At 70.0% G+C, this 230,686-nt stretch carries 152 protein-coding genes and 1 pseudogene (2 of these 153 only partly in view); 67 read left to right on the forward strand and 86 right to left on the reverse strand.

The genetic code is table 11. From position 1 onward, the window contains the following. Window positions 1-397, forward strand: partial view of a lytic polysaccharide monooxygenase auxiliary activity family 9 protein gene (locus tag QSK35_RS05650; RefSeq protein ID WP_285742961.1) — the 3' portion only. The gene continues 302 nt to the left of window position 1, outside the view; 397 of the gene's 699 nt are visible here — the last part of the coding sequence; its start codon lies beyond the left edge, outside the window; its stop codon occupies window positions 395-397. A gap of 71 nt (window positions 398-468) precedes the next feature. Further along, window positions 469-1,230, forward strand: a complete 762-nt coding sequence (locus QSK35_RS05655; RefSeq protein WP_285742962.1) for a ThuA domain-containing protein — start codon at window positions 469-471, stop codon at window positions 1,228-1,230. On the opposite strand, the gene QSK35_RS05660 is transcribed toward QSK35_RS05655, so the two are convergent. Further along, window positions 1,227-1,553, reverse strand: coding sequence for a hypothetical protein (locus QSK35_RS05660; RefSeq protein ID WP_285742964.1), 327 nt, complete (start codon window positions 1,551-1,553; stop codon window positions 1,227-1,229). The genes QSK35_RS05655 and QSK35_RS05660 overlap by 4 nt on opposite strands. Window positions 1,554-1,747: 194 nt before the next feature. On the opposite strand from QSK35_RS05660, the gene QSK35_RS05665 reads away from it, so the two are divergent. From QSK35_RS05665 to QSK35_RS05675, 3 genes are read left to right on the forward strand one after another with little or no spacing between them, the layout of a single operon-like run. After that, window positions 1,748-2,179, forward strand: a complete 432-nt coding sequence (locus QSK35_RS05665; protein ID WP_285742966.1) for a helix-turn-helix domain-containing protein — start codon at window positions 1,748-1,750, stop codon at window positions 2,177-2,179. Further along, a complete protein-coding gene (locus tag QSK35_RS05670; RefSeq protein WP_285742968.1) occupies window positions 2,163-2,678 on the forward strand; it encodes a hypothetical protein in 516 nt (171 codons plus the stop codon). The genes QSK35_RS05665 and QSK35_RS05670 overlap by 17 nt, the downstream gene beginning before the upstream one ends. After that, the gene (locus tag QSK35_RS05675; RefSeq protein WP_285742969.1) at window positions 2,675-3,787 is read left to right on the forward strand and encodes an MAB_1171c family putative transporter; all 1,113 of its coding nucleotides are present in this window, start codon (window positions 2,675-2,677) and stop codon (window positions 3,785-3,787) included. The genes QSK35_RS05670 and QSK35_RS05675 overlap by 4 nt, the downstream gene beginning before the upstream one ends. Here QSK35_RS05675 and QSK35_RS05680 read toward each other — a convergent pair. After that, complete coding sequence (locus QSK35_RS05680) at window positions 3,766-6,810, reverse strand: S8 family peptidase (RefSeq protein ID WP_285742971.1); 3,045 nt, start codon at window positions 6,808-6,810, stop codon at window positions 3,766-3,768. The genes QSK35_RS05675 and QSK35_RS05680 overlap by 22 nt on opposite strands. 127 nt (window positions 6,811-6,937) lie before the next feature. Between QSK35_RS05680 and QSK35_RS05685 the strand changes: the two genes are divergently transcribed. From QSK35_RS05685 to QSK35_RS05705, 5 genes are all read left to right on the forward strand, one after another. Next, window positions 6,938-7,996, forward strand: a complete 1,059-nt coding sequence (locus QSK35_RS05685) for an ATP-dependent DNA ligase (protein ID WP_285742973.1) — start codon at window positions 6,938-6,940, stop codon at window positions 7,994-7,996. Beyond that, window positions 7,993-8,964, forward strand: coding sequence for a non-homologous end-joining DNA ligase (gene ligD / locus QSK35_RS05690; protein WP_285742974.1), 972 nt, complete (start codon window positions 7,993-7,995; stop codon window positions 8,962-8,964). The genes QSK35_RS05685 and ligD (QSK35_RS05690) overlap by 4 nt, the downstream gene beginning before the upstream one ends. Next, window positions 8,961-9,566 (forward strand): YigZ family protein, encoded by a 606-nt coding sequence (locus QSK35_RS05695; protein WP_285742975.1) that lies wholly within the window; start codon window positions 8,961-8,963, stop codon window positions 9,564-9,566. Before ligD (QSK35_RS05690) ends, QSK35_RS05695 begins: the two co-directional genes overlap by 4 nt. Window positions 9,567-9,675: 109 nt before the next feature. Next, entirely contained in the window at window positions 9,676-10,002 is a 327-nt protein-coding gene (locus QSK35_RS05700) for a helix-turn-helix domain-containing protein (protein ID WP_285742976.1), read from the forward strand. 98 nt (window positions 10,003-10,100) lie between these two features. Continuing rightward, a complete protein-coding gene (locus QSK35_RS05705; RefSeq protein WP_285742977.1) occupies window positions 10,101-12,374 on the forward strand; it encodes an ATP-binding protein in 2,274 nt (757 codons plus the stop codon). On the opposite strand, the gene QSK35_RS05710 is transcribed toward QSK35_RS05705, so the two are convergent. The 3 genes from QSK35_RS05710 to QSK35_RS05720 all read right to left on the reverse strand — a co-directional run bounded on the left by QSK35_RS05710 (window position 12,274) and on the right by QSK35_RS05720 (window position 17,880). Further along, window positions 12,274-14,616, reverse strand: a complete 2,343-nt coding sequence (locus QSK35_RS05710; RefSeq protein ID WP_285742978.1) for an ATP-binding protein — start codon at window positions 14,614-14,616, stop codon at window positions 12,274-12,276. The two genes, QSK35_RS05705 and QSK35_RS05710, sit on opposite strands and share 101 nt — an antisense overlap. 71 nt (window positions 14,617-14,687) lie before the next feature. Then, window positions 14,688-16,823 carry an ATP-binding protein gene (locus QSK35_RS05715; RefSeq protein WP_285742979.1) on the reverse strand — a complete coding sequence of 712 codons (2,136 nt, stop codon included), beginning with the start codon at window positions 16,821-16,823 and terminating at the stop codon, window positions 14,688-14,690. A gap of 220 nt (window positions 16,824-17,043) precedes the next feature. Next, window positions 17,044-17,880: a helix-turn-helix transcriptional regulator gene (locus QSK35_RS05720; RefSeq protein ID WP_285742980.1), complete on the reverse strand. Its 837-nt coding sequence runs from the start codon at window positions 17,878-17,880 to the stop codon at window positions 17,044-17,046. A gap of 56 nt (window positions 17,881-17,936) precedes the next feature. Here QSK35_RS05720 and QSK35_RS05725 point away from each other — a divergent pair, with 56 nt between their 5' ends. Continuing rightward, window positions 17,937-18,332 (forward strand): helix-turn-helix domain-containing protein, encoded by a 396-nt coding sequence (locus QSK35_RS05725; RefSeq protein WP_285742981.1) that lies wholly within the window; start codon window positions 17,937-17,939, stop codon window positions 18,330-18,332. A 172-nt stretch (window positions 18,333-18,504) separates the two neighbouring features. Continuing rightward, a complete protein-coding gene (locus QSK35_RS05730) occupies window positions 18,505-22,089 on the forward strand; it encodes an nSTAND1 domain-containing NTPase (RefSeq protein WP_285742982.1) in 3,585 nt (1,194 codons plus the stop codon). A 53-nt stretch (window positions 22,090-22,142) separates the two neighbouring features. Here QSK35_RS05730 and QSK35_RS05735 read toward each other — a convergent pair whose 3' ends face one another. After that, a complete protein-coding gene (locus QSK35_RS05735; RefSeq protein ID WP_285742983.1) occupies window positions 22,143-23,234 on the reverse strand; it encodes a sugar ABC transporter substrate-binding protein in 1,092 nt (363 codons plus the stop codon). Between the two features lie 121 nt (window positions 23,235-23,355). Further along, window positions 23,356-25,911 carry a glycoside hydrolase family 3 protein gene (locus QSK35_RS05740; protein ID WP_285743599.1) on the reverse strand — a complete coding sequence of 852 codons (2,556 nt, stop codon included), beginning with the start codon at window positions 25,909-25,911 and terminating at the stop codon, window positions 23,356-23,358. A 153-nt stretch (window positions 25,912-26,064) separates the two neighbouring features. On the opposite strand from QSK35_RS05740, the gene eccCb reads away from it, so the two are divergent. Then, the gene (gene eccCb / locus QSK35_RS05745; protein WP_285742984.1) at window positions 26,065-28,254 is read left to right on the forward strand and encodes a type VII secretion protein EccCb; all 2,190 of its coding nucleotides are present in this window, start codon (window positions 26,065-26,067) and stop codon (window positions 28,252-28,254) included. Here the strand turns inward: eccCb and QSK35_RS05750 are convergent, their stop codons facing one another. Both QSK35_RS05750 and QSK35_RS05755 read right to left on the reverse strand, forming a co-directional pair. Further along, the gene (locus tag QSK35_RS05750; protein WP_285742985.1) at window positions 28,255-29,895 is read right to left on the reverse strand and encodes a glutamate--tRNA ligase; all 1,641 of its coding nucleotides are present in this window, start codon (window positions 29,893-29,895) and stop codon (window positions 28,255-28,257) included. A 45-nt stretch (window positions 29,896-29,940) separates the two neighbouring features. After that, window positions 29,941-30,438, reverse strand: a complete 498-nt coding sequence (locus tag QSK35_RS05755; protein WP_285742986.1) for a hypothetical protein — start codon at window positions 30,436-30,438, stop codon at window positions 29,941-29,943. 43 nt (window positions 30,439-30,481) lie between these two features. Here QSK35_RS05755 and QSK35_RS05760 point away from each other — a divergent pair, with 43 nt between their 5' ends. Both QSK35_RS05760 and QSK35_RS05765 read left to right on the forward strand, forming a co-directional pair. Then, window positions 30,482-31,666: a zinc-dependent alcohol dehydrogenase gene (locus tag QSK35_RS05760; protein WP_285742987.1), complete on the forward strand. Its 1,185-nt coding sequence runs from the start codon at window positions 30,482-30,484 to the stop codon at window positions 31,664-31,666. A 22-nt stretch (window positions 31,667-31,688) separates the two neighbouring features. Beyond that, window positions 31,689-32,309: an L-threonylcarbamoyladenylate synthase gene (locus QSK35_RS05765; RefSeq protein WP_285742988.1), complete on the forward strand. Its 621-nt coding sequence runs from the start codon at window positions 31,689-31,691 to the stop codon at window positions 32,307-32,309. 212 nt (window positions 32,310-32,521) lie between these two features. On the opposite strand, the gene QSK35_RS05770 is transcribed toward QSK35_RS05765, so the two are convergent. The 3 genes from QSK35_RS05770 to QSK35_RS05780 form a co-directional block, all read right to left on the reverse strand. After that, the gene (locus QSK35_RS05770) at window positions 32,522-33,748 is read right to left on the reverse strand and encodes an HNH endonuclease signature motif containing protein (RefSeq protein ID WP_285742989.1); all 1,227 of its coding nucleotides are present in this window, start codon (window positions 33,746-33,748) and stop codon (window positions 32,522-32,524) included. A 282-nt stretch (window positions 33,749-34,030) separates the two neighbouring features. After that, on the reverse strand, window positions 34,031-35,854 hold the full coding sequence (locus QSK35_RS05775) for a S8 family serine peptidase (RefSeq protein ID WP_285742990.1): 1,824 nt from the start codon (window positions 35,852-35,854) through the stop codon (window positions 34,031-34,033). A gap of 90 nt (window positions 35,855-35,944) precedes the next feature. Further along, window positions 35,945-36,409 carry a CoA-binding protein gene (locus tag QSK35_RS05780; protein WP_285742991.1) on the reverse strand — a complete coding sequence of 155 codons (465 nt, stop codon included), beginning with the start codon at window positions 36,407-36,409 and terminating at the stop codon, window positions 35,945-35,947. A 17-nt stretch (window positions 36,410-36,426) separates the two neighbouring features. Here QSK35_RS05780 and QSK35_RS05785 point away from each other — a divergent pair, with 17 nt between their 5' ends. Further along, window positions 36,427-36,948 carry an RNA polymerase sigma factor gene (locus tag QSK35_RS05785; RefSeq protein WP_285742992.1) on the forward strand — a complete coding sequence of 174 codons (522 nt, stop codon included), beginning with the start codon at window positions 36,427-36,429 and terminating at the stop codon, window positions 36,946-36,948. Continuing rightward, window positions 36,938-37,381 carry a hypothetical protein gene (locus tag QSK35_RS05790; protein WP_285742993.1) on the forward strand — a complete coding sequence of 148 codons (444 nt, stop codon included), beginning with the start codon at window positions 36,938-36,940 and terminating at the stop codon, window positions 37,379-37,381. The genes QSK35_RS05785 and QSK35_RS05790 overlap by 11 nt, the downstream gene beginning before the upstream one ends. Here QSK35_RS05790 and QSK35_RS05795 read toward each other — a convergent pair. Together QSK35_RS05795 and QSK35_RS05800 are read right to left on the reverse strand one after the other, a co-directional pair. Beyond that, complete coding sequence (locus tag QSK35_RS05795) at window positions 37,367-38,065, reverse strand: PucR family transcriptional regulator (RefSeq protein WP_285742994.1); 699 nt, start codon at window positions 38,063-38,065, stop codon at window positions 37,367-37,369. The genes QSK35_RS05790 and QSK35_RS05795 overlap by 15 nt on opposite strands. 93 nt (window positions 38,066-38,158) lie before the next feature. Next, window positions 38,159-39,100 carry a helix-turn-helix domain-containing protein gene (locus tag QSK35_RS05800; RefSeq protein ID WP_285742995.1) on the reverse strand — a complete coding sequence of 314 codons (942 nt, stop codon included), beginning with the start codon at window positions 39,098-39,100 and terminating at the stop codon, window positions 38,159-38,161. Window positions 39,101-39,210: 110 nt separating this feature from the next. Between QSK35_RS05800 and QSK35_RS05805 the strand changes: the two genes are divergently transcribed. Next, window positions 39,211-39,861, forward strand: a complete 651-nt coding sequence (locus QSK35_RS05805; protein ID WP_285742996.1) for a Crp/Fnr family transcriptional regulator — start codon at window positions 39,211-39,213, stop codon at window positions 39,859-39,861. A 33-nt stretch (window positions 39,862-39,894) separates the two neighbouring features. Here QSK35_RS05805 and QSK35_RS05810 read toward each other — a convergent pair whose 3' ends face one another. From QSK35_RS05810 to QSK35_RS05850, 9 genes are all read right to left on the reverse strand, one after another. Continuing rightward, window positions 39,895-40,671 carry an IclR family transcriptional regulator gene (locus QSK35_RS05810; protein ID WP_285742997.1) on the reverse strand — a complete coding sequence of 259 codons (777 nt, stop codon included), beginning with the start codon at window positions 40,669-40,671 and terminating at the stop codon, window positions 39,895-39,897. A 33-nt stretch (window positions 40,672-40,704) separates the two neighbouring features. Then, entirely contained in the window at window positions 40,705-41,916 is a 1,212-nt protein-coding gene (locus tag QSK35_RS05815; protein WP_285742998.1) for a cytochrome P450, read from the reverse strand. Next, window positions 41,849-42,547 (reverse strand): GNAT family N-acetyltransferase, encoded by a 699-nt coding sequence (locus QSK35_RS05820; RefSeq protein ID WP_285742999.1) that lies wholly within the window; start codon window positions 42,545-42,547, stop codon window positions 41,849-41,851. Before QSK35_RS05820 ends, QSK35_RS05815 begins: the two co-directional genes overlap by 68 nt. Further along, window positions 42,544-43,236: a PAS domain-containing protein gene (locus QSK35_RS05825; RefSeq protein ID WP_285743000.1), complete on the reverse strand. Its 693-nt coding sequence runs from the start codon at window positions 43,234-43,236 to the stop codon at window positions 42,544-42,546. The genes QSK35_RS05820 and QSK35_RS05825 overlap by 4 nt, the downstream gene beginning before the upstream one ends. Before the next feature lie 400 nt (window positions 43,237-43,636). Next, on the reverse strand, window positions 43,637-46,495 hold the full coding sequence (locus QSK35_RS05830; protein WP_285743001.1) for a helix-turn-helix transcriptional regulator: 2,859 nt from the start codon (window positions 46,493-46,495) through the stop codon (window positions 43,637-43,639). A gap of 40 nt (window positions 46,496-46,535) precedes the next feature. Beyond that, complete coding sequence (locus QSK35_RS05835) at window positions 46,536-49,061, reverse strand: AAA family ATPase (RefSeq protein ID WP_285743002.1); 2,526 nt, start codon at window positions 49,059-49,061, stop codon at window positions 46,536-46,538. Beyond that, window positions 49,058-51,892: a helix-turn-helix transcriptional regulator gene (locus QSK35_RS05840; RefSeq protein WP_285743003.1), complete on the reverse strand. Its 2,835-nt coding sequence runs from the start codon at window positions 51,890-51,892 to the stop codon at window positions 49,058-49,060. The genes QSK35_RS05835 and QSK35_RS05840 overlap by 4 nt, the downstream gene beginning before the upstream one ends. A gap of 150 nt (window positions 51,893-52,042) precedes the next feature. Further along, complete coding sequence (locus QSK35_RS05845) at window positions 52,043-52,477, reverse strand: glycosyltransferase (RefSeq protein ID WP_285743004.1); 435 nt, start codon at window positions 52,475-52,477, stop codon at window positions 52,043-52,045. 91 nt (window positions 52,478-52,568) lie between these two features. Then, window positions 52,569-52,814: a hypothetical protein gene (locus QSK35_RS05850; RefSeq protein ID WP_285743005.1), complete on the reverse strand. Its 246-nt coding sequence runs from the start codon at window positions 52,812-52,814 to the stop codon at window positions 52,569-52,571. A 76-nt stretch (window positions 52,815-52,890) separates the two neighbouring features. Here QSK35_RS05850 and QSK35_RS05855 point away from each other — a divergent pair, with 76 nt between their 5' ends. After that, window positions 52,891-53,349 (forward strand): hypothetical protein, encoded by a 459-nt coding sequence (locus tag QSK35_RS05855; protein ID WP_285743006.1) that lies wholly within the window; start codon window positions 52,891-52,893, stop codon window positions 53,347-53,349. Between the two features lie 381 nt (window positions 53,350-53,730). Here the strand turns inward: QSK35_RS05855 and QSK35_RS05860 are convergent, their stop codons facing one another. Both QSK35_RS05860 and QSK35_RS05865 read right to left on the reverse strand, forming a co-directional pair. Continuing rightward, complete coding sequence (locus tag QSK35_RS05860; protein ID WP_285743007.1) at window positions 53,731-54,156, reverse strand: hypothetical protein; 426 nt, start codon at window positions 54,154-54,156, stop codon at window positions 53,731-53,733. Between the two features lie 157 nt (window positions 54,157-54,313). Beyond that, complete coding sequence (locus QSK35_RS05865) at window positions 54,314-54,892, reverse strand: helix-turn-helix domain-containing protein (RefSeq protein ID WP_285743008.1); 579 nt, start codon at window positions 54,890-54,892, stop codon at window positions 54,314-54,316. Between the two features lie 65 nt (window positions 54,893-54,957). Here QSK35_RS05865 and QSK35_RS05870 point away from each other — a divergent pair, with 65 nt between their 5' ends. Continuing rightward, the gene (locus QSK35_RS05870) at window positions 54,958-55,764 is read left to right on the forward strand and encodes an NAD(P)/FAD-dependent oxidoreductase (protein ID WP_285743009.1); all 807 of its coding nucleotides are present in this window, start codon (window positions 54,958-54,960) and stop codon (window positions 55,762-55,764) included. Here the strand turns inward: QSK35_RS05870 and QSK35_RS05875 are convergent. Then, the gene (locus QSK35_RS05875) at window positions 55,746-56,990 is read right to left on the reverse strand and encodes an isocitrate lyase/PEP mutase family protein (RefSeq protein WP_285743010.1); all 1,245 of its coding nucleotides are present in this window, start codon (window positions 56,988-56,990) and stop codon (window positions 55,746-55,748) included. The genes QSK35_RS05870 and QSK35_RS05875 overlap by 19 nt on opposite strands. A 66-nt stretch (window positions 56,991-57,056) precedes the next feature. Between QSK35_RS05875 and QSK35_RS05880 the strand changes: the two genes are divergently transcribed. Continuing rightward, entirely contained in the window at window positions 57,057-57,731 is a 675-nt protein-coding gene (locus tag QSK35_RS05880) for an ArsR/SmtB family transcription factor (protein WP_285743011.1), read from the forward strand. Here the strand turns inward: QSK35_RS05880 and QSK35_RS05885 are convergent. Further along, window positions 57,706-58,716 (reverse strand): epoxide hydrolase family protein, encoded by a 1,011-nt coding sequence (locus QSK35_RS05885; protein WP_285743013.1) that lies wholly within the window; start codon window positions 58,714-58,716, stop codon window positions 57,706-57,708. The two genes, QSK35_RS05880 and QSK35_RS05885, sit on opposite strands and share 26 nt — an antisense overlap. A 77-nt stretch (window positions 58,717-58,793) precedes the next feature. Here QSK35_RS05885 and QSK35_RS05890 point away from each other — a divergent pair, with 77 nt between their 5' ends. From QSK35_RS05890 to QSK35_RS05900, 3 genes are read left to right on the forward strand one after another with little or no spacing between them, the layout of a single operon-like run. After that, the gene (locus tag QSK35_RS05890; protein ID WP_285743015.1) at window positions 58,794-59,726 is read left to right on the forward strand and encodes a DNA polymerase domain-containing protein; all 933 of its coding nucleotides are present in this window, start codon (window positions 58,794-58,796) and stop codon (window positions 59,724-59,726) included. Further along, window positions 59,719-60,669, forward strand: coding sequence for a non-homologous end-joining DNA ligase (gene ligD, locus QSK35_RS05895; protein WP_285743017.1), 951 nt, complete (start codon window positions 59,719-59,721; stop codon window positions 60,667-60,669). Before QSK35_RS05890 ends, ligD (QSK35_RS05895) begins: the two co-directional genes overlap by 8 nt. Before the next feature lie 4 nt (window positions 60,670-60,673). Beyond that, the gene (locus tag QSK35_RS05900) at window positions 60,674-61,180 is read left to right on the forward strand and encodes a DinB family protein (RefSeq protein ID WP_285743018.1); all 507 of its coding nucleotides are present in this window, start codon (window positions 60,674-60,676) and stop codon (window positions 61,178-61,180) included. A gap of 3 nt (window positions 61,181-61,183) precedes the next feature. Here QSK35_RS05900 and QSK35_RS05905 read toward each other — a convergent pair whose 3' ends face one another. Then, on the reverse strand, window positions 61,184-62,014 hold the full coding sequence (locus QSK35_RS05905; protein WP_285743020.1) for a ketopantoate reductase family protein: 831 nt from the start codon (window positions 62,012-62,014) through the stop codon (window positions 61,184-61,186). 50 nt (window positions 62,015-62,064) lie between these two features. Between QSK35_RS05905 and QSK35_RS05910 the strand changes: the two genes are divergently transcribed. After that, entirely contained in the window at window positions 62,065-62,544 is a 480-nt protein-coding gene (locus tag QSK35_RS05910; RefSeq protein ID WP_285743021.1) for a winged helix-turn-helix transcriptional regulator, read from the forward strand. On the opposite strand, the gene QSK35_RS05915 is transcribed toward QSK35_RS05910, so the two are convergent. The 3 genes from QSK35_RS05915 to QSK35_RS05925 all read right to left on the reverse strand — a co-directional run bounded on the left by QSK35_RS05915 (window position 62,541) and on the right by QSK35_RS05925 (window position 65,507). Beyond that, window positions 62,541-63,695 carry a glycoside hydrolase family 3 N-terminal domain-containing protein gene (locus QSK35_RS05915; protein WP_285743022.1) on the reverse strand — a complete coding sequence of 385 codons (1,155 nt, stop codon included), beginning with the start codon at window positions 63,693-63,695 and terminating at the stop codon, window positions 62,541-62,543. The genes QSK35_RS05910 and QSK35_RS05915 overlap by 4 nt on opposite strands. A gap of 18 nt (window positions 63,696-63,713) precedes the next feature. Then, window positions 63,714-64,094, reverse strand: coding sequence for an ATP-binding protein (locus tag QSK35_RS05920; protein ID WP_285743023.1), 381 nt, complete (start codon window positions 64,092-64,094; stop codon window positions 63,714-63,716). A 69-nt stretch (window positions 64,095-64,163) separates the two neighbouring features. Continuing rightward, window positions 64,164-65,507 carry a phenylacetate--CoA ligase family protein gene (locus QSK35_RS05925; protein WP_285743024.1) on the reverse strand — a complete coding sequence of 448 codons (1,344 nt, stop codon included), beginning with the start codon at window positions 65,505-65,507 and terminating at the stop codon, window positions 64,164-64,166. Window positions 65,508-65,536: 29 nt separating this feature from the next. Here QSK35_RS05925 and QSK35_RS05930 point away from each other — a divergent pair, with 29 nt between their 5' ends. The 4 genes from QSK35_RS05930 to QSK35_RS05945 all read left to right on the forward strand — a co-directional run bounded on the left by QSK35_RS05930 (window position 65,537) and on the right by QSK35_RS05945 (window position 67,863). Continuing rightward, the gene (locus QSK35_RS05930; protein WP_285743026.1) at window positions 65,537-65,914 is read left to right on the forward strand and encodes a PH domain-containing protein; all 378 of its coding nucleotides are present in this window, start codon (window positions 65,537-65,539) and stop codon (window positions 65,912-65,914) included. A gap of 80 nt (window positions 65,915-65,994) precedes the next feature. Continuing rightward, window positions 65,995-66,567: an RNA polymerase sigma factor gene (locus QSK35_RS05935; RefSeq protein WP_285743028.1), complete on the forward strand. Its 573-nt coding sequence runs from the start codon at window positions 65,995-65,997 to the stop codon at window positions 66,565-66,567. Next, window positions 66,564-66,986, forward strand: a complete 423-nt coding sequence (locus tag QSK35_RS05940; protein WP_285743030.1) for a hypothetical protein — start codon at window positions 66,564-66,566, stop codon at window positions 66,984-66,986. Before QSK35_RS05935 ends, QSK35_RS05940 begins: the two co-directional genes overlap by 4 nt. A 58-nt stretch (window positions 66,987-67,044) precedes the next feature. Next, window positions 67,045-67,863 carry a hypothetical protein gene (locus QSK35_RS05945; protein WP_285743032.1) on the forward strand — a complete coding sequence of 273 codons (819 nt, stop codon included), beginning with the start codon at window positions 67,045-67,047 and terminating at the stop codon, window positions 67,861-67,863. On the opposite strand, the gene QSK35_RS05950 is transcribed toward QSK35_RS05945, so the two are convergent. Both QSK35_RS05950 and QSK35_RS05955 read right to left on the reverse strand, forming a co-directional pair. Beyond that, window positions 67,844-68,854, reverse strand: a complete 1,011-nt coding sequence (locus QSK35_RS05950; protein WP_285743034.1) for an MEDS domain-containing protein — start codon at window positions 68,852-68,854, stop codon at window positions 67,844-67,846. The genes QSK35_RS05945 and QSK35_RS05950 overlap by 20 nt on opposite strands. A gap of 527 nt (window positions 68,855-69,381) precedes the next feature. Next, the gene (locus QSK35_RS05955; RefSeq protein ID WP_285743036.1) at window positions 69,382-71,514 is read right to left on the reverse strand and encodes an ATP-binding protein; all 2,133 of its coding nucleotides are present in this window, start codon (window positions 71,512-71,514) and stop codon (window positions 69,382-69,384) included. Window positions 71,515-71,678: 164 nt separating this feature from the next. On the opposite strand from QSK35_RS05955, the gene QSK35_RS05960 reads away from it, so the two are divergent. From QSK35_RS05960 to QSK35_RS05990, 7 genes are all read left to right on the forward strand, one after another. Next, the gene (locus tag QSK35_RS05960; RefSeq protein ID WP_285743038.1) at window positions 71,679-74,360 is read left to right on the forward strand and encodes a WD40 repeat domain-containing protein; all 2,682 of its coding nucleotides are present in this window, start codon (window positions 71,679-71,681) and stop codon (window positions 74,358-74,360) included. Window positions 74,361-74,537: 177 nt separating this feature from the next. Further along, the gene (locus QSK35_RS05965; protein WP_285743040.1) at window positions 74,538-76,124 is read left to right on the forward strand and encodes an NPCBM/NEW2 domain-containing protein; all 1,587 of its coding nucleotides are present in this window, start codon (window positions 74,538-74,540) and stop codon (window positions 76,122-76,124) included. 62 nt (window positions 76,125-76,186) lie between these two features. Further along, window positions 76,187-76,606 carry a VOC family protein gene (locus QSK35_RS05970; RefSeq protein ID WP_285743043.1) on the forward strand — a complete coding sequence of 140 codons (420 nt, stop codon included), beginning with the start codon at window positions 76,187-76,189 and terminating at the stop codon, window positions 76,604-76,606. Window positions 76,607-76,657: 51 nt separating this feature from the next. Further along, window positions 76,658-77,629, forward strand: coding sequence for an ABC transporter ATP-binding protein (locus QSK35_RS05975; protein WP_285743045.1), 972 nt, complete (start codon window positions 76,658-76,660; stop codon window positions 77,627-77,629). After that, the gene (locus tag QSK35_RS05980) at window positions 77,626-78,390 is read left to right on the forward strand and encodes an ABC transporter permease (RefSeq protein WP_285743046.1); all 765 of its coding nucleotides are present in this window, start codon (window positions 77,626-77,628) and stop codon (window positions 78,388-78,390) included. The genes QSK35_RS05975 and QSK35_RS05980 overlap by 4 nt, the downstream gene beginning before the upstream one ends. 7 nt (window positions 78,391-78,397) lie before the next feature. Then, window positions 78,398-79,183, forward strand: coding sequence for an ABC transporter permease (locus QSK35_RS05985; RefSeq protein WP_285743048.1), 786 nt, complete (start codon window positions 78,398-78,400; stop codon window positions 79,181-79,183). A gap of 2 nt (window positions 79,184-79,185) precedes the next feature. Next, the gene (locus QSK35_RS05990; protein ID WP_285743051.1) at window positions 79,186-80,049 is read left to right on the forward strand and encodes an aminoglycoside phosphotransferase family protein; all 864 of its coding nucleotides are present in this window, start codon (window positions 79,186-79,188) and stop codon (window positions 80,047-80,049) included. Here QSK35_RS05990 and QSK35_RS05995 read toward each other — a convergent pair. Then, a complete protein-coding gene (locus QSK35_RS05995) occupies window positions 80,019-80,429 on the reverse strand; it encodes a nuclear transport factor 2 family protein (RefSeq protein ID WP_285743053.1) in 411 nt (136 codons plus the stop codon). The genes QSK35_RS05990 and QSK35_RS05995 overlap by 31 nt on opposite strands. Before the next feature lie 71 nt (window positions 80,430-80,500). Between QSK35_RS05995 and QSK35_RS06000 the strand changes: the two genes are divergently transcribed. Continuing rightward, window positions 80,501-81,355: a LysR family transcriptional regulator gene (locus tag QSK35_RS06000; protein ID WP_285743055.1), complete on the forward strand. Its 855-nt coding sequence runs from the start codon at window positions 80,501-80,503 to the stop codon at window positions 81,353-81,355. 4 nt (window positions 81,356-81,359) lie between these two features. Here QSK35_RS06000 and QSK35_RS06005 read toward each other — a convergent pair whose 3' ends face one another. Next, window positions 81,360-82,301, reverse strand: coding sequence for a lytic transglycosylase domain-containing protein (locus QSK35_RS06005; protein ID WP_285743057.1), 942 nt, complete (start codon window positions 82,299-82,301; stop codon window positions 81,360-81,362). Between the two features lie 470 nt (window positions 82,302-82,771). Between QSK35_RS06005 and QSK35_RS06010 the strand changes: the two genes are divergently transcribed. Further along, window positions 82,772-84,883, forward strand: a complete 2,112-nt coding sequence (locus tag QSK35_RS06010) for a tetratricopeptide repeat protein (RefSeq protein ID WP_285743059.1) — start codon at window positions 82,772-82,774, stop codon at window positions 84,881-84,883. 163 nt (window positions 84,884-85,046) lie between these two features. Here the strand turns inward: QSK35_RS06010 and QSK35_RS06015 are convergent, their stop codons facing one another. Both QSK35_RS06015 and QSK35_RS06020 read right to left on the reverse strand, forming a co-directional pair. Then, window positions 85,047-86,702, reverse strand: a complete 1,656-nt coding sequence (locus QSK35_RS06015) for a hypothetical protein (RefSeq protein ID WP_285743060.1) — start codon at window positions 86,700-86,702, stop codon at window positions 85,047-85,049. A gap of 236 nt (window positions 86,703-86,938) precedes the next feature. Next, the gene (locus QSK35_RS06020; RefSeq protein ID WP_285743601.1) at window positions 86,939-88,153 is read right to left on the reverse strand and encodes an ROK family transcriptional regulator; all 1,215 of its coding nucleotides are present in this window, start codon (window positions 88,151-88,153) and stop codon (window positions 86,939-86,941) included. 256 nt (window positions 88,154-88,409) lie between these two features. Here QSK35_RS06020 and QSK35_RS42665 point away from each other — a divergent pair, with 256 nt between their 5' ends. From QSK35_RS42665 to QSK35_RS06035, 4 genes are all read left to right on the forward strand, one after another. Beyond that, the gene (locus QSK35_RS42665; protein ID WP_352243312.1) at window positions 88,410-88,574 is read left to right on the forward strand and encodes a lasso RiPP family leader peptide-containing protein; all 165 of its coding nucleotides are present in this window, start codon (window positions 88,410-88,412) and stop codon (window positions 88,572-88,574) included. Further along, on the forward strand, window positions 88,574-90,271 hold the full coding sequence (locus QSK35_RS06025) for an albusnodin/ikarugamycin family macrolactam cyclase (RefSeq protein ID WP_285743603.1): 1,698 nt from the start codon (window positions 88,574-88,576) through the stop codon (window positions 90,269-90,271). The genes QSK35_RS42665 and QSK35_RS06025 overlap by 1 nt, the downstream gene beginning before the upstream one ends. Next, a complete protein-coding gene (locus QSK35_RS06030; protein ID WP_285743062.1) occupies window positions 90,264-90,968 on the forward strand; it encodes a lasso peptide biosynthesis B2 protein in 705 nt (234 codons plus the stop codon). Before QSK35_RS06025 ends, QSK35_RS06030 begins: the two co-directional genes overlap by 8 nt. 112 nt (window positions 90,969-91,080) lie before the next feature. After that, window positions 91,081-93,885 carry an alpha-L-fucosidase gene (locus QSK35_RS06035; protein ID WP_285743063.1) on the forward strand — a complete coding sequence of 935 codons (2,805 nt, stop codon included), beginning with the start codon at window positions 91,081-91,083 and terminating at the stop codon, window positions 93,883-93,885. A 62-nt stretch (window positions 93,886-93,947) separates the two neighbouring features. Here the strand turns inward: QSK35_RS06035 and QSK35_RS06040 are convergent, their stop codons facing one another. From QSK35_RS06040 to QSK35_RS06060, 5 genes are all read right to left on the reverse strand, one after another. After that, on the reverse strand, window positions 93,948-95,858 hold the full coding sequence (locus QSK35_RS06040) for an alpha-L-fucosidase (RefSeq protein ID WP_285743066.1): 1,911 nt from the start codon (window positions 95,856-95,858) through the stop codon (window positions 93,948-93,950). Window positions 95,859-95,911: 53 nt separating this feature from the next. Further along, window positions 95,912-98,296 carry an RICIN domain-containing protein gene (locus QSK35_RS06045; RefSeq protein WP_285743068.1) on the reverse strand — a complete coding sequence of 795 codons (2,385 nt, stop codon included), beginning with the start codon at window positions 98,294-98,296 and terminating at the stop codon, window positions 95,912-95,914. A 2-nt stretch (window positions 98,297-98,298) separates the two neighbouring features. Then, a complete protein-coding gene (locus QSK35_RS06050; protein WP_285743070.1) occupies window positions 98,299-100,122 on the reverse strand; it encodes a glycoside hydrolase family 47 protein in 1,824 nt (607 codons plus the stop codon). Between the two features lie 175 nt (window positions 100,123-100,297). Continuing rightward, window positions 100,298-102,490 carry an NHL repeat-containing protein gene (locus tag QSK35_RS06055; RefSeq protein ID WP_285743072.1) on the reverse strand — a complete coding sequence of 731 codons (2,193 nt, stop codon included), beginning with the start codon at window positions 102,488-102,490 and terminating at the stop codon, window positions 100,298-100,300. A gap of 79 nt (window positions 102,491-102,569) precedes the next feature. Next, window positions 102,570-104,900, reverse strand: a complete 2,331-nt coding sequence (locus QSK35_RS06060) for a chitinase C-terminal domain-containing protein (protein ID WP_285743074.1) — start codon at window positions 104,898-104,900, stop codon at window positions 102,570-102,572. 141 nt (window positions 104,901-105,041) lie between these two features. Between QSK35_RS06060 and QSK35_RS42670 the strand changes: the two genes are divergently transcribed. The 5 genes from QSK35_RS42670 (at window position 105,042) to QSK35_RS06080 (ending at window position 107,636) form a co-directional block, all read left to right on the forward strand. Further along, on the forward strand, window positions 105,042-105,326 hold the full coding sequence (locus tag QSK35_RS42670) for a hypothetical protein (protein WP_352243316.1): 285 nt from the start codon (window positions 105,042-105,044) through the stop codon (window positions 105,324-105,326). After that, the gene (locus QSK35_RS42675; RefSeq protein ID WP_352243318.1) at window positions 105,307-105,570 is read left to right on the forward strand and encodes an SH3-like domain-containing protein; all 264 of its coding nucleotides are present in this window, start codon (window positions 105,307-105,309) and stop codon (window positions 105,568-105,570) included. The genes QSK35_RS42670 and QSK35_RS42675 overlap by 20 nt, the downstream gene beginning before the upstream one ends. After that, window positions 105,557-106,135, forward strand: coding sequence for a nitrile hydratase subunit alpha (locus tag QSK35_RS06070; RefSeq protein ID WP_285743075.1), 579 nt, complete (start codon window positions 105,557-105,559; stop codon window positions 106,133-106,135). The genes QSK35_RS42675 and QSK35_RS06070 overlap by 14 nt, the downstream gene beginning before the upstream one ends. 154 nt (window positions 106,136-106,289) lie before the next feature. Then, the gene (locus QSK35_RS06075) at window positions 106,290-107,312 is read left to right on the forward strand and encodes a hypothetical protein (protein WP_285743077.1); all 1,023 of its coding nucleotides are present in this window, start codon (window positions 106,290-106,292) and stop codon (window positions 107,310-107,312) included. A gap of 180 nt (window positions 107,313-107,492) precedes the next feature. Continuing rightward, on the forward strand, window positions 107,493-107,636 hold the full coding sequence (locus QSK35_RS06080) for a hypothetical protein (protein WP_285743078.1): 144 nt from the start codon (window positions 107,493-107,495) through the stop codon (window positions 107,634-107,636). Here QSK35_RS06080 and QSK35_RS06085 read toward each other — a convergent pair. The 4 genes from QSK35_RS06085 to QSK35_RS06100 are packed head-to-tail and all read right to left on the reverse strand — an operon-like array spanning window position 107,624 to window position 111,528. Then, on the reverse strand, window positions 107,624-108,694 hold the full coding sequence (locus tag QSK35_RS06085; RefSeq protein WP_285743079.1) for an ABC transporter permease: 1,071 nt from the start codon (window positions 108,692-108,694) through the stop codon (window positions 107,624-107,626). The two genes, QSK35_RS06080 and QSK35_RS06085, sit on opposite strands and share 13 nt — an antisense overlap. Continuing rightward, on the reverse strand, window positions 108,694-109,563 hold the full coding sequence (locus tag QSK35_RS06090; protein ID WP_285743081.1) for an ABC transporter ATP-binding protein: 870 nt from the start codon (window positions 109,561-109,563) through the stop codon (window positions 108,694-108,696). Before QSK35_RS06090 ends, QSK35_RS06085 begins: the two co-directional genes overlap by 1 nt. Window positions 109,564-109,606: 43 nt before the next feature. Then, a complete protein-coding gene (locus QSK35_RS06095) occupies window positions 109,607-110,269 on the reverse strand; it encodes a response regulator (RefSeq protein ID WP_285743083.1) in 663 nt (220 codons plus the stop codon). Continuing rightward, window positions 110,266-111,528 carry a sensor histidine kinase gene (locus tag QSK35_RS06100; RefSeq protein ID WP_285743085.1) on the reverse strand — a complete coding sequence of 421 codons (1,263 nt, stop codon included), beginning with the start codon at window positions 111,526-111,528 and terminating at the stop codon, window positions 110,266-110,268. Before QSK35_RS06100 ends, QSK35_RS06095 begins: the two co-directional genes overlap by 4 nt. 124 nt (window positions 111,529-111,652) lie before the next feature. Here QSK35_RS06100 and QSK35_RS06105 point away from each other — a divergent pair, with 124 nt between their 5' ends. From QSK35_RS06105 to QSK35_RS06125, 5 genes are all read left to right on the forward strand, one after another. Then, window positions 111,653-113,563 carry a DUF8189 domain-containing protein gene (locus QSK35_RS06105; protein WP_285743086.1) on the forward strand — a complete coding sequence of 637 codons (1,911 nt, stop codon included), beginning with the start codon at window positions 111,653-111,655 and terminating at the stop codon, window positions 113,561-113,563. After that, window positions 113,560-114,051 (forward strand): hypothetical protein, encoded by a 492-nt coding sequence (locus QSK35_RS06110; protein ID WP_285743088.1) that lies wholly within the window; start codon window positions 113,560-113,562, stop codon window positions 114,049-114,051. Before QSK35_RS06105 ends, QSK35_RS06110 begins: the two co-directional genes overlap by 4 nt. A gap of 141 nt (window positions 114,052-114,192) precedes the next feature. Continuing rightward, window positions 114,193-114,660 (forward strand): CAP domain-containing protein, encoded by a 468-nt coding sequence (locus QSK35_RS06115; RefSeq protein ID WP_285743090.1) that lies wholly within the window; start codon window positions 114,193-114,195, stop codon window positions 114,658-114,660. Between the two features lie 14 nt (window positions 114,661-114,674). Further along, on the forward strand, window positions 114,675-115,505 hold the full coding sequence (locus tag QSK35_RS06120; protein WP_285743092.1) for a hypothetical protein: 831 nt from the start codon (window positions 114,675-114,677) through the stop codon (window positions 115,503-115,505). Further along, a complete protein-coding gene (locus QSK35_RS06125) occupies window positions 115,489-116,058 on the forward strand; it encodes a GNAT family N-acetyltransferase (protein WP_285743094.1) in 570 nt (189 codons plus the stop codon). Before QSK35_RS06120 ends, QSK35_RS06125 begins: the two co-directional genes overlap by 17 nt. On the opposite strand, the gene dpgD is transcribed toward QSK35_RS06125, so the two are convergent. From dpgD to QSK35_RS06180, 11 genes and pseudogenes are all read right to left on the reverse strand, one after another. Beyond that, entirely contained in the window at window positions 116,055-116,843 is a 789-nt protein-coding gene (gene dpgD / locus QSK35_RS06130; protein ID WP_285743096.1) for an enoyl-CoA-hydratase DpgD, read from the reverse strand. The two genes, QSK35_RS06125 and dpgD, sit on opposite strands and share 4 nt — an antisense overlap. Continuing rightward, window positions 116,840-117,505 carry an enoyl-CoA-hydratase DpgB gene (gene dpgB / locus QSK35_RS06135; RefSeq protein WP_285743097.1) on the reverse strand — a complete coding sequence of 222 codons (666 nt, stop codon included), beginning with the start codon at window positions 117,503-117,505 and terminating at the stop codon, window positions 116,840-116,842. The genes dpgD and dpgB overlap by 4 nt, the downstream gene beginning before the upstream one ends. 12 nt (window positions 117,506-117,517) lie before the next feature. Continuing rightward, window positions 117,518-118,576: a 3,5-dihydroxyphenylacetyl-CoA synthase DpgA gene (gene dpgA / locus QSK35_RS06140; protein WP_285743099.1), complete on the reverse strand. Its 1,059-nt coding sequence runs from the start codon at window positions 118,574-118,576 to the stop codon at window positions 117,518-117,520. A gap of 14 nt (window positions 118,577-118,590) precedes the next feature. Further along, the gene (locus tag QSK35_RS06145) at window positions 118,591-121,983 is read right to left on the reverse strand and encodes a type I polyketide synthase (RefSeq protein WP_285743100.1); all 3,393 of its coding nucleotides are present in this window, start codon (window positions 121,981-121,983) and stop codon (window positions 118,591-118,593) included. Between the two features lies 1 nt (window position 121,984). After that, a complete protein-coding gene (locus QSK35_RS06150; protein ID WP_285743102.1) occupies window positions 121,985-134,341 on the reverse strand; it encodes a type I polyketide synthase in 12,357 nt (4,118 codons plus the stop codon). Continuing rightward, window positions 134,331-138,422 (reverse strand): annotated as a pseudogene (locus QSK35_RS06155) (type I polyketide synthase); the annotation flags it as partial. The gene QSK35_RS06150 and the pseudogene QSK35_RS06155, both read right to left, overlap by 11 nt. Before the next feature lie 83 nt (window positions 138,423-138,505). Next, on the reverse strand, window positions 138,506-139,711 hold the full coding sequence (locus tag QSK35_RS06160) for a phthiocerol/phthiodiolone dimycocerosyl transferase family protein (RefSeq protein WP_285743106.1): 1,206 nt from the start codon (window positions 139,709-139,711) through the stop codon (window positions 138,506-138,508). Then, window positions 139,705-140,856, reverse strand: coding sequence for a phthiocerol/phthiodiolone dimycocerosyl transferase family protein (locus QSK35_RS06165; RefSeq protein WP_285743107.1), 1,152 nt, complete (start codon window positions 140,854-140,856; stop codon window positions 139,705-139,707). The genes QSK35_RS06160 and QSK35_RS06165 overlap by 7 nt, the downstream gene beginning before the upstream one ends. Before the next feature lie 254 nt (window positions 140,857-141,110). After that, window positions 141,111-143,225: an ATP-binding protein gene (locus QSK35_RS06170; RefSeq protein ID WP_285743109.1), complete on the reverse strand. Its 2,115-nt coding sequence runs from the start codon at window positions 143,223-143,225 to the stop codon at window positions 141,111-141,113. A 221-nt stretch (window positions 143,226-143,446) separates the two neighbouring features. After that, on the reverse strand, window positions 143,447-150,046 hold the full coding sequence (locus QSK35_RS06175) for a type I polyketide synthase (RefSeq protein ID WP_285743111.1): 6,600 nt from the start codon (window positions 150,044-150,046) through the stop codon (window positions 143,447-143,449). A gap of 105 nt (window positions 150,047-150,151) precedes the next feature. Beyond that, the gene (locus tag QSK35_RS06180) at window positions 150,152-151,324 is read right to left on the reverse strand and encodes an MFS transporter (RefSeq protein ID WP_285743113.1); all 1,173 of its coding nucleotides are present in this window, start codon (window positions 151,322-151,324) and stop codon (window positions 150,152-150,154) included. A 96-nt stretch (window positions 151,325-151,420) separates the two neighbouring features. Here QSK35_RS06180 and QSK35_RS06185 point away from each other — a divergent pair, with 96 nt between their 5' ends. From QSK35_RS06185 to QSK35_RS06215, 7 genes are all read left to right on the forward strand, one after another. After that, a complete protein-coding gene (locus QSK35_RS06185) occupies window positions 151,421-151,912 on the forward strand; it encodes a CGNR zinc finger domain-containing protein (protein ID WP_285743115.1) in 492 nt (163 codons plus the stop codon). Window positions 151,913-151,917: 5 nt separating this feature from the next. Next, window positions 151,918-153,759, forward strand: coding sequence for a molecular chaperone HtpG (gene htpG, locus QSK35_RS06190; protein WP_285743117.1), 1,842 nt, complete (start codon window positions 151,918-151,920; stop codon window positions 153,757-153,759). A 29-nt stretch (window positions 153,760-153,788) separates the two neighbouring features. Further along, complete coding sequence (locus tag QSK35_RS06195) at window positions 153,789-154,700, forward strand: S1C family serine protease (protein WP_285743119.1); 912 nt, start codon at window positions 153,789-153,791, stop codon at window positions 154,698-154,700. A 129-nt stretch (window positions 154,701-154,829) separates the two neighbouring features. Next, complete coding sequence (locus QSK35_RS06200) at window positions 154,830-156,173, forward strand: GH25 family lysozyme (protein WP_285743122.1); 1,344 nt, start codon at window positions 154,830-154,832, stop codon at window positions 156,171-156,173. Beyond that, window positions 156,170-156,325, forward strand: a complete 156-nt coding sequence (locus tag QSK35_RS06205) for a hypothetical protein (RefSeq protein ID WP_285743123.1) — start codon at window positions 156,170-156,172, stop codon at window positions 156,323-156,325. The genes QSK35_RS06200 and QSK35_RS06205 overlap by 4 nt, the downstream gene beginning before the upstream one ends. 58 nt (window positions 156,326-156,383) lie before the next feature. Then, window positions 156,384-156,731, forward strand: a complete 348-nt coding sequence (locus QSK35_RS06210; protein ID WP_285743125.1) for a hypothetical protein — start codon at window positions 156,384-156,386, stop codon at window positions 156,729-156,731. 10 nt (window positions 156,732-156,741) lie between these two features. Beyond that, window positions 156,742-157,470, forward strand: a complete 729-nt coding sequence (locus QSK35_RS06215) for a D-Ala-D-Ala carboxypeptidase family metallohydrolase (protein WP_285743127.1) — start codon at window positions 156,742-156,744, stop codon at window positions 157,468-157,470. On the opposite strand, the gene QSK35_RS06220 is transcribed toward QSK35_RS06215, so the two are convergent. The 18 genes from QSK35_RS06220 to QSK35_RS06300 form a co-directional block, all read right to left on the reverse strand. After that, window positions 157,467-158,489, reverse strand: coding sequence for a helix-turn-helix domain-containing protein (locus QSK35_RS06220; RefSeq protein WP_285743128.1), 1,023 nt, complete (start codon window positions 158,487-158,489; stop codon window positions 157,467-157,469). The two genes, QSK35_RS06215 and QSK35_RS06220, sit on opposite strands and share 4 nt — an antisense overlap. A 958-nt stretch (window positions 158,490-159,447) precedes the next feature. Then, window positions 159,448-160,674, reverse strand: a complete 1,227-nt coding sequence (locus QSK35_RS06225; RefSeq protein ID WP_285743130.1) for an HNH endonuclease signature motif containing protein — start codon at window positions 160,672-160,674, stop codon at window positions 159,448-159,450. Window positions 160,675-160,958: 284 nt separating this feature from the next. Further along, complete coding sequence (locus tag QSK35_RS06230) at window positions 160,959-161,417, reverse strand: 3-hydroxyacyl-ACP dehydratase FabZ family protein (RefSeq protein WP_285743132.1); 459 nt, start codon at window positions 161,415-161,417, stop codon at window positions 160,959-160,961. Next, complete coding sequence (locus QSK35_RS42680) at window positions 161,414-161,791, reverse strand: 3-hydroxyacyl-ACP dehydratase FabZ family protein (protein WP_352243330.1); 378 nt, start codon at window positions 161,789-161,791, stop codon at window positions 161,414-161,416. The genes QSK35_RS06230 and QSK35_RS42680 overlap by 4 nt, the downstream gene beginning before the upstream one ends. Further along, window positions 161,773-162,723, reverse strand: coding sequence for a carboxyl transferase domain-containing protein (locus QSK35_RS06235; RefSeq protein ID WP_285743134.1), 951 nt, complete (start codon window positions 162,721-162,723; stop codon window positions 161,773-161,775). Before QSK35_RS06235 ends, QSK35_RS42680 begins: the two co-directional genes overlap by 19 nt. Next, window positions 162,720-163,736 (reverse strand): 2,3-diaminopropionate biosynthesis protein SbnB, encoded by a 1,017-nt coding sequence (gene sbnB, locus QSK35_RS06240; RefSeq protein WP_285743136.1) that lies wholly within the window; start codon window positions 163,734-163,736, stop codon window positions 162,720-162,722. Before sbnB ends, QSK35_RS06235 begins: the two co-directional genes overlap by 4 nt. A gap of 2 nt (window positions 163,737-163,738) precedes the next feature. After that, on the reverse strand, window positions 163,739-164,782 hold the full coding sequence (locus QSK35_RS06245) for a beta-ketoacyl synthase N-terminal-like domain-containing protein (RefSeq protein ID WP_285743138.1): 1,044 nt from the start codon (window positions 164,780-164,782) through the stop codon (window positions 163,739-163,741). Beyond that, window positions 164,779-165,519, reverse strand: coding sequence for a 3-oxoacyl-ACP reductase FabG (gene fabG, locus QSK35_RS06250; RefSeq protein WP_285743140.1), 741 nt, complete (start codon window positions 165,517-165,519; stop codon window positions 164,779-164,781). The genes QSK35_RS06245 and fabG overlap by 4 nt, the downstream gene beginning before the upstream one ends. Next, window positions 165,509-166,558, reverse strand: coding sequence for a beta-ketoacyl synthase N-terminal-like domain-containing protein (locus QSK35_RS06255; protein ID WP_285743142.1), 1,050 nt, complete (start codon window positions 166,556-166,558; stop codon window positions 165,509-165,511). The genes fabG and QSK35_RS06255 overlap by 11 nt, the downstream gene beginning before the upstream one ends. After that, window positions 166,555-167,775 (reverse strand): beta-ketoacyl-[acyl-carrier-protein] synthase family protein, encoded by a 1,221-nt coding sequence (locus QSK35_RS06260; RefSeq protein WP_285743144.1) that lies wholly within the window; start codon window positions 167,773-167,775, stop codon window positions 166,555-166,557. Before QSK35_RS06260 ends, QSK35_RS06255 begins: the two co-directional genes overlap by 4 nt. Continuing rightward, window positions 167,775-168,044 carry an acyl carrier protein gene (locus QSK35_RS06265; protein WP_285743146.1) on the reverse strand — a complete coding sequence of 90 codons (270 nt, stop codon included), beginning with the start codon at window positions 168,042-168,044 and terminating at the stop codon, window positions 167,775-167,777. Before QSK35_RS06265 ends, QSK35_RS06260 begins: the two co-directional genes overlap by 1 nt. Beyond that, window positions 168,044-169,012 carry a 2,3-diaminopropionate biosynthesis protein SbnA gene (gene sbnA, locus QSK35_RS06270; protein WP_285743148.1) on the reverse strand — a complete coding sequence of 323 codons (969 nt, stop codon included), beginning with the start codon at window positions 169,010-169,012 and terminating at the stop codon, window positions 168,044-168,046. Before sbnA ends, QSK35_RS06265 begins: the two co-directional genes overlap by 1 nt. Before the next feature lie 61 nt (window positions 169,013-169,073). Further along, window positions 169,074-169,982: a 3-deoxy-7-phosphoheptulonate synthase gene (gene aroF, locus QSK35_RS06275; RefSeq protein ID WP_285743150.1), complete on the reverse strand. Its 909-nt coding sequence runs from the start codon at window positions 169,980-169,982 to the stop codon at window positions 169,074-169,076. A gap of 127 nt (window positions 169,983-170,109) precedes the next feature. Continuing rightward, the gene (locus QSK35_RS06280; protein WP_285743151.1) at window positions 170,110-171,330 is read right to left on the reverse strand and encodes an MFS transporter; all 1,221 of its coding nucleotides are present in this window, start codon (window positions 171,328-171,330) and stop codon (window positions 170,110-170,112) included. A 79-nt stretch (window positions 171,331-171,409) separates the two neighbouring features. Next, complete coding sequence (locus tag QSK35_RS06285) at window positions 171,410-178,561, reverse strand: non-ribosomal peptide synthetase (protein WP_285743153.1); 7,152 nt, start codon at window positions 178,559-178,561, stop codon at window positions 171,410-171,412. After that, window positions 178,558-183,333 (reverse strand): non-ribosomal peptide synthetase, encoded by a 4,776-nt coding sequence (locus QSK35_RS06290; protein ID WP_285743154.1) that lies wholly within the window; start codon window positions 183,331-183,333, stop codon window positions 178,558-178,560. The genes QSK35_RS06285 and QSK35_RS06290 overlap by 4 nt, the downstream gene beginning before the upstream one ends. Beyond that, window positions 183,333-183,515 (reverse strand): MbtH family protein, encoded by a 183-nt coding sequence (locus QSK35_RS06295; protein WP_285743156.1) that lies wholly within the window; start codon window positions 183,513-183,515, stop codon window positions 183,333-183,335. Before QSK35_RS06295 ends, QSK35_RS06290 begins: the two co-directional genes overlap by 1 nt. Continuing rightward, complete coding sequence (locus QSK35_RS06300) at window positions 183,512-184,921, reverse strand: condensation domain-containing protein (protein ID WP_285743158.1); 1,410 nt, start codon at window positions 184,919-184,921, stop codon at window positions 183,512-183,514. Before QSK35_RS06300 ends, QSK35_RS06295 begins: the two co-directional genes overlap by 4 nt. 234 nt (window positions 184,922-185,155) lie before the next feature. On the opposite strand from QSK35_RS06300, the gene QSK35_RS06305 reads away from it, so the two are divergent. Both QSK35_RS06305 and aroA read left to right on the forward strand, forming a co-directional pair. Continuing rightward, on the forward strand, window positions 185,156-186,157 hold the full coding sequence (locus tag QSK35_RS06305) for a TauD/TfdA family dioxygenase (protein WP_285743161.1): 1,002 nt from the start codon (window positions 185,156-185,158) through the stop codon (window positions 186,155-186,157). After that, the gene (aroA, locus tag QSK35_RS06310; protein WP_285743162.1) at window positions 186,157-187,434 is read left to right on the forward strand and encodes a 3-phosphoshikimate 1-carboxyvinyltransferase; all 1,278 of its coding nucleotides are present in this window, start codon (window positions 186,157-186,159) and stop codon (window positions 187,432-187,434) included. The genes QSK35_RS06305 and aroA overlap by 1 nt, the downstream gene beginning before the upstream one ends. Before the next feature lie 501 nt (window positions 187,435-187,935). Here the strand turns inward: aroA and QSK35_RS06315 are convergent. Genes QSK35_RS06315 through QSK35_RS06325 form a run of 3 tightly spaced genes read right to left on the reverse strand, consistent with a single transcriptional unit; the run spans window position 187,936 to window position 192,636 of the window. Next, a complete protein-coding gene (locus QSK35_RS06315; protein ID WP_285743165.1) occupies window positions 187,936-189,126 on the reverse strand; it encodes a beta-ketoacyl-[acyl-carrier-protein] synthase family protein in 1,191 nt (396 codons plus the stop codon). Between the two features lie 10 nt (window positions 189,127-189,136). Next, complete coding sequence (locus tag QSK35_RS06320) at window positions 189,137-191,908, reverse strand: helix-turn-helix transcriptional regulator (protein WP_285743605.1); 2,772 nt, start codon at window positions 191,906-191,908, stop codon at window positions 189,137-189,139. A gap of 17 nt (window positions 191,909-191,925) precedes the next feature. Beyond that, window positions 191,926-192,636 carry a PucR family transcriptional regulator gene (locus tag QSK35_RS06325; protein ID WP_285743167.1) on the reverse strand — a complete coding sequence of 237 codons (711 nt, stop codon included), beginning with the start codon at window positions 192,634-192,636 and terminating at the stop codon, window positions 191,926-191,928. Between the two features lie 536 nt (window positions 192,637-193,172). On the opposite strand from QSK35_RS06325, the gene QSK35_RS06330 reads away from it, so the two are divergent. Further along, window positions 193,173-194,174: a TauD/TfdA family dioxygenase gene (locus QSK35_RS06330; protein ID WP_285743169.1), complete on the forward strand. Its 1,002-nt coding sequence runs from the start codon at window positions 193,173-193,175 to the stop codon at window positions 194,172-194,174. Window positions 194,175-194,193: 19 nt separating this feature from the next. On the opposite strand, the gene QSK35_RS06335 is transcribed toward QSK35_RS06330, so the two are convergent. The 5 genes from QSK35_RS06335 to QSK35_RS06355 all read right to left on the reverse strand — a co-directional run bounded on the left by QSK35_RS06335 (window position 194,194) and on the right by QSK35_RS06355 (window position 205,251). Next, window positions 194,194-196,713 (reverse strand): LuxR C-terminal-related transcriptional regulator, encoded by a 2,520-nt coding sequence (locus tag QSK35_RS06335; RefSeq protein ID WP_285743171.1) that lies wholly within the window; start codon window positions 196,711-196,713, stop codon window positions 194,194-194,196. Next, window positions 196,697-199,045: an AAA family ATPase gene (locus QSK35_RS06340; protein ID WP_285743173.1), complete on the reverse strand. Its 2,349-nt coding sequence runs from the start codon at window positions 199,043-199,045 to the stop codon at window positions 196,697-196,699. The genes QSK35_RS06335 and QSK35_RS06340 overlap by 17 nt, the downstream gene beginning before the upstream one ends. Then, the gene (locus QSK35_RS06345; protein WP_285743175.1) at window positions 199,042-199,674 is read right to left on the reverse strand and encodes a helix-turn-helix transcriptional regulator; all 633 of its coding nucleotides are present in this window, start codon (window positions 199,672-199,674) and stop codon (window positions 199,042-199,044) included. Before QSK35_RS06345 ends, QSK35_RS06340 begins: the two co-directional genes overlap by 4 nt. 358 nt (window positions 199,675-200,032) lie before the next feature. Further along, the gene (locus QSK35_RS06350) at window positions 200,033-202,768 is read right to left on the reverse strand and encodes an ATP-binding protein (protein WP_285743178.1); all 2,736 of its coding nucleotides are present in this window, start codon (window positions 202,766-202,768) and stop codon (window positions 200,033-200,035) included. Further along, window positions 202,765-205,251, reverse strand: coding sequence for a helix-turn-helix transcriptional regulator (locus QSK35_RS06355; protein ID WP_285743180.1), 2,487 nt, complete (start codon window positions 205,249-205,251; stop codon window positions 202,765-202,767). Before QSK35_RS06355 ends, QSK35_RS06350 begins: the two co-directional genes overlap by 4 nt. A 72-nt stretch (window positions 205,252-205,323) precedes the next feature. Here QSK35_RS06355 and QSK35_RS06360 point away from each other — a divergent pair, with 72 nt between their 5' ends. The 5 genes from QSK35_RS06360 to QSK35_RS06380 all read left to right on the forward strand — a co-directional run bounded on the left by QSK35_RS06360 (window position 205,324) and on the right by QSK35_RS06380 (window position 209,886). After that, entirely contained in the window at window positions 205,324-205,683 is a 360-nt protein-coding gene (locus QSK35_RS06360; RefSeq protein ID WP_285743182.1) for an RNA-binding S4 domain-containing protein, read from the forward strand. Window positions 205,684-205,823: 140 nt separating this feature from the next. Then, on the forward strand, window positions 205,824-206,699 hold the full coding sequence (locus QSK35_RS06365; RefSeq protein WP_285743183.1) for a hypothetical protein: 876 nt from the start codon (window positions 205,824-205,826) through the stop codon (window positions 206,697-206,699). A gap of 15 nt (window positions 206,700-206,714) precedes the next feature. After that, window positions 206,715-207,032, forward strand: a complete 318-nt coding sequence (locus QSK35_RS06370) for a hypothetical protein (RefSeq protein WP_285743185.1) — start codon at window positions 206,715-206,717, stop codon at window positions 207,030-207,032. Window positions 207,033-207,085: 53 nt separating this feature from the next. Continuing rightward, entirely contained in the window at window positions 207,086-208,342 is a 1,257-nt protein-coding gene (gene thrS, locus QSK35_RS06375) for a threonine--tRNA ligase (protein ID WP_285743607.1), read from the forward strand. 59 nt (window positions 208,343-208,401) lie between these two features. Further along, a complete protein-coding gene (locus tag QSK35_RS06380) occupies window positions 208,402-209,886 on the forward strand; it encodes an MGH1-like glycoside hydrolase domain-containing protein (RefSeq protein WP_285743186.1) in 1,485 nt (494 codons plus the stop codon). Here QSK35_RS06380 and QSK35_RS06385 read toward each other — a convergent pair. The 3 genes in view from QSK35_RS06385 to QSK35_RS06395 are tightly spaced (each overlapping or abutting the next) and all read right to left on the reverse strand, a layout consistent with a single transcriptional unit that may run on beyond the window. Then, entirely contained in the window at window positions 209,883-210,536 is a 654-nt protein-coding gene (locus tag QSK35_RS06385) for an aspartate/glutamate racemase family protein (protein WP_285743188.1), read from the reverse strand. The genes QSK35_RS06380 and QSK35_RS06385 overlap by 4 nt on opposite strands. After that, window positions 210,533-220,468: a type I polyketide synthase gene (locus tag QSK35_RS06390; RefSeq protein ID WP_285743190.1), complete on the reverse strand. Its 9,936-nt coding sequence runs from the start codon at window positions 220,466-220,468 to the stop codon at window positions 210,533-210,535. Before QSK35_RS06390 ends, QSK35_RS06385 begins: the two co-directional genes overlap by 4 nt. Then, window positions 220,461-230,686 carry the 3' portion of a non-ribosomal peptide synthetase gene (locus QSK35_RS06395; protein WP_285743192.1) on the reverse strand. Its footprint extends 2,884 nt past the window's final position, so the window shows 10,226 of its 13,110 coding nt (coding positions 2,885-13,110); its start codon lies beyond the right edge, outside the window; its stop codon occupies window positions 220,461-220,463. The genes QSK35_RS06390 and QSK35_RS06395 overlap by 8 nt, the downstream gene beginning before the upstream one ends.

Raw genomic sequence — 230,686 nt, forward strand, 5'->3', positions numbered from 1 at the left:
CCAGCTGAAGAACAAGTTCCGGTACGTCGCGACGATCCCGCACAAAGGAACGTTCCGGTTCTACGTCACCAAGGACGGCTACGACCCGACTCAGCCGCTGAAGTGGGACCGGCTCGACGAGTTCCAGACCGTCAAGGACCCGAAGCTGGTCAACGGCGAGTACATGTTCGACCTCAGGCTGCCCGCGAACAAGAGCGGGCGGCACGTGATCTACACGGTGTGGCAGAACTCCGACACGGCCGACACCTACTACTCGTGCACGGACGTGATCATCGGCGCCACCGAGAAGACGGCGGGCACGGCGAACATGCGGCTGCCGCTGTCGATCGGGGTCGCCGTGCTGGCGTTCGTCGCCATGATGGGCGGGTACTACCTGTTCCGGCGCCGAATTCTGTGAACGTCCCGGTTCCCACGCGTCAGCCGCACCCAATAGCCTGATCACGGGCGCACTCGAAGAAAGGTGTGCCCGTGAAACTGTTGGCGTTACTGGCTTTGCTCGCGTCGACCCTGGTGCCGACGCAGGCCGCGTTCAAGGTTCTGGCGTTCTACAACGGAACCTGGGACGCCGCGCACATCAGCTTCGTCAAGGAAGCGAACCCGTGGTTCCAGCGCACGGCCGCGGAAAACGGTTTCACCTACGAGTCCACGAACAACTGGAACCGCCTGACCGGGGACCTCAGCCAGTACAAGGTCGTCATGTTCCTCGACGACCACCCGCAGAACTCCGCGCAGCGCAACGGTTTCCAGCGCTACATGGACAACGGCGGCGCGTGGTTCGGCTTCCACGTCGCCGCGTTCACCCAGAACGCGAACGAGTGGCCGTGGTACCACAACACGTTCCTGGGGTCGGGCAACTTCGTGAACAACACCTGGGGTCCCACGACGGCCGTGCTGCGCACCTCGCAGCACCCGTCGACCATGCGGCTGCCGCAGACGTACACGTCGTCGGTGAGCGAGTGGTACGGGTGGGCCAACGACCTGCGGCGCAACCCGAACATCCAGATTCTGGCGAGCATCGACCGCTACCCCGTCGGCACGGATCCAAACCAGACGTGGCGGGGCGGCTTCCACCCGATCATGTGGACGAACAGGAACTACCGCATGCTGTACGCGAACTTCGGGCACAACGCCATGGACTACGAGCACAACGTGCCGAAGTCGTCCACGTTCGCGAGCGAGATCCAGAACCGTTTCATCATCGACGGGCTGCTGTGGCTGGGAAAGCGCTAACCATCCCGCTGCACGGTCACCCTTGAGCTTTCCTGCCGGACGGGCTGCTCCGGTACGCCGCCCTTCGGCAGGAAGCCGTACATGTCGTTGAGCTGGTGCAACATCGTCATGGCGTCACGCCACACCGGACAGGGCCACGGCCGGCTGCGCCCGTACCAGGTCCGGCAGGACCGGCACCGGTGGCCGGCACTCGGTTCGTGCACCCGCAACAGCCCGCGCCACCACGGCATCGCGCGGCGCAGTTCCTCCCGCAACTCGAACGCCTCGGACGGCGACGCGGACTGCGAGAGAAGGTCCATCGTGCGGTACACGACGTCGATCACGGATCGATGGAACTCGTCCTGTCGCTCAGCCAAAGCCATGTCCGCAGTCCCTCGGTGATAGGCCAACAGAGGTTGAACCGTTCACGCGAGGAGTCTAAGTTGGCCCCTGACAGTGTTTCAACTGGCGAAAAACCTGTCACCCAGATGGCCCTTTCCGTGAGTGGAGAAACTCACGGAGCGCGACGGGAGACGCGATGGCTGAACGCAGCCTGGCCGACAAGCTGAACCGCCTGTTCGCCCTCCACACCTCGAGATCCGGGGCGGAGTACAGCAACGAACAGGTGGCCGCGGCGATCGCGGACACCGGTGTCACGATCTCCCAGAGCTACATCTGGCAGCTGCGCAAGGGCAGGAAGGACAACCCGACCTTCAAGCACCTGCAGGCCCTGGCCGCGTTCTTCGGCGTGCCGGTGAGCTACTTCTTCGACGACGAGGTCACCGACCGCGTCAACGAACAGCTCGAGCGGCTGCGCGACGAACAGCGCAAGCTCGACGAGCTGGGTGGCGAGGTACAGCTGATGGCGATGCGCGCGGGCGAACTGTCGCCGGACCGCCGCCGGCTCGTCATGGAACTACTGGACGTCGTGTACCGACAGGAGCAAGCGGAACGTGGCGAACGAACGTGAGCTTCGCAAGCGCTGCCGCCGACTGCTGAACGACCTGGACATCCACCCGCCGCTGGACGTCGCCGAACTGTGCCGCAAGGTCGGTGAGCAGCGCGGCAGGCCGATCAGGCTGCTGGCCCACCCGATTCCGGTGCCGGGCCCGTTCGGCGTGTGGATCAGCACGGCCGGCGCCGACTACATCCTGTACCAGCAGGAGACGACGAAGTCGCACCAGAACCACATCATCCTGCACGAGCTCGGACATCTCATCGCCGGTCACACGAGTGACGAGTCCGACGATCTGTTGCTCTCGCAGCTGTATCCGGACCTGGAGCCGGACGCGGTGCGGCGGGCGCTGAGACGCACCTCCTACGACAACGACCAGGAGCGGGAGGCGGAGACCGTCGCCACGATCATCCTGGAGTGGGCTTCCGTGCTGGACCAGGTGGCGCCGCGCGCGTCCGACGGGCCGGCGCGGCGGATGTCGTCGGCGCTCGCGGATCGGTTGGGGTGGCTGTGAACTACCTGAAGGAGCTCACCGGGATCGTCCTGATCGTCGCCACGATCGGCATGCTCTACCTCGCGCTGCGCCGCCCCAACGAGGTGCGCCTGCGCGCGGTCGCCGGCATGGTGACGGCGTGGACGATCGGCTACCCGTTCGGCCGGGCCGCGTCCATGGGCGAGTGGTTCCTCGGCCTGGATCCCATGGTGTGCCAGCTGATCCAGCACGCGACCCTGATGCTGGGCGCGTACAGCGTGGTGCTGTTCTTCCTGTTCTCCGCGCTGGACGACACCAGGGCACGCCGGCACGCGCTGCTGCAGACGATCCCGCTCAGCGTCGCGGTGCTCGTCATGGGGCTGGCGGTGCACTCGATGCCGGACAGCCTGCGCGTGCAGGCGGCACGCGTGCCGAACTCGCTGGGCGGCGGGCCGGTGGGCATCGAGAGCATCTCGATCTTCTACGCCACCGGCAACTCGTACCTGATGTTCGCGTTCGCCACGATGTTCGTGTGGACCCGGCGGTACGCGCGGACGGCCGAACCGCGGCTGCGGCGCGGGCTGACGCTCGCCTCGATCGGGCTCGCGCTGATGGTGTTCGCGGACCTGACGTTCGTCAGCGGCAACCTCGCCCGCCTCTTCGGTACCACGGCCCCGCGCCCGGTGCTCACCGTCGGCAGCTTCGCGCTGCTGATCGGGTTCATCTGCTTCCTGCTCGGGGTCGCGTACCCGGCGGTGCTGATGCGGGCGGCCGCGACGCGCGTGTGGACGCGGCACCTGCGGTCGTACCACCGGCTCTCTCCATTGTGGACGATGCTGCACGCGCGGTTCCCCGAGGACGCGCTGAGCCGCGTGCCCGCCGGGCGGTGGCGCGACCTGAGTCTGCGGGGTGTGCATCGGCGCTACTACCGGCGTGTGATCGAGTGCCGGGACGGGCTCGTGCGCGTCAGCCCGTTCCTCGCGCCGGACGAGCGGCCGCTCGCGCTGCGGCTCAAAGAGGCGCTCGATGCGTGCGCGGACGGCGTGGCCATGACGCACCAGCCCGTCCCCGTCGCGGTTCCGGACGGGGACGGGCTGGACGCCGACGTGCGCGAGCTGGAGGAGCTGGCCTACGCGCTGCGGACCTCGTAGGCACGGATCACGGTCACCTCGGAGGCGTTGCCCGCGAGGTCGACCGCCTTGGCGCGCAACGACACGAAGCCCGGCCGCGCGTTGACCACCAGCGCCTGGGAACCTACGACCGTGACGCGCTGCCAGGTCCTGCCGTCGTCGACCGACGACTCGACCTCGATGCGGCGCACCCGCGGCGTGCCCGGTTGCTGCCGCACGACCAGCGGCACGCGCAGGACGCCGGGACCGGTGGAGTCGGTGTCCGGCAGCCGGGGCTCGAAGCGCACCACGGACAACGGCAACGCGGTCGCAGAGTCCACATGGGACGAACGGAATGTCCACGCCGCGCTCACGCTCGTGGACACCGGGAAGATGTTCTGGCCGAGCGAGGTCTCCACGCGGTACGCGCCATCCTCCGCGGGCAGGCGGAACTGACCGAAACCGGGGAAAGCGGTCTCCCCCACGGGTTTGCCGTCGCGGGTCAGCACGGTACGCGCCGAGGTGAACGCCGCGAGGTCGCCCGGCGCGCCGGTGCCGTCGCCGAACATGGGCACACGCACCAGCAGGTCGTTGCCCGCACGGCCGAGGGCGATGCCGGAGTTCGGCAGCGCCGGGCCGTGCACCGCGGTGTTCAGCCGCTGCCCCGACGCGCGCGTGACCCGGCGCGGTGAGCTGGTGGTGCGGACCTCCATGCTGTTGGTCCGGAGGTTGCGCTGGTAGTAGGTCCAGGACCAGCGCGGACCGTCTGCGGTCACCAGATCCACGATCTTGCCGCCCTCGGGCACCGGTGCCAGCCACGAGGTCCCGCCACCGCCGCGCGGCGTCAGCGGTGCGGCGCCGATCAGGTACTCGCGTCCGGGCGGGCCGGGGCGGTAGGTGGAGGTCACCTCGGTGAGCTCGCCGGCCGTCGCCGTGTGGTCGAAGCCGGTCGGCGCCTTTCCGCTGTGCGAGTAGGAAAGCCGGTACGCGACCTTCGTCTTCGGGTCACGGTCGGCGCCTTCGAACTGCGCGGCGATGGTCGCCTCGAACTCCGGATCCTCCGGGCCCAGGTGCCCGATGGACAGCTGTCCGCCGAACCCGAGCAGGAACAGGTACCCGTCGCTGTACGCGCCGCGGCGGAAGTCGAGGTCGCCCAGCTGTTCGCGAGCGCCCGCCTCGGCCGGGCGCACCGACACCGGCTTGGCGGTGCGGGCGTCCAGCGTGAGCTCGGTGCCGCGGGTGACCTCGAACCCCGGGTAGGCGAGCACGGCCAGCTGCTCACCGGTCGTGATCGCGGAGACGAGCGTGTAGCGGCCCTTCGGCAGCCGCACCCGGCCGTCCGCGAAGTACCCGCGGCCGGTCTCGGTGTTGACGAGCCTGGTCGAGAACCGCCCGGCGGGCTGTCCCGCGGCGTCGAGGTGGTGCACCGACAGGTCGTAGCTCTCGACCTCGCGCGTGACGTTCAGCGGCGTGCGCAGCGGTCCCGCGCGCAGCACACCGACGTAGGCACCGTCCGGCGCGTCGACCGTCGTGTCCGCGACCACCGTGGCCTTGGCCTCGCCGCCCGCGGGGACGACGAGCTTCGAGGGACTGACGGTGAACATGCCTGCGGGTGCATTGACATCAACTGACAGGTCCAGCGCCACCGGCGAACCGGAGCCGTTGCGGTAGGTCACCTCGCGGGTGATCTTCGGGTCGTCCTGGTGCGGCCACCGCTGCACGCCGAGGCTCAGGTTGGCCGGTTCGGCGGTCACGGTCTGCTTGATCGCGGCGGCCAGGTCGACGCGGCCGGTGCCCTGGTCGTACACCGACAGCGCGGGATTGGGGCGAGCGGACGCCATCAGCGCCGCCTTGATCCGCGCGCCGGTCCAGTCCGGGTGCTGCTGCTTCAGCAGCGCCGCCGCGCCCGCTACGTGCGGCGTGGCCATCGAGGTGCCGTCCATGGCGACGTGCGTGTCGTCGACCGGTGTGCCGATCACGCCCTCCTTGGCCTTGGCGGCGACGATGCCGACGCCCGGCGCGGTCACGTCCGGCTTGATCGCCTTGTCACCGGGCGTGGGGCCGCGGCTGGAGAAGTTCGCGATGCTCTCGTCGCGGTCCACCGCGCCGACGGTCAGGGCTCGATCGGCGCTGCCGGGCGAGCCGATCGTCTCGGCGCCGGACCGTCCGTCGTTGCCCGCGGCGATGACGAACAGCGCCTGGTCGGACAACCGGTTCACGGCCTCCTCGAGCGGGTCGAGGCCGGGGCCGTCCGGGCCGCCCAGGCTCAGGTTGACCACGGTCGCGCCCTGGTCGACCGCCCACTGCAGGCCCGCGAGGATGGCCGAGTCGCTGCACCCGCCGAAGGTGCACACCTTGCCGTCCAGGATCTGCGCGTCCGGCGCGACCCCGCGGTACTTCGGGCCGTTGCTCGCGATCGTGGCCGCGACGTGCGTGCCGTGGCCGACCTGGTCGCGGCTGTCCGGTGCCTCGGTGAAGTTGCGCTCGGCGATCTCGCGGCCGGCGAGGTCCGGGTGTCCGGCGTCGACGCCCGTGTCGAGCACGGCGACCTTGACGCCCTTGCCGGTGAACCCAGCCGCCCACGCCTCGGGCGCGCCGATCTGCTTCACGCTCCGGTCCAGTGAGGGCTGACGGATGCCGTCCAGCCACACCTTCTCGAAGGCGCCGCCGCGGATGGCCGACCAGGTGTCCTGGTTCTTGGCGGCCTTCATGGTCCTGCCGCCCTGGAGGATCAACGGCGTCGTGTCGCGCTTCGCGTCGTCGTAGCCGAAGCCGAGCAGCGCGGTGACGTCGAACAGGCGCGCGTCGACCTTCCCGGACGCGATCAGCGGCTCGGCGTCGGACGGCACCAGGAACCGGTGGCCGCGCTCGGTGTAGCGGTGCACGGTGAGGTGCTCGCGCCCCTCCCCCGGCAGGTAACCGGCGACGTCCTGCCCGTTGAGCAGGACGCGGTCGCCGGTGACGAGGGTGATCGACGCACCGGTCGGCGCCGGGGGCGGATCGGCCTGCGCCGCGGGTGCGAGCGTCACCGTCAGCACGGCCGCGGTGAGCAAGGGTTTCAACATGTCACGGACGGTAGAAATTCGATCACCCCGTCCACACCGGTCAGCAGGCGGAAACGCTCGGCCACCAGACGGACTTCCGTTCGCCGGAAAACCGGCCCTTCGGCCGATGCGGGCCTACAGTGCCGGTGTGGACCTTCCCGTGATGCCGCCGGTGGCGCCGATGCTCGCCAAGGCCGTGCACGAGGTGCCGCGCGCGCCAGGACTCGTGTACGAGCCGAAGTGGGACGGCTTCCGCTGCATCGTGTTCCGCGACGGGGACGAGCTGGAACTGGGTTCCCGCAACGACCGGCCGCTCACCCGCTACTTCCCCGAGGTGGCCGCACTGCTGCGCGAGGCGTTGCCGCCGCGGTGCGTAGTGGACGGTGAGATCGTGCTCGTCACGCCCGGCGGGCTGAGCTTCGACAAGCTGCAGCTGCGCCTGCACCCCGCCGCTTCGCGCGTGAACAAGCTCGCCGAGGAGACGCCCGCGAGCTTCGTGGCGTTCGACCTGCTGGCGCTCGGCGACCGCGACCTGTGCGAGGAGCCCTACAGTGCCCGGCGCGAGCTGCTGCAGCAGATCGTCACCGAGGTGCCGGGCTGCTACCTGACGCCGGCGACGACCGACCCGGACACCGCACAGGACTGGTTCACCCGGTTCGAGGGCGCCGGGTTCGACGGGGTCATGGCCAAGCAGGCGGACCTGCCGTACACGCCGGACAAGCGCGTGATGTGGAAGGTGAAGCACGAGCGCACCGCGGACTGCGTGGTCGCCGGCTACCGCGTGCACAAGGACGGCGAGACGGTCGGGTCCCTCGTGCTCGGCCTCTACGCCGAGGACGGTTCGCTGCGGCACGTCGGGGTGGCGAGCAGCTTCACCGCCGCGCGCCGCCGGGAGCTGCTCGACGAGCTGGCGCCGTTGCGGGACCGCGCGCTGGAGACGCATCCGTGGGCCGAGTGGGCCAACTACAGCGGGCCCGGCGCGAACAGCCGGTGGAACCCGCAGCGCGAGCTGTCGATGGAGCTGCTGCGGCCCGAGCTGGTCGCCGAGGTGCGCTACGAACACGTGATGGGCGGGCGCTTCCGGCACACCGCGCGGCTCGTGCGGTTCCGGCCCGACCGCGACGCGTCGTCGTGCACGTTCGGCCAGCTCGAAGAGGTGCCGCCGGCCGAGCTCGCGGCGCTGTTCGCCGAGGAGGCCCGACGGTGACGACTTTCGGGATCACCAATCCGGACAAGCAGTACTTCCCCGAGTTCACGAAAGGCGACCTCGCGCACTACTACGAGGCCGTCGAGGAACCGTTGCTGCGAGCGCTCGGCGGCCGGCCGCTGCTCATGGAGCGCTACCCGGAGGGTGTGGGCGGGAAGTCCTGGTGGCAGAAGCGGGTGCCCAAGAACGCGCCGCCGTGGCTGACGACGACCGTGGTGTCCACTCCGAACGGCACGACCAGCGACGCGCTCGTGGCCGCCGACCTCGCGCACGTGTTGTGGGCGGTCAACCAGGGCTGCCTCGGTTTCCACGTGTGGCCCATCAAGGCCGCGGCGCCCGAGGTGACCGACGAGCTGCGCGTCGACCTCGACCCGTCACCGGGCGTGACGTTCGCGCAGGTCGCGGAGACGGCCGGGCTCGTGCGCGAGTTCCTTGCCGCGGAAGGCATCTCGTCGTGGATCAAGACCACCGGCTCGCGCGGGCTGCACGTCTACGTGTCGCTGGAACCGAAGTGGGACGGGTACCAGGTGCGCGCCGCGGCCGTCGCGCTGGCGCGGGAGCTGGAACGGCGGTACCCCGAACTGGTCACCGCGCAGTGGTGGAAGGAGGAGCGCGGCTCGCGCGTCTTCGTGGATTTCAATCAAAACGCGCCGCACAAGACCGTGTTCGGCGCCTGGTGCGTGCGGCCGCGCGTGGGCGCGCAGGTGTCCACGCCGATCTCATGGGACGAGCTGGAGTCCGTCGTGCCCGACGAGCTGACCATCGCCACCGTGCCGAAGCGGCTGGCGGAGCGCGGCGACCCGTGGGCGGACCGCTCGCCGCAGTCGCTGCTGCCGTTGCTCGAACGCTCCGAGCGCGACCTGGCCTCGGGGTTGATGGACGCGCCGTGGCCGCCGGTGTACCCGAAGATGCCCAATGAGCCACCGCGGGTCGCCCCGTCACGAGCGAAGCGGACAATCGACGGGTGAGGGTGATCGCGCGCGACGGCGTGCACGAGATCGAGATCCAGCGCTCGCGGTTCCTGTGCCACCTCGCGCGGGTGGCGACCGAGGAGGAGGCGCTGGCGTTCATCGCGGGCGTGCGCAAGGAGCACTGGCAGGCCACGCACAACTGCACGGCCTTCCGCGCCGGTGACACGCAACGTTCCAACGACGACGGCGAACCCGCGGGCACGGCCGGTGTGCCGATGCTGGAAGTGCTGGTGCGCCGGGATCTCGTCGACACCGTCGCGGTCGTCACGCGGTACTACGGCGGCGTGAAGCTCGGTGCCGGCGGCCTCGTGCGGGCCTACGGGCGCGCGGTGTCCGAGGCCGTGGACGAGCTGGGCACGTTGCGCCGCACCAGGTTGGCGGCGCTGGACCTGTCCGCTCCGCACGCGATGGCGGGCCGGCTGGAGCACGCGCTGCACGCGTCCGGGCACCGCCTCGCCGGGACGAGCTACGGGACGTCGGTGACATTCACCGTGCACGTGCCAGACGTGGCGGTGTTCCAGGACTGGCTCGCCGCCCAGACCGGGGGTGCCGTGACGGCGGCACCGGCCGGTTTCGTGGACGTCGACGTGCCGGACTGATCGGTTTGCCTTGCCGCACAAAGAAAACCGTTGATCGGCAATGGAAACGGCGGTTTTCGGCCTGTTGTCCCGGTTTCAATTGCGTGTGCCGGATGCGACACTGGTCGCGATGAGCGCGACCGGACGCGAGCGGGCGCGCGAGCGCCACTGGATCTGTGCGCGCCGGCTGCGGGAACGCCGGCGCCAGCTCGGCCTGACCCAGGTCGACCTGGTGCGGCGGCTGGACCGCCGTGGCGCGCGCACCACGAACCGCGTGCTCAGCGAGATGGAGAACGGCCGTGGCCTGGACCTGGGCTGGCTGCCGGAGCTCGCGATCGCCCTCGAGTGCACGGTCACCTACCTGGTCGGACTGACCGCCGATCCGACGCGCTGGGAACCGGATCCGCGGCCGAGCTGGGTGCTCGGACCGGACGTTCCCGACGTGAACCAGCTGTGAAAACGCCGCGGGCGCCATCTCATTTGGCCTTCTGATTGATCCTTCGGCCACATGGAAGCGTGTTCGCTGGAGACGAATCCTGCGGGGAGGACTCTTCCGTGAGCGTGTGCGGCGCGTGTGAGATACCTATTGCCCGGTCGGGGCGCGGCAGGCCGGCCTCCTACTGTTCGAACGCCTGCCGGCAGCGGGCACACCGGAAACGAACGGTCGCTCCGAAGGCGACCCCGGTCCGGCCGGACCGCTTCGTCGGCCGCGCCGCCGATCTGGAGTTCGTCGCCAGGGCGCTGCGGTCGGCGCGGATCGTCACCGTCGTCGGCGCCGGCGGCATCGGCAAGACGCGGCTCGCGCAGGAGCTGCTGCACCACCGGCACCCGCGCGGCGAGGTGGTCCGCACGGTCGACCTGACGTCCACAACGGACGGTCGCGATCTCACCGAGGTCGTCGCCGACGCATTGGAAGTCCATGACGGCGCGGACGAGGAGCTGCTCGGCACGATGATCCGCGCGGTCGGCGGCCGGCGGACGCTGCTGTTCGCCGACAACTGCGAGCACGTGGCGGAGCAGGCCGCGCTGGTCTTCACGACACTGCTCGAACGCTGCCCGGAGCTGCGGATCCTGGCCACGTCCAGGGAGACGCTGCGCGTGCCCGGCGAGATGGTGCACTGGCTGGCGCCGCTGTCGCCGGAGGAGACCAAGGAGCTCGTCCTGAACCGGGCAGGGCCGGACGCTCCCACCGAAGTGTGCGACCGGCTCGACGGCGTACCGCTCGCGGTCGAGCTGGCCGCGCGGCGGGCGGAGGCCATGCCGCTGGAGGAGATCGCCGCCGCGGTGCACGCCGACCTGGCCTCGACCATCGAGTGGAGCTACCGGCTGCTGTCCGCGCGCGAACAGGAGGTGTTGCGGCGCATGTCGGTCTGCGAGGGCGGGTTCGGCCTCGACGCCGCGCGCCGCGTGTGCGGTGGTGACTCGGTCCTGCCGATCGTGCTGGGGCTGAACACGAAGTCGCTGCTGTACCGCGCCGGTTCGGCGGACTCGACGCGGTTCCGCATGCTGGAGTCGATCCGGCGCTTCGCGTTCGCCGAGCTGGCGGCCAGGCCGGACGAGCTCGCCGACGCCCACGCCGGGCTGGTGCGCTGGCTCGCCGAGGTGTCCGCGCCGATCATGCACCCGATGCGCGCCCGGTCCACGTCCGCGCTGGATACCGGGGACGCCGCGAATCTCGCCGTCGCCCTGCGCTACCTGGAGGGCCGGCCGGATCCGGACGACGTGCGCACCCTGCTCGCCTGCGCGCTGGCCCGCACCTGGCGGTACCGCGGCCGCGTCGACAGCGCGCTACGCCTGCTGTCCACCACGCTCGCCACCACGACGACCACCGAGCCGGACTCCCCATACCGCCCGATCGCGCTGATCCACCGCTCGTGGTTCGCCGGCCTGCGCGGCGATCACGCCACCGCGATCGGTGACGCCACCGAGGCCGCCCGGTCGGCGGACGTCGCGGTGCGCGTCCGCGGGCTCAACCGGCTCGCCGGCGCGCTGGTGGCGGCCGAGCGGACGGGCACGGCCGTCCTGGTGTACCGCAAGGCTCTCGCGCTCGCCACCACCCCGCTCGCCACCGCGATCAGCAGGCAGAACCTCGCCTGGGCACTGGTGTGCGCCGGTGAACCGCAGGAGGCGCGCGCCCACGCCGACCGGGCGCTGCTGGAGTACCGCACGCACGCGCAGCCGTTCGAGTGCGCCGGTGTGCTGCACACCTCCGCGGCGGTGCACCTGGTGCTGGGCGACATCGACCGGGCCGGCCGCGATCTGGAGGAGGCGCTGCGGGTCGCCCCGAGCGACAGCCACCAGCGCGCCTGGGTGCTGGAAGGGCTGGCCATGGTCGCCGAACAGACCGGGGATCCGGTGCGCGCCGCGACCCTGCTGGGTGCGGCCGCGGCTCACCGAGCCCACAGGCCGGTGGTCGACACGCCGGTGTGGCCGCAGTGGGTGGACGACACGCGGGTGCGGCTGTCGGCGGCGCTGACCGACCGGTCGCTGACCGCCGCGACCGAGCACGGGCGGAAGCTGACCCCACCGGAGGTGCTGACGCTCGCGTTGTCGCCGGCGACGCCCGACAGCCCGCTGACCACGCGCGAGCAGCAGATCGCCGCGCTGCTGGCCGAGGGGTTGTCCAACCACGGCATCGGTGAGCGGCTCGGGATCGCCACGAGCACGGTCGGCAACGTGCTGGACCGGGTGAAACAGAAGCTGGGCCGCTACAGCCGGGCCGAGCTCATCACCTGGCACATCGAGCGCGGGTCTCGGCGTACCAGCGCACGACCTGGGCCCGGTTCTCCAGGCGCACCTTGGCCAGGACCGCGTCGAGGTGGTTGGTGACCGTGCTCGCGGAGATGCCGAGCCTGCGGGCCACCTGCGAGTTGGAGTTGCCGCCGACGATCAGGTCGAGCACCCGCCGTTCCACCGGCGTCAGCAGCGCCCGCACCAGGTCGGCGACATCGGGCACGGCGCACGCGTAGTTCAGCACGGTCTCGTCGGCCGGCCCGTCCGCGGCGGGCACCCTCGCCTCCGCCTCGGCGACCCACTGCCGCCACGTCGGTGTGGCACCGACGCCGTAGCGTTCGCGGCTGGTCCGGGCCGCGGCGAACAGCTTGCCCGCGCGCTGCACGTCGCCCTGCCGTTCGGCGACCATCGCCAGGCCCTCCAACGCGTACGGCCGGTTGTGGGTGTCGTCCGGCGCGACGTCGAGCACCTCTATGAAGAACTTCTTCGCCTCGTGCAGGTCACCGCCGCGCAGTTCGATGGCCCCCGCGGTGTGCAGGATCGAGCCGAGCTCGTCGGGCCGCTGCCCGCGCCGCGCCACCGGGAGCGCCATCGCCAGCAGCCGCCGCGACTCGGCGACGTCGTTGGCGCACAGCAGGAACCACGCGAGGTCCTGGCGCGCGTGGGCGAGCGCGAGGGGGTCGTCGAGCCGTTCGCACAACGCGACCACGCGGCGCCGGACGCACTCGCTGGTGGCCGTGCGGCCGTCGGCGCTCAACGCCCAGCCGAGCTGCTTCAGCGCGCGCACCAGCAGCTCCGGCCGTTGCTGCGGCAGGATCGCCGACACCGCGGAAACGGCCTGCCGCAACGCTTCCCGCGGTTCGCCCTGGGTCATCGCGAGCCACGATCCCGCGATCATCACGATCGGCGCGTTGACCGAGTCGCCGTGCAGGTCGAGTACGGTCCGGACGAGCCGGCCCGCCGCGGACCGGCGGCCCCGCTGCTGCCACACGCGGGTCAGCGCGGCCGCCAGCAGCACGCGGGTGTCGACCTCGTCCGGATGGTCCTGCAACAGTTCGAACACCGTGAGCAGGTTGTCCTGCTCCTCGTCGAAGCCGCGGTGCGTCGACGGCGAGATGAACGCCGCCACCAGCAGAGGTTCGGCGACGTCGGCGAGCCAGCGCGCGGCCAGTCGCGTGGTCTGCTCCTGTTCGTGCTCGGCGCGCAACTGCTCCAGCCCGTACCGGCGGATCACCTCCAGCATGCGGAACCGTTCGCCCTCCTTGCGCACCAACGACTTCGACACCAGCCCGGTCAGGACGGGCTCGATGCCGGACACGCCGCACACACGTTCGGCGGCGGCGAGCGTGAGCCCGCCGGGGAACATCGCGAGGCGCCGCAACACCTGCTGCTCCACCGGGTTGAGCAGCAGGTAGCTCCAGTCGATCGCGGCGCGCAGGTTGCGGTGCCGGTCCGGCGCGGTGCGGGCGCTCTCACTGAGCAGCCCCAGCTGGTCGTCGAGACACCACTCGATCTCGCGCACGGACATCGAGTGCACCCGCCGCGCCGCGAGCTCGATCGCCAGCGGCAGGCCGTCCAGCCGGTGGCACAGCCGGCCGACAGCTTCGAGATCGGTCAGCTCCCCGCCGGCGGACCTCGCGCGGTCGAGGAAGAGCTGCACCGCGGGCGAGGCGAGCACCTGCTCGCGGGACGCGCCCGACGCCAGCCCGTCGACCGGCAGCGGTTCGATGTGCAGCAACGCCTCCCCCGCGACACCCAGCGGTTCGCGGGACGTGGCGAGCACCCGCAGCAGCGGGCAGCGCTCCAGGAGCTCGCGCAGGACCACCGCGCACGGCACGGTCAGCTGCTCGCAGTTGTCCACGACGAGGCTCAGCCGCCGGTTGTTGATCGCGTCCACGACGGGCCGCAACGCCGGCTCGCCCGCGGCCTCCCGCACACCGAGCGCGGTCGCGATGGTCTCCAGGATGCGGGTGCCGTCGACGACCGAGCCGAGCTCGACGAGCCGGAACTTGCGTTTGCGCCCGCCGACCGCGCGGCGCGCCACCTCCAGCGCCAGCCGCGTCTTGCCCACGCCCGCCGTCCCGACCACGGTGACCATGCGCGCGGACCGCATCAGGTGCCTGAGGGCGGCCATCTCCTCCTCGCGCCCGACGAACGAGTCGAGCGGCTCGGGGATGGCCTGGTCGCCGGCCCGGCTGGTCGATCCACCGCGCCGGCGAAACGCGCGCTGACGGCACGCGTTGGAGCAGTAGCGCGCGGGCCTGCCGCGGTCGTTGAGCGTGACCTCGGCGCCGCACGCGCCGCAGTTCACCGTAATGTTCTCGGTACCGAAACCCACGGCACCGAGCTTGGTGAGAGCGCGTCCATGAAACATCGGTAGGTACCACAGCGTTACGGATATCCGTAATCTCAACTGGTGACCCAGCGCGCCGCCCACGCCGCCACCTGCGCGCGTGACCGCACGTGCAGCACCTCCTTGATCTGCCGCACACGTTCCTCCACACCCCGTGCCGACAGATCCAGCCGCTGGGCGATCTGCCGGTTCGTCAGCCCCTCGGCGATCAGCCGCGCCACGTCCAACTGCCCGCTGGTGAGCACGGCGAGCGCCGGGTGCCGGGCCGGCGGCACCGGGCCGCCCTCCGCGAGCGCCACTGCCTCCGCCCGGCTCAGCCAGCCGCCGGCGCGGACGGCGTCGTCGTGGTCGAGCACGGCCTGCCACGCCTCGTCCAGGCGCGCCTGCCACCAGGCGTCGACCTCGAGCGTCCTGGACTCCCGGATCTGGGCGGCGGCGCCGAGCAGCATGGCGGCGCGTTCGGGTTGCCGCCGGGCCAGTTCGACGAACGCCAGGCCCTCCAGGGCCTCGGTGAACGTGACATGGTCGAAGCCGCGCATCGCCTCGCGGAACACCTCCTCGGCGGTGTCCACGTCGTGGATGAAGAGCTTGGCGACCCCCAGGTTGATCAGCACGTGCCCGGCGGGCAGCCCGTTCTCGCGGTACCCCTTCAGCGCCTCTTCTGCCGCCGCCGCGGCGGCCGCGTACTCGCCCAGGTTGATCCGCAGGTAGGCGATCCGGGCGAGGCTCGACGGCCGCGCCATCGGGTCGTCGAGGCGGGCCGTGACGTCCAGTCGTTCGTGCATGCGCGTGATCGAGCCGAGCAGGTCGCCCGCCGCGTGGCTGGCGTAGACGTGCGCGTCGAGCAGCCGGGCGAGGTTGACCGGGCGGTCGCGTGTGCGTTCCTCGGCCAGTGCCGCGGTGATCGTGGGCAACGCGACGTGCAGCTCACCGACGCCGGCGGCCGAGTAGACCAGCGTCTCCTGCGCGGGTGCGCGGTACGGCGAGTCCGGGGCGGAGTGGGCCAGCGCGTGGCGCAGTAGCTCGGTTCCGTCTCCCGAGACGCGGCCCCACATCGCGGCGAGCAGCAACCGCCGGTCGTCGGTGAGCGCGCCGGCCACGTGCGCGAGGTTCGCGACCTCCTCCCGCCAGCGCCGCAGGTCCGCCTCCGGGGTCATGACGTGCTCGAACCACGTCTGTCCCATGTGGACGAACAGGGTGGCCAGCCGGTCCAGCGCGGCGTCGTACTCGTTGAGTGACCGCAGTTCCTCCTCGGCCAGCAGGCGCACGGGTTCGAACAGCCGATATCTGTCCATTTCGGACACCGCGAGCGACCTGGTCACCAGCACCCGCAGCAGTTCCTCGGGCACCCCGGCCAGCTCCGCGTCCGCGCCGCCGGGCAGCAACGCGAGCGCCCGCACGGCGTGCCGCAACGGGTCGGTCAGCAGGTCGTAGCCCCACCGGGCCGCCGCCCGCAGCCCTTGGTGGCGCGGCGCGCCGGTGCGGAAACCCTGGTTCAGCAACGCGAACAGGTCACCCGCGATTTCGGCCGGTGTCAGGACGGTCAGCATGCGGGCCGCGAGCTCGATCGCGAACGGCGAGCCGTCCAGTGCCGTGCACAGCCGGCCCGCTTCTCGCAGCGCGTCGTCGTCAGGTTCGAGGTCGGGCGCGCGGTCCAGGAGCAGCCGCACGGCGTCGGATCCGAGGCACTCGGCGGCCGTGCGGTCCGCGACGGGCAGCCCGGCGAGGCGGTGCTCGGCGAACCCCGGCAGCGGAATCGTGCTGGTCGCGAGCACGCTCAGGTTCGGGTGTTCCTCGGCCATCCGGGTCGCGAGGCCAGCCCGATGCTCGCACGTGTCGAGCACCAGGAGTCCGGACGGCAGCGCCACCGGGTCGGCGACGCGGGTGAGGTCGACCAGCTTCGCCTGCCCGCCGCGGGCCACCCGCTGCCGGGCGATCTCCAGTGCCAGCCGGGTCTTGCCGATGCCGGTCGGCCCGGTGATCACCACCGTCCGGTGGTCGTTCAGCAGCCGCCGCACGGTGGCGAGGTCTGTTGTGCGGCCGAAGAACCGGTCGGCGGCGAAGGGGACGGTCCGTTCGCTGGGCGGGCCGGGGTCGTCGCGGCGGCCGCGGTAGGCGCGCTGGCGGCAGGCGTTGGAGCAGTAGATGCCCGATCCCGGCACGTCCCGCCCGCACACGGCGCACACGCTCACGCCCACCTCCGCGGGCCGTCTGTGAAGGCGGCGTTCACGGATCTCAGGTTGGCGAAGGCGGCGCTCGCCCACCCCAGACCGGCGAAGGCGGCCCTCGCCCACCCCACACGTGCAAAGGCGGCCCTCGCCGACCCCGACCCCGCGAATGCGGCGCTCGCCCACCCAAGACCCGCGAGAGCGGCCCCCACCAACCCCGGTCTCGCGAGAGCGGTCCCGGCCCTCATGCGCTCGCCCACACGGCCAGCTGGGTGCGCGTGCGCAGCCCCAGACGCGTCAGCATGTGCCCGACGTGGTGGTCCACCGTGCGTTCGGCGATCCCCAACTCGGCCGCGATCTCCGCGTTGGTCCGCCCCGCGGCGACCAGCCCGAGCACCTCGTGCTGCCGCCCGGTCAACGCCGGATCCAGCGGCACGTCCCGCGGCGGCGCTGGAGCGGGCAACCCGCGCAGCCGCTCGCGAACCGCCTCGGCCTCCCCGCGCGCCGCGAGATCGAAAGCGGCATACGCCCGAGTCGCGTCCAGCAACCGAAAACCCGCCCCGGACCGCAGCACCATCGACTTGGCCACCAGCCGGGCGAGCACGGGCGCGACCGCGCCGAGCGGTTCGAACGCCAGCGCCGACGCCGTCGCCAGGTCGAACTCCGTCAGCACCGAGAGCCGGCGCAGCAGCAAGCGTTCCTCGGTGTCCAGCCGATGGTAGGCGGCGGGCACGGCCTCGGTCAGCACGAGCGCGGTCTCGTCGAACGGGGCCACGCGCAGCACGCGCTCCCCCGGCACGTCGAGCACCTCGGTGCTGGTGACCACGATCCGCAGGTCCGCGTGCCACGCGAGCAGCTCGGTGACGACCGTCGCGCACACGTCCAGCGCGCGTTCGGCGCCGTCGAGCACGAGCAGGGTGCCGGGGTCGCGCACGACGAGGTCCTCGGTCACCGCGACGGCACCCGGCGCGAAGGCGTTCACCAACCACGTTTTGCCCGCACCACCGGGACCGTGCAGGGTGACCAGGCGATGCTGCGTGAGAGCGCGACCAAGTTCGGTCAGCTCTCGCGTCCGGCTCACGTTGCGCACCCGATGGTTCTTATCATGAGAGCGCGACCACATTGTTAGGAAACGATGTGGGCGATAAACGTAACGCTGAAGGTTTGCCCCATGACGCCGAGAACCGATCGCCCGAAACGGAACCGATGGACCGAGAACCCGGCCGCGCCCGCACAGGCGTCGCGGCGCTGACCAACTCCGAACGCCGGATCGCGCTACTGGCGATGCGGGGCAAAACCAACCGGGCGATCGCCGCGGAGCTGTTCGTCCAGCTGCGCACCGTGGAGATCCATCTGACCAACGCCTACCGCAAGCTCGGGATCCGGCGGCGTGGCGAGCTGGGCTCCGTTCTCCGTCCGGCAATTGCGACGGAAAACAAAAGTGCCGTCAGCCGAGGTGAACGGTTCCGGAGCGGCGCACGTTCTACAGGTGACCGACGGGACGCCAGCAGGGGGCGTCCCGTCGGCGCCTAACGGTTCGGCCGGGCCGGCTTCTCGACCTCGACCAGGTAGTCGCGGATGTCCCCGTTCATCACCCCTCCTCGCAGGTCAGCACCTACTTCCTAGGGCAAATGCGTTGTTCGGTTCCGCTGACTGGACGCCGGACAAACAATCTGGGGACAATCCCGGCCGAGGGGGTTTGCACATGCCACGGCCGGAAAGACCGATCGACCAGGAAGAGGGCACACTTCCCGCCTTCGCCGCCGACCTGAGAAAGTTGCGTGAGAAAGCAGGTAAACCGACTTATCGCGAACTGGCCCGCACGGCGCACTACTCGGTGACCGTGCTCGCCGAGGCCGCCGGGGGCCGGAAACTGCCGAGCCTCGCCGTGACCCTGGCCTACGTCGAGGCGTGCGGCGGTGACGCCGAGGAGTGGCGCCGAAGATGGCAGGCCGCGGCGGCCGAGTACAGCTCCTCGTCCGACGACCAGGAACCGCCGTACGTGGGGCTCGGCGCGTTCCAGCCCGGCGACGCTGACCGCTTCTTCGGCCGGGACAAGCTGGTCCGCCAGCTCATGACCAAGGTCGCCGAGTGCCGGTTCGTCGGCGTGTTCGGCGCGTCCGGTTCCGGCAAGTCCTCGATCCTGCGGGCGGGGCTCGTGCCGCGGACCGAGGGCGAGGCGAAGGTGATCACGCCCGGCGCGCACCCGATGGACGAGTGGCGCGCCACCGACGGCGCCGACCTCGTCGTGGTCGACCAGTTCGAAGAGGTCTTCACCCTGTGCCGTGACCCGCAGGAACGCGCGGCGTTCATCCGCGAGCTCGTCCGCGGCGACACCCACGTCGTCATCGGCGTGCGCTCGGACTTCCACGGCCACTGCGGGCAGTACCCGGAGCTGGTCGACGCGTTGAACGACGCGCAGATCCTCGTCGGCGCGATGAGCCCCGAGGAACTGTACGAGGCGATCACCCAGCCCGCGGTCCGCGCGGGTTACACGGTGGAGAGCGCGCTGGTGTCCGCGCTCGCCGCCGAGCACCAGGCACTGCCGCTGGTCTCGCACGTGCTGCTGGAGACGTGGAAACGGCGGCGCGGCACGCGGCTGACGCTGGAGGCCTACGAGGAGACCGGCGGTGTGCGGTACGCGATCGCGCAGAGCGCCGAGGACGTCTACACGTCGCTGGAGCCCGCGGAACAGGACGTCGCCCGCCGGATCCTGCAGCGGCTCACCGCGCTCGGTGACGGCACCGAGGACACCAAGCGCCGCGTCGCGCGCAGCAGCCTCGACGACGACCCGCAGACCACGACCGTCCTGGAACGGCTGGCCGCCGCACGGCTGGTGACGCTGGACGCCAACGCGGTCGACCTGACCCACGAGGCGTTGATCCGCAGCTGGCCGCGGCTGCGCGGGTGGCTCGACGACAACCGCGACGCGCTGCGCATCCACCACCAGCTCACCGAGGCGACGGCCGCGTGGGAGTCGCTCGACCGCGACCCCGGTGGGCTGTACCGGGGTGCCCGGCTCGCGCTCGCGCGGGAGTGGGTGACGCCCGAGGCGCTGACCGTGCGGGAACGCGAGTTCCTGACCGCGAGCGTCGACGCCGAGTCCGCCGAACTGGAGGCCGCCCGCCGCCGCACGCGCCGGCTGCGTCAGCTCGTCGGGCTGCTCACCGTGCTGCTGGTGCTGGCCGTGACGGCCATCGGGTCCGCGATCCGCGCGCAGAACCAGGTGACCGAGCAGCGCAACATCGCCATCGCGCGCAAGGCCGACACCGACGCGGAGTCGCTCGCCAACGCCAACCCGGCCCTGTCCCGGCAGCTGAGCCTCGCCGCGTACAAGCTCGCGCCCAACGCGGAGACGCGCGACCACCTGCTCTCGTCGCAGGCCGCGCCGCGGGCAGCGCAGATCCGGGGCATGACCGGGGAGATGCGGCTGTCGCTGAGCCCCGACGGCCACCTGGTCGCCGCCGGCAGTGCCGCCGGGCGCGAGCTGTGGCTGTCCGACGTGAGCGACCTGCACCACCCGCGCGTGCTGGCCAAGCTCGCGCTGCCCGACGAGCAGAAGCTGACCGCTTTCGCGAACGACGGCCGCACGGTGATCTCCGTCGGGCTGACCGCGGTGCGGTTGTGGGACATCACCACGCCGTCGTCGCCGCGCGAGCTGCCCGCGCTGGACAGCACGCCGATCGAACCGCACGCGGTCGCCGTCAGCCCGGACGGAAAGATCGCCGCCGTCACCTACGGCGACAACTCGCTGAAGCTGTGGGACGTCACCGGCACGCCACGCCAGCTGGCGCACCTGCCGGGCCTCGCCGGCCGTCCGACGAACGTCGCGTTCAGCCGCGACGGCAACCGCATCATCGCCGCGACCGGCACGATCGCGCAGCTCATCGACGTGACGGACCTCGGAAAGCCGCGGCTGGCGGGCAAACTGGTGGGTCACCGGGACGTGACGTGGTCCGGCGCGTTCAGCCCGGACGGCACCGTCGTCGCCACCTCCAGCTGGGACCACGACATCCGCCTGTGGAACGTGTCCGATGTGGATGATCCGAAGGAGATCGGCGTGCTCACCGGGCACACCGGCCTCACCTGGGGCACGGCGTTCTCACCGGACGGGCGCACGCTCGCCACGGTCGGCGCCGGGGACACCCGCCTCTGGGACGTCACGGACATCAAGCGCCCCAAGCCGATCACCGTGCTGGCGGGCGGCGTGTTCACCGTCCTGTTCACCCCCGACGGACAGGGCCTCGTGATCGCCGAGGGCTCCGAGGTGCGCCTGCAGGACCTGCGTGACCTGCCGCTGGCAGGCCACGGCGACCTCGTCTCCTCGGTCGCGCTGCGTCCCGACGGCAAGGTGCTGGCCAGCGGCAGCTGGGACAAGACCGTGCGGCTGTGGGAGGTGACCCCGCGGCGGGAGCGGATCCCGCTCGCCACGATCACCGATCCGGGCAACTTCGTGCGCTCGGTCGCGTTCAGCCCGGACGGCAACACGCTGGCCGCCGCGTGCGACGACGGCGTCACGCGGCTCTGGGACGTTCGCGAACCGCGCGCGCCCCGGTTGATCGGGACGATGATCACCGAGCTGGACAAGGAAACCCTCGCCACGGAGTTCAGTCCCGACGGGAAGCTGCTCGCGGTGGCGGGCGCGACCGGGGTGCGGCTGTGGGACGTCGCGTCCCGGCGCGAGCTCACCTCGCTGCCGGGCTATCCGCGCCAGGCCTGGCTGGCCTTGTTCAGCAAGGACGGCCGCACCCTCGTCACCGGCGGCGGCGGTGGACCGCGCACCACGCGCCTCTGGGACGTGTCGGACCCGGCCCGGCCGCGCGAGCTGGACGCGCCGTTCGATCCCAACGACGGTCCGGCGAGCGGCGCGTGGGGTCCCGATGGGCTGCTCACGCTGTCCGGTGCGCTGCACGGCCTACGCCTGGTCGACGCCGCCGGCGGGCGGGTGCTGAGCTCGTTCGGCGACGAGTTCGAGCACGTGTACTCCGTCGCCTACAGCCCCGACGGACGCACGCTCGTGGCGACCGGCGACGCGATCCGGGTGTGGGACATCTCCGATCGCTCCCGGCCGCGCCTGACGGGGACGATCCACGGGCAGCAGGCCACCTCGCCGTCCGTGGTGTTCGCACCGGACGGCCACACGGTGATCACCGCGGGCAACGAGCGGCAGGTGCGCGTCTGGGAGACGTCGGTCGACGCGGTGGCCGCGGAGGTGTGCGACTACCAGCGCATCACGCGCGAGCAGTGGTCAACCCACTTCCCCGACATCGACTACGCCGACCCCTGCTGACCGTCATGGCCACCTTTGCGGACCTGGGGTCCGCGAAGGTGGCCATGACGGCACTACGAGAGGCCCGCGTTGCGGCAGAGTTGCGCCATGTCCTCGGTGCACAGCTGGGACATGCGCACAGCCTGGTCCTCGACGACCACGCGGACGTTGTCCTTCGTGATCGCGACCGGTGTGAGGAGCAGCGACTTGATCTCCCGGCCCGTCTGCGGGTCCTTGATGGTCTGCGTGGCGACCGTGTCAGCGTTCCCCGTTCCGCCCTTCGCCAGCGCGCTGACCAGGCCGGTGGCCGCGGCGGCCTCCTCGCGGATGGACTTGTAGACCGTCATGCACTGGTCGCCGGCGAGGATCGCGCGCAGGCCCTCCACCGTCGCGTCCTGGCCGGTCACCGGGACCTTGACGTTCCTGCGCTTCAACACGGCGATGATCTCCTGCGCGAACCCGTCGTTCGCCGCGACGACACCGTCCACGTCGTCACCCGCCGCCGTCAGCATCCGCTCGAACTGCTGACCGCTGAGCTTGTTGTCCCAGTTCTCGATCCACTGGTTCGCGACCAGCTTCAGCTCGCCCGCGTCGTACCTCGGCTTCAGCACCTTCTGCTGTCCGTTGTAGAACAACGTGGAGTTGTTGTCCGTCTTGGCGCCCTCGACCTCGATGAGCCGCGCCTTCGGCTTGCCGCCGAGGCATTTCAGGAGTCCCTCGGCCTGCAGGGACCCGACGGCCTCGCCATCGAAGCTGACGTAGTAGTCCGCACTGCCGCCGACCGTGAGCCGGTCGTAGTTGACCGCGGGGACGCCCGCCTCGTTCGCCTTCTTCTCGACCTGGGACGCGCTGGCGGCGTCCACCGCGCCGAGCAGCAGCACCTTCACGCCCTGGGAGATCATCTCCTCGCCGAGCCGCACGAACCGGCTGGGATCGTTCTGCGCGTTCTCGATGCGTGCCTCGACGCCGGCGCCCGCGAGGTACTTCTCCAGCCACGGCTTGTCGAACCGCTCCCAGCGCACCGAGCTGGTGGTGTCGGGCAGGATGACGCCGACCTTGGGTTTGGTACTGGATTGCCCCTCGTTGCTTTTCGCCGTCCCACACGCCGATAACGCGATCACCAGGGCACATGTGATCGCGACGACTCTTCCAGACCTGCTCGGCATTCGGTGAACCGTAATTCAAGTCACACCGATGTCAAGGATTGGTTTACGCGGTGAGACGCAACGGACTGCCCTGAAGGGCACCTTCGGGGCGTCTGGTGTCCCGAAGGTGCCCTTCATGGCACTAGGTGAGTTCGGCGCAGGTCTTCGCGTCGGGATCCTTACCGGCCTTGGGCACCCAGCGGACGTCGGCGAACGACGCCTGGAACGCGCCGTCGGTGTAGACGAGGAACGGCGTGTTGACGTTCTCGAAGTCCAGCGTGTTCGCGAAGCACGACACCGGGATCTTGACCTTGGCCTTGGTGCCGGCGGGCAGGTCCTGGAAGAGCTTCGTGGCCACGACCTCCGAGAAGCACGGGTACACGCAGTGCACGCTGACCACGGTCCGGTTCGCCGGGGCCTGGTGCACGATCACGTCGAACACCAGCGCGGCGTCGGCGTTGAGGTACCCGCGCAGGTCGCTGCCGCCGGCCGGGTCCTGCAGATAGACCTGGCCGGGCGCGGTGCCGTTCCACGTCACCTTCAGCCCGTCGCCCTGCACGTTGACGTCGGTCGGCACGGTGTTGATCGAGCTGTGCGCGGCCTCGCCGTCCGGACCGATCTCCGTGCCGCTCCAGTTGTCGGGCGAGCCGATGAACGACTTGTACGGCGCGATGTCCTGACGGTTGAAGATCTCCAGGTCCTCGGTCGCGTTTCCGCCGCCACCACCGCCGCTGCAGTTGCCGGTCGGCGACGACTCGTCGAGCACGGGCACGTTGCCGGTCTGCCAGTCGCGAAGCCCATAGCCGAGCTTGAACAGCGGGTCGTACCCCTCTTGTCCCGGATTGAGCGGCGTCTGGCACGCGCTGCGCGGCCACGAGTAGGACAGCTTGCCGCTGAATCCGTTGTGGCGTCCGCGGATCAACAGGTCGGCGACGCCTTGTCCTTCGGTGCCGGGCAGCCACGCGGCGACGAACGCGTCCGAGCGGTTGATCTCCTTGTTCGTGTACAGCGGACGGCCGGACACGTAGACCGTGACGACCGGCGTGCCCTTGCCGGAGACCTTGTCCAGCACGGCGAGGTCGCCCGGGAAGAGCTTCGCCGCCTCCAGCGTGCGCTTGCCGATGTCGCCGACACCCTCGGCGTACGGGGTCTCACCGATGACCGCGATGACCGCGTCGAAGCCCTTCGGATCGACGTCACCGGCCTCGCTGAAGGTCACGTTGGCGTCGCCCAGCGCCTGCTTGAGCCCACCGAGAACGGTGGTGCCGTTGGGGAAGTCGGCGTTGGTGTTGCCGGTGCCCTGCCAGGACAGCGTCCAGCCGCCGGTCTGGTTCTGCATGCTGTCCGCGCTCTTGCCGACCACGAGCACCTTGCTGCGCCTCGACAACGGCAGCACGCGCTTGTTGTTCTTCAGCAGCACCATGGACTCGCGCACGGCCTCGCGGGCGAGCTCCTTGTCCTGCAACCCCTTCGCGTCACCGGCGTGCTCGCGTTGCGACGGCTTCTCGCCGTCCAGCACACCCGCGCGCAGCTTGACGCGCAGGATGCGGGTGACCGCGTCGTCGATGCGGCTCATCGGGATCTGGCCGGACTCGACCTGCGCGGTCGTGTTGGCGATGAACGCCTTCCAGTCGTTCGGCACCATGATCACGTCCAGACCGGCGTTGATCGCCTGCGGGCAGCTCGCGTTGGTGCAGCCGGTGACCTGGCCGATGCCGTTCCAGTCGGACACGAGCAGGCCGTCGAAGCCCATCTTGCCCTTGAGGATCTCGGTCTGGGCGAGCTTGCTGCCGTGCAGCTTGCCCTCCTTGATCTCGTCGTTCGTCCAGCTGTTGAACGAGATCATGACGGTCTGCGCGCCCGCGGCGAGCGCGCCGTAGTAGCCCTGGCCGTGAATGTTGATCATGTCCTGGACGGACGAGGCGTTGACGCCCTGGTCCTTGCCGCCCGTGGTGCCGCCGTCGCCGATGAAGTGCTTGGCGGTGGCGATCACGCCGTCCTCGCCGATCCGGCGGTGAGCGTTGTCCTGCAAGCCTTTCACGGCCTCGTAGCCGTAGGCGCGGGTGATCCGCGGGTCCTCGGAGAAGCCCTCGTAGGTGCGGCCCCACCGGTCGTCGCGCACGACCGCCAGCGTCGGCGCGAACGCCCAGTCCTGACCGGTGACACGGATCTGCTCGGCGGTCGCCCGGCCGATGTCGCGCACCAGGCACGGGTCGTGCGCGGCGCCGAGGCCGATGTTGTGCGGGAAGAGCGTGGCGCCGTAGACGTTGTTGTTGCCGTGCACCGCGTCGATGCCCCAGATGACCGGGACACCGGTCCGGGACGCCTTCGACGCGTCGTAGTAGGCGTCCGCGAGCTGCAGCCAGGCCTGCGGGGTCGCGTGCTTGTCGCGGTTCGGCCACGAGCCGCCGCCGTTGAGCACCGAGCCGATGGCGTACTGGCGGACCTCGTCGGGCGTGATGGCGCCGATCTCCGGCTGCGTCATCTGCCCGACCTTCTCGGCGAGTGTCATGCCCGCGAGGATCTTCCGGATCCGCTTCTCGTCGGACTCGCTGCGCCCGACCTGACTGCGCACCTTCGGCCAGTCGGCCAGCGGGCGGTTGTTCTCGATCTTCGCGCACCCGTGTTCCTGCTCGGGTGCGCCGACGACGGGCTGGCCGTACTCCTGATCGGCGACGGCGGTCCCGCCGGCGATCATGGTGAGCCCGAGCAGTGCGGCGACGACGCTTCTTCGAGGCATGGCGCAGATCCTCATCCGGCCTACCTGCGACAGTCAATGGGAACGCTCTCACGAATTTGTGCCGGGAAATCTCCTCCCCTAAGTTGACCTTCCTGGGGATAGGGGGAACCTATGGCTAAGACCAACCTGTTCGGCCTGCTCGGGATCGACCCGGCGGGATTCGACGTGCAACAGATGTGGGCCTCGCTGCCACCCGCGCGGCGGTCGAAGGTGCCGATCGGCGCCACGGCGTCCGGTGTGCCGGTGGTGCTGGACCTCGACGGGACGCACCTCTACGTGCGCGGCGGGCACCGCTCGGGCAAGTCCGAACTGCTGCGCGCCGCCGCGCTGGGGCTGATGCTCACGCACTCGCCCGCCGACCTGAACGTGGTGTTCGTGGACGGCACGCCCGACCGCACGTTCGCCGACCTCGCGCAGGCGCCGCACGTGCTGGCGTCAGTCGAGCGCGCGACGCCGTCCGACGACACCCGGCTGCAGCAGGCGCTGCGCGGTGAGCTGAACCGCCGGTCCGGCTCGGCGGAACCGCTCACCGACCTCGTGCTCGTGGTCGACGCGCTCGAGAGCGTGTCGCCGGAGTGGTTCGACGTGCTGTGGAACCTCGCCTGGTACGGCCGCAAGCACGGCATCCACCTGCTGGCGAGCGGCGACAGCGACGCGCCGCAGTGGCTGGAGCGCGTCGCTGTTCTGAGTGCGCCGGGTGCGGCTCTGCTGGACGGCACCGAGTTCGGTCCCTGCTTCGTCTCGCAGCCGGCCGAGGGCGGAACCCTGCTGCAGCTGGCGGCCGCCCAGCTGACCGGCAAGGGCACGCCGGCGCTGGACTTCGTCAAGCCGCCGCTGACCGAGCTCGCGCTGTCGGCGATCACGGCCGCGGCGCCGCCACTGACGGTGCCGATCGGCCTGATCGACAACCCCGAGCTCGGCCGCTACACCGGGCTACTCGTCGACCTGTCCGCTTTGGACGGTCACGTCGTCGTGGTCGGCGCGCACGGCTCCGGGAAGTCGACGCTGCTGAAGACGTTCATCACGTCCCTCGCCCTGAACCACACCCCGGCGCAGGTGCAGGTCTACGGCCTGGACTTCACCGGCGGCGCGCTGACCACCCTGCTCGACGTGCCGCACTGCCGCGCGATGGTGTCCTCGTCCGACCCGACGATGGTGTGGCACGTGACCAGGTCCATCGGCGACCTGATCAGCCGCCGGGAACAGGCGCTCCGCGGCGCGGGGGTGCACACGATCGCCGACTACCGCGCCCACGTGGCCGAGCAGGGCATGGTGAACAACGAGCCCGCCGACGTCGTGGTCGTCGTCGACGGCTGGCCGGGCGCGGCACTGCAGGAGTGGCTGCGCTACTACCTCGTCGACTTCGTCAGCCGCGGCGCGGACTTCGGCATCCACGTCGTGCTGACCGCGAGCCGCTGGTCCGAGCTGGCGCCGGAGTTCTACGGCGCCTTCGGCACGCGCCTGGAGCTCACGCTGACCGACCCGGCGACGTCCGTCGTGGACACGACCGTTCGCCATCCCGGCCCCGGCCACGGCATCGACGGCTCCAGCCGTCGGTTCCTCATCGCCTTGGCGGACGTCGACGTGCCCGCGGTCGACGATGCCCCGCCGAAGATGCGGCCGCTGCCGGATGAGGTGCTCCGCACATCGTTGTCCACCACCGGTTACCGGATCCCGCTCGGCATCACCGAGGGCGACCACCAGACCGTGTTCGCGAGCGACACGCGGCACCTGCTCGTGTACGGCGACGAGGGGTCGGGCCGCAGCGCGGCGCTGCGCACCTACCTGAAGGGCATCATCGGCACCCACGAGGCGGCCCAGGCGCTGTTCATCCTCGTCGACCCCCGCAAGTCCAACATGTCGGGCGAGTGGGGCGACCACCTGCTGCAGTACGCCCCGTCCGCGAACGCGCTGAAGGACCCCATGTCGGATGTGGTCGCGTCGTTGCGCAAACGGGTCGGCAACGAGTGGAGCGGCCCCAACCTGTATGTGGTCGTCGATGACTACGACCTGCTCGCCGCGTACGACAACCCGCTGCAGCCGCTCGCCGAGTTCTTCCCGTCGGCCCGGCAGATCGGCCTGCACGTGGTGATCGCGTCCCGGCACCACCACATCAAGCAGGACTCGTTCCTGGCCGCGTTCCCGCCGGACGAGACGTCCGTCCTGATGCTGAGCGGCACCTCGGGTACGGCGGAGGCGATGAGCGGGCTCATGCCGACGCCGATGCCGCCCGGCCGGGGCGTGCTCTCCTCCCCGGCCGGACAGCGGACGATCCAGGTCGCCTGGTCGCCTGCCGGCTGATCAGACGAGGGCGCGCACCCGGCGCAGAACCTCGTCCTCGCCGAGGGTGCGCGCCACCGCGTGCAGGTCCGGGCTGCGGGTCGAGCCGGTGAGCGCGACGCGGATCAGCTGCGCCGCCTCCCGGATCGAGCCGTGGTAGGCGTCCGGGTTCTTCTTGAACTCCTTGGGGTTCGGGGCGAACCCGTGCGGCTCGAGCAGCGCGCGGATCTGCCCGAACCACTCCTGCCCGTCCTCGAGGTGCTGGTAGTTGTTCGCGAAGTCGGCCGCGACCGCGGACACGATCTTCGGGTCGAGCCCGCCGAGGCGCTCGTCGTCGTTGCCGACGAGCTCGAACAGCGCTGGGAAGAAGAACCCGTACGCGGGGCGGAAGTCCGACCACTTGCGCAGGTCCTTGCGCGGGTTCGCGACGTCCGCGCCGCGTTCGACGGCCAGGGCCTTGAGCGCGAGCTCGCGCTCGTTGTCCAGCAGCTCGACCAGCGCCGGGTCGTAGGTCTGCGCCCACGGCTTGATGGCGTCGATGATCTCCTCGCCGCTCATCGTGGCGACCAGGTCCGCGCTGATGTCCTCGAGCTTCACCAGGTCGACGAGCGGCCCGGCGACACCGCAGTCGTCGAGGCTGATCGGCGAGCTCAGCGCCTCGTCCAGCGGCAGCTCGGCGAGCCGGCCGTTGGCGAGCCCGCGCAGGTAGTACTGGACGGCGCGGGCCGGGAAGCCGGCCTCAATGTAGAAGTCGACCGACGCCTCGGGGTCCTTGCGCTTGGACAGCTTGCGGCGGCTGCCGCCCTGCTGCTTCATCAGCGGCGCGATGTGCGCGTACTCGACCCGCTCGAAGCCGAGCGTGTCGAACAGCTGCAGGTGCGTCGGCACGCTGGAGATCCACTCCTCGCCGCGGATCACCAGGTTGACGCGCATCAGGTGGTCGTCGACGGCGTGCGCGAAGTGGTACGTGGGCAGCCGCGGCGACTGGTCGGACGCCTTGAGGATCACCACGTCGTTGCGGTTTGCCTCGTGCTCCAGCGTGCCGCGGATGGCGTCGGAGAAGCTGACCCGCTCCCCCGCCTTGCCCGGCGAGCGGAACCGCACGACGTAGGGCTCACCCGCGTCGAGCTTGGCCTGGACCTCCTCGGCGGACTTGTCACGCCAGATCGCCCAGCGGCCGTAGTAGCCGGTCGGCAGCTTCGTCGCCTGCTGGCGGGCGGTGATGTCGGCGAGCTCGTCCTTCGTGGCGAAGCACAGGTACGCCTTGTCCTGGCGCAGCATCTCCCGCACGTAGGTCAGGTAGATCGACTCGCGCTGCGACTGGTGGTACGGACCGTAGGCACCCCGGTCGTCGGCCTCGTCCGGGACGATGCCGAAGTACTCGAACGCCCGGTTGAACTGCTCGACGGCGCCCTCGACCTCACGCGCCTGGTCGGTGTCCTCGACGCGCACGATGTAGGCGCCGCCGGAGTTCGTGGAGATGTCCCGGTCGAGCAGCCCGACGTACAGGCCGCCGATGTGCAGGAACCCGGTCGGCGACGGCCCCAGGCGGGTGACCTTCGCACCCTCCGGCAACCGCCGCGGCGGGTACTGCTGCTCCCAGTGCTCCGGCTCGGGCAGGTCGGAGGGGAACAGGGCGTCGACAACGGCACGGTCGAGCATGGCTGATGAGTCTCCAAGACACCTCGGGAAGTGCCGTTGAGGCTATCAACCTGCGCTGAAGACCTCTCTGGCCGCCGTCACTCGCAGCTCCTCCAGCAGCTCGATCTGCTGTTCGGCGCGGCGGCTCAGGTTGTCGAGCTCCGCCTCGTCCAGCCGGGCGTCCTTCAGCTCGCGCAGCGACCGCCACAGCGCGGCCTTGCCCTGCACGCCGAGCATCATCGTCTCCAGCTCGAGCACGGCGCTGAGCGGCGAACGTTTGACGAGGTAGCCGTTCAGCTTGAGCCGGCCCGCCTTCTCCCCCACCCAGCCCAGCGCGGCCCGGTAGGCCTTGGGGTCGTGGCCGAGGACCTTCATCAGCCGCACCAGCGTGACGCGGTCCTCCTGGACGTCGGCGGCGAGCTTGCGCAGCCGTGGCGCGGCCGGCGTCTTCTTGAACTGCTCGGCGATGCGGCTCGCCAGCTCGCCGCCCGTGACCGAGCCGGTGTAGTGGTCGTTGAGGTACACGCCGAGCAGCTCGGGCCCGGAGCGATCCACGAGTGTCATACCGGTTGGTTACCCGTTGTTCGCGCGGGGAACGCCTTCGGTCATGAAGGCAGTGACTTGGCACGGCAGGCGAGACGTCCGCGTGGACACGGTCCCCGACCCGGTGCTGAAGGAGCCGTCCGACGTGATCGTCCGCATCACGTCCAGCGGCATCTGCGGCTCCGACCTGCACCTGTACGAGGTGCTGGGACCGTTCATGACAGAGGGAGACATCCTCGGCCACGAGCCGATGGGTGTCGTCGAGGAGGTGGGTTCCGAGGTCACGGCACTGGTGCCCGGTGACCGCGTGGTCATTCCGTTCAACATCTCGTGCAACTCGTGCTTCATGTGCGCGCGGGGCCTGCAGTCGCAGTGCGAGACGACCCAGGTGCGCGAGCAGGGCACCGGCGCGGCCCTGTTCGGCTACACCAAGCTCTACGGCCAGGTGCCGGGCGGCCAGGCGGAGTACCTGCGCGTCCCGTTCGGCGACACGCTGCCGATCAAGGTCCCGGACGGCCCGCCCGATGACCGGTTCGTGTACCTGTCCGACGTGCTGCCCACCGCGTGGCAGGCCGTCGAGTACGCGGGCGTCGCCCCGGGTTCCTCGATCGTCGTCCTGGGCCTGGGCCCGATCGGCGACATGTCCTGCCGCATCGCGCAGCACCGCGGCGCCGAAACGGTCATCGGGGTCGACATCGTCCCGGACCGCCTGGACCGGGCCCGAGCCCGCGGCGTCGAGGCCCTCGACCTGCGCACCCACGGCAACCGCCTCGCCGACGTCATCCGCGACATGACCGCCGGCCGCGGCCCGGACGCCGTGATCGACGCCGTCGGCATGGAGGCGCACGGCGCCCCGGTCGCACGCCTCGCGCAGCAGTTCACCGGCTTCCTGCCGGACGTCATCTCGGAGAAGCTGATGCAGAAGGCCGGCATCGACCGCCTGAAGGCGCTGTACACCGCGATCGACGTGGTGCGCCGCGGCGGCACGATCTCGATCGTCGGCGTGTACGGCGGCGCGGCCGACCCGCTGCCGATGCTGCAGATGTTCGACAAGCAGGTGCAGCTGCGCATGGGCCAGGCCAACGTCTGGCACTGGATTCCGTCGCTGCTGCCGCTGGTCGTCGACTCCGACCCGCTCGGTGTGGAGGGTTTCGCGACCCACCACCTGCCGCTGGCCGAGGCACCTCGGGCCTACGACATGTTCCAGAAGAAGGAGAACGGCGCGGTCAAGGTTCTGCTTCGACCATGATCGCCCCGTATGCTCCCGGCCCATGGCGAAGTACCTCGACGTCCACCCGGTCAACCCGCAGCGCCGCGCGATCGACCAGGCGGTGCGGATCCTGCAGGACGACGGCCTGATCGCGTACCCCACCGACTCGTGCTACGCGCTCGGCTGCCGGCTCGGCAACAAGAACGGCATCGACCGCATCCGGGAGATCCGGCGGCTCGACGACAAGCACCACTTCACGCTGATGTGTCAGGACTTCGCTCAGCTCGGCCAGTTCGTACACGTCGACAATGACGTGTTCCGGGCGATCAAGGCTTCCACTCCGGGGAACTACACGTTCATCCTTCCGGCTACCAAGGAGGTGCCGCGGCGGATGATGCACCCTCGCAAGAAGACGGTCGGTGCTCGGATTCCGTCGCATGTGGTCACTCAGGCTCTGCTCGCTGCCATGGGCGAGCCTCTTCTGTCTTCCACCTTGTTGCTGCCGGATGAGGCTGAGCCGTTGATTCAGGGGTGGGAGATCAAGGAGCGGCTCGATCACGTGGTGGATGCCGTCATCGACTCCGGCGAGTGTGGGACTACGCCTACTACGGTGATCGACTTCTCGCAGGGAGAGCCGGAGATCGTTCGCGTTGGGGCTGGGGATACTTCTCGGTTCGAGTGATCCTTGGCTTTGACGCGGCTGCGCCGCGACACGTTGGCATTTTCGTGCGGGCCAGGCGCCCTAGCGCCTGGCCCGCACGAAAATGCCAACGTACCGAGACGGTGGTTGGCTGCCGTCGTGGTCTCGATCCTGTCCAGACTTGCGTTCGTTCGGTGCGGTTGCGGGCGTGGTCGCCATGAGGTGGCTTGAGTTGGCACCGTTTTTCCCATGCGTCAGCTCACCATGTGCAGTGGGTTGCGTCTCGGCTGGCGTAGCGGGTCGAGGAACGCCGGTGGGATGAAGTACGGGATTCCGTTGCGGAGCTTCACTTCCCAGTCGCTGTGATGGATCAGGTCGTGATGTCGTCGGCAGAGCAGGACGCCGTTGTGCAGGCTGGTTTTGCCGCCCTCGAACCACGGTTTGATGTGGTGGCCCTCGCAGTGCCGTGGCGGACGGTTGCAGCCCGGGAAGGCGCAGCCCCGGTCGCGGGCGACGAGGGCTCGGCGTAGGCCGGTGTTGAAGAGTCTCGCTTTGCGGCCGACGTTGAGTGGCTGGGAGCGGCCGCTGAGCACGATCGGGATGATGCCCGCGTCGCAGGCGAGCCTGCGCAGTTGCTTGACCGGGATGCGTTCCTGGCTGTCCAGCACCGCCGACCCGACGTTGGCCTTCAGATCCTCGTAGGAGACGGTGACGGCCATGGTGACGGTTTCGCCGCCATGCTCGGGCATGACGTCCGCGCGCAGCATCAGGTCGATCAGCTCGGCGAAGGCGTCGCCTTGCCGTTCGGCCAGGGTGCGCGGGTCGGGGCCTTCGGCGTCGGTGGGGCGGGGCTTGGACAGCGGGTCCAGTGCGGCCTGGAACCTCGCGCCGGTCATCAGGTCGATGTCGCCCCAGAGCTTCAGGCGGCCGTGCTGCTCACGCAGCACTATCTGGTTGCCCGGCGGCGCCGGATCCCGATCATCGGGTTCCTCGTCGTTCTGGAACATCCGGTACACGATCTTCTTGCCGAAGCCACGGATGCCGCCCGGCTCGAACTGGCGCCCGTAATCGGCGAGCTGCTGCTCGATGAAGGCCGTCTGCTCCGGTGTGGCGTCCTTGGGCATGCGCTTCATCGCCTTGGCGATCTCCTCGACATGCTCCTCGGTCACCCCGCCCTCGGCCATCGCCTCCGCGGTGGCGGGCAACACCGGTGCGGTCTCACCGCCGGACGGACCGAGCTGCGGCATCAACCGCCGCGCGTTACGCAGCTTCGCCCGCGTCACAGCCGGATCCCACTGCACCCGATCCTTCAACACTCCGACCAGGTCCTTGTAACCCAGCTCGACGGCCAGGCCACGCCGGTCCATTTCGGCGATCCACCGCAACTTCCGCTCGGCGAGGACACGACTCTGCACCTCCAGGGCGGCGAAGCCGTCGAGCAGCTCACCGCTGGAGAGGAGGGACAGATCCGTGTCGACCATGCGTTCGACTCTACCGCAAGATCACGAGCAAACAGCCCGTTTACCAGCGAAAACAAGCTACACGATCGGGTGAACCGCTTTCAAGAAACGATCAAAACGCAAGCCACTCATCCCAGCCACGCCCGCAACCGCACAACACAACGCAACCCAGCCAACGGATCGGGACCACGACGGCAGCCAACCACCTTCTCGGTACGTCGCCCTTTTCGTGCGGGACAGGCGCCCAGCGCCTGGCACGCACGAAAAGGGTGACGTGGCGGCCGAAGGCCGAAACACCCAAGATCAAGAAACCACGAGCGCGAAGTCAGCGTCGGTAGCCGTAGTCTCCACGTGAGCGTCCACATTCACCTGCGAAGCCAACACTTCCACGGTCCAAGTCCCAGCAGCAGGCTTCTCAACGAACACGTTCTCCACGGTGTCAATGGCATTGGGCGACCCACCGGGCGTGGACCAGTTCCCAGCCAACAGCCCGTTGTTGCCGTAGTAGACAGTCCCATTCGGAGCAGTGACCCGAAGCGTGAGGTCGTTGACCCGAGCCAGAGCAGCGGTAGGCGACCCGGCCGGATCGGTGTACGCGAGCGTCGCCTTCAAAGGCTTGGTACCACTGGAAGAAACGGTGTAGCGACGAACCTGCCCGTTGGACACGAGGTCGGTCTCGTTCACCAGCAAAGGCAGCTTCCACCCCGAGGCCTTCGCGGAGTCGTAGAGGTTCCGCACGGACGCGGTCCCCCAGCCCTGGTGCACGCGGGTCATGTCCGCCGTGGTGCCGGAGAACGGAAACTGGTCGGCCGAGTTGATCAAAAGCGCCTTGGCGGTAGCAGCATGCGGCCGCGAGGCGAACACGTCGCGCGCCTTGCCGGGACCGCCGTCGAAGACGCCGTCCGCCCACATCTGGAACAGCAGACCCGCGTTGCCGCACGTGATGGGCGTGGCGCCGGACGTGCCGCCGAACGACGTGGTGTACGCGGTGTCCGAGTTGCCGGACGTGGTGTCGATGCGGTCGTAGAAGTTGGAGATCTCCGGCTTGATGCGGCCGTCGGCGGCGGGGCCGATGCTGGCGCCGTTGTTCCACTTGTCGTCCGCGCGGGACAGCGTGTTGTAGTGGTACTGGCCGCCGACCGACAGGACGTTCTTCGCCCACGCCTGCGGGCGCGAGTTGCGGGTGCCCGCGTTGGACTGCGACTGGCAGATCAGGATGTCGTGGTCGAACACGATGCGGTCCATCTGCTGCGAGATCGACGTGTACGACGTGGTCAGGCTGTTGCCCCAGCTGTTGCTCTGGAACACCGCGCGGTACGGGCCGGCCGGGTTCACCAGTTCCTTGGTGTGCGCGTACCGGTCCGGGACGCTGGACTTGGCGAAGATGCCCTGCGCCTGGGGCAGCAGGCCGCGGTGGGCGGGCGAGACGCCGGAGGCGAAGATCTGGCCGTAGGTGGACGTGCCGTGGCCGACCTCGGTGGTGTTGCCGTTGTGGATGATCACCGGGCGGGCGCGGAACTCCTGGTGCGTCGCGCGCATCCCGATGTCCATCACCTCGCCGCGCACGCCCTGGCCGCGGTAGCCGCCCGCGGTCTCGATGTAGTTGGCGCCGCCCGACTCGCGGGAGATCGCCATGTCCGTCGACTCCTCGCCAACGGCGCCGACGGCGAGCACGTCGGCGGAACGGGCCACGCGGGCGGCCTGGGCGGAGGTCAGGACAGCGGTGAGGTGTTCCCGGCTGGCCGACACGTTCTCGACCTTGCCGCCGACCGACGACACCAGCGAGGCGACCGACTGCTGGGCGGCAGCGTCCTGGTCGACCAACGTGATCAGGAAACGAGAGGAGCCGCCGAACGCGACCACGTCGGCCGGGGCTGAGTACGCGGAAACCCCGCGTACGTAAGGAAGACGCGACACCCGTGCGGCGTCCTTCGTCCGGACCACGTAACCGGAGCCGGTCACGTAGGTGCCGACGCGGGCGCCGAGCGCGCGGAGCTGGATGCGCTGGGCGTCGGTCAGAACCCCGTCGAAGCGCACCAGGTATGCGCCCTCCACGGGTGCGGCGACCGCGGGTGCGACGCCGAGTGTCAGTGCCACGGCCGAGGCCACGGCGAACAAGCGCAGCATGAATCGAACCTCCTGATCGGCAGGGAATGCCCGAACCGGAGGAGGGTCCGGGCCCGTGATCAGGACGTTACCGAGCGCAGTGCGCGCTGGTCACCGGCCGATTGGCGGCAAACCGGGGTGCCACTCGATCGCCGGGCAGCGGTCCATCACCATGCGCAGGCCCGCGGAGGTCACGCGGGCGAAGGCGTCGGTGTCCACCACGTCCAGCTGGAACCACACCGCCTTGGCGCCGATCGCGACGGCCTCGTCCGCGAACGCGCCGGCCTCGCTGGAGCGCCGGAACACGTCCACGCAGTCGACACCGAACGGAATATCGGACAGCGACGCGTATCCGGGTTCGCCGTGCACGGTCTCGGCGCGTGGGTGCACGGGCACGATGCGCTTGCCGTGCCGTTGCAGGAATCTCGCGACGCCGTGCGCGGCGCGCGACGGGTTGTCGGCCAGCCCCACGATCGCCCAGGTCTGGCAGTTCTCCAGAATCCAGTGCACGGACTCACCCCAAGATTCCATACCTCCAGCATGAACCTCGCGCACCGCGGCGGCGACTGTTCTCATGACGAGGAGGAGGTGACGTGGATCCCACCGCACTGCTGGTGGTCCGCTGTCAGCTCGGGGAACGCGACGCGCTCGCCGAGCTGGTCCGGACGTGGCACACCCAGCTCTGGAACTACGCGCGCCGGATGGCCGGCGACGCGGAGACCGCCGACGAGCTGACCCAGGAGACTTGGGTCGCGGTGTTGCGCGGCCTGCCGAAGCTGAGGGAACCGGAGAGGTTCGCGCCCTGGCTGTTCACGATCGCGCGCAGGTCGCTGATGAACCGGCTGCGAGCCCAGTACGCGCAACCACCCGACGAAGCACCCGAGGAAGTACCGGAACCGGACCCGCTGGACCGGATCGAGCTGCTGAACGGCCTGAAGGGCCTGCCGCTGGTCGAACGGGAGGTCCTCGTGCTCTTCCACGTCCACGACCTCTCGCTGCAGGAGTGCGCCGAGGTCATCAGGGTCCCGGCGGGCACCGTCAAGTCACGTCTGTTCCGCGCGCGCCGGATGTTGCGCGAACACCTGGTGGAAAGGGGATTCCACGGTGAACGATGACCGGTTCGAGGAACCGACCCTGCCCGCGGAGACCGTCGTGCGGCGGCTGACGCCGAAGTTGCGGTACGCCGCGCTGGGCCTGGCCGGGCTCACGGTGGCCGTGCTGGTCGGCACGTTGTGGGCGACGGAACCGGCCCTGCCCGCCCGGACCCACGTCGCGTTCGGCGGCGTCGTGGCGATGGGACTGGGGTGGGCGGTGTTCGCCGCGTGGGCGCTCACGCGAGCACCGCTGTTCGCCCGCGACCGTGTGGTCGCCGCGACGCTCGCACTGGGCTTCTCGGCCGTCACGGCGATCGGTCTCGCGATCACCGCGAAGATCACTGGTGTAGCGGTGGGGCTCGTGCTCGTCGCGGCAGCTGGGGTACTTCTGGTCAACGCCCGGCGCACGCGCGCGGATCTGTTGCGCCGCAAGGAAGAGCTAGAGAACGGGTAACGACGGCCGGATGGACCGCACGGCGTGCGCGGTAAGTGCCGCGTCCAGCGTCAGCACGCCGTGCGGGGACGTCGGCCGGGCGCCGGTGAGGCGTTCGATGGCGCGCAGGCGGTAGTCCAGCGTGCTGCGGTGGATGCGCAACCGGCGGGCGGCGCCGGCGCGGTTGCCGTCCTCGGCGAGGAACGCGCGCAGCGCCTCCAGCAGCTGGGGGCGGTCGACGACCGGCTCGATCAGGCGTGCCAGCCGGGCCGAGGTGTCGGGCCGCCGCAGCACGGCGAACCCCGCCAGCAGGTGCCGCAGTTCGTACACGCCGGGATCGCGGCGCGAGGCGAGCGCGAGGGTGAGCAGGTCGGCCGCGGTGGCGCGAACGGTCGCGAGGTCTTTACGGGTGCCCCAGGCGACGCCCATCCACGTGTGGCCGGTGAGCCGGACGTGCAGGTCCCGCACCGCCTCACCGGCCATGCGATCCGAAGCGCACGGCACGAGCAGGTAGCCGCCGGGTCCGGCCAGGACACAGAGCAGGTCCTCGTGGGCCGCCAAGGTTGCCACGACCGCCGGATCGGCCGAATGACAGGCCACGACGGCGTACGCGGTGGGCAGGTCGTCTGGCCCTTCACCGGTGAGCAGGGCCCTGGCAAGCGCGTCCGAAGGCGGGGACAACGACACGGCCTCGGTGATCGTCACAGGCCCGCCTCCAGGTTCAGCTCCCCACGGCACCATACAAAGAGCCTGTTGAGACGGCGTACGCATTTCGGGTGTGTCTTGGGAATCCCGGTCTCACTTCGTGGAAACGCGACCACACACGTCGAGTGCGATGCTGAGCATCGCGAGGTCGCGCGGATGGACGGGCGAGAGCCCGGTCAGCTGCTCCACCTGCCACAGCCGGTAGTCGATGGTGCTGCGGTGGATGAACAACCGCTTGACCGCGACGGCGCGGTTGCCGTCCGACTCCACCAGCGCCATCAGGGTTTCCACCAGCACCGGGTTCGCCAGCAGCGGCGTCACAATGCGGCTCAACTCCGCGGTCACCTCCGGCGTCGACACCGCCGCGTACTCGAACAACACGTCGTCGAGCCGGTACACACCGGGCGGGCGCCCGAGCGAGGTGACCAGGTCGAGCAGCTCGTCGACGTCCTTGCACACCACCGGAAGGTCGTCGGCCGTCTGGCCGGACACGCACAGCCAGACCGACCCGAACAGCTCGTCGTGCGCCCGGCCGCACAGCTCGGTGGCCGCGACTTCCGCCAGCGGTAACAGCAGGTGTCCCGACGTGGTCGAGCCCGCCCCGGACAGCCGAGCGACGACATCCGGTTCCAGGTCGCGGAAAGCCTTCTCGACGTCGGCCGGCGACGACCCGGCCGCGCGCACCGCCACCACGGTCGACCCCGCGGGCGGCACGGGCCAGCCCGCCGGTTCCACCGCCGCGACACGACGTTCGTGGTAGGCGCTGAGCATCTCGGTTCCCACAATGGTGCCCGCAGCCGCAACCTGCACGGCGGCGCGCATGTTCAAGGCCACAGTCTGGGTCAGCAGCCGATCGACGAGCCGCAACGCGGCGACGAGGTGTGAACGTCCGACGTTCGCCTCGGCAAGGCGCTCCCCCGTACTCGACGCGACGGCGACAGCGCGCTTCTCCCACCCCGCCGCGTTGCGCGCCGCGTCGCGGTAGACGGGGCGCAGCTCCTCCCGGAGGCGGGCGACGAGGTCTCCAGACGACATTCGTCGATTCCACCAGGTTCCGCCCTGGCACAAGGACCACTTTGTTCAGCACCACGCCAGATTCGGCCGCCCTAACCTCGAAAGACCAGTCCAGAGAACGGAGCCGGCCCGTGGCCCAGCAGCTCCTCACGAGACCGACCTCCCTGCCCGACGTCTGGAGCCAGTTCACGCACACCCTGGAGCCCGTCGAGTTCAGCAGGGGCGCGGTGATCCTGCCCGCGGGCGCGCGCACCAACACCTTGTACGTCCTCAGATCCGGCAAGGCGAAGACGACGTGCTCGTCGGCCGACGGCAAGGAGCTCCTGCTGGACTTCCACGCCTCAGGCGACGTACTGGCCGAGCCGACCCTGTTCGACGCCGGGCCGTGCGCCACCACTACCACCGCGATGACCCGCATCGAGGCCGGCCAGATCGCGCTCGGCACACTGCACAAGTGGCTGGTCATGTGCCCGGAGATCACCGAGCACCTGCTGGGCACCATGGCGCGCCGGCACCGGGAGCGGCATCAGATGCGGATGGACCTGGTGCAGATCGACGCTCCGGCGCGGCTCGCGAAGGCGTTGCTGCGGCTGGCGGGACGGGTTCAGCGGCTCGTTATCGAGGACGTTACGCAGCAGGAGCTCGGGCAGTACATCGGGTCCGGGCGGGATACCGTCAACAAGATTCTCGCCGACTTTGCTCAGCGCGGGTGGATCGTTATTGAGCGGCGGACGATTCTGTTGACGGACACGGCTGCGCTGGGCCGGCGGTCCCGCCACTGATTGACCATCCATATTGGACGGCACCGCATGGAATCAGTGTGCGGCAACGATCGACAGATGGTCGGCCAGCCGCCGCAGATCCACCACCAGAGCGTCCTGCAGCTCCTGCGTCAGCCGCACGGTCAGGATGGTCACGCTGACGGCGGCGCAGATACTCCGCCCGCCCGCCAGCGCGATCCCGAAACAGGTGACGCCGTCGGTGTTCTCCTCGCGATCGATGGCATACCCCCGCCGCCGCGTCTCAAACAGGTCGCGCCGCAGCTCCGAGACATCCCGGTGCGACCGCCGAGTCAGAAGAGGCAGCGAATCCAGAGCGGCCAGCCGCGACTCCAGCTCACCCGGCGGCAGAGCGGCCAGCAGAGCCTTGCCCATACCGGACACGACGGCGGGCAGCCGCTGCCCGACATCCGAAGCGAGCCGGATGTTCTGTGTGCCGTCGTGGCGCGCCAAGTAGACGACGTCCATGTCGTCGAGCACGGACAACAGGATCGTCTCGGCGGACGCGACCGGCAGCATGGCGCAGTACCGCACGAACTCGTCCACCACCGAGGTCCCGGGCAGGAAGCCCTGCCCCAGCTCGACGACCTTGTGGTCGAGGGTCCACCGGCCGTCGACGCGGCGCACCATGCGGCACGCCTCCAGCGCCGCGCACAGGTTCGCGACCGTGGACTTGGCCAGATCCAGCCGGCGCGCCAGCTGGGACAGCGGCAGCGGCGAGCGCGCCAGCTCCTCCAGGATCGCCACCGCGCGCGTGACCGCCGGGGAGCGGCTGTGCACTGCCCGGAGCGACCTGTGCGGTTCGGTGGCCACCACAAGATGATCGCTTGGTGGCCGCTGGTGTTTTCACCAGCGGACCAGCAGGCGCTCCGGTGGTGACTCGGAACCGCCGGGCCGCAGCGTGATGTCCGCCAACGGCGTCGCGAGGCTCAGGCCGGGTAGCCGGTATGCCAAGCGGGACAACGCTATTCGTAGCTGCGTGCGGGCGAGGCTCGCGCCCGCGCAGTAGTGCACGCCGCGGCCGAACGCCACGTGTGGGTTGGGACAGCGCGTGGGGAGGAACATGTCGGCGTCGCCGAACACCGAGGGGTCGCGGTTGGCCGACGCCGTCGACACCATGACCAGGTCGCCCGCGCGCACCAGGACCGGGCCGACCCGTACGTCGCGAAGGGCGCGGCGGGAGCGTAGGGCGTCGCCGAAGGCGGCGAAGCGGAAGAGCTCCTCCAGGGCGTCGGAGTCCAGGTCCGGCAACAGTTTTCCGTGTGCGGCCAGCAGGGTCAGCACGGAGTTGGTCACCCCGGCGGCCATCGTCTCGTAGCCGGTGACAAGCAGGGTTGCCACGAGGCCGACGACGGGTTCGGGCGAAGCGTGCCGCAGCAGGTCGGACACCAGATCGTTGCCGGGGTTACCAGTGCGGGTCTCGACCAGGCCGCCGATGTAGGCGAACAGTTCCCGTTGCGCGCGTTCGACGTCTCCAGAAGAACGGCCGTCCACGGCGAGCACGGTCTCCGACCACGCCGCGAACTGTTCCTGGTCGGATACCGGGACGCCGAGCAGGTCGCAGGTGGCGCGCATGGCCAGCGGCGCGGCGAAGGAGGAAACCAGATCGGCGGGCGGGGTCATGCGCTCGATCAGGTGGTCGGCGTACGCGACCATGCGCGGACGCAGCGACAGGATCCGCCGGGTGGTCAGGGCGCGGGACAACAGGGCGCGCAGCCGCGTGTGCTCGGGCGGGTCGGTGGTGAACAGGACGCCGCGCGGCAGTTCGCCTGGGCGGGCCTTCGGGGCGTCCGGCCGGGTCATCGCGGCCTTGCTGAACCGGGGGTCGGACAACACGAACCTGGCGTCGGCCCACGTCGTCACCAGCCACGCGTGCGCACCGGTGGGGAGGCGGACGCGGCACACCGGGCGTTCGCGGCGCAGCTCGTCGTAGATCGGCGGCAGCGAGAGCGGTGAACCCGCTGGGGCGAAAGGGAAGCCGAGCACCTCGTCAGAGGCCGGGTGTTCGGAGCCGCCACCCCTTGCCGGACAGCCGTTCGCGGGTTCGGTGTTGGGCATCGGCGACCTTCCCGGCCATGAGCACGGCCGGCATCCGCCCCGGCCCGATACGGACGACGGACGACATGCGGCGCAGGCCGAGTCCCTGGAGCCCCGGCGCGGCGGCCGCGGTCGAGGTGACCACCAGGTCGTCGACGGCGCTGTACCGGCTCCAGTGCACGCAGGCCGCCAGCGCGAGTACGGCCGACACGCCGACGCCGCGGCACGCGGGGGCCACGATCTCCCGGCTGAACGTCACGAACTCGGGTCCGGCGTCACCCAGGTGCAGCGGCCCGAAGTCGTCGGCCACCTCGCCGTGCCAGATGTTGTTGTGCACCAGCCGGATCGCGCCGACCGGTTCCGAATCGGCCAGGCAGAGCAGCTGCACCGCGGCCTCGTCGTAGGCGTCCCAAGCACTCACGCCGAAGCCGCGCAGGGCTTCGGCGTGATGGCGGGTGCGCATGGCGAGCACGGCGCTGCGGCGGGGGACGCTGTTGGCGACCCGGACCCGAAGTTCGGAGCCGTTGCGGTGGCACACCAGGATTTCCGGGTCGAGCGCGTCGGTCGCTTCGGCGGCCTCGGCGAAGAGGTCCCGGACGCGCGTCCGCACGGATACCCCCTCGTCGAGGTCGTCGACATCGATCAGGCTCACTTGATGTAGTCGGGCGAGACCTTCGGCGGCCAGCTCGCCACGCTCAGCACGCCGAGGCTGTAGGCGCGCGACACGAGCGCGGCGCGGTTGGGCGCCTTGAGCTTCTTCAGCATCGTCCCGACGTGGTACTCGACGCCCTGGCGGCTCAGGAACAGCCGCGACGCGAGGCGTACGGTCGACTCACCGGTCGCGATGCCCTCGAGGATTCTCGCGTCGAGCTCCGTGAGGATGCGGTTGCGGTCGACCACGACGGCGTTGGCGTCGTCGGTCTTCTCCGGGTTGACCACCACGACGATGAGGGCCAGCTCGCCGGACGGCGCGTGGACCGCGATGCCGGTGATGTCACCGGTGAACACGGCGTCGCGCGGGCCGACCCCGGCGAGGTGCTCGACGAAGCGGTGCCGGCGGCCGTCGAGCAGGCGCTCGAACTGCCGGCGCATCGGGCCGTGCACGCCGGGGTGCAGCAGCTCGTAGAAGCTGCGCCCGCGCAGCGTCTCGCGGGAGTGCCCGAAGCGGGTCACGAAGTCGTCGTTCGCCTCGACGACCCGCAGGTCCAGGTCGAGGCTGGCCAGACAGAGCCCCGACCTTTCCAGCAGTGACCGGAAAACGTCGATGTCGGCGACGGCGTTGTCCCGGGCGCCGGACACGGAATGGTCGTAGGCGAGAGTACCAGCGGCAATAGTGTGCATCGAGACTATCCCCTCGAACTCGCTCAATCCCGACTCTGCAGGAAGAAATCGGTGAACGACGAACTTCGGTTTCATTAACGTGGATATCGAAGCTGTCGACAGGGACAATAGTAGGAAGATCACAATGCCGGGGTCAATAACGCGCTCTAATGTTGTGGTCCGCACCGGCTGGAGGTTCGGGCCGACCGAACCACCACCCCAGCCCCGGTGCCGATGCGCCGGTCAGAGCAACCGTAACGGCCCTACCAAGTACGCTCTGACCTGGACTTTTACGACCGCACCGCACCCAAAGGTGCGGACCGTACCACCGAACCGCCCGGACACCGCACCATCGGTGGTTCGGTGTCCCAAACCCCGCCAACCGGGTGAATGTTATGCCGACTTGATGTTTTCTTAGGAATCACCGAGGGCCTCCGGAGGCCGGCCTGAGCGTCGTCACGGCGGTCTCGGGGTGGGCTCGGGCCAGCGCCTCGGGCAGTTCGGTTCGGCGCCGGATGCCCAGCTTGCGGAACGAGTTGGTCAGATGCTTCTCGATCGCGCGGCACGTCACCTGCAGGATATCCGCGATTTCCTGGTTGGTGTGCCCGTCCACCGCCAAACCGGCTACCTTGTATTCGGATTTCGTTAAGGCGGTTCTCAACCCGGATGTATCGGTGGTTTCCAGTTCCTCCGCCGACTTGGCGACGAGCCAGTTCGCACCGCATTGCAGAGCCAGTTCCTGGGCCCGGCGCAGGTGGTGCCCGGCGTCGGGCTCCCCCTCGGCCCGCTCGCGGGTGCCCAGCTCCAGCAGCGCCTTGGCGAGCTCGAACGAGTTGGCCGACTCACCCAGCACCTCGACCGACTCACGCGCCAGGTCGAGCCCGCGCGGCCCCGGCGTCAGCCGCGCCAGCGTGCACAGCGCGCGGCCCACGCCGGACGGCGCACCCCACGTGACGGCCCGCGAGCGCGCCTCCTCCGCGAGCTCCAGCGCGGCTTCGCGATCACCGAGCCGGGCGTGCAGGGACGCGGCCGTCAGCCGCCACGGGAACAGCACCGGGTTGCGCCAGCCCGCGCGTTCCAGCGCGCGACCGCATTCCAGGTTGTACTCCAGCGCCCGGTCGAGGTCCCCGCTCAGCGCGGCGGCCGCGCCGTGCAGCAACCGGTAGATGGCCGCGAGACAGGCGTGATCCGTTCGTTCCTGCTGCAGGTCGAGCAACCGCGAGATCAGCTGCGGTTCGCGCAGCTCGATCGCGACGGCCGCGAGCGCGACCGCGGCGGTGGCGTTGGAGCCCTTCCAGTCCAGCGCGGTGAGGTCGAGCGCGTCGAACGCAGCCGACCGCGCCTCGTCGAGCCGGCCGAGATGCAGCAGCGTGAGGGCTTGTTCGGTACGGATCAGCGCATGCTCGATCGTCACGTCCTGCATGCGCGCGCGGTCCAGCGCCAGGTCCAGCCACGGCGCCAGGTCCTCCAGCGCGTCGGCCGCGGCCATCGTCGTCACCAGCAGCGGCAACGCGGTGTGCACGTGACCGGACGACGCCGGCTCGTGGTCGAGCACCCGGCGCCCGAGCCGCGCGACCTCGGTGGCGGGCAGCTTCGCGGTGAGCATCGCGGCGTCCAGCAGCACGACCAGCAGCTCGCGTTCCGCCCCGCTGCCGACGAGATCCTGGTCGCCGAGCGCCAGCAGTCGCCGGACCGAGTCGCCCAGCTGGGCCGGGTCGGAGTGCCACGAGTACCGCAGCCGCGCCTCCAGCCGGAACGCGAGCTCGCGGTCCACCCCGGCGAGCATCACCGGGTCGCCGAGCTCGTCCGATACGCGTTCCAACAGGTCCCGCACCGGCCGCGAGGCGCTGACCAGCACGGTCGGCGCGATCCGCACCACGGCCGCCGCGCGATCGCGGACCGTGCGCAGCAACGGGACCGCATAGGAGATGTGCCGCACCGATGCCGACGCGTCGAAGCCGCGTTCCGCCGTGGCGAGATCGACGAGCAGCCGGGCGCGGTCCTCGCCGTCGGGTGAGGCGTCGAGCAGCGCCCGCCGCAGGTACCGCGCGGCGACCTCGGGCGCGCCGCGGCGCATCGCGGTGTCGGCGGCCGACCGGAGCACCTCGATGGCCCACCAGTCGTGCTGCGAGGTGATCGTCATCAGCTGCGCGGCCACCTGCTCGGCCGGATAACCGCTGCCGTGCAACAACTTCACCGCGCGCAGGTGCAGCTCCTCGCGTTCCTCCGCGGTCATCCACTCCTCGATCGCGTCCTGGACGACGAGGTGCATGAACGTGGGGTGCTGGTCGCTCTTGAGCAGCCCGAGCTGGTGCATGGTGCGCATCGCGGTGGCCGAGCCGATCGCGTCGAGCCCGGCGAGGTGCCCGATCAGCTCGACGTCGACGTGCTCACCGAGCACCGCGACCGCGCGCGCGAACGACCGCACCGGGTCGGACTGCGTCTGCAGGCACTGGATCAGACGTTCTCGCAACTGCGCGGGCCGCAGGGAACGCACCACGTCGACGTGCTTCGCGGCCGGGACGATCCCCGAGTACGCGAGGTTCAGCAGGATCGACATGAGGAACATCGGGTTGCCGTCGGTGGTCTCGTGGCAGGCGAGGACGAACTCCTCGTCCGGCCACTCCCCCGTCTGCTTGCACACCAGCTCCGAGGTGGCGGTCACCGACAGCGCGGCCGGCCGCAGCTCGTGGTGGCAGAACGACGTCATCTCGGTGACCAGCGGCCGGTCGGTGCGGCTGTCGCCCTCGCGCACCGCGGTCACCAGCAGCACCCGCAACGAGTCCAGGCGCTTGGCCAGCCGGGTCAGCCAGCGCAGCGACGGCTCGTCGACCCACTGCAGGTCGTCGATCAGGATCAGCGACGGCTTGTCGAGGCTGATGTTGCGCAGCAGGGCGGTGAGTCCCTGCAGCGCGGCCTCCTGCACGATCACCGCGGGCGCGGGGTCGGTGGCCTCGGGCGCGTCGTCGGCGAACACCACACGCGCGAGCCCGGCGGCGCCGGTGAGCCAGCGCTCCCGCAGCTCGGGCACGGCGCGTGAGAGCACCGGGTCGAACAGCTGCCGCACCACGCCGAACGCGAAGTCCTGTTCGAGCGAGGACGCGTTGGCCCGCAGCACCCGGAAGCCGTCGGCGGCCTCCAGGGACGGGATCTCCTGCAACAGCGCGGACTTCCCGTTGCCGAGCGGTCCACCGACCAGTAGCTGTGATCCGCCGCCAGCCTGCGCGTCGCGCAGAGCTCTGCTGATCTGCTCCAGCTCACCCTGCCGCTCGAGCAACACGGCCTCTCCTCTCCCAGGTTGGGACTCCGGGCTGACTGCGCTAGTTGCCGCTCGCAATCAGGCCCCGTGCCCGGCTCGCGAGCCCTGTCGCACCGTGCGCGGCGGCGACCCGCTCGGCTTCGACGAGGAGCGTCCGGGCGTCGCCCGCCGCGCCGGTGTGCAGGCGGGCCTCGCCGAGTTCGACCAACGCCGTCGCGTACCGCAAACGCGCCGGCGCGTTCCGCAGGATCTCCACGGCCTGTTCCATGTGTGCCAACGATTCCTGGCCCTGCAATGCCACGGCCGCGCCCAGGTGCGCCGAGCCGATGCTGCTCGCGTCCCCCCATCTTCGCGACAGCCGCAGCTCGTCGGCGCACATCCGGGCGGCCTCCTCGTGCCGCCCGCAGCCCCGGTAGGCGATGGCGCACAACGACCGCCAAGGCAGCAGCGCCGGGTTGGTCCAGCGCCGGGCGAGCATCCGCCGCCCGGTCTCCTCGAAGATCGTCGCGGCGTGCGCCGCGTCGCCCTCGGAGAGGTACACGAGACCGCGGCCGAACTCGAAGCACACCCAGGAGAACCCGGCCTTGGCGGTGGGCGGGAACTCCGTGGCCGCGATGCGTTCGGCCTGCCCCAACCGGCCGGTCTCGACGACCATCGCCAGCTCGACACCGACGAACGCGGGCCGCACGGCGGGGTGCCAGCACTCCAGCGGCAGTCCCGTGACCGCCCGCTCGATGTCGATCGCCGCGTCGCCCAGCACGCCCTGGCGCAGGAACGCCTTGGCGCGGTGCAGCAGTGCCCACCCGGCCGTCGCCGGCACCTGCCTGCGGCTGGCCTCCAGCACGACGTCGTCGAACGCGGCGATCGACTCGCCGTAGTCGTCGGTGTGGAAGAGCACCCTGGCGGCGACGATCCTGGGGTACAGCAAGGATTCCCGCACGGGCGCCGCGAGCGCGGTGCGGGCGAGCCTGCGGGCGCGTTCGATGTCGCGGCCCTCGGTGACGGTCTCCCACGCGGCGACGGCGGCCTGCGCCGGTTCGGTGGGTTCGTCCGGCAGCGGGGGCAGCGCGGCGGGACTGAACTCGCGCTGGTCGTGCGGCGCCTCGTCGGCCATCCAGTAGAGCGCGCACATGGTGTCGCGTTCGCCGGGGTCCAGGTCCTGTCGCGTGTGGACGGACACGATCGCCTGCTTGACCAGATCGCAGTTTCCCCTGGCGAGCAACAGATCCACGGCCGCCAACCGGCTGCGGGCGATCTCCTGACCGCCGGTCGTGGCGAGCGCCGCGGTGAGCCTGCGGTCACCCGCGTCGGGCGACAGCGTTGTCTCCACAGCGCCGCACTCGACGAGCAGGTGCGCCCGCTCGGCCATCGTCACGGGTTCGGCGAGCGCGCGGTCCAGCAGCCGCACGGCCTCGCGGTGCGCGCCGCGTTGCAGGTGGTACTTCGCCGTGCCGCGCAACACGGTCAGCGCCCACGGCGCGCCGATCGGCCCGGTGCCGAGCAGCAGCCTCGCGACGACCTCGTCGTCCAGTGCCGCGCGGTGCGCCAGCTCGGCCGCCTTCGCGTGCAGCTCCTCCCGTTCGGCGCGGGTGGCGAGCGCGAGCACGCGGTCCACGACGAGCGCATGCGACGGTTTCGGGTCCCAGCGCTGGACGAGCAGCCCGGACGCGCCGAGCACGTCGACCTCGCGCGCGAACTCCCGGGAGAGGCCGGCCATCGCGGCGGCCTCCTGCGCGGAGAACACGCCGTCGCACACGGCGATCACGTGCAGCAGCCTGCGGCTGGCCGGTGACAGCGCCCGGATGCGCAGGTCGAGCCGGTCGCGGATGACCGACGTGGCGAGGTCGGCCACGCGCGGGACGGCCGCGGTGTCCGGCACGACCCCGTTGCGCACCAACCAGGTCACCACGCGGTGCAGCACGGCGGGCAGGCCCTTGGTGTGCGTGACGAGCGCGTCGAGGAAGGCGTCGTCGGCCGGTTCCGGGAAGGCGGCCGCGGCGATCTCGCCGACCCCGGTCCGGGTCAGCCGGGACAGCCGCACGTCGTGGGTGACCGCGCTGCAGGACTCCAGTTCGGCGGTGATCGTCATGCTGGGGCACAGCACGCTGGCCCCGACGGCGAGCACGATCGGCGCGTGGTCCATCCGCCGCACCAGCGCCCGCAGCAGCTCGAACGACGCCCGGTCGATCCACTGCGCGTCGTCCACGACGATCACCACGGGCCGCTGCTGCGCCTGCTCGAGCACCGCGTGGCACAACGGCATCACGACGTCGGCGACCGCCTCCGGCGCACCGGTCGGCTCGTCGATCTCCAGCGCGCCGAGGAACTGCCAGGCCGCGCGGAACTGCACGGACGCCTCGTCCGGTGAGCAACGGCAGCGGGTGACGCGCGCGCCGCGTTCCCGTGCCCGCCCGGCGACCTCGCCGAGCACGGCGGTGAGCCCGCCACCCGGCGGCGCCTTGACGTGCACCAGCGACGAACGGCCACGGGCCAGGTCGTCAGCGACCCGGTCGGCGAGGGCGAGCGCGTCCCGCCGCTCGACGAGCAGATCCGACCAGCGGTCGTCCGGCGTGGTGAGGACCGTCATGGCCGGGTACCCGCCGGACTGCGCCGCAGCGCGATCGCCTCCGAGAGGTCGGCGCGGCGGGCCACACCGAGTTTGCGGTAGACCCTCGTCAGGTGTACCTCGACGGTGCGGAGCGCGACGAACAGGCGTTCCGCGATCTGCCGGTTGCTCGCGCCCGCGGCGGCCAGCTCGGCGACCCGGCGTTCGCTGGGCGTGAGGCCGACCAGGTCCACGCGCTCGGCCTGCTCGGGGATGCGCATCCGGCCGCCTGCACCGAGCAGCAGCTCGCGGGCCTCGTCGGCCAGCGGCCGGTGCCCGCACCGCAACGCGAGCCCGACGGCGGTGCGCAGGTGGGCCCGCGCGGTCTTCTCGTCGCCCATGCCCAGCCACAGCCGGCCGAGCAGCACCTCGGCGCGGGTCTGCTGGATGAGCGCGGGCACGCTGCCGAAGTTGCGCGACGCGGCCGCCGCCAGGTCGGCGGCGTTCGGCCCGGTCGTGACGTAGCCGCGGGCCAGCTGCGAGAACGCGAGGGTCTCCGCGCTGTTCCACGACTGTGCGAGGTCCTCCGCCGCGCGGGCCGCGTCCAGTGCTTCGCGCTCCCGGCCGCACAGCGTCGCCATGAACGCGAGGTCGACCCACAGCGGGACGGCCGACGGGTCGTTGAGACCGGTCTCGCGCATCACCCGTCCACATCGGACCAGGTAGTCCAGCGCCGAGTCCAGGTCGTCGCGCAGGAACGCGATCCAGCCGCTGACCCGCAGATACTCGCGGTGCTCGCTGACCCGGTGCCCGACGTCGGTCACGTCCAGCGGCCCGATCAGCTTCTCGGCGCGTTCGACCTGGCCGAGCTGGCACGCGATCCACGCCAGCGCGACCGACGGACGCGGCACCTCGTGCTGCCACGAACCGTCCTGCACGACGAGCACGGCGTCGTGCGCGTCCTGCTCGGCCCGGAAGAGGTCCCCCATGGACATCAACACGGTCGCGCGCTGCGTGAGGGTTCGGCAGCGGGCCAGTTCGTCGCCGTTGAGCGTGAACGCCTCGACCGCGCGGTCGAGTACGGCCAGCGCCTCGGCCGGTTCGCCGGAGCAGCGCAGCACGGTCGCGGCCGACAGCATCGACCAGTCGGTGAGCGTGAGGTCGTCCGACACCGCCCGGCGCGCCTGGTCCAGGGCCCTTCCCAGCGATCCGCCGCCGCGCATGGTCGCCTCGGACAGCACACCGAGCAGGCAGCGTTCGGCGGTGGTGTCGCCGCGCGGCGGTTCGAGGGCCCTGGCCCTGGCGACGGCCTCCGCGGCCGTGGCGCTGTGCCCGAGGTCCAGCGCGAGCCCCGAGGCGTCCAGGAGCGCGCGCAGGTCCGCGGGCCGGTCGAGGCCCGCGGTGTCGAGGTCGCGGCGCGCGGCGTCGAGCAGGTCGCGGGCGTCGCGCGCCATGGTCCAGTCGCGGGCGGTGAGCGCGAACTTCACCGCCAGCCCGGCCCGCAGCGCCGGGTCCTTGGTGTGGTGGAACGCGGCGGCGAGGTGTTCCGACGCGCTCACCGGGTCCTTGCGGGACAGCTGGGTCGCGAGGCCGATGCGGACCTCGACGTTGTCCGGGTCGCGTTCCACCAGCCGTTCGAGATAGCGGGCCGCGGCCTCGGGGGCACCGCGCGCGGAGACGGTCGCCGCGGCCTCGATGAGGACGTGCGACATCCACGTCTCGTCGATGCGTTCGAGCTGGACGAGCTGGCGCGCGACGTCCTCCACCGACCGGCCGCCCTCGTCCAGCAGCAGTGCCGCGCGCATCCGCAGTGCGGCGAGGTGCGCGGGGTCGAACACGTCCTCCAGACAGTCGCGGAACCAGTCGCGCAGCGGGTGCGGCAGCCCGTGACCGAGCAGGTGTTCGCGCTGCAACGTGTCGACGGACTCCAGCGCCACCCTGGACGCGACGCCCGCGAGCGGTCCGACGAACTCCGGGTTCATCCGGCCGAGCACGACGACCGCGGCCGCCACCGCCCGGACCTGGTCGGGCTGTTCGAGCATGCGGGCACGCACGACCGCGGCGACGGCGTCACGCGGGAACGCGGAGATCCGCAGCAGGCCGGTGTCGTCCGGCTCGATGCCGCTCAGGTTCTCGAGCAGGTTGGTGAGGTGGCCGGGGTTGCCGCCGGAGAGCCGGTGGCATGTGTCGACGAACACCGGGTCCGGTGACGCGCCGAGCGTCGCGGTGACCATCTCGACGACCTCGTCGCGGTTGAGCGGTTCGAGGTCGATCACGTCGGTGCACCACATGGCGAGCAGGTTCGCGATCACCCGGTCCATCGGCCGGCTCGCCGGTTCGGTGCCGCGGGTCAGCACGACCGAGATGGGCCGGTCGGGCATCCGGCGCATCAGGAAGTCGATCCACCGCACGGTCGCGAGGTCGCACGCGTCCAGGTCGTCGAGCAGCAGGCACAGCGGCGCCTCTTCGGTGAGGTCGGCGACGCGCTGCCACAGTGAGCGGAACACGGAGAACAGCTCCGCGGGCGCTTCCGGTGCCTCCGGCACGGTGATCCCCGCGGGCGCGAGGAGCCGGCGGGCCACGGTCAGGTCCGTGTTCTCACCCCGCCCCTCGGCGGTGAGCACGGTGGTGCCGTGCTCGATCTCGATCATCGCGACGCGGTTGAGCAGTGCCGATTTCCCGGTTCCCCTGGGCCCGCGCAGCAGCACGGCCCTGGCGCTGCCGGTACGCGCGGTGGCCCCGTGACGCCGGAGCACGGTGAGAGCGCTCTCCCGACCAATCAGGCCGGTGCCGGAGCGCCCTTCGAAGTTCACCGCGACGACCCCCTTGGACAGGACCGGACACGACACCCGCTCACGTAGTAACCGCTTCACTGCCAAGAGTGACCGGTTTCAGCCGATCATAATCACATCGAGTGAAGATGTACCAAGTGAGTGAGACGCGTACCAGGTTCTGACCAGCCGTTTCCGTGATTCGCGGAATCAAGAGGGTAGAAATCCTCCTAGAACGGCCCAGGTCACGCCCTAGCGACGGGCCAAATGAGACGCTGAGGGCTCCCGCAACTGCTCCGGAACAACGACGAAACCCGACCGCGAGACGAACTGATCGAATTCATCGTCGAAGAGTCTTCCGTCTCGATTCGTGTCCGCGAACAACCCCCATCCGCGGGCACAGGTGCGGGCGACGGCGCCGGCGCTGGCGTCGTGCACCACGAGGTCCGGGACGTCGTCCTCGAAGTAGCCGAGCACGACCGCGACCGGCTCATCGGTGTCGTCGAGGCAGCCCACGACATCCCAGCGACCGTCCGTGGCACCCGAGAGCGCGAACCGCGAGGCGACTTCCGAACTGGTGACGTAGGTGACCCGGTAATCACGTTCCACCAATTCCTCGACCACCGCGAGCACAGGAAGTGCCCGCGCGTGCTCCGGATTGGCGAAGATCGCGACATGACGTCTCATTGTCGACGCCTCGCTCATCTGCGACGACCACCTCTCTGCGGACCTCGGCTCGATTGTCGTTATAGCGCTCACGAACGCCCGAACCGCTGCATCAACACCATAGCGAGGAACCGGCAAGGTAATCCACAGGTGCGCCGGTATCCTTCGGTACCCCAAACATGAAGAAGTAGTTCGACATTCCGTCCCATAGCAGGGCGATGTTGGGGAAACCCCTAAAGGTCCGGCACGTCGCGGGGGCCTCTTCGAAGGCGCAGGTCAGCGCCGAGTAGTCGGTTCGCTTCGTCGCGTAGTTCCCCGCCATCGCGACCACGCCCTTCGGCTTGGAAATCCACTCCAAATGTTCTCGTTCCGCGCACTAGTGAACTCACCGAAGATGCAACGCCATCATCGAGGAACACCACCGGCGATTGGGGATGGCAGTGACCGCGATCATCAACTCGAAACCGCCCGCACCGCTTTGGCTGCGCGAACTCGCTTCCGCGCGCACCAGCTACGAGGAAGAACTCGGCTGGCCCGCGCACATGGAGGTGACGCACCGGCGGCTGACGGTCGAGGTCGGCGGGGTTCTCGCCGCGGTTTCCATGCCCGTGCCGCTTGGTTCCGACGTGCTGGCCGAGTTGCGGTTGATGATGCTGACCGGTCCCGTGCTGGTGTCGCCGGGTGACCGCTGGACTTTCCTGACGGCCGCGCCCGCGCACTCGTCGCCCGTGCTGTGTCCCTCGCTGGGGGCGGCCGGGGTGCGCAACGTGCCGCACGGCACCACCATCGTGCTGCCGTGCGATCTCGGGTCCGTGGAGTGGATCGTGGAGCCTTCGCGGTCGCTGCCGCCTTGGTACACGGTCGTCGGGGCGGCGCGCCGAGTCTTGGGCTGACGCTTGGGTGGCCCTCAGGCCGCCCGCGGCGCCCCACGCTCACGCGTGCGTCCCCGCCGCAAGGGGGACCCCCGGTTTTGATTGTTCCAGCGGGGACCGACAGTTCCGGCCCCGCAGCCGAGTCTGACTGCAGATTCGCCGTTCACCCAGAGCGAATCCACGACGCGGCCGCTCAGACCTACCGCGGCGCAGCCGATCCGGCCGCCCGCGGCGCCAGGCTCACGCGGACGTCCCCGCCCGCAAGGGGGACCCCCGGTTTTGATTCTTCCAGCCGGCACCGACAGTTCCGGTCCCACAGCCGCGCCGAGCCCCGGATCCGCCGTTCACCCGTGGCGAATCCGAGACGGCGGACCTTCGACGCGTGGCGAATCCCCAAGCAGCTCACGCCGCCCGCGGCGCCGCCACCCCGGCCAGCCCGGCCAGATCCGACAGCGTGTCCAGCGGCTGCGGCTCAACGACCCACCGCAACCCGGTAGCCAGCGGATGCCCCGGCAAAGCGGGCAGCGCCACGTAAGCCCCCCGAGCGAGCACCGGAAACCCACCGGACCCGAACAGCGGCGCGAGCGAAGGCCGCACCAGGAACGTCCACCGGGTGCCCAGCGCGTCGCTGAACACGGCACATCTGACATCGGCCTCGAGCGCACGGCTCAGCAGGGCCTTGGCCTCGGCCACGGGGACCACGACGGCACTGATCAGGTCGCCGACGAAGATCCGCGGGCTGTTGTTGGCCGGGTCGGCGACGACCGGCCAGCCGAGACGCTCGCGGTAACGGGTGCACACCATCTGCAGCACTGGATCAATCCGCACACTGTCAGACTGCCGAAAGCGTTACCAGGCATTTCCCCAGAAAATGAAGAGGGTGGTGACCGCACGACCGGAGTTCGAGAGACGGTCGTGCCGCCACCACCCAGTGCGTCCTGCACCGCACTGAGAACAGTTTCCCACCTGGTCCACTATGGATTCCCTAGGGCGTGATCACGCGCCGCCCGCGCGGTTTCACGTGCACGCGCTCGCCCTGCGGCCCGAACAGGTTGAGGATCTCCGCCGAACCCGAGGAGGCGTTGCCCACCCAGTGCGGCACTCGCGTGTCGAACTCGACGGCCTCGCCGCGGCGCAGCACCAGGTCCTGGTCGCCCAGCACCAGCCGCACGCGTCCACTGAGGACATACAGCCACTCGTAGCCCTCGTGCGTGCGCGGGTCCGGCGCCCGCTGGTCGTGGAAGATCGTCTTGAACGCCTGCAGCCCGCCCGGTTGCCGCGTCAGCGGGATGTAGGTGCGGCCCTCGCGCACGATGGGTTGCTGGTGCACGCGCGGGTCGCCCGTCTGCGGCGCGCCGACCAGTTCGTCCAGCGCTACTCGGTGGGCCCTGGCCAGTGGCAGTAGCAGTTCGAGTGACGGTTTGCGCGCGCCCGATTCCAGGCGGGAGAGCGTGCTGATGGAGATACCCGTCGCCCGCGACAGCGTCGCCAAGGTGGCGCCGTTCCGCTGACGCAACGCCTTCAGGCGCGGCCCCACACCGCTGAGCACCTGCTCGTCGTCCATCCCGTTATTGCAGGATCGGCAAACACGTTTGTCAAACCCAGGAGACAACGTCAAGGGTGAAACACATGGACGTTGTGGTGATCGGCGGCGGGGCCGCGGGACTGAACGGGGCGCTCATGCTCGGGCGCGTTCGACGGAATGTGCTGGTGATCGACGCGGGCGAACCGCGCAACGCACCGGCCGCGCACATGCACGGGTTCCTCACCAGAGACGGCATGCCGCCGGGGGAACTGCTGGAGATCGGGCGGAAGGAAGTGCGGCAATACGGTGTACGAATAGCTGATGCCAGGGTCACCGAAATAGTCAGGGACGACGACGGGTTCATCGTCTCCTATGACGGCACCGAAGTGCGGACAAAGCGAGTACTCGTCGCAACCGGGCTGGTCGACGAACTGCCGGACATCCCCGGCCTGCGCGAACGCTGGGGCCGGTCGGTGATCCACTGCCCGTACTGCCACGGGTGGGAGGTGCGCGACCAGGCCATCGGCGTCATCGGCGACGAGCACCTGGAGCTGATGTTCCGGCAGCTGAGTGACGACGTCATCCGGTTCGAACAAGACCAGGTCACCGCGATCACCGGCACCGCCGACGTGCACCTCGACACCGGCGAAACAATTCCAAGGCAGGCGGTCGCCATCCGCGGCCGGCACGTCGCGCGATCGGAGATCCTCACGCAGCTCGGCCTCACGCCGACCCCGCACCCGCTGGGCGAGTTCATCGAGGCCGACCCGATGGGCCGGACGGCCGTCCCCGGCGTGTACGTCGCCGGGAACGTGACCGACCTGTCCGCGACCGTGCTCATGGCGGCCGCCTCGGGTGCCAAGGCGGGCGCGGCGATCAACTTCGACCTGCTTCAGTCCGACCAGCGCTGAACCTCGGCCACACTGAAAGCGTTGCCCGCGTCGAGCCGCAACGCGGTGTCGATGGCGGTCTTCACGGCCGTGCGGAACAGCAGTGAACCGGTGCTCACCCGGCGGACACCCAGGTCGCGCAGCTGCGGCAGGGTGTGTTCGCCGGTGTAGAGCACGTTCACCGGCGCGTCGACCCGCTCCGTGAACGACCCGATGTCGCGCAACCCCGGCACGAAGATCCCGTCGGCACCGGCGTCGAGGTAACGCAACGCGCGGTCGAGCGTCGACGAAGTGTCCTTGTGCAGCCAGTAGGTGTCGATGCGGGCGTTGAGGAACACGTCCGGCGCGCGTTCCTTGACCGCCCGCACGAACTCCGCCCGCTCGCGCGGGTCCTCGACCCCGTCCTCCAGGTTCACCCCGGCCACCCCGAGTCCGGCCACCAGGTCACCGACGGCGGCCGGCGAGTCGCTGAACCCCATCTCGATGTCCACCGACACGTGACACGGCAGGTGCCGCAGCCGCCGGGCGAGCTCCACGGTCTCCGGCCGCGTCAGGCCCGCGCCGTCCGGGATTCCGAACGATGCGGCCACCCCGAGGCTGGTCGTCCCGATCGCCGGGAACCCCGCGTCCACCAGCGCGGCCGCGGACGCGTGGTCCCAGGCGTTGGGCAGCAACAGGAATCCCCGGTGCAGATCATGGAACGACACGGCCCCGGCGGCGAGCGCCAGTGCCGTCGAACGGCCGGGACACGCGTGCCGTCCACTGCCGAACGGCGTGCCGGACAGGTCCACCTCGACGACCGAGCCGTCCGGGGCGACCCGCCGCGTCACCGGCACGGGCGCCTTAACCGAACCACTGAGGTACTTGTCCACCAAGGCATCCGTAGCATCACACGCCTGCACGAGCAGCCCGATCCGGGCCGCGGCACGTTCGTCGCGCGCCCCACACAAGGCAACGAGCCGTTCCACCGCCGCGTCCGCCTCGGGCGTGATCGGCAGGTGCGGCTGGTAGGACCGCGCGATCGCGTCGATCCCGTCAAAAGGCAACCCCATCGCCGCAGCGAGCGCCACCACCGGCCGCCCACCCGGCCGCACATCAAGGGATTCCAGGATCTCCACGGCCAGCGCGCGCCGCCGCACGTGGTCGGCACCCTCGCTGAACCGGGCGACGTTGGCTCGCAGCCACGCCACCCCGGAAGAACCCGCGGGCACCGGCGGCACCACGTAGTCATTCAGGACATCGGTCATAACCCAGAAGCTAGGCACAGAACAGTTCGGCCGCGGCCGAAGTGTCGCGGGCGCAGAATGATCCGCATGACCCAGGCCGAAGACCTCGCCCGGCTGGCCGGACTGCTGGCCGACCGCACCCGCGCGACGTTCTGCGTGGCGTTGCTCGACGGCCGCGCGTGGACGGCCAACGAGCTCGCGGCCGAGGCGGGCGTCGCGGCGTCCACGGCGAGCGAGCACCTGACCAAACTGCTGGCCGGTGGGCTCGTCGTCGAACGACGGCAGGGCAGGCACCGCTACGTCCAGCTCGCGGACCCGCGGATCGGGCAGCTGCTGGAGGATCTGACATCCCACGCGGGGCCGCCGAAGGCCATCGGGCTCAAGCAGGTCACCCGCAACAAGGCGCTCGCGCAGGCCCGGACGTGCTACGACCACCTCGCGGGCCGGCTCGGCGTCGCGATCACCGACGGGCTGACCGAACGCGGGTTCCTCAGCCAGGACTTCGCGTTCACGCCGAACGGCCTGCACTGGCTCGAAACCCTGGGCGCCGACCCCGACCGGCTGCGCGGCACCCGCCGCCCGCTGGCGAAGGCGTGTCTGGACTGGACCGAACGCCGTTCCCATCTCGGCGGCGCGGCCGGTGCCTTCCTCTGCACGCACTTCCAGGACCAGGGCTGGATCAAGCGCGTCGGCACCAGCCGCGCGGTCCGCGTCACCGAACCGGGCCACCGAGCACTCAACGACCTGCTGGGAATCGCATGAAGAACGAAGTGATGTCCTCGACCAGCCCCTCGGGATCCGACCACGCGACCATGTGACTCGCGGACTCACGACCTGACCACTGCACGATGTCGTTCTTCTGCCGGGCGTTCTCCTCGAACGGCCCGCCGTGCGACACGCCGGTCGGCACGACGTCCTGATCGATCGGCAGCCCCGCCGCGCCCTCGTAGTAGGTCCACGACGATGAACCACCGGTCGCGGTGAACCAGTACAGCGACGCCGTCGTCAGCACCAGGTCGTGGTCGAGCACGTCCCGGCCCTGGTCGAACTCCTGGTACCGCTCGACGAGGTACGCGAGCTGCGCCGCGGGCGAGTCGGTGAAGCCGTAGCTCAACGTCTGCGGCCGCTTCGCCAGGTAGGGCCCGTAGTTGCTGCCCTCGGCCCACCACTCGCCACCACCGCTGAAGTCGATCCCCAGCCCGCCGGTGATGTGCGACCCGACCACGTTGGCCGGGAACAGCGCGGCAAGCTGCGGAGTGACCAACGCGCCCGCGTCGTTGCCGTGCGCGCCGTAACGCTCGTAGCCCAGTTCGGCCATCAGCTCCGCCCACCGCCGCGCCACGCGTTCCACACTCCACGGCTCCTCCCCCAGCGCCGAGAACGCGAAGCCCGGCAGCGACGGCGCCACGACGTGGAAGTTCTCGGTCAGAGCGGGGATGACGTTCAGGAACTCGGCGATCGAGTTCGGCCAGCTGTGCGTGAGGATCAACGGCAACGCGTCCGGGTTGGCCGACCGCGCGTGGATGAAGTGGATCCCGTCGGACGTCATGAACTGCGGGAACGCGTTCAGCTTCGCCTCCCATGACCGCCAGTCGTACGAGGTGCCCCAGTACGACGTGAGCTCGCGCAGGTACGGCACCGGCACACCCCTGGATCCGGGCAGCGGCGCGGGCCAGCGGGTGTGCGCCAGGCGCGCGCGGAGGTCGTCGAGTTCGGACTGCGGGACCGAGATGCTGAAGTTCTCCATGACCAGCACGCTAGAAGCCATGTAGGCCAGTTCGTGTCCTACTTGCGGATCGGGCTGATCGGGTTGAGGGTGATCCAATGGAACTGGACGGGGTGCCGCTGACCAACCTCGACCAACCCCTCTTCGAGGGGGCGACCAAGCGCGACCTCGTCGACTACCTCGACCGGGCGAGCGACGTCTTCCTGCCCGAGCTGCGGGACCGGCCGTTGTCGGTGATGCGCGTGCTGCGCGGGCAGGGACCGTTCATGCAGAAGAACGTCCCCAAGTACACGCCGGACTGGGTGCGGACCACGACCATGTGGGCCGAGTCGTCGCATCGCGAGGTGCGGTACGCGGTGTGCGACGACCGGCGCACGCTGCTGTGGTTCGGCAACCAGCGCGCGGTCGAGTACCACCCGCAGCTGTTCCGGCTGGACCGGCCCGACCACCAGACGCACATGATCCTCGACCTCGACCCGCCCGAGGGCGCGAAGTTCGACGTGGCCGTGCGGGCGGCATTGCTGATCCGGGAGGCCCTGCGGCAGGACGGGCTCGACGGCGCGGTCAAGACCAGCGGGTCCAAGGGCGTGCACGTGTTCGTGCCGCTCACCCCGCACTCGCCCGACGACGTCGCCGCCGCCACCAGGGCGGTCGCCGTGCGCGCCGAGCGACTCGACCCGGCGCTCGCCACCACGGCGTACATCAAGGACGAACGGCAGGGAAAGGTCTTCCTCGACTCGACGCGCGCGTACGGCGCGACCGTCGTGGCCGCCTACAGCCCGCGCCTGCGGCCGGGTGTGCCGGTGTCGTTCCCCGTGCCGTGGGACGACATCCTCGACGTCACGCCGGCCGACTTCACCCTGAAGACCGCGCCGATCGGCGACTCCCCGTCGTGGGCCGACCTGCTGCCCGCGCCCCAGACCCTGCCGGCGGACCTCGTCGCGGAGGGCCACACCATTCCGGTGGCCAGGGTCGTCGCGATGCACGAGGGCAAACGCCGCAAGCGCGCCAAGGAGGCGGGCGATGGGTGAGGCCGTCGAGATCGAGGTCGAAGACCGGACCGTCCGGATCTCCAACCCGGACCGCGTGTACTTCCCCAAACGCGGCGAGACCAAGCTGGACCTCGTCAACTACTACCTGTCGGTGTCGGACGGGATCGTCCGCGCGCTGCGCGACCGGCCGTGCATGCTGCACCGGTTCCCCAAGGGCGTCGAGGGGCAGAAGGTGCACCAGAAGCGCCTGCCCGCCGGGGCACCGCCGTGGGTGCAGACCGTGCGCGTGCACTTCCCGCGGTACGGCAGGCACGCCGACGAGCTGGCCGTGGCACATCCCGCGGACGTGATCTGGGCCGTGCAGATGTCCACTGTGGAGTTCCACCCGTGGAACTCGCGCGCCGCGGACACCGAGAAGCCCGACGAGTGGCGCATCGACCTCGATCCCATGCCCGAATGCCCGTGGGAGACCGTGCAACGGGTCGCGCACGTCGCGCACGAGGTGCTCGACGACCTCGGCGCGGTGGGCTGGCCCAAGACCTCGGGCGGACGTGGAATGCACATCTACGTGCGCATCAAGCCCGAGTGGGGCTTCCAGGACGTGCGACGCGCGGCGCTGGCGTTCGCGCGCGAGGTCGAACGACGGTCGGAGGAAGTCACCACCGAGTGGTGGCGCAAGGACAGGTCGCCGCAGGACCTGTTCGTCGACTACAACCAGAACGCGCGCGACCACACGATCGCGGCCGCGTACTCGGTGCGCGGCAACGCCAACGCCACGGTCTCGACGCCGATCCGGTGGGACGAGATCGACGACGTCGAGCCGGACGACTTCACCATCGCCACCGTGCCCGCGCGGTTCGCCGAGCTCGGTGACCTGCACGCGGGCATCGACGACGCGGTGTTCTCGATCGAGCCGCTGCTGGAGTGGGCGGACCGGGACGAGAAATCGGGCGCGGCGGACCCCGGTGGCCCGGAAGAATGACCACGTGACCACTGAACGCATCGGCCCGCCCCTGACCGCCGGCGAACGCGAGACGCTGCGCGCGTTCCTCGACTTCCACCGCGCCACGCTCGCCATGAAGTGCGAAGGACTGTCCGATGAGGACATGGCGAAGCGGTCGATGCCGCCGTCCACGCTGTCGCTGCTCGGTCTGGTGCGGCACATGGCCGAGGTCGAGCGCACCTGGTTCCGCCGGGTGATCAACAAAGAGGACATCGGGTTCGTCTGGTCCGAGAAGGGCGACTTCCAGGAGGCCTACAACACCGAGGGCGCCACGCAGCAGGAGGCGTTCGCGGCCTGGCACGCCGAGGTCGAACACTCGCGGCGGATCGAGCGGGAGGCCGAGTCACTCGACGTCACCGGCTACTTCCCGCGGTGGGAGGCGGACGTGTCGCTGCGGCTGGTGATGCTGCACCTGATCCACGAGTACGCGCGGCACAACGGCCACGCGGACTTCCTCCGCGAGGGCATCGACGGCACCGTGGGTGCCTGAGCGTCAACCGAGAATCGCGCGCACCACCTCGACGGTCGTGGCCGCCTTCTCGGTGCCGAGCGCCCGGATCACCGGGCCGGCGATGGCGTCCAGCTCGAGTGGCCGGCCGGCCTCACGGTCGCGCAGCATCGAGGACTTCATCTGTTCGGGTGCCGCCCGCAGCCGCGCCTCGATGACGTCGGCGTCCACCTCGACGCCCCGCGTCGCGGCGGCCGCGGCGGTCTCGTCGATCAGCGGCCGCAGCCACGGCGACGTGCGGGCCTCGCCGAGCGGGGCGTTGACACCGGTGGTGACCAGCGCGAACGGCGCCAGGAACGACAGCTTGCCCCACAGCACGGTGTCGTCGTCCGGAGCGACCGACACGCGGAACCCGGCGTCCCGCAGCAGGACCGCGACGTCCTCGTCGGCGACCACGACGTCGCACATCACCGACAGCTGCTCGATCACGCCCGGCCGGTGCCGCGCGGCCTCCACGGCGATACTCGCGGCCACCACCTTCGGGTGGGTCGCGCGCAGCAACGGCATGTGGTCGACGCCGTTGAGCAGCGGCACGACGGTGCCGGCGAATCCGGCGGCCACCCGTTGCAACGCCGGCAGCAGGTCGGTCGCCTTCACCGCGATGAACAGCACGTCCACCGGCTTCGTGAGCCAGGGCCGCGCTTCCGGGAACGTCAGATGCTCGCCGTCCGGCGCGGTGAACGACAGCCCACGGGCGGTGATCTCCGCGGCGGTGCGATCGGTGGCGATCACGGTCACGTCGTGCCCCGCGATTCCGAGCCGGGCCGCGAGCACGCCGCCGACACCACCCGGTCCGAGCACAGCTACTTCCGTCATGGAAGCGACCGTACTAGAGTGACTTCCACAACGGAAGGGACTGGACGCGGATGCGGCACAAGCGGTTCGACGGCATGGACTGCCCGACGGCACGGACGCTGGACCAGGTCGGCGAGTGGTGGAGCCTGCTGATCGTCCGGGACGCGCTGCACGGGCTGACGCGGTTCGACGAGTTCCAGCAGAGCCTCGGCATCTCGCCGAACTCGCTCACCCGCCGGCTGACCGAGCTGTGCGACGCGGGCCTGCTCGAACGGCGCCGCTACTCGGAGCGCCCGCCGCGCGACTCCTACCACCTGACCGCGCGCGGCCGTGATCTACAGCCGGTCGTCGAGGCGCTCGCCGCGTGGGGCCGCAAGCACGTGACGCGGAAGAAGGGCAACGTCCGGCTACGCGACGCCGAGACGGGCGCCGAGGCGGATCCCGTGCTGACGGACCGCAACTCCGGCAAGCCGATCACGCCGGACACCTTCACCTACGCCGCGACCCGCACCGCCCACCCGGTCAAGCGCGACCGCCTGCCACCGGCCTAACAGACACCCTTCGCGGTCAGCACGTGGTGCAGCGCCTCGTCGACGCGCGCGGCGGGCAACTCACCGGACGCGAGAGCCTGCTCCAGCCGCGTCAGCACCTCGCTCACGTGCCCACCGGACGACCACAGCGCCACATCGGCCCCCGACACCAGTGCGCGCAGCACGGCGTCCGGCAGCGGGAACCGCGCGGACACGGCCTTCATCGCGCCCAGGTCGTCGGTCATGACCTCGCCGCCGAAGCCGAACTCCTTGCGCAGCAACGTGTACGCGTCCGGACTCAACGTCGCGGGCAGATCCCCGGTCAGTCCGGGCACGACTAGGTGCCCGACCATCACCGAGACGGGTCCGTACGTGCCGATGTCGCGGTAGGGCTGCAAATCTCCGGCGCGCAGCTGGTCCAGCGGCGGCGTGGTCACGGCGCCCTGGTGCGAGTCACCGCTCGCGTTGCCGTGCCCGGGGAAGTGCTTGAGCACCGGCCGCACCCCGGACGCGCGCAGCCCGTTGGCGAACGCGGTGGCGAACTGGCGCGTGATCGCGGGATCGGCGCTCCACGAGCGGTCGCCGATCACGGTGTTGTCCGCCTGCGGGCTGGTGTCCACGACCGGCGCGAGGTCCATCGTCACGCCGCGGGCTTTCAACGCGGCGCCGCGCGCGCGGGCCAGTTCCTCCACCGCGGGCGGCGCCATCGTCCTGGCCATCTGCCGGGCGCTGGGGATGTCGCCGACCTGGTCGTCGATGCGCTGCACGCGGCCGCCCTCGTCGTCGACCGCGACGGTCAGCGGGAGCTTCGCGGCGGCGTGCACCGCCTTCAGCGCGTCGTTCGACAACAGGCCGGGGGCGTCGCCGCCGATGAAGATGCCGCCGATCTGCTCGTTGGTGACCAAGCCCAGCGCGTCGGCCGGGCCGGTCGGGTTCACGCCCACCATCACCAGCTGGGCCAGCCGGGCGCGCGGTGTCAGTGCCGCGATCGGGGCGGCGCACTTGTCGACGGGTGGCGCCGAGGTCGTCGTCGGAACCGGAGAACTGCTGGGCAGCGGGCCCGGTGCCGCGGTGCCGGGCACCGGCGCGGGACGGTAGAGGGCCGCCGCCAGCAGTGCGCCGAGCGCCAGCACCACGAGGAGTACCGGTGTGCTCAGGCGTCGCGCGTTCACCCCGACACCGTAAGGCGGTTACGACGCACGCGGGATGTCGGCCCACACGGTGGTGCCGCCGTGTCTGCGATCGACGCCCCAGCGCTCGGCCAGCCGGGCGACCAGCATCAGGCCGCCGCCGTGCGCGGGCCGGGTCTGCTTGCGCGCGATGGTGCGCGGGTCGTGCACGACCTCGATGCGAATGCGATCCCGCTCACACCCCACGCGCACGCTCGAAGGACCTGCCGCATAGCGGTAGGCGTTGCTGACCAGCTCGTTCACCACGAGCAGCACGTCCGCCACGACGTCCGGCGACTCGGCCGCCAGCTGCCCGGACGCCCATTTACGCACTTCCGACAGCGTCGGCCGGTGCCGGCCGAGCGACAGCTCCTGGTCAACGCGGGCTGAGTTGCGGCGCACGAATCACCCTTTCGCCACAGCGTTGCACCGGTCGGCGGAGTGAGTACCCACCGAACAGCGGCCCCAAACTCACGACCTCGTGTACCGATGCTTCACACCGGCGGGGAAGTACTCCGGGTCGCCGTGCGGGCGCAGCTCCACGTACGGGAGTTGCCGTTCCTCCGGGACGTAGTGCGCGAACTCGCTGTTCAACCGGATCAGCTGGGTCTTGATCGACTCGGCTGTGCTTCCTGGGTCACCGGACTTGCCCGGCGCGAGCTCCACCGTGATGTGCAGCCGCGTGTTCCGGTCGGCGTCCTCGACGGTCTCCAGCACGAACTTGCCCGTCACGAAGTCGCTGATGCCGGGCTGCTCCAGGCCGACCGTCACGTTCTCCGGATACACGTTCGCGCCGAAGAACGACACGGTGAACAACGACCGCCCGAACACGTACACGAACGGCAGGTCCGGTCCGGGTTCCGGGGTGAACCCGTGTTTCTCACAGAACTCGTTCATCTGCTCCCGCGTGACGATGCCGCCCTCGTCGGCGATGTCGTAGCGGATCAGCGGAATCCCGTTGTCACCGCTGAACACCAGCCGGCCGTCCACCTCCTCGAAGAACCGGCTCTCCGGGTCGTACTGCACGAGCGTCGGCAACCGTGAGCCACCGAAGAGCTCTTGTGCCGCAACGGGATCGCTCGCCAGGAACCGTCTGATCGACACACTGCGCGGTGTCTCGTTGCCCAGCACGCCCGCGTCCGCGGTGCCGTACAGCGAGGCGGAACCGGTGACCGGGTCCCGCATGCCCGCGCGTTGCCCGACGAGCGTGCGCCACTCCTCGCTGAACACCTCGCCGGCGAGCACGAGCTTGATGTCGTAGGCGTCCCAGCCGCTTCCGCTGTCGATGACGTCCTTCACGAACGGCGGATAGCCCAGCAGCACGACCTGCTCGAAGTGCCGGCCGAGCTCCGGGATGACGCGCAGGATCTCGGCCTTGTTGTTGCCCGGCGCCACGGACGTGATCGGATGCCCCTGGTCGGACAGGTGCCGCAGGCACGCCAGCGTGAACAGGCCGCCGACCCACGTGCCGAGCGGAAAGCACACCACCGCGAGTGTGCTCACCTTGTCCGCGTTGAAGGTGCCGACGAGCACCTGCTCGAACCTGCGCGTGATCGCGAGCTCGTCGCGCTTCGAACGCGGCCAGATCGTCGGCTGCCCGCTCGACCCGGAGGAGACGGCGATCATGTCCCCGATGCGGCCGTCGCGGCACAGGTCCGGCAGCGGGAAGCGGCGGTGGTAGTTGTCCTTCGTCAGCACCGGCAGCTTCCGGAAGTCGGCCTCCGTACGGATTTGCGCCGGATCGATGCCGTGCTCGGCCAGAATCGCCTGGTACGCGGGCACGTTGCGCGCGGTCTCCCGGAAGAGCTCCAGCATGTCACCGACTCTATCGGTACCTTGCAGTCATGGGGCTTCTCGACGGAATCATGGGCAATGCGTCACGGGTCGACCCGGCGGCCGCGGCCAAGGAGTTCGGCCGGCTGCTGACCCAGGGGGAACAGATCCACGCCGCCTACCAGCTGGTGCGCGACTCGTTCCTGTTCACCGACCGGCGGCTGATCCTGGTGGACAAGCAGGGCATGACGGGCCGGAAGGTCGAGTACCACACCATTCCGTACCGCAGCATCACGCACTTCAGCGTGGAGACCGCCGGGACGTTCGATCTGGACGCGGAGCTGAAGATCTGGCTGTCCGGGTCGGCCACGCCGATCCAGAAGCAGTTCGGCAAGGGCGTGGACGTGTACGAGGTACAGGCGCTGCTGACCACGTTCGTGTCGCGCTGAGCAGCACCCCCTCTGGCCTGCACGGATAGGATTCACCGAACCGGGTGCATCACGACGGTCGGGTGAGTTCTCTGGTTGTCATGAGCATTGTTGCGGCAAAATCCGTGGTCGTGTCCGACGACAACGGAGCCCTGCTCGCGGCCGCCGCGCGAGGCCACCAGGCTTCGTGGAACGAGCTGGTCCGCCGGTACAACTCGCTGCTGTGGTCGATCGCGCGCAGTTTCCGGCTGAGCACGCAGGACGCGTCGGACGTCGTGCAGAACACCTGGCTGCGGCTGGTCGAGAACCTCGACCGGATCCGCGATCCCGAGCGGCTCGGCGCGTGGCTCGGGACGGCCGCCAGACGGGAGTGCCTGCAGCACCTCAGACGCAACGCGCGGCATACGAAGGACGTCCCGGCGGAGGGACTGGCGGAGCTCGCCGACGAAGGGCCGGGCGTGGACGCCTCGCTGTTGCTCGAAGAGCGCGACGCGGAACTGTGGCTGGCGGTGTCCAAGCTGTCGGACCGGTGCGCACAACTATTGCGCGTGCTCATGGCGTCGCCGCCGCCGAGCTACGCCGACGTCGCCGAGATTCTCGGCATGCCGGTCGGCAGCATCGGGCCGAACCGGATTCGGTGCCTGGAGCACCTCCGGAAGCTGGTGGGACCGTGAACGACGAAGAACTGCTGGACCGGTTGCGCGCAATCGCGTCCGAAGTGGACGGTGTGCCGGAGCTCGTGCACGAGGAGGCTCTCGCGGCACTGGAGACGCGGCGGATGGGCGAACGGCTCGCCGAGCTCATCGCGGACTCACTGCAGGACCTGAACGAATCGGTGCGCGCGGCGGAACAGATCCGGTCGCTCACGTTCGAGGCCGGTGAGGTGTCGATCGAGGTGCAGCTCGACGACACGCTCCGGGGACTGGTCACCGGCGCGTCCGGCACCATCACCATCGAGACGCCAGGCGGGAGCACGACGGTCCGGCTCGACGAGAGCGGCTGGTTCACGTTCACCGGCGACATCCGGACGGCCCGCCTGAGAGTGCGGACGGACGACGGGACCGAGGTCGTCACCGGCTGGTTCACCAACTGAAACTTTTGGTCCATACCATTCCGTCGTCCGCGCAAGGATCTTGCACAACACTGGCGGCATGAAACGTGCCATCGCCATCGCACTGATCATCACGGCGACCATGACCGGTGTCGCGAGTGCCGACGTCGGTCCGTGGGTGACGCAGGGCTCGGACCGGGCCCGGCCGGACACCGAGAGCCAGGGGCTGGCCACCGTCATCCGCGGCGGAAGCGGCCAGATCCGGTACACCGGGTTCGGCACCATCCCGGCCGACGTCCGCAACCGCGGGTGGGACCACGTGGGCGATCCCGGCTCGCGGCTCGGCTACTACGTCGAGCCGTACCAGAGCGAGTCGTCGCGCAACAAGATGTTCCGCGTCCAGGCGCCCAACGGCACGTGGTCGGAGTACGTGCACCAGCGCGAGTCGTGGGAGCTGTACAACAACTCGTTCGCCGCGATCTCCCCCGACGGCCGATGGCTGGTGTCCGGAGAGTGGGGCGACACGACGCGCCTGCTCGTCTACCCGTCGCCGGGCATCGCGTTCACCACGCCGGGCCAGAACCTGCCGTACTCGTCCGCGATCCGGCTCAACCGCACGGTCAGCGACATCCAGGGCTGCGAGTTCACCACCGCCACCCAGTTGCTGTGCACGTCGGACGGATCCGGCAAGCAGCTGCTCCAGGTCGACCTCGCGGGGCAGCTGTCGGGCGGTGACGTTTCAGGGAACGTCACCGCCCTCGGTCAGCTGCCGCTACAGAGCGCGTGCTCCGGCACGTTCGAGGTCGAGGGCGTCGACTACGACGTCCGGGACGGCACGCTGCGCGTCATCGTGCTGTCGCCGGGGTGGTGCGTCGCCCTGGACAGCAAGACGTGGCGGTTCAAGAAGATTGGATCCTGACGGTCCAGCCCTCGGCGCCGGACCGGATGTCGACGTAGTCGCACACCTGCCGCGTGAACCACAGCCCTTGACCGGGCTGTGGTTCCAGCGCGTCCGGCGGCCGGAACCCGATCAGCAAGTCCTCGATCTGCCCCGTTGGGCTGAAAACCTCACACACCGACGTGGCCACCTGGGCCGACGCGGAAAAATTGTCAGACCCCGGCGGTACGCTCTGAGCGCATAAGGAAGCGCGCGGGGGAAGCGGCCACGTATAGACGACACCCGCCTCGGCCATGTGCAGCACCTCGGCCACCGCGGACTCGAACACACCGGCCTCGACCGCATTGAGCCCGTGCGACCGAGCCTGCTCGCCGACGAACCGGCACACCGCGTCGGCGTTTCCGTCCAGCGCCATCGCGCGCGCGTCAGCGGGACGCGGTGGCAGGGGCGCGGCGTCGAGGCGAGCCATCAGCGCCATCGGGTTCTGGTAGGCCGTGCTGACACGCCGTTCCGGCCCATGCATCTCGGTGGGATGCGTGCGCCGCGCGGCGTCGATGATCTCGGGACTGGCCGCGCGGGTGTCGTACGGGCAGATCACGTTGAGCGCCAACGGGGCCAGCAGCAGGTTGAGCATCGCCTCGTAGCGCACCCACTCGGCGATCTCGCGGGCGGACGAGCCCGCGCGGCCCGTCCAGTCCGGTTCGGCGACCGCGTGCATGGCGCCGCTAGGCCCGGCGTTGAGCGCGATGTAGCCCGCGGCCTTCGCGAGGGTGTTGGGCGCGGACCCGTCGTACCACGACGAGCTGGGGATGAACGTGACCTGCTCGCGGTCGCGGCCTAACGCGTCCCGCACGAGATCCATCTTGGCCGGGCTGCTGATCATCAGCGGTGGGGGTTCGTGCTCGGCGGCGATGCCCTCCAGCAGGAACGGCACGGTCACCGCGACGAACTCGTCGTCGGAGCCGTGGACCGCGACCCTGTGATCGAACGCCCCGTCTGGTCGTGCACTCATTCGGTTCTCCTCTCGGTCGCCGGCACGCCGGCCGGCTTGATCACCGCCACGCCCCCGCTCAGTTCACCGCCACGCCCGGCCGGCTTGATCACCGGCAACCCCAGGTCACCACCGCGCCCGCCGGCTCGATCACCGTCACGCTGGCCACCCCGGTCACACCAGTCACTTCAGCCACACCAGTCATGCCAGCCACTGCAGTCACGTCAGCCATCCCGGGCACCAGCCACCGCAGGCACAGCAGTCACTTCAGCCACAGCGGTCACCTCAGGCACACCAGTCACTTCAGTCACTGTGGTCACTGCGGTCACACCAGCCACTGCAGCCATCCCAGGCACACCAGCCATCTCAGGCGCACCAGCCACCCATCACCTCAGCCACCCCACTCAGCCGCCCAGGTCAGGGCCGGGGCCGCCGTTTCGAGCCGGAGGACATCGACGCGCTGGTGCGCGCTGTTCGAGTCACGCTTGGCCACCCCAGTCACACCAGCCACACAAGACACCCTGGTCACACCAGCTACACCAGCCACCTCAGTCACCATCACGCCCACCAGCAATCCAAGCCGCGATCTGGCTGCGCGAACTGAACCCGAGCTTCCCGAGAATCCGCTCCACGTGCCCCTCCGCAGTCCGCCGAGCAATCACCAGCCGATCCGCGATCTCGGCATTGCTCAACCCCTCCGCCACCAGCCCGGCGACCTCCAACTCCCGCCGAGTGAGCGCAGACCCCTTCCCGACAGGCCGACCCACGTCAACCCGCTCGAGCGCATAAGAAACCCCCCAGTCCAGCCCCCGAGCACGCCCCCGCCGATAGGCGAGCTCAAACCCCCGCTCCCCCACCCGTTTGGCCCGCTGAGCCGCGTTGTAATGCAAAGACCCGAACCGATTGATGTCGATATCGCGCCACACCCCGTCGGCCACCCCGAGAAGCACGGCAGCACGCTCGTCGCGCTGCCGTGCGGAAGCGATCACCGCGAGCAGGTCGAGGGTGAGTCCGATACCGACCATGTCGTGCAGCGGATGCTTGAGCGCGAGGGCCTCCCGCGCGTAAGCATCCGCGGTCTCCCATTCGTCCTTCACAGTGTGCGCCAACGCAAGCACGCGCAAGACGTACGACAGCACCCACTCCTCACCCGCACGCTGACACGTGATCCGCGCGCGGCGGCACACCTGGATCGCCAGGTCCGCCTCGCCACCGAACGCATACGAAGCGGCCAGCTCGACGTGGTCGAGCAACGCAAGGCTCATCAGCTGCCCGTCAACCACCGGCCGCGCCACAGCCGATTCGAAAATCGAGCGAGCGAGCGAAACGTCGTCGCTGAACAACGCCATCAGTCCCACGACGTGGTCGGCGTGCGCGGCCTCGGCAAAGGCGCCGAGCGAGAGCGCGAGCTCCGAAGCCTCCTGAGCCAGGGCGCTGCCGGTGCTCAGGTCCTCCACGCAGTTGGCGAGCAGCCCCGCGACCCAGAGGCCGCGCGCCCGCGAGGCCGTCGGCTGAGGGTTGGCCTCGAGCGTGAGCTCCAGCCAGTAGCGGCCTTCCAAACGCGCCGAACAGCCGTGCCAGTAGAACCACAGGCTGCCGGCGAGCCGCAGTCCCATCAGCGCCTCGCCGGGCGTGGTGAGGCAGTAGTCCAGCGCGGCGCGGATGTTGTCCTGTTCGGCGCGCAGCAACGCGACCGTCGAGCGTTGCCCCGGCCCGAACCACTTCCGTTCGCAGTCGGCGGCGAGCGCCAGGAACCAGTCCCGATGCCTGCGCCGGATGCCGGGATCGGCGAGCTTCTCGCGACCGTAGTGCCGGATGGTGTCGAGCATCCGATATCGCAGCCGGTCGCTGTCGCGTTCCCGGATCAGCACCGACTTGTCGACGAGCCCGGCGATCGCCTCGAGCACGTCCGGCACGTCGGGGCCCGCGCACACGGCCTCCGCCGCGTCCAGCCCGAAGCCGCCGGCGAACACCGACGCCCGCGCCCACACCAGCTGCTCCTGCCGGGTGCACAGCGCGTAGCTCCAGTCGACCGTCGCGCGCAGCGTCTGGTGGCCGTCCAGCTTTTCCACCAACTGTTCGATCCCCTGGTCCCGCAGCCGGACCGCGGCGAGCTCGATCGCCAGCGGCAGCCCGTCGAGCGTCCGGCACAACGCGCTGACGGCGTCGCGGTTCTCGGCGGTGACCTGGAAACCCGGCGCCACCACCGCCGCCCGGTCGGCGAACAGGCTCAGCGCCGCGTCCTTGAGCGGCCCGATCTCGAGCAGGTGCTCCTCGGTGAGCCCGAGGCGGTGCCTGCTCGTGGCGACGAACCGGATGGCCGGCACGTTGCGCAACAGGGTGGCGACCAGCGCGCTGCACGTCTCGATGACGTGCTCACAGTTGTCCAGCACCACCAGCAGACGCCGGTCCCGCAACCGTTCTACCAGCGCCTGCTCCGGCGACAGGTCGGCGAAGTCGTCCAGCCGCAACGCCTGCGCCATCGCGACCGGCACCAGCGCCTCGTCCTCGATGTCCTGTAACGCCACCAGCCACACGCCGTCCGGGAACGCCCGCTGCACCGCACCGGCGAGCCGGACGGCGAGGCGCGACTTGCCCACCCCGCCCGGCCCCGTCAACGTCAGCAGGCGCGTCGACGACAGGGCCTGCTTGGCCGCCGCCAGCTCCTCTCGCCGGTCCACAAAGCTCGTCGCCTCGAGTGGCAGTGATCCCACCATGTTCAGCAGTGCCCCCCAGGGGTTCGGCCGGACGCAGGGTAAGCGCTCACCTCTCGTCGTCAACGAGAAGACACTCGATCGGGTAGCCCATGACGCTGTGCAATCAAACGATGGGAGGATGTCGACCCGTGCCCCGTGCTGAACGACCGCTGGATTCCGACGGCTCCTCTCTCACCGACTTCGCCGGCGATCTGCGGAAACTGCGCGAACAGGCCGGAGCCCCGACCTACCGCGAACTCGCGGGCAGGGCGCATTTCTCCGCATCGTCGCTGGCCGAGGCCGCGGGCGGCCGCAAGCTCCCCACCCTCGACGTGACGCTGGCGTACGTCGGCGCGTGCGGCGGTGACACCACGTCGTGGGAACGGCGCTGGAAGGAACTGTCCGAGGAGCTCTCCGGCAACGGCGTCGCCTCGGAACATCCGCCCTACGCAGGGCTTTCCGCGTTCGGCGCGCAGGACGCCGACCGGTTCTTCGGCCGCGACCAGCTGGTGCGGCAGCTGTGCGAACTGGTCGCGGCCCGCCGGTTCACGGCCGTGATCGGGCCGTCCGGGTCGGGCAAGTCGTCGCTGCTGCAGGCGGGACTGCTGCACGCGCGGGCGCACGGGCGGAACGGCCTGGAGACGGGCCCATCGGTGCTGATCACACCGGGCCCCCGGCCGATGCGGCGGCTGACCGGGCTCGACCCGGACGCGCTGCTCGTCGTGGACCAGTTCGAGGAGCTGTTCACGGTGTGCCGCGATGCCGAGGAGCGCGCCCGGTTCGTCGCCGCGCTCGGCGAGCACCACGTCGTGATCGGGGTGCGGGCGGACTTCTACGCGCACTGCGCGCAGTACCCGGACCTGGTGGAGGTGCTGCGCGAGGGCCAGCTGCTGGTCGGCCCGATGACCACCGACGAACTGCGCTCGGCGATCATCGATCCCGCGACACGGGCCGGCTGCCGGGTGGAGCACGCGCTGGTGGCCAAGGTGATCGAGGACGCGACCGGGCAGCCGGGCGTGCTGCCGCTGGTGTCGCACGCGCTGCTGGAGACGTGGCGGCGACGCAAGGGCAACCTGCTCACGCTCGTCGGGTACCGGACCGCCGGCGGCATCACCGACGCGATCGCGCGCACCGCCGAGACCGCGTACGAGTCCCTGTCGCCGGACCGGCGGGAGATCGCGCGGGACGTGTTCCTGCGGCTCGTCGCGCTCGGCGAGGGCACCGAGGACACCAAGCGGCGGCTGTCGCTGACCGAGCTCGACGACGACGCGTCCGCGGTGCTGGAACACCTCGCGCAAGCCCGGCTCGTGACGGTCGACCGGACGAGCGTGGAGATCACCCACGAGGCGCTCATCCGCTGCTGGCCGCGGATGCGGGCGTGGCTCGACGAGGACCGCGAGGGCCTGCGCAGGCACCGCGAACTGACCGCGGCGACCGACGCGTGGGAGGCGCTCGACCGCGACCCCGGCACGCTCTACCGGGGTGTCCGGCTCGCGCTCGCCCGTGAACTGCCGCGGCTCACCACGCGGGAACGCGAGTTCGTCGACGCCAGCGTCGCGCTGGAGACCGCCGAGCAGACCTCCGCGCGGCGCCGCACGAAACGCATGCGGTATCTGGTCGCGCTGCTCGCGATGCTGTTGGTCGTGAGCACGGTCGCGACGATCCGGGCGGTGCGGTCCGAGGCGACGGTGACCGCGCAGCGCAACTCGGCTCTGGCGCAGAAGGCCGCGGCGGCCGCGATGACGTTGCGGCAGACCGATCCGGCGCTGGCCGCGGAGCTCGCTCTCGCCGCCTACCGGCTGGAGGCGTCGGACGAGACGCGCGACGGTCTGCTCAGCATGGTGACCGCGCCGGTCGCCGGGCACACCGACTACGTCAACGCGGCGCTCTTCACCCCGGACGGCAAGCGGCTCGTGACCGCGGGCAAGAACAAGACGGTCCGCATCTGGGACCTCTCGAACCGCCGCGAGCCCAGACAGGTCGCCCTGCTCGACATCGGGCACAACGCGCACTCGCTCGCGATGACCCCGGACGGCAGGCGGATCGCGGTCGGGGGCGGCGGCACGCTGGCGGCCCAGGTGTGGGACATCAGCGGCACGCCGGCGAAGATCGCGACCGTGCGTGGTCACACCGACGTCATCTACTCGGTCGCGCTCAGCGCGGACGGCGGGACGCTCGCGACCGGAAGCTGGGACCACACCGTCAAGTTGTGGGACGTCGCGACCGGCCAGGAGCTCTCGACCGTCGGTGGGTTCACGCTCAACGTCAAACCGGTCGCGTTCAGCCCGACCGGCCACACGCTGGCGGCGGGCAGCGACGACCGGACCGTCCGCCTGTGGGACACCACCGATCCGCGCCACCCGGTCGAGCTGGGTGTGCTGACCGGCCACGAGAACTTCGTGACGAGTGCGGCGTTCAGCCCCGACGGCCGGTACCTCGCGACCGGCAGCGACGACCACACCGTGCGGCTGTGGGACGTCGCGGCACGCCGGGAGGCCGCGGTGCTCAGGGGTCACGAAGACGTCGTGATGACGGTGGCGTTCAGTCCCGACGGCCGCACCCTGGCGAGCGGCGCCATCGACCGGACCGTGCGGCTGTGGGACGTCGGGAAGCGGACACCGCGCGATGTGCTGCGCTGGACCGAGGGATTCGCGTCCGTGGCGATCGGCCCGGACGGCACGCTCGCGACGGCCGCCAACGACGCCACCGCCCAGCTGTGGGATCTCGACGTCGCGCATGCGGAAGCCGTGGCCTGCAAGGGTTCCACGCACCTGACCCAGGAACAGTGGGATCGGCACTTCCCCGGCGTCGGCTTCGATCCGCCCTGCTGACCCAGTTCGGCCGGTTCCATCCGCCCCCTTCGCGGATGGAACCGGCCGACCGAACGTGAGAATACTTCACGACGGACCGCGCACTGCTCTACGGTGGGCAATCGGGCCGCCACCCGCCGTCAGAAGGGCACGTCAATGCGCTTAGCCGCGCTCGCGCTCGTGACAACGTTGTCAGCAATGTCACCGGGACTGTCCACTCCGGCCGCCGTCGCTCTGCCCGACGGGCAGGCGCTCACGCCACCGATGGGCTTCAACAACTGGAACTCAACGCACTGCCGGGCCGAGTTCAACGAGGCCATGGTCAAGGGCATCGCGGACATCTTCGTCGCGCAGGGACTGAAGGACGCCGGGTACCGGTACGTCAACCTCGACGACTGCTGGGCGCTGCCGTCGCGCAACGCGTCCGGCGATCTCGTCCCGGACCCGGCCCGCTTCCCCAGCGGTATCAAGGCCGTCGCCGACTACGTCCACGGCAAGGGCCTCAAGTTCGGGATCTACACCTCCGCGGGCACTAAGACCTGTGACACCTCGGGCTTCCCCGGCGGGCTCGGGCACGAGCAGCAGGACGCGAACCTGTTCGCCTCGTGGGGAGTCGACTACCTCAAGTACGACAACTGCAACAACCAGGGCGTGGACGCGAAGCAGCGCTACCGGGCGATGCGCGACGCGTTGCGGGCGACCGGCCGGCCGATCGTGCTGTCGATCTGCGAGTGGGGCGAGAGCCGCCCGTGGACGTGGGCGAGCGACACCGGGCACCTGTGGCGCACCACCGGCGACATCGCCGACAGCTGGTCCAGCATGTTGTCGATCATGAAGAGCAACCTCGCGCTGCACCCGTACGCGGGGCCGGGGCACTGGAACGACCCGGACATGCTGGAGGTCGGCAACGGCGGCATGACCGACACCGAGTACCGCACGCACTTCACGATGTGGTCGATGATGGCCGCGCCGCTGCTCATCGGCACCGACCTGCGCACCGCGTCGCCGGCCACCCTGTCGATCCTGAAGAACACCGATGTCATCGCGCTCGACCAGGACCCGCTGGGCAGGCAGGGCCGCGAGGTCCGGTCGGGCGGCGGGCAGCACGTCGTGGTCAAACCGCTGGCGAACGGAGACGTGGCCGTCGCGTTGTTCAACGAGAACTGGTGGACATCGACGATCAGCACGAACCTGACCGAGATCGGCCTCGGCGCGGGCACCTACGCGACGAAGGACCTGTGGTCCAAGGCGACCGGCACGACGAGCGGCGCGCTCAGTGCTTCCGTTCCCGCACACGGCACCGCCGTGTACCGCCTGAGCCGCACGAGTGCGCCCACCCCGCCGCCGCCAGGAACCTCGTACCTGTCCGATCTGAACGAACTGCGCGGCGGCAACGGGTGGGGCCCGATCGAGAAGAACCGCAGCAACGCGGAGCAGCCGGCGGGCGACGGCCGCGTCATCACGTTGTCGGGCATTACGTACGCGAAGGGGTTGGGCGCGCACGCGTTCGGTGACGTGGAGTACTTCCTCGGCGGGCGTTGCTCGACGGTGACCGCGGACGTCGGTGTGGACGACGAGGCGGGCGACCGCGGCAGCGTGACGTTCCAGCTCTACGCGGGTTCGGCACTGATCGCCGACAGTGGTGTGATGACCGGATCGTCGGCGACGAAAACGTTGGGCGGTAACGTTTCCGGAGCCGAGACGCTACGCCTCGTGGTCACCGACGCGGGTGACGGCATCGACTACGACCACGCCGACTGGGCGGCCGCGCGAATCGCGTGTTGAGGCTGCGATCCCCCAGCGTCGGTGTAAGACTGCGGTTCCAAGACCAAGTGGAGGAGGATCCGGTGGCCTCGCGTCTCAACCCCTACATCGGTTTCAAGGACAACGCGCGCCAGGCGATGGAGTTCTACAAGGAAGTCTTCGGTGGTGAGCTGAGGATCAACACGTTCGGCGAGTTCGGCATGGAGGGCCCCGACGCGGACAAGGTCATGCACGCCATGCTCGAGGCGCCGAACGGCTACACGATCATGGCGAGCGACACACCACCCGAGCAGCAGTTCACACCCGGCTCGCAGATCTCGATGAGCATCAGCGGCACCGAGGCCGACGAGCTGCGCGGCTACTGGGAGGCACTGTCCGGCAAGGGCGGGACGGTGACCGTCCCGTTCGAGAAGCAGATGTGGGGCGACGAGTTCGGCATGTGCGTGGACCAGTTCGGGATCAGCTGGATGGTCAACGTGGTGGCCGAGCAGCAGCAGGGCTAGATCGTCGCGAGCCTCCCCCGGTAGGTTCAGACCGACTGGGGGAGGTTTCGCGTGATCGACGAGTACGCGGTCGAGATCACGGCGCTGCGGCGCGTGTTCGCGACCGGCAAGGGACTTCGCAAACGCGGACCGGGGCACGTCGCGCTGGACGGCGTGGACCTGGCGGTCCGCAAGGGCGAGGTGCACGGGCTGCTCGGCCCGAACGGCGCGGGCAAGACGACACTCTGCAAGATCCTGTCGACCGTGCTGCTGCCGACGTCCGGCACGGCGAAGGTGCTCGGGTTCGACGTCGTGGGCCAGACGTCGCGCGTGCGGGAGTCGATGGGCATCGTGTTCGGCGGCGAGCGCGGGCTCTACGGACGGCTGACGGCGCGGCAGAACCTGAAGTTCTGGGGTGCGCTGCACGGGTTGCACGGCAAGGCTTTGCGCACTCGCGTGGACACGCTGCTGGAGCGCGTCGGGCTGACCGGCCGTGCGGACGACCGCGTCGAAGGCTTCTCGCGCGGCATGAAGCAGCGCGTGCACCTCGCGCGCGGCCTGGTCGGTGACCCCGCGGTGCTGTTGCTCGACGAGCCGACGACAGGCATGGATCCCGTGGCCGCCAAGGACTTCCGCTCGCTCGTCGGTGAGCTGCGGGCGGAGAACCGGACCGTGCTGATCACCACGCACGACATGGTCGAGGCCGAGCAGGTGTGCGACCGCGTGTCGCTCATCGACGCCGGACGCATCCTCGCCACCGAGCCGCCCGCGGCCCTGTCCGAGTGGATCACCCGGTTCGAACGGGTCGACGTGCCCGCGGCGCCGGCGGAAGTCGTTGCCAGGCTTCGGGAACTGCCCGGAGTCGGCAGCGTGTCCACCGAGGACGGACGAGTCCGCTTCGAGACGACCCAGGAAGGCGTCGCGGCCCAGCTGGTCCGCGCGCTGGTCGACGAGGGCGTCACGTCGGTGACCACGTCGAAGCCGTCACTCGAAGAGGTCTACCTGCACGTGTTCGGCCACAACGGGATGGCGGTGCGCAAGTGAGGACGGTGCTGACCGGTTGCTGGTACCAGCTGCTCGTCCTGCGCCGCTCCCCCGCCGATCTCATGGCGTTGTTCGTCGCGCCGGTCAACACGGCGGTGTTCCTGGCGATCGTGCGGCACGCCGATCGGCCGGACCTGGTCGGGCACGCGGTGCTCGCGCCGGGGCTGATGGCCTTGTGGGCGATCGCACTGATCACGTGCGGCGAGCTCATCGACGCCGAGCGGTTCGGCGGCACGCTCGAGGCGCTCGTCGCGGTGCCCGCGCGGATGCTGCCGCTGCTGACCGGGCGGGTGGTGGTCGTCACGACGGCCAGCCTGTTCGCGTTCGCCGAGTCGTGGCTGGTGGCAGTGCTGTTCGGTCTGCGCGTGCCGATACCGCATCCCGCGATCTTCGTGATCTCGATGCTCGGCACCGCGCTCGCGATGGCCTGCTGGGCGGGCGTGATGGCGTCGGTGTTCGTGCTCGCGCGGTCGGCGCGGATCTTCCAGAACGCGCTGGGCTTCCCGTTCTTCGTGCTGGGCGGCGTGCTGGTGCCGGTCGCGATGCTGCCGGACTGGGTGCGGCCGCTCACGAACGTCGTGTTCCTGTCGTGGAGCTCGGATCTGTTGCGCGACGCCCTGAAAACGGCGCCGGTCCAGGACTTCGCGGGCAGGTTGACCGCGTTGCTCGGGCTGGCGGCGGTCGGTGCCGGGCTGGGCGCGTACCTGTTGTCCGCCGTGCTGAAGCGGGTTCGCTCGCTCGGCACCCTCACCTACGCCTGAGGCCGCGATGCACTGGATTCGAGTCTTCGCCGCTTCGACGGTCAACGCCGCGGCCGACTTCGCCGCCACCTACACGTGGCGCACCTGGACGTTCGCGTGGCTCAGCAGGATCATCGCGCAGGTCCTGTTCTTCACCCTCATCGGCACGCTGCTCGGCTCGCCGGACAAGCAGCGGTTCCTGCTGATCGGCGCCACGGTGATGGCGATCGTCGCCGAGGTGCTGTTCACCTGCGCCTCCAGCACGTGGGAACGCCGCGCGGGCACGTTGCCGCTGCTCGTCGCGTCGCCCGGTGACCTGCTCGCGGTGTTCGCCGGGCGCAGCATCCAGTGGGTGCCCAGCTCGGTCGCGACGTCGTCGGTGTGCCTGCTCGTGGTGGGGCCGTTCTTCGGCGTGCACTGGACGTGGGGAACCGCGCTCGCGCTGGTCCCCGTGCTGGTGGTCACGGCGGTCACCACGTACTGCTTCGCGCTCGTGGCCGGCGCGTTCGTGTTGAACGCCATGGACATCCGCAACATCGTCGCCAACGTCCTCGGCGCGCTGATGACCGCGTTCTGCGGCGCCGTGGTGCCCGTGTCGTACTGGCCGGGCTGGGTCGGCCAGGTCGTCACCCTGCTGCCGACCACGCACGGCCTGCGCGCCGTGCGCGCACTCGCCGACGGCGGAAACCCGGTTGGCGGCTGCGTCGCCGCACTGTTGACTGGCGTGCTGTGGCTCGTGGTGGCCCGGCTGGTCCTGCACCGGCTGGCGGAGCACGGGCGGCGGGACGGCACCATCGAGTTCGGGGACAGCTGATCATGAAGATGCACGCCGACGAGGTCGACACCTCGGTCTCCCTGGTACGCGAACTGATCGACTCGCAGTATCCACAGTGGACCGGCCTGCCGATCTCGCGCGTCGCGGCCGGGGGCACGGAACACGCGCTCTACCGCCTGGGCGACGACCTGGTGGTGCGCATGCCGTTCGTCGCCACCGGAGCCGGGCAGGCGAAACGCGACCTCGCGCTACTGCCGCGGATCGCCCCGCACGTCCCGCTGGCCGTTCCCGTGCCGCTCGCACTGGGCGAGCCCGCACTGGGCTACCCGTTCACGTGGTCGGTCTACCCGTGGCTGCCCGGCACGAACGCGACCACCGCATCCGCCGACCCGCACACCCTGGCCGAGTTCGTGCTGGCACTGCAGCGAATCGACACCGCCGATGGCCCTGCCGTCAACGGGCGGGGTGGCCCGCTGGCGCCGCGCGCCCCCTACGTCCGCGCCGCGCTGGCCCAGCCGGACGGGGTGATCGACACCGCGGCGGCGTGGTCGGCCTGGCAGCGATCGCTCGCGGCCCCCGAGTGGGACCGCCCGCCGGTGTGGCTGCACGGTGACCTGCACGCGGCGAACCTGTTGGTGCACGAGGGAAGGCTCAGCGCGGTCATCGACTGGGGCTGCGTCGCCGTCGGCGATCCGGCGGTCGACCTGCTGCCCGCCTGGGGACTCCTGTCCGTCGAGGCGCGCCCGGTTTTCCGTTCGTCGCTGGACGTCGACGACGCGACGTGGGAACGCGGGCGCGGCTGGGCCCTCTCGATCGGGCTGATCGCGCTGCCCTACTACGCCACGACCAACCCGGTACTGGCCGGGATCGCGCGTCAGATGATCGACGCCGTGCTCGCCGGGTGATCGAGCACGCGTTCCACCAGCGCCGTGTCGCAGTGTTCGATCAATTCTTTCAACAGGCCGTTCTCGACCGTGAAGATGAAGCAGTACGTCTGGTTGTAGCTGTGGCCCTTCTTCGTGGTGGCGTGGGCTTTCGCTTGGACGACCACGCGGTCGCCGTCCGCGATGATCAGTTCGGCCTCACTGCGGTAATGCTCGAACTGCGCCATCAACGGCCGCAGAAGTTCCCGCACCACAACGCTTTTCGGCTCCCAGCTGCCCGACCACGACCAGTCGCCGGGGAACACCCACCGGAAGTCCTCGGCCATCGCGTCGCCCAACGCCCGCACGTTGCCTAGGGCCATCTGGTCGAAGATCCCGCGCAGCAGCTTCTCGTTGTCCATGACTTCGAAGCTATGCCGCAGCCAGTCATGCGACAAACGACGGTCTCGCATGTGTGGTATCTCCTTTACGCATGAGTGACTTCACCGTCGCCGGTCTGCGGGTGGTCCGCGAGGCCGCCCGGCACGGCTCGTTCTCCGCGGCGGCCGACCGGCTCGGCTACACCCAGTCCGCGATCTCCCGCCAGATCGCCCTGATGGAACAGGCGGCGGGCCGGCCCCTGTTCGACCGCGAGGCGCGTGGTGTCCGCCCCACCGAGGCGGGCCGGATCGTGCTGCGCCACGCGGACGCCGTGCTGGGCGAGCTCGACGCGGCACGTCAGTCCCTGCAGGACCTGACGCACCCCGCACCCGTCCTGCGGGTCGGCGCTTTCTCGACCGCCATGGCGGCTCTGGTGCCGCGGGCGATCGCCGCCTATCCCGGCGACGTGAAGCTGCGCGAGGGCCTCTCGCCGGGCCTGACCAAGGCCGTCGCCGGCGGGCGGCTGGATCTCGCCGTGGTGACCGGGGACGGCGTCCCGCTGCTCGACGACCCGCTGCTCGTCGCCATGGCACCCGGCCACCCACTCGCGGGACGCAGGTCGGTCACACCCCGGATGCTGCGCGACGAACGCTGGATAGTCGGCAGCACCACGCCGGGGACGACGCTCCTCGGCGCGTGGGCGCCCGACGCCACGGTCGCCTTCGTCGCTCGCGACTGGTTCGCCAAGCTCGGCCTGGTCGCCGCGGGTCTGGGCGTCACCGTCGTGCCGGGTCTCGCCGTGCCCGTGCTACCGCCGGGGATCGCCGTCGCCCGCATCGACCACCCGGAGGCCGTGCGCCGGACGGCTGTCGTGGTCCGGGCCGCGGGTGTGTCCGGCGAGTTCGTGGAGGCGCTGCGGGACGCGGCCGCCGAGGTGTCGGCCGCCGTCCGAAACCGTCTCGGTTAGTCGCTCACCCTGACTGCGGCGGCGTCGTGGAGGTGACGCTCGGCCGCGGCACGCGCTGCGGCATCGTGGGCATGGTCGGCATCGTCCACGTCGGCCGCGGCTTCGCGGACGAAGACGGCTTCGAGGAAGTCGCTCCAGAGGAAGACGGACCGGCGGAAGGCGGCGGAGCGCTGGACGTCACCCCGGCCTGAGCGGCCACAGTGGACGGTGGAGCCGAGGTCGGTTTCGCGTCCGGCAGCACGGGCACGGTTCCGGTGCGGTACGCGGTCGCGATCGCCATGACCAGCCGGACGTACTCGTCGGAGTGGTTGTAGCGGTGCACGGCCCGCGCGGCGGCGGCGTCGTCACGCAGGTCGCCGCCCGCACAGAGGTAGCGGGCCGAGGCGAGCGCGGCGTCGAAGATGTTGTCGGGGTCGGTTTTGCGGTCGCCGTTGCCGTCGGCGCCCCAGCGGCGCCAGGTGGACGGGATGAACTGCATGGGGCCGACGGCCCGGTCGAACACAGGGTCGCCGTCGAGCGTGCCGCCGTCGCTGTCGCGAATGGTGGCGACGCCAGGCCGGCCGTCGAGCTGGATGCCGCGGATGACGGGCTGCGTGCTGCCGTCGGTGTGCAGGCGGGCGCCGCCGAAGCGGCCGTGGTTGGACTCGACGCGGCCGATGGCGGCGAGCACCGACCAGTTGATCAGACAGGCCTTGCCCGAGGCGTCGCGGTAGGCCTGCAGCGCGGTCTGCGGGATGCCGCCGGTCACGACCGCGGAGACGGGTACGGCGGCGGCCGCCGGAACCAGCTCACGCCACGGAGGTTGTTGCACCACAACGGGTCCGTCGATGACCGACACCCGCTCCGCGGTGTGCAAGCTCGCCAGCCCCACCACCGACGCGGGCGCCGGGAAAGCCAGCACACTCGCGACCGCGAGCGCCGCCCAGGCACGCCTCAAGATCACCACTCAGGTGACCATAGCCAAAGATCGTCTCACCACGCGGCGCGACAGCCACCCGATCACCGGATCGGATGGCCGGCACCGCTGTGGGTCAACTCGCCGGTAGCTCCGAGCGTGACAGTGTCGCCGCGTTCCCTGCAAATTGCCGAAGCCGCGGTTGGCCAGCGGTTGTTCACATCACCGAAATCATGGGAGCGATTTCTTCGACACACTTCCGTACGCCGCGCACCGCCGGCCGGAGCATGACGATCATGCGGGGACCTCGTGCCGGACAAGATCCGCGCGTGGCCGGGACACGTCGTGAATTCCTGACGACCCATTCCCAATGCACGTATTGCCCCAAACTGGTGATACGACGAACCGGGTCGAGTTACGCGATCCCGGCGATGTCTTGGATGGTTCTTGGTAATGTGGCGTGGCTGCGATGGCCGAGTCCTGGAGCTGCCATGGGCGAAGCGAACCCCGACGGACGAAGCATGCAGTCTTCTGTTCAGAACACCGTGCACAACAGCTCAGGTCCCGCACTGCAGATCGGCACGATCGCGGGCGATGTGGTGGTGCACGGCCGGTTCACTCCGGACGGTCTCCCCCAGCAGGTTCCACCGGCTCCCCGCGGTTTCGTCGATCGTGAGTCGATGTTGTCCTGTTTGGACAGCACATTGCTCGGAAGTTCAGCCACACCAAGGCAGATCGCGGTGATCAGCGGTCTCGCCGGTGTCGGCAAGTCCGCGGTCGTGCGGCAGTGGGCGAACCGGGCGGCCGATCACTTTCCCGGCGGTCAGCTGTATGTCGACTACGCCGCCATTCGTACCGTCTCCGGCACACCGGTCAACGACGCGCTCGCCGAATGCCTGAGCGCGCTGGGCGTGCAGCAGGAGCACATTCCCGCCACGTTGTCCGCGCGGGCGAATCTGTTCCGGACCAGGACCGCGGGCACTCCCATTCTGGTCGTGCTCGACGACGTCACCGAACCCGCACAGGTACCGCCATTCGTACCCAACTCGAATGGCAGCGTCGTACTGGTCACGAGCACCGACCGGCTGGCCGAGCTCGCGCTCGACGGCGCGCACCTGTTCACGCTCGAACCGCTCGACGACGCGAGCGGCCTGTCGCTGCTGCGGGAGCTCTGCGGGCCCGCCAGGGTGCTGGCCGAGGCGCAGACGGCGGCGAAGCTCGTGGCGTTGTGCGCGGGGCTGCCGGTGGCGTTGCGCGTCGTCGCCGCGCGGCTGATGTCACGACCGCAGTTGTCGATCGCCCGGCTGGCCGACGAGCTCGTGGACGAACGCACGCGGCTCGCCGCCTTCTCACTGCGAGGTGAACCACTGGTGTCCGCGGTGTTCGACAACGCCTACCGCAATCTCCCGCCGGGAGCCGCCGAGCTGTACCGCCGCCTCGGGATGGCGCCGGTGCGCACGATTCACGCCGAGATCGCCGCGGTGGTGCTCGACCGCCCGCGGCCGGAGGCCGCGCGGCTGCTCGAGTCGCTCGTCGACGCCTCGCTCGTGGAAGAGTTGCCCGGCAACGGTTTCGCCTTCCACGATCTGGTGCGGCTGCACGCCCGGCATCGGGCGGAGGTGGAAGACCCCGCCGCGGAGCAGGAATCGGCGCTGGAGCGGATCCGCGACCATTATCTGCGCAAGACCGCGCTCGCCGACCGCGCGGTGATGGGCCGGCGCATGCGCATCGCAGATCCGGCACCTCTCCTTGCGGGCCAACCGGATCCGTTCACCGGTGAGCACGGCCGGGCCGCCGCGCTGGACTGGCTGAGCGAGGAACGCGGCAACCTGCTGGAGGTGCTCACCGCGATGGCCGGCCGTGGCTGGGACGACGCGGTGTGGCGGCTGTCCGAGGCGATGCTCGCGTTGTACCTCAACCGCCGGTTCCTCGACGACTGGATCGAGGCGGCCGAGGTCGGCGCGGATTCGGCGGCACGGGTGGGCAACGCGGCGGCCGAGGCGCGCCTGCGCAGCGTGGTGTCCCGTGCCTACACCGAACTGGGTGAGCTCGACCGGGCCCGCGAGAACCTGGATCGGGCCCTGGTGCTCGCCGAGCAGTCGGGCGATCCGGTGCTGATCGCGTCGGTGTGGGAGTTCATCGGCCGATTTCGGGACCGCGTCGATCCGGGTGGTTCCCGAGAGGCCTATCAACAGGCGATAGAACGCAACATCGAGGCGGGTGAGGAAAGAGGCGTGGCTTTGGCCACGTACTTCCTGGGCTGCGCGATCAGCTCGCACGGCGATCAGCGGGAGGCATTGGAAATCCTCCAACGCGCCCAGCGGCTGTTGCTCGCGGTGAATGACGAGCGCATGGCCGGTCGCGGGTCGATCAGCCTCGGGGTGGCGCATTTCCGCCACGGTGACGCGGAGGCGGCAAGACGCGAGCTGGAACGGGCGGTCCGGGTTTTCACCAAGTCGAAAGCGTCCTATTACGAGGCCGAGGCCAGGGAAGCGCTCGCCACAGTCGCCGAGCACGAGGGTGACCTGGACTCGGCGCGCGAGAACCTGGTGCGGGTGCTGGACATCCGCCGGGCCAGCGGTGCCCCGGACGTCGAGGGCCTAGTGGCCCACCTGCAGCGGCTGGACGCCTAGTGGCGTGGCTCGCAACGTTGCCGTGGGAATTCGCGGTCAGATGGACGCATCGTGGTGCCGGCCCCGCGTCCTCATCCTGGTTGGCTGTGGGCGTGGGGCCGGTGCCGCGAGGCGTCCCGCTGAGCGTGAATTCACCGCCAACGTTGCGAGTCACGCCACTAGCTCAGACCAGCGCGGAGCTGCGCCGGACCGTCATGACGGCGTCCGCGGCGCTCGTGTGCACGGCGATCCGGCCGGTCAGCTCTTTTTCGGCGACGAGCAGCAGGTAGCAGGCGAAGGCCGACACGGCGACCGGCAGGTCGCTCGTCACGCGGAACCGCTCGCCGCCGCGCACGAGGATCTCGCAGCCGCCCTCGCACGCGACCGCGATGATGCGGCTGTTGGGGGACTTCTCGGTAGCCAGGAACCGCAGGCGGTCGGCCGTCGCGCTGTCCGCAACGGACGCGGGATCCACCAACACGGCGGCGTTGTGGTACTGCGTGAGGTGGCGTTCACCGAGCTCGACGACGAGCCGGCCGCCAGGGTGCCGGTTCTTGTCGCGAAAGGCATCGGGGTAGGTGTCCACCCGGACCTCACGGTCGCCGACGACTTCGCCGTACGCGCGCAGCGAGTGCACCCTACCGCTGTCCGGGGCAGGGACCGGGGCGGCGTGAACGGACAGTTCGCTGTCCGGAACGGGCCGCCCCGCCTTCTCGTAGCACAACGCGCGCAACAGCGGAGCGGCCTGACCGGGCCGCGCGATCATCCGCTCGACCAGGGCGGCCGCCCTGGTGTGGTCGTGCCCGGCGATCTCGTCCTCGATCTGCCGCCGCAGGTCGCCCGCCGGGTCGATGTGGCGGGCAGTGCGGCCCAACTCGGCCATCACGGTGCCGGGCACGACCTGGTCGCTGAACCCGGCCAGCAGCAGCGGCTTGTCGAGCATCGCGGCGTACAGGCTCGTGGATCCGTTGTCGCCGATGAACAGGTCGGAGGCGATCACGGCGCCGTGCCAGCCCTCGGCCGGCCCGATCAGCATGAGGCCGGACTCCAGGTGCGGCTTCAGCCACCGGCGAATGTTGTCCTCGCCTTCCCAAGACCACACACCGGGGTGCAAGAAAATGGCCAGTCGATACAACTCACAGGGCAGTTCTCCAAGCAACCGACCGATCAATTCGAACTGCTTGCCGAACAACGACTTCTTACTCCACGTCGAGCCGATCGCGATCAAGCGCTGGTGATCGGAGACGCGCAGCGCCGCCCGATAGGCCGGGCGTTCACCCCGGCTGTCGAGCAGCAGGTCGAAGCTGCTGTCACCGACAAGCGCGGTCTTGCCGACGATCTCCTCGGTGATCTCCGCGAGCTGTCGCTCCTGATCCGGATGGGTCAGCCCCTGCGTGACGTGCCCCAGGCGCAGCACGTACGGGCACACCAGGCCGGACAACCTCGGTTCTCCGGTCTCCGCGTCCGGCACGTACTTGTGGAAGCCGAGGCCGTGCGGCACGACGATGACGGGCTTCGACCTGAAGGCCGCCAGGTCGACCCGCTCGCTGGTGGTGATGACCAGGTCGCAGTAGCCCTGTTTCGCCTGATCCAGCGTGATCATGCTGATCTTCTTACTGATGAACCATTCCCTGACCCCATGCGAGAGGCGCGAGCCGTTGCAGTAGACCCACACGAGCTTCACGCCGGAGTCGCCGTCGAAGATCCGCAGCGCTTCCTCGAGCCTGATGGCGGAGACGAGGGTCCGAACGAGACAGAAGATCACCAACGCACCGCCGCGGGTTTCCCAGCGGTGCGCATCCTCCGCGGCCGGCCCGAGATCGGGCCGCTCAGGGGCCAAGGCGTTCACCGGTCGCGCGAGCTATCCGGCCGCTCAACGCGGCCGGTGACCGGTGAACGAGGCCTCGCGATGCCGGTGTGAGCTCCCGCGCGACCCCGTTGCCGAGCCGACATGACCGTGTTCTGGATCTGGTTGTCCACAGCATCGTGTCAGCCCGCCTTCGTGGGTCGCGATTCCTGAGCCCACGAACAGCGTACTTCAATTCGAAGCCAGTGGAAGTTCAGCTTGCGGGTTTCTCAGCTCGGCTTGAAGTCCACCATGAGCGCATAACCGAGAGCGCCCTGGACGCCGGCCAGCATGCCCAGGTCGGACTGCTTGATCGTCGTCGGGGCCGGATGGCTGAACATGCCCTCGAGCGCGTTCTGCTGGAAGGTCTGCGTCGCGGGACCGATGACGAGATCACCGGCGCGCCCCAGCTCACCACCGACCACGATGAGCTCCGGGTTCACGATATTGGACACCCTGGCCAGCGCGAGGCCGATGTTGCGCGCGGCGTCCTCGACGATCCGGCGGCACACGCGGTCGCCGGTCTTGGCCCGCTCGATCAGGTTCTCCAGGCTGCTCGGCAGGTCGACGCGGTACCCGGCGTAGGCCAGCCGGACCTGCTCGACGAGCCGCGCCCCGCCGACGAGCGTCTCCAGACAGCCCCGGCTGCCGCAGCGGCAGACGACGCCCAGCGGGTCCATGGTGAGGTGGCCGATCTCGCCGGCGAGGCCGTGCCGGCCGCGGATGATGTAGTCGCCGATGATGAGCCCCGCGCCGATGCCCGCGGACGACTTGACGAAGAGCAGCACCTCCACGTCGCGCCCCAGGCCGTAGAGGTGCTCACCGTAGGCGGCGAAGTTGCACTCGTTGTCCGGGATCACCGGCACACGGGGGAACTCGTGCGCGAACCACTCTTTGGGGTGCCCCTTGAGGTCCCAGTCCTGCGAGGACGCCACCTGGGAGATCTCCGCGTTGCGCGGGTCGATCGCGGCTGGGATGCCGAGCCCGATCGACACGATGTGCTCGTCACCGAGGCCGGTCTGGGCGACCAGGTCCTTGATCATGCTCACGCATTCGCGAAGCCAGGTGTCGAGCCCCTGAGCAGCGCCGAAGTTCACGACACTGTGCACCATGTCCTCGGAGTCGACCCGCCGGACCGCCACGGTGAGCCGGTCGTGCCCGACCTCCACGCCGACGGCCACGCCTCGGACGGACCCGATGCGGATGCGTTTGCCCCGCTCGCCCTCCCCGCCGTCGACCCGGAACACGCGCTGCTCTTCGAGCTCCTGCACGACGCCGGACACGGTGCCCTGCGACAGCTCCGTGCGCCGGGCGATCTGCACCTGGGTCGCGGGCTGGGCCATGACAGCACGGATGACCTTGCGCTTGTTGCCCTCACGGATCGAGTCCGATCTCGTGCTCAGCAACTCGCGCGCGTCATGCACCTTGCCGCCCTGTGAAGTCATCAGCACCCCATCCAGTGTAGAACTTGGCTTCAAGTTGAAGCAACACGGGTGTCAAGATCATGACACATGGCAGGCTTCCATCCCTTCTCAATCCCGAATTCGAAGGCCCGCTTATGGTGAGCTACCTTCTCCCGTTCCGCAAAATGGCGAGCCCCGTCCCCCACTCGGTCCCTTACAGATCCTGGCGACCGCCCCTTAGGCTTGTGCACCTAGAGTCACCTGACCAAGACTCTCCGAATTGCCATAAGGGGGGCGAATGGCCACAACCAGGGACGATGAAGGTTTCCGAGAGGCCGTCGAAGGCGTACCACAAATTGTTGACTACGAGCCACCGGCCGTGTTCGACGCCGGAAAAGTGTCCGCGGTGACTCATGGCAACAGCAGCGGGAGCAACGACGCGAACGGACGGGGCCACGGCTGATCGGTGGAACTACGCCCGGTCCGCGGGGACACCGGGAGAGCACCTGGTGGTCCGCGGGTGACGGGAGTCGCCGCGTCGAACGACCGGGCCACACCACTGTCCTGATCGGACAGTGTCTGGCGACCGATGAGCAGGTGCGTCGCGCGGAGGGCGACCTCGGACGGCTGATGTCCTTTCCCGGCGCGTATTCCGCGGTGCTGGTCGACGAGACCGGCGAAGTGACGCTCGTGGCGGATGCCGCCGCCCAGTTCCCGCTGTTCGTGTCGGCGACAGGGCAGCATGTCGTGTTCGGCTCCGAAGCCCGTGCCGTGGCGGGACGAACAGCCGCCGAGCCCGATCTCGTCGCGCTGGCGGCCCAGGTCGTCGCGTTGTTCGTCGACCGGACCGCGTTCAGCGGTGTACACCAGCTCGAACCAGGGTCGGCACTGCGCATGGGAGCCCACGGGACAACGCGCCTCACCGTGACATCGCTGGCGGCCGACGCCGGGAAAACGCTCGGCGAGTGCGCGGACGAGCTGAGGGAATGCCTGGTCACGGCAATCGAGGCACGATCCACCACGAGCGCGGCCCTGTCGTCGGACTTCAGCGGCGGCCTCGATTCCACCTCACTCGCCTTCCTGGCGACCCGGCACGCGGACCCACTGCCCGTGGTCACCTTCGCGCAGGCGGACGCGCCCGTCGACGACGACCTGCGGCACGCCCAGCGTTACGCGACGCTCGACGCGCGACTGCGGCACCACGTGGTCACCGGCGGACCGGAGCATCTTCCTTACCGCGACTGGCTTTCCGGTGCCGATCAGCCGCACTCGAGCCGGCTCGCGATGGGACCGACCGGTCTGCAAACGTCCACAGTGGCCTCGTTGGGGTGCGACACGCACTTCGTCGGTGAGGGTGGCGACCTCGTGCTCGGGGCACCGCTGGGCTACTTCATCGACCTCGCGCGACGGGGTGAGCTGACCACGTTGTGGCGGCACTGCACGGCGTGGGGACGGCTGCGGCACCGATCACCGCTCTCGCTGTTCACGAGATCGGTACGGCTCGCGAGCACGAGCCGGAGACGAAGCCTCCTGATGCTCGCCCGGCAGCTCGGACACGGTGCGTTCGCCCGGTCGTGGGAGGAACACAACATCACGCCCTGGGGCGGCCCGATGTGCGACTGGCTCGCGCCACCGGCACGGGAGGCGCTCGCCGAGCACCTGGTCGTTCTGGCCGGTGAAGCGGACGACGGCATGGACGCGGGTGACCGGGCGACGATGTCCCAGCTGAAGTCGGCGGGCGGAACCCAGCAGGCGGTGCGCGAGACCGGGGCACGGCACGGCGTGACCGTGCACGCGCCCTTCCTCGACGCGCGGGTCGTCCGGACCTGTCTGAGTCTGGCGGCGTGGCGCCGGTGCGATCCGGCCGGTCCCAAGCCGTTGCTGCGCAAGGCCTTGTCGGGTCTGGTGCCCGAGGTGGTGTTGTCCAGGCGCACGAAGGGTGATTACACCGGCGCCGCGCATCTGGGCGTCCGGCGGAACATGCCCGCGCTGAGGAAACTGATGGAGAACCCCGTGAGTGCCGAACTTGGCCTGATCGAGCCGAGGCGCGTCCGGGAGGCGTTGACCCTGGCGGCACGCGGGATAGAGACGCCGTGGGCGTCGCTGAACCAGGTGCTCGCCATCGAACTGTGGCTGCGCGAGGTGATGGGGCGTGCGTGACTTCGTGGTTCCGCCGACCGTGCACGTGACGCTCGACGAGCACGGGGGCATGGTCGTTCTCAACACCCACACCGGACGATGGCACGTGCTCAACCGCACGGGTGGCGTCGCCTTCGAGGAGCTCAGGCGCACCGGCGACCTGGAATGCGCGCTGTCGGCGCTCGAAGAGAGGTTTCCGTCCGTCCTCGCCGGCGAGATCCGCGCGGACGTCGACCGTCTGGTCACCGCGCTCGTGGAGCGTGATCTGCTGCGGCTGGCCCGGCACGCCGGTGGGGTACCGATCGCGCTGACCGAATCCGCGTCGCCGGCGATCACCTGGCGCAGCCGGGTGGTCACGATGTTGTGCCTGTTCGCCGCTGTGGTGCTGCTGCGACTGCCGTTGCGGGTGCCGATCGCGCTGGTCCGGCGGCTGAAGGCCCGCAAGGTGGTCCGGCCCGCCTCCGTCGCCGAGGGTATCGCCGTGCTCGACGCGGTACACGCGGTGAGCCGCGGGTTTCCCGGTCGCGTGGCGTGCATGGAGCTCTCGCTCACCGCGGTGCTGGTCGCCGCCGTCGAGGGACGTGCGCTCGACTGGTGTTTCGGGCACTCCAGCGACCCGGTCACGTTCCACTCGTGGGTCGAGACCGAGGGCACCCCCGTGCGGCACCCCGACGACGAGCCGGTCACCCCCACTTACCGGCGCGTTCTGGCCGTCTGAGTCCTCCGATGAGTCCCGACTGATTGCTTCCAAATCAGTCTTGACCTGCGCAAGTCCGGTTGTAATCATCGGATCTCTCCGCCGCCGCCCCCGACGAAGAGAGCGACCGGTCATGCGACTGAGACTCTGCATTGCGATCGTCATCGCGCTGATGGTCAGTCTGGTCAGCCCACCCGTGCAGGCGGAGGTGCAGCATCCCCGGCAGGCGTGGATGCGCGCGTCGACGGCCGGGCTGTTCCTGCACTGGGGCATGTTCACCGCGCCCAAGCACCTGAACTGCGCCGAGTGGGAACGCGACGTGACGGGCGGCGGGTGGAATCCGGACTACTGGGTGGACGAGACGCGCAAGCTCGGCGCGTCCTACCTCGTGCTCGCCACGTTCCACAGCCGGCTGGGGTACGCGCGGCCGTGGCCGTCGAAGATCCCCGGCAGCTGCGCCACGCAGCGCGACCTGCTCGGCGAGCTGGTGAAGGCGGGCAAGGCCAAGGGCGTCAACGTCATCCTCTACATGACCGACGACCCGCAGTGGCACGCCGAGCAGGGCGTCGAGATGCTCGACTCGGCCGCGTACTCCGCGTACAAAGGCAAGCAGGTCGACCTCACCACACGCGACGGGTTCGGGCAGTACAGCTACGACCTGTTCTTCGAGGTGATGGACAAGTACGCGGACCTGGCCGGGTTCTGGATCGACAACGACAACGAGTACTGGGAGAAGAACCGGCTCTACGAACAGATCCGCGAGAAGCGGCCCACGTGGTTGTTGAGCAACAACAACGAGGACACGCCGATCATGGACACGGTCAGCAACGAGCAGAAGACCGGCATGACGCCGAACTACGACTACCCGCAGGCCGCGTTCACGCCGATGCCGCGGCTGACCGAGGCGTGCTACAAGCTGCCCAACACGGGCGACTGGTGGTACGACGGCGGCAACCACCAGGTCGACACGCGGCTCAACGTCGGCCGGTACATCACCAACGCGGGCTCGTCGATGAAGTCGCTGATGGCCGAGACGCCCATGGTGAACGGCAAGATGCCCGCGCAGCAGGAGGAGTTCAACAACTTCATGGCGGGCTGGCTGGCGCCGATCCGCAAGTCGTTGTACGGCACCGAGGGCGGCGGCTACATGTACGGCGGCATGCAGCCCGGCTTCTGGAACGACGGCGCCCACGGCGTGATCACCGTCGAGCCCGGCGCGAAGCGGCAGTACGTGCACGTCGTGACGCGGCCGCGCACGGACCAGGTCCGGTTGCGGGACAACGGGTATCGCGCGTACCGGGTCACCGACGTGCGGACCGGTGAACGGTTGAAGTTCACCCAGTCCGGCGGATACCTGACCATTCTCGGGATCAAGAACTGGGACCAGTACGACACGGTGTTCCAAGTGGACACTCTCGGCCAGCAGTTCTACTACGACGACGTTCGCGCCACGGCCTCGTCTTCGAAGGACGGCTTCCCCGCGTCGAACCTGACCGACGGCAGCTTCGAGAAGTACTGGGACGCCAACGGAAAGCAGCCGGTGTCGATCACGCTGGACCTCGGCCGCCGGCGGGAGGCCTCCTACCTCGCCGTGAACCAGCGGGAGCAGTCGCCGACGCACGCGCGCGTGTCGTTCGGGCGGCCCGAGGACTCCGCGCGCATCAAGGACTACAAGGTCTACTCGTCCAACGACGGGCGACGGTGGGACCTCGTACGCAGTGGTGCGATGCCGAGCAACCGCGGCACGCAGTTCATCGAGGTCGGCGTGCACGCCCGGTACCTCAAGCTCGAGGTGCTCAACACGTGGGCCGGGCCGCAGGCGCCACGGTTCTCCGGGCAGCTGGCGATCGACGAGATCAAGGTGGCGCACGGCTACCAGCGCTCGTATGGCACGTCGCTGCCGCTGGAGGCCGAGCACGCGGCGTTGTCCGGGTGGGTGCACCGCGAGTGGTGTGACGCCTGCTCCGGCGGTTTCGAGGTGACCGGGCAGGGTGCGGTGACGTTCAAGGACGTCACGGTCGCCGCGGACGGCGACTACCGGCTCGAGCTGGACGGTTCCGGCACCGCGTCGTTGAGCGTCAACGGTTCCGCTGCTAGTGAAGTCACGTTGGGCAGCGCGGTCGTGGTGCCGTTGAAGGCGGGCGCCAACACGGTGAAGGTGTCGGGGCGGGTGTCCTTGGACCGGATCGCGGTGGCGCCGCTGCCGCCGGAGTCCTACACGCCGAAGACCACGCTGACCGTCCAGCCCCATGGCGTGCAATGGGTCGGGCCTGGGCAGCAGTCGGTCAAGGTCACCGCGAAGCTGCGGCTCGACGTCGACGACCAGATCGACCAGGTGTCCCTCGTTCCGTCGGTGCCCGCCGGGTGGACGGTGTCCGGTGCACCGGCGACGGCCGCGTCCATGCGGCTGGGGCAGGAGCTGAGCGGGTCGTGGACGCTGACCTCGCCCGCCGGCGCGGACGTCGGCTCTGTGGTGTCGCCGGTGACGGCGTCGTTCAAGATCCTGGGCCGGGCCAAGCAGGCGGTCTCGAACGTGCCGATCCAGACGAGGCCGGCGAACGTCGTGTTCCGGCGTGAGGCCGAGGATTCGGTCAACAAGATCGGCAACTCCGGTCTGACCGGCTGCGGCCAGTGCTCGGGCGCCGAGAAGGTGCGCAACATCGGTGGCGCGCCGGACCAGTTCGTGCTGTTCGAGAACGTGACCGTGCCGTCGGCCGGTCAGTACTCGATGGACATCGTGTACACGGTCAACGGGCCGCGGTCGTACTTCGTGTCGGTCAACGGCGGCGCACCCGTCGAGGTGAAGACCAACGGTCAGGGCAACAACACGCCCTACACCACGACGATTCCGGTGACGTTGAACGCGGGCGCCAACACGATCAAGTTCTTCAACGACGAGTCGGGAGCGCCGGACCTGGACCGGATCTCCCTCAGCTGATCGGTACCACCGTTAAGGCCACCTTTGCTGCGTCTGACGCAGCAAAGGTGGCCTTAACGGCACTACGGGAGGGTCCAGCGCTGGTTGGCGCCGCCGTTGCAGTCCCAGATGATCAGTTGGGTACCGTTGGTGGTGTTGAAGCCGGGCACGTCGAGACAACGGCCCGACTGCGGGTTGACCAGCGCCCCACCGGACGCCGACCACTTCTGGTGGGCGAGCCCGTTGCACGTGTAGAGCTGCACCACGGACCCGTTGGCCGACCCACCGCCGTAGATGTCCAGGCACTTGCCGAACGCCTGCAGCGTGCCGTCCGGCGCGACGGTCCAGTTCTGGGCGGCGGTGTCGTTGCAGTCCCAGATCTGCACGCGGGTGCCGTCGGCGTTGCTGCCGCCGTTGACGTCCAGGCACTTCCCCGCCAGACCGGAAGCCACCGGACCGGACCGCACCGGGGAACCGGCTCGCTGGTGCAGGCTGAAGGTGGCGATCGCCGGGGCCGCGCGGGAACCGGTGATCCGCAGCCGCACCCGTGAGGTGGTCACCGGCGCCGGGAGCCGCACCAGCTTCTTGTAGCCGACCGTGGTGTCCGTGGCGACCTGCACCCACGTGGCGCCGTTCCAGCGGTCGACCGCGAACGACTGCGTGCGCATGCCGACGGCCATGTCCTCCTGGACGTTGATCACGTTAAAGGTTCGGGCAGAACCGAGATCCAGTGTCAGCGAACCCGTTGTGCCCGCGAGCTTCCACGACGTGTCGGCATTGCCGTCGACCGCCGAACCCGGCGAGGTACCGGAATCCGTCGACGCCGACGCACCGCGGGCCGAGTCGACGGCGAACGTCGACGAGATGGTGTTGCCGAACGTGGTCAGCGCGTCGATCGTCGGCTGGTCCAGCAGCCCGCGCCGGTCGGGGCCGACGTTGAGCAGCAGCTGACAGTTGCGCCCCACCGACGTGTAGTAGGTGTCCTCCAGCTGCGCCGGCGACTTGATCGACGTGTACGGGTAGAACCAGCCGTCCGGGTAGATCGACGCGTCGCACTCCGCGGGCGTCCAGCGCAGCACGCTCCACTTGCTGGTGCCGTCGGACTTCCGTTGCGCCAGAACGGAATCCCCGCCGATGTCGGCAGCGCGCTCGTCCTCGGGTTCGAGGAACCGGTCGGCGGCGGTCGAGGCGTCACCGATCAGCGGGATCGGCGACCACTCGCTCTGGCGGCCGACGCCGTCCTCGTTGCCGACCCACCGGTTGTCGATGTCCTGGAACATCACGGCGTTCGGCTGCAATGTGCGGACGATGCGGATGAAGTCCGTGTAGTTGTACGGGTTGTCCTTGCCGGTCGGGTTGGCGCCGTCCCACCACACCTCGTCGATCGTGCCGTACCGGGTGAGCAGCTCGTACAGGTTGTTCATGAAGTACTGGTTGTAGTCGTCGGCCGACACCGTGAACCTCTGCCCGCCCACGACGTCGGCCGGGTCGGACGGGATGGTCCGCGACGTGAAGGCGCTGCCGTTGGCGTAGCGGCCGCCCGGCTGAGCCTCGTGCAGGTCGGACGGCGAGATGTACACGCCGACCTTCAACCCCTGCGCGCGCAGGGCGTTGGAGAACTCCCGCACCACGTCACCCTGACCGCCGCGCCACGAGCTGGAGGCCACGCCGAACGACGAATAGCGTGACGGGAACAGCAGGAACCCGTCGTGGTGCTTCACGGTCAGGATCACCAGCTTGAACCCGGCGTTCTTCAACGCCGTGGCCCACTGCGCGGTGTCCAGCTGGTTGGGCTGGAAGTCGTTCGGGTTCTCGGTGCCGGTGCCGTGCTCCCGCCCGGTGTAGGTGTTGATTCCGAAGTGGACGAACGCGGTCAGCTCCAGCCGCTGCCACGCCAGCTGGCGCGGTGACGGCGTGACGGACGCGGCCTTCGCCCTGATCTGCGCGGGTGTGTCCGACGGGGAGATCCCGACGACCGGGGAGGCGGCTGTCACGTCCGCCGCCGCTGTGCCCCCTCCCAACAACACCAGGACGAGCGCCAGAACTCTTATCGCAGCTCCCATTGCTGGTTCGCACCTCCGTTGGACGGCCACTGGATGACCGGTGCGTTCTCGGCGGTCGAAGCACCGGAGACGTCGGCGAGCATGCCGCTGTGCCGGTTTGTCAGCGTGTTACCGCTGAAAGTCCACTGCTGGTTCGCGCCGGGATTCACCGTCCACTGCACGAGCTGCGTGCCCTGCGTGGTGGAGAAGCCCGGCACATCGAGGGCCCTGCCGGTGCCCACGTTGACCAGCTGCACGTACCCGCCGGACTGGACGAGCCGCCAGCGCTGGTTCGCCGAACCGGAATCGGTCTGCTGGACGATCACGGCACCCTCGTCGGCCGAGACCGGCGCGAGCAGCTTGCCGCTGTTGCGGTTCACCAGCCGGTAGGTGGCCGCGGTTCCCGGCGTGATCGACAGGTTGTCGAACTGCGGGGTGCGCCAGCGGGTCCCGATGTCGCCCTCCCCCACGCCGACGGCGATCCCGGCCGGCCCGACCCCGTAGGTGCCGTCCGAGGCCGATCCCAGCGTCACGCCGTCCACGACCGCGGTCAGCGAGGCGCCCTCCAGGCGCAACGCCACGGTGTGCCACGTGTTGACGCCCAGCGCGGCCCGCGTGCCCGACGCGAGGACGGCCATGCCGCCGCCGGTGTCGCCGCGCAGGATCTGCCAGCCACCGGACTGCGACACCTTCAGGTAGTAGGCGTTGATCTGGCCGACCTGCCAGTAGTCGCGGGCGCCGAACCGGCCGAGCACGGCCACCGATCCCCCGGACTGCTCGAACATCGCGTCCGTCTGCACGGTGTAGTTGGCCATGCTGTTGTCGCCGATCACCGCGTACGCCGGGCTCTGGTGCGGGTGCCACGGGATCGGCGCGACCGGCGCCATCTGCCGCACGCACAGCCCACCACGCCCGCCGCCGCACGACACCGTCTCGAACGAGCCGTGCTGGTCGGCCAGGTAACGGGCCTCACGCCCGGTACCGTACGAGTCGAAGTTGTCGTTGTGCGGCAACGGGAACGCGCTGGTCGCCGGGCTCGTCGCAGTGCCCTTGCCCTGACCGGACGTCGTGCTGATCGAGTAGATCCGGCCGGGTTGCAGCGTGATCGACCACGTTCCGTTCGAAGGCGTCACGTCGGACTGCCGCACGAACCAGTCGGCGGGGTTGTTCGAGTTCAGGTCGCTCGCCCACACCCGCAGCGAGCCGGTCGACAGGCCACCCGTCACGGTCGCGGTCAACGTCTCCGCGCTGGTGGCCCGAGTAGTCTCGACAATCGTGGTGTACGACGAGCCGGACTTCAGCGTCACGTAGCTGCCGACGTTGCGATTGTTGGACAGATACCCGCTGGCGGAGTCGATGAACTGCCAGCCGGGTTGCGCGAACTGGTTCCAGTGCGCCTGCACCCACAGCGACTTGCCGTCGCTGTACTGCCCGGACCACGGCTGCGGCGCCACCATCAGCCCGGTCGTCTGGAACGGCAGGCCCGGCGGCAGCGCGGCGATCAGCGGCCAGTTCATGTACGCCGTCATCTTCGCGTCGATGTAGCCACGGTTGAGCTGCCGCGCCATCACCGGACCTCCGGCGCGGTAGTCCTGCGAGCCGTTCTCGCTGGCCCACAACGGTTTGCCGATGTTCTGCGCCTCGGCGGGCGAGTCGCAGTAGTCGCCGGTCGACTCGGACACGCCGCGGCACGGGTAGTGCGCGCCGACGACGTCGATCGCGTTGCGGAACGCCGTGTTGCTCCGCATGTCGTTGACGACATCCCAGCCGCCGTCCGCGCCGACGATCTTCACATTGCCGAACCCGTTGCTGTTCAACGCGTTGCGCAGGTTCACGAACCAGGTGGTGCTCCAGCCGTTCTCGTTCCACCCGCCGATGTAGTCGATCGTGAGCCCGTGGACGTCACGGGCACCGCGCAGGTAGTTCAGGATGTAGGTGATCATGTTGGCCGTCCACACGTCGGACGTGCCGATCCAGCCCGGCGCGGCCCAGGCGAGTGCCGCGAGCTTGATGTTCGGGTTGCGCTTCTTGGCTTCGGTCATCAGCCACCACTCGTACCCGCGCTGGTAGTTCTGGTCGTTCGCGGTGTGCATGTGGCTGGGCTCGGCGCCGTCGGTGGAGTTCGCGTCACCGCCGATCTCCACCTTCAGCAACGACAGCGCGGCGCCGTAACCGGGCTTGAAGAGGTAATCGAGGACCTGGCTTCGCTGTGGTTCGGCATAGTCGTACAACAGCTTCGTGTTGCCGCCACCGCCGCTCACCGCGCCGACGCCGTCATAGACGCGGCCGGATCCGTTCCCGCTGATCGTGATGCTCGTCGCGGCACGCGCCGGTGTCGTCACCAGCAACGCGCCCAGCAAGATCAGGACGAGCCCCATTGCTCGTTTCATGGTCACACTCCGATGAGTTGCCACTGCTGGCTGGTGCTGCCGCTGAGCGGCTGCTGCACGGCGGCGGCGCCGTTGGAAGTGTTTGCGACATCGAGTGCCTTGCCACTGTTGCGGCTGACGAACGTGTAGTAGCCGCCCGTGAGGCGGGCCTCCCACTGCTGGTTGTTACCGCCGTTGTGCGCCCACTGCACCAGCGCGACGCCGTCCGATGTGGACGCTCCCGGCACGTCGAGAACCTTGCCGCTGTGCTGGGACGTCAGCCGCGAGTAGCCGCCCGTGGTCGTGACGATCCAGCGCTGGTTGGCGTTGCCGTGGTTGTCCCACTGGATGACCGCGGCACCGTCGGAGACCGACGCGGCGCTGACGTCCAGAACACGCCCGGAAGCCCGGTTGACCAGGCGGTAGGTGCCCGACAGCGGCACGGTGACCCGCTTGATGCCGCGCAGCACGTTGCCCTCGGTCGTGAGGTAGTTGGTGGTGTAGTCGAATCGCGGCGCGGCCGCCCACATCAGGTAGTAGTACTTCATGTTCTCGGAGAACCAGTAGCCCGGCGTCGTGTCGCCCTTGGTCGTCGGCGTCGTGGTCATGTTCGTGACGACCGCGTACCCGTTGGCCACCTTGCAGTGCGCCTTCTGCCGGTCCCACAGGTCCTTGCCCCGCGTCCGGTACACCTCGTTGCCGGTCAGCAGCCACAGGAACAGCGCCGAGTCGACGTACTCGGGCCGCAGCTCGTAGCCGGTGCTGAGCGCCGCGAGGGTCTGGTAGTTCACCGACTCCGGCGGCAGCCGGTGCTGTGCGAGTACGGCGGCCCAGGACGAGTGGTAGGCCTCGCCCTGGGCCAGGTTCCCGCCCTGGGCGAGCAGGCCGGCGTAGAACGCGGTGAGCTCGGACTGGTAGCGGCTCAGCGTCGCACCGGTGTTCATGTCGACCTGGCGGAACCACAGGCGGCCGTTCACGGTCTCGGCCTGCCGCTGCAGGATCGCGTCGGTCAGCGTGCGGTACCAGCCGAGGATCTCGGTGTCGCCGAAGAACTGGTAGGCGTCCCACAGGTACTCGAAGAAGGAGTCGACCGGCGGGTCGACCTTCGACGACGAGTCGACCCAGGCGCCGGTGTCGACGTTGAGCGTGGTGCCGACGAGATTCAGGCCAGACCGTCTGTCGTACACCGCTCTGAGCGCCTTCTTGGCGGCGTTGAAGTACTTCGGGTCGCCGGTGAGCTGCGACAGCCAGCCCAGCTCGGTGATGTTGCTGCCCACCTCGGCGAGCGGTACCTGGTTGCCGCTGACCGCGCCCGTCCGCAGGTTGACGTAGCGGTACGGCGCACCTGTCGGAGATTTGGTGAACGCGGGCAGGACGCGGTCGGCGAAGTCGCGGGCCTTGGCGAGCAGCCCGGCGTCACCGGTCGCGTGGTAGCCGGACAGCAGGCCGCCGAGGATCCGGATGATCGACTCGAAGACGTGCACGCTCGCGTCGCGGTCGAAGTTCAGGTTGCTGTCGCACCAGCTCACGCTGGCGGCGAGCTCACCGTCGAGCTCCATCAGGTACAGCGTGTCGAGCGACTCGACGATGGTCAGGCCGAGCGAGGCGCCACCGATGAAGAAGTCGGAACCCGTGCCGCTCAACGGCTTCAGCTCGTCGCGGCCCCAGGTGAGGCGCCGGTACGCGGTCCACGCGGTCAGGAATTCCTGGCGGACATCGTTGGCGAGGACGGGATCGCCGGGCCCGAGGGCCGCGTGCGCGGATCCGGTGTTCGCGGCCAGTCCGGCGCCGCCAGCAGCAAGGACGCCACCGAGTCGCAGCAGGGTTCGACGCGACAGCACCGCCATCAGGGACCTCCAGGAAAGGCGTTGGCGGACAACGTTGTCCAATCTGGAGGCGGGGGTGCGGGCGGTCAACGCTCCGCCCGCACCCTGTCCGGTGCCACTCTGAAATTGTCCTTCGCAGCCCAGTCGGATCGGCCGATCGGCGCCGAATGGTCCGCTGTCCGCGTGTTCTACGGTGTTACGTTTCGGGCGTGTAGCGGTACATCAGCACCCGGCCCAGCGCGTCCTCCTCCCGGAAGACCACGTGCTCCCCGCTGGGCAGCCGCGTCGCGGTGATGCCGGTGACGGCGATGTCCACGAAGCCCGCCGCCTTCGAGACCTCGGGTCCCGCGTACAGGGAGCCACGGTAGACACCGTTGGTGGTGTTGTAGGTGCGGACCCTGCCCTGCGGGACGCCCGCGGGAGTCGCCTGGTCGGCCACGTAGACGCGGTTGCCCGCGATGGCGAGGCCGTACGGGATGCAGAAGTCCTGCTTGTAGTTGTCCGCCCAGCACCGCGTGTACCCCATGTCGACCGACCACGTCAGCTTGCGCTGCGGCGTGGAGAAGGAGTCGTAGCGGGCCAGGATGTACTTCGGTGACGCAGTGGGCGAGGCCTGCGGGCCGAGCGCGCCGTACAGGTACAGCGTGTCGGTCGCCCGGTCGTACTGGACCTGGAGGATCCGGTCGACCGGCGCGTCCGTGAGCTCGGTCAGCTGCCCGTTGCCGTACTTCGGGTTGTTCGCCGCGTCGAAGCCGACCAGCGGGAAGTGGTGCACGTACTTGGGGTTGAGGCCACCGCCCCAGATGTCACCGTGGTCGTCGATCGACTGCGCGTACGAGATGTACTGGACGTTGCCCTCCATCTCGGTGATCTCACCGGCGTCGACCTTGCAGTTCGCGTTGGTGTCGACCCACTTCTGCCTGACGCCAGGTGTGCTCGGCGTGCCGTCCGGCCACGGGTTGACGCCCTCGGAGAACAGCACGGACGGCCGGACGTTGTCGCCGTCGAACCGGTAGATCCCGAGGTTGTAGAAGGTGTTGCCGAGGGGCCGGGCGAACAGGTACTTCCGCTCGACGCCGTCGGCGCCCTTGAGATACCGCAGCGCGACGGACTGGGTCTGGAACGTCTTGCCGCTGCCGGGCATCGGCGTACGCGGGTCCTGCGGGCAGGTCGCCCGGTTCACGGTCAGCCTCGTGCGCTCCGGTGCCCACTCGGCGCCGGGCGTGGTCGTGTTGTAGTCGAGCTTGTAGTGGTGGAACGCCGAGTACACGTCGCCGGGGTTGCGCGGGTCGGGTACCACGGTGTCCATGAAGATGTAGTTGACCACCTTGGCCCGCAACGTCTTCTGCGGTGAGAACAGCCGGATGTCGGTCCAGCCGTACGTGCCGCGACCGTTGGCGGCCACGAACACGTTGCCCTGGGCGTCCACGCCCACACCGGTCAGGTTGTCGAACCGGTCGTCACCGTAGAACCCGTTGGCGCCGACGAGTCCGCCCGCCTGACCGAGCTTGTCGACCAGCACGCGGTTGGCGTAGATCCGGACCTGCTGCGGGCCGTTGTCCGCGATGTAGAGCTTCGTGTCGTTGACCGCGATCGCGACCGGATCGGTGCCCGTGTCGGTGATCGCGGCGCCCTTGGTCATCGCACCGGTGTACTGCACCTGATACTCCTGCACCACCTTGTTCTGCAACACGAACAACGTGCTGGTGGAGTGGCGGAACGCGACGGCGGTCGGGTTCACCGTCGAGTACTTGGTCACGAGCGTCATGCGTTCCCGCTCGTAGACGTAGATCGCGTTCTCCTCGGGCCGCGTCACGAAGACGAACCCCAGCCCGGTCGCCAGCCCGCCCGGCTTGCCACTCAGCTTGCGGCCCGCCGTCCACCCTGACGCGACCGGGTCGCCGCCCGGGAAGTCCGACATCGGGATGGTGCCGTCGGTGTACGGGTTCGGGTGCGGCCCGTCCCCTCGTTGGAACCGCACCAGCACCTGGGTGTCGATGCCGTCCTTGTGCTGGGTGAAGTCGGCGTAGAAGTACTTGTCGTCACCGGAGACGACGGTACCTCCGTCGCCCTGCCGATAGAGCCGCGTGACCGGCCGCAGCAGGGCGCCGTCCTGCTGGTAGACACCGGCTTCCCGGCCGCTCTCGTCGTACACCGAGTTCGTGTAGACGCGGCCTTCGGCCGACTGTGGATCCACGAAGACGGACTTCACCCGTGTCTGCACCCAGCGCCGCTTGCCGGGCCACGTGGAGCCGTCGGTGTAGGCCGCGTCCTCGGGTGTCAGCGTCTCGCCGAGCCACGAGGTTCTTTGCCGCAACACCGGTTCCGCGGTCGCGGTGGCCGGTGTGAACAGTGGAATGACGAGCAATGCCGCCAGTACGAGTTTCATCGTTCCCCCCGATCTCCAGTTCGAGGGGAACGATGTCAGCGACTCGCCAGGTTGTGGAGCGTTGGGACCACTGAGCGGATCAGATCTTCTCCCACAGGGCCGGGACGTTCGGCGGTTCCCAGCCGGTCAGCGAGGTGTGCGCCTGCCGGCACCGGTAGGCGACCCCGTTGTAGGTCACCTGGGCGCCGACGGCGTACCACGTGTTCGGCTGCCAGGTGCCGCCACCCGGAGGCGTCGTAGTGGTCGTTGTCGTGGTGGTAGTCGTTGTGGTCGTTGAGGTTGTCGTCGATGTCGGTGGCGTGCCGCCGCCGCGCGGCTGGTCGGCCGTGATCGCGTAGGTCGTGCCGCCGAAAGCGAAGGTGAAGTTCGACGGCGTGGCGATCGGCATGTAGTAGTTGATCGCGATGTCGACGCTCGCGCCCGGCGCCAGCGACTGCCAGCTCGGCAGCGTGACGGCGACATGCTGGAAGTCGCCGCGCAGGCCGCCCACGTTGTTGCCGCTGTGGCCGCGGCTGGTGACGGCGAGCCCGAAGCCGGACTGGTCGGTCATGCTGCCCGGCGCGCTGGTGCCGTAGTCGAACTCGATGCGCGTGCCGCCGGGGATGGTGGTCGTCGAGTTGTTGGTGAACCGCAGCTTCGGGTTGATCGGGTAGTTGTTGTCGCCCAACGCGAAGCCGGACACGCTGACGCCGACGTTGAGCACGGTGGCCGGCATCGTGCGGCCCGCCTTGGTGTTGCCGTAGGGCGCGGCGGAGGCGAACGTGTCGCTGATCTTGTTGACCAGCGTGTTGCCCATGAACCACTGGTTCCTGGCGCTGTCGAAGGCGTAGTCGCCGGCGAGCTCCCAGATCATGATGCCGCCGATGCCCTTGCTGGAGACGTAGCTCGCCTTGGCCGCGATCGACACGTCGTCCTCAGTGGACAGATACACCTTCTTGTCGTTGTTCCACAGCCACGGCGTGACCATCGTGCTGTTGTAGTTGCGCGTGTAGGTTCCCGTGAGGCGGTCGGTCGGGTCGTTGACCGGGTCGAGGCCGTACTTGGCCAGGTAGTCACCGGTGATCTTGTTCTCGAGGTTCTTGGCGTGCCACATGGGGTTCACGCCGGACGGCACCTCCTTGCCGTTGAGCATGTCGTGCCACAGGTTGTCGATGCCGATCGCACCGTTGCCGCACGGCACGGTCGACCCGACGTTGCCCCCGGTGCCCGGCGGGCACTGCGCCTGGTTGGGCAGCGCCGCGGTGCCCCACAGGCCGTTCGTGCCACCGTTCACGCCCTGCCAGCCGCGCGTGTAGAAGCCGACGCCGATGTTGATCCGGCCGGCGGGCATGGCGCCGCGGAAGTAGTGGTAGGCCCAGTCGGTGTTGAGGTAGCCCTGCCCGTCGTACTGCGGCGTCGTGTACACCTGCCAGTGCGCGAGCTCGGAGTCCTGGCCGTTGTCGTAGAGCGCGGCGTTCGGGCCGACGAAGTGGTTCCACGCTCCGTGCAGGTCGTAGCTCATCACGTTGACGTAGTCGAGGTAGCGCGTGACGCCGTAGACCTCCTGGCCCCGCAGCAGCCAGCCCGACGCCGGTACGGCCGCGGTCAGGAGGTAGTGCTTGCCGTCGGCGGCACCGGCCCGGTCGAGGCGGTCTCTTAGTGTCCGCATCAGGTTCTCGTAGCCCTGCCACAGGTTCCCGCGGTTGGCGTTGGAGATCCAGAAGTCGTCGGGGTTGCCCGCGTAGTTGTTGGACGTCGCGTACTCGTAGTCGATGTCCGCGCCGTTGAACCCGTACGTGCGCAGGAACGCGACGACCGAGTCGGCGAACGTGTCGATCGCCGACTGGCTCTGCGCCAGCTTGTAGAACCCGCCCGTAGCGTTGCGCGTGCCGTCCGGGTTGAGGATGCCGCCCGTTTCAGCCCAGCCGCCGACGGAGACCAGCGTCTTCACGTTCGGGTACTGCTTCTTGTACTTGGTGAGCAGGTTGAAGTGGCCCTTGTAGCTCAGGCTTGGATCCATCTCGGCGCCCGGCACGCCCGGCCACTCCATGCCGGTGCTCGCGTTGTTCGCGCCCGCGGGGCCGACCGAGATCTTGTTGTCCGTGCCGATGTGCGCGAACGCGTAGTTGAGGTGCGTGACCTTGGTCCACGGGATCTGGCTCGGCAGGTACGCGGGGGTGCCGTCCTTGCCGGTGCGCCAGCTGGTGAAGTAGCCGATCACCCGTCGGGTCTTGCCGGTGCCGAGGAGCTCACGGCCCGCGGTGTCGTAGGCCGTGCAGTACGGGACGTCCACGCCCGGTGTCCGGTAGAGGCCGTCCGGGCGGCAGTCCTCATGGCCGGCGGCCTGGCTGGTGGCGGGGTTCAGCGCGACGACCACGAGTCCGACCAGGGTGGCCAGCGCGGCGAGCAGGGGGAGGAGTTTTCTTCGCACGCCAAAACCTCCTGCAGGGAGGCGGCCTGGGGAACTCCAGGTTCCGGTCCCTTTCCCGGTCCTGTCAATAGGTATAGACCAATAGGGGTAGAGCTCGATACGGCGAGGCGCAGTAGCCGGTCGCGTGGCAAGCTGGCGGGCATGAGCCGGGTCAACGACGTCGGCGGCCAGCAGGGGTTCGGGCCCGTCGGCCAGGAGCTCGACGAGCCGCCCTTCCATGCCGACTGGGAGGCGCATGTGTTCGCCATGAACCGCGCGCTGATCGCCCGTGGCGTCTACAACCTCGACGAGTTCCGCGACGCGGTCGAACGGCTGGATCCGCGGGAGTACCTGCGGTCGGGCTACTACGAGAACTGGTTCCGCGCGATCTGCACCCTGCTCGTGGAGAAGGGGGTGGCGACGGAGGATGCGCTTCAGCCCCGGTGACCGCGTGCGCACCCGGCACACGGATCCGCCGCACCACACGCGGCTCCCCCGCTACGCCCGCGGGGCGGCCGGAACCGTCCTGCACGACGAGGGCGAGCACCCGCTGGCCGACGACCGGTCCCGCGGGATGCACCCGGTTCCCCAGCCGGTGTACGCCGTGCGGTTCGAGGCGCGGGAGCTCTTCGGCGCGGGCGAACACACGGTGACGCTGTCCTTGTGGGAGGACTACCTTGAGCCACTCTGACGCGAGCATCGCCGCGCGGGTGCGGCACGTCGAGGCGCTGCTGGAAGAACGCGGGCTCGTGGACGCGCAGGAGCTTGACCGCGCGCTGGAGGCGTTCCTGGCGAACGCGAAACCCGCGAACGGCAAACGGATCGTGGCGCGGGCGTGGGCCGACACCGGCTTCAAGGCCAGGCTGCTGGAGAACGCCAATACCGCCATCGAGGAGATCGGGCTGTCCATGGGCGGCGGGTTGCAGCAGCAGACGCTCAAGGTCGTGGAGAACACCCCGGAAGTCCACAACGTGATCGTGTGCACGCTGTGCTCGTGCTACCCGATCGCGCTGCTCGGGCCGTCACCGGCCTGGTACAAGAGCCCGGCCTACCGGTCCAGGGTCGTGCGTGATCCGCGCGGTGTGCTCGCCGAGTTCGGGTTCGACCCCGAGGGCGAGATCGCGGTGTGGGACGCCAGCGCCGAGACCCGGTACCTGGTGCTGCCCCGCAGGCCGGCCGCCACCGAAGGCTGGGACGAGCAGCGGCTGGCGGAGGCCGTGACGCGCAACGGTCTCATCGGGACCGCGCCGGTGTAGGGAGCGGACGGGGAGCGCTTCGGTAGCGGGGTGCGCTGTCATCTCAAAACCGTTGTGGCACATGGTCTTTGGTACCCATTTGCCGCAGCCTCTCTTACGCGTTCCGAGATCGGGCACTCACATTCTCTGCGTTCCCACAGCAGATGGAGTGCCCATGGTTTCGACGCGCGCGACCACCGAACTGCGCGTGCGTGCGTTCGGCGTGCTGACCCCGACCGGGTGCGGCCCGCGACTCACGGTCTCGATCGACACGGTCCAGCTGCACCGCACCCCCGACGGCCGGGTGACCCGGTCGAGACGGCTCGGGCCGATGGACCACGACGACGAGTCCAGCCGCCTGTGCGGACTCGTGCTGCGGGAGGCGGGCGGCCTCGGTGACGAGGTGCGCAACGTCGTCGCGGAGGTGCATGAACGCGAGTACCGCCGGCCCACCGCGACGGTCGTGGCCCGCGTGGACACCATCGCGGGCCCGGTGCTGGTCGGCGCGGCCGGCGGGCCGGACGTGGCGCTGCCGCGGCCCGCGTTGCCGGTGCGGCTGTCCGCCGAACCGGCCGGCTGGCGCGGCCTGCCGGTCGTGCTGCAGCCGGCGGTCGCGGCCGTGATCGTCGCCGCCGCGGCGACGGCGCTCACCACGCCGACCGGCCGGGAGACCGCGCGCCGCCGCGCCGGAAACCGGCTGCTGCCCGACCTGACGCTCGTCGACAAGCCCGCCTCGTGGGGCGTCGACGACCGCGGGCACGACGCGAACTCGCTCACGTTGCTGGACAAGGGAGTTCTGCGCCCACCGGGCGAGATGATCGCGGGCATCCCGCGCGGACGCGCGATGTGGCACCACGACATGCGCGCGTTCGTCACGGAACCGGTGCGGCGGCTGGAGGTTCAGACCGTCGAGCTGCCGCCGCGGGACGCGATCGAGCTCGTCTGGTGCATCGAGGACAGCCGGCCACGCATGGAGGACGGCGAGCTGCGGCTGCGGTGCCTGGCCCGTGATCCGGAGGGCAAATGGTTCTCGACGGTGTTGCGCGGCAAGCCGCTGCTGTTGCTGCGGCACGTGCGCGGCGGGCACGGCCCGGCCCGCTGCGTGTTCGGCGACAGCGAGGTGACCACGCCCGCGCTGGTGTTCGGCCCGACCGCCGACCTGGAGGAATCGGGCCGCGGGTCGCTTGCGGTCCTATGACTTCGCACTCGTCGGCGCCTGCCTGGCGGAGGAGCTGGCGGCCCGCGGCGCCACGGTGATCGTGTTCGACGCGGGCGCCGAACCGGGCCACGCCTCGGCCCGTGCTGCACGGGGTGCGGCACGTCGACGAGTCGACGTTGATCACCGACTTCGGCGTGGTGCGTGTCCGGGGTGCCCGTGATGGGCAAGGTGCCCGGCCGGTCACGTGTCCACGTGTCGGCCGGGCACGCGAGCCACGGTCTGCTGTCCGCCCGCTACACCGGCAAAGCGATGGCCACGGGATTGATCGACAACGAGTGGGACCTGCCGGCTCAATCGGCGTGAGCCCACGCCTTGGCCAGCTTCACCTTGCCGCGCGTCTGCAGCAGCGCGCCGGAGTACACCCGGCTCGCCAGCAGCACGATCACCACGACCGAGCCCGCCAGCACCCCTAGCGACAGCAGCGCTTCCCACACGTGTGCCTGCCCGGCGAACATCCGCACCGGCATCGCGACGGGCGCGGAGAACGGCACGTACGACATGACCGCGAGCGCGGCGGCGTTGTCGAAGAAGGCCTGCACCAGGATGTACGGGCCCATCACGAGGATCATGACGACGCCCATGCTGGAGCCGAGGTCCTCCTGCCTGCTGACGAGCGACCCGGTCACGGCCCAGATCCCGGCGAGCAGGACGAAACCGAGCACCACGAACGGGATGAACCAGCCGAGCGCGGGCTGCACGACGGCGAGCAGCTGGGCCTGTCCGCCCAGCCGCATCGCGATCGGTGTGACCAGCGCGAGGACGACGACCTGGCCGAGGGTGAGCAGCGTGTGGGCGGCGATCTTGCCGGCGAGCAGCGCGCGCACCGGGATCGTCGAGACGAGGATCTCCACGATCCGGGTCTGCTTCTCCGTGACCGTGCTCTGCGCGATCGCCGCGCCGCCCATCGCGAACAGCACGAACACCAGCGCGAACACGGTGATCACGAGCTGCCGTTCACCGGTGCTCACCGCGGCGGCCTCGAGCAGGTCGACCGGTGGCGCGGTGGCCAGCCTGGTGACCACGTCGCGGGGCGGGTCGTACAGCGCGATCACGCGCACGCCGGTCGGGGACGGGTCACGGACGATCGCGGCCTGCACCTCCTCCTTCCGGACGAGATCCTGGGCGGTGGCGAGGTCGCCGACCGTGCGGACGTCCAGGTCCTTGCCCGCCAGCGATGTCGCGACATCGCTGCCGACGGCAGCGACCTTCGGCGGTCCGCTGTCGAGGACCGCGGGGAGCACCGTGATCGCGAACAACCCGATGATCGTGACGGCGTAGCCGATCCAGAATCCCTTGGTACGCACCAGAACGCCGATCTCGCGTTCGGCGACGAGACGCGTCGCGGCGGCGAAACCCGTCATCACACGGCCTCCTTGAAGATCTCGCCCAGCGTCGGGACGAGCGGGGTGAAGCTGCGCACCTCGCCGCGGGCCATCGCGGCCTGCAGCACCCGCTGGTCGCTGTGCCCGTCCCGCAGCTCGAACACCGCGCGCGGGCCGTCCAGGTCGACCACGGCAACGCCGGGATCATCGCGCAACCAGCCCGCATCGGAGCCGACGACCAGCTCGAACCGTGGCGTGCCGAAGTTCCTGCGCAGCTCGTCGCGCGAGCCGCTGGCCGTGATCACACCCCGCGAGATGATCACGACGTCGTCGCACAGCCGTTCCACCAGACCGAGCTGGTGGCTGGAGAACAGCACCGGCGCCCCGTTCGCGGCGCGCTTGCGCAGCACGTCCAGCACGGTCTCGACGGCGATCGGGTCGAGCCCGGAGAACGGCTCGTCGAGCACCAGCACCTCGGGGTCGTGCACCAGCGCCGCGGCGATCTGCACGCGCTGCTGGTTGCCCAGCGACAGCGTCTCGAGCCTGTCGCCCGCCCGCTCGGTCAGCTCCAGCTGTTCCAGCAGCTCGTCGGTGTTGCTCTTCGCCCGGCCCCGGTCCAGGCCGTGCAGCCGGCCGAGCCACGTGATCTGCTCGGCCACCTTCATCTTCGGGTAGAGGCCGCGTTCCTCCGGCATGTAGCCGAAGCTCGGCAGGTCCTCGGACCCGTTCCAGGTCACCGTTCCCCCGTGTGCGGCGAGCACGCCCAGGATGATCCGCATCGTGGTCGTCTTGCCCGCGCCGTTCGCGCCGAGGAAGCCCGTCATCCGCCCCGGCCGGACGTCGAACGACACGTTGTCGAGTACCCAGCGGTCGCCGAAGGTCCGGCTGATCGAACTCACCTTCAACATGACCGGAACGCTATGCCGGGCCCGCGCCCGAGCGCGTCCTGCGTCAGACGTCCTCCGCGCGACGGACCCGGACGATGCCCTGCTCGTACGCGAAGACCACCGCGTGCGTCCGATCGCGCAGGCCGAGCTTGTTGAGCACCCGCGAGACGTGCGTTTTCACCGTCGTCTCCCCCAGGTAGAGCGATCGAGCGATCTCCGCGTTCGACGCGCCGCGCGCCAGCTCGACCAGCACCTCGTACTCGCGGTCGGTCAGCTCGGGCGGCCGCTTGGGTTCGGGCGCAGGCGCGTTGAACCGCTCGATCACCCGCCGGGTGACCTCGGGCGAGAGCAGCGCGTCGCCGCGCGCGACGATGCGGACGGACTCGATCAGCCGCTCCGGTGAGGCGTTCTTCAGCAGGAACCCGCTGGCCCCGGCCCGCAGCGCCTCGAAGAGGTAGTCCTCGCGGTCGAACGTGGTCAGCATGACGATCTTGACGTCGTCGTGTCCGGACAAGATCCGCCGGGTGGCCTCCAGGCCGTCGAGCCGGGGCATCTGGACGTCCATCAGCACGACGTCCGGCCGCAGCTCACGGACCAGCTCGACGGCCTGCTCGCCGTCGCCCGCCTCGCCGACGACCTCGATGCCGGGCTCCGTCCCGAGGATGACCCGGAAGCCGGCACGCACGAGGTCCTGATCATCCGCGAGGAGGACCCGCAGCGGGCTCACGCGTCACCGTCCTTCGTGGGCAGGCTCGCCCGCACCAGATAACCCGCGTCGCGCCGCGGCCCGGCCTCGAACTCGCCGCCGTGCACGGCGACACGTTCCCGCATACCCACCAACCCGAATCCTCGCAGGGATGTGTCAGTGCTGGTTCCTCTTCCGTCGTCGGTGACCTCGATCTCCAGCGCGCTGTCCAGGTACCGCACGCGCACGCCCACCCGTTTCGCCTGGGCGTGCTTCACGACGTTCGTCAGCGCCTCCTGCACCACCCGGTACGCCGAGAGCGCGACACCGGCCGGGACCTGCCGCGGTTCGCCGTAGACGCCGTGCTCGACCTCGAGCCCGGCCGACCGCGCGGAGGCCATGAGCTCGGGGAGCTGTTCGAGGCCGGGCGCGGGCCGGGACTCGGTCTCCTCGGTCCCGGAGCGCAGCACGCCCAGCAGCCCGCGCAGCTCGGTGATCGCGCCGCGGGCGGTGTCCTCGACGGCCTGCAGCGACTCGCTCGCGAGCCGCGGGTCGTGGCCGAGCGTGCGCCGCGCGGCCCCGGCCTGGATGCCCATGACCGACACGTGGTGCGCGACGACGTCGTGCAGGTCGCGCGCGATGCGCATGCGTTCGGCGACGATCGCGCCGCGCGTGTTCTGCTCCTGCGAGAGCCGCAGCTGTTCGGCGCGATGCTCCAGCTCGGCCTGCCTGCGGGCCGAGAGCCACGCCATGTTGCCGAAGAAGTAGGCCGAGACGAAGAAGAGGATGTTCTGGATCAGCCCGTAGAGCACCGACGCGAGCACGGGATCGAGCGGCCCGGCCGCGCCCTCGAACTTGGTCGGCGGCCCGATGAGGAACCGGACGAAGCCGAACCCGAGCCAGGCGAACATGGCGACGATCACGCCGATCCGCGACCAGCGCGCGACCACGCGGTTGCGTTCCCAGGCGCCCGCCGAGAAGAGCGCGAGGAACAACGCGATCGACGGCACGAAGTTGTCCCCGACGTGGCGGGCCTGCGCGGCGATGAACACCGCGGCGACCGACAGCAGCACGACGAGCGGGAACCGGCGCCGCACCGCGAGCGGCAACGTCATAGCGGCTACCCAGACGAGCTGCTCGGGCAGCGACGGCGCGTCGCCGAACATGAACGCGCCCATGCTGTTGACCAGCACCGTCATGCCCAGCGCGCCGGCCGCGACGGCCAGCCCGACCCACAGGTCCTGACGCTGCTGTGCCCTGGTCGGCCGGGGTCGCCGCCACTCACTCCAGACCGGTTCCACGAGCCGGAACCTTACTCGTTGTATACGCATCACCACGGCAATTGGGCTGTCCGAGTGCATCGGTAACGAATCTTGCGGGCGCTCCGACTTCGGAGGGCAACCGCGAGACGTCGGAGGTCGCTCTATGCCCAAGATTCGAAGACGCACGGTCATCGTCGCCGGTGCGACGGCCGCCGCCGGCACCGCGATCGGGCTCGGATCGGGAACCGCTCACGCGGCCGCACCGACGGGCGGCGCGAGCTTCGTGACGATCATCGCCCACAGCGACGACGATCTGCTGTTCATCAACCCGGACATCCAGCCCGCGATCCTCGCGGGCAACCCGGTCCGCACGATCATGCTGACCGCCGACGAGTTCAACGGCACGAGCAACCTGACCCGTGAGCAGCTCTCGGCGCAGCTGCACGACGGGCAGCGCAACGCCTACGCCTTCCTCGCGGGTGTGCCGAGCCAGTGGACCAAGAGCAAGCTCGCGGTGGCGGGCACGGACCTGACCGTCGAGCTGAACACCCTGACCGGCGCACCGCACGTGCAGCTGGTCTACCTCAATCTCCCGGACGGCGGCGACAGCAGGCACGAGGACGCGCTGACCAAGCTGTGGCAGGGCGCGACGTACGTGACGTCGACGATCATCCCGACCGGCTGCCCCGTCAACTTCCTGCAGTACTACAACCAGTCCGATGTGCACAACGTGCTGCTCGGCCTGCTCCGCCAGTTCCAGCCGACGGTCGTCCGCACGCAGGACCCGTTCCCGGACGACGCGCGGTTCGGCGGCTCGTTACCCGAGCACCTCGACCACAAGGCGGCGGCGAAGTTCGCGCAGAAGGCCGTGAAGGCCTACCAAGGCCCGACCGCACGGCCGTACGCGCTGCTCACCCGGTACCGCTGCTACAACACGCAGAAGGCGCCGGCGAACGTGCCGGCCGCGTTGCGCGACCCGAAGACGGCGGCCTACCAGAAGTACAAGGCGAAGGACCCGTTGACGGGCGGGGTGTTCGACTCGAACCTGGCGCGCAACTACGAACGCTGGCCGGTCGCCGCGCCGTGGGTCGTCATGGACGGCGCGGGCACGTTGCACGCGTTCGTCGTCGCCGGCGGCTCGCTGATGCTGTGGACGCAGCCCAACGGTGGCGCGTGGACCGGGCCGGCGAAGGTGCTGACCGGTTCGTTCGCGCCGGGCGCCTCGGTGGCGCGGCGCGGTGACGGCAAGATCCAGGTCGCCGTGCTGGACCTGGACACCGGCGGCGTTCGCACGTCCAACGGCACGTTCACCACGTGGACCAGCGTCGGCAACCCCAATGGCAGCACGCCTGCGTACGGCACGCCGTGCCTCGGCCTGAACGCCGAGGGCCTGCTGGAGCTGTACGTCGTGAACCGGGCGGGCACGTTGAGCAACGCCTACCAGATCGGCAGCGGGTTCAGCGGCTGGGCGACGGTGTCCGGCGGCAACGGCAAGGCGATGACGCCTCCGGCCGCCATGATCGCGCCGAGCGGGCGGCTGCACGTGTTCGCCGACGGCAACGGCAAGGCCTACCACTGGTACCAGAATCCCAACGGCGGCACGGTGTACCAGGCGCTGACCACCGCGGCCGAGTCGACGCACACGCCCGGCTCGTGCGTTGACGCCGCGAACAAGGTGCGTGTGTTCACCAGGGAGCAGAACGACGGCGCCATCGGGACGTTGAGCGAGAACACGCCGAACGGGTCGTGGCAGATCACGCTGACGCACATCGGCGGCCAAGGTGGCACCGGGCCGGTGGTGGCGGTGACGTCCGGCGGCGCGGCGCCGCGCGTGCTCGCGTTCGCGCGCAACAACAACTACGGCGTCAGCATGACGGTGCAGGACGTCAACGGGACGTTCCCGGTGTGGCAGGACCTCGGCGGCTACTGCGAGATCGGGCCGATGGCGGTCCGCGACGCCATGGGACTGGTGCGAGTCCTCATCGTCGGCGGGGACGCCAAGCTCTACGAACGCAGGCAGACGGCTCCCGGCCCGGACGCGGCGTTCACCGACTGGCAGGAGGCGGGGGCATGATCGTCACCGAGCGCGAGGCGGTCCTGGAGGCCGCCTCCTGCACATCGCGATCGCTGGAGCAGTACCTGCGGGCGCTGTGGTGGCTGGGGCGCGCGGAGTCCGACCGCGCGTCCGTCCCGCCGGAGATGTTCTTCTGGATGCTCACCCGCGCGATCACGGCGCCCGTCGCGCCGTTCGACAACGCCTGGCGCACCGCGGATCTCGGAATCACACCGGGGATGAGCGGGTTCGAGCTGTGGGAGCGGGTGATCCTCTCGCAGATCGCGGACCGTCACGATTTCGCCGAGGTACCGGATTTCCTGTTGGCGGACTTCGGGATGGAGGCACCGCGTAACGGTGTTCGCGCGACCGGTCTCGTTTGGTACAACCACACCGTGTGCGACTACCTCGACTGCGCGCTGGCAGGCACATTCGACGGCACGCGGCCGAAATCGTTGTCGTGGAACGAGATGACGGGCTTCTTGATCTGCGGGCAGGAATACGAGTGAGGAGCCTTCAACGCGCCGACAGCATTTCCGCACTCTGTTAGGGAGTTCCCCAGAAAGCGCTCTTCTGCTTGTACGACAACTGTTTCCAGCTCCTACGGTGGGCCCCGTCCGCTGCCACGGGCCACACCCCAGGAGGCTGCATTGTCGTCTCGAACCATCGTGCTCGCCGCTGCTCTGCTCGCCAGTGTCGCGATCCCCGCCACGGCCCAGGCCGCGCCCGACTTCCGCGCCGAGGTCACCACGCTGACCAACGCCGAGCGGGCGAAGGCCGGCTGTGGCGCGCTGTCCCGGCACACCGCGCTGGACGCCGCGTCGCAGGGCCACGCCGAGGACATGGCGAAGAACAACTACTTCAGCCACACCGGCCGGGACGGCAGCAGCCCGTTCGACCGCACCAAGCGCGCCGGCTACCCGAGCAACTCCGCCCAGGGCGAGAACATCGCGGCAGGCTACCGGGACGCGGCCGCCGTGGTGGCGGGCTGGATGAGCTCGCCCGGTCACCGGCGCAACATCCTCAACTGCAAGTACAAGTCGATCGGTGTCGGTTACGCCACGGCCACCAGCGGCCAGTGGCGCACGCTGTGGGTGCAGAACTTCGGCTCCGTCTGATCTATTTTGGGGCCATGCGGCTGCTGACCACAGCACTGACCATGGCACTGCTCGGCGCACCCGCGGCGGACGATCCGCCGCGGGTGCTCTACGTCGGCGACTCGGTGGCGGCGCAGAACGCCTCGGCGCTCGCCGCCGCCCTGCCCGGTTCGTCGTTGCACGACCACACGCTCGGTGGCACGGCTGTGTGCGACTACCTGTCCGGCACCCCGACGTGGCTGCCGTCCTCCGCGAAGTTCGCGCAGTCCATCCGGGACGTCCGGCCGGACCTGGTCGTGTTGCAGTTCTGGGGCAACGAGTACTGGTCGCCGTGCGCGAACCACACGCGCCGCGGCACGACGGAGTTCTACGACCTGTACTTCTGGAACGCCCTGTCCGCGCGCCGCGAGATCGACGAGGCCGCGGACGCCATCGGTATCCCGCGGCCGAAGATGTTGTGGGTGCTGCAGGCTCCGATGCCCGCACCGCAACGGGAGGTGCCGCGCCGGTTGAACGAGATCTACCAGTACGCCGCCTCGGTGTCCGGTGATCGCGTCACCGACGCGGGCGCGACGGTGAGCATGGCCGCCTACCCGTACGACAACCTGCCGAAGGACCGGTACGAGTTCACTCGGTTCCTGCCGTGCGACGAGACCGAACGCAGCGGTGGTCTGTGCACCGATCCGGAGTCGTTCGGTGGTGTCACGCGGCTGCACACCGACACCGACGACATCCACTACTGCCTGGACGGCCGTGATCCGTCACGCACGTGCTCCGGACCGGCGCCCGGCATCGCCCGGTACGTCAAGCGGATCTCGGCGGACGCCCGAGCGTGGTTGGATGAGTCCCATGCCGCTCACCGTTGAGACCGCGCTGCCCTTCGGCTCGATGGCCGCGTCGGACCAGCCGTGCCTCGAGGCGGACGGACTGGTCCTGCGGCCGTGGCGTGCCGACGACGTGCCCGTCGTGCGGGCGGCGTTCGACTGCCCGGACATCCAGCGCTGGCACGTGCGGCGCATGGACACCGACGAGGAAGCCCGGTTGTGGATCGACCGCTGGCAGCGGCGGTGGACCGCCGAGCTGGAGGCCAGCTGGGCGATCGTCTCCGGCCCGGTGGTCGGTCAGATCGGGTTGCGCGAGGTGCAGTTGTTCGACGGGTTCGCCGCGTTGTCGTACTGGGTGCTGCCGGAGCATCGCGGTTCGGGTGTGGCGGCGCGTGCCGTGAACGCGCTGACGCGGTGGGCTTTCGACACGCTGGGGCTGCATCGGTTGTCGTTGGTGCACTCCACTCGGAACTCGTCGTCGTGCCGCATCGCCCAGAAGTCCGGGTTCGCGCTGGAGGGCACGCAGCGTGCGGCGATGCGGCTGGCCGACGGCTGGCACGACCAGCACACGCACGCACGGCTGCGCACCGATTAGCGCCCTTGCCAGCGGGGCGACCGCTTCTCCACGAACGCGCGTGGCCCCTCGACTGCGTCCTCGCTGTGCATCCGCCGTTCCTCCCACAGGTAGCGCGTCGTGAAAGCCCGTTCCAGCGGGAGATCAACGGACGTCAGCGCGGCCTCCTTCACCGCGCGCACCGCCAGCGGTGCACACGCCAGGATGTCCTCGACCCAACCGTCCACACAGGAGTCGAGCTCCTCGGGTGACACGACCTCGTTCAGCAGCCCCAGCTCGTAGGCCCGGGACGCGGGCAACCGCCGGCCGGTCATCAGGTGGCCCATGGCGGTCTTGAGCGGCAGCTGCCGGGCGAGCCGGAACACCCCGCCCGCGCCCGCGATGAGCCCGAGCCGCGCCTCGGGCAGTGCGAACTCGGCGGTGTCCGCGGCGATGACGATGTCGCACGCCAGGGCGAGCTCGAAGCCGCCGCCTAGGGCGAGCCCGTTGACCTTGCCGACGATCGGTTTGGCGAGCGAGAACCGTTCGGTGAGGCGGGGCCAGCCCGCCCGGCCGAGGCTGCCGAACGTGGACGGGGTCGCGACGCCCGCGTTCGTGCGTTCGGCGAGCTCCTTGAGGTCCTGGCCGACGCAGAACGCGCGGCCCTCACCGGTGAGCACGCCGACCCACAGGTCGTCGTCGGACTCGAAGTCGTCCCAGATGACCGCGAGCTCCTCGTGGGTGGCGAGGTTCATGGCGTTGAGCACGTCGGGGCGGTTCAGGGTCACGTAGGCGACGTGGCCGCGCTTCTCGTACTTGACGTTCATGAGGCGCACCGGCGCAGTTCCCGGTCGCACGCGGCGAGGTGGGTGCCCAGTGACTCCTCGAACGGCGTGGTGACGGCCTCCAGCAGCAGCCGCCTGCGGATCGCCAGCTCGGAGCCCTCGCGGCCGCGCACCAGTTTGCTCAGTGCGGCGACGCGTTCCACCGGCTCGTTCACCACCTCGTCCACGAGGCCGAGCTCGGCGGCCCGCGCGGGGTCGACGTCGCCGGCGAACAGCACGAGCTGGCGGGCTCGGGTCAGGCCGATCTGGTTGGCGAGGCGGTGCAGCACCATGCCCGGCCACCAGTCGCGGCCGCCCGCGGCGGGGCTGAGGCGTGACTCCGGGGTCATCAGGCGGAAGTCGGTGGCCAGCAACACTTCCAGCGCCGGTCCGGTGCAGACGCCCTCGACGACGGCGAACGTGGCCGCGCCCAGGCGTTCGACGCGGCGCAGGGCCTGTTCCCATTTGTTGATGACGTGCACGCCGACCTCGCCGGGCCAGTCTCGTGCGCCTGTCGAGGTGTTGGCCACGTGCAGCAGGAGGTGCGCGTCACCGCCCGCGTCCTCGACGCGGTCGCAGGCGATGGTGACGGCGGTGACCAGGTCGGCCGACAGCGGCAGGGCGTCGTCGATCCGCACGTGCACGCGGGTCGGGTCGTTCTCCATCCTCAACACCTTTCAGTACCGGACCAGTGCGGTCTCGATCGTGGAACCCGGTCCCATCGTCATGAACACGCCGTAGTCGCCGGGGCTGACGACGTTCTCGTCCAGCAGCCGCCCGAAGGAGAACAGGAACGAGCCGCTGGAGAGATTTCCGTGGTCGCGCAGCACGCTCATCGTGTGCCGCACGTCGTGCTTGGTGAGGCCGAGGTTCACGCTCACCGAGTCGATGACCTTCTTGCCGCCGGAATGGATGATCCAGTGCGCGACGTCGCTGCGCCGCACACCCGTGCCCGCCAGCAGTTCGCCGATGACGGTCTCGGCGTTGGCGCCGACGACGTACGGGACGTCGCGGTCGAGATAGAAGCTGAACTTACCGGCCTCGTCGTCCCAGTCGTAGCGCATCGCCTCGAGCGCCTCGGGGATGATGCGGCTGGAGAACTTCAGCAGCTCCGGCCCCTCCCCCTCCTCGCCGGCGCGCAACGCGACCGCCGCGGCGCCGTCGCCGAACAGGCTGTTGACGATCGCGGTGCGCATGGTGCCGTCGAAAACGTAGGCGGCGGAACACACTTCGACGCACACCATCACGGCCAGCTCGCCGGGGTGAGCGGCGGCCCAGGTGGCGGTGGCGGTCAGCCCGTTGAGCCCGGCGTTGCAGCCCATGCCGACCACGTCGAGCCTGCTCGTCGACTGCGCGAGGCCCAGATCCTTGATGATGCGGGCACTGATTCCGGGCGTGAGGAAACCGGTTGTCGTGACGCAGCACAGGTATTTGACGTCCGACAGGTCGGCGCCGGTCTCCTTGAGACACGCCTGGACCGCGCGTGAACCCATGTCGACGGCGTTTCTTGTGTGCTTCCGCAGGAGCTCGCCCTGCGTCTCGGTCTGGGGCACCCCGTCCGGGCCGCGCGGCGGCAGGGTCAGGTTGCGGCGTTCGATCGCGCTGTTGCGGAACACCGCGCGGATGCGCTCGTCGGAGATCGAGAAGATGTCGAGCAGCTCCTCCTGGGTGTAGGAGTCCTCGGTGACGGCCGTGCCGTTGCCGATGATCTTCGGTCGGGTGGTGGTCAGCATCATCTCGTCAACACCTCTCATCCGAGCCAGTCGTGCACGACGCTCGCGGTGTGCTCGTTCATCATCGTGAAGTGGTCGCCGGGCACGTCGATCACGTCGTGCGCGTACTCCCACGCCGCCCGCCAGCCGTCGACCGGCGCGCCCAGCGGTTCGGTCGCGCGCACCAGCAACGTCCTGGCGCGCACCGGTTCCGGCCGATGGTTCGCGTACAGCTCGCCGTACGCGGCCATCGCGGTGAGCCGGTGGTCGTCGATCGGACCGGTCAGCTTTGTTCGCAGGTCGTCGTGCCAGGCCCTGATGGTCGGCTCGCTCAAGACGTCCAGCAGCACCAACGCCTCCGGGAACACTCCCCTGGCCTCCAGGTGCCGCGTCAGCGCGTGCGCCACCACGCCACCGGCCGAGTGTCCTATCAGGACTGTTCCCTTGGTGATCAGTTCGGCCTGTTTTTCGATGAGTGCCTCGAGGCTTTCCGGCAGCGGCTCGCCGGGTTTGAACCCGGGCTGCCCGAAGGCGCTGACCGCCCTGCCGTTCTTCGTGAACGGCAGGAATTCGTGCGGTCCCGCGGTCGCCACGAGCCCGCCGCAGCCGATCAACGCCGGGCCTCGTCCTTCGGCGAGCTTGACGAGCTCGATGCCCTGGTTCTTGCGGGGACGCAGCCGGGCGGCTTCCTTGAGCAGGGTGGTGATGTCGGTTCCGCTCCGGAACAGCTCGCTGATCAGGCTCGCCGGTACGGCTTTTTCGAGGTGCTCGGCCAGGTCGGCGGGCGTGGGGTGGTCGTAGATCAGCGTGGTGGGCAGCTCGCGGCCGATCGCGGTCTGCAGTGCGCGGCGGAACCGGGCGGTGGTGAGCGAGTCGAAGCCGAGTTCGAGGAACTTGCGATCGGGGTCGATCTCGGTGTGCCCGAGGACCTTCTTCGCGATGCTCTTGATCGTGCCGAGAATGCTCTCGTCTTCTGTCGGCTCGTGGATTTGGATTGGTGTGTCCGGCCAGAACCTTTTGTGCTGGAACGGGTAGGTCGGCAGGTCGATCCGCTGTCCGCCCCGGTACTCGTCCGGTTTGCCGCCGGTGGCCAGCAGGGTCGCGCGGGCGCGGGCCGGGTCGGTGCTGTCGATGAAGACGGCGTGCGGGTCGGTCACGCAGTCGGCGGCGAGTGCGGTGAGCTCGGTGCCCGGCCCGATCTCGACGAACCTGCTCACGCCGGTGAGCTTCCTGATGCCGTCGTAGAAGCGGACGGGTTCGACGATCTGCCGCACCCAGTACTCGTCGCAGTTCGTGGCACAGCGGAAGTCGTCGAGCATCGGCTGCATCAGCGGTGAGTGGAATGCGTGACTCACGTTCAACCGCTTGGCGCGCATGCCTTTGACGAGCTCTTCGAGCTCCTTCTCGTCGCCGCTCAGCACCAGCGAGGCTGGCCCGTTGATCGCCGCGATGCTGACGTTGTCCGGCAGCGGCGGCAAGTCGTTCTCCTTGGCACGCACCGCGTACATCGCGCCGCCGCGCGGGAGGTTCTGCATCAGCCTCGCGCGGGCGTTGATGATCGTGCATGCCTCGTCGAGGTTCAGGGTTCCCGCGACGTGTGCGGCCGCGATCTCGCCGACGGAGTGGCCGAGCACGCGGTCGGGTTTGACGCCCCATTCTTCGTACAGCCGCACGAGCGCGACCTGGAACGCGAAGAGCGCCGGCTGCGCGTGGCCGGTCTGGTCGACGGGCAGGTCCGGGATCTCCAGCTTGCTTGTGACCTCGTCCCACGCTTCGGCGAACACGGGGTACTTCTCGCACAGCTCCCGCCCCATGCCGGGCCTCTGCGTGCCCTGGCCGGAGAACAGGAACGCCGTCCCGCCCTCGACCGCGACACCTTCGGCGAGCACCTCTCCGTCCACCAGGACCGCACGGTGCGGGAGGAGCGCCCGCGTGGTGGCCAACGAGAACCCGACGTCGAGGGGCGTGGCCTCCACGGCCTTCACCCGCTCCACCAGCACCCGCAACGCCCCGGCCGACTTGGCCGACACCACCAGCGGAACCGAGTTATCCACAGATCGCCCAGCGGCCGCCCGAGCCCCCTCCAAACTCGATACGCTGGAAAACGGGGGGATCCCCGTCGCGGCGGCTTCCAAGATCACGTGCGCGTTGGTGCCGCTGACCCCGAACGCGGAGACGGCCGCCCGGCGCGGGCGGTCGACCGCCGGCCAGGGGCGCGCGGAGGTCAGCAAGGAGACCGCGCCGCTCGCCCAGTCGACCTCGGGCGTCGGCCGGTCGACGTGCAGGGTCTGCGGCAGCAGTCCGTGCTGCATGGCGTGCACCATCTTGATCACGCCGCCGGCCCCGGACGCGGCCTGCGCGTGCCCCATGTTGGACTTCAAAGACCCCAGCCACACCGGAGCAGATCGCTGCCCGTAGGTGGCCAGCAACGCACGCGCCTCGATCGGGTCGCCCAACCGAGTCCCGGTACCGTGCGCCTCAACGGCATCGATGTCCGAAGTAGACAGGCCAGCCGAAGCCAGCGCGGCACGGATCACCCGTTCCTGCGCGCGGCCGCTCGGTGCGGTGAGCCCGTTGGACGCGCCGTCCTGGTTGATCGCCGAACCACGGACCACGGCGAGCACGCGGTGCCCGTTGCGTTCGGCGTCGGAAAGCCGTTCGAGCAGCAACACGCCGACACCTTCGGCCCAGCCCGTGCCATCAGCCGTCGATGAGAACGACTTGCACCGGCCGTCCGCCGCCATCCCGCCCTGGCTGGTGAACTCGAGGAAGATGCCGGGCGTCGCCATCACGGTCACGCCACCGGCGACGGCGAGCGAGCAGTCACCGCGCCGCAAAGCCCCCGCGGCGAGGTGCAGTGCGACGAGCGAACCGGAGCACGCGGTGTCCACGGTCACCGCGGGCCCTTCGAGGCCGAGCGAGTAGGCGACGCGTCCGGACACGACGCTGACGACGTTGCCGGTCGCGATGTGCCCGTCGAGCTGTGCCCGCAACGGCGGCAGCAACGACAGGTACTCCTGCGAGTTGGTCGCCGCGAAGACACCGGTCCGGCTGCCGCGCACCGAAAGCGGGTCGATTCCCGCGCGTTCGAACAGCTCCCAGGAGACCTCCAAGAACAGCCGCTGTTGCGGGTCCATCGCGAGCGCTTCCCGTGGCGAGATGCCGAAGAACTCCGCGTCGAACCCGGCGACGTCGTCGAGGAACCCGCCCGGCCACGCGCGTTCCCAGCGGTCCGACGGTGCCACCACGTCCCGGCCCGAGCGTGCGATCTCCCACAGGTCCCCGGGCGATCGCACGCCGCCGGGGTAACGGCAGCTCATGCCGATGATCGCGATCGGCTCCGACTCGATCTCGGCGAGCCGGCGCTTGGTCTTGCGCAGGTCGGCCATGACGAGCTTCAGGTTGTCCAGCAGCTGTTTCGTGTCGGCCATGTCAGCCGACCTCCCGGCTGATGATCTCCAGCAGCTCGTCGGCCGAGACGTCCGCGAGATCGTCGTCGGCGGACTTGTCCCACCTCGCGAGCAACGCCCGCAACCTCGCCGCCGCCTCCTCGCGTTCGGTGTCGGGCATCGCTTCGAACGCCGTCTCCAGCTCGCCGAGGACGTCGGTCGTGGGGTGGAGCAACTGCTCCAGATGGTGCGCGAGCGCTGCCGGCGTTGGATGGTCGAACACGAGCGTCGAGGGCAGCGTCAGACCCGTGTCGGCGCTGAGGTGGTTGCGCAGTTCGACCGCGGTCAGCGAGTCGAACCCCATGTCGTTGAAGGCTTTCTCCACGTCCACAACAGACGAGTGGCCCAACACGTCCGCTACCCGTTGCCGCACCACGTCGAGCAAACGCTTGCTGTCCACAGCGGACTCTGATGGTTGGAAGGCCTCGAACAGCGGGCTGGGCCGGGCGGAGGTGAACGTGGGCAGGAACCGCGGCCAGTCGACGTGCGCGACGGTCAGGTTCCCGTCGTAGGCGACCGCGGCGACGGCCACCTCCGGCGCCATCAGCTCGAGCCCGCGTTTGCGCAGGAAGTCGCGGATCTCCGCGCTCTCCCCCATGCCACCGTCGTCCCACGGTCCCCACGCGATCGACGTCGCGGCCAGGCCGCGGGCGCGGCGCCGGGCGGCGAGCGCGTCGAGGTGGGCGTTGGCGGCGGCGTAGGCCGGTTGATAGGCGCTGCCCCAGGTCGCCGAGATCGAGGAGAACAGCACGAACGCGTCGAGCGGCTCGTCGAACACCTCGTCGAGGTTGTTCGCGCCGGCGACCTTGCCGTGCAGCACGGTCGCGAAGTCGCCGACCGTGCTGTCGGCCAGCCGCTCGTGCTGACCGACACCCGCGGCGTGCACGACGGCAGTGATCGTCGTGCCGTCGGCGCGCAGCTTCTCGACGAGCCCGGCGAGCGCGTCCCGATCGGCGACGTCCAGCGTCTCCACCGTCACCCGCACCCCGAGTTCGTCGAGCGCGTTCAACACCAAGGCATCCGCACCGCGCCGGCTGACCAGCACGAGGTGCTCGGCGCCGTGGCGAGCCGCCCACGTCGCGACGCGCATACCGAGCGCGCCGGTGCCACCGGTGATCAACACTGTGCCACGCGGCCGCCATTTCGCCGTCGCTTCGGCGGGCACGAGCCGCCGCGCGTACACGCCGTCCTCGCGGATCGACACCTGGTCCTCGGTGCCCGTGACCACGCGGCACAGCCGTTCGACGTCGGGCACGGCCAGGTCGACGAGACCGCCCCAGCGTTCGGGGTGCTCCAGCGCCGCCACGCGACCGAGCCCCCAGATCTGGGCCTGTTCCGCGCTGTCGTCGTTGGTAACGCACCACAGTCGTGCGGTGCTGCCGATGTCGCCGAGCGCCTGCGTGAGCAGAACCGTGCCCGCGAGGCCCGCGCTGATCTCGCCGTGCGGCGTCGTGTCGAACGCCAGCAACGAGATCACGCCGTCGAACTGCCGGTGCCGCAACAGGTCCGCAAGCTTCGCCCGGTCGAGATCTTCTTTCCGGATGACCAGTCGTGAGAACGGGAGCTGCAGTTCCTCGTCGTAGGCGATGACGAGCCAGTTGCCCGCCTTCGTCGCGGGTTCGGCGACTCGCCGCCACTCGACCCGGTACCGCCACGGATCCACTGTGGACTGCCGACCGAGCCAGAAGCGCTGTCGCTGGAACGGGTACGTGGGCACGTCCACGATGCGGCCGCCCTCGAACATCGCGGCCCAGTCGACCTCCGCACCCAGCACGAAGAGCTCGGCGACCGCTTTGACAAGGGTTTCCGGTTCTGCTTTTCCGGCTCGCAGTGCCGGGACGCAGCCGTCGACCAAGGCGGTGAGCGCGGCGTCCGGTCCGACCTCAAGAAACCTTTTGGCACCGGTTTCGGTGACGTCGTCCGCGAATCGAACGCGTTCGCGCACCTGCCGCACCCAGTACTCGGGGTCGTCGCAGTCGAGGGTGCGGACGATGCCGCGGAACTCGTCCAGCATCGGCTCCATGTGCGCGGAGTGGAAGGCGTGCGACACCTTGAGCCGCTTGCCGCCGAACCGTTCCGCGACCGGCCGCACAACGTCCTCGTCGCCCGCGAGAACGAGCGAGCGGGGCCCGTTGATCGCGGCGATCTCGACGCCGTCGGGGATCTCGGCCTCCGTCGCCCGCACGGCGTACATGACGCCGGGCCGCATCTCGCTCATCAGCCGGGCCCGCGCGGCGACGAGCGTGCAGGCGTCGTCGAGCGACAGCCTGTCCGCGACGTGTGCCGCGGAGATCTCACCGATCGAGTGGCCGACAAGGTGGTCTGCTCGCAGTCCCCACGACTCGAGCAGCCGGAACAGCGCCACCTGCAACGTGAACAGCGCGGGCTGCGCGAACCGCGTCTCGTCCAGGCCGTCACCCGACCACATCACGTCGCGGATCGGCCGGTCGAGCAGCTGGTCGAACCGCCGGCACACCCGGTCGAACGCGTCGGCGAACACCGGGAACGCCTCGTACAGCCCACGCCCCATGCCGGCGCGCTGCGTTCCCTGCCCGGAGAACAGGAACGCCGTCGCCCCCTCGCGCGCCATCCCCTTCGCGATCACCTCACCCGCGCGCAGCACCGCCCGGTGATCGAACCGAGCCCGCGCGGTCGCCAGCGTGAACGCGACGTCCAGCGGATCCCCCTCCGCCACCCGCACCTTCGCGATCAGCGCATCCAACGCAGCCTCAGACTTCGCCGACACCACCATCGGAATCGATCCCGCCTGGCCCCCCGCCGGGGGGCGCGAAGCCCCCTTCTTAAGCGTCTCACGGGGGTCCGACAAAACCGGCTCGAAGGCGCCGCTGACCAGCGAGTTATCCACAGCCGACGAGTTGTCCACAGATCGCCCGGCGGCCGCCCGATCCCCCTCCAAACTCGATACGCTGGAAAACGGGGGGATCCCCGTCGCGGCGGCCGCCTCCAAGATCACGTGGGCGTTCGTGCCGCTGACCCCAAAAGAGGACACACCGGCCCGACGGGTGGTCGAGTCCCACGGGCGGGCGGCGGTAAGCAGAGAGACGTTGCCAACGGTCCAGTCGACCTCGGGCGTGGGTTCGGATACGTGCAGGGTGCGCGGAAGAACCCCGTGCCGCATCGCCATGACCATCTTGATCACGCCGGCCGCCCCCGAAGCGGCCTGCGTGTGGCCGATGTTGGACTTCAAGGACCCCAGCCACACCGGAGCAGACCGCTGCCCATAGGTAGCGAGCAGCGCCTGCGCCTCGATCGGATCACCCAGCCGAGTCCCGGTCCCGTGCCCCTCAACGACATCGACGTCCGAAGTGGACAGACCGGCGCGTTGCAACGCCGCGCGAATCACGCGTTGCTGCGAAGGACCGTTGGGCGCCGTGAGCCCGTTGGACGCGCCATCGGAGTTCACCGCCGACCCGCGGATGACCGCGTGCACGCGGTGGCCGTTGCGCCGCGCGTCGGAAAGACGTTCCAGCAACAGCAGAGCGACACCTTCCCCCCAGCCCGTGCCGTCGGCCGACGAGGAGAACGACTTGCACCGGCCGTCCGCGGCCATGCCGCCCTGCCTGCTGAACTCGGCGAACACCGTCGGCGTCGCCATCACCGCGACACCACCCGCGAGCGCCATCGCGCACTCACCACGCCGCAGCGCCTCGGCCGCGGTGTGCAGCGCGACCAGCGACGACGAGCACGCCGTGTCGATCGACAACGCAGGCCCCTCGAGGCCGAGCGCGTAGGCGACACGGCCAGAGATCACGCTCATCGCACTGCCGGTCAGCAGGTAACCGTCCGAGTCGTCGGCGCCGAGCCCGTACAGCGACGGCGAGGCGCCGATGAACACGCCGGTCTGGCTGCCGCGCACCGACGACGGGTCGATGCCCGCGCGTTCGAGCACCTCCCACGCCATCTCCAGCACCAGCCGTTGCTGCGGGTCCATCGCCACCGCCTCGCGCGGCGAGATGCCGAAGAAGTCCGCGTCGAACGAGTCCGCGTCGCGCACGAACCCGCCTTCGTCGGTCGCGGCGCCGGTGGTGCTCCAGCCGCGGTCACGCGGGTAGGCGGCGACCGCGTCCACCTCGTCGACGAGCAGCCGCAACAGGTCTTCCGGCGACTCGACACCACCGGGCAACCGACATCCCATCGACACGATGGCGATCGGTTCGTCCACAGTGGATTCCGCAGCAACCTCCGTGGCGACCGAACCACTGAGGTGCGCGGCGAGCACGGCCGGCGTCGGGTGGTCGAACACGAGCGTCGCGGGCAGCCGCACGCCGAGCACCCGGCTGAGGCGGTCGCGCAGTTCCACGGCGGTGAGCGAGTCGAACCCGCCGTCGCGGAATGCCCGCCGCGCGGGCACGGCGTCCTTCGACGGGTGACCGAGCACGGCCGCCGCCTCGGACCGGATCAGGTCGAGCAGTTCGGTCTCGGCCAGCGCGACCGCCGTCTCCTCGACCACGTCCTCGCTGAACTCCGCGAGCAGCGGACTCGGCCGCAGCGCCGTGAACGTCGGGACGAACCGCTCCCAGTCGACGTCGGCGATCGACAGGAACGTCTCGTCGTCGTCCAAAGCCTGCGCCAGCGCGGTGATCGCCAGTTCCGGGGCCATGTCGCGCATGCCGCGCCGCCGCGCCCGGTCGCCACCCGCACCGGCCGCCATACCACCCGCACCCCAAGCTCCCCATGCGATCGAGGTCGCCTTCAGCCCACGGCTACGCCGGTGTTCGGCGAGCGCGTCGAGGTAGGCGTTGGCCGCCGCGTACGGGCCGGCGCCACCGGCACCCCACACGCCCGCGTTGGACGAGAACAGCACGAACGCGTCCACGTCGCCGAGCAGCTCGTCCAGGTGCGCGGCACCGTCCACTTTGGCCGCCGCGAAGTCCTCCGGCGTGGCGTCGGCCAGCGATACCGGGTCGCCGACGCCCGCCGCGTGGAACACCGCCGTGAAGTCGTACTGTGCGACGAGGTGCGCGAGCGCCTCGCGGTCTGTGACGTCACACGCCACGACCGTCGCGTTCAGCTCTTCGGCCAGCTCCGCGGCACCTGGCGCGTCGAGGCCGCGCCGGCTGGTGAGCACGAGCTGCTCGGCGCCGTTGCGATGCAGCCAGCGTGCGACGTGCGCGCCCACAACGCCCGTACCGCCGGTGATCAGAACCGTGCCGCGCGGCTGCCACGGCTGCGGCGTGCCCGCACGTTTCGCGCGCACGAGCCGTCGCGCGTAGGTACCCCTCGCGCGGATCGCGACCTGGTCTTCCTTGCCCGCCAGGGCATTCGCGAGCCGTTGCAGAATCCGGTCGTCGCTCTCCTCGGGCAGGTCGATCAGGCCACCCCAGCGTTCGGGGTGCTCCAACCCGGCCACGATGCCCGCGCCCCAGATCTGCGCGCGGCGCGGGTCGGCGATCCGGTCGGACCGCCCGGTCGACACGGCCTGGCGGGTCACGCACCACAGCGGTGCGCCGACCGTGCGCAGCAGCTCCGCCACCTCGTAGGCGGACTCGGGCGCGGCCAGCACGCCGTCGACCGGCCGGTCGCGGTCACGGGTCGTGTCGACGTGGCCGGGGAGTTCGACGTCACCGATGAGCAACCAGGTGCCGGTGAGTGTGACCGTGCTTTCGACCGTCTCCCAAGCGATCCGATAGCGCCATCCGTCCACAACAGACTCATCGCGCGAGCGCTTGCGCCACTGCGCCAGCGCCGGCGCGACCGCGCTGACCTCGTCGGGAGTGAGCGACAACGTGTCGGCGAGCGCGTCCAGGTCCTGGTGTTCGACCGCGGTCCAGAACCGCGTCTCGTCCGGGCTCGCCTGCGTTTCGGCGCGTGGCTCGGGCCAGAACCGCTGCCGCAGGAACGCCGTGGTGGGCAGCTCGACGCGCCGGCCGGTCACGCCCCACTCGACGGGCACACCGCTGACGTGTGCTTCGGCGAGGGAGAGCCGGATCCGGTCGAGGCCGCCCTCCTCGCGGCGCAGCGTGCCGACGACGGTCGCGTCGAGGTTCATCGACTCAGCGGTGTCGCGCAGTCCCAGGCGCAGCACGGGATGCGGGCTGACCTCGATGAAGATTCGATGCCCCTGCGTGAGGAGCGTGCGCGCCGCGGCTTCGAAGTCGACCGGCTCGCGCAGGTTGCGGTAGAGGTAGCCGGCGTCCATGCCGGCGACGTCCATCACCTCTCCGGTGACGGTCGAGCAGAACGGAATCCGCGCCGTGCCCGGAGTGATGTCGGCGAACTCGCGCTCGAGGTGCTCGCGGAGGGCGGCGACCTGCGGCGAATGCGCGGCAGTTTGTACGCCTGCGACCCGCCGCGACCGGATGCCCTCGGCCTCCACTTCGTGGTGCAGTTCGTCGAGGGCGGCCGCGTCGCCGCTGAGTGTGACCGTGGCCGGGCCGTTGACGGCGCCGATCGAGATCACGTCGGCGCGGTCGCCGATCCGGCGCAGGGCCTCGTCCTTCGACAGCGGCACGGACAGCAGTCCGCCGCGTCCGTCGATCGTCGTCAGCGCTTTGCTGCGCACGGCGATGATCCGTGCCGCCTCCTGCAACGACAGTCCGCCGGCGACGTGCGCGGCGGCGATCTCCCCCTGGCTGTGCCCGACGACCGCGTCCGGTTCGACGCCGAAGGACCGCCACACCGCGGCCAGCGACACCATCGTCGCGAACAGCGCGGGCTGCACTACGTCGATCCGATCGAGTTCGCCGTCGCGGAGCACGTCTTCAAGGGACCAGTCGAGGAACGGCTCGAACGCCTCGGCGCACTTCCGCACACTGTCACGGAACACCTCGCAGGTCGCCATCAGCTCGGCGGCCATCCCGCGCCACTGCGATCCTTGACCGGGGAACACGAACACCACGCCGCCGGGGTTGACCTCGCCGCGCACCACGTGCGGCGCCGGCCGATCCTCGGCCAGCGAGCCCAACCCGTCCTCGAGCCCGGCGCCGTCCTTCGCCAGCACGACAGCCCGATGCTCGAACAACGACCGCCCGGTGATCAGCGAATACGCGACATCCTCGACGGCAAGCCCCGCCACGCCGTCCCGCAACCGCCGAGCCTGCTCCCGCAACGCCCCGGCCGATTTCGCCGACACCACCAACGGGACCGCCGCCGACGCCGCCCCCAATTCCGGCTCCAGCTTCGGAATCGATCCCGTCTGGCCCCCCGCCGGGGGGCGCGAGGTCCCCTTCTTAAGCGTCTCACGCGGGTCTGACAGATTCGGGGCCGAAAGGGAGTTATCCACAGGGGAGTTTTCGAGAATCACGTGCGCGTTGGTGCCGCTCATCCCGAACGACGAGACACCGGCTCGGCGGGGGCGGGTGACCGACGGCCAGGGGCGGGTGGCAGTGATGAGCTCGACGTTGCCCGCGGTCCAGTCGACGTGCGGGGTGGGCGCGTCGACGTGCAGCGTGCCGGGAAGTTCGCCGTGCCGCATCGCCAGCACCATCTTGATCACGCCCGCCACACCCGCCGCCTGCAGCGTGTGGCCGATGTTGGACTTGACCGATCCGACCAGCAGCGGGTCGGCCCGGTCCTGCCCGTAGGTGGCGAGCAGCGCACTCGCTTCGATCGGGTCGCCCAGCCGAGTCCCGGTGCCGTGCGCCTCGACCACATCCACGTCCGAAGTAGCCAGACCGGCATCGGCCAGCGCGGCGCGGATCACCCGCTGCTGGGCGAGTCCGTTGGGTGCGGTGAGCCCGTTGGACGCGCCGTCCTGATTGATCGCCGACCCGCGGATCACGGCAAGCACCGGATGTCCCAGCCGCTGCGCGTCGGACAGCCGTTCCACCAGCACAAGACCAGCGCCCTCACCGAACGAGGTTCCGTCGGCCGCCGCGGCGAACGGCTTGCAGCGACCATCCGCCGCGAGCCCGCCCTGCTCACCGAACTCGGTGAACACCTCGGTCGTCGGGATGATCGCGACGCCGCCGGCCAGTGCCATCGAGCACTCACCCGCGCGCAGCGCCCGCACCGCGAGGTGCAACGACACCAGCGACGACGAGCAAGCAGAGTCGATCGTGATCGCCGGGCCCTCCAGGCCGAGCGTGTAGGCGATACGTCCGGAAAGGACACTCGCGGCCGCGCCGGTCAGCACGTGTCCGTCGGCGCCGGTCACCAGCGTGCCGTAGCTCGTGGCGGTCGCGCCGACGAACACACCGATGTCCTTGCCGCGCAACGATCCCGGCGCAATGCCCGCGCGTTCGAACGACTCCCAGGCGACCTCCAGCAGCAGCCGCTGCTGCGGGTCCATCGCCAGCGCCTCTCGTGGCGAGATCCCGAAGAACGCCGCGTCGAACGAAGCCAGGTCGAGGAAGCCGCCCTCGCCCGTGAGACTCCAGCCGCGATCAGCGGGAAAGCCCGTGATCGCATCCCCGCCGCCGGACACGAGGCGCCACAGGTCGTCGGGCGACTCGACACCGCCGGGGAACCGGCAGCCCATGGCCACGATGGCGATCGGCTCGTCGGCCGCCACCCGCACCGGTCCATCGTCGGACACACCACCGAAGAGCTCGGCGCGCAACCGGTCCGCGAGCGAGGTGGCGTCCGGATGGTCGTAGACGATCGTGGCGGGCAGCGTCAGGCCGGTCACCTTGTTCAGGCGGTCTCGCAGGTCCAGCGCGGCCAGGGAGTCGAAGCCGAGTTCCTTGAACGCACGCGCGGGCTCGACCGCCGCCGGCCCGTCGTGGCCAAGTGCCGCAGCAGCATGGCTCCGGACGAGCTCCAGCAGCTCGCGTTCACTGACCACGACCTCGCGCGGCGGCAGGATCTCGTCGAACAGGTGACTGGGCCGCCTCGACGTGAACGCGGCCGCGAACACGTCCCAGTCGACGTTCGCCACCACCAGGGAAGTCTCGTCCCGGCCGACGGCCGCGCTCATCGCGTCGATCGCGCGATGCGGATCCAACGGCACGAGCCCGCGACGTCGCAAACGTTGGGACGTATGGGCTTCGGCGGCCATGCCGATCTCGGCCCACGGTCCCCACGCGATCGACGTCGCCTTCAGGCCGCGGGCCCGCCGGTCGTGGGCGAGCGCGTCCAGGAACGCGTTGCCCGCGCTGTAGGCGGCCTGCTCACCACTCCCCCACGTGCCCGAGATCGACGAGAACAGGACGAACGCGTCCACGTCGCCGATCAGCGCGTCGAGGTTGCGGGCACCCTCGACCTTGGCCGCGAACACGGCGTCGAGGTCGCCCTGCGTGAGGTCGTCGAGCGAAGTGTAGGGGCCGATGCCCGCCGCGTGCACGACGGCCGTGAAGTCGTGCTGTGCCACCAGGTTCGCGAGCGCCTCGCGGTCCGCGACGTCACAACCGGCGCTTCGGCTGGCCACCACTACGTCGTCGGCGCCGTTGTCCAGCAACCACCGCACGACGGCCGAACCGAGCCCGCCGGTGCCACCGGTCACCAGGACCGTGCCGCGCGGCCGCCACACCGCGTCGTTCTGCCTTTCCGCGCGCACCACCCGGCGCGCGAAGACCCCGTCGGGCCGGATCGAGACCTGGTCCTCGTCGCCGGCCAGGACGTCCACGAGCCGCGACCAGTCGCCGGTCACCTCGACGAGGCCGCCCCACCGGTCGGGGTGTTCCAGCGCGGCGACGCGACCAAACCCCCACACCAAAGGATCTTGGGTGACACACCACAACCTGGCGGACCGCAGCAGCTCGACGTTCGTCATAAGGTCGTCGGTGAACGACAGCACACCGTGCGGCGACTCCCCTTCGAGCGACGCCACGGCGCGAATCCCCAGTGCCGCTGCGCACTCCAGTGCCCGCGGGTTGTCGCCGTATACGAGCCATTCGCCGTTCAGGCTCGCCGGCGCCGGGTCGACGGGCCGCCACACGACACGATATTCGTCCGGAGTGGACAGATCCTCCGGCCAGAACCGCTTCCGCTGGAACGCATACGTGGGCAGGTCGATCCGGTGCCCGTCGAGCACGGCCGACCAGTCGACCGGCACACCATGGACGTGCAGCTCGGCGACCGCTTCTCGCACATCAGCCCGCAGCGCCGACACCACTACCCCGTCGACGTACTCGGCCACCATCGTGCTCAGCACGGGAGCCGGGCCCAGCTCCAGGAAGTGCGCGCCTTCGGGCAGTGCGCGCACGGCGTCGTAGAACCGCACCGGCTCGCGCACCTGCCGCACCCAGTACTCGGGGTTGGTCACGTCGCCGGCCATCGGGATCACCGGCGGGCGGAACGTCAGCCGCTCGACGACCCGGCGGAACTCCGCCAGCATCGGGTCCATCCGCGCGGAGTGGAACGCGTGGCTGACGCGCAACCGCTTGCCACCCCACCGCTTTTCAATGTCCGCGATGATTTGTTCGTCACCGGAGAAGACCACCGACTGCGGTCCGTTGATCGCCGCGACATGCTCGGCGAACTCGCCCGGATCGTCACACCGGACGGCGAGCATCGCACCGCCGCGCGGCAGCGCCTGCATCAGCTCGGCACGCGCCGACACCAACGCGCACGCGTCTTCGAGCGACAGCACGCCGGCGACGTGCGCGGCGGCGATCTCGCCGACCGAATGCCCCACCACGTGGTCCGGCTGCACGCCCCACGACTCGAGCAGCCGGTACAGCGCGACTTCGAACGCGAACAACGCGGGCTGCGCGTACCCGGTCTCGTCCACGTCGAGGTCAGGCAGTTCCAGGTGTTCGAGCACCTTGTCGTAGGCGGCCGCGAACACTGGATACCGCTCGTACAGCGCGGTTTCCATCCCCACGCGCTGCGATCCCTGGCCGGCGAACAGATACGCCAGCGCCCCATCCGTCGCAACACCGGTCAACGGTTCCCGGTCGTCCGCGAACACCGCCATCCGATGCTCGAACCGCGCCCGCGTGTTGGCCAACGACCACGCGACATCGGCCGGCTCAATCTCGGGCCGCTCGGCCAGCCATGCCCGCAGCCGCGCGACCTGTTCCCGCAACGCCGCTTCCGACCGACCCGACACCAGCAACGGAATCGATTCCGCCTCGGCCCCCGCCGGGGGGCGCGAGGTCCCCTTCTTAAGCGTCTCACGCTGGTCTGACAGATTCGGGGCCGAAATGGAGTTATCCACAGGGCAGTTTTCGAGAATCACGTGGGCGTTGGTGCCGCTCATCCCGAAGGAGGACACGCCGATTCGGCGTGGGCGGTCGACCGAAGGCCACGGGCGCGCGGAGGTGAGCAGCCGGACGTTGCCCGCGGTCCAGTCGACCGCCGTGGAGGGCTCGTCGACGTGCAGGGTCGCGGGCAGCACCGCGTGGTGCAGGGACATGACGGCCTTGATGACCGAGCCGACGCCCGCCGCTGCCTGGGCGTGGCCGATGTTGGACTTCAGCGAACCCAGCCACACCGGCTCAGAACGCTGCCCGTAGGTGGCCAGCAACGCCTGCGCCTCGATCGGGTCGCCCAACCGGGTTCCGGTGCCGTGCGCCTCAACAGCATCAACGTCTGAAGTGGACAGACCGGCGTCGGCCAGCGCGGCGTGGATGACCCGTTGCTGTGCGGGACCGTTGGGCGCGGTGAGGCCGTTCGAGGCACCGTCGGAGTTGACGGCCGAGCCGCGCACGATCGCCAGCACCGGGTAGCCGCGGGAGACAGCGTCGGACAGCCGGGCCGCCGCGAGCACACCGACGCCCTCGGCCCAGCCGGTTCCGTCGGCCGCAGCGGAGAACGACTTGCAGCGGCCGTCGGAGGACAGTCCGCCCTGCTTCGAGAACTCCTCGAACGCCTCGGGCGACGTCATCACCATGACACCGCCGGCCAGTGCGAGCGAGCACTCACCGGCGCGCAACGCCCGCACCGCCAAGTGCAGCGACACCAGCGACGAGGAGCACGCCGTGTCAACGGAGAGGGCGGGGCCTTCGAGGCCGAGGACGTAGGCGACGCGGCCGGACACGATGCTGGTGTGCGTGCCGGTCAGCTCGTTGTCCCCGTACCGGCCGCGCGACACGCCTGCGTACACGCCGGTTTTGCTGCCGCGCAACGAGAACGGGTCGATGCCCGCGCGTTCCAACGCCTCCCAGCACGTTTCCAGGAACAGCCGCTGCTGCGGGTCCATCGCCGCGGCCTCACGCGGGGAGATCCCGAAGAACTCCGCGTCGAACCCGGCCACGTCGTCGAGGAATCCACCCGGCCACGCCCGGCCCCAGCCGCGGTCCACGGAGGAAACCACGTCACGGCCGGATGAAACGAGCTGCCACAGGTCCTCGGGCGAACCGACGCCACCGGGAAAACGACATGCCATGCCGACGATCGCGACGGGCTCGGTGAACCGCTTGTTCTGCTCCCGCAGCCGCTGCACTTCCTTGACGGACTCGCGCAGCGCGGCGAGCGCCTGCTGGTCAGGCTGCATCGAAATCCTCCCGGCCGTCACGGACCAACGCCAGCAACTCCTCGACCCCCATCTCGTCGACGCCGTCGGGGATGGCCGGCTGGACCGGCGGCACCAGTTCGCCGCACAGCCACGAGGCCAGCGCGCCGGGCGACGGATGGTCGAATGCCACAGACGCGGGCAATCCGATTCCGACCGCCGCCATCAGCCGGTCCCGCAGCTCGACCGCGGTCAGCGAGTCGAACCCGAGGTCGCGGAACGACGTCATCACCGGCACCGGGCTCGCGTACCCGAGCACCAGCGCGGCCTCGCGGCGGACCACGTCGAGCACCGCCCGTTCCCGCGCCCGCTCCGGCAGCTCGGACAGCCGCACGCGGAACGCGTCGGACACCTCCACCGCGCGAGGAACGAAGTCCGACAACAGCTTGCTCGGCCGGCTGACCGTGAACCCCGGCACGAACGCGTCCCAGTCCACGTCGGCCACCACGACCGACGGACCGCCGATCGCCGACAGCAGCGTCGTCACCGCGACCGACGGCGCGAGCGGCACGAGTCCCAGGCGCCGCAGCCGATCGCCGAAGTCACCGGCGTCGGCCAGCATGCCGTCGCCGTCCCACGGACCCCACGCGATCGACGTTCCAGCGAGCCCACGGGCCCGACGGTCCTCGACCAGCGCGTCCAGCGCGGCGTTCGCGGCGCTGTAGGCGGCCTGACCGCCACTGCCCCACACGCCGGCGATCGACGAGAAGCACACGAACGCGTCGAGATCGCCGCACAGCTCGTCCAGCAACTGTGCGCCGGTCACCTTCGCCGCCAGCACGGCTTCCAGGTCAGCAGGTTCCAAAGTGGACAACGGTCCGTACCCGTTGACGCCCGCCGCGTGAATGACCGCGCGGATCGGCCGGCCTTCATCACGCAACCGCGTCACCAGCGCGGTCACTTCGTCACGCGAGGACAGGTCACAGGCCACGACCTCGCCGGGCAACGAAGACGCGCCCGGCGCTTCGGGGCCACGCCGCGACACCAGCACCAGGTCCGCTCCGGCCAACCGGTGAGCGACCGCGGCTCCAAGAGCACCGGTCCCGCCGGTGATCAGCACGGTTCCATTTGGTGTCCACTGTGGGCCGGTGATCGACGTCCGCGCGAGCCGGCGCACGAACACTCCGGTCGGCCGGATCGACACCTGGTCCTCGTCGCCGCCCAGCACCGCCGCCAACCGTGCGGCGGCCACATCGTCGAAATCCGAAGGCACATCGATCAGCCCGCCCCACAGACCGGGTTGTTCCAGCGCCGCGGTCATTCCTAGACCCCACAACTGCGCCTGCCGCGGGTCGCGCGCCGCGCCGGAGGTCACGCACCACATAGGCGCCGGGACGTCGCGCAGCAGCTCGACGGTCTCGGCCGGGCCGAGCAACGACAGCACGCCGGACACGTCGTCGCCGGATCGCACGACCCGAGCGCCATGGCGGGCCAGGGCCCGCTCGAACGGCGCCGCGTCGACTCCGTCCGGAGCGACGAGCAGCCACGTTCCGCTCAGCCGCGGCTCGACATCGGGTACCGGCCGCCATTCGACGCGGTATGCGTCCACAGTGGATGAAGGCCAGAACCGCTGGTGCTGGAAGGCATACGTCGGCAGGTCGACCTTGCGCGCGTCGGTGAACGACTGCGTGGCACCGGCCACGATCAGCTCGGCCACCGCGGTCTGCACGGACGCCGAGCGCAGGGCGGGCACGAACACCCCGCTGGGCACGCATTCCGGACCAAGGGCGCTCAATACCCCGGTGGGCCCGAGCTCCAGGTATCGCCCCGCGCCGAGCGAGGACAGCCGCCGCATGCCGTCGCGGAACCGCACCGGCTCGCGGACCTGCCGCACCCAGTAGTCGGCGGTGCACGGATCTCCCGAGGAAGTGGAGATCATCGGCACCGTCGGCGGGTGGAACGTCACGCCGGACAGGGCGGCGCGGAAGTCGTCCAGCATCGGGTCCATCGCCACCGAGTGGAACGAGTGCGACACGTCGAGCCGCTTGTGCTCCCACCGCGTGGCGATCTCGGCGACGCCGGGGCCGGACAGCACGACCGAGCGCGGGGCGTTGACCGCGGCGATCGACACCTGGTCGGTGAGGAACGGCCGGACCTCGTCCTCGCCGGCGCGCACCGCGTACATCTCGCCGCGCGGCAACGCCTGCATCAGCGCGGCGCGCGCGGAGACCAGCGTGCAGGCGTCCTCGAGCGACAGGATTCCTGCGGCGTGCGCGGCGGCGACCTCGCCGACCGAGTGGCCGAGGACGAAGTCCGGCCGCACGCCCCACGACTCGGTGAGCCGCAGCAGTGCCACCTGCAGCGCGAACAACGCGGGCTGCGCGTACCCGGTGTCGGTCGGGGGCAGGTGGGGCACCAGCGACATCAGCGAGTCGAGCCCTGGGACGTCGATGCCGGGCCGCATCCCGCCCTGCCCGGAGAACAGGAACGCGGTGGCGCCGCCGACCGCGGTGCCTTCCGCGAGCAGCTCACCGGCCGGCGACAGCACCGCGCGGTGCTCGAACGCCACCCGCGTCGTCACCAGCGAATGCGCCACGTCGACCGGGTCCAAGTCGCCTGGGTCCAGGTCGCCGATCCACTCGGCCAGCCGCGCTGCCTGCTCCCGCACCGCGCCGCGCGTCTTGGCCGTCACCAACAACGGAATCGATTCCGCCTGGCCCCCCACCAGGGGGCGCGAAGCCCCCTTCTTAAGCGTCTCATGGGTGGCCGACAAAACCGGGCCGGAGACGCCGCTGACCAGCGAGTTGTCCACAGGCGGCGAGTTGTCCACAGATCGCCCAGTGGCGGCCCGAGGCCCCTCCGAAGTCGATACGCTGGAAAACGGGGGGATCCCCGTCGCGGCGGCGGCCTCCAAGATCACGTGGGCGTTGGTGCCGCTCATCCCGAATGAGGACACGGCAGACCGGCGCGGCCGGGCGCCGACGGAAGGCCACGGGCGGGCCGCGGTCAGCACGGAGACACCGGACCAGTCGACGGCGTCGGACACGGCGGCCACGTGCAGGGAGCGCGGCAGCAGGCCGTGGCGCATCGCGTGCACCATCTTGATCACGCCCGCCACCCCGGCCGCCGCCTGCGTGTGGCCGATGTTCGACTTCACCGAGCCGACCCAGAGCGGCTGGTCGCGCTCCTGACCGTAGGTCGCCAGCAGCGCCTGTGCCTCGATCGGATCACCCAGCAGAGTCCCGGTCCCGTGCGCCTCCACCGCATCGACGTCCGAAGTGGACAGACCGGCGGACGCCAGCGCCGCGCGGATGACCCGTTGCTGTGACGGGCCGTTGGGCGCGGTCAGGCCGTTCGACGCGCCGTCGGAGTTGACCGCCGAACCGCGCACGACCGCGAGCACCGGGTAGCCGTGGGCGACCGCGTCGGACAGTCGCGCGACCAGCAGCAGACCGGCGCCCTCGCCCCAGTTCGTGCCGTCCGCACCGGACGCGAACGACTTGCACCGGCCGTCCGCGGCCAGCCCACCCTGCCGCGAGAAGTCCTCGAACAGCTGCGCGGTCGACATGACCGTCACACCACCGGCGACCGCCAGCGAGCACTCGCCGGACCGCAGCGCCTGCACCGCGAGGTGCAGCGCCACCAAGGACGACGAGCACGCGGTGTCGACGGTCATGGCCGGGCCCTCGAACCCGAACGCGTAGGACACGCGCCCGGCCAGCACGCTCGCCGCGGTGCCCGTGAGCGCGAAACCGTCCGAGGCGTCGACCAGGTCGGTGTAGGTCTGACCGTTGGTGCCGGCGAACACGCCGACCTCGCGCAGGTCGCGTGGGTCGACGCCCGCGCGTTCGAAAACCTCCCACGTGAGCTCCAGCAGGATCCGCTGTTGCGGGTCCATCACCATCGCCTCGCGCGGTGAGATCCCGAAGAACTCGGCGTCGAACCCGGCCGCGTCGTCGAGGAACCCGCCCTCCCGCACGTAGGAGCCGGAAGCGTTGAAGCCGCGATCGGCCGGGAACGGGCCCACCGCGTCGACCTCCGACACGACCAGCCGCCACAGATCCTCCGGCGACCGGACCCCGCCGGGGAAACGGCAGCTCATGCCGATGATCGCGACCGGCTCGGTGAGCCGCTCCGCCTGCGCCCGCAACCTGTTGTTCTCGCTCAGCGCCGCCCGCAGCGCGGCGACCACACGCTCCTCGGATGTCATGCCGCGCACCCGGTCAGCGTCGTCCGCACGTGATCGAGGATCCGCGCCACCTGGACCTGCCCGAAACAGTCGGGCCGGTGCGGGATCGAGATCTCCAGGCGGCCGTCGAACGTGAGCACGCTCGCCGGCAACGGGTCGCGGTCGACGTCCGGACGGAACCGCGACGCCACCGACACGAACGTGCGCAGGTCGGTCATCCGCAGACCGCGCGGCAGCCGCGGCGCCGGGATGCGGCCGAGGTTGTTCATGCTCACCGTGGTCTGGTCGCGGAAGCCCGGATCGACGCGCAACTGTTCGTACGCCAGCAGGTCCAGGTCCGCGACCCCCGACGACACCGCCAGGCTCAGCCGTTCATTGATCCCCCGCGCGATCATCAGCGGGTCACCGCCGTGCACGTCCACGCGGTCGAAGAACCACCCCGAACACGGCGTGATCGCGTCCTCGGGCAACGGCGGCACCAGACGCGGCCGCATGTCCACACTGGACACAAAGCCGAGCTCGTCACACGTGCCGATCTCGGCCCGCGCCGCGAGCAGCAACGCCGCCGCGATCAGCCCATGCATGGACGTCCCGCCCGCCCTGGCACCGGCCGCGATGCGGGCGGTGGTGTCGCGGTCGATCAGCATCCGCGTCACCTCGGGCCGATCACCTATCGCGGGTTCGAACGGAACGTGCGGCACCCGCACCACCTCCGCGCGCCGGCGTTCCACGTGCGCGGCGACCTCGTCGGCGGTCCAGTGGGCGAGCCCCGCCAAAGCTGATTCCGGGATGTCGGCTTCGATGATCGGCACCTCGGTGCCTTCCACCAGCGCCGTGTAGACGCGCCAGATCTCCTTCATGATCGCGAGCACGCTGCGGCCGTCCGCGATGCTGTGCGAGACGCCGACCGCGATGATGTCCTCCTCGGCGCCGGGCAGCAGCGCGACCCGCACCAGCGGGCCCTCGGGTCCGACCGGGATCTCCAGCTCGTCCTCGACCGACCCGGTGCCGAGGATCAGGCCAGGCGCCTCGACCTCCGGCTGGTGCAGGAACAGCCCGTGCTCGTCGCGGCCGAGTCGCGCCCGCAACGGCGCCATGCCGTCGACCACCACGTCGACCGCCTTGACCAGCAGGCCCTCGTCGACGCCGCCGCGCACCGTGCACAGCCAGTTGATCCGCGCCGCGACCACATCGGACTCGGTCACCGTCAGCCGCCTCAGCATGTGGCACCTCTCGTCAACGTCTCGCGCACGTGGTCGAGGATCCGCTCGATCCGCTGCGGCCCGAAGCAGTGCGACTGGAACCGGATGGTGATGTCGAGCCGTCCGTCCACCGTGAACACACCGGCGGGCAGTACCCCGTGCGGCGCATCGGGATTCCACCGGTCGACGGCGGAGGACATGTAGCTGGACCAGTCCGTCAGCTCGAGCCCGCGCGGAAGTCGCGGGCTGGTGACGCGGCCGAGGTTGGTCAGGTTGACCGTGACTAGGTTGCTGAAGCCGGGGTCGCGCACGACCGTCTCGAGCGCCAGCATCTCCAGCTCCGGGTAGCCCGTGTCGAGCGCGGCCCGCAGCCGCCGCCGGATCCCGCGGGCGAGCTCGAACGGGTCACTGTCCTCCGCGACCTCGACGGAGTCGATGAACCACGAGGAGCAGTGCGTCAACGCGTCCGGCGCCATGGGCGGCACCAGCCGCGACCGCAGGTCCACTGTGGACACAAGACCGAGCGGGCCGGGCACGGGACCGATCTCGGCCCGCGCAGCCAGCAGCAACGCCGCCGCGATCAGACCGTGCAGCGAGGCGCCCTCGGCTTTCGCGCGGGTGGCGAGACGACCGGTCAGCTCCGGAGCGAACAGCAGCCGCCGCAGGTCGAGGCCGCCTTCGGGCAGGTGATCGAACGGAACGCGCGGCACATCGGCAGCCGTGGCGCGGCGATGTTCGATGTGTGCGGCGACGTCCGCCTCGGACCAGTGCCGCAGCCCGTCGAGCGCGGATCGCCCGTGGTCCGGCGGCAAGACTGGAACTTCCATGCCTTCGGCCAGCGCGGTGTAGGTCTCCAAGATTGCGCGGAACAGCGCGAGCGCGGCGCGGCCGTCGGCGATGGAGTGCTCGACGGTGAGCACGAAGGTGCCGGGCAGCAGCGTGGCACGGAACGTCTCCTCCGGTCCGAGCGGCACCGCCAGCTCGTCGGCGAGCGAGCTGTCGCGCACCAGCAGACCGCGGCTCGCACGTAACGCGGACCTGGTCGCGGCGACGGCGTCGACTGCTTTTGCGAGCAATCCTTCGTCCACATCGCCACGAATGTCACCGATGTGGTTGATGCGGATTCCGGTCAGGAAAGACTCTGCGGGTGTCAACCCTCTCAGCACGGTACTCCTTCCCATTTATGGCAATTTGTGGAGACACGGGCAGCGAAAACGCGTCACCGCCACAGGAATGGGGCGAGTTGCGAAACGATTCAACAATCGGCGCGCGATCCAGGTCAATGCGCTCGCGTCAACACACGGTCTCGACTGGACGCGTGGTGTTACGTCACGCGCCCAGCGGCGCACGTGCTGACCTGCACGCAGTACCCACAGGAAATCGACAGCTCACGTGCAGAGTTGCAAGTGTCACGAAAACGTCAGCCCTGACGTCGTGCCGCCCACGCCATCAGCTCGGCCCGGTTGCGCAGGCCCAGCTTGGCCCGGCCGCGGCGCACGTGGTCCTCCACCGTGCGGACCGAGAGGTGCAGCCTGTTGGCGATCTGCCGGTTGTCCATCCCGGCAGCGACGAGCCGGGTCACCTCGGTCTCGCGCCGGCTGAGCCCGAACGCCGCGGCCGTCGCCGACGCGCCGTCCAGCGCGAACGCCGTCGCCTCGTCCAGCCGCAGGCTGTGGCCCCACGCGATGGCGGCGTCCACGGTCGGGCCGGGCAGCGCCTCGATCGCGGCCGTCCGGGCGGCCGCGACCAGGTCGAGCCACCACCGCGCGCGTTCGGTGTGGGCGAAGAGCGCGAGGTTCTCGGCGGCCGCGATGAGCCGCAACCCGTGCTCGGGGCGGCCCGCCCGGATCGCGGCGACGCCGAGGCCGTCCAGCGCGTTGGCGACGTCCTGCGGGTGTTCGCCCGCCTCGACCAGCGACCGTTCGAAGTGCTCGCGGGCCTCGTCGTGGTTGCCGCGCAGCAACGCGTGCGCGCCCGCGGTGTGCACGAGGCGGACGCGCGCGGAGACGGCGTCGATATCGGGGCACAGCGGCAGGGCTTCGGCGAGCACGGCGGCCGCCTCGTCGAGCTCGCCGCGTTCGAGGGCGTGCCAGGCGAGGTCGTCCAGCGCGAGCACGGTCGCGGACGACTCGCCCAGCCTGCGGCTGAGCTCCAGCGCCTCGATGGCGACGGTGATCACGCCGTCGGTGTCGCCCTGCGCCATGAGCACCTGGATGGACGCGCGCAGGGCACGGCCGAGCAGCGTCGCCGAACCGCGGGCGCGTTCCAGGCGGACCGCGTCGGCGGCCAGCCGCATGGCCTCCTCGTGGCGGCCCGCCCACGCGGTGTGGATCGCCATGTGTCCCAGGGCGAGGCCGCGATAGGCGGAGTTGTGCGACGTGCTGCGCAACGCCGACGCCAGCACGTCGCCGATGTCGCCGGGGTGGCCGTGGTGCAGCCGCACCGCGGAGGCGGCCACGGCCAGCAGCAGCTGCCGGTCGTCGCCGCTGCCCGCGAGCCATTCGAGCACGTGCACCACGTTGTCGTGCTCGGCCCGCAGCCGCCGCGCCACCTCGTACGGCAGGATCATCGTGCTCAGCAGCGGCGCCGCCAGCCTGGCCAGCCAGGCGACGAGCGCCTCGTAGGAGACGGTCTCCTCGTTGTGCGCGATGAGCTGCTCGCGCGCGTAGTAGCGGATCGACTCGAGCATCCGGAACCTGGCCGCGCCCTCGCGGCGCACCGCGGTGATCAGCGACTTCGCTTCCAGGTTCATGACCAGCTCGACGTCCAGGCCGAGGGCGGTCACCGCGTCCAGGCCGAACCCGGCGGAGCACACGGAGAGCCGGCGGAACACCGCCTGCTCGTCCGGCGACAGCAGCTCGTAGCTCCACGCGATCGCCTCGCGCAGGCTGCGGTGCCGGCGTTCCGCGGTGCGCCAACCGCCGGTGAGCAGCGAGAACCGTTCGTCGAGGCGGGCGTGGATCTCGGTCAGCGGCAACGGCCGCACCAGCGACGCGGCCAGCTCGATCGCCAGCGGCAACCCGTCCAGGCGGGCGCAGATCGCGGCGATCTCCCTCGGCTGGCCCGCGCTGAGCCGCCATTCCGGGTCGGCGGCGCGGGCGCGGTCGACGAACAGCCGCACGGCGTCGGACCGCGAGCCCAGCGGCATGCTGCCGACCGGATAGACGACCTCGCCGGGCAGGCGCAGCCGCTCCCGGCTCGTGACGAGGAACCGCAGGTCGGGATGGCTCGCGAGGAACGAGCCGAGCAGCTCACCGCAGTGGTCGAGCACGTGCTCGCAGTTGTCCACGACGATCGCGCCCGCGTGGCCGCCGCGTGCGTCCAGCGCGTCGACGAACGCCCGCCGCACCTCGTCGCCACGCGTGACGTTCGCGAGCCGCACGATCGTGACGCCCATCGAGCGGCGGACCAGCACCTCGACCGCCAGCCGCGTCTTGCCGACACCCGCGGGCCCGACCAGCGTCACCAATCGGTTGTCCCGCAGCAATGCCGTCAGCTCCGAGAGTTCACGCTCACGTCCGACAAAACTGTCCATGTAGCAAACCGGATGTTCTGTCACATTCTCGACAGAGCGCGTTCGCTCCCGATATGCGCGTTGCCGGCACGCCGCTGAGCAATACTTCGCCTTTGCGCTCACCGGCTGGCCGCACGTGTCGCATACCAGCGGTTCGGCTGTCACAGGACCCCCTGGGTTACGAATTCCGCGCAGAAATCGTAACCCACCGGACCAGCGCCGATCTCAATTGGCCCGCCGTCTCAACTCGTTTCGCCGAGAGCTGTGCGCACGAGTGCGTCGAGATCCATCGAGTCGAGATCGTCCGCGGGCACCCCGGGTTCTTCGGTGGGCGCCATTCGGGTCCGCAGGAACTGGGCCAGCCGGGCGGGGGTCGGTTCGTCGAACGCGACCGCCGGGGACAGCCGCAGTCCCGTCGCCTTGGCCAGCCGGTTGCGCAGTTCGACCGATCCCCGTGAATCGAAACCGAGGTCGCGGAACGCCCGGTGCGGGTCGACGGCGTCCGGCCCGTCGTGGCCGAGCACCGCAGCCGCGTGTGTGCGGACCAGGATTTCGAGGTCGCCGGTGAACACCTCCGTGGTTTGTTCGGGTTCGCGCCGGTCGGCGATGGTGATCGTCGTGTCGGCGTTGATCGCGCGGCTCATCGCACGGATCGCGTCGTCCGGCGACATCGGGGTGAAATTCTCGAACTCGACGAGCGAGTCCGCGGCCATTCCCGCACCCGCCCACGGTCCCCACGCGATCGAGGTCGCCTTCCGGCCCTTTTTGCGGCGCCGGCAGGCGAGCGCGTCGAGGAAGGCGTTGCCCGCGGCGTACGCGGCCTGGTCGGCGCCGCCCCACGTGGCGAAGATCGACGAGAACAACACGAACGCGTCCACGTCCGGGAAGACCGCGTCCAGGTTCGCCGCGCCCAGGGTCTTCGCCGCCATGACCTCGTGCAGGCTCTTGGCGTCCAGGTCTTTCAGCGCGCCCATGCGGGCGACTCCGGCCGCGTGGAACACCGCGCGCACCGGTCTTCCTTGTGCCGCAAGCTCATCCGCGAGACGTTGCAGCGCTTCCCGTTCCGTCACGTCACATTCTTGGTCGCCGCCGGTACGGCTCACCCGCACGACGTGTTCCGCTCCGGCGTCCTCGAGCCACCTGGCGATCTCCGTGCCGATCGCGCCCGTGCCGCCGGTGATCAGGACCGTGCCGCTCGGGGTCCAGTCGCCGGTTGCGGGCGGGGCCGCGGTGATCCTTGCCGCGAGGACGCCGTCCGGGGTGAGAGCGAGCTCTGGTTCGTTCAGGGTGAGAGCGGCGCCCAGGTGTGTGACGTCGTCGCCGAGGTCGATCAGTCCGGTGTTAGGGATCTCGTGTCTCGCCGCCCGGCCCAGTCCCCACACCGTTGCCTGGATTGGGTTCGTGCGGTCGGTCGTCGCGCACCACACCGTCCGGCCGGTTGTGTTGCGCAGCAGGTCGACGGTCGCGACCAGGCCCCTCGACACGCCTGGGTGGTCCGGGTGCGGGCGGTCGTCCAGTGCCAGCAACGAGAGCACGCCGTCCGCTTTGTCGACCTCGTGCACCACTTCGGCGCCCGCGGCCTTCAACGCCTGCACGCAGTCCGTCACTCGATCGCATCCCTCGGGTGCGATGACGGCCCAGGTGCCGGTCAATGGTGCTTCCGTTTGCACCGGCTGCCAGGTGACCTCGTACCGCCAGCCGTCCACATCGGACCCAGGCCAATAGCGCTTTCGTTGGAAGGCATAGGTGGGCAGGTCTATTTGCCGCCCCTTGGGCAGGATGCTCTTCCAGTCGACCTCGGCGCCGTGTACGAACATCTCCGCGACGGCCTTCAAGGCGGATCCGTTGTGCTGCAGCATGCTTGCCGCGTGTTCGGGTACCAGCGGGATCAGGGTGCCGGGTCCCAGTTCGAGGAACCGCTTGGCGTTCGCCTCGGTGACCGCGTCCGCGAACCGCACCGGCTCCCGCACCTGGCGCACCCAGTAGTCGGGGGTTGTCACGTCGCCGGTCGCCGTGGGGATCATCCGGAGCCGCGGCTCGCGGTAGGTGAGCGTGTCGGCGATCTTTTGGAACTCGGCGAGCATCGGGTCCATGTGCTTGGAGTGGAACGCGTGGCTGACCTTGAGCCGCTTGCCGCCCCAGCGTTGCTCGATCTCCTTGATGAGGTCCTCGTCGCCGGAGAAGACCAGGGAGTCCGGTCCGTTGTAGGCGGCGACGTGCTCGGCGAACTCGCCGGCGTCGCCGCGGCGCACCGCGAGCATCGCTCCGGTTCGCGGCAACGCCTGCATGAGCCGCGCGCGTGCGTTGACCAGCGTGCAGGCGTCTTCAAGCGACAGGACTCCCGCGACGTGCGCGGCGGCGAGCTCGCCGACCGAGTGGCCGATCAGGACGTCCGGCCTTACGCCCCACTTCTCCAGCAGCCGGAACAACGCCACTTGCAGTGCGAACAGCGCGGGTTGCGCGTGGCCGGTCTCGTCGATGTCCAGGTCCGGCAGGTCGAGGTGGTGCCTGGTTTCGTCGAGGGCTTGGGCGAACGCCGGGAACGCCCGGTACAGCTCCTCCCCCATGCCGGCGCGCTGCGCTCCCTGCCCAGGGAACAGGAACGCCGTCTTCCCTTCCACCGCGACACCTTCGGCCAACCCGACCACGGCCCGGTGATCGAACAGCGCCCGCGTCGTGACCAGCGACCACGCCACGTCGACCGGATCCGCCTCCACCTGCCGAATCCGCTCCACCTGTTCCCGCAACGCCCCGGCCGATTTCGCCGACACCACCAACGGAATCGATTCCGCCTCGGCCCCCGCCGGGGGGCGCGAGGCCCCCTTCTTAAGCGTCTCATGGGGGTCCGACAAAACCGGGCCGGAGGCGGCGCTGACCAGCGAGTTGTCCACAGGCGGCGAGTTGTCCACAGATCGCCCGGCGGCGGCCTGCGACGCGTTCAAAGTCGATACGCTGGAAAACGGGGGGATCCCCGTCGCGGCGGAGGCCTCCAAGATCACGTGGGCGTTGGTGCCGCTGATGCCGAAGGACGAGACAGCGGCGCGGCGGGTGGTCGAGTCCCACGGACGGGCGGCGGTGAGCAGGGAGACGTTGCCCGCGGTCCAGTCGACGGCGGTGGAGGGTTCGTCGGCGTGCAGGGTGCGCGGGAGGACGCCGTGCCGCATCGCCATGACCATCTTGATCACGCCGGCCACGCCCGCGGCCGCCTGGGTGTGGCCGATGTTGGACTTCAGGGATCCCAACCACACCGGGGAGGAGCGCTGGCCGTAGGTGGCCAGCAGTGCCTGCGCCTCGATCGGGTCGCCCAACCGAGTCCCGGTGCCGTGCGCCTCGACGACATCAACGTCCGAAGTGGACAGACTGGCGGAGGCCAGTGCCGCGCGGATCACGCGTTGCTGCGACGGGCCGCTGGGTGCGGTGAGGCCGTTGGAGGCGCCGTCGGAGTTGACCGCGGAGCCGCGGATGACGGCGTGCACGCGGTGGCCGTTGCGGCGCGCGTCAGAGAGGCGTTCCAGCAGGAGGATGCCAGCGCCCTCGGCCCAGCCCGTGCCATCGGCCGACGACGAGAACGACTTGCAGCGGCCGTCCGGGGCGAGGCCGCCCTGACGGGTGAAGTCGACGAAGATGCCGGGCTTCGACAGCACGGTCACGCCGCCCGCCAGCGCCAGCGTGCACTCGCCCGCTCGCAGCGCCTGCGCCGCCGTGTGCACCGCGACCAGCGAAGACGAGCACGCCGTGTCGACCGACAGCGCCGGGCCCTCCAGGCCCAGCGTGTACGCGACGCGGCCGGACACCACGCTCGGGCTGGTGCCGGTCAGGCCGAAGCCCTCCGAAGAGGACAGTGGCGGGCCGTACTCCTGCGCGAACGTGCCGGCGAAGACACCGGTCCGGCTGCCGCGCAACGACGACGGGTCGATGCCCGCGCGTTCGAGCACCTCCCACGACAGCTCCAGGAACAGCCGCTGCTGCGGGTCCATCGCCAGCGCCTCGCGCGGCGAGATGCCGAAGAAGCCGGCGTCGAACATCGTGGCGTCGGCGACGAAACCGCCGGGCCAGGAGCGGTCCCAGCCGCGATCGGGTGGGACGGCGCCGATCGCGTCCCGTTCCGCGATGAGCAGCTCCCACAGGTCTTCCGGCGAGCGCACGCCACCGGGTAGACGGCACGCCATCGCGACGACGGCGATCGGCTCGTCGGACCGGGCGATTTCCTCGAACACCACGGCGTCGCCGCGCAGGTGCGACGCGAGTCGGCGCGGCGTGGGGTGGTCGAACAGCGCGGAGTCCGGCAGCGCGCGGCCCGTTTCGGCGGACAGCCGGGCGCTCAGTTCGACCGCCGATATCGAGTCGAAGCCGAGGTCGGCGAACGCCCGGTCCGCGGCCACCGGCTCGGCGTGACCGAGCACGATCGCCGCCTGCGCGCGGACCACCTCGAGCAGGTCCCGGTCCTCCGCGACCACCACCGGTGGCTCCGCGTCGAACCAGTACTCCTGCCGCTGGAACGCATAGGTGGGCAACGTGACCCGCTTGCCGCCGCCGATGATAGCGGGCCAGTCGACCGGCACACCGGCCACGTGCAGCGCGGCGATCGCCGGTAGCAGCGGCTTGTCCTTGCGCAGCAACGAAACGAACGCACCATCGGCGCAGGAGCGCGCCAACGTGGTCAGCATCCCACCGGGCCCGACCTCGACGAACCGCGTCACGCCTCGGTCGGCCAGCCGGGACACGCCGTCGGCGAACCGCACGGTCTGCCGCAGGTTGCGCACCCAGTACTCGGGGGTGTCGAACGCCGCGTCTTCCTCCACTGTGGACACCATGGTGTCGGTCGCCTGGAACTCCAGGCCCCGCAGGAACTCCTCGAAGTCGCCGAGCACGGGATCCATCGCCTGGGAGTGCGCTGCGAAGCCGATCCGCACCCGCTTGGCCTTCTCCCAGCGTCCGGCACACGCGAGCACGGCGTCCTCGGGCCCCGACAGCACCACGGACGAAGGCCCGTTGACCGCCCCGATCTCAACGTCCGCGGCGAGGAACCGCCGAACTTCGTCCTCACCGGCCGGGACAGCGACCATCACGTCGCCCGCGACCCGCTGGCACAGCTGCGACCGCAGCACGATCAACCGGCACGCGTCGTCCAGTGACAGCACGCCGGCGACGTGCGCGGCGGCCACCTCGCCCGCCGAGTGCCCCAGGACAAGGTCCGGGTGGATCCCCCACGACTCCAGCAGCCGGAACAACGCCACCGAGACCGCGAACGTCAGCGGCTGCGCCACCGACGCGTCGTCCAGGTCACCGGTGGCGACGCCGGTCCGCGCGACGATCTCGTCGAACGCCGCCGCGAACACCGGATACCGCGCGTGCAGCTCGCGGCCCATGTCCTCGAACTGCCCGCCCGCGCCGGGAAACAGGAACGCCGTGGCACCCTCGACCACCTGGCCGCGCACTTCACCGGTCCCGAGCACCACCGCCCGGTGCTCGAAGTGCGTCCGCGTGGTGGCGAGCGAGAACGCGACGTCCTTGGTGGCCAAGGGCAGCCGCGCGATCTGCTCCCCCAACGCTCCTTCCGAACGAGCCGACACCACCAACGGAATCGATTCCGCCTCGGCCCCCGCCGGGGGGCGCGAGGTCCCCTTCTTAAGCGTCTCATGGGGGTCTGACGGTTTCGGGGCCGAAATGGAGTTATCCACAGGGGAGTTTTCGACGATCAGGTGACAGTTGGTGCCGCCGATGCCGAAGGAGGAGACGCCGGCCAGTCCGGGCGGCCACGGCGTCAGCTCCCGCTGCACGGTCAGGTTGCGCAGCGGCACGCCTGGGCGTTCGAAGTTCAGGCTCGCGGGTAGGCGGTCGTGCACCAGTGACAGCACCACCTTGAGCAGGCCGGCGATTCCGGCCGCGCCCTCGAGGTGACCGATGTTGGTCTTGACCGACCCGACGCGCACCGACGGGAACACCGCTTCCAGGGCCGCCGCCTCGACGGGGTCACCGACCTTCGTGCCGGTTCCGTGCAGCTCCACATAGGACACTTTGCCGGGAGAGACACCGGCACGCGCCAGAGCGGCCCGCACCACGGCTTCCTGCGCCGAGGGATCGGGCACGGTCAGCGCGCCGGGACCGTCGTTGTTGACCGCGGACCCGCGGATCACGGCGAGAATGGGATCGCCACCAGCCAGCGCGTCGGAAAGTCGTTTGAGCACCACGAAAGCGCCGCCCTCGCCGCGCACGATGCCGTTGGCGCGCGAGTCGAACGTGTAGCAGCGGCCGTCCGGCGACAGGGTGCCCAGTTCGGCCATCGCGGTGTGGCTCTCCGGCGCGAGGTTCAGCTGCACCCCACCGGCCAGCGCCAGCGACGACTCGCCGCGCAGCAGGCTCTCGCACGCCAGGTGCACGGCCACCAAGGACGACGACTGGCCGCAGTCGACGGTGAAACTGGGGCCGCGCAAGCCGAACACGTTCGACACGCGATTCGCGATGACACCGCGCTGCAGGCCGGTGACACTGCGGGCGTTGACGCCGTGCCGGAGTCGCAGTAGCGCGTAGTCGTCACCGATCGCCCCGACGAACACGCCCGCGGCCGTGCCGTGCAGCGCCGCGGGCACGATCCCCGCGTGCTCCAGGGCCTCCCAGCCCAGTTCGAGCATCAGCCGCTGGCGCGGGTCCATCTCCGCGGCCTCGCGGGGCGGGATGCCGAAGAACTTCGCGTCGAACGACCGGACGTCTTCGAGGAAGCCGCCGTGGGTCTCGCGCCGGGTGATGGCGTGCTCGCCCGCGCTCAGCAGGCGCCAGAACGCCTCGGGGTCCGCCGCGCCGGGCAGCCGGCACGCGACGCCGATGATCGCGATACCGGTCAACAGACCCTCCCAGGAGTGGCCGAAAGTTGCACCGATTCAAAGCGCGCCGCGGCCGGAGGGTCAACGAAACCGCGGGAACTCACGGTCTCGAATGGACGCGTGGCGTTACGTCACTACCGGCACGGACCAGGCGGTTCGGGCCCGCAGGAACGGAACCGTCAGCGTGAGCGCGGCCACCGCGAACATGCCGAAGGCGACACGGAAGTCGAACCACTCGGCCAGCAGTCCGGCGACGGCCGCGCCGACGGGCATCGCACCCCAGCTGAACAGCTTCGCCGCCGCGCTGAACCGGCCCATCAGCTCGGACGGCACCAGCTCCTGCGCGATCGTGCGCGAGTTGACCGACCACACGGTCCCGCCCAGGCCACCGAGGAAGGCGGCGACGGCCACCGCGACCGTGTTCCCGGTGATCGCGGGCACCCCGACCATCGCGGCCGTGCCGACGAGGTCGGCGACCATCACCGTGTGGCGGCCGAACACGCGGTTCAGCGTCGTCACCGCCAGCGCGCCCACCAGTCCCCCGACGCCCAGGGCGCTGAGCAGCACGCCGTAGCCGCCGGCGTCCAGCCCCATCGCGGTCGTCGCGACCAGCGGCATCAACGCGAGCCACGCGCCCCAGCACGCGCACAGCACGGTCAGCACCAGCGACATCAGCCGCAGCACCTCGTTGCGCCACAACACCTTCAAGCCTTCCGAGAGCTGCGAGCCCACGGTTCCGGACGGCGTGCGCGCCACGCGGAACCGGCCCACGAGCAGCAGCAACGTGCCGATACCGAGCACGTAGCCGGCGGCGGTGGCGCCGAGCGCGACGGACGTGCCGGCCGCGACGAGCAGGCCGCCGAGGAACGGGCCGCAGAACTCGTTGCACAACGTCTCCGCACCCGCCACCCAGGCGTTCGCACGTTCGCGACCGACAGGTGGCACCGCGTCGGGCACGAGCGCGGCCGCCGAGGTCAGCGCGATCACCTCGGCGACGCCGAGGGTGAGCCCGCCCGCGTACAGCACGGGCAGGCTCACCCCGGTCAGCAGGATCGCGACGACCCCCAGTCGCATCGCGTTCGCCACCCACAACAACCGCCGCCGGTCCATCCGGTCGACCAGCACGCCCACGGGCAGCGCGGCCAGCAGCCACGGCAGCGTCAACGTCAGCGCGACGCCGCTGACCTGCAGCGGAGAACTGGTCAACGTGGTGGCCAGCAGCGGCAGCGCGACCTTGGTGATCCCGTCCGCGAGGTTGGTCACCGCGGTGAACGCCACCAGCACGGCGGTGTTGCGCACCCTCACTCCCCCTTAACCGTCTAACGCGATAGCCGGTTAGGCGGTACGTTAGCGGGCGCGGAGATAACCATCAAGAGCGATAGCTGGTGAGTTCAGGTGCTGGAGCCCTCGCCCGAGGCCGAGCTGGTGATGGCGTTCGCCAACACCGTCGACCTCGAGGACGGCACGGACGAGCTGGCCACGTCCGCCGAGGCGAACAAGTGGCTGCAGGCCAACGACCTGCCGCGCGTCAACGCCGCCGACCACCGCCGGCTGCTCGATCTCCGCACCGGCATCCGAGCCGCACTCGCCGGAAGCACGGAAACAGGCACCGGGCAGGCGGTGCTCGCCGAACTGCCCGTGTTCGTGAACCTCACCGGCGATGTGCTCACCGCCACCCACAGCGCCCTGTCCCGGCTGGCCATCGCGTGGGCGGTCGTCGCCCTGACCGGCCAGGCCGAGCGTCTCAAAAGGTGTGCGGACGATGCCTGCGGCTGGGTTTTCTGGGATGTTTCCCGTAACCACAGTCGTCGTTGGTGCACGATGCGGGTGTGTGGCAACCGCGCCAAAGCACGCCGTTACACGGCTAGGCAGAAGCAAGAAAGGTAAGCACGGTGGAGACGCTGGAGTTCCAGTCAGAGGCCCGTCAGCTGCTGCAGCTGATGATCCACTCGATCTACTCGAACAAGGACACGTTCCTGCGCGAGCTGATCTCGAACGCCTCCGACGCCCTCGACAAGCTGCGGCTGGAGACGTTCCGCGACAAGGACCTCGACGCGGACATCTCGGATCTGCACATCACCATCGAGGCCGACACGGAGCAGCGGACGCTGACCGTGCGGGACAACGGCATCGGCATGACCCGCGAGGACGTGGTCCGCCTGATCGGCACGATCGCGAAGTCGGGCACCGCCGAGTTCCTGCGCAAGCTCAAGGAGAGCGACCAGTCGCAGGACCTGATCGGGCAGTTCGGCATCGGCTTCTACTCGACGTTCATGGTGGCGGACAAGGTCACCCTGGTGACGCGGCACCCGCACTCCGCGCAGGGCGTGCGCTGGGAGTCCACCGGCGAGAGCACCTACACCATCGAGGACGTCGAGGACGCGCCGCAGGGCACGTCGGTCACGCTGCACCTCAAGCCGGCCGACGCCGAGGACAACCTCGCCGACTACACCTCGACCGCGAAGATCACCGAGATCGTCAAGCGCTACTCCGACTTCATCACCTGGCCGGTCCGGCTGGAGGACAAGGAGATCAACTCGCGGAAGGCGCTGTGGGCGCGCCCGTCGAGTGAGGTCACCGAGGAGGAGTACGCCGAGTTCTACCGGCACATCAGCCACGACTGGAACGCGCCGCTGGAGACCATCCGCATGCAGGCGGAGGGCACGTTCGAGTACCAGGCGCTGCTGTTCCTGCCGTCGCAGGCGCCGCTGGACCTGTTCATGCGCGAGCGCAAGCGCGGCGTGCAGCTCTACGTCAAGCGCGTCTTCGTCATGGACGACTGCGAAGCGCTGATGCCGGAGTACCTGCGGTTCGTCAAGGGCGTCGTCGACGCGCAGGACCTGTCGCTCAACGTCTCGCGCGAGATCCTGCAGCAGGACCGGCAGATCCAGCTGATGCGCCGCCGCCTGGTCAAAAAGGTCCTGTCCACGATCAAGTCGATGATGACCGACAAGCCCGAGTCCTACGCGACGCTGTGGCGCGAGGTCGGCGCGGCGATCAAGGAAGGCCTGATCCAGGACACCGAGAACCGTGACGCCATCCTCGCGATCTGCTCCTTCGCCTCCACCCACTCCGCGGACGAGCCGACGTCGCTCGCGCAGTACGTGGAGCGGATGAAGGAGGGCCAGGAGCACATCTACTACATGACGGGTGACTCGCGGGCGACCATCGAGAACTCGCCGCACCTGGAGGCGTTGCGCGCCAAGGACTACGAGGTCCTGATCCTGACCGACCCGATCGACGAGATGTGGGTCGACTCGGTGCCCGCGTTCGACGGCAAGCAGCTCCAGTCGATCGCCAAGGGCCAGGTCGACCTGGAGACCGAAGAGGAGAAGTCGGCCAACGAGGAGCGGGAGAAGGACTTCGCGGACCTGCTCACGTGGCTGGCGGAGACGTTGTCGGAGAACGTCAAGCAGGTGCGGCTGTCGACGCGGCTCACCACCTCGCCCGCCTGCATCGTCGGCGACACGCACGACCTGACGCCCACGCTGGAGAAGATGTACCGGGCGATGGGCCAGGAGCTGCCGCAGATCAAGCGGATCCTGGAGCTCAACCCGACGCACCCGCTGGTCGAGGGCCTGCACAAGGCGTTCGCCGAGCGCTCCGGCTCCGACGAGCTCGCCGAGACCGCGGAGCTGATCTACGGCATGGCGCTGCTCGCCGAGGGCGGCGAGCTGGGTGACGCGTCCCGGTTCGTTCGGCTGCTGGCGAACAGGCTGGAGCGCACGCTCTGACCTGGAGGTTTCGCGCGTAGCGTTGAGGCATGTCCGAAGACGCCTTGGACGCGTACTCCCGCGCCGTGAGCACGGTGGCGCGGACGGTCACGCCGCACGTGGCGAGCGTCCGCACCCCGGTGGGCAGCGGCTCGGCGGTCGTGTTCACCGACGGGCTGCTGCTGACGAACGCGCATGTCGTCGGCTCCGCGCGCAGCGGGGCGCTGACGTTCTCGGACGGGTCCGAGTCCAACTTCTCCGTGGTGGGCTCGGACCCGTTGTCCGATCTGGCCGTGCTGCGCGCGCACGAGGGCACGCCCGAGCCCGCGTCGCTCGGCGACGCCGACCGGCTCGTCGTCGGGCAGCTGGTCGTCGCGATCGGCAGCCCGCTGGGACTCGCGGGAACCGTGACCGCTGGCGTCGTCAGCGCGCTGGGGCGGGCCATTCCCGCCGGTCGCGGGCGCAACGTCCGGATGATCGAGGACGTGATCCAGACCGACGCCGCGCTGAACCCCGGCAACTCGGGCGGCGCGCTGGCCATCTCGTCCGGTGCGGTCGTGGGGATCAACACCGCCGTCGCGGGCATCGGCGTCGGGCTCGCGGTGCCGGTGAACAGCACCACCCGCAAGATCATCGACGCGCTGCGCACCGACGGCCGCGTCCGGCGCGCCTACCTCGGGATCGTGGGCGTGCCCGCGCCGCTGCCGGACCCCGTCGCCCAGCGGACCGGGCAACGCGCCGGCGTGCGGCTGGTCGAGGTGATCCCCGGCGGGCCCGCGGACCGGGCCGGGCTGCACGCGCGCGACCTCGTGCTGACCGTCGGACGCGAGCCGGTGCAGGACGCCCAGGGCATCCAGCGGCAGATGCTCGCCGAGGTGATCGGGGTGCCGCTGCCGGTGACCGTGCTGCGGCACGGCGCCATGGTGGACGTGTTCGCCGTACCCACCGAACTGCGTCCCTGAACCGTCCCATCCCAGCGCCATCCCAGCAGGTCAGCGGCCTGATGGGCGTTTCAGCGTCCCAGCCGGGTTCCGGTACTCCCGACCGCCGGGTTTCTTGGTGCCGATCACCACACGCATCAGGGAGCACCCATGGGAAGAACGGCGCTGCCCGTCGCGGCAGCGGTCCTCCTGGCAACAGCCTGGACCGGAGCGGCCGCCACCACGGCGTTCGCGGCTCCGGTCGCGGTCTGCGGCCACACCACCGACCAGCCCGAGCTGCGGCAGGGCGCGACCGGTGCCTCGGTCGTCGAGGCGCAGTGCCAGCTGAACCTCGCGACCAAGGCGAGCCGGTACACGCCGATCGCGGCGGACGGCTCCTTCGGGTCCGGGACGCTGGCGCGGGTCAAGGCGTTCCAGGCCTGCGCCGGACTGTCGGTGGACGGCAACATCGGCCCGCAGACGTGGGCCGCTTTGAACACGTGGTCAGCGCACCCACGTCGTTGCGGCACCTCCACGACCTCGGCCGTTCAGTCTTCCGTCTGCGGGCACAGCTCCGCGCAGCCGACGTTGCGCAAAGGCGCCAACGGGGTGGACGTCAAGGAGCTGCAGTGCCGGCTCAACCTGGCGATGGACCCGTTCCACTACGCACCGCTGACGATCGACGGTGACTTCGGCGGCGGCACCGAGAACCGGGTCGTGCAGCTGCAGATGTGCGCGAACCTCGGCACCGACGGCGTGGCCGGGCCGAACACCTGGGCCAAGGTCGTCGAGTGGTCGCGCACGGGTGGCTACTGTGCCCCGCCGAAGCCCGCCGGGTACTCGATCGACGGCGTCGACACCGCCAAGTACCAGCACCCCGGCGGCGCGGCCATCGATTGGGCCAAGCTGCGGGCGGGTGGCGTCGAGTTCGCGACCGTCAAGGCCACGCGGGGTCTGAACGTCACCGACGAATACCTTTCCGCGGATCTCTCCGGCGCTCGGGCGGCTGGGCTTGCCGTTGCGCCGTACCACTTCTACACCGCCACCGCCGCCGACACGGGTGCCGCGCAGGCCGACCGGTTCATCAACGCCGTGCGCGCCACCGGTTACACCGCCCAGCGGGCCGGTGACCTGCCACCGGTGTTCGACCTGGAGCGCATGGACGACGGCTCCGGCCGCTGCCCGCCCTACGCGACGGTGGCCGACGCCAAGGCGTGGCTGGACCGCGTCGAGTCGGCGTTCGGGCGGCGTCCGATCATCTACACGCAGAGGTCCTTTTTGGACGACTGCATGGGTTCCACCACGGCGTTCTCCGCGTACCCGTTGCAGCTCGCGGACTACCGGCGGTCGATCACGCAGCCGCCGCTGCCGAACGGCTCGTCGAGCTGGCTGATGTGGCAGTACACCGAGTCGGCCATCCCGGACGGCATCCAGGCGCCCGTCACCGCCGACGTCTTCAACGGCACGCAGGCCGACCTCGACCGGCTCGCCAACCGCGGCGCCGGGTCCAGGTGAAGTTCGCGAAGACCGGCAAGTGCAACCACTGGACTCGCGTGGGGCGCGAATGGACCGTGATCGCCTCCGATGTCCTCGACGGCACCAAGTTCACGGTGCCGAACGGCGTCCCGCTCGAAGGTGATGACGCCACCGTTCAGATCGCTTTCTGACCAAGGGGGTTTCCCAATGATTCGCGGTCTATTAGTGGCGCTGCTGTTCGCTGGGGGCATGCTCGCTCCCACGTCGTCGGCATCCGCGGCCACCTGCTACGACGGCGCCATCAAGCTGCACTACGACTACCAGTCCGGCGCTCGCGACTACGGCCCCTACACGACGTCGTCGCGGTGCCGCGACATCAACATGCGGCTCATCACCGACATCCCCGGCGTGTACCTGGCGGCGTGCGTCGTGTTCGTCGACCACACCTCGTTGTGCAACCACGACAACAGCTACCGGATCTTCGGGCCGCCCTGGGGCACGGTCGCGACGGACGTCCGCGACGGCACGCACTTCAAGCTCCGCGTCCGCGCCTATGACACCGATGCCCAGCACGTCGACTTCAAGATCGCTTACTAGGGGGTTTCTCATGAATCGTCGGACCATGTTGCGCGGCACGTTCGCCGTGAGCGCCGGGGTGGCGCTCGGGCCGGTCCTGTTCTGGGGTGAGGCGAACGCGTATCCGTGGTCGCGTCAGCTCGAGCAGGGTATGAACGGCGGGGACGTGCTGGAGCTGCAGATCCGGGTGGCCGGCTGGGCGGCCGACAGCCCGTCGCAGACGCGGGTGTCGCTCGACGGCGACTTCGGGCCGGGCACCGCGGCGGCCGTGCGCCGGTTCCAGTCCGCCTACGGGCTGGGCGTGGACGGAAAGGTCGGCCCGCAGACGCAGGCGGCGTTGAACGCGCTGGAGCAGTCCGACGGTTCGACCGCGCACTTCAACTGGAGCGAGTTCACCGACCGGACCACCGGCACGTTCGAGGGCGGCAAGCTCTCCGCCGCAGCGGTGAAGGAGAACGCGCGCCGCTGCATGTACAAGCTGGAGGCGTTGCGCAAGAAGCTGGGCGATCGGGCGATCACGGTGAACTCCGGGTTCCGCAACATCAAGCACAACGCGGAGATCGGCGGCGCCAGCGACAGCATGCACCTGTACGGCACGGCCGCGGACCTGACCGTGCCCGGCGTGCCGAACAAGACCGTCTACCAGAAGGCCGAGACCTGCGGTTTCTCCGGCCTCGAGCGGTACACGGTCGACCACCAGCACGTCGACAGCCGTGCCGACCTCGGCCGCTCGTGGTGGTGGGAGAGCGGCACGATCTAGTTGTTGCTCTGTGGGGCGGTCTTGATGGCCGCCTCACAGGCCGGCCAGTCGTGGAAGTCCTTCTTGACGCTCCACAGCCGGTGCGCGGCCTCGATGTTCCAGGCAGGTTCGAACGCCTTGCGGGGTGTGCCGTCGAGCTCGCGGAGCCGGTTGTCGGAGATCTGGAAGACGCCCCAGTTGCGGCTGCCGTTCGTGTTCGGCAGGACGTGCAGCGGGTCGAGGAAGCTCGCGCACTTCGCGATCTTCACCGCCGTGTCGGGGTCTTCCGTGAACACCTCGCGGACCTTCTTCTCGACCTCCTGCGGTGACCAGGTCTCCATGCTGACCTTCTGGTCGTACAGCGCGTTCTTCGTGGGTTCGTCGACCACTCCCCGCGCTTGGAGGTTGGCCAGCACCTGGAATGCCGTGACCCGTCTCAGGGTTTCCGGGCCGAAGTCGCCGTCGACGCTCAGCCTGGCGTGGGCCTGCTTGAGCAGGCGCTGGACTTCGCTTACACAGTCGTCGTGCTGGCCCATGATCACCGACTGGCACGCGGGCGAGAACAGCAGTTCCTTGGCGTGCGGCTTGGCTGTTTGCGGGTTTCCCGTGGTGGCCCAGACGATTCCGGCGATCAGCAGTACCACCGCTGCGGCGATCGGCACTATCAGCTTCGGGGACAGTCGTCTTTTCTGCGGCTGCACGGTTGGGGTTTCTTGTACTACCGGCTCTGGCTCGGCTGGCTCTGGCTCGGCTGGCTCTGGCTGGGGTGGTCCTGGCTGGGGTGCTTCGATGCGGGCGGCGTCGGCCAGGGCCCAGAGTTGGTGGAGTTCGCGGAGCTCCTCGGGGCTGGCGCCGCAGGCCTTGGCGAAGCTGTGGACCACCCGGTAGTCCGCCGGGACGCTCGCGCCGGAGCAGTAGCGGTGCAGGCTCGAGGCGCTGACGCCGGACTGCTTGCCCAGCTTGTCGAAGCCCCGGCCGGTGCGGTCCTTCAGCATCCGCAGGTATGCGGCGAACTTGTCGGTGTGCCCAGACGCGATCACGGTCCCCACCCTCGCTTCGGCTGGAGCGGAAACTTAGCACTGCTGCGGTGGTCGTGGCTGGCGTTTGGCGGGTGGGCTTCGGTGTGGTCTGGAGAGGGCGGGGCGCTGGTCGGCGGCGTGGCTGGGGCGGTGGTGGGAGGCGCCGACGGCGCGTGGCTTGGACGCGGCCCTCGCCTACGAGACGAACCGGCGGCTGAGGCTTGGCCGCTGCCTGGAGGCCAGCTCGGCGCCTCGGCGGGCGTTGGCGGGAGGCGGTGGCGGGACGCGGCTTCGACGCGGCCCTCGCCTACGAGACGAGCTGGCGGCTGAGGCTTGGCTGCAGCCTGGAGGCCGACTGGGCGGCTTGGCCGGGGCACTGGCGGGAGGCGCCGACGGCGCGTGGCTTGGACGCGGCCCTCGGCTTCGAGACGAGCCGGTGGCTGGGGATTTGGCTGGGGCGCAGGCGGGGGCATGGTTGGGGCGCGGTCGTCGCTCGCCGACAAGTCGTTGACTGGAGCGCCTTGGCTGGCAGCCTCGGCAAGCGCCTAGCTCAGGGGGCTGACTGGGGTTGGGCTAAAGGGCTGGCCGGGAACCTTGGCTCAGGGTTGTGGCTCAGGGCTCTGGCGGAGGCCATTGGCTGCGGAGCATTCGCCTGAGAGCTGCGGCCGGCCAAGGCCATGCCTGAAGCCCCTTGCCTGGCGGCCTTGGCTGGACCCTTGCCTGAGGACTTGCCTGGACGCCTTTGCTGGGGCGTTGCCTGGACGCCTTGACTTTGACGCGGCCTGCGGCCGCGACACGTTGGCATTTTCGCGCACGCCCGGCGCTAGGGCGCCGGGCGTGCGCGAAAATGCCAACGTACCGAGACGGTGGTTGGCTGCCGTCGTGGTCCCGATCCTGCCCAGACTTGCGTTCGTTCGGTGCGGTCGCGGGCGTGGCTGGGATGAGCTGGCTTGAGTTTCGATCGTTTATTTCCTTTCCGTCAGCTCACCATGTGCAAGGGGTTGCGCCTCGGCTGCCGTAGCGGGTCGAGGAAGGCCGGTGGGATGAAGTACGGGATTCCGTTGCGCAGCTTCACTTCCCAGTCGCTGTGATGGATCAGGTCGTGATGTCGTCGGCAGAGCAGGACGCCGTTGTGCAGGCTCGTCCTGCCACCGTCGGCCCAGTGTGTGATGTGGTGGCCTTCGCAGTGCCGTGGCGGGCGGTTGCAGCCCGGGAAGGCGCAGCCCCGGTCCCTCGCGACCAAGGCTCGGCGTAGGCCGCTGTTGAACAGCCGCGCCTTGCGGCCGACGTTGAGGGGCTGCGAGCGGCTGCCCATCACGATCGGGATGACGCCTGCCTCGCAGGCGAGCTTGCGCAGCTGCTTGACCGGGATGTGTTCCTGGTTGTCCAGCACCGCGTGACCGGTCTTCGCCGCCAGGTCGTCGTAGGACACGGTCACGGCCAGGGTGACGGTCTCGCCGCCGTGCTCGGGCAGCACGTCCGCGCGCAGCACCAGGTTGACCAGCTCGGCGAACGCGTCGCCCTGCCGTTCGATCAGGGTGCGCGGGTCGGGGCCCTCCGGGCCGGTCGGGTGGGGTTTGGCCAGCGGATCCAGCGCGGCCCGGAACATCGCGCCGATCACCGGGTCGACGTCGCCCCAGAACCTCAGGCGGCCGCGCTCATCGCGCAGCACCACCTTGTTGACCGGCGGGGCCGGGTCCTCGTCGACCGGTTCCTCGTCGTTCTGGAACATCCGGTAGATGATCTTCTTGCCGAAGTCGCGGATCGGGCCCGGCTCGAAGTTCCGGCCGAACTCGGCCAGCTGCTGCTCGACGAACGCCGTCTTATCGGGCGCGGCATCGGCAGGCATGTTCTTCATCGCCTTGGCGATCGCGTCGACATGCTCCTCGGTCAACTCGCCCTCAGCGAGCGCCTCGGCCGTCGCGGGCAGCTCCGGCTCGATCTCCGCACCGGACGGGCCCAGCTGCGCCATCAGCAGCCGCGCCCGGCGCAACTTCGCCTTCGACACACTCGGATCCCAATGCACCCGGTCCTTCAACACCCCGACCAGGTCCTTGTAACCCAACTCCGCGGCCAGGCCACGCCGATCCATCTCGGCAATCCAGCGCAGCAGCCGCTCATTACGCACACGGACCTCACGCTCCATCTCGGCGAAGCCGTCAAGCAGCTCGCCAGTGGAGAGAAGGGACAGATCCGTATCGACCATGCGTTCGACTCTACCGCAAGATCACAAGCGAACAGGCCGTTTACCAGCGAAAACAAGCCACACGATCGGGTGAACCTCGTTCAAAAAACGATCAAAACGCAAGCCACTCATCCCAGCCACGCCCGCAACCGCACAACACAACGCAACCCAGCCAACGGATCGGGACCACGACGGCAGCCAACCACCTCTCGGTACGTTGGCATTTTCGCGCGGACGCGGCGCCCTAGCGCCGTGGCCGCGCGAAAATGCCAACGTGTCGCGGCGCAGCCGCGTCCACAACGGACTCACACCGACAATACGGAGGCAGGCCGGAACGCGAGCATCACGCGAGCGAAGGAAACAACGATCGACCCACCCACCCGCGTATCCCCAGCCACGATCACGGTGTCGGACAACGACTTCACCAGCCGCACGTCGTGCACCAACACGTCCCCGGGCAACACAGCGCGCTCAAAAGACAACCCGGACAACTTCCCGGCCATCGGCACAGACCCGACCGGCACGTCCAAGTCCAAAGCCAGCCCGACGAACAACCCGGCGGCCTGCATCCACGACTCGACCACGAGCGTGAACGGGTACGAGTGGTCAGCGGAATCAGCGACCGACGCATACCAGGGCTCGTTGCAGGAAACGGCCTTCACGGCGGTCAACCCGGCACCAGGCGACACGGAAGTCACCCGATCTACCAGGAGCATCGGATATCGATGCGGCAACAACGCCTTGATCTCAGCCAAGCCGGTCACCCAGCACCTCCGGAATACTGCAGCTTCACCGACGCAGCAGGCCCACGCGGAGTCGTGACCTCGGCCGCACAGACACCGTCCCGCCACTTCAAGGCGATCGTCAGCACGTCCCCAGGCACCACAGGCCCCTGAAACCGCACGGAGTCCATGGCAACCAACGACCCGCCGAACAACGAAACCGCGGCCCGGTGCACACACTCGACGACACAAACCCCTGGAAACAAAGGGAAGGAAGGATAGTGCCCAGCGAACACAGGCTCACCAGAACCAACGGTGAAGGACGCAATCGCACAGAGGAACCCGTCGACCAGAACGGGCGACCCGGAAACCGAGACCGCGCCAAGCACAGGAGAGATCACAACGCCACCATCCACTGTGGACCACTCAACAGCCGGGCGAGCTCAGTCCGCGTGGCCTCAGGAGAAACAACGGACGCGACCGACGGATCCGCGGCCCCAGGCCACGCACACACAGCCGTGACGCCCAACGAGCACGCGTTCACGGTGGAGTAAGCACCGTGGTAAGCCTTGCGGGTCACGAGAGCAACTCGCGGAACCGAAGCCTGGGCGAAGGCGCGCAACAGGACCGTCGACTGCCGAAGCATCGACGCCCACGACTCCTCCACGCCGGGCAACGAACCGGGCACGTCGACCAGAACGAGCAGCGGCAGGCCGAACGTGTCGCACATCCGCACCAGGCGAGCGGCCTTCTCGGCGCCACAAGGATCAAGGCGGCCCCGCGAGCGCAGCGGGTTGTTGGCGATCACGCCGACCGCGCCCCCGCCCAGCCGTCCCAAGCCGGTCACGATGTTCGGAGCCCAGAACGAGTGCAGCTCCTCGAAGGTGCCGGGGTCCAGCAGGGCGCGGACCAGAGGGCCGACGTCGTAGGCGCGATGCGCGCCGGCAGGAAGCAACGAAGCCAGATCGGAGTAGCCGCAGACCGAGGAAGCCGAACCGGGCCGCGCCAGCAAAGCGGCCAACCGGCCGGCGCGACGCAAAGCGTCGGACAGATCGAGAGCCATCACGTGCGCCAGACCCGAAAGGGCGCCCGCGCTGACCACCAGGTCGGTCAGAGCGACGGCCTCGGGAGCCGAAGCACCGGCCAGCACCGAGATCTGCGGCACGCGACCGGAGGCGCGGGCCATGGCGGTGTAGACGGGTCCCATCTCGGCGAGGAGGTCGGTGTGCCACACGCCGATCACCGGCGTGGACGAGGCGACCGCGCGGTCGATCGCCTCGACCACGTCCGCGGGCGACGTCTCGTCGGAGACGTAGTGGACCAGCGTGTCCAGTACCGCCGCGGTCATCGTGTTGTCCCGTAACGGCTGAGCTCGGCGAAGAAGTCGGGCACGACCTGCAAAGTGCCCGAGGCGGCGATCGAGTCGTACACGAACCGCGCCAGCGCGAGGTCGAGCACGCCCAAACCGAAGGGCGAGAAGATGATCGGCTGGTCGGACGGCACGGTCACGCCGCCGGCGAGCACCTGGGGCAGGGTGGCGTGCACGAAGGAGCGGTTGCCGACCTGCTGTTCGGCCAGGTGCGGGGACGTGTCGGCCTTGAGGCAGTGGTCGACGTCGTCCACGACGTTGAACGACGACAGGATGATCTCGGGCGACAGGTCGCGCAGCGACACGTGCAGCACCAAGGGGTTGTGCGCGAACCAGGAGACATCGTGCACGTGCGGCGACGCGGCGACGGTCGTGAACACGACCACGTCGCTCGAACGGATGACCTCTTCGGCGCTGCCGAACAGGACTTCGCCGTCCACACAGGACTTGAAGCCGAGGGCGGACGAAGACGACAGGTCGTGCACGCGCACGGACGAGAAGTCCCACCCGGTACCGACGAGATGGGTGTGCACGTAGCGGGCGATGAGCCCGGTGCCGATGTAGCCGATGCGAGTGGGCCGCGGGCGGTCGCGCGTCAGCACGTCCGCGGCCAAGGCGGCGGAGGACGCGGTACGGGCGGCGCTGATGATGGAACTCTCGAAGCAGGCGAACGGGTATCCGGTGTTCGGGTCGTTGAGGATCAGCACGGCCGAGGCACGCGGCAGGCCACTCTCGACGTTCGATGGGAAGCTGGACACCCACTTCAGGCCGTCGACACCATCAGGGCCACCCAAAGACGCGGGCAGCGCGATGATTCGCGACGACGGGCGGTCGGGGAACCGCAGGAAGTACGACGGCGGGTTCACCGTGCGGCCTTCGCCGTGCATCCGGTACGCGTCCTCGACGAGGTCGCGCACCTTCTTCTCGTTGCCCTGCAGGACGCTCCGCACCTGAGCGCCCGAGACGACCGCGAACGGACGCGGCTCCACCATGACTACCTCCCCTGAGCGAGAATTCGGAACACACCGCACCCCACGTGGCCGTCCGGGTCCACGGAGGTGACCATCGCGAGCTCGCCCTCTGGTGGGGCGTGCGCGATCGCGGTGGCGAGCTGGAACGCCGCCGAGGCGCCGTCCGTGTCGCCGATGAGGCTGGCGGGCTCGAGCACGCGTGTGCCCGAGCCGAGCACCGTCGAGACCGCGGAGAGCTCATCCGAGGCGAACGGTCCGGAGACGACGGCTGTGCGCACATCCCCCACGGACAGGCCGGCGCGGTCCAGCGCCCGGTGCATGCGGGCGGCGAGCGCGTCGGCGAGCCCGTCCACCCTCAGTGGCACCCCGAACTCCAGGGCCAGCACCTCGACCAGCGCCGGCCTGCCGTGGGCGGCTGCCGCCTCGGCGGCCTCGATCATGAACACGCAGCACCCCTCTCCCAGGGGATCCGTCGAACCCGCGCCGTGGCCGTGCCACGTGAGCCACGACCGTCGCGGGTTCATGTCCTCGACAACGCCGGCGAGAACCATCGGCGCACGTCCGAGCGCGTGGAGGCGCTTGGCGTAGCCGAGTACGGACAGGCCGGTGACGCGGCCCGTCGTGATGGTGGTGTTGGGTCCCCGCATCTTGAACCGGATGGCGGTCTGGGCCGCGCAGTGGTTCATCAGGCTGCTGGGGAACTGTTTGGTGTCGACCTGGTAGGGCGGTGACGCGATCAGCGACTCGATGGTCAGGCCCATCGCACGGTCGGTGGCGATCAGGTTGCCGCCCATCACCACTGCGCGTTCGCCCGGCGAATACGGGGAAAGTGAATCCTGGAGCAGGCCGACCGTGCCGAGCGCGAGGCTGCCCGCGCGGCCGAGCACGCGGAAGCTGGGGACCTCGTCGAGGATGTCGCCGATCTCGAACGACGCCAGGCCTTCCTGTTTCTGTGGTACGTCGGCGTCCACAGTGGACAGGGTGGAGCGGCCCGACCGCATCCCCTCGGTGAAGGCGTCCAGGCCGACGCCGAAGGGTGAGATGACCGAGACCGCGGAGATGATCACGTCCCGAACCCTCCGTGGATCTCCACCACCGAGCCGGTGATGTATGCGGCGCGGTCGGAGCCGAGGAACGCCACGAGGTCGGCGACCTCGTCGGCGGTGCCCATGCGGCGCAACGCGATCTGGTCCAGCATCTTCTTGCGTGCCTGGTCGGGCAGCACGTCGGTCATCGCGGTCTCGATGAGGCCGGGGGCGACGACGTTGGCCCGCACACCGGCGCGGCCGAACTCCTTGGCCAGCGCTTTGATAAACCCGATGATGCCGGCCTTGGCGGCGGAGTAGTTGGTCTGGCCGGCGTTGCCGTAGACGCCGGAGACCGACGAGATGGCGGTGATGCTGCCGCTCTTGCGTTTCATCATCGGGAACGCGACGGCCTTGCAGACGTGGAAGACGCCGTCCAGGTTGGTGCGCAGGACGTCGTTCCACTTCTCGTGCGCCATGGTCACCAGCGGAGCGTCGGCGGTGATGCCCGCGGAGGTGACCGCGGTGCGGATCGGGCCGAACTCCTTCTCGGTGCGCTGCACCCATTCCGTGACGGCGGCGTGGTCGGCCACGTCGACGCGCACGGCCGAGGCGCGCACGCCGAGCTCGGCCAGTTCCTTCTCCAGGGACGACGCCGCCTCCGCGTCGCTGCGGTAGGAGAACGTCACGTCGAACCCGTCGAGCGCGAGCTTGCGCACGCAGGCCCGGCCGATCCCCCTGGACCCGCCGCTGACCAGCGCGACCCTGTCACCCGTCATGATCACTCCTCGAATTCCCCAGGCGCAGCAACGCGCAGGCGACCGCGCCGTCGGGGTCCGCCGACGTCACCAGCACGACCTCGCCCGGCAGTCGCAGCACGCCGAGCGCCGTCACGATCGCGTAGGCCGACGACACCGAGCCGGTGTCGCCCATGAACGAGAGGTCCGGCACGTCGGCCAGATCCTTGAACAGCCCTTCGGGCTCGGGGCCCACCACGGCGTGCACCGACGAGGGCGAAACCTCAGCCCGCGCAAGCACTTCACGGACGCAGGTCGCGAGGGTGTCGTGAAGGCCACCTTCACCAACCTGAGGTTTGGGAAGGTGGCCTTCACGAACGTTCAGGGCGAGGCGGGTGCCGATGCCGAGCACCTCGGCGAGCACCGGGCGGGACGTGCCGGACGGCTCGACGCGGAACGCGGCGCCGCCCTCCCCCAGCCACTGGCCGGGCCGGGTGCCCGCGGCGTGGGTGAACCACGCCCTGGCGAACGTGGCCTCCTCGACCGCGCCGACGATCACCGAGTCGGCCCGGTCCATCGCCAGCAGCCGGCGCGCGTACCCCAGCGCGTGCAGCGCGGCACCGCGGCCGCCGGCGACCGTCGTGTTAGGACCGTGGATGCCGAACCGGATGGCGCACTGCGCGGCCGCGCAGTTCATCGTGCCGCTGGCGACCTGCTTGGGCGCCAGGTGGTGCGGCCGGGCGTTGCGGTGCGTGTCGCGGATCTGGTCGAGCTCCACCTGGTGGCTGCCGGCGGTGGTGCCCAGCACGACGCCCGCGCGTTCGCCGGTGTCGACACCGGGTTCGACGAGTTCGCTGAACGTGGCCAGCGCCAGCTGGCTGGCCCGGTCGAGGTGCCGGATTCCCTTGCCGTCCAGGATGTTCTTCGGATCCAGGTCGGGCACCCAGCACACGTGGGTGTCGGGCGCGCCTTCCATCGCGGGCGCGGCGGTGGCCCGGCCGGAGACCACGCCCTCGGTGAACGCGTGCCTGCCGAAGCCGTAGGCGGACACCGCGGACCATCCGGTGATCACGGCGTTCATCGCGAGCTCCTGTCGTAACGGCCGAGCACCACGACAGCGTTGTCGCCGCCGAAGGCGAACCCGTTGTTCTGCACGATGTCCACCTGAGCGGAGACCGCCGCGTTGGGCACGCAGTCGATCGCGCACTCGGGGTCCATCTCACGGTGGTTGGCGGTCGGCGGGATGAACCCGTCGTTCATCGCGGCGACACAGCCGATGGCCGCGATCGAACTGGCCGCGCCCATGGCGTGCCCGAGCATCGACTTCAGCGCCACGACCGGTGGCGGCGAGTCGCCGTAGACGTCGCGGATCGCGTTGCATTCCGTGATGTCGTTGGTCTTGGTCCCGGTGCCGTGGGCGGAGATGAAGCCGACCTCGGACGGTTTCACGCCCGCGTCGTCCAGCGCGAGCCGGATGCACCGGGCGACGCTTTCCCGCGTCGGCGCGACCGGGTCGACGCCGTCGCAGTTCAGGCCGTAGCCCAGCACTTCGGCGTAGATGTGCGCGCCGCGTGCGAGCGCCGACTCGAGGTCTTCGAGCAGCAGCACGCCGGCACCCTCGCCGGTGATGATGCCCTTGCGGCCGGCGTCGAACGGGCGGCACGCGTCCGGTGCGACGAGGCCGAGGCGGTGGAACGCGGCGAACGTGCGGCGGCTGGCCGCGTCGGCGCCGCCGCACAGCGCGAAGTCCGCCTCGCCGAGGCGGATCGCGTCGACGCCGTCGCCGATGCCGTAGTTGCCGGCGGAACACGCGGTCCCGATGACGTAGGAATCCACATTGGACAACCCCAGCGAACGCGCGATGTCGTTGGGGATGCCCTGGGAGGTGACCCGGCGGGCGATCGCCGGGTCCATCCGCTCGGGGCTGTCCAGCACGGCCGTCGTCGCGATCGCGTCGACATCCTGCGACTGGGCGTTGGTGGTACCGATGGAGATGAGCGCCCGCCGCGCCCGCAGGTAGTCGAGATCGACGCCCTCGACCGCCATGGCAGCGGCAGCGACGGCGAACTGGCTGGCCCGGCCCAGCCGCGACGGGTCGTCGATCCACCGCTCGGGCTCGAAACCGGCGACCTCGCCGACGAGCTCGGACGGGAACCCGGTCACGTCGAACGAGGTGGCCCGCCGGGCGCCGATCCGGCCCGAGCGCAGCCCTTCGGTGAAGTCACCGAGGCCGATCCCGATGCTGGAGACGACGCCCATCCCGGTCACGACCACCCGGCGCACGGCGGCCGCTGTCATCACGCGCTCGCAGTGAGGGGCCAGCCGGCCACCTCGGCGACGACCTCGTACACGGCGTCGATGTTGACCAGCCGCGGCAGCTCCGCCTGGTCGATCTCGACGCCGAAGCCGGTCTCCAGCGCCGCCAGCAGGTCGATCGCGCCGAGCGAGTCCATGCCCAGGTCGTCGACGAACATGGCTGTCTCGGTCACCTCTTCGGGCTCGACCTCGAGTGCCGAGACGACCATGTCCTTGATACGGGCCTTGCGCTCCTGAACCTCGTTGCTCATCAGAAACTCCTCACCGTCTGGCCGATCGGTCCGTAGTTCTCGGAAACCCAGTTCTGGTCGTAGACCGAACCGAGGTAGCGCTCGCCCAGGTCGGGCGAGATGAGCACGGCCGTGCTGTGCTCGGGGTAGTCGTGCGCGTCCAGCCAGGAGAAGGCGCCCGCGAGGACGCTGCCGGTGGACCCGCCGAAGAGGAAGCCCTTGCGGGACAGCTTGTGGCACATCCGGATGGCGTCGCGTTCGGACGCCCACACGACGTCGTCCACATAGGACTCATCGAGCATGGGCGGCCGGACGGAGGTGCCCAGTCCGGGGATCATGCGCTTGCCCGCGGGTGTGCCGAACGTGGTGGAGCCCTCGGTGTCGATCGCGACGATGGTGACCGGCAGGCCTTCGTCGCGGATGTAGCGCGAGACGCCCATCAGGGTTCCGGTCGTGCCCGCGCCGACGAACAGCACGTCGAGGTCGGGGAACTGCTTGATGATCTCCGGGCCGGTGGTCCGGTAGTGGGCGCCCCAGTTGTCCGGGCTGGCGTACTGGTTGAGCCACACGTGGGTGTCGTCGAGCGCGCACAGGTTGCGCACGTGGTCGAGGCGCGCGCCGAGGAACCCGCCGCGCGGGCAGGGCTCGGTGATCACGTCGACCTGGGCGCCGTACGCGCGCATCAGCTTGACTGACTGCTCGTTCGCCCTGGCGTCGGTGACACAGACGAACCGGTAACCGCGGTTGGCGGCGATCATGCTCAGAGCGATGCCGAGGTTGCCCGACGAAGACTCGATGAGCGTGGTGTCCGGGCCGATCTCGCCCGTCATCTCGGCGGCCTTGAGCATCTCGGCGGCCGCCTTGACCTTGATCGACCCGGCGAAGTTGAATCCCTCGCACTTGAGGTACAACCTGCGGCCGAGCACGTCGTGCAGGTCAACGAAGAGATCGTCCACGTTGAATTCCTGCGGAGCTGAAATCACCGGCATTTCGGGTTCTCCTTGGAGATCGCACGGGTCGACCGTGCTGGGGTATGCCGGCCGGGGCGTCTCAGGGAGTTCCGTTGACGCCCGTCGGCACGGCGGACACGGCAGGCCCGGCAGGCCCGGTCTGGGCGAGCCGGCCCGCGATGAGCGGCACGTCTTCCATGAGGGCGCGGAGGTCCGGCATGTCCTCCGGCCGCAGTGCCTGTTTCCCGTCGCACAGAGCCTGCTCCGGCTGCGGGTGGAGCTCGATGATCATGCCGTCGGCGCCGACGGCCGCCCCCGCACGACCGAGCGGCAGCACCAGGTCACGCCGGCCGCCCGCGTGCGACGGATCGACGATGACGGGCAGGTGGCTGAGCCGCTGGACCGTGGGGATGGCGCTGATGTCGAGGGTGTTGCGGGTGGCGGTCTCGAACGTGCGGATGCCGCGCTCACACAGGACGATGTCCGTGCAGCCGGCCTGCGCCACGTACTCGGCGGCCATCAGCCACTCCTCGATCGTCGCGCTCATACCGCGCTTGAGCAGCACCGGGAGGCCGACGGAGCCGGCCGCCCGCAGCAACGAGAAGTTCTGCATGTTCCGCGCGCCGATCTGGAGCATGTCGGCGTGCGTGGCGACCAGGTCCACGTCGCGGGTGTCGAGCACCTCGGTCACGAACGGCATGCCCGTCTCCGCCCGCACGCCCGAGAGGATCAGCAGACCCTCGCGGCCCAGCCCGTGGAACGCGTACGGAGAAGTGCGCGGCTTGAACGCGCCACCGCGCAGGAGTGCCGCACCGCCGGCCCGAGCCATCTCGGCGGCGCGCAGGGTCTGTTCCGGCGTCTCGACGGCGCACGGTCCGGCGATGAGCGTGAAGGTGCCCGGACCGATCGGCACACCACCCACGTTCACCGTGGAACGTCCGGCGCGTGCCTGCTTGTCCACCAGCAGGTAAGGCGAACTCTCGGGCATTTCCGTGCGAGCGATGGACATGACCACTCCTGAAATCCAAGAAAAGGAAGCCAACTATTCCGGACCAGAACCCCTGTTGCGGGAATAAATCTATTGGAACGTGACTTCCACAACTATCCGCACGACGCGGAAGCGACTCGGGAAATCCCTAGGAACCGGTATTGCGAACCGACGGACTGAGCGCGGCCAGCGCGGTGAGCACGGCCATGACGCCCGCGCACACCCAGACCGTCCCCGTCGCGCCGAGTTCCTCGATCACGAAACCGCCCAGCAGTGAGCCGAACGCGATGGGCCCGTAGGCCATCAACGTCGCGATGCTCGCGACCCGGCCCATCATCTCGCCCGGCACGATCTCGTAGAGGTGCGCCGTGATCGCCACCGTCCACACCGCGCCGACGAACGCGGTCGCCGCGAACACGACGCCGAGCCCAACCGGGTGCCGCACGAACGCCACCATCGCGACCAGCACGGTGAACAGGGCGTTCGCGCCGATCACCGCGGTGGCCAGGCTCATCCGCTTCGCGAACCTCGGCCCGTTCACCGCACCGAGCACGCCACCGGCGCCGGCGACGGCGGACACGACGGCGGCGGACGCCGTCGAGCCACCGCCGTCCCGCACCAGCACGAGGATCAGCAGCATCATCACCTGGAACAGCAGGTTGCTGACCGCGATCAGCCCCACCGCCGTCCGCACGAACGGCCGCCGCCACATCCACGCGAAGCCTTCGCACACGTCCCGCCACGGGTGACTGTCCTTAGTGGACCGCGACGCGCGCATGTCGCTCTTGATCATCAGCAGCGTGCCGAGCGAGACGAGGTGCGCCACCGCGGTGAACAGGAACGGCGCCCAGTTCGTCAGCGCCGCCAGCACACCCGCGGTGGGCTGGCCGAGCAGCCCCGCCGCCCGTTCCCGGGCCTCGTTGCGCCCGATCGCGGCCGGCAGCTGCGCCTTGGTCACCACGCTGGGCAGCGCGGCCCGTTCGGCGATGCGGTAGAGGACGGTGAGCGTGCCCTCCACGAAACCCGCCGCCGCCAGGTACCACGGCGAGATCGCCCCGACGATCCACAGGATCGGGATGGTCGCGATCACCGTCGCGCGCCCGATGTCGCAGAACACCATCAGATGGCGGCGGTCGAGCCGGTCCACCACCAGCCCCGCCGGCAGCTGCGACACCACGTACGGCAGCTGCGCGGCGAAGGCGACGAGGCCGGCGGCCGAGGCCGACCCCGTCGTCCACAGCACGATCAATGGATACGCGTAGGCGCTCACCTGGGACGCGAGGAAAGACAGGCCGGTGCCGGTCCACAACCACGTGAAGTCCCGGTTGCCGCGCAACGAGTCCGTCGGCCGCTCGGCGAGCGTGGTCACTGTCCCGCCTCCCCGAAGTTGCCATGGGGGGAGCTTTGCAAGCGCCCAGCGCTTGGAAAGCTCCCTTCATAGCGCGCCGTCATCGGTCGACACCCATGAACTCGGCGAGCAGCGCGGCCAGTTCCGCACCCCGCTCCGGGCGCAGGATGTCGTAGTGGTCACCGGACACCCGGTGCAGCGTCAGGCCCCGCGGCGACAGCTCGGTGAACCGGGCCACGTAGTCCTGATAGGACCGGTTGCGCAGCACGCCGTGGCTCTCCTCCACCACGTCGTCGGTGACGACGAGCCGGACCGGGGTGCTGCCCCTGGAGTACCGGTAGGTGTACATCGCCCTGGTCAACGCGCGCATGCGGTCGACCTGCAGCAGGACGGTGTCGCGGTCCTTGGCGTGCTCCAGCGCGTTGACGCTGGTGAGCAGCTCCACGATCTCCGGGTCGTCGAGCCCCTTGCCCGCCCGCAGCAGCTCCGCCAGCCGCTCGGAGATCACGTCCGTGGTGATCACGTCGGCGGACGAAGCGGACGGGTCGCACGTCGGGTCGATCAGCACCAGGCCGGTGGCCGGCGTGCCGTGGTCCGCCAGCTGCAACGACATCTCCCACGCCAGGGTGGCGCCGGAGGACCAGCCGAGCAGGTAGAACGGCCGGTCGGTCGGCATCTCGCGGACGTACTGGGAAGCCAGCGCCGCCAGGTCCACGTCGGAGGTGCCGACCGAGTCCGGCGCCTCGAACGCGGCCACCGAGCTGACGTCCCGCATGCCCTCGGTCATCGGCAGGTACCAGTGCGCGCCGCCGCCCTGCGTGTGCGCGCAGAACAGCACGGGCCCGGTGGCCTTCTTGCGGAACCACACCAGGGCTCGGTCGTCGTCACCGCTGTCCTTTTCGGACAGTCGCTGGGCCAGGCCGGCGATGGTGCGGCACGCGAACACGTCGCGCACCGACAGCGGGAAGCCCGCCGCGCGCATCGCGGACTGCAGGGTCAGCGTGCGGATCGAGTCACCGCCGACGGAGAAGAAGTCGTCGTCGACACCGATTTCGTCGAGGCCCAGCACCTGGCGCCACACCTCGGCCAGCGCGGCCTCGGTGGCGTTGCGCGGGGCGACCATCGCGCCACCGGCGAGCGCCGTGCGGTCCGGCGACGGCAGCGCCTTGCGGTCGACCTTGCCGTTCGGCGTGAGCGGCAGCTCGGGCATGACCACCAGCGCGGACGGCACGAGGTGCTCGGGCAGCTGGGTGATCAGCAGCCGGCGCAGCTCGGCGACGTCCACCTCACCGACCACGTAGCCGACGAGCCGCTTGGCGTCGATCTTGGCGGCCGCGTCCGTCACTCCGGGCAGCGCCTGCAGCGCGGACTCGACCTCGCCCAGTTCGACGCGCTGGCCACGGATCTTGACCTGGCTGTCGCGGCGGCCGAGGAACTCCAGCTGACCGTCGGCACGGTGCCGCACGCGGTCGCCGGTGCGGTACATGATCCCGCCACCGAACGGGTCGGGCACGAACGCCTGCTCCGTCTTCGCCGGGTCGTTGAGGTAACCGAGACCGACGCCGACACCGGCGACGTAGAGCTCGCCGGGGATGCCGATCGCGGTCGGCTGCCGCAACGGGTCCAGCACGTACAGCTTGGTGTTGCGCACCGCGCGGCCGATCGGGACGAGCGGGGCGTCGAAGTCATCGGCGGCCCGCAGGACGGCGTGCGTGACGTCGTCGGAGCACTCGGTCGGGCCGTAGGCGTTGACCAGCGGCACGTGCGGGAACCGCTGGAACCAGCGCACACACAGGTCCGGCGGCAGCGCCTCACCGGTCACCACGAGCCAGCGCAACCGGGCGAGGTCCGGTACCTGGCCGCCCGCGTCCCAGTCGTCCAGCGCGGCCCGCAGCAACGACGGCACGACCTCCAGCACGGTCACGCCCTCGTCGACCGCGACCCCGAACAGCGCGCCCGGATCCTGAGCCGTTTCCTTGGAGACCACCCGCACCTGTCCCCCGCTGACGAGCGGCGCGAGCATCTGCCACACCGACACGTCGAACGTCAGCGGCGCGTTCTGCACCAGGATGTCCCGGTCGGTCAGCCGCAGATCCTCCACCTTGGCGAGCAGGTGGTTGACCATGCCGCGGCGGTGCACCATGGCGCCCTTGGGCGTGCCCGTCGAGCCGGACGTGTAGATCACGTAGGCGAGGTCGCGCTCACCACCGCGCAACGGTGACCACGGAGCCTCGGTCCCATCCAAAACGATCACATCGACGTCAAGCCCCGCAACGGCTTCCGACGCATGCGAGAAGTGGGCGGGGCCGACCAGCAACGTCCGGGCGCCGCTGTCGGACAACAGCTTCGCCGTGCGCGCCACCGGAGCCGCGGTGTCCAGCGGGATGTAGGCGCAGCCCGCGCCCTGGACTCCGAGCACCGCGGTGATGAACGCGGCGCCGGGGTCGTCCAGGATCGGCACGACCGAGCCGACCGGCAGGTGCAGCAGCTTCGCCGACACGGCGCTGGCGCGACCGGCGAGCTGGCCGTAGGTGAGCTGCTCGTGGTCGTCCGCCACGGCCGGGGTGTCCGGCGTCAGCGTCGCCGTGACCCGCATGCGCTCGACGACGCCCTCGGCGCTCAGCGGCGCGTCGGTCCGGTTCCAGTCCTCCAGCACCCGCCGGCGCTCCTCGGGGCTGAGGAACACCGCGTGGGCGTCGCCGTCCAGGTCCGCGATCATCGCCTCCAGCACGCCGCGGTACATCGCCATCAGGCGCGCGCCGTTCTCCCGGCTGAGCACGGAGGTGTTGGTGTGCAACAACAACGTGTCGCGCATGAAGTTGACGGTGAGCGCGAACTCGTTGGGGCTGTCGTCGAGGACCGTGTCAGTCTCGACCATGTCACCGTCCACGACATGGAAGTCGAGATAGATGAAGAACGTGTCGATCAGGCGGTTCGTCGCGCCGGCGTCGCGGTGCACCTCGGCGAGCGGGAACCGGCGGTGCGGCCACAGCTCGACGTGCTGGTCGAACGTCCGCTTGAGCAGCTCGCGCCACGTCTTCGCGGACCGGTCGTGGGCGAACGGCAACGTGTTGAGGTACATGCCGGGCACCTTGTCCGCGCCCAGCACCTCGGGCCGCGTGTCGCAGACCAGGCCGGTGTAGAAGCCCACGGCGTCGGTGAGCATGCTCATCGTCTTGAGGTACGCGGCGTGGATCACGGCCTTGAGCGACACATCGGCGCGGCGGGCGACGTCCTTGAGCTCGTCCATGATGTCGCGGCACGACGTGTCGTGGCGGTAGCGCTCGGGCTCGCCGGCCTGCTGCCACGTGGGCGGCAGCTCGAACCGCTCGTTCTTCTCGACGATGGCGCGGAAGTACTCGCGGTCCTCGGGCGAGGCCAGCGACTTCTGCTCGGCGGCGATGAAGTCGACGTACCGCACGTTGTCCGGTACCTCGGGCAGCGTGGCGGTCCGGCCGCGCTTCTCCTCGTCGTAGGCGGTGAGCAGCTGCATCAGCAGCATGTGGTAGCTCCAGCCCTCGAGGATCGGGTGGCACTCGGTGAACGAGCACCACCAGCCGTCGTCGGTGATGTGCGCGAAGTACCGCACCAGTCCGGGTTTACCGACGTCGAACTTGTTGGCCCGCTCCTGCGTGCTCCACTCGCGGATCGCGGTGATCGCCGCGTCCCGGGAAAGGCCGCGCAGGTCCTGCACGCCCATGTCGAGCGTGGCCTCGCGGTGCACCTGCTGCATCGGCACGGAGAACCCGTCGAGGTGCAGCGACGTGCGCAGGATCTCGTGCCGGGCGGCCAGCATCGCGCCGGCCCGCTGGAAGGCCTCGAAGTCGAACGGGTGGGTGTCCTTGATCTCGAAGGAACTCACGTTGTGGTAGAGGTTCTCGGCGCCGTCGGTCGCTTCCATCTCCACCAGCATGATGATCTGCAGCTGCGACATCGGGTACGCGTCGTACGCGCCCTCCGACACCAGAGCGCGGTCTTCGGGAGAGATCAGCTCGAACGGCTTGGTGCCGACGAACTCGACCGTCGGCGCGGCGTGCTCGTCGACGAACTCCGCCAGCCGCTCGATCGTGCGGTACTCGAACACGTCGCGCACCGCGATCTCGAAGCCGTGCTCCCGCAGCGAACCGACCAGCGTCACCGCCATGATCGAGTCACCCCCGAGGTCGAAGAACCCGTCGTGCACGCCGACGGTCTCGACACCGAGCACCGTGCGGTAGACCTCGGCCAGCTTCTCCTCGGTCGGGGTGCGCGGCGCCACGATCTCACCCTTGGCGCGCATCGCCGACTCGTCCGGCGCGGGCAGCGCGCGCTCGTCGAGCTTTCCGTTGGGCGTCAACGGGATCCGGTCCAGCGTGACGAACGCGGACGGGATCATGTACTCGGGCAGCGTCCGGCCGAGCAACGCGCGCAGCTCACCGGGGTCGGCGGCTTCCTCACCGACTGGTACCAGGTAAGCGACGAGCTTCTTGTCGCCGGGGCTGTCTTCGCGCAGCACCACAACGGCTTCGAGGACGTCCTCGTGTTCGGACAGCGCCGAGTTGATCTCGCCCAGCTCGATGCGGAAACCGCGCAGCTTGACCTGCTTGTCGATCCGGCCGAGGAACTGCAGGCTGCCGTCGGGCAGGCGGCGGGCGAGGTCACCACTGCGATACATCGTTGCGCCATCAGGACCCCAGCGGTCCGGCAGGAACCGCTGCTCGGTCAGCTCGGGCCGGTTGAGGTACCCGAGCGTCACGCCGGGTCCGCCGACGTACATCTCGCCGGGCACGCCGATCGGCACGAGCTGCTGGTGCTGGTCGAGGATGTGGATGCGCAGGTCGTCGAGCGGGTAACCGATCGGGTTTCCCGCTCCCGGCAACAGATCCGCCTCGACGATCTCGTAGTAAGTCGAGTGCACGGTCGTTTCCGTGATGCCGTACATGTTGACCAGAGTCGGGTTGTTCAGCCCGAACTTCTTGATCCACGGCGCGAGGTCGGCGAGCTCCAGCTTCTCGCCGGCGAACACGACCGCGCGCAGCGTCAGCTGGTCGAGGCGGGGGTCGCCCGCCTCGGCCAGCGTGACGAGACCGCGGAACGCTGAGGGCGTCTGGGAGAGGATCGTCACTCCGTTGTCGGCCAGCAGCGCGAGGAAGTCCGCGGGGGAACGGGACACGTCGAACGACACGACGACGAGTTGCCCGCCGTGCAGCAACGCGCCCCACAGCTCCCACACCGAGACGTCGAAGGCGTAGGAGTGGAACATCGACCACACGTCGGTGTGATCGAACTTCAGGTGCCGATGGCTGGAGGTGAACAGCCGCTGGACGTTGCGGTGGGTGACCTGCACGCCCTTCGGTTTGCCCGTCGACCCGGACGTGTAGATCACGTACGCGAGGTCGTCCGGAGTGGACACGGCCGCCGGGTTCTCGGCGGGCCGTGCCTGCAGTGCGTCGGTGTCGGTGTCCAGCACCACGACGGCGCCGGAGTGGATGGCGCGCACGGCGTCCACGTGCCGTGAGGTCGTCACGACGATCTGGACCTGTGCGTCTTCGATCATGAACTGCAGCCGGTCCGCCGGGTAGGCGGGATCGAGCGGCAGGTAGCCCGCGCCGGACTTGGTGACGCCGACGAGGGTGGGCACCAGGTCGCCGTCGCGGTCGAGGCAGACACCGACGAGCTGGTTGGGGCGGGCTCCGAGCGCACGCAGGTGGTGCGCGAGGCGGTTGGCGCGGGCGTTGAGTTCGTTGTACGACAACGCTTCGCCGCTATAGATGACGCTCTTGGCGTCCGGGGTGCGGGCGACCTGCTCCTCGAACACCTCGCCCAGGCTCTTGACCGGGGCGGGAACCTCGATACCGGAGCCCTTCGTGAGGAGCTCGCGTTCGTCGTCGAGGAGGAAGTCGATCTCGCGGACCGGGGTGTCCGGGTTCGCGGCGATCCGGCCGAGCAACCGCGCGAAGTGCGCGGCCATGCGGGAGACGGTGGTCTCCTCGAAAAGGTCCGTGGCGTACTCGAACACCGCGCCCAGCGAGCCGTCGGGCAGCTCGGCGACGCGCAGCGCGAGGTCGACCTTGGCGACCTGCCAGGTCAGCTCGACGTGCTCGATCGCAAGGCCCGCCACATCGAACCGGCCGGGCGGCAGGTCGTGCATCGTGATCGCGGCCTGGAACAGCGGCGTGACCGACATGTCGCGCTCGGGCTGCAGCTCGTCCACGAGCTTCGCGAACGGCACGTCCTGGTGGTCGAACGCGTCGAGCACGGTGGTGCGCACGTTGTTCAACAGCTCACGGAACGAGCCCTCGACCCGTGTCCGCAGCACCAGGTTGTTGATCAGATAGCCGAGTGTGCTGTGCAGGCTGGGCTCGGTGCGGCCGGAGACGACCGTGCCGACCGAGATGTCGTCCTGGCCGGTGTAGCGCGCCAGCAGCGTCTGGAACGCGGTCACCAGCACCATGAACGGCGTGGCCGAGTGGTCCATCGCTAGTTCCCGCACCGACTGCGCGGTGTCGGCCGGGATCAGGATCTCCGTCGCCGCGCCGCGCCAGCCGCGCACGCTCGGCCGCGGCTTGTCGGTCGGCAGCTCCAGCCGGGTCGTGCCCGCCAGGTGCTCGCGCCAGTAGCCGAGGTGGCGGGCGTGCTCCTCGGTGCGGCCCTGTTGCCACGACGCGAAATCGGCGTACTGGACCTCGACCTCGGGCAGGCTCGCGGTCGTGCCGGTGCTGAACGCCTGGTACAGCCGGCCGATCTCGCCCAGCAGCACCTGCTGCGAGGTCTGATCGGACGCGATGTGGTGGAACACCGCCACCAGCAGGTGGTCCTCGCGGCCCAGGTGCAGCAGCGTGAGCCGCAACGGGTGGTCGCGCTCCAGGTCGAACGGCTGGGTCGCCAGCTCGTCGGCACGGGCGAGCGCCTGCTCCTCGCCGTCGACGCTCTCCACGGTCCACTGGACGTCCGCGGGCTCGTCGATGACCTGGACCGGCTCGGTGCCGTGCAGCTCGTAGCGGGTGCGCAGGATCTCGTGCCGGGCGACGATCTCCGACCACACCCGGCGCAGCGCCTCGGTGTCCAGCGGGCCGCGCAACCGCAGCACCAGCGGCACCAGGTACTCGGCGCTGTCCGGGTTGAGGCGGTTGAGGAACCACAGCTGCCGCTGGCCGAACGACAACGGCAGGGGCTTGGTGCGGTCCGCGGGTGCGATCGCCTGGGTGGCCTCGGGCCGATCGCCTTCCAGCCACTTGAGCAGTGCCTCGTCGCGATACATCTCGGTGGTCATGCCCGTCGCCTTTCCAGTTCTGTCCTGATGTGGTCTTCGAGCACGCCGGCCAGCCCGGCGACGGTGGGTTTGTCGAAGAGGGTCCGCACGCCGATCTCGATCCCCAGCTCCTCGCGGATCAGCGAGACCAGCTTCACGGCGGCCAGCGAGTGACCGCCCACGGCGAAGAAGTTGTCGTGCACGCCGACCGCGCCAGGCAGCACCCGCGTCCAGATCGCGGTCACGCGCTCCTCGATCGGGTTGCGCGGCCGATCCTCTGGTATCGCTTCCTGTGCCTGCGGCTTCGGGAGCGCCTTGCGGTCGACCTTTCCGTTGGCGTTCAACGGCAACGTGTCCAGCCAGACGATCACTTCGGGGACCTGGTGGGCGGGCATGCGTTCGGTGAGGAACGCCCGCACGTCCTGGTCCTCCCCCGCGCAGTACGCGACGAGCCTCTGTTCATCAACGACCACAACGGCTTCGCGCACGGTCGGGTGAGCGAGCAGTCCGGCCTCGATCTCGCCAAGCTCGACGCGGTAACCGCGGATCTTGACCTGGTTGTCCGCCCGGCCGCGGAACTCCACGTCGCCCGTGGCGGTCATCCGGCCCAGGTCACCCGTGCGGTAGAGGCGGGATCCCGGTGCGCCATAAGGATCCGGCAGGAACTTCTCGGCCGTCAGGTCGGGCCGGCCGACGTACCCGCGGGCCACACCGGCGCCGCCGATGTAGATCTCCCCGGTCGCGCCGATCGGCACCGGCCGCAGGAACTCGTCCAGCACGTACATCGTGGTGTTCGGGATCGGCCGGCCGATGGACAGGAACTCCTTGGCCCACGGGCGGTCCGAGTCGAACAGCGAGTTGCCGATGGTGATCTCAGTCGGGCCGTACTCGCCGACGAACTTGGTGTCGGCCGTACCGTTCACCGCGCGCCATTGCTCGGCCATCGCCGCGGGAACCCAGTCGCCCGCGGCACTGACCAGGCCCGCGAGTTTCGCGGGCGGCCGGTTGGCCAGCTGGTGCAGCACCAGTTCCAGCTGCGCGGGCGCCATCTTCATGAACGCGAACGGCCCCGCGTCGGCCAGCGTCGGGCCGAGCTTCGTCAGGTCCAGGTCCACGCCGAACAGGTGCGCGGGCTGGCCGGTGAGCAGCGGCGTGAACAGGTTCGGGATGCCCAGGTCGTAGGCGATCGACGTGAACACCGGAGCGCCTCCGGTGCCGTGCGCGGCGTACGCGCCGACCGACCAGCTCAGGTAGTTCGCCAGGCCGCGGTGCGACACCGCGACGCCTTTCGGCCGTCCCGTCGAACCCGACGTGTAGATGATGTACGCCAGGCGGTCCAGGTCGCCGTCGTCGACCAGCACCGGATCCGCGGGCGCGTGGTCGATCGTGTCGACGAGCAGTTTCTCGACCGGGTAAGGACTTCCGAGCTCGGTGTCGGTGACCAGGAGCAGGGCGCCCGAATCCTCCAGCACACTCGTCAGGCGGTCGGCTGGGAACGACGGGTCGAGCGGCACGTAGGCCGCGCCCGCCTTCCACACGCCGAGCAGCGTCGCGACCAGGTCCGGGGTGCGGTCGAGCAGCACGCCGACCACCGACTCGACGCCGACGCCGCGGGACTGCAGCGCGTGCGCCACCTGGTTCGCGCGGGCGTCCAACTCGGCGCACGTGGTGACGCGGCCGTCCGAGACGAGGGCCGTGACGTCCGGGTGCTCGCAGGCGCGTTCGGCGATCGTGAGGTGCACCGGCAGGATCGGTTGCGGGGCCGCGGTGGCGTTGAACCGGTGGATGATCAGGTCGTGCTCGGCTTCGCCGAGCATCGGCACCATGGCGACCGGCACGTCCGGGGCCTGCGCCAGTTCGCCGGCCAGCCGGACGAAGTTCGCCGCCATCCGCTCGATCGTGGCCTCGTCGAACAACGCGGTGGCGAACTCCAGGATGCCCTGCAGGCTGCCGTCGTCGTGCCTGCGCATGATCAGCGTCAGGTCGGTTTTGGCCGTCTTCCAGATCGCCTTCATGGCCTCGAGGTCGGCCTCGGTGTTGTTCGACGTGGCGACGTCGCCCTCGTGCAGGTCGAAGATCACCTGGAACAGCGGCGTGCGGGACAGGTCGCGGTCGGCCTGGACCTCCTCGACGAGCCGCTCGAACGGCACGTCGGAGTTGCGGAACGCCTTCTGGCACAACGACCTCGTGTCCGCCAGCGCCTCGGCGAACGTGCGGTCCGGGCGGACCCGGTTGCGCAGCACCAGCGTGTTGAGGAAGAAACCGACGACGTGCTCGACCTCCTGGCGCGTGCGGCCCGAGGTCGGGGTGCCGACCGCGAAGTCCCACGTATTGGTGTAGCGGCCGAGCAAGGTGCTGAAGACCGTCAGCAGGGTCATGAACGGCGTCGCGCCCTGCTTCCGTCCCTGTGCCAGCAGCTTCTCGGCCTGGTCGGGCGGCAGCGTGAACGTCAGGCCGGCGCCGGCGGAGTCGCGTTCGGCCGCGCGGGGACGGTCGGTCGGCAGGTCGATCGGCGCGAGATCCTTGAGCTCGTCGCGCCAGTGGTCGAGCTGCTCGGTGTGCCGCGCGAGGTTCGCGTGCTGCCACGCCGCGTGGTCCACATACCGGACCGGCAGCTCGGGCAGCTCCTCCCCCGCCACCAGGCGGTGGAACTCGTCGGTCAGCACCGCGATCGACTGCCCGTCGCACGCGATGTGGTGCAGCGTGACGAGCAACCTGTTGGTGTCGCGGACGAACAGCGCCCGCCACACCGGGCCGTTCTCCAGGTCGAACCCGCGGGCGAGCTCCTCGGCGAACAGCGCGTTGTCAGCGGTTTCGACGACCCGCAGCTCGACCGGTCGCGGCTCGTCGATGATCGCGAACGGCTCGCCGTCGCGGACGCCGAACCGGGTGCGCAGCACCTCGTGCCGCTCGGCCAGCTCGCTCAGCACGCACTTCACGGTCTGCGGCTGGATGCCGTCGGGCACCGGCAGGAACACCGGCACCAGGTACTCCTGGCCGCCTCCCCGAAGCTTTTCGAGGAACCACAGCCGCTTCTGGCCCGAGGACAGCGGCAGCATGCCGTCGACCGGAACGGCCTCCGGGATGGGTGCGTCGTTGACGTCCACAGTGGACATAAGTTCGGCCTGCGCACGGACGGTCGTCGCGGCGAACAGGTCGCGGATCTCGACGCGACGGCCGAACCGCTCGCGCAGCCGCTCGGCGAGCCGGGTGATCAGCAGCGAGTGGCCGCCCAGCTGGAAGAAGTCGTCCTCGGCGCCGATCTCGTCCTGCTCCAGCAGGTTCGCCCAGGCCTCGGCGACCGTGTGCTCGGCGGGCGTCGACAACGGCACGTGCTCGCGGACCGGCGTCAGCTCCTCGATGTCGAGCAGCAGCAGGGCGTTGCGGTCCGGCTTGCCGTTGGTGGTCAACGGGATCTTGTCGATCGGCACGAACAGCGTGGGGATCATGTAGTCCGGCAGCCGTCCGCGCAGGAACGCGCGCAGCTCGGTCGGGTTCAGGTCCTCGCCCTGCACGTATGCGACGAGCCGCTTGTCAGTGCCGTTCGGAACCGCGAGCGCGGCGCATGCCTGGACGTTCGGATGGGCGCGCAGCGCGGACTCGATCTCCGCGGGCTCCATGCGGACGCCGGCGACCTTGATCTGGCCGTCCGTGCGGCCCAGCCACTCCAGCAGGCCGTCATCGCGCCAACGGGCCCGGTCACCGGTGTTGTACATGCGGGAACCGGGCGGGCCGAACGGGTCCGGCACGTAGCGCTCGGCGGTCAGGTCGGGCCGGCCGATGTAACCGAGGCCGACCTGGGAGCCGCCGACCCAGATCTCGCCGGGCAGGCCGGGCGGGACGAGCTCGCCGGTCTCGTCGAGCACCAGGATGTGGCAGCCCTCGATGGGCGCGCCGATCGGCACCGGGCCCTCGGCCTGGTCGCGGCCGACGAGCAGCTCGGTCTGCTCGACGGTGCATTCCGTTGGGCCGTAGGTGTTCCAGTACTCGATCTCGGGCAGCTTCGCCCAGAGCTGGTGCAGCAGTTCGTAGTGCAGCAGCTCGCCGCCGGACGACATGATCCGCAGCGACGTGCAGTCGGCCAGCATGGGCTCGGCGAGCAGCAGCCGCAGCACCGACGGCACCACCTGCAGGACGGTGGCCCGGTGCCGCACCACGGCTTCGAGCATCATGCGGGCGTCGCGCTCGGCGCCGTCCGGCGCGAACACGACCGACGCGCCGCAGATCAGCGGCGAGAACAGTTCCGTGACCGACGCGTCGAAGCTGAGCGCGCTCTTCTGCAGCCAGCGGTCCGCGGGCCGCAGCCGGCGCGCGGCCACCAGCGTGACGATGCGGTTGGCGGCGTTGCCGTGGCTGAGCACGGCACCCTTGGGCCGGCCCGTCGAGCCGGACGTGTAGAGGATGTATGCGAGGTCGTCGGCCTGAACCTCAACGCCCGCAACGGGTTCGAACCGGTCGACGGCCGCGCGTACGGTGTCGTCATCGACGACCAGTCCGCAGCCGGTCTCGGCCATGATCGCGGCGATGCGGTCCGCGGGGTGGTTGTGGTCGAGTGCGACGTACGCCGCGCCCGCCTTCCAGATGCCCCACAGGGCGACGGCGAGGTTCACGCCGCGCGTCATCCGGACGCCGACGACGGCGCCGGGGTGGCCGCCGTCGAGCAGTGCCGCGGCCAGCGCGCCGGAAGCCCGGTCGAGCTGGGCGTAGGTCAATTCCTGGTGGTCGTCGGCCACGGCGAGCGCGTCGGGTGTCAGCGCGGCCTGCCGGGCGAACAGTTCGGGAAGCAGTTGCATCAGACCGTCTCCCGCCTGCGGACGCTGAGCGGCGTGATGTCCGTCCACACCTCGGCGATGTGGGCGAGGCAGTCCTCGCGGGCACCTTCGAAGCCCGTGGCGCGCCAGCCTTCGGGGAGCGCGCGGTCGGCCCACCAGATGGCGTGCTGACCTTCGTCGTTCACGACAACCAGGTACGTCATGAGAGGTCTCCTTCTGCTGGGCGTCGACCGGTGGCGAACGCGAGCAGCCGCGCCCGTTCGCTCTCGTCGACGAGCGACACGCTCGCCACGCGTTGGCCGGGATCGGCGGCGGCCGCGCGGAGCAGCCGCTCGTAGTGCGTCGCCATCCGCTGGATGGAGGCGGCGGTGAAGAGGTCGGTGTCGTACTTGAGGACACAGCGCACGGAGTCGCGGCTGCGGACCACCTCGAGCACGAGGTCGGTCTGGCCGACCTGCTGCGGCAGGTCCAGTGCGCTCAGCCGCAGCTCGTCGAACGCCACCTCGTGGCCCTCGCCGAGGTTCGCGAGCGACACCAGCTCGTCGCGCGGGTCGACGGTGATCATGCTGACGCTCACCTGGGCGAGCGCCTGCGTGCCGGCGCGGCTGGGGAGGCCGAGTGCGCGGTGCAGCATGGCGAACGGGAAGTCCACGTTGGCCATCGCGCCGGACATCTGCGTGTTGACGTCGGTGATCAGGTCGCGGAACGTCGTCGCGGTCGTGCACTGGGCGCGCAGCACGATCTTGTTCGAGTAGTAGCCGGGCACGCCGCGGTTCGCCAGGCCCATGCTGGACTGGGAGTCGCAGCCGATCAGGAAGTCGTGCTGCGCGGAGCAGCGGTACAGCAGCGCCTGGAAGACGCCGAGCATGTGCCGCACGGGCGTGACACGGGCCTTGCGGGAGGCGTGGAAGATGCCGTCCACGACGTCCTGCGGCAGTTGGAACCGGTAACCGGCGCCCTGGAACCGTTGCCGCGCCGGGCGTGGGTGGTCCAACGCGAGCTCGAGCGTGGCCGGGGCGCCGCGCAGGGCGGACCGCCAGTAGGCCGCCATCTCCTCGGCCCTGGGCGATTCGAGCAGCCGCTGTTCGGCGGCGACGAAGTCGGCGTAGGTGTGGGCGAGCGGCGCCCAGTCCGGGTCACGCGCCTCGCGCACCGCGCGGTAGGCCTCGAGCAGATCCTTGACCACCAGCGTGAGCGAGGCGAAATCGGTCGCGATGTGGTGCACCACAAAGAGGAGCACCGCGTCCTCGGACGTCATTTTGAACAACACGAACCGGGCGGCGCCGTCGATGTCGAGCTTGAACGGCCGCGCGATCTCCGCCTGGACCAGCTCGGTGAGCCGGGCGTCGTCGGCGCCACGCGCGTCCCGCACGTCCAGGCCCACCAGACCGTCCTGCAGCACCCGTCCCGGCACGCCCGCGATCTCGGTGAACAGCGAGCGCAGCATGTCGTGCCGCTCGACGGTCATGGCCACCGCGCGCAGCAGCGCGGGCACGTCCAGCGGGCCGCGCACCCGCATCGGCCACGCCACGTTGTAGGCCGCCGTCTCCGGTGCCATGCGGTGGATCAGCCAGAGCGCGTTCTGACCAACGGACAACGCGTGTTCCATCGCGATTCGTCTCCTCGCTGAAATGCCTTTCCGGGCCGCATTTCCGCAAAGGACAATCGCTCGCGCACCCTGGGGGTCACATCACCCATGTGGGTACCCCCATCCAGGAAATCCCTTGTCACAGCGCTCGTCTAGGTGTTTCACGCAAGCCCCTCGACCACATGGGCGATGTGACCCGCACGTGTTTTGAAGAGGCTGGTTGCCAGTTCTGCGGAAATAGAGGGGAACGCGCACATGACCACCCAGAGCGAAATCCGGAATCCCGCGCTCGACACCACGTGCGGCGGGCCGACCACGATCCAGCTGACCGATGAGGAGCGGTCCGCGATCCGCCGGCTGACCGACGACCTCACCGCCGATCCCGACGCGCGCATCGACACCAGGGACTGGGTGGAACGCGCGCGCGAACTGTCGTGCGAGCTTCCCCTCACCCTGCGAGTGGCGCTGCGCCGGTTCCGCCGCAGCCCCGGCCCCGAGGGCGTCCTGCTCGTCCGCGGCCTGCCCATCGACTCCTTGCCCGGCACACCATCGGTGCCCGGCTCGGTCGAACGGATCCCGACCCCGTACGCGTCCGCGCTGGTGCTGGCGTGCATGCAGATCGGCGACATCACCGCGTTCCGTCAGGAGAAGAGCGGTGCGCTGGTGCAGAACGTGGTACCCGTTCCCGGACAGGAGGACTTCCAGGGCAACGCGGGTTCGGTCACGTTGAAGATGCACATCGAGAACGGCTTCCACTCCTACAAACCGGACTACGTAGCGTTGCTGTGCCTGCGCAACGACCACGACGACGTCGCCGGCCTGCGCACGTCGAGCATCCGCCGCGCCCTGCCGTTGCTGTCCAACGAGACGCGCGCCATCCTGTTCGAGCCGCGGTTCATCACCACGCCGCCCGCGTCGTTCGGCGACTACATCAGCGTCACGGGCGCGCGCCCGATCCTCGAGGGCGACCCGTCGGACCCGGACGTGCAGATCGACTTCGCCACCACCTCGGGCCTGGACTTGGGTGCTGCCGCGGCGATCGACGAGCTCGGCCACGCGTTCGACCAGGTGGAACGCACTTTTGTGTTGCGGTCCGGCGATCTGGCCATTGTGGACAATCGGCTCGCCATGCACGGGCGGACCGCGTTCCGGCCGCGGTATGACGGGTTCGACCGCTGGCTGCTCCGCACGTCCATCCACATCGACCCGCGCCGCACCCGCCCGGCTCGGCCGGCCGACGGAGATGTTCTTTCCTGATGCACCTTCACCTGGAAGGCAGCAGGCAGCCACTCTCCGGCGAGATCACTGTCCCGCCGTCGAAGTATCACGCCCACCGGGCGCTCATCCTGGCCTCGCTCGCTCCCGGCGTCTCCCGGATCAACGGCGTGTGCAACGCGCGGCACGTCCGCTACACCATCAGCCTGCTGCGCAAGCTCGGTGTCCGCGTTGCCGTGGACTCCTCCGGTTATACGGTGACCGGTGGGACTTATGTTCCTGCCGCGTCGTCGGTCTCCGCGGGGAGTTCCGGGACGACGCTGTACTTCATGCTGGGGTTGGCTTGTTTGGCATCCCAGCCGGTTGCCGTAACTGGTCAGAAGTACTTTCAGCGTCGGCCTGTTGGGCCCCTGTTGACTGCGTTGCGTTCGCTTGGGGTTTCGTTGGAAGGGGACGGACTGCCGGTTCTCGTTCGACCCGGCCGTCCTACCGGTGGTCACGTGCGCATCCCCGGCACGTTGTCGCAGTGGGTGTCGGGGCTGATCCTGCTCGCGCCGTTCGCCACCGGGCCCACCGTGATCGAGGTTTCCGGGCCGTTGAACGAGCGGCCGTACGTCGAGCTGACCGTGTCGATGATGCGCCAGTTCGGGTTGTCCGTCTCCGTTTCTCCTGACTGGCGGCGGTTCTCTGTGGCGCCTGGGCAGGTGGCGGTGCCCTGTACTGTGACGCTGCCTCCGGATCTCGGGTCGGCGGCGTTTGGGATTGTCGCATCTGCGATTCGGCCCGCTGATGTCACTCTGCACGGGCTTGGTTCGCTGACCGACCACCCTGAGGCTGCGTTCCTGGAGGTGGTCCGCGGGATGGGCGTGCCGCTGGATGCGTCTTCGTCCGCGGTTCGTCTGCGCCACGACGGCGTGGACCTGCAGCCCGCCGTCGTGGACTGCCGGCTCGTACCCGACATGCTGCCTGTGCTGTCCACTTTGGCCTGTTTTGCTGGTGGGGAGACTGTGTTTGAGAACGTCTCGCATGTGCGGCTCAAGGAGTCCGACCGGGTGGTCGCCATGACGCAGCTCAACAAGATGGGTGGCGATCTGCGGATGTCCGGGGATCGGCTTGTTGTCCGTGGAGTGCGTTCTTTGACTGGTACCGCCCTGTCGTCGTACAACGACCACCGGGTGCTCATGTCTCTGGCGCTGGCGGGGTCGGCGGCGCGGGGTCAGACCCGGCTTAGCTATCCCAACGCTTATCGGATCTCGTATCCCGGATTTTTGGGGGACATGGCCTCGCTGGGCATGCAGATCTCGGTACGTCGCAACTAGTCCACCTGTCCGGAGAGGCCCGTGGCTGCCCCAGCCGCGGGCCTCTCGTGTGTCTACCGGGGTCGTGCGTGGCGCTCGCTCGGCTGCCGGTTCCGTGCGTGGTTGCTGGCTTGGCTGCCGGTTCCGTGCGTGGTCGCCTGTTTGGCCGCCGGTTCCGTACGTGGTTGCTCGCTTGGCTGCCGGTTCCGTACGTGGTTGCTCGCTCGGCTGCCGGTTCCGTGCGTGGTCGCCCTTTTGTCGGCTGCCGGTGTCGTGGGGCGCTGCCTCTTCCGGGGGCGCCTTCGGCGCCGCGATTGGGGCTTGACTTGGGGCCCCTCGCGGCGTGGTGGGCCGGCTCCGCCGGCAGATGCAAGATCTGCCGGCCCGACAAGGGCTACCACACCGCACCCCAAGTCAAGCCCCAATCGCGTTCCGTACGTGCCCACCAAACGCGCCCCACTCTGGGAGCGTGGTCGCCACCCTGGCTGCCGGTTCCGTGCGTGGTCGCGTTTCTTTGGTCGCTCATACCAGCGCCGGTTCGAAGCGGCGGAGCACTACCGCTGCGTTCGCCCCACCGAAACCCAGCGCATTGACCAGCACCGTGCGGACATCTGCCGGACGGGCTACCGCAGGCACGTCTACCGGACACTCCGGGTCCGGCACCCTAGGCCCACCAACCGTCGGCGGCATGAACCCGTGCTGGATCGCCAGCACCCCAGCCACACAAGAGTGGGCGCCCGCCGCCCCGGCCGTGTGCCCGATCATGGACTTGATCCCGGTAATGGGCGGCAACGGCACGTCCCCGAACACATCGGCCAGCGCCCCGCACTCCATGGGGTCATTGGCCTTCGTGGCAGTCCCGTGCGCCATCACGAGGTCCACTTCCGACGGTTCAACCCCGGCGTTGTGCAGAGCCCCACGCAGACACTCGGCCACAACCTCCTGGAACGGCCGCGTCGGGTGGTTCCCGTCGCAAGTCAGGTTGTAATCGAGCACCTCGGCCAGAATCGGCGCACCACGTTCGAGAGCGAACTCCAGCGACTCGAGCATCAGCATCGCAGCGCCCTCGGCGAACACCACCCCGGTCCGATCAGCCGAGAACGGCCGACAGGTGGTGGGCGACAGAGCCCCGTAGCGGTACATGGCCGAAAAGAGCCGCCGGTCAGTGGCGTCACCCCCGCCGACCAACGCGTACGAAGCCTCCCCGGACCGAATAGCGTCCAGCCCAGCACCGATGGCGAAGTTCCCCGCCGAGCACACGTTGGGAAACGCGAGGGGCTCGACATCCATCAACCCCAGCGAAGAAGCCACGGAGAGCGGCATCCGGCTCATCCGGAACCGCCTGGCCAGCAAGGGATCCAGGTTGGGCAGCCCCTTCTCCAACTCCATGGCACTCAGCGCGTCAAGGTCACGCCCGTCGCCATCGGTGGTGCCGACGGCGACCACGCCGCGAACGGAGGAGAACACCGAGGGGTCGGTCACGGCCTGGCGGGCGGCCGCGACGGTCATCTGCGTTGCGATGCCCTGGGTGGGGTGCTCGGGGTCGTAGGGGAAGTCGGGTACCTCGTGCATGCGGGCGTGTGGGAAGCCGGTGGTGTCGAAGCACGTGATGTCCCGCGCACCGCAACGCCCCTCACGCAGGCCGGTCAGGAACTCGGCACCGGTGCCGATGCTCGAGACGGCGCCCACGCCGGTGACCACTACACGAGACATAGGAATACCCCTAAGCGATGCGGTGACGGAGGCCCGTCAGCTCGACTCGCGAGCTGACGCCCAGTTTGCGGAACACGCGCCCCAGGTGCGCGTGCACGGTGTGCGGGGATACGAACATGCGGGCCGCCACCTGGCGGTTGGTCAGGCCCTCGGCTACCAGTTCGACTACGTCGCGTTCGGTGGGGGTCAGGCTTTCCCAGCCGGTTGCGGGGCGGTCGGCGTAGGTCCAGTGGCGGCGGCGAACACCGGCTTCGCGCAGCAAACGGCGTACGCGCGCTACCTCGCGGGAGCAGCCGGCCTCCTCGTACGCCGTCATGGCGGACTCCAAAGCCTCGACCGCCTCTTGGCCGTCGGCGTGTACCAGGGCCAGGTCCTCCCACGCCACGCCGCGCGACCATGGGTCGCCGTAAGACGAAGCCGCCTTGCGCAGCAACGACGTGTCGCGGTCCAGTAGGCCGCGGACGTGGTCGGCCGCGGCGGTCAGGGTTTCGAGAGTGGGGTTGCGCTCGGCCAGCAGCTCGGCGTGGGAGGCTACGCGGTTGGCGATCTCGTCGTCGCGGTCCTCCAGGGCCAGGCGGACCAGCCATGCCGCCGCGGAGGGCTGCAGTAGGAGTTGGGACGGGCGTTCCAGCAGGTGGGCGTGCGTGGTGTCCAACATGGACAGTACGTGGCGTGGGGAGTGTTGGGCGGCCGCGATCTGCAGTTCGGCCCACGCCTGCCTGCCGTGGGCGTAGACCGGGCCCGTGCCGTCGCCGCGTTCCAGGTGTTGTTGGGCCTCAACGAGATCGCCGCGTCGCAGGGCCGCGGTTGCCAGCGTGGTGGCGGCGAGCGGTAGGAACCAGGTTACGCCCAGCTCGTCGGACAGTTCGATACCGGCGGCGGCCTCGGTCTCCGCCTCGGACAGCGAACCTGCGCGGACGCGTACCCAGCCGCGGACGATGTGCAGGGACAGGCTGTGCACCAGGTGTTCGGTCAGTTCGATCTCGGTTTCCGCTGCGGCGATCTCCGCCTCGGCGCCGGTCAGGTCGCCGATCTCGGCCAGCATCGCGGCCAGCACCAGGCGTGGATGTGGCGCGGGGACGTTCCACCATGCCGATGCCGGGCAGCGGGTGGCGGCGCGTAGCAGTTCGAGCGCCTCGGCCATTTCGCCCTCTGCCCAGCGTTCCCGCGACAGCATCACGCGCGCTACCGCTACCGCTACCTCGTCGTCGCGATCCGGACGGTCCACATCGGACCCTGCTTCGTATTCGACCAGGACCTGTTCGGCCAGGCGGCTCGCCAGGCCGCGGTCACCTCGGGCGGCCGCTGCGGCGAGCATGGTGGCTCGGGCGGACGCGCGTACGCCGGCGTCGCCCTCGGGGACGGCCAGTGCTTGTTCGATCTCGGCTACCGCGCTCGCGTAACGGCCGGTCAGTACGCGGACCGCGCCCAGGATCGTGCGCAGGTTCGCCTCGACCGCGGCGGGGACCCGGCAGGCCAGTGAGGCGGACACCAGTTCCTCGACGTCGGTGAGTTTGCCCAGTTGTAGCAACGCGTTCGCGCGCACGCCGGTCAGCGCGTGGAACTCGGGGCTGCCGGGCATGGCCAGGCGCAGTGCCTTCGCCGAGATGTCCGCGGCGGTGCGCGGCGCGCCGTGCAGGGCGCGTTCGGCGGCGTCGACCAAGGCCTCGATCGCCTGCGTGTCGCCGGGTAGGGCGCCGCGCAGCAGGTGGTCGGTGGCCGCGCCGGACGCGCCCGTGCGGCGGATCATCAGCAGGCCGATCTGGCGGTGCAGCGGGGCCGCTACGGACGGGGCCACCAGCTCGCCTACCGCGCGCCACACCAGGCCGTGCCGGAACGACAGGGCGTCGTCCTGCTCGTCGCTGTCCAGCAGACCCGCGCGCAGCACCTCACGGATCGCGCGCAGCACGTCGGCGAGGCTGCGGCCCAGCACCTCGGCCACGTCGGCCAGGCGGAACGACCGGCCCAGGATCGCGGCCACCTCTAGTACGCCGATGGTGTCCGCGCCGAAGCCGTCCAATCGGTTGCGCACGGCCGAGATCAGTCGCTGCGGCAGCCGCGGCTGCTCCAGCACGGCGCGCCCATCGCGCACCACCACGGCGTTCTCCTCGCGCAGGCCTTCCAGCAACGCCGCCACCAGCGCCGGGTTGCCGTTCGAGCTGGCGCACAACGAGAGCAGGTCGGTGTCGGGTGCCGCGCCGAAGAAGTCCGTGACGACCCGCACCACCGAGCGCAACCGCAACGGAGTCAGGCGAATCCGCAGCGCGCCGTCCGCGGCGAGCCGGTCGAACAGCCGGCCCGCGGCCGCGGCGTCACCCGTGCCGTCGCGGCTGGCCAGCACCCACACCACCGGCCGCGGGCTCAGCTGCGCGGGGAACGACCGCAGCGCGGCCAGCGTCATCGGGTCGACCCACTGGACGTCGTCCAGCACGATCATCAACGGGCCCGCGGAAGCGCGTTCGTGCAACGCCTGCAGCAACTGCGTGGCGAGGCGCAGTGAGTCGCCCGACGCCCACACGGTCTGCCCGAGCGCGGCGGCGAGCGGGGCCAGCGGAGTCCACCGCGTCAGCTCGTCGCCTCGGCCCGCGCACACCGCGATGCCCATCTGTCCCGCGGTCTTCGCCACGTCGGCGAGCAGCCGGGTGCGGCCGATGCCGGCCTCACCTTCCAGGAGCAGCACGGCACTTCGGCCATCGACGACCTCGCCGAGCGTCTCGGTGATGCGCGTCCACGCCTCACCGTGCCCGTTCCTGCTGTCGACCACCGCCGGGAAATCTCGCATCACCTGCGTTCCTCCATTCAGGACAACGCGAACATCGTCATCGCGAGGCTGAAAAGCTGGGACCCGCGGCGACTCAGCGGGTGGAAGCCGGTGATCTCCTCGACGCGGCCGAGCCGGTAGTCGAGGGTGCTGCGGTGGATGAACAGCTCGGCGGCCGCGCGGTTGCGGTTGTGGTCCACGCGGACGAGCACGGCGAGCGTGTCGAAGAGGGTGGGGCTCGACTTGAGCGAGCGGATCAGGGACACGAGCCGGTCGGACACCGCGTCGTTGCGCGCGACCGCGTACTCGACCAGCACGTCGTCCAGTTCGTAGACGCCGGGCGGCCTGCGGGAGGCACGGACGAGCGCGAGCACGTCCACCGCCTCGGTGTGCGACGACGAGATCCGCGCGCGCGGTCCACTCGCGACCGCGCACCAGGCGCGGCCGTCGAGGCGGCGCGCGAGCTCGCCGGCCGTCCAGGTCCTGCGGTCGGGGTTCTCCGGCAGCAGCACGACGCCGCCCGCGAGGGTGGGGGCGAACAGCGCGTCCTCGTCGTCGAAGAGCGCCGGCACCGGTTCGGCGGGCGGCTCCTCGGCCCATTCCAGCGCGGCCACCGTGTAGGCGGACGCGAGCAGCGTCTCGTCGTCGACCCCCACCTCGGCGCCGTCGATCAGGCGCGTGGCGAGGTCCCCGGTGGCCGCGGGCGGGCACAGGGTGAGGCGATCACGGCCGAGAGTGGCATTCCGCATGACTGACCCCGCCTCCAACTGTCGGCAAAACCGGGAATTACCTGCTGAGACAAGCACTACCGAGACTATGTAATGGGGCTTGCCAGCGAGCAACGGGGATATACCTGGTATGGCAAAGAGTGTGGTCGCCCGAGGGCGGATGGTTCGGTGTCGTCCGGCCGAAACGGCCGCCCGGCTCGACACCGAACCATGACCGCACCTCGGGTATACCTGTTCAACCGATCAGGCGTTGTTGTTCAGGTTCAGGTTGTTGTTGTTCACGTTGTTGTTGACGTTGTTGTTCAGGTTCGCGTTGTTGTTCCGGTTGTTGTTGCGGTTGTTGTTCATGTCGCACCACTTTCACCAGGGGGAGTGGAACCCGGTCTCGCCGGGTAGCAGCAACAATCCAGGCCGCGGCCCATCGGTCACATCGCCCACGTGGGTACATGAGCTATCAAAGAAACACCCAGTACCCAGTTGACCGCATGGGTGATGTGTGACCCCATGGCGATTCCCCAGGCTGATTCACAGTTCCCGCCCGGCCGAGAGGACCTGTCATGACCACGCAGCTCGACCGTTTCACGCCCCTGCACACCGACACCGGTGCGGACGTGTTGACCGTGACCCTGACCGACGAGGAGAAGCGGGACGTCCGCCGGCTCACCGGTGCGCTCACCGCCGACAAACACGCGCTGATCGACTCACCGGACTGGGTCGACCGGGCGCGTGCGTTGTCGTGCCGGCTGCCGCTGTCGCTGCGCAGCGCGTTGCGCAGGTTCCGCCGCGAGCCGGGGCCGGAGGCCGTGCTGCTGGTGCGCAACCTCCCGCTCGGGCCACTGCCCCCCACGCCGAGCAACCCCGGTTCGGTCGAGCACCACCCGTCCACGCCTGCCGCCGCGTTGTTCCTGACGACCGTGCACATCGGTGACGTCACGGCGTTCCGCCCGGAGAAGGGCGGCGCGCTGGTGCAGAACGTGGTACCGGTGCCGGGCCAGGAGGACTTCCAGGGCAACGCCGGCTCGGTCGCGCTGAAGATGCACGTGGAGAACGCTTTCCACCAGCACCGCCCGGACTACGTGGCGCTGCTGTGCCTGCGCAACGACCACGACGACATCGCGGGCCTGCGCACGTCGAGCATCCGCCGCGCGCTGCCGCTGCTGTCCGGCCACGCCCGCGCCGTGCTGTCGCAGCCGCGGTTCGTCACCAACGCGCCGCCCTCGTTCGGCAACTCGGTGCCCGCGGCCGAGCCGCAGCCGATCCTGCTGGGCGACCTGGAGGACCCGGACGTCGTCGTCGACTTCCACGCCACCGACCCGCTGGACGTCGAGGCGGCCGCCGCGCTCGACGAGCTCGGCCACGCGTTCGACCAGGTGACGCGCACGTTCATCCTGCGCTCCGGCGATCTGGCCATTGTGGACAATCGGCTCGCCATGCACGGGCGCACCGCGTTCCGCCCGCGGTACGACGGCCAGGACCGCTGGCTGCAGCGCACTTTCGTGCACCTGGACCCGCGCCGCACCCGGTCGCTGCGCGCGGGCGACGGCAACGTCCTGTCCTGAACCCTCGTGAAGGCCACCTTCAGGGAAGGTGGCCTTCACGGAGGTCGGCGCGGCCGGAGATGCCGAGCTTGCGGTAGCTGTTGGTGAGGTGCTTCTCGACGGTGCGGCGGCTGAGGCCGAGCTCCTCGGCGATGTCGAGGTTGGTCAGGCCGCGCACGGCCAGTTCCAGGACGCGCTGCTCCGCACCGGACAGCCCCGTCGAAGGCGGCGGCGCGGGCTTCTCTGCCTCGGGTTCGGCGGGATATCCCAGTGCCTGCAACGCTTTCGCGAGCTGGGCACTGTCCGCGGAGGTCTCCAGCACGTCCACCGCCTGACGCAGCAGGCCGGCATCACCGGTCAGCTCCCCCAGCACCCGCAGGGCGCGGCCGAGCGTGGCGGGCGCGCCCCACGCGGCGGCGAGCTCGTACTGTTCCTCCGCGAGCCGCACCGCGTGCTCGACGTCGCCGAGCCGCACCTGCAGCGGCACGACCCACATGCGCCACGGGAACATCGACGGGTTGCGGCGGCCCGCGCCGTCGAGCTGCTTGCCGAAGTCCAGCGCCTGCGCCACGGCGAACGCGACCTCGCCGTCGTCGACGATCTCCGCGGTGCGCAGCAGCTCGATCAGCATCGACTCCCACCGGCGGGTGGCGGAGCGTTTCTCGTAGTGCGCGAGCAGCCGTCTGCGCAACGACCGGTCGCACGTCTCCAGCGCGAGCCACGACAGGGCGGGCACGAACAGCGAGTCCTGCACCTCCCAGTCGAGCACCGAGTGGTTCATCGCCTCGGCGGCGAACGCCTTCGCGCGGTCCCGCTGCCCGGTGCGGGCGAGCACGAGGGCCTGTTCGATCCGGATCAGCGCCCGTTCCTCTGGGGTCGCGGACCGCGCCGAGGTGGCGAGCCAGTCGGACAGTTCCGCGGTGGCGTCGGCGTTCACCAGCGCGGTCACCACCAGCGGCAGCGTCGAGTGCACGTGCTCGGGCACCGGGTCCTCCCGCGCGAGCACCTGCCGCAGCAGCGCGGCCGTGTCCGCCGCGGTCGTCAGGTTCGCGGTCACGGTGAGGTGCAGCAACATCACCAGCAGCTCGCGCTCGCCCGCGGTGGCGAGGCGGTTGCCCAGCTGCGCGAGCCGGTCCGCCGCGGCCACCAGGCCGGGCTCCTCCCCGGCGTGCACGAACCGGACCCGTGCCTCCAGCCGCAACGCCAGGTCGCGGTCCGCGCCGGTCCACCGTTCCGGCGCGCCGAACTCCTCGCCGACCGCGCACACCAGCTCGCGGACCGTCCGCGACGCCGAGTCGAGCATCGGCAACCCCAGTCGCACCACGGCTTCCGCGCGGTCGCGGATCGAGGTGAACAACGGCACCGCACGTGTGATGTGCCGGGTCGAGGCCGAGGGGTCGACGCCGCGCGTAACGGTCGCGAGGTCCACCAGCAGCCGGGCCCGCGTCACCCCGGCGACCGCGCCGTCGACCAGCGCACGCCGCAGGTAGCGCACCGCGACCTCGTGCGCGCCCCGCCGTGCCGCCACGAGCGCGGCCTGCCGCAGCACCTGGATCGCCCACGGCTGCAGGGAACTGGTCACGACGGTCAGGTGCGCGGCCACCTCCTCGGCGGGTTCTCCCCTGCCGTGCAACAGTTCCGCGATCCGCACGTGCACGCGCTCGCGTTCCTCGATCGGCATGGACTCCTCGACGAGGTCGCGCACGAAACCGGGCAGCGCGCGGTCGGCGAGCATGTCCATGCCCGCGAGGTGCTGCTGCGCGGCGGCGTACTCGTCCGCGGTCAGGCCGGCCAGCGTCGCGCACAGGTCCGCGTCCACCTGCTCCCCCGCGACGGCCATGATCCGCACCAGGTCGTTCACGCCCTCGGGCTGCGTCCGCAGGCACGTCAGCAGCCGGTCGCCGAGCGAGGACGGGCGCAGCGCCAACGCCACGTCCACATTGGACTCGGTCGGCTCGATGCCGCCGCAGAACAGCTCCAGCAGCATCGTCGTCAGGAACAACGGGTTGCCGCCCGACGTGCGGTGGCAGGCGGCGACGAAGTCCTCGTGGCCGGGCTCGCGGAACCGTTCCCGCACCATCACCGCGGTGGCGGCGGCGGACAGCGGCCGGGGCCGCAGCACGTGAGCCTGGTCGACCAGGTCGCCGATCCGCGGTCCGGCCGACCTGCGGTCGCCCTCGCGCAGCGCCACGACGAGCAGAACACGCCTGGTGCCGAGCTCTCCGGCGATCTCGGCGAGCCACCGCACGGACGACTCGTCCGCCCACTGCAGGTCGTCGATCATGACGACGAGCGGGCGATGTGTCCCCCACGTGCTCACGTCGCCGCCTGCCGTCAGCTGCCGCACAACGCCGTACGGCACATGGCCTTCCAACGGTGACACGCGCACGAACACCGTCTCGGCGCCCAGCTCGGTGGCGATACCGGTAACCGCGCCCAGCAACGCCGACCGGCCCGCGCCGAGCGGGCCGGTGATCACCACGACCGAGCCGGATCCGGCGGCCGCCGCGCGGGCGGCGGCCGTCAGGAGCGTGACCTCCGCGTCACGCTCCAGCAGCATCGCGGGCCATCCTGGGCCGGGTCAGCGCGTCGACCCAGCGCGGCTCGGTGAGCGCCCGCACGTCCGCGACGAGCCCACCGGCGTCCAGCGGCACCGTCGCCTGCTGCACCATCCGCGTGAACCGCAGCGTGGATCGGGCGGTGCGCGACGCCTTCACCGCGCGCTCGCGGTGGTGCGCCGGGCGTTCGCCGATCATCGCGGCCCGCAGGTGCGCTCCGCCGAGCGTGCCCGCGTCGCCCCACGCCTCGGCGAGCCGGATCTCCTCCCGCACCAGGCGGAGCGCGTCCTCGGTGCGCCCGCAGCGGTGCAGGGCGACCGCGCCGAACGACCGCCACGACATCAGCGCCGGGTTGCGCCACCGGCGGGCGAGCATGACCCGGCCGCATTCCTCGAACAGCGTGGCGGCACGGGTGAAGTCGCCCGTGACGAGGTTCAGCAGGCCCCGCGCGAAGTCGAGGTGCACGCCCTGGAACCCGCCGGCAGGCTCCGCGGTGGCGGAGATCCGCTCGGCCTCGTCGTGCCGCCCGGCTTCCAGCTCCAGCACCAGCCGCAGGCCGGTGAACACCGGCCGCACCGTCGGGTGCCAGTGCTCCGGGGGCAGTTCGCGGGTCGCGCGGTCCAGGTCGTGCGCGGCGTCGGCGAGCATGCCCTGACGCCAGAAACCCTTGGCACGCATCAGCAACGCCCACCCGGACAACACGGGCAGCCCGCGCCGGCCCGCCTCGATGATCACCGCGTCGAGCGCCGCCGTCGACTCGCCGAAGTCACCCATGAGCGAGAGCGACCGGGCCGCGTGCACCCACGGCAGCAGCAACGGTTCCCGCTGGGGTGAACCGGCGAGCACCGCGCGGGCGAGCTTGCGGGCGCGGCCGATGTCGCGACCCGCGGTCACCAGCTGCCACGCCGTGATCGCCGCGTCGGCGGGATCTCCGACCCGCGGCACCAGGGGTGCCAGGCCGGCCAGCTCCGGGGCCTCGTGCGGCGCGTCGTCCGAGAGCCAGTACAACGCGGCGAGATCGCGATCGGCGACCATGCGGTACGCCAGCTCGGTGTTGCCGCGCGCCAGCACCAGTTCGACGGCCGCGGCGGTGCCGGCCGCGACGAGCTTGCGCTCACCGGCGTCCGGCGCGTGGCGGACCTCGGCCGCGCCGCAGTCCACCAGCAGTGCGGCGCGTTCTTCCGACGCCGTGGGTTCGGCGAGCGCACGGGTCAGCAGGCGCACGCGGGCGCGGTCGTCGTCGGTGCCGCGGGCCGCGTTGCGCAGCACTTCCAGCACCCACGGTTCACCGATCGGGCCCGCGCCGAGCAGGAGGTTCGCGATCACGTCGTCGGGCAACGCGGTCCGGTGCGCCAGGCTCGCGGCAGCGGCGTGCAGTTCGGCGCGTTCCTCCCACGACGTCGTGCCCAGCACGAGCGAGGCGGCGACGCAGCACGGCAACGAACCGCCGACGAGCAGTCCCGCGGCGGTCAGCGCGTCGGCCTCGTCGGCGTAGGCCGAGCCCAGTCCCGCGACGACCGCGGAGTCGCGCAGGCCGAACACCTCGTGGCACACGGCCATCGTGCGGACCAGCCGTTGCGCCGGTCGCGGCAGCGCGTCGACGGCGCGCGTCACCAGGTCCTGCCACCCGCCGAGCGCGAGCTCCGGCACGTCCTGCGGCCTCGGCATCGCCGACCGGGCCGCCAGCGCGACGAGCACGCGCCGCACCACGGCGGGTGAGCCGCGCGTCTCGTCGACCAGCACGTCGACGAACTTCTCGGAGACCGGTGCGGGGCAGGCCGCGGCGAGCAGGCGGGTGATCCCGTCGCGGCCCAGCAACGGCAGCACGTACTCGTTCAGGCGGGCCGCGGCGTCCCGCAGCGCGGCGACGATCGGGTGCGCGGCGCTACAGCCCGCCACGAGCAGCAGCGGCGCGTGCGACGTGCGCATCGCCAGTGCCACGAGCAGGGACGCCGAGTCCGGGTCGATCCACTGCACGTCGTCCACGACCACGACGAGCGGGCGTTCCCGCGCCGCTTCCAGCACCGCCCGGCACCTGCGCTGCCGATCGTCCACAAAGGACATACTGAGTGCGGACAACACCTGGCTCGCCGCACCGGACGGCACGGTGCGCTCGTCCGGGGAGCAGCGCGCCCACACCACACGCGCGCCGCGGGACCGCGCGGTGGACGCCGCCAGCTCCAGCGCGGTGGTCAGGCCGCCACCCGGCGGCGCGTGCACGAGCAGTACGGACGACATGTCCGCCACGGCCCGGTCGACCACCCGCCGGTACTGGTCGCGTTCCACCAGCAGCCCGGCCCACGACGCCTGGTCGTGCCACGCGAGGCGCGTCATTGGACGAACTCGGGGGCGACTCTCGGCGGCCAGCTCGCGATGCTCAGCACCCCCGCGCTGTACGCCTTCGACACCAGGGATGTCCGGTTCGCGGCGCCGAGCTTTTTGAGCATGCCGCGGATGTGGTACTCGACGCCCTGGCGGCTGAGGAAGTTGCGTGAAGCGATCCGCACGGTCGACTCGCCGCCCGCGACGCCCTCGAGGATCCGGGCGTCGAGCTCGGTCAGCGTCCGCCGTGAGTCGGCGGACGATGCCGGCTCGGGGATGTTGACCACGACGACGAGCTGAGACAGCGAACCGGTGTGGTCGCGGACCGCGATGCCGGTCAGGTCACCGCTCACCGCACCGCCCAGGCCGCCGAGATGTTCGACGAACCGCTGCCGCCTGCCGTCGATGAGCCGCTCGAACTGCAGCCGCACGCGCGCGCGGTTCGCCGAATGTAACAGGTCCAGGAAACTCACGCCTTCGCGACCGCCGAAGCGGGCCACGAAGTCCTGGTTGAGCTGCACGATCGCGAGCTGGGCATCCAGGCTGGCCAGACACAGGCCGGAGCGTTCCTGCAGGGACCGGAAGACGCCGACGTCCGCGGACGTCGCCTCCCCGAACGGGTAAAAGGAGCGAAGCGTCACGGGATACCACTTCCTCTCATTCGAGTTGCTTCCGGTCACAATCACCGCCGTGGGCATTTTCCGATGTTTTCGGAATTACTTGTGATCCGCACCGCCGATCGTATGCAGTGCGCGAGAGGGGGGTCAACTAAAGTTACGAGAGCGATCCTAACTTTACGGTCCACCCCTACTCGGGGTGCGGTCGCCCGGCAGCGTCCCAACTGATGGTTCGGTCCAGCCAGTTGAGACGTTTTCTCCATGGTTTCCCCCACATCTACCTGCACGGACGTGACCGAACCACCCAATCGGATCATCCTGGCAGGGCCATCCGCGAAACAGGCAAGAACGTTGCGGAATACCGCAGGTGAAAACCGGATACCTAAACGTTGCGCGCGGTCATCGGCGCATGCAGCGCCAGTGCCGCGGACAGCTCTGACCTGCGCCGGATGTGCAACTTGCGGAAGCACGATGTGAGATGCTTCTCCACCGCCCGCGTCGTCACCCGCAACAGGCCGGCTATTTCCTGGTTGGTGTGCCCGGCCACGGCCATCCGCGCGACCCGTTCCTCGGACTTGGTGAGCGTCACGACGTGGTCGCGTTCCCCGCTGGTGTCGCCGATCAGCCACGCCGCCCCGGCCCGCCGCGCGAGCTCCCCGGCCTGGTGGAACAGCTCCACCGCGGGTTCGCCGTCGTCACGCAGCCGGGTGGCCAGCCGCAGCACGGACTTCGCGTGCTCCAGTCGGTGCCCCGAGTCCTCCAGCACGGCCGCCGCCTCGCGCAGCAGCTCGACCCCTTCGTTCCCAGGCGTCAGCTGCCCCAACGTCCGCAGCGCCCGGCCGATGCCTGAAGGCGCTCCCCAGGCGACGGCCTGGTCGCGTGCCTCGTGCGCGAGCGCCAGCGCGGTGTCGAGGTCACCGGTCCGCGAACTGAGCAGCGCCGCGGTGAGCCGCCACGAGAACAGCACCGGGTTGCGCCAGCCGCCGCGGTCGAGCAGGCGGCCGGACTCCGTGAAGTACTCGAGGGCGCGCTCGTCGTCGCGGTCGAGGGTGAGCCCCTGAACCATGCGGCGGATCGCGGCCTCGCACGTGTGCTCCTCGCCGGCCGGCCACAGTGCGAGCAGCCGCGCGGCGAGCCCGGTGTCGCGCAGTTCCAGCGCGACGCCCGCGAGCGCCGCGGCGGCGGTGAGGTTGCCGCCGCCCCAGTCCAGCGCGACCAGGTCGAGCGCCTCCGACGCGGCGTCGCGTGCCTCCTCGGCCCGGCCGCCGTGCGCGTACACGAGCGCCTGTTCGGCGCGGATCAACGCCTGTTCGACGACGAGCTGCTGGCCGCGGGCGCGGTCCAATGCGAGGTCGAGCCAGCCCTCGACCTGGGTGAGCGAGTCCGCCGCGACGAGCGACAGCACGGCGAGCGGCACCGCGGTGTGCACGTGTGTGGCGGCGGCGGGTTCGCGGTCGAGCACCATCCCGCCGAGCTTCGCGACCTCGGCCGCGGGCGCGCCGACGGCGAGCATGACCTCGCGCAGCAGCACCAGGATCAGCTCGCGGCCGGCACTGGTCTCCAGCAGGTTCTGCTCGACCGCCTCGCCGAGCCGGTGCACCGAGTCGGCCAGGTGCGCGGCGCCGGGCTGCGGCAGGTAGCGCAGCCGGGCCTCCAGCCACAGCGCCAGCTCGCGGTCGCCGCCGGTGAGCTCCACCGGGTCGCCGAGGTCGCGCGCGATCTGCTCGATCAGCTCGCGCACCGGTCCGGCGCTGGGCACCAGCTGGGTCGGCGCGATGTGCACGACCGCAGCCGCCCGGTCGCGCACCGAACGGATCAGCGGCACGGCGTAGCAGATGTGCCGCACCGAGGAGGCCGCGTCGAACCGGCGTTCGGCGATGGCCAGGTCGACGAGCAGCCGCGCGCGGTCCTCGCCGTCGGGTGAGGCCTCCAGCAACGCCCGCCGCAGGTAGCGGGCCGCGGTCTCGGCGGAACCGCGGCGCATCGCGACGTCGGCGGCGGAGCGCAGCACCTCGATCGCCCACGTGTCGTGCCGCGCGGTGGTGCCCAGCAGCAGCGCGGCGACCTGTTCGGCGGGATGACCGGCGTCGTGCAGCAGCCGGACCGCCCGCACCGCGAGCTCCTCGCGTTCGGGCACGGCCATCGACGCCTCGACCGCGTCCCGCACCACGACGTGCGTGAACGCCGGGGAGCCGGGCGCGGCCAGCAGGCCGAGCCGGTGCAGCGTGCGCATCGCGGCGCTGCGGCCGATCGAGTCCAGCCCGGCGAGGTGCCCGATGAGTTCGACGTCGGTGCGTTCGCCGAGCACCGCGGTGGCCCGCGCGAACGCCCGGACCGCGTCGGTCTGCGCGCGCAGGCAGTGCCCGAGGCGGTCGCGCAGCTGCGCCGGGCGCAACGTGGGCACGGAATCCGCGTCGGTCAGCTCGGGGACCATCGCGGTGACGAACATCGGGTTGCCGCCGGAGGCCTGGTGGCAGGCGCCGACGAGGTCGGCGGCGGGGTTGCGGCCGGTGTGCTCGCGGATCAGCGTCGCCACCGCCGCGGCGGACAGCGGCGCCGGGCGGACCACGTCGGCCGAGCACGACCGCAGGTCGGTGACGAGCGGCCGGTCCGCGCCCGCGTCCCCCTCCCGCACGGTCGCGACGACCAGCACGCGCATGGTCTCCAGGCGCCGGGCGAGGCGGGTCAGCCAGCGCAGCGACGGGTCGTCCACCCACTGCAGGTCGTCGATCAGCAGCAGCACCGGTTCGTCCGCGCTGATCAGCTCGATCAGCGCGGTGAGGCCCTGCAGGGCGGTCTCCGGCACATCGTCGGTCACGTCGTCGGTGAAGACCACGCCCGCGGCACCGGTCAGCCACTCCGTTCGCGCCTCGGGCCCGGCGTCGGCGAGCACCGGGTCGAACAGCTGGCGCACGACGCCGAACGCGTGGTCCTGTTCGAGCAGCGCTCCCCCGGCGCGCAGCACGAGCATGCCCTCGATGGGAACGGCGTGCAGCAGCGCGGACCGGCCGCTGCCCAGCGGGCCGCTGACGAGGACCTGCGAGCCATGACCGTCCCGCGCGAGCCGCAGGGCCCGTGCCATCAGCTCCAGCTGGCCACGCCGTTCCAGCAGCATCATGTGCCCGACACCAGCCCTGTCACCAGTTCTGGTAACTCGGTGCGGCCGACGACACCGAGTTTGCGGTACGCCTTCGTGAGGTGTTTCTCGACCGTGCGCAGCGTGACGAACAGGTGCTGGGCGATGTCGGCGTTGCTGGCGCCGGACACGGCCAGCTCGACGACCCGCCGTTCACTGTAGGTCAGTCCACTGAGGACGGGCGAGCCGTGGTCGGACACCCGGATCCGGCCGCCCGCGGCGACGAGGTGGAACCGCGCCCGGTCGGCGAGCAACCGGTAGCCGCAGCGCGTCGCGAGCCGCACGGACGACCGCAGGTGCACGCGGGCCCGCTGGTTGTCGCCGGTGCGCCGCAGGAACACGCCGAGCACCAGCTCCGCCCACGCCTGCGCGGCGAACGCGCCGGCCGCGGCGAACCGTTCGGCGCCCTCGGCCGCGAGCTGGGTGTCCATCCGGCGCATGGTGGCGGCGCGGGTGATCGCCGAGTATCCGGCCGTCTCGACGCTGCGCCACTGGTTCGCGAGCTCGACCACCCGGCGGGCCGCGGCGTCCGCGACCTCCTTGCGCCGCGCCATGTTCGAGAACGAGGCGTACTCGGCCCAGAGCATGATCCACGCCGGGTCCGGCACGCCGCGGCGGTCCAGCAGTCCGGCGGCGGTGTGCAGGACGTCGGCCGCCTTGGTGACGTCGCCCGCCGCGAACTCGACCAGGGCCAGGGCGTACAGGTGGTCCACCTGGTCCACTTCGGACACTTCCGCGCCGTCGAGCAGCGCCCGCGCGGGCGCCACCTCGTCGAGGCGGGCCAGGGTGCGGGCCAGCACGACGGTCGCCCTCGAGTCGCCAGGGACGAGGTCGTAGGCACGCCGTGCGTCCGCCACGGCCCTCGGGTCGCCGGCCGCCATCGCCGCCACCGCGCGGTCGGCCAGCACCCGGCTCAGCGCGGCCCGCTCGGTGATCCGCTCGACCGCGGTGTCGAGCACCTCGAACGCCTCGGCCGCGTGCCCGGCGAGCCGAAGCACCCTGGTGGCGCAGAGCATCGACCAGTCGTTGATCACGAGCTCGCCGCCGACCGCGCGCCGGGCGAGGTCGAGGCTGGTCTCGAGCGTCCCGCCGCCGATCGCGTTCGCCTCGGCGAGCACGCCGAGCAGGCATCGTTCGCCGCGGTCGTGGCCGGGCGGCGGCCGCAGTGTTTTCGCGCGTTCCACGGCCGTCTTGGTGGTCGCCGGGTGGATCAGGTCGAGCCACAGCGTCAGCGTGTCGACGAGCAACTGCTGTTCATCGGGCAGGCCGGTGCAGTCGGCGAGCAGCCCGCGGGCCTGCGCGGACCGGGTGGTGAGCGCGTACCGCACGGCGGCCTCGGCGCGCAGCTCGGGATCGGCGGCGCCATGGAAAGCCGCCATGAGGTGGCCCGCGGCGGTCCGCGCGTCCGCGCTTTCCGCGAGGCGCAGCCGGGCCTCCGCGTCGTCCGGGCGGCGCTGGACGAGCAGCGTGAGACACCGGTTGGCCACGTCGGGTGAGAGCTTGCCCGGTTTCGCGGTGGCGGCCTTGAGGACGGGCGTCCACGACACGTCCACGCTCTCCAGGTGCGCCAGCTGCCGGGCCACGTCGACCGCAGGGCGGCCGTTCTCGTCCACGATCATCGCCGCCCGTTCACGCAACGCGGTGACCTCGGCGGGGTTCATGACGTCCAGCGCGGACTGCCGGACCCACTCGCCGTACGGCGGCGGAAGTCCTTGGCCGAGCAGGCATTCGGCCGTCAGGCTCGCGACACGGGTGGCGAGCTCGTGCGCCGACACACCGGCCAGCGGCCCGGCGAGCTCGGCGTCGGCCCGGCCGAGCACGGCGAGCACCGCCGCGACATGCCGCGTGGTCGCGGGTAGCCGCCGCAGCCGGCGCCCGATCACCTCCCGCACGACGGTACGCGTGATCGGCCCGTCGGTCGCCGAACGCAGTTCGGTGAGCCGGCCGGGATTGCCGCCGGTGAGCAGATATGCCAACTCCGGGTCGGCATCGTCGAACAGCTGCCCCGTCTGTTCGAGATTCAGCGGGGCCGGTTCGACGATGTCGAACCCGTGGCTGACGGTCAGGTCGGTGAGGCCTGGGGCGTCGTCCCGTTGGGCGAGGAGCACCGCGATGTCACGGCGGCGCAGCACGAAGTCCAGCCACCGCAGGCTCACCGGGTCGCAGTCGTGCGCGTCGTCCAGCACGAGCAGGTCGTCGTCGCCGAGGCGTCGCGTGAGTTCGCGGAACGTCGCGTAGGTGTTGGTGGCGCTCGGGACTTCCCCGACCAGCCCGCGGGCGACGTCGAGCTCGCCTGGCGTGCAGCTGATCCTGCGCACGTGCCGTGTCGTGAGTGCGACGGCCCGATCCAGCAGGGCGGACTTGCCGATCCCGCGCGGCCCGCGCACGACCACCCGTTGCCCGGTGACGACGGCCGCCATCGCATCCGCTCTGCCGACCAACTCCACTGGGGGGACGACGGACACGCCCCCGAGGTTACCGAATGCTACCGGGGTGTGACATCTGGTGAATGACCTAGAGGTTGGCATGATGGGTGCGTGGAGTCCACCCGTGTCGACCGCTGGCTGTGGGCGGTCCGGCTGACGAAGACCAGGCCCGACGCCGCCGCCGCGTGCCGTGGCGGCCACGTGCGGATCAACGACCGCCCGGCCAAGCCCGCGACCACCGTGTCGCCGGGCGACGAGGTGCGCGCGCGGGTCGGTGACACGACGCGCGTGGTCGAGGTCGTCCGGGTGATCCAGAAACGGGTCGGCGCCGCGGACGCCGCCACGTGCTTCATCGACCGCACCCCGAAGCCGCCGCCCGAGGCCGTGGTGAAGGTGGCCCTCCGCGACCGCGGCGCGGGCCGGCCCACCAAGCGCGACCGGCGGCTGCTGGACAAGTGGCGCGGGGTCTGACTTTCGGTGCTGACGCGGGCCGCGTTACGGGGTCGCGCGAAGTCCACTCGGACGGCGCATCCCTTGGGGCACACCGGTAACACCTCGTGAGGACTCGCGATGGTCAGGCGTAACCACGCCTAGCCCGTCTGGAGTCGTTCGTGATCGAGAACTCGTCGGCCGGTCTCATGTTGCTCAACGCCGAGGTGTCCGTCACGGTCACCCGCGAAGAGCACCACCAGGCCGTCCTCGCCCGCTATCCCGTCGGGGCCCAGGTGGCCGTGGAGCTGGCCTGGTGCACCATCGCCACGGGCAAGCACCGCGGACAGCACGCCATCGAGGTGCGGCTCGACGGGTACCGCGTCGGCGAGCTGACGCACCTGATGTCGCAGCGCTACGGCCCGCTCGTCGCGCACGTCACGTCGGGTGGCGGGCGGCCGGGCTGCTACGCGACGGTTCAGCGCAGCCACAAGGGACTCGAGGTCGTGCTGCGGCTGCCGCGCGAAGCCACTCCTGTTGTGCCGATTCCCGTTCCCCGGCCCGCTCCCGCGGGTGGCTCCGCGCCGATGAAGAAGGGTCCTTTGTGGGTCGCCGGCGGTGTCATCGCCGCGATCCTGCTCATCGGCGTGCTCGCCAACACCGAGTCCCCCAGCACCCCGTCGACTCCGGCCGCGCACATCGGCACGACGACCGAGACCACGACGACCACCACCACCACCACCAAGCCGACGACCACCACGTCGTCCACGACCACGACCACTACGACCACCACCACCACCACGACTACGACCACGCCGCCGCCTGCCCCGAAGACGCAGGCACCGCAGCCCCCGGCACCCCAACCGCCCGCTCCCCAGCCGCCGGCTCCCAAGCCCGCGTGCGACCCGAACTACAGCGGCTGCGTCCCGATCGCGAGCGACGTCGACTGCGCGGGTGGCAGCGGCAACGGTCCCGCCTACGTCGCGGGCCCGATCCGCGTGATCGGCCGTGACATCTACGGGCTGGACAACGACCACGACGGCATCGCCTGCGAGTAGCGGAGAATGGGCGGGGTGCGGATCCGAGTCACGCGGGACAGCGTCGCGATGGGCGACGACGTGTACGCGCCCCACGAGGAGTTCCTCGACCTGCCCGACGACGCCACGATCGCGGACGCGCTCCACGTCGTGCTGAGCCGCCCGTACCTGGCGCAAATCCAGGGCGGGCAGGCCACCTGGTTGGCGAACAGCGACGCCGTCGTGGCGCAGCAGTGGCCGGAGCCGCGCTGGGTGACCTCACCGAGCTCACCGGCCCCGGCCGCCTTGCACTTTCGGTACCTGCAACAACGGGATCCAGAAGAGGTCCACGCGGAGCTCACGAAAACCAGCTGACAGCACCGCTACCGTTGGTCTCATGAAGCACGCAGCGATGACGACGACGCCGGATCCAGTCCCGGCGCGCTGACAGCTGCGTTTCCGTCCGGGGCGAGTGCCCCGGACCCCGCGGTCGCTCGTCCCCTTTCCACGAGGAGACCGCCATGCCAGACCACCGCAAGCTCGGCCGTGAGCTGAACCTGTTCGACACCGACCCGTTGATCGGCTCGGGACTGCCGTACTGGCTGCCCGACGGCGCCGTCGTGCGGCACCTGCTGGAGGAGTACATCCGCGGCGAGGAGCGGCGCGCGGGCTACCGCCACGTGTACTCGCCGGTCCTGGGCAAACGGGAGCTGTACGAGATCTCCGGACATTGGTCGCACTACCGCGACGACATGTTCCCGCCGATGGACGTGGGCGGCGAGCAGATGGTGCTGCGGCCGAGCCTGTGCCCGCACCACGCGTTGATCTACCGCTCCCGCTCACACAGCTACCGCGAGCTGCCGTTGCGGATGGCGGAGCTGGGCGGCATGTACCGCGCGGAACTGTCCGGTGTGCTCGGCGGGCTCAGCCGGGTGCGGGCCATCAACCTCAACGACGCGCACATCTTCTGCACCCCCGAGCAAGCTGCCGAGGAAGCCAGGGCGGCGCTGGACATGATCCGTCGCGCGCACGAGGCGCTCGGCATCAGCCCGTGCTACTACCGGCTCTCCCTTCCAGGTGATGGCGGCAAGTACGTGGACGCGCCGTGGGAACGTTCGGTCGAGGTGCTGCGCGAGGTGCTCGATGACCTGCCGTACAAGGAGGTCGACGGCGAGGCCGCGTTCTACGGGCCGAAGATCGACGTGCAGTTCCACGACCACGCCGGCCGCGAGCTCACCCTGTCCACCGTCCAGGTCGACTTCTACCAGCCGGAGCGGTTCGACCTGCACTACATCGGCCCGGACGGCGCGAAGCATCGGCCGGTCATGGTGCACCGCAGCATCATCGGCAGCGTCGAACGCGCCGTGGCGCTGATGCTGGACCACAACGGTGGCGCGTTCCCGGCGTGGCTCGCGCCGGTCCAGGTCGTGGTTCTGCCGGTGTCCGAGTCCGAGCTGCCGCACGCTTTCGTTGTGCTGCAACGATGTCTGGAGCTCGGACTGCGGGCGGAGATCGTGGCGGACGGAAGTCTGGGTGCTCGCATCCGGGAGCACCGGCTCGTGCCGTACCAGGCGATCATCGGCCCGGCCGAGGCGGCTCACGACGAGATCTCGGTGCGGCTGCGCGACGGGAGCCGCCTCGACGCCCGGCCCGCCGAGGAGGTGCTCGCCCGCTTGGCCCAATAACGTAGTCACGCGCGATTTCCGTTCCCCCACAACGAGAAGCCGCGCTAGCGTCGATGACCGTGTGGCCCAGGCGAATGTTCCTGGCGATGGCGGGCACCGGGCTGGCGCTCGCCGAACTCGGTATGGCACCAGCCGGCGCGGTACGCAGGTCTTACCGCGCCGGCGGCGCGTTGCCGGTGCTGGAGCTGAACCAGCCGGAAGTCGCCAGGGCGTACGAGTCGGCGCTGACGAACGTCGTCGGCATCAACACCGTGTACGCGGACCCGGCCACGTACGACCGCGCCGGCCTGCTGCGCTACCCGCCGGGCACGTTCGTGCGCGCGGGCAGCGGCTATCCCGAACCGCAGCGGTGGACCAGGGACTGCGCGGTCAACGCGTGGAACGCGGCGTCGCTGCTCAACCCGCTCGTCGGCGGCAACACGCTGATGGCCGTGGTGGACGACCGGATCGTGCAACAGGACAACCAGTGGTGGGACCAGGTCGTCTGGATCATCGCGGCCTGTCACCACTATCTGGTCACGGGCGAGTTCCTCGGCGAGGCCCACGAGATCTCGGTGCACACCCTCGCCGCGCGTGAGGCGAACTTCAACGCCTCGCGCGGCTTGTTCGAGGGCCCGAGCTTCATGAACGACGGCATCGCCGGCTATCCGAGCCCGCCGTGGCGGCCGGGCGTCAGGTCGAGCTTCGTGCTCGACTATCCGGGCGCCGACAGGTTGATGTGCCTGTCGACCAACTGCCTGTACCACGGCGCTTTCCTCGCCGTCGCGGCCATGGCGGAGGCGTTGGGCAGACCCGCGGACGGGTTCCGCCGCCGGGCGGCCGAGCTTCGCCGGGCGATCAACCAGAACCTGTGGCGTGGCAACACGTACGGCTACTTCGTCACCCCGGACGGGCGGGTCGATCCGACGCAGGAGAGTGCGGGCCTGGCGTTCGCGATCATGCTCGGCGTCGCGTCCGCCGAGCAGACCCGTCAGATACTCGATGGCGCGCACTGGGAACCTCGCGGAATCCCGACAAGCCGGCCGCACTTCCCCAGGTTCGGCGACGACCGGCCCGGCCGGCACAACGTCAGCGTCTGGCCGGTGGTCCATTCGATGTTCGGCCACGCGGCGGCACTCGGTGGCCGGACCGACCTGTTCGGGCGTGCGGTCACCGACCTCGCCCGCCTCGGATTCTTCGAGCTGTACAACGCGAGAACCGGCGCGGTGGACGGCGGCTGGCAGACCGACGGCAGCGGCGAGCAGACGCACTGGCGGTCCGAGCCGGACCAGGCGTGGTCGGCGAGCGGCTACCTGCGGATGATCTACTCGGGCCTGTTCGGCTTCGCCTTTGGTGGCGATGGCCTCACGTTCGCGCCGACCCTGCCACCGGGCTGGGGCCCGGCGAGCCTGTTCGGTGTGCCGTACCGTGACGCGACGTTCGACATCACGTTGACCGGCGCGGGAAGCCGCGTCACGGCCTGCACGATCGACGGCCGGCCGATCCGGCGGATCGACCCCACCGCCACCGGCCATCACACCGTGCGGATCGCGCTCGAACCCTAGATACCCCCGGCCACGATGCGCCGGGCGACGAGGGTGAGCGGATCGAGGGCGGCCTCGCCTAGGAAGGCTGCGACGAGGTGCAGCTCGGTGCACCCCGCGACGAAGCCGGGCACCTCGTACCGGTCGAGCAGCGTGTGCACGAACTCGACGGTCTCGGGCAGGCCGCGGTGCTGTTTCAGGCCGTAGATCAGCGCGTGCAGTCGTTCCTGGTCAGCGTCCGACGGCAGCACGAGCCGACGGTTCGACGGGAAGACATCGGCTTTTCGCGTGCCGTTGGTGCACAGCAACAGATGCGGTGTGCGGCGCGCTGCGAGCTCCTCGTGGACAATGTCCACAAGGGACACGCAGTACTGCGACAGTTCCATCGGCAGGTGCGCGATCGCGTGGTGTGCGGTGACGCACGCGACCACGATTCGCTCGGCGCCCGCGCCGAGCAGCTGCTCGATCGAGTGCGCGAGCGACTTGCACAGCGGGCCGATCGAGCCGTGGGCGATCGCGGTGGAGCGGTCGACGACGGCGGGGTCGGACCACAGCAGGATCCGCGGCGCGTCCTGTTCCCGTTCGACGGGTGACATCCGGTAGATCGTGCGCAGGAACTCGGCCGAGGCCAGCGGGCCCATGCCGCCGACCACGCCGATCAGTGGTTTCATCCCGCCACCCCCAGGCCGAGCAGGATCTTCTGCAGCCGTTCGGCGACGGGCGCGAGCGCGTCGCCGCTGAGCTCGCCCAGGTAGCGCTCCAGCTCGTCCAGCACGGCGGCGTCCGGGTCCGGCGTCAGCTCCCGGTACACGTGATCGGCGAGCGCCTCGGGTGTCGGGTGGTCGAACAGCAGGCTGGTCGCGAACCGCAGTCCGGTCGCGCCGCTCAGCTTGTTACGCAGCTGGAGCATGAGCAACGAGTCGAAGCCGCTGCTGAAGAACTCCTGCCCGTCCTCGACGGGCCGGCCGAGTACCGCGGCCGTGTGCGTGCGCACCAGGTCGAGAACCGCCTGCCGGCCCAGGGTTTCCGGCATCGCGGTGACCGAGGGTTTGGGCGCCTGACGCCGGGAGGCAGTCGGTGCCAGCGGTGCCGCGACGACCACCGCGGCGTCCACGCCGAGCGCCGCGTCCAACAGCGCCAGGCCTTCTTCGGCCGACAACGGCGTGAATCCGGTGCGGCTGAAGTCGGCGTGCGCGGTCATCTCACTGCGGTCCGCCCACGGCCCCCACGCCACGGACAGCGCGGGCAGCCCCTGCGCGCGGCGGTGCTGGGCGAGCGCGTCCAGGTAGGCGTTGGCCGCCGCGTAGTTGCCCTGCCCGGCGTTGCCGATCGTGCCGGCGACCGAGGAGAACAGCACGAGCCGCACGTCACCGGCCAGCTCGTGCAGGTTGCGCGCTCCGTCCACCTTCGGCCGCAGTACCCGTTCGATCCGTTCGGGTGTAAGGGTTTCGAGCAGGTCGTCGTCCAGCACACCGGCGGTGTGGATCACCGTGGTGAGGCGCGGGATCGTCTTCAGCAACGCCGCCAGCGCGTCCCGGTCCGCCACGTCACAGGCGACGACGCGAGCGCCGGGCACCTCGGGCGCGACGCCGCTGCGACTTGCCAGCACCACCTCGGCGACCTTGCCGGCCAAGTGCCGGGCGACGATCGTGGCCAGCGTCCCGGTTCCGGTGATCAGCACGGTTCCGTCGGGATCCCAGTCCGGCGCGCGTTCGGCCGATGCCCGCGCCAGGCGGGGCGCCAGCACCTCGCCGTCGCGGACGGCCACCTGCGGTTCCCCCGAGGCCACGGCCCGTCCGACGCCGTCGATCGAGCCGTCGATGTCCACCATGACGAACTGGCCCGGATGCTCGGACTGCGCGGTCCGCATCAGGCCCCACGCCGTGGCGGCGGCGAGATCCGGGACGTCCGCATCGGGTTCGGTGGCCACCGCCCCGCGGGTGAGCAGCACCAGCCGTGCCGTACGCGGTTCCTTCAGCCAGGTCTGCACGAGTTTCAACGCCCAGCACGTCACGTACCCCACTTCGCCGGTGGGACAAGGAATCACCACGACGTCCGCGTCGACGTCGAAGTCGATCGAGGGCTCGAGTGTGATCCCCGCGGCCCGGAACGCCCGCAGCACACCGACGTCACCACCGACCAACGCCCACCGGTCCACCTCGTCGCCGTCCACAGTGACCGGTTCCCAGACCGTGCGCGACAACCCGTAGCGCGGTCGCGCGGAGTTAAACGGCCGCGTGACGAGCGACTCGACCGAAGCTATGGGAGCGCCCGTCGCGTCCGCGATCACGACGGCGAACGCGTCCGCCCCCACCGGCGACAGGCGCACCCGCAGTCTTGAGCTCCACGCCCCGTGCACCGAAACCCCCGACCACGAGAACGGCAACCGCACCTCGTCCGAGTCGACCGCCAGCGCATGCAGGCACGCATCCAGAGAAGGCGCATACGAGCCAACGGTTTCGGGCAACGACACCTCGGCGAAGATCTCGTCCCCGTGCCGCCACATCGCGGTGAGCCCGCGGAACGCCGGCCCGTATCCGTAGCCGTTTTCCGCGAGCCGTTCGTACACGTTCTTGATGTCGACCGCGACCCCGGCCGGTGGCCACGCGCCAAGCCCGACGTTCAGGAACTCGCCCGACTCCACGAGGCCGGTGGCGTGCAACGTCCACGGCTCGTTCTCGTCTGGTCGCGAGTGGACACTCACCTTGCGATCCGCGCCGACCCGCACCTGAATCTCGGCGGGCACGACGAGCGGCGTCTCCAGCGTGAGCTCTTCAATCCTGTCGCACCCCGCTTTCGCGCCGGCGCGCAACACCAGTTCCACGAACGCCGCACCCGGCAGCAACGCCTCGCCCATGACCTGGTGGTCGGCGAGCCATGGCTCGGCGAGCCGCCCGGAGCACACGACCCCGCCGTCGGCCAGCGACACGACCGGGAGCTCGCCCGGCATCCAGTACCGCTGCCGCTGGAACGCGTACGTGGGCAGGTCGACGTGCCGCGCCCCGGCGAACACCGGTCCCCAGTTCACTTTCCGGCCACTCACATGCACTTCCGCCAGCGACCTCAGGAATCGCTGCCAGCCCTGGTCGCGGTGCAATGACCCGGTGGCTTTCGCACCGGTCTCCTCGATGCCCACCGTGAGCACCGGATGTGGACTCACCTCGATGAACATCGCTTGCCCTATGGTGTTGACGGTTTGTTCGAACTGGACGGTCTGCCGCAGGTTGGTGAACCAGTACCCGGCGTCCAGTTTCCCGGTGTCGAACAGTTCGCCGGTGACCGTGGAGTAGAACGGCACGTCGGACTTCCTGGGCGTGATCGGCCGCAGCACCTCTTCCAGCCGATCGCGCACCGCGTCCACCTGTGGCGTGTGCGAGGCGTAGTCCACAGGTACTTTTCGCGCCCGCACGTGGTTCGCCTGGCACTCCTCGACGAACTCGTGCAGTTTCCGTGGATCGCCCGCCACAGTCGTGGCGTTCGGCCCGTTGATCGCCGCGACGTACAACCCGTCGGGCAGCCGCAGCCGGTCAGCGGGCAGCACGACGGACGCCATACCCCCGGCCCCAGCGAGCACGTCGCGGATCACCTGACTGCGCAACGCCACCACGCGTGCCGCGTCCTGCAGCGACAACGCACCGGCCACGCACGCCGCCGCGATCTCGCCCTGCGAGTGCCCGACGACGGCGTCCGGCTCGATCCCGAACGACCGCCACAGTTGCGCGAGCGACACCATCACCGCGAACAGCGCGGGCTGCACGACGTCGACCCGGTCGAGCGGGCCGTCCAATGCCTCGAACAGGTTCCAGTCGACGAACGGCGCCAAAGCGTCCGCACACTCCGTCATCCGCTGCTTGAAGACCGCGGACTCCTCGAGCAGCTCCAGCGCCATGCCCTGCCACTGCGCGCCCTGGCCCGGGAAGACGAACACCGTCTTGCCGGGGACCGCCGGCCCGGTGATGAGGCAGTCCGCCTCGCGGCCCTCCGCCAGCGCCTCCAGCCCGGCGTCGAACTCGTCACGCGACGAAGCCAGCAACACGGCGCGGTGATCCAGGGCGGCCCGTGCGGTCAGCGAGTAGCCGACGTCCCGCACGTCCGCCTTGACCTCGGCCAGCCGCCGCGCCTGGGCGCGCAACGCCGCCTCTGACTTCGCCGACACCAGCCACGGCACCGCCGCGGACGCCGCCGACTCCAGCTTCGCCCCCGACTCCGCTTCGTTGGCCAGCCCCGGCTCCGGCTTCGCCGCCGGCTCCGGCTCCACCCCCGGCTCCGGCTCCACCCCCGGTTTCGGCTCCACCCCCGGTTCCGGCTCCACCCCCCGTTCCGGCTCCACCCCCAGTCCCGGGTTCGCCGCCAGTTCCGGCTCCACCCCCAGTCCCGGCACCACCCCCAGTCCCGGCACCACCCCCAGACCCAGGTTCGGCCCCCGCCCCAGCTTCGCCCTCGGCTCCGACTGCAGCCCCAATTCAGGCCCTGCCGCCAGCCCTGGGTTCGGAATCGATCCCGCCTCGGGGGCCCCCAGGGGGCGCGAGGCCCCCTTCTTAAGCGTCTCACGCTGGTCTGACGGTTCCGGGGCCGAAATGGAGTTGTCCACAGGGGAGTTTTCGAGAATCACGTGCGCGTTCGTCCCGCTGATCCCGAACGACGACACCCCCGCCCGCCTCACCGAGGAGGTCCACGGCACCTCCGACGTCAGCAACGCAACCGAACCCCATTCGACATGGTCGGACGGCGTGTCGACGTGCAACGTCCGCGGCAACACCCCGTGCCGCATCGCCTGCACCATCTTGATCACGCCGGCCACACCCGCGGCCGCCTGCGTGTGCCCGATGTTCGACTTCAGCGACCCCAGCCACAACGGCCGGGACCGTTGGCCGTGCACGGCGACCAGCGCCTGCGCCTCGATCGGATCCCCCAGCCGAGTCCCGGTCCCGTGCGCCTCCACCACGTCCACATCGGACGGACCCAACCCCGCCGACGCCAGAGCAGCACGAATCACCCGCTGCTGCGAAGGACCATTAGGCGCAGTCAAACCGTTGGACGCACCATCCTGGTTCACCGCCGAACCCCGCACCACAGCCAGCACGCGGTGCCCGAGGCGGCGCGCGTCCGACAGACGTTCGACCGCGAGGACGCCGACGCCCTCAGCCCATCCCACCCCGTCGGCCGACGAGGAGAACGACTTGCACCGCCCGTCCGGCGCCAGCCCCCGCTGCCGCGAGAACTCGACGAACGTGCTCGGCGTCGCCATCACGGTCACCCCACCGGCCAGTGCCAGCGAACACTCACCAGACCGCAACGACTGCGCCGCCAAATGCAAAGCCACCAAGGAAGACGAACACGCCGTGTCCACCGTGACCGCCGGCCCCTCGAACCCGAACGCGTAGGCGACCCGGCCCGACGCCACGGCACCGGACGACCCCGTGCCCACGTACCCTTCGACCTCGGGCGTCGACCGATGCCCGTAGTCGTGGTACATCACGCCGGCGAACACGCCGGTCTGGCTGCCGCGCAACGACAAGGGGTCGATGCCCGCGCGTTCCAGCGCCTCCCACGAGGTCTCCAGCAGCAGCCGTTGCTGCGGATCCATCGCCAGCGCCTCCCGCGCCGAGATCCCGAAGAATGACGCGTCGAACGCGGCCGCGTCGTGCAGAAAGCCACCGGAACGCACATAACAGGCGCCGGGCTGGTCCGGATCGTCGTCGAACCGGACGTCCCAGCCGCGGTCCACAGGGAAGTCGCCGATCCCGTCGCCACCGGAAACCACCAGATCCCAAAGCTCCTCGGGCGACGACACGCCGCCAGGGAACCGGCACGCCATCCCGACGATGGCGATCGGTTCTTCGCTCGACGAGGCGACCGGAGCCTGTTCCTCCGGTGAACCGCGCAAATAGTCGATCAGCGCCTGGGGCGTCGGATGGTCGAAGACAACGGTGGCCGGGATGCGACGCCCGGTTGCCTCACCGATCCGGTTGCGCAGCTCGACCGCCGACAGCGAGTCGAACCCGAGCTCGCTGAACGCCTTGCCCAGCTCCACGGCCCGTGGGTCGGCATGCCCGAGCACAGCGGCGACGTGCGACCGGACGAGGTCCTCCAGGTCACGCGCGGGAGCCGGTTCGGGCCGCCGGACCGTCAGCTTCGCGGGCACGACCACGGGTAGGTTCGCCGCGCACGCCGCGTCGAACAGCACCAGTCCCTCCACAGTGGACATGGGCACGATGCCGACCCCGGACACCGCGACCTCGTGCAGCCCTTCGGCCATCCCGCTGTCCCACATGCCCCACGCGAACGACGAGGCGGCCAGCCCCAGCGAACGCCGATGCTCGGCCAGCTCGTCGAGCGCCGCGTTCGCCGCCGCGTAGTTGCCCTGCCCCGGCGTACCGAGCACCCCGGCGACCGACGAGAACAGCACGAACGCGGGCACATCACCGACCAGCTCGTGCAGGTTCCACGCACCATCCACTTTGGAACGCAACACCGCGTCGAGCCGCTCAGGCGTCAGCGCGGTGATCACGCCGTCGTCCAGCACACCCGCCGCATGCACCACCCCACCGAGGTCCGGCACAGTGCCGAGCAACGCCGCCAGCGCGTCTCGATCGGCGACGTCACACGCCACGACGCGCACGGTCGCGCCGGGGATGTCCACCGAGCCGCCGGTCCGGCTGACCAGCACGAGGTCCCGCACACCGTGCTCACGCACCAGATGCCCGGCCACCAACCGGCCGAGCGCCCCGGTACCGCCGGTGATCAGCACCGTGCCGCTCCACGTGATCGGGCCGCCGGACGGCTCCGCCCGCACGAGCCGCGGCGCCAGCAGCCGTCCGTCGCGAACGCGCACCTCCGGTTCGCCCGACCCAACGGCCGCCGACACCATGTCGTCCCCGTCGACGAGCACGAACCGGTCCGGGTGTTCGGCCTGCGCGGACCGCACGAGACCCCTCACTGCGGCCGATGCGGTCCGCACGACCAGGCGTTCCGCCCGGTCCTCGGCCACCCACTCCTGCAGTGATCGCAGTGCCGCGCGAACGTCGTCAACCTCCAGCGCGACCCACCGCGAATCCTCGCCCGTCGGCGCAACCTCCTGCCATTCCGTGCGATACAGCGGCGCCGCCACGGTCATCGGCCGCAACGCCAGCGACTCGACCTGCACCACCGGCCGCCCATCCGGATCCCAGGCCACAATGGACACCCGGTCGCCTTCGACCGGAGTGATCCGTACCCGCAACTCCTTCGCGCCAGTGGTCTGCAGCGACACACCGCTCCAGGCGAACGGCACTCCCCGATCCGCCAGCCCGTGCAGGGCCGAGTCGAACAAAGCCGGATGAACGGTGAACCCGGTGGCTTCATGGGGCAACGCGACCTCGGCGAAGAGCTCCTCCCCGCGCCGCCACAGCGCCCGCAGTCCCTGGAACGCCGGCCCATACTCCAGTCCCGCATACACATCGCGCAGCGCCTCGCCCTCCGGCGGCCACACGGGTGGCGCGACCGGCTCCGGCCGGGTGGCACTGACCGTCCCCGTCGCGTTAGTCACCCACGCGCCGTCCTCCGCCCGCGAGCTGATCGTCACCGCACAGTCCACAACGGACACCCGGACCTGCACGCCACTGGACTCCGTCAGGACGAGGGGCTCCTGCAGCAACAACTCCTCGACCACCTCGCGGCCAACCTCACGCCCGGCCCGGACCACCATCTCGACCAGCGCCGTGCCCGGCACGACGACCGTGCCCCCGACGACGTGGTCCGCCAGCCACGGCTGCTCGGAGAGCGAAAGGCGTCCGGTGAGCGTCACCCCGTCATCGGCGGCCAGCACGGCCTTGAGCAACGGATGCCCCGCGTCGCCGAGGCCGAGCGCCGCCGGGTCACTGGAGTTGACCGCGGGCAGCCAGAACCGCTTGCGCTGGAACGCATACGTGGGCAGTTCGACCCGCTGTGCTCCCTCGAAAACCGCCGCCCAGCCAACCTCGACGCCCTGCACATGCAGCCGCGCCAGCGCCTCCATGACCGACGCGGTCTCGTCCTCCCGCAGCAACGGCACGCTGTCGACCAGCGCCGACAGGGCCGCGCCGGGCCCGACCTCCACGAACCGCGTGACCCCGGCGTTCTCCAGCGTGCGCAGGCCGTCCGCGAACCGCACCGCGTGCCGCGCCTGCGCGACCCAGTACTCGGGCCTACTCGGATCACCCGCTGTCGCGGTCACGATCGGGATGGCCGGTTCGGCGTACGGCAGTCCTTTGGCCACCTCGGCGAACTCCGCGAGCATCCCGTCGAGGTGCCGCGAGTGGAACGCGTGCCGCACGTTCAGCCGCCGCGTCTTCCGCCCGCGCGCGGCCCACTCGGCGGCGAGTTGTTCGACGGCGTCCTCGTCCCCCGACAGCACCACGGACTCCGGCCCGTTGATCGCCGCGATGTCCAGTCCGCACGAGGACACCTCGTCCTCGGTCGCCTGGATCGCCACCATCGCCCCGCGCGGCAGCCCGTGCATCATCCGCGCGCGGGCCGTGACCAGCGTGCACGCGTCCTCCAGCGACCACACGCCCGCGACGTACGCGGCGGCGAGCTCGCCGATGGAGTGGCCGAGCAGGAAGTCCGGCCGTACGCCCCAGCTCTCGAGGAGGCGGAACAACGCCACCTCGATCGCGAACAACGCGGGCTGCGCGTATCGGGTCTGGTCGAGCAGCTCGGCGTCGTCCCAGACGGGCGTGAGGTCCAGCTGTTCGCACACCTCGTCCAGCGCGGCGGCGAAGACCGGGAACTTTTTGTACAGCTCGCGCCCCATACCGGCGCGCTGCGAGCCTTGCCCGGTGAACAGGAACGCCAGCTTGCCGTCGGTGCGCGCGCCGGTGAACCGCCGGTCGCCCACCAGCGCCAGGCGATGCTCCAGGTGCGAGCGCGTGGTGGCGAGCGAGAACGCGACGTCGACCGGATTCAGGTCGCGGGCCGCGGCCAGCAGCCGTGCCTCCTGATCGCGCAACGCCTCCGGACTGCTCGCCGACACCACCCACGGCACCGGCTGGATCGATCCCGCCTCGGGGGCCCCCAGGGGGCGCGAGGCCCCCTTCTTAAGCGTCTCACGCCGGTCTGACGGTTCTGGAGCCGAAATGGAGTTATCCACAGGGCAGTTTTCGAGAATCACGTGGGCGTTGGTGCCGCTCATCCCGAACGACGACACCCCGGCCCGCCTCACCGATGAGGTCCACGGCACGTCCGACGTCAGCAGCCGAAGCCCGCCGGCCGACCAGTCCACGTGCGGCGACGGCGAGTCCACGTGCAGGGTCCGCGGCAGCACCCCGTGCCGCATCGCCTGCACCATCTTGATCACGCCGGCCACGCCCGCCGCCGCCTGCGTGTGTCCGATGTTCGACTTCACCGACCCCAGCCACACCGGCGAAGACCCGAACACCCCGAGCAACGCCTGCGCCTCGATCGGATCGCCCAGCCGAGTCCCGGTCCCGTGCGCCTCCACCACGTCCACATCGGACGGACCCAACCCCGCCGACGCCAGAGCAGCACGAATCACCCGCTGCTGCGAAGGACCATTGGGCGCAGTCAAACCGTTGGACGCACCATCCTGATTGACCGCCGACCCTCGCACCACGGCCAGCACCGGATGCCGAAGCCGCCGAGCATCCGACAGCCGCTCCAAGAGCAGCATGCCCGCCCCCTCGGCGAACCCCGCACCGTCCGCCGAAGCCGAGAACGACTTACAGCGCCCGGAAGGCGACAGCACCCCCTGCCGGCTCAGCTCCACGAGCACGCGAGGCGTCGCCATCACGGTCACTCCACCGGCCAACGCCAGCGAACACTCACCAGACCGCAACGACTGCGCCGCCAAATGCAAAGCCACCAAAGACGACGAACACGCCGTGTCCACCGTGACCGCCGGCCCCTCGAACCCGAACGTGTACGAGACGCGGCCAGAGATCACGCTGGGCAGGCTGCCGGTCAGGAATCGCCCGCCATACTCCGGAGGCGCCGTCTGCCAGCCCGCGATGTAGTCCTGGTACGGACTGCCGACGAACACGCCGGTCGCACTCCCGCGCAACCCCCACGGGTCGACACCCGCCCGCTCGATCGCCTCCCACGTCAGCTCCAGCAACAGACGTTGCTGCGGATCCATCGCCATCGCGTCACGCGGCGAGATCCCGAAGAACGCAGCGTCGAAATCCGCCACCCCGTCAAGGAAACCGCCACCGCGCGAATAGGTGGTACCGGGAACCGACGAATCCGGCGAGTACACATCGGCCCAGCCACGGTCCGAAGGGAAGTCACCGATCGCGTCACGGCCGGAGATCACCAAATCCCACAGCAAGTCGGGCGACGATACCCCGCCGGGCAACCGGCACGACATGCCCACGATCGCGATCGGCTCACCCGACACGAACGGTGACGAGGAAACCGCGGAACCGTTCTCCAGGAAACGGATCAGCGCGGCCGGCGTTGGATAGTCGAAGAAAACCGTTGCCGGCAAGGGGATTTCGAGCGCCGAGCTCAACCGGGAGCGCAGCTCGTCGGCGCGCGAACGGTAGATGCCGAGCCGGCGCCACGCACGATCCGGAAAGTACTCGCCGGTCAGTGCGAGAACGTGCGAGCGAACCAGTTCATTCATGGCACACCTTGCCCAGCGCTTCGGCGAGTAGGGGACCGATCAGCGATACCGCGTGGTCGTTCAGCATCTCCTCGTGCGTGCACGGGATGTCGTGGTTCGAAATGCGCCCGCCGACGAACGGCTTCCACGCGGAGACGGAAAGCGGGTCGGGTTGCGAAGTCGCGGTGAAGAACACCAAGTCACCGGGGAAATGCCGGGGTGACAGGTTGAACAGGATTCGCCGGATACCCGCGATCCGGCGCAGGCCGAGAGCGAGCTCGTCCTCCGAGAACGACGCGACGGGGTTGCCCTCGATGTCGGCCAGCGCCACGCTCATCAGCTCTTCGTGGCTGGGCTCGGAATACGAACCAGAGGAGCGTCGCGGGTAACCATCGAGCACCGCGAGGAACTCGACATCCCCCAGCCGCGCGGCGATTTCGTGCGCGATGCGGCCGCCCGCCGACCAGCCGAGCAGCCGGTACGGGCCGTGCGGCTGGATTCGCCGGATCTCCGCGATGTAGTCCGCGGTCATCTCCTCGATGTCCGCGGGCAGGCCACGCGCCTGCAGGCCGTAGACGGGCTGGTCGGGGCCGAGGTACGGCAGGAGCTTGGCGTAGCACCACGCCATGCCGCTGGCCGGGTGGACGCAGAACAACGGCGGTGCCGAGCCAGCCGTCCACAGTGGAAGGATGACGTCGAGGCCGCCTCGCGTGCCGAACGAAGCCACGGTCGGCGCCGCGAAGATGTCCCGGACGGCCAGGTCGACACCCAGCTCGGCCTTGATGCGGGCGACCAGCCGCATGGCCAGCAGCGAATGCCCGCCCAGCGCGAAGAAGTTGTCGTCGATGCCGACCGACGGCAGCCCCAGCACCTCGGCGAACAGACCGCACAACACCTCTTCCTGCCGCGTGCGCGGCGCCCGGCCGGACACCGTCGGTTCGAAAACAGGCAGCGCCTTGCGATCCACCTTGCCGGTCGACGTCAACGGCATCGCGTCCAGCGGCACGATCACCGACGGCACCAAGTGAGCCGGCAAGCGTTCGACCAGCCACGGCCGCACGTCGGCCGAAGCGACCACATACGCCACGAGCTGGTCGTTCCGCACCGCCACGGCGCTGTGCGCGACGGCGGGATGTGCGGCGAGGACGGCCTCGACCTCGCCGGGTTCGACCCGGATGCCCCGCAGCTTGACCTGGTCGTCCACGCGCCCGATGAACTCCAGATTCCCATCCGAGGTCCACCGCGCCAGGTCGCCGGTCCGGTACATCCGGCCACCGAACGGGCACGCCACGAACCGCGATGCCGTCAGGCCCGGCTGACCGAGATAGCCCTGCGCCACACCGGCCCCGGCGATGTAGACCTCGCCCGGCACGCCGGCCGGAACCCGCGCCAGCGCCGGGTCGAGCACGAACACCGACGCGCCGCGAATCGGGCGGCCGATACCGACATCACCGGCGGTCGTGGTCATGGTGCACTCGCTCGGCCCGTACATGTTCACGATCCGCGCCCGCGGGAACACCTTGCGCGCGGCCTCGCGATCGGCTTCGTGCAAGACCTCGCCACTGACCAGGATCGTGTGCACCAACGGATAAACACCGCCCTGCCACACCAGTTCCCGCAGCACCGACGGCACGATGGCCAGGATCGCGGTCACCTCCGGCAGCGACTCGGTCGAGAACACGACCCGCGCGCCCACGGTCAGCGGGAAGATCAGGTCGCGGAACGACGCATCGAACGTCGGTATGGTCAGCTGCAGCACCACGTCGGACGGGCCCGCGTACCCCTCCGCGCGCATGTCCGCGAAGTAGTTGGCGATCCCACGATGGGTACCGAGGATGCCCTTCGGCCGGCCGGTCGACCCGGACGTATAGGCCACGTAAGCCACATCGTCCAATGACACCGGCACACCGGGATCTGTGACCGGTGAACCGAGACTGTCCGCCAGCACATCGTCCGTCACGACGAACCCGCAGTCGGACCGCCCCCGATCGGCGGGCTGGTCCGGTTCGACAATGACGAACGCCATTCCGGCCTTCCAGATGCCGAGCATCACCGACGCCAGCTCGTGCGAACGTCGTACGGACACGCCGACCAGACCGGAGACACCCTGTCCCAGCAACCAGTGCGCGATCTGGTTCGCCCGTTTGTCCTCAATTGATACCGGCGAGACCGGCAGCGCCGGGCGGCTTTCGAACGGCACAACGGAATCGGAGTTCACCAAGCGGGACAACCGAACCGACGGATCCCCGACCACGGCGGCCAGCAACTCGACCAGCCGGTCGGCGATGCCCCGGACGGTGTCGCGGTCGAACAGGTCGGTGGCGTAGTCGAACCGGGCGTGCAGGTCCTCCCCCACCACGAACCGCAGGGTCAGGTCGAACTTGGTCGTCGTGCCGCCCATCGGCTCGACCGACACGGTCAGACCGGGCAGCTCGATCCCGCTGGAAGACACGTTCTCCAGCGACATCATGACCTGGAAGAGCGAGTTGCGGGCCAGCGACCGCGAGGGGTTGAGCGCCTCGACCACCAGCTCGAACGGCACGTCCTGGTGCGCGTACGCGGCCAGGCACGTCTCCCGCACCCGGCCGAGCAGGTCGGCGAACGACGGGTCGCGGGACGTGTCGGTCCGCAGCACGAGCGTGTTGACGAAGAAACCGACCAGGTCGTCGAGCGCGGAGTCGGCCCGGCCCGCGATCGGCGTGCCGATCGGGATGTCCGAGCCCGCGCCGAGTCGTGTCAGCAACGCCGCGAAACCGGCCTGCAGCACCATGAACAGGCTCACGCCGTGCGCGCGGGACAGCTCGACCAGCCCGCGGTGCAACTCCTGAGGGACGCTGAACTCCAGGACGTCACCGCGATGCGACGACACCGCTGGCCGCGGCCGGTCGAACGGCAGCATGAGCTCGTCCGGCAGGTCGGCGAGCTGCCGCGTCCAGTAGTCGATGTCCAGCGGCAGTTCTCGTTGCCACAACGCGTAGTCCGCGTACTGCACCGGCAGCGGTGCCCAGTCCGGTGCCGCACCACGGCACCGCGCCGCGTAGGCGGTGGCGAGGTCGCGCATCAGCACGTCGGTCGACCAGCCGTCACATGCGATGTGGTGCACGAGCACCACCAGCACGTGATCTGCTCCGTCGCGGCGCAGCGACGCCCGGATCGGCGGCTCGGAAGCAAGGTCGAACACGTGCCCGGCCACGTCACCCCACACCGGAGCCACGTCCAGGACCTGCTGGTACGGCTCACCCTCGACGTCCCGGAACACCGTCCGCAACACCTCGTGCCGCGCGACGACGTCCTCGAGAGCCGCGCGCAACGCAACCGCGTCCACCTCGCCGGTCAGGCGCAGCGCCAGCGGCATGTTGTAGACCGGACCGGGCTCCAGCCGGTCCAGGAACCACAACCGCCATTGCCCGTACGACAACGGCACGCGCTCCGGCCGCGCAACCGGCACGACCGGTCGCACCACGGAAGCAGCCGCCCTGGCGAGTCCGGCCACGGTGGGCGTGTCGAACAGGGCCCGCACCGGCAGCTCCTCGCCGAGCGTCACCCTGACCCGGTTCACCAGCCGCATGGCCAGCAGCGAATGCCCACCCAAAGCGAAAAAGTCGTCGTCGATGCCGACCGAAGAGGCGCCGAGCACCTCCGCGAACAGTCCACAAAGGATCTCCTCGCGCGGGTCCCGCGGACCACGACCGGACGACACCACAGGATCCGGCAACGCGGCACGGTCGAGCTTTCCGTTGGGAGTCAACGGCAACGACTCGATCGAGACCAGCGCAGGGACCATGTACTCGGGCAACGACGCCGCGGCCCGCTCCCGGAGGCCGTCCACGGGCCCGACGACGTACGCCACCAGCCGGTCGTCCCGCACCACGACGGCACACGGCACACCCAACGCCGCCTCGACCTCACCGGGCTCGACCCGGTACCCGCGGATCTTCACCTGGTCGTCGGCCCGCCCCAGGTACTCCAACCCGTCCGGAGTCCACCGCGCCAGGTCGCCGGTCCGGTACATGCGGCCGCCGAACGGGCAGGCCACGAACCTCGAGGAAGTCAGGTCCGGCCGGTTCAGATACCCGCGCGCCAGACTGACCCCGGCCACGTACAGCTCGCCGGGCACACCGACGGGAACCGGCCGCAGCGCTGCGTCCAGCACGTACGCCCTGGTGTTGTGGAACGGCCGCCCGACCAGCGGGCGCGCGCTGTCCCGCAGGTCGGCGACCAGCGAGTCGACGGTCGCCTCGGTCGGCCCGTACAGGTTCAGCGATCGGATGTCCGGCCGGTCCCGTAGCCGCGTCCACAGCCGTTCGCCACATGCTTCACCACCGAGCAGCACGATCGACGGACCGCGATCCAGCAGACCGGCGTCGATCAGCATCTCGGCATACGAAGGCGTCAGGTCGACGAGGTCGATATCGTCCATATAGGACACAGTGGCGCGGGCGTCCCGCCGCACGTCGTCATCGAGCACGTGCAGCTCGTGCCCGGACACCAGGCACAGCAGCCCTTCCCACGACGTGTCGAACGAGAACGACGCCGTCAACGCCACCCGCAGCCGCTCGCCACCGAACAGCTCCCGGTGGTGCCGCACCAGGTTGGCCAGCGAGCGGTGCTCGATCACCACGCCCTTGGGCCGTCCCGTCGAGCCCGACGTGTAGATCACGTACGCCGGATGCTCCGGCCGCAGCTCGACGTCGACCGGCGGACCTTCACCCAGCACGTCACGCAGCACCACCTTGGGTGCGGCGTCGGCGAGCATGTACTCGATGCGCTCTGCCGGATAACCGGGGTCGATCGGGAGGTACGCGGCGCCGGTCTTCAGCACGGCCAGCAGCGCCACCACGAAGTCCTCGCGCGGCACGGCCAGAGCGACGATGTCTTCGGGCCCGACACCACGCCGGGCGAGGTCACCCGCCAGCGCGTCGGCCCGCCGGTTCAGCTCGGCGAACGTGAAGCGCTCGCGCGACGTCACGAGCGCGACGGCGTCCGGAGTCCGGCGGACCTGGTCGAGGAACATATCCGGCACCAGCTCGCCGGACACCTCGTGGTCCGTGTCGTTCCACTCCACCAGCAGCCGGTGCCGTTCAGCCGGTTCCAACAGGTCGATCTCGCCGATCGAGCGGTCCGGATCGGCGACGACCGCGGCCAGCAGACGCGTCAGCCGACCGGCCATGGCCTCGATCGTGGAGCGGTCGAACAGGTCGGTGGCGTACTCGAAACACGCGTGCAGCCCGTCGCGCTCCACGAAGTTCAGGGTCAGGTCGAACTTGGTGGTGGCGACCGAGACCGGCTCGGACCGGATCGTCAGGCCGGGCAGGTCGACGTCGGCGGACGGAGTGTTCCCCAGCGCGAGCATGACCTGGAACAAGGTGTTGCGCGCCAACGACCGCGTGGGGTTGAGCGCCTCGACCACGACCTCGAACGGCACGTCCTGGTGCGCGTACGCGGCCAGGTCGGTCTCCCGCACCCGCGCCAGCAGCTCGGTGAACGACGGGTCGCCCGCGACATCCGTGCGCAGCACCAGGGTGTTGACGAACAGCCCGACGAGGTCGTCCAGCGCGTCGTCGGTGCGCCCGGCGATCGGTGTGCCGATCGGGATGTCCACCCCGGCACCGAGCCGCGTCAGCAGCGCCGCCAACCCGGCGTGCAGCACCATGAACAGGCTCGTCCCGGTCGCGCGCGCCAGCTCGGTCAGACCGCGATGCACCGCGGGGTCGACGGAGAACTCCACCACGTCACCGCGATACGACGACACCGCCGAGCGCGGCCGGTCGAACGGCAGCGCCAGCTGCTCCGGCAGATCGGCCAGTTGCCGGGTCCAGTACTCCACGTCCAGTGGCAGTTCTCGTTGCCACAGCGCGTAGTCCGCGTACTGCACGGGCAACGGCGCCCAGTCCGGCGCCGCACCACGGCAGCGTGCCGAGTAGGCCGTGGCGAAGTCCCGCATCAGCACCGCGGTCGACCAGCCGTCACCCGCGATGTGGTGCAGCAACACCGTGAGCACGAAGTCGTCGCCCTGCCTGGACAGCGACGCGCGGATCGGCGGTTCCGAGGCGAGGTCGAACACGTGCCCGGTCAGGTCGCCGCCCCACTCCGCCGCCGCGTCGATCACGAGCTGGTACGGCTCGCCGCCGGCTTCCGGGTACACCGTGCGCAGCACCTCGTGCCGGGCGACGACATCGTCGAACGCCGTTCGCAAAGCGGACTCGTCGACGTCGCCGCTCAGCCGCAGCACCAGCGGCATGTTGTAGACGGGACCGGGTTCCAGCCGGTGCAGGAACCACAACCGCCACTGCGCGTACGACAACGGCACGCGCTCCGGCCGTTCAACCGCCACCAAGGCGGGGCGCGCCGCGTCGGAGAAGGCACCCGCCAGCCCCGCGACGGTCGGCGTGTCGAAGATCCGGCGGACCGGAAGTTCCAGCCCGAGCGTGGCGCGGATGCGGTTCATCAGCCGCATGGCCCGCAGCGAATGGCCGCCCAGCGCGAAGAAGTCGTCGTCGATGCTGACCGACGGCAGGCCGAGCACCTCGGCGAACACCCCGCACAGCAGCTCTTCCTGCGGGGTGCGCGGCTCCCGGCCCACACCGGAGGTGATCTCCGGGGCCGGCAACGCCTTCCGGTCGATCTTCCCGGTCGAGGTCAGCGGCATCGCGTCGAGCGAAACGAACACCGAAGGCACCATGTACTCGGGCAACAATGAGGCGACCCGGTCCCGAAGGCCGTCCACGGATCCGACGACGTACGCGACCAGCCGGTCGTCCCGCACGACGACGGCGCACGGCACGCCCAGCGCCGCCTCGATCTCGCCGGGCTCGATCCGGATCCCGCGCACCTTGACCTGGTTGTCGGCGCGGCCGAGGAACTCCAGGTTGCCGTCGGCCCGCCACCGCCCGCGGTCTCCCGTCCGATACATGCGGCCACCGAACGGGCAGGCGACGAACCGGGACGCCGTCAGCCCTGGCTGACCGAGATACCCGTGCGTGACACCGGCACCGGAGATGTAGATCTCGCCCGGCACGCCCACCGGCACCCGTGCCAGCCCCGCGTCGAGCACGTGCACCGACGCCCCCGGAATCGGGCGGCCGACGCCGATGAACCCGGCGGTCGTCGTCATCGTGCACTCGCTCGGTCCGTACATGTTGACGATCCGCGCGTTGACGAACACCGTTCGCGCGGCCTCGCGGTCGGCGTCGTGCAACACCTCGCCGCTGACCAGGATCGTGTGCACGGCCGGAAAAACACGCTTCCCCGCCTGCGACACCAGCTCCCGCAACACGGACGGCACGATCGCCGGGATCACCGTCACCCCGGACAAGTCGTCCGTCGAGAACACCTGTCGCGCACCGACGATCACCGGGAAGACCAGGTCCCGCAACGACGCGTCGAAGGTCGGCATTGTCGATTGCAGTACGACATCGTCGGCTCCGACGTACTGACGCAGGTCCGCGAAGTAGTTCGCGACACCACGATGCGTCCCCATCACGCCTTTCGGGCGACCGGTCGACCCGGACGTGAACGACACGTACGCAAGATCGTCCAACGACACCGGCACACCGGGATCCGTCGTCGACTCCCTGAGGCTGTCCGCCAGATGATCATCCGTCACCACGAACGCACAGTCGGCTGTCATCGCACGCACGCGCTCAGCCGGCAGGCTCCGTTCGACAATGACGAACGCCATTCCGGCCTTCCACACGCCGAGCAGCACGGAGGCCAGCTCGCGCGAACGCCGTACGCACACGCCGACCAGGCCGGACACGCCCAGCCGCAGCAGCCAGTTCGCGATCTGGTTCGCCCGCGGATCCGCCACCGACACCGGTTCGTTCGACAATGCCGAACGGTGTTCGAACGCCACCACCTCGGCCACGCCCGGCAGCGCCACCCTGCGGGCCGGATCAGAACCCAGCAGTCCCACGAACAGATCGAGCCACCGTTCGGCATTGTCGATCAGATGCGGCTGGTAGCGCAGCCGAAGCCCCAGTCGTTCGCCGGGCAGCGCCACGAGGTTCAACGGGTAGTGCGTGCCACCGCCGCCCTCGACGTCCACGATCCGCAGCCCGCCCGACCGTTCCGCGAGGTGGTCGGCGTCGATCGGATAGTTCTCGAACAGCACCAGCGTGTCGAACAGGTTCCCGGTGATCTCGGGCAGCGAGAGGTGGTGGTGCGCCATCATGCGCGTCTGCTGTTCCTGCACCGCGGCGCACACGTCGAGCAGCGACGCGGCCGGGTCGAGGCGGACCCGCACCGGCACGGTGTTGAGGAACAGCCCGATCATCGTCTCGATGCCGGGGATCTCCGGCGGCCGGGTGGACACCGTGGCGCCGAACACCACGTCGTCGCGCCCGGTCATCCGTCCCAGCAGCACCGCCCACGCGGCCTGCACGAGGGCGTTCAGCGTCAGCCCGTGCCGCCGGGCGAGCTCGACCAGCGACGCGGTGAGCTCGGCGGACAGCTCGGTCGAGAGCTCCACCGGCTTCCCGGCTCCCCGGTCGAGGCCGGCCACGAGCGTAGGTCCATCCACATCGGACAAGAGCGAGCGCCAGGCCGCCGTCGCCGCCGCGCGGTCCTGGTCGCCGAGCCACGTGAGGTAGTCGCGATACGGCGTCACCGGGCCGAGCTCGCCGCCGGCGTGCAGCTCCAGCAGCTCACCCACGAGCAGCGGCATCGACCAGCCGTCCAGCAACAGGTGGTGGTGCGTCAGTACGAGCGCGTGCCGATCCCCCGACCTGACCAGCGAGAATCGCATCAGCGGCGGTTGCGTGACGTCGAAGCGCGCCCGGTCCTCGCGCGCCACCTCTGCCACGTCGCCGTCGACGACCCGCCACGGCACGGTGAAGTCCGCCGGGACGAACTGCACCGGCTCATCGGAGTACCTGAATCCGGCTCGCAGGTTCGGATGCCGTTCCAGCAACGTGCGGGCAGCCGCATGGAGGGCGTCGGGATCCAGCCGGCCCTCCAGGTGGAGCACGACCTGCACGACGTACACGTCGGTGGCGTCCTCGTCGTACACCGCGTGGAAGAGCAGGCCTTCCTGCAACGGCGACACCGGCCACTCGTCCGATTCGTCGTACAACGCGATGCCCGCAAGCGCTTGCTGCCACAGGTCGGCAAGAACGTCCATTCCGGACAGAGAGCCCGTCAGGTTCGCCGACAGCTTGTCGCCGTGGGTGATCGCGTTGATGTCGAGCAGGTGACCGGACACCGACTCACCGGCCGGGAGCTCGGCCGTCTCGGCGGCGATCGTCCAGTCGGCGTCGGGCGCCTCGAAGCGACCGAGGTAGTTGAACCCGATCCGCGGCTGGGGCAGCGCGGCGAGCACCGGAGCCGTTTCGGGATTCAGATACCGCAGCGCACCGAAGCTCAGGCCGTGGTCCGGCACGCGCAGCTGCTGCTTGACGCGCCGCAGCACCCGCCCGACGACCGGTCCACCGGCGACGAAGTCGTCCCACGACAGGATGCCGTGATCGAGCCGCACCGGGTACAGGCTGGTGAACCACCCGACCGTGCGGGACAGGTCGACGCCCTCGTCCTCGTGCCTGCCGTGTCCCTCCAGATCGATGACCGCGTCCGCGCCCCAGCGGCTCAACGCGACCGCCAGCGCGGTGAGCAACACCTCCTGCGGACCCGCCAGCCGCGTGGTGATCTGGTCGACCGGCAGCGAGACGGTGACCGACGTCGCCGAGGCCACCGGCGTGGGAAGCGCTTGCGGCGCATCGAGAACCGCCCGCCAGGTGTCGAGCCGGTCGGCCCACAAGGTGGCCTTCTCGTGCATCGAACGGGCCCACCAGCGCAGCGAGGTCCCGACCGGCGCCAGCGGCACCCCGCTCCAGGCGGCCTGGAGGTCCGGCAACAGGATCCGCCACGACACCCCGTCCACCACGAGGTGGTGCAGGACGAGCAGCAACCGGCCCGGCTCGACCAGGACCGCCTGCACCATCACGCCGGACGAAGGGTCGAGCCGGTCGAGCGCCGTCTCGGCCTCTTCAGCGAGGCTCGCAACGGCCCGGCGCACGGTCACGGTGACCGAGCCGGGTGGGGTGATCTCCAACGTCCAGTCGCGGACCCGCATGCGCAGCGCGTCGTGGTGGTCCACGACGGTTTGCAGCGCGACGGTGAGGTCGTCGACGGTGGCGTCGACCGGCACGCGAACGACGACCGACTGGCTGAACCGCCGCATCGATTCGCCGCGTTCGCGCAGCCACTCGACGATCGGTGTCCGTGGCAGATCACCGAAGCCCT

Origin of the sequence: Lentzea sp. NBRC 105346 (genome assembly GCF_030269605.1) — a bacterium.
Lineage (GTDB): Bacteria > Actinomycetota > Actinomycetes > Mycobacteriales > Pseudonocardiaceae > Lentzea.

Excerpts from the sequence above, each read along its gene's own strand:
- QSK35_RS05665 (WP_285742966.1), top strand. The coding sequence starts at position 1,748 with ATGGCTGAACGCAGCCTGGCCGACAAGCTGAACCGCCTGTTCGCCCTC.
- QSK35_RS05680 (WP_285742971.1), bottom strand. The coding sequence starts at position 6,810 with ATGTTGAAACCCTTGCTCACCGCGGCCGTGCTGACGGTGACGCTCGCA.
- QSK35_RS05700 (WP_285742976.1), top strand. The coding sequence starts at position 9,676 with ATGAGCGCGACCGGACGCGAGCGGGCGCGCGAGCGCCACTGGATCTGT.
- QSK35_RS05730 (WP_285742982.1), top strand. The coding sequence starts at position 18,505 with ATGCCACGGCCGGAAAGACCGATCGACCAGGAAGAGGGCACACTTCCC.
- QSK35_RS05735 (WP_285742983.1), bottom strand. The coding sequence starts at position 23,234 with ATGCCGAGCAGGTCTGGAAGAGTCGTCGCGATCACATGTGCCCTGGTG.
- QSK35_RS05740 (WP_285743599.1), bottom strand. The coding sequence starts at position 25,911 with ATGATCGCCGGCGGGACCGCCGTCGCCGATCAGGAGTACGGCCAGCCC.
- eccCb (WP_285742984.1), top strand. The coding sequence starts at position 26,065 with ATGGCTAAGACCAACCTGTTCGGCCTGCTCGGGATCGACCCGGCGGGA.
- QSK35_RS05750 (WP_285742985.1), bottom strand. The coding sequence starts at position 29,895 with ATGCTCGACCGTGCCGTTGTCGACGCCCTGTTCCCCTCCGACCTGCCC.
- QSK35_RS05755 (WP_285742986.1), bottom strand. The coding sequence starts at position 30,438 with ATGACACTCGTGGATCGCTCCGGGCCCGAGCTGCTCGGCGTGTACCTC.
- QSK35_RS05760 (WP_285742987.1), top strand. The coding sequence starts at position 30,482 with ATGAAGGCAGTGACTTGGCACGGCAGGCGAGACGTCCGCGTGGACACG.
- QSK35_RS05765 (WP_285742988.1), top strand. The coding sequence starts at position 31,689 with ATGGCGAAGTACCTCGACGTCCACCCGGTCAACCCGCAGCGCCGCGCG.
- QSK35_RS05770 (WP_285742989.1), bottom strand. The coding sequence starts at position 33,748 with ATGGTCGACACGGATCTGTCCCTCCTCTCCAGCGGTGAGCTGCTCGAC.
- QSK35_RS05775 (WP_285742990.1), bottom strand. The coding sequence starts at position 35,854 with ATGCTGCGCTTGTTCGCCGTGGCCTCGGCCGTGGCACTGACACTCGGC.
- QSK35_RS05780 (WP_285742991.1), bottom strand. The coding sequence starts at position 36,409 with ATGAGAACAGTCGCCGCCGCGGTGCGCGAGGTTCATGCTGGAGGTATG.
- QSK35_RS05800 (WP_285742995.1), bottom strand. The coding sequence starts at position 39,100 with ATGTCGTCTGGAGACCTCGTCGCCCGCCTCCGGGAGGAGCTGCGCCCC.
- QSK35_RS05815 (WP_285742998.1), bottom strand. The coding sequence starts at position 41,916 with ATGCCCAACACCGAACCCGCGAACGGCTGTCCGGCAAGGGGTGGCGGC.
- QSK35_RS05825 (WP_285743000.1), bottom strand. The coding sequence starts at position 43,236 with ATGCACACTATTGCCGCTGGTACTCTCGCCTACGACCATTCCGTGTCC.
- QSK35_RS05835 (WP_285743002.1), bottom strand. The coding sequence starts at position 49,061 with ATGACGGTCCTCACCACGCCGGACGACCGCTGGTCGGATCTGCTCGTC.
- QSK35_RS05845 (WP_285743004.1), bottom strand. The coding sequence starts at position 52,477 with ATGAGACGTCATGTCGCGATCTTCGCCAATCCGGAGCACGCGCGGGCA.
- QSK35_RS05855 (WP_285743006.1), top strand. The coding sequence starts at position 52,891 with ATGGCAGTGACCGCGATCATCAACTCGAAACCGCCCGCACCGCTTTGG.
- QSK35_RS05865 (WP_285743008.1), bottom strand. The coding sequence starts at position 54,892 with ATGGACGACGAGCAGGTGCTCAGCGGTGTGGGGCCGCGCCTGAAGGCG.
- QSK35_RS05870 (WP_285743009.1), top strand. The coding sequence starts at position 54,958 with ATGGACGTTGTGGTGATCGGCGGCGGGGCCGCGGGACTGAACGGGGCG.
- QSK35_RS05875 (WP_285743010.1), bottom strand. The coding sequence starts at position 56,990 with ATGACCGATGTCCTGAATGACTACGTGGTGCCGCCGGTGCCCGCGGGT.
- QSK35_RS05880 (WP_285743011.1), top strand. The coding sequence starts at position 57,057 with ATGACCCAGGCCGAAGACCTCGCCCGGCTGGCCGGACTGCTGGCCGAC.
- QSK35_RS05885 (WP_285743013.1), bottom strand. The coding sequence starts at position 58,716 with ATGGAGAACTTCAGCATCTCGGTCCCGCAGTCCGAACTCGACGACCTC.
- QSK35_RS05890 (WP_285743015.1), top strand. The coding sequence starts at position 58,794 with ATGGAACTGGACGGGGTGCCGCTGACCAACCTCGACCAACCCCTCTTC.
- ligD (WP_285743017.1), top strand. The coding sequence starts at position 59,719 with ATGGGTGAGGCCGTCGAGATCGAGGTCGAAGACCGGACCGTCCGGATC.
- QSK35_RS05905 (WP_285743020.1), bottom strand. The coding sequence starts at position 62,014 with ATGACGGAAGTAGCTGTGCTCGGACCGGGTGGTGTCGGCGGCGTGCTC.
- QSK35_RS05910 (WP_285743021.1), top strand. The coding sequence starts at position 62,065 with ATGCGGCACAAGCGGTTCGACGGCATGGACTGCCCGACGGCACGGACG.
- QSK35_RS05925 (WP_285743024.1), bottom strand. The coding sequence starts at position 65,507 with ATGCTGGAGCTCTTCCGGGAGACCGCGCGCAACGTGCCCGCGTACCAG.
- QSK35_RS05930 (WP_285743026.1), top strand. The coding sequence starts at position 65,537 with ATGGGGCTTCTCGACGGAATCATGGGCAATGCGTCACGGGTCGACCCG.
- QSK35_RS05935 (WP_285743028.1), top strand. The coding sequence starts at position 65,995 with ATGAGCATTGTTGCGGCAAAATCCGTGGTCGTGTCCGACGACAACGGA.
- QSK35_RS05945 (WP_285743032.1), top strand. The coding sequence starts at position 67,045 with ATGAAACGTGCCATCGCCATCGCACTGATCATCACGGCGACCATGACC.
- QSK35_RS05950 (WP_285743034.1), bottom strand. The coding sequence starts at position 68,854 with ATGAGTGCACGACCAGACGGGGCGTTCGATCACAGGGTCGCGGTCCAC.
- QSK35_RS05965 (WP_285743040.1), top strand. The coding sequence starts at position 74,538 with ATGTCACCGGGACTGTCCACTCCGGCCGCCGTCGCTCTGCCCGACGGG.
- QSK35_RS05985 (WP_285743048.1), top strand. The coding sequence starts at position 78,398 with ATGCACTGGATTCGAGTCTTCGCCGCTTCGACGGTCAACGCCGCGGCC.
- QSK35_RS05990 (WP_285743051.1), top strand. The coding sequence starts at position 79,186 with ATGAAGATGCACGCCGACGAGGTCGACACCTCGGTCTCCCTGGTACGC.
- QSK35_RS05995 (WP_285743053.1), bottom strand. The coding sequence starts at position 80,429 with ATGGACAACGAGAAGCTGCTGCGCGGGATCTTCGACCAGATGGCCCTA.
- QSK35_RS06000 (WP_285743055.1), top strand. The coding sequence starts at position 80,501 with ATGAGTGACTTCACCGTCGCCGGTCTGCGGGTGGTCCGCGAGGCCGCC.
- QSK35_RS06010 (WP_285743059.1), top strand. The coding sequence starts at position 82,772 with ATGCAGTCTTCTGTTCAGAACACCGTGCACAACAGCTCAGGTCCCGCA.
- QSK35_RS06020 (WP_285743601.1), bottom strand. The coding sequence starts at position 88,153 with ATGACTTCACAGGGCGGCAAGGTGCATGACGCGCGCGAGTTGCTGAGC.
- QSK35_RS42665 (WP_352243312.1), top strand. The coding sequence starts at position 88,410 with ATGGCCACAACCAGGGACGATGAAGGTTTCCGAGAGGCCGTCGAAGGC.
- QSK35_RS06035 (WP_285743063.1), top strand. The coding sequence starts at position 91,081 with ATGCGACTGAGACTCTGCATTGCGATCGTCATCGCGCTGATGGTCAGT.
- QSK35_RS06045 (WP_285743068.1), bottom strand. The coding sequence starts at position 98,296 with ATGAAACGAGCAATGGGGCTCGTCCTGATCTTGCTGGGCGCGTTGCTG.
- QSK35_RS06050 (WP_285743070.1), bottom strand. The coding sequence starts at position 100,122 with ATGGCGGTGCTGTCGCGTCGAACCCTGCTGCGACTCGGTGGCGTCCTT.
- QSK35_RS06055 (WP_285743072.1), bottom strand. The coding sequence starts at position 102,490 with ATGAAACTCGTACTGGCGGCATTGCTCGTCATTCCACTGTTCACACCG.
- QSK35_RS42670 (WP_352243316.1), top strand. The coding sequence starts at position 105,042 with ATGAGCCGGGTCAACGACGTCGGCGGCCAGCAGGGGTTCGGGCCCGTC.
- QSK35_RS42675 (WP_352243318.1), top strand. The coding sequence starts at position 105,307 with ATGCGCTTCAGCCCCGGTGACCGCGTGCGCACCCGGCACACGGATCCG.
- QSK35_RS06075 (WP_285743077.1), top strand. The coding sequence starts at position 106,290 with ATGGTTTCGACGCGCGCGACCACCGAACTGCGCGTGCGTGCGTTCGGC.
- QSK35_RS06080 (WP_285743078.1), top strand. The coding sequence starts at position 107,493 with ATGGGCAAGGTGCCCGGCCGGTCACGTGTCCACGTGTCGGCCGGGCAC.
- QSK35_RS06085 (WP_285743079.1), bottom strand. The coding sequence starts at position 108,694 with ATGACGGGTTTCGCCGCCGCGACGCGTCTCGTCGCCGAACGCGAGATC.
- QSK35_RS06090 (WP_285743081.1), bottom strand. The coding sequence starts at position 109,563 with ATGTTGAAGGTGAGTTCGATCAGCCGGACCTTCGGCGACCGCTGGGTA.
- QSK35_RS06105 (WP_285743086.1), top strand. The coding sequence starts at position 111,653 with ATGCCCAAGATTCGAAGACGCACGGTCATCGTCGCCGGTGCGACGGCC.
- QSK35_RS06110 (WP_285743088.1), top strand. The coding sequence starts at position 113,560 with ATGATCGTCACCGAGCGCGAGGCGGTCCTGGAGGCCGCCTCCTGCACA.
- QSK35_RS06120 (WP_285743092.1), top strand. The coding sequence starts at position 114,675 with ATGCGGCTGCTGACCACAGCACTGACCATGGCACTGCTCGGCGCACCC.
- QSK35_RS06125 (WP_285743094.1), top strand. The coding sequence starts at position 115,489 with ATGCCGCTCACCGTTGAGACCGCGCTGCCCTTCGGCTCGATGGCCGCG.
- dpgD (WP_285743096.1), bottom strand. The coding sequence starts at position 116,843 with ATGAACGTCAAGTACGAGAAGCGCGGCCACGTCGCCTACGTGACCCTG.
- dpgB (WP_285743097.1), bottom strand. The coding sequence starts at position 117,505 with ATGGAGAACGACCCGACCCGCGTGCACGTGCGGATCGACGACGCCCTG.
- dpgA (WP_285743099.1), bottom strand. The coding sequence starts at position 118,576 with ATGATGCTGACCACCACCCGACCGAAGATCATCGGCAACGGCACGGCC.
- QSK35_RS06145 (WP_285743100.1), bottom strand. The coding sequence starts at position 121,983 with ATGGCCGACACGAAACAGCTGCTGGACAACCTGAAGCTCGTCATGGCC.
- QSK35_RS06150 (WP_285743102.1), bottom strand. The coding sequence starts at position 134,341 with ATGCAGCCTGACCAGCAGGCGCTCGCCGCGCTGCGCGAGTCCGTCAAG.
- QSK35_RS06160 (WP_285743106.1), bottom strand. The coding sequence starts at position 139,711 with ATGCTGAGGCGGCTGACGGTGACCGAGTCCGATGTGGTCGCGGCGCGG.
- QSK35_RS06170 (WP_285743109.1), bottom strand. The coding sequence starts at position 143,225 with ATGGACAGTTTTGTCGGACGTGAGCGTGAACTCTCGGAGCTGACGGCA.
- QSK35_RS06195 (WP_285743119.1), top strand. The coding sequence starts at position 153,789 with ATGTCCGAAGACGCCTTGGACGCGTACTCCCGCGCCGTGAGCACGGTG.
- QSK35_RS06200 (WP_285743122.1), top strand. The coding sequence starts at position 154,830 with ATGGGAAGAACGGCGCTGCCCGTCGCGGCAGCGGTCCTCCTGGCAACA.
- QSK35_RS06210 (WP_285743125.1), top strand. The coding sequence starts at position 156,384 with ATGCTCGCTCCCACGTCGTCGGCATCCGCGGCCACCTGCTACGACGGC.
- QSK35_RS06215 (WP_285743127.1), top strand. The coding sequence starts at position 156,742 with ATGAATCGTCGGACCATGTTGCGCGGCACGTTCGCCGTGAGCGCCGGG.
- QSK35_RS06225 (WP_285743130.1), bottom strand. The coding sequence starts at position 160,674 with ATGGTCGATACGGATCTGTCCCTTCTCTCCACTGGCGAGCTGCTTGAC.
- QSK35_RS06235 (WP_285743134.1), bottom strand. The coding sequence starts at position 162,723 with ATGACCGCGGCGGTACTGGACACGCTGGTCCACTACGTCTCCGACGAG.
- sbnB (WP_285743136.1), bottom strand. The coding sequence starts at position 163,736 with ATGGTGGAGCCGCGTCCGTTCGCGGTCGTCTCGGGCGCTCAGGTGCGG.
- fabG (WP_285743140.1), bottom strand. The coding sequence starts at position 165,519 with ATGACGGGTGACAGGGTCGCGCTGGTCAGCGGCGGGTCCAGGGGGATC.
- QSK35_RS06255 (WP_285743142.1), bottom strand. The coding sequence starts at position 166,558 with ATGAACGCCGTGATCACCGGATGGTCCGCGGTGTCCGCCTACGGCTTC.
- QSK35_RS06260 (WP_285743144.1), bottom strand. The coding sequence starts at position 167,775 with ATGACAGCGGCCGCCGTGCGCCGGGTGGTCGTGACCGGGATGGGCGTC.
- QSK35_RS06265 (WP_285743146.1), bottom strand. The coding sequence starts at position 168,044 with ATGAGCAACGAGGTTCAGGAGCGCAAGGCCCGTATCAAGGACATGGTC.
- sbnA (WP_285743148.1), bottom strand. The coding sequence starts at position 169,012 with ATGCCGGTGATTTCAGCTCCGCAGGAATTCAACGTGGACGATCTCTTC.
- aroF (WP_285743150.1), bottom strand. The coding sequence starts at position 169,982 with ATGTCCATCGCTCGCACGGAAATGCCCGAGAGTTCGCCTTACCTGCTG.
- QSK35_RS06285 (WP_285743153.1), bottom strand. The coding sequence starts at position 178,561 with ATGACCACCGAGATGTATCGCGACGAGGCACTGCTCAAGTGGCTGGAA.
- QSK35_RS06290 (WP_285743154.1), bottom strand. The coding sequence starts at position 183,333 with ATGCAACTGCTTCCCGAACTGTTCGCCCGGCAGGCCGCGCTGACACCC.
- QSK35_RS06295 (WP_285743156.1), bottom strand. The coding sequence starts at position 183,515 with ATGACGTACCTGGTTGTCGTGAACGACGAAGGTCAGCACGCCATCTGG.
- QSK35_RS06300 (WP_285743158.1), bottom strand. The coding sequence starts at position 184,921 with ATGGAACACGCGTTGTCCGTTGGTCAGAACGCGCTCTGGCTGATCCAC.
- QSK35_RS06305 (WP_285743161.1), top strand. The coding sequence starts at position 185,156 with ATGACCACCCAGAGCGAAATCCGGAATCCCGCGCTCGACACCACGTGC.
- aroA (WP_285743162.1), top strand. The coding sequence starts at position 186,157 with ATGCACCTTCACCTGGAAGGCAGCAGGCAGCCACTCTCCGGCGAGATC.
- QSK35_RS06315 (WP_285743165.1), bottom strand. The coding sequence starts at position 189,126 with ATGTCTCGTGTAGTGGTCACCGGCGTGGGCGCCGTCTCGAGCATCGGC.
- QSK35_RS06320 (WP_285743605.1), bottom strand. The coding sequence starts at position 191,908 with ATGCGAGATTTCCCGGCGGTGGTCGACAGCAGGAACGGGCACGGTGAG.
- QSK35_RS06325 (WP_285743167.1), bottom strand. The coding sequence starts at position 192,636 with ATGCGGAATGCCACTCTCGGCCGTGATCGCCTCACCCTGTGCCCGCCC.
- QSK35_RS06330 (WP_285743169.1), top strand. The coding sequence starts at position 193,173 with ATGACCACGCAGCTCGACCGTTTCACGCCCCTGCACACCGACACCGGT.
- QSK35_RS06335 (WP_285743171.1), bottom strand. The coding sequence starts at position 196,713 with ATGCTGCTGGAGCGTGACGCGGAGGTCACGCTCCTGACGGCCGCCGCC.
- QSK35_RS06340 (WP_285743173.1), bottom strand. The coding sequence starts at position 199,045 with ATGACGCGCCTCGCGTGGCACGACCAGGCGTCGTGGGCCGGGCTGCTG.
- QSK35_RS06350 (WP_285743178.1), bottom strand. The coding sequence starts at position 202,768 with ATGATGCTGCTGGAACGGCGTGGCCAGCTGGAGCTGATGGCACGGGCC.
- QSK35_RS06385 (WP_285743188.1), bottom strand. The coding sequence starts at position 210,536 with ATGAAACCACTGATCGGCGTGGTCGGCGGCATGGGCCCGCTGGCCTCG.
- QSK35_RS06390 (WP_285743190.1), bottom strand. The coding sequence starts at position 220,468 with ATGAATGAACTGGTTCGCTCGCACGTTCTCGCACTGACCGGCGAGTAC.